The sequence below is a fragment of the Roseivivax halodurans JCM 10272 genome (assembly GCF_000521785.1).
GTDB lineage: Bacteria > Pseudomonadota > Alphaproteobacteria > Rhodobacterales > Rhodobacteraceae > Roseivivax > Roseivivax halodurans.
Genome location: NZ_JALZ01000003.1, coordinates 1 through 222021 on the forward strand (window position 1 = coordinate 1; position 222021 = coordinate 222021).

A 222021-nucleotide genomic window follows, 5' to 3' on the forward strand; every position below is an offset into this window, starting at 1 on the left:
CGCGATTACGCTAAGTGGTGTAGAGCACGCCGGCCTCGGACATCGGCCCCTCGATCTCGGGCGCCTCGACCGGCACGACCTCGGCTCCCGCGGCGCGCAGCCGCTCGACCGCCTCGGCATAGGCTGCTGCGGGTTCGGGCCGGAGGTCGTCCATCACGATCGTGGTCAGAGCGCCGAAGCGGCGGCCCTTCAGGTCTCCCATCCCGCCGAGACCGCAGGGGCTGCCGCCCTCAAGCGCCGCTAGCATCAGAGCGGCGTCCTCGACATTGCGGCAAAGCGGGCCGATCGTGTCGAACTTCTCCGCCAGCGGGACCACACCCGCCAGAGGCAGGCGGCCCGCGGTCGTCTTGAGCCCGACGAGGTCGTTCCAGGCGGCCGGCACTCGAACGGAGCCGCCGGTATCCGAGCCGACCGCCGCCGCGGCGAGACCGAACGCAACCGACGCGGCTGCGCCCGACGAGGACCCTCCCGACACCGCCCCGGCATCGTTCACGCAAGGCGGCGTCGCTGTCATGGGATTGAGCCCGAGACCCGAAAACGCGAGCTCCGACATGTGTGTCTTGCCGAGCGAGACGAGCCCCAAGGCACTGGCCGTCTTCAACACGCGCGCGTCACGCTCGGGCACGCGCCCCTCCAGCAGCCGCGTTCCTGCCTCGGTGCCGACGCCCGCGCTGTCGAAGAGGTCCTTCCAACTCACCGGAACGCCGTCCAGATCGGAGAGCCGGGCGCCCCGTCGCGCTCTATCCCGCGCGGCCTCCGCCTCTGCCCGGCCGCGCTCCGGCGTCAGGCGGGCATAGATGCGGTCCTTGAGCTCATGCGTCTCGATGGCCGACAGGAAAGTCTCGAAAAGCTCGACCGGGTCGATGCGCCCCGCCGCGATACCGCGACCCAGATCGGCCGCGCTCGTCCATCTCCATTCGTCCATCTCGCACTCCCGCAAATGCCACGCCGCTCCAGGGGGTAGCGGCGCGCTGCCCCATGGACAATGGCGCGCGCCCGACCATATTCGCGGCCATGAGCTTCGACACCGATATCGCCATCGTCGGCGGCGGCCTGAACGGCCTGTCGCTCGCCCTCGCCTTCGCGCGCGGCCCCCTGTCCGTGACCGTGATCGATACCGGAGATCCGGCCGCGCAGATCGCCGATGATTTCGACGGACGGTCCTACGCGCTGGCGAACGGATCGGTACGGATGCTGACCGCGCTCGGGCTCTGGGACGAGATCGGCGGCAACGCCCAACCGATCAACGAGATCAAGGTGAGCGACGGCCGGGTATCCGACGGCACGGCGCTGCTCGGTCTGCACTTCGCCTCGGCCGAGATCGAGGAAGGCCCGATGGGGCATCTCGTCGAGGACCGTTACCTGCGCAGGGCGTTGCTGAGCGCCGTCTCGGCGTCGGACCGGATCGACCACCGCACCGGCGAGACCGTCGTGGCCCAGTCGATGACCGGCACGTGCGCAAGCCTCTCGCTCGCCGGCGGCGACACGCTTCGCGCGCGCCTGGTCATCGGTGCGGACGGGCGGCGGAGCGGCACCGCCTCCCGCGCCCGCATCAACCGCACCGGTTGGAGCTACCGCCAGACCGCGCTCGTCTGCGCTATCAGCCACGAAAGGCCCCACGACGGGATCGCGCACCAGCTCTTCCTGCCGGCCGGGCCGCTGGCGATCCTGCCGCTGACTGGTAACCGCTCGTCCATCGTCTGGACCGAGAAGACAGGTCTCGCCGAGGAGATCAACGCGCTCGGCGACGACGATTACCTGACCGTACTGCGCCCGCGCTTCGGCGACTTCCTCGGCCACATCGGCCTTGCCGGCGCGCGCTACACCTACCCGCTGTCGCTCTCGCTCGCGCAATCCTACACTGCCGAACGCCTGGCGCTCGTGGGAGATGCCGCGCACGGGGTGCACCCGATCGCCGGCCAGGGCCTCAATGCAGGGCTGCGAGATGTCGCGGCGCTGGCCCAGGTGGTCGAGGACGCGCGGCGGCGGGGCGAGGATATCGGTGCGGCGGACGTGCTCGAACGCTACGCGCGGTGGCGGCGCTTCGACACCGCGACGCTGGCCGGGGCGACGGACCTCTTCAACCGCCTCTTCTCGTCGGACAGTCCCGGTCTGCGCCTGCTGCGCGATGCCGGGATGCACGCCGTTCAGGCGATGCCCGGCCTCCGCCGCGCCTTCATCCGCGAGGCAGCCGGCCTGACCGGCGACCTGCCCGAGCTGATGCGCTGAGCCCTTCGGTCAGCGGATGCGCTGACCGTTCGCCCGGATGTGACCGTCGTCGGTGATCTCGATCTTCGAGGTCAGAGTATCCTCGCCCGGCGCCGGGACCGAGAACATCGACAGCATCATCCGAGCGCCCATGGCATCGTTTTCGCCGATGAGGCCCATCGTCACGAGCGTATCGATCACCGCTTCGGAGCCGCTCAGGGTCAGATCCAAAGACCCCGAGGGTGCAGGCATCCCGTCGAACGTCGACGTATCGGAATTGTCGAAGGTGAAGGCCCCGTCGCCCGTCAGTTTTGCCCCGAGCGCGCTCACGTTCAGCTCGTCGATCTCGACCGTGTTGATCTCGCCCGCCTGACCGCCGGATTGCTCGATCCGGGCCATGGCCTCGGGGTCGAGAAGCATCGCGTAGGGAGTGGCCGTGCCCGACAGGCGCAGCGCGAGTGTCGCCGGATCGCGCGGCAGAGCCTCCTGCGGGTCGATCATCGCCCAGATCGTGTCCGAAACCGCCAGATCCCGCAGCGCAAGCCCTATGGAGAACGGCTGGGGCTCTTCGGACTGCGCCACAGGGACCGACAGGTCGAGCTTCAGTTCCCGCATCTCTGCGGTCACCGGAAACGGCAGATCCGGCAGCGTCGCGGCATAGGCGACATCCGACGCGCCGACTTCGTAGCCGAGGCTCTCGGGCGAGAGTTCGAGCGACAACACGCCCGAGGACGAGACCGCCTGCCCGGAGGCTTCGCCGTCCGGACCCGAGAAGGCAAATTCGGAGCGGCCGTCCTCGTATGCGATTTCGGCGGTCCCTCTCAGTCCGGCCTTGAGCATCTCCGGCATGTCACCGGTCTCCAGCCCCATCGGCAGCACGGAACTCCCGTCGATCGTCAGTCCGTTCAGCTGCCCTGCGAGTTCGACCCGGCCGGCCCCCTCCTCCTCGGGAGCCTCGAAGGCCATGTCGTAGGTCAGGGTCGCCGCCTGCAGATTCTGGCCGATCTCCTGCGTATCCCCCGTCCCTGAGAACGCGTTCCGCCCCGTGACGTCCTCGATCCGCAGGGAGGCCGAGGCGTTCTCGCGCGAGACCTGCGCGCCGTCCACCACGAGTTCGGCCAGCCGGACCGCGAGCGAATCGGCGGTGTAGTCGTAGACCATGTCCTCGGGCGTGCCGGACACGATCGTTTCGAGCCCCGCCGACATGGTCTCGATCCGTGCCGTGTTGGTCTCGCCGCCGCGCTCGGCGCCGGTCACCACGACAGGGACGGCCGTCGGAAAGACGATGCCCACGGTACCGTCGCCACGATCCTCGAAGAGAAGTTCGTCCATCCGCACGACCAGCTCTCCGCTGGCGTCGGCATCGTCTTCGGCAAGGGCCATGGTCATCACGACGTCGGTGAGCCGCAGGCCCTCGGAGGTTTCCTCCTCGGTCGCCTCCACCTCGTAGCCCGACGTCTCGGAATAGGCGAGCAGACGGCTCCAGACCTCGGCCGGGGTCACGTCGGCGGCGGCGGGAAGTCCCTGCCCGGCGAGCAGGGTCGCAACGAGGGCAGTTTGGCAACGGCGCATGGGGGCGTCCTTTCGGGAATGGGCGTGGCGCGAGGCTTTGAGCCCGAGCTTCAGACGCGAGACACGGGCGGTCAAGGGGCTGGACCGCCGCGCGGGGGGCGGTCTAAGCATGGCGCGACACACAATAAGGAGAGCCCCGCCATGGACATGACCGGCAAGGTGGTGATGGTCACAGGCGCCAGCCGCGGCATCGGCGCGGCGGCGGCAAAACGCTTCGCCGCGGCCGGGGCGAAAGTCGCACTCGTCGCCCGAAGCGCGGATGCCGTCGCCGACGTCGCGGGCGAGATCGGCAGGGACCAGGCCGTGGCCATTCCCTGCGACATCTCACGGTACTGGGAGGTGGACCAGACCGTCCAGAACTGCATCGAGGCCTTCGGGCGGCTCGACGTTCTCGTCAACAATGCCGGCGTGATCGAGCCCATTGCGCATCTGGCCGAAGCGGACCCGGAGGCCTGGGGCCAGGTCATCGACATCAATCTCAAGGGAGTCTTCCACGGCATGCGCGCCGCGCTGCCGCCGATGATCGCACAAGGCTCGGGCACGATCCTGACGATCGGCTCGGGCGCGGCGCACGGACCGGTCGAGGCCTGGTCGCATTACTGCGCCTCGAAGGCGGGCGCGCTGATGCTGACGCGCATGGCCGACAAGGAGAACCGCGAGGCGGGCATCCGCGCGCTGTCGCTATCGCCGGGCACGGTCGCGACGCAGATGCAGAAGGAGATCAAGGCCTCGGGCGTGAACCCGATCAGCCGCCTCGACTGGTCGGATCACATCCCGCCCGAATGGGTGGCCGAGGCGCTGCTCTGGATGTGCGGCCCCGACGCCGACGATTACCTCGGCGACGAGATCTCCCTGCGCGATCCGGGCATCCGCTCGAAAGTCGGCGTCGCGTGATCCGGACCGAGGATCGGGGAGATCTGCGGATCGTCACGCTCGATCGGCCCGACAAGGCGAACGCGCTGACCGAGACGATGCTCGCGGCGCTGGCCGAAGCCGCCGAGGCCGCCCGGGACGAGGCGCAGGCGGGAACAGGCGCGCAGGCGCTCGTGCTGACGGGAACCGGCAAGGTGTTCTCGGCGGGCGCCGACATCGAGGCGGCTCGGGCGGGGCTGGCGACTTCGCCCCTGTGGGAGCGCCTCTCGGGCGCGCTCGTCGCGCATCCGGGCCTCACGATCGCGGCGCTCAACGGCTCCTGCGCCGGCGGGTCGATGGGCATGATGCTCGCCTGCGATCTGCGGATCTCGGTGCCGGGGGCAAAGCTCTTCTACCCGGTGATGAAGCTCGGCTTCCTGCCGCAACCGTCGGATCCTGGCCGGCTCCGGGCTCTGGTCGGCCCTGCGCGGGCGAAGCGCATCCTCATGGCGGGCGAGAAGATCACGGTCGAGGAGGCGGAGCGCTGGGGCCTCGTCGACCGCATCGTCCAGCCCGAGGCGTTGATCGAGACCGCGGCCGAGATGGCGGCGGACCTGATGGCCGCCGATCCCGCCCATGCCCGCGCGATCAAGGATCTGATCGGCTGATCAGCATAAAAGAGCGCCGGACCACCTGTGCGGTCCGGCGCATCCATTCCGGCGGGTCTGGTCTTACGTCTGGTGGATGTAGACCGACTTGATGTTTACGAACTCTTTCATGCCGAAGCCGCCATGCTCGCGGCCGTATCCCGAATTCTTCACGCCGCCGAAGGGCATGTTGGGGATCGCCGCGTTGAAGCCGTTCACGCAGATCATGCCGGTGTCGAAGTGCTTCGACGCCAGCTCGCGCGCCTTTGCCTCGTCCTTCGAGAAGATGCCCCCGCCGAGCCCGTAGCGGCTGTCGTTGGCGATGCGCATCGCATCCTCGTCATCCTTGGCCTTGATGACCGAGGCAACCGGGCCGAAGAGCTCGTCGTCATAGGCCGGCTGCCCCGGAGCCACGTCGACGAGCACCGTCGCCGGATAGAAATAGCCCACTCCGTCTTTGGGCTCGCCGCCGACGAGAACCCGCGCGCCCTTGTCGACGCTTTCGGTCACCTGACGGTGGAGCGTGTCGCGCAGATCGCCGCGGGCGAGCGGTCCGAGCCGGGTGCCGTCCTCGGACGGATTGCCCATCGTCAGCTTGCCCATCTTCTCGGTGAACTTCTCGACGAAGGTATCGTAGTTCTTCTCGGTCACGACGAAGCGCTTGGCGGCGACGCAGGTCTGGCCGTTGTTGTAGGTCCGGCCAACCACGCACATCTGGACTGCGAGATCGATGTCGGCGTCGTCGAGCACGAGGAATGCGTCGTTCGAGCCGAGCTCGAGCACGGTCTTCTTGATCTGCTCGGCGGCCTTTTGCCCGATCTTGCGGCCCGCGACGTCCGAACCGGTCATGGTCACGCCGCGCACCAGCTTGTTCTCGATCACGCGGTCGGACTGATCGTGACTGATCAGCAGCACGGTGAAGAGGTTCTTCGGCAGGCCAGCCTTCTCCATCAGGTCGCGCAGGTAGAGGCCCGATCCGGTGGTGTTCTCGGCATGCTTGAGCAGAACACCGTTGCCGGCCATGAGGTTGGCGATGGCGTAGCGCACCACCTGGTAGCAGGGGAAGTTCCACGGCTGGATGCCGTAGATCACGCCGATCGGCGCGTAGGAAACGACGCCCGTCCCCATGGGGATGTCGCGCTCCTCGTCGGCCAGCACGTTCGGCCCCTGCTCCGCGGAGAACTCGCAGATCTCGGCGCAGGCCTCGATCTCGTCACGGCTCGACTGCAAGAGCTTGCCCATCTCGTCGGTCATGAGCTGCGCGAATTCCTCTGTATTGTCGCGCAGCGCCTTGGCGATGGCCTTGAGGACCTCGCCGCGGTCCTCGAGCGATCTGAGGCGCCATTGGTCGTAGGCGGCGTGACAGGCTTCGATCGCCTCCGTCACCTCCGCATCGCTCATGTAGTCGTAAGAGGCGATCTCTTCCTCGGTCGCCGGGTTAATCGTGACGATATCTCGCGTCATTTGAGCCTCTTGTGTGATTGCCGTCGGGCGTCAGGAACGCCGGATCGCAGGGATGTTTCCATCACGTGAAAGTGCAGCGCTCTGTCGCCGTTGCAAGCGCTGACGCGGCCCCCGCGTAATCTGCTTGCAGACTCAGCTTCGGGGACTTATACGCCCCTCAACAGCGGCGCGTCGGGCTCTGGTCCGAAGCACCACCGGATACGTTCGACGGGCCGCGCGCCCGTTTTTTCGTGCCCGGTCAAGGCCGGGCCTCCATGCACCCAGCAGCCGCGAGACAGTCATGTCAGACCTCATCGCAAAGACCTCGATGGACCAGCGCCTTGCCGAGATCGTGCGGCCCACGATCGAGGACATGGGATTCGAACTGGTCCGCATCCGCCTTCAGGGCGGCAAGACCCCGATGCTCCAGATCATGGCCGAACGTCCCGACGGCGGGATCGAGGTCGACGAATGCGCCGAGATCTCGACCGCGCTGTCGGCCGTGCTCGACGTCGAGGATCCGATCCTCGACACCTACACGCTCGAGGTGGGCTCGCCCGGCATCGACCGCCCGCTGACGCGGCTCAAGGACTTCGACACGTTCGAGGGATACGAGGCCAAGATCGAGACCCACGAGCTCATCGACGGGCGCAAGCGCTTCAAGGGTGTGCTTGCCGGGATCGAGGGCTCAGAAGTCCTCGTCAATGTCGAGGAGGGCACCATCGGGCTTCAGTTCGACTGGCTGGCCGACGCCAAGCTCGTCCTGACCGACGAGCTCATCAAGGAAATGCTGAAGGCCCGCAAGGCCGCTGGCACCGCCCCGAAGGATCTGGACGAGAGCCAGTTCGACGAGATCGCGGCCGACGACGCCGCGCAAGAGGAGTAAGACAAGATGGCCATCACCTCCGCCAACCAGCTGGAGCTTCTGCAGACCGCCGAGGCGGTCGCGCGCGAGAAGATGATCGACCCCTCCCTGGTCGTCGAAGCCATGGAGGAGAGCCTCGCCCGTGCCGCCAAGAGCCGCTACGGCTCGGAGATGGACATCCGCGTGAAGATCGACCGCCGCACCGGCCGGGCCAACTTCACCCGCGTCCGCACCGTGGTCGAGGACGAGGAGCTCGAGAACTACCAGGCCGAGCTGACCGTCGAGCAGGCCAAGCAGTATCTCGAGGATCCCAAGGTCGGCGACCAGTACATCGAGGAAGTCCCTCCGGTTGAGATGGGCCGCATCGCCGCGCAATCGGCCAAGCAGGTGATCCTGCAGAAGGTCCGCGAGGCCGAGCGCGACCGCCAGTACGAGGAATTCAAGGACCGCGCGGGCACGATCATCAACGGCGTCGTCAAGCGCGAGGAATACGGCAACGTCATCGTCGACATCGGCCGTGGCGAGGGTATCCTACGCCGCAACGAGAAGATCGGCCGCGAGGCGTACCGCCCGAACGACCGCATCCGCTGCTACATCAAGGACGTCCGCCGCGAGGCGCGCGGCCCGCAGATCTTCCTCAGCCGCACCGCGCCCGAATTCATGGCCGAGCTCTTCAAGATGGAAGTGCCCGAGATCTACGACGGCATCATCGAGATCAAGGCGGTCGCCCGCGACCCCGGCAGCCGCGCCAAGATCGGCGTCATCTCCTATGACGGCTCCATCGACCCGGTCGGCGCCTGCGTCGGCATGCGCGGCTCCCGCGTCCAGGCCGTGGTGAACGAGCTTCAGGGCGAAAAGATCGACATCATCCCGTGGAACGAGGACATGCCGACCTTCCTCGTTAACGCGCTTCAGCCCGCCGAGGTCACCAAGGTGGTTCTCGACGAGGATGCCGAGCGGATCGAGGTCGTCGTGCCCGACGAGCAGCTCAGCCTCGCCATCGGCCGCCGTGGCCAGAACGTGCGTCTGGCCAGCCAGCTGACCGGCCTCGACATCGACATCATGACCGAGGAAGAGGAAAGCAAGCGCCGCCAGGCCGAGTTCGAGGAGCGCACGAAGCTCTTCATGGACAATCTCGACCTCGACGAGTTCTTCGCGCAGCTTCTGGTCTCGGAGGGCTTCACCACCCTCGAGGAAGTCGCCTATGTTGAGATCGACGAGCTGACCGTGATCGATGGCGTCGACGACGACACTGCCGAGGAACTGCAGGCCCGGGCCCGCGACGTGCTCGAGGCGCAGGCCAAGGCGGCGCTCGACAATGCCCGCGCGCTCGGCGCCGAGGACAGCCTCATTGACTTCGAAGGGCTCACTCCCCAGATGGTGGAGGCGCTCGCGAAGGACGACATCAAGACGCTCGAGGACTTCGCGACCTGCGCCGACTGGGAGCTTGCCGGCGGGTGGACCACAGTCGACGGCCAGCGCCACAAGGACGACGGCCTGCTCGAACCCTTCGATGTCGGCCTCGAGGAAGCGCAGAACATGGTCATGACCGCGCGCGTCCTTCTCGGCTGGGTCGATCCGACCGAAATGGAGCCTGAGGCCGAAGACGACGGCGAGACCGAAGAGACCGAGGAGGCCTGACCGGATATCCATGACCCGTGGCGGACGCGACAAGGACAGGGCCGACGGCCCCGAGCGAAAATGCATCGCCACGGGCGAGGTGCAGCCGTCGAGCGGCTTGATCCGCTTCGTCGTCGGGCCGGACGCGACCGTGGTGCCGGACATCGCGGGCAAGCTGCCCGGACGCGGGATCTGGGTCTCGGCGACGCGGGCGGCGCTCGACAAGGCTTCGAAGAAGAACCTCTTCTCGAAGTCCGCCAAGGCGAAGGTTCAGGTGCCTGAAGGTCTTACGGAGCTCGTCGAGCGCCAGATCGCGGACCGGGTGGTCAACCTGATCTCGCTGTCGCGCAAATCGGGCGACGCGGTCTCGGGCTACGAGAAGGTAAAGGACATGCTCCAGAAGGAGGAGGCGCGTGTCCTGATCCAGGCCGAGGACGGATCGACCCGCGGCAAGTCGAAACTCTCGACGCCGCATTTCGGGACCTATATCGGATGGCTTACTGCAGACGAGCTCGGGTTGGCCTTCGGACGTGAAACCGTGATACATGCCGCTCTCGGCGCTGGCGGACTCACGAATCGTATTGTAGACGAGGCCCAACGTCTGAAGGGCCTGCGCATCGGACCGACCGATGCCCAGCGCGGCGGTTCTATCCGCCGGGAAGGATAAGAGACTTTATGAGCGACCAAGACGGCAAGAAAACTCTGGGTGTACGTGGCGGCGGCGGCCCCCGTTCGGGGAACGTCAAGCAGAGCTTTAGCCACGGACGCACCAAGAACGTCGTGGTGGAGACCAAGCGCAAGCGCACCGTGCAGGCGCCGAAACCGGGCACCGGCTCGGGCTCTGGGAAGCAGAGCAACCTCGCGGCCGCGGCCGCCGGGGCGAAGCGTCCTGCGGGGATCTCCGACGCGGAGATGGAGCGTCGCCTGAAGGCGCTGCAGGCTGCCAAGGCGCGCGAGGCCGACGACGCAGCCAAGCGCGAGGCCGAGGAAAAGGCCCGCGCCGAAGAGCGCGACCGCATGCGCGCCGAAAAGGAGCAGAAAGAGCGCGAACAGCGCGAAGCGGAAGAGCGCGCCAAGGCCAAGGTCGAAGAGGAAGAGCGCAAGAAGCGCGAGGAAGCCGACGCCGCCAAGAAGGCCGCGGAAGCTCCGGCGCAGGCTGCGCAGCCCGAACCGGCACAGCAGCCGCGCGGCGGACGCGCCGCTCCGAGCAAGCAGCAGGAAGTCCCGCGCAAGACCGAGCGTGAAGGCCGCGGCAAGAGCAAGGGCGACGGCAACCGCCGGACCGGCAAGCTCACCGTGAGCCAGGCGCTCTCTGGCGGCGAAGGCGGTCGCCAGAAGTCCATGGCCGCGATGAAGCGCAAGCAGGAGCGTGCGCGCCAGAAAGCGATGGGCGGTCCCGTCCAGCGCGAGAAGGTGATGCGCGACGTCAGGCTGCCCGAGGCGATCACCGTCGCCGAGCTTGCCAACCGCATGACCGAGCGCGTCGGCGACGTCGTCAAGGCGCTGATGCAGAACGGCGTGATGGCGACGCAGAACCAGACGATCGACGCCGACACCGCCGAGCTCATCATCGAGGAATTCGGCCATACCGTCGTCCGTGTCTCGGACGCGGATGTCGAGGACGTCATCGCGACGATCGAGGACAAGGCCGAGGACCTCAAGCCGCGGGCCCCGATCATCACGATCATGGGCCACGTCGACCACGGCAAGACCTCGCTGCTCGACGCGATCCGCAAGACCAAGGTTGTCTCGGGCGAGGCGGGCGGGATCACCCAGCATATCGGCGCCTACCAGGTGCCCGATCCCTCGACGGGTGCGACGCTGACTTTCCTCGACACCCCGGGCCACGCGGCCTTCACCTCGATGCGCTCGCGCGGTGCTCAGGTGACGGACATCGTGGTTCTGGTGGTCGCCGCGGACGATGCCGTCATGCCGCAGACGATCGAGGCGATCAATCACGCCAAGGCGGCGAAGGTCCCGATGATCGTCGCGATCAACAAGTGCGACAAGCCCGAGGCGAACCCCACGAAGGTGCGCACCGATCTTCTCCAGCACGAGATCGTGGTCGAGGAAATGTCGGGCGACGTGCAGGACATCGAGGTCTCCGCGCTCAGCGGCAAGGGTCTTCCCGACCTGCTCGAAGCCATCGCGCTGCAGGCCGAGATCCTTGAGCTCAAAGCCAACCCCGACCGTGCCGCCGAAGGCGCCGTGATCGAGGCCCAGCTCGACGTCGGCCGTGGCCCCGTCGCCACTGTCCTCGTTCAGAAGGGTACCCTGAAGCAGGGCGACATTTTCGTCGTCGGCGAGCAGTGGGGCAAGGTCCGCGCGATGGAGAACGATCAGGGTCAGCGCGTGAAGGAAGCCGGGCCCTCGGTTCCTGTCGAGGTGCTGGGTCTCAACGGCACGCCCGAGGCGGGCGACGTCCTGAACGTCGTATCGACCGAGGCACAGGCCCGCGAGATCGCCGAGTACCGCCAGCAGGCCGCCAAGGACAAGCGTGCCGCGGCCGGTGCCGCGACGACGCTCGAAGCGTTGATGCAGAAGGCCAAGGAAGACGAGAACGTGGCGGAACTGCCGGTCCTCGTGAAGGCCGACGTGCAGGGTTCCGCCGAAGCGATCGTCCAGGCGCTCGAAAAGGTCGGCAACGACGAGGTCCGCGTGCGTGTCCTGCACTACGGTGTGGGCGCCATCACCGAGACCGACGTGGGCCTCGCGGAAGCGTCGAACGCGCCGATCCTCGGCTTCAACGTCCGTGCCAATGCCTCGGCCCGCAACAGCGCCAACCAGAAGGGCGTGGAGCTGCGCTACTACAGCGTGATCTACGACCTCGTGGACGACGTGAAGAAGGCGGCGTCGGGTCTCCTCTCGGCCGAGGTTCGCGAGAACTTCATCGGCTACGCCAAGATCCTCGAGACCTTCCGCGTCTCGGGCGTCGGCACCGTGGCGGGCTGCCTCGTCACCGAGGGTGTTGCACGCCGCTCCGCCGGGGTGCGCCTCCTGCGCGACGACGTGGTGATCCACGAAGGCACGCTGAAGACGCTCAAGCGCTTCAAGGACGAGGTGGCGGAAGTCATCTCCGGCCAGGAATGCGGCATGGCGTTCGAGAACTACGACGATGTCCGCAAGGACGACGTCATCGAGATCTTCACCCGTCAGGAGATCGAGCGCACGCTCGAGTGATCCGACGTGGGTAAGACTTGATACGAGATCGGGGAGGCTGTCGCGGCCTCCCCTTGTTTATGCGCCGTGGCGAGGCTCCGGTCAGGCGATCACGGATCTTCCGACGAAGAGTTTCTTGCCCACTCGGACCACCACGCGCCCATCGGGCAGGTTGCGTTCGAAGACGCCCTGGACCGAGCTGTAGGATCCCACGAGGATTGTCCTGAGCATCCGAAATCTCCTCCGATAGATGCCGACAACTGCATCTTATCCGGAAACAATGCCCGGGCCAATTGTCTCAAGGTCCCATGCTGGCGACCGAGGTCAGAGCCAGTCGCGCAGGATCGGTACAAGCGGAATGTCCGCTTCGGGCATGGGATAGCTGGAGAGGTCCCGCGCATGCACCCATTTGAGCGCCTGCCCCTCGCGGCTCTGGGGAATGCCCTCCCACTTGCGACAGGCGTAAAGCGGCATGAGCAAGTGGAAATTCTCGTAGGAATGCGAGGCGAAGGTCAGCGGCGCAAGGCAGCTCTGCCACGTACCGATCCCGAGTTCCTCGTGCAGTTCGCGGATGAGCGCGGCTTCGGGCGTCTCGTCGGTCTCGACCTTGCCTCCGGGGAATTCCCAGAGGCCCGCCATCGACTTGCCTTCCGGCCGCTGAGCGAGAAGCACGCGGCCATCGACGTCGATCAGGGCCACGGCAGACACGAGAACAGTCTTCATCGAGTCCCATGCGCGGGGCACGCGCCACGCGCGCCCCACCCTTCTTTCGCGGGTCCGAAATGTCCCGTCACGAGCGGTAATCGGCGTTGATGGCGATGTAGCCGTGCGTCAGATCGCAGGTCCAGACCGTCGCCCGGCCCTCGCCGAGGCCAAGATCGACGCCGATGGTGATCTCTGGCTTCTGCATCTGCGCTGCGCCCATCTCTTCGCGGTAGCTTTCCGCGACCCAGCCGTGCTCGGCGACCGGCACGTCGCCGAACCGGATCGACAGGCGGTCCCGATCGGCCGCGGCCCCGGACTTTCCGATCGCCATGACGATCCGGCCCCAGTTCGGGTCCTCGCCGGCGATCGCGGTCTTCACCAGCGGCGAATTTGCGATGGCCATGGCGTGGGTCCGCGCATCATCGTCCGATTCGGCTCCGGTCACCTCCACGGTCACGAACTTGGTCGCGCCCTCGCCGTCCTTGACCACCTGATGCGCCAGATCGCGGAAGACCTCCTCGAGCGCGCCCGCAAACGCTGTATCTTCCGCGGTGACCTCCACGCCCGATGCGCCCGTCGCTCCCATCAGGAGCGTGTCCGAGGTCGAGGTGTCGCTGTCGACGGTGATGCAGTTGAAGGTCCTGTCCGCCGCCGCGCTCACCAGCGACTGGAGGTCGTCGCGGCGCATGGCGGCATCGGTGAAGACGTAGACAAGCATCGTCGCCATGTCCGGCGCGACCATGCCCGACCCCTTGGCAATGCCCGCGATGGTGACGTCGCCGCCGTTCACGTGCACCTTGGCCGACGCTCCCTTGGGGAAGGTATCGGTGGTCATGATCGCATGGGCCGCGTCCGCGATGCCGCCCTCGTCGAGAGCCCCGGTGAGTTCCTCGACCTTGGCGACGATGCGCGCATGGGGCAGCCGTTCGCCGATCACTCCGGTCGACGACGTGAAGACCCGCTCGGAGGGCAGATCCATCGCCGCTGCCACTGCCTCGGTGACCGCGGTCACCGATTCGTCTCCGGCGCGCCCGGTAAAGGCGTTGGCGTTGCCCGAATTGACGAGGATCGCCGCGCCGTCATCGCTCTCCATCGCGATCTTGCGCTGGCAGTCGAGGACGGGGGCGGCACGGGTGGTGGAGCGCGTGAAGACGCCCGCCACGACGGAACCCGGCGCCAGCTGGGCCAGCATGACGTCGGTGCGCCCGGCGTAGCGCACGCCTGCCGCCGCGGTGGCGAAGCGGACCCCCCGGATCACGGGCAGGTCCGGGAAACGCTCCGGCGCGAGCGGCGAGCGCTCGGTGATCTTGGCCAAGATCAGTTCTCCAGAAGGTCGGTGCGCGACAGGGCGGCGGGGTCGGCGCCTTCGGTCTTCTGCACCTCGGCCGCTTCGACCAGCTCCTGGATGCGGGTCTGCATCGCCTGGGTTTGCAGCTCCTGCTCGATCTGGGGACGGACCTCCTCGAGAGCGGGCGCCTCCTTCTGGCGGGTCTCGTTGAGCTGGATCACGTGCCAGCCGAACTGGGTCTGCACCGGATCGGAGATCTCGCCGGCTTCAAGCCCGGCCACCGCCTCTTCGAAGGGCGCGACCATCTGGCCTGCCGAGAACCAGCCGAGCGCACCGCCGTTCGGACCGGACGGCCCGGTCGAGCGCTCCTGCGCGAGCGTGGCGAAATCGGCGCCGCCCTCCAACTCCGACACGATCTCCTGCGCCTCTTCCTCGGTTTCGACGAGGATGTGGGCGGCGTTGTATTCCTCGCCCTGGCCGCCTTCGGCGTATTGCGCGTCGTAGGCCGCCTGCACGTCCTCCTCGGAGACGAGCTCCGCGCCCATCGCATTGACGGCCTCGGATGCGACCAGAGCACGGCGTTCGTTGTCTAGGGCGAGCGTGACGCGCTCGGTCTCTTCGGCCATGTCGGACTGGGCCAGCACTTCCTGCTGGATCAGCTGGTCGAGAATGCCTTCGTAGAGAACGTTTTCCGGAAGCTGGCGGTACTGCTCGGGCAGGCCGCCGCGCACCATCAGCATGTGCCCGAGGGTGATCTCCGTCCCATTGACGGTCGCGACGACGGTGTCGAGGCTGGCATCGGGCGCGGCCTCGGTGGCGGACTGCTCGGTGCTTTCGGTCGCGGTGGAGGCCTGCCCCTCGGCGGCCTCGTCCTGCGCCAGCGCGGGGCCGGCAAGAAGCGCGGCGATCACGGGCGTCGCGAGGCGGAGGGCGGGACGGATGGCGCGGTCGGTCATGCGGTCGGTCTCCTCGTGCCGCCCCTCCCGAGGCGGCGTTGACTATTGAAGAAGCGGCCCTTATCTCCGCGGATGGCGGCGCGAGCCGGTCGTTCCCCCGTGTGATATGGGCTGTGTGCGAGACGGGCAAGCCGATGCCGCACACGAAGTTGCAAGAGGCAGAGAGGCCCAATGCTGGGGATCGGTTCCATCACGCGAAAGGTGTTCGGCACGCCGAACGACCGCAAGATCAAGGCAACCCGCCCCCTGGTCGAGAAAATCAATGCGCTCGAGCCCGACTTCGAGGCGCTCGACGACGCGGGCCTCGTGTCGAAGACGCAGGAGTTCAAGGGCCGCCTCGGGAAGGGCGAAAGCCTCGACGACCTCCTGCCCGAAGCCTTCGCCAATTGCCGTGAGGCCGCCAAGCGCGCGCTCGGCCTGCGGGCCTTCGACGTGCAGCTCATGGGTGGCATCTTCATGCACCAGGGCAACATCGCCGAGATGAAGACCGGCGAGGGCAAGACGCTGGTCGCGACCTTCCCCGCCTATCTGAACGCGCTCGCTGGCCCCGTGCATATCGTCACGGTGAACGACTACCTCGCCCGACGCGACGCCGAGTGGATGAGCAAGGTCTACGGCGCGCTCGGGCTCTCGACCGGTGTGGTCTATCCGCGCCAGCCCGAGGACGAGAAGAAGGAGGCCTACAAGGCCGACGTCACCTACGCGACGAACAACGAACTCGGCTTCGACTACCTGCGCGACAACATGAAGTCCGAGCTCGACCAGATGGCGCAGCGCGGACATTCCTTCGCCATCGTCGACGAGGTGGACTCGATCCTGATCGACGAGGCGCGCACGCCGCTCATCATCTCCGGTCCCGCCCAGGACCGCTCGCAGCTCTATGAAGGCATCGACCGGGTCATCCCCGAGCTCACCGACGAGCACTACACGATCGACGAGAAGACGCGGAACGTCACCTTCACCGACGAGGGCAACGAGTTCCTCGAGGAGCGTCTGTCGCAGATGGGCCTGATCGAGGAGGGTCGGACGCTCTACGATCCCGAATCGACGACCGTCGTACACCACCTGAGCCAGGGCCTGCGGGCGCACAAGCTCTTCCAGCGTGACAAGGATTACATCGTCCGCGATGGTGAGGTCGTCCTGATCGACGAATTCACCGGTCGGATGATGCCGGGGCGGCGCCTGTCGGACGGCCTTCACCAGGCGATCGAGGCCAAGGAAGGCGCCAAGATCCAGCCCGAGAACGTCACGCTCGCAAGCGTGACCTTCCAGAACTACTTCCGCCTTTACGACAAACTCTCCGGCATGACCGGCACGGCGAGCACCGAGGCCGACGAATTCGCGGAGATCTACAAGCTCGGGGTCGTGGAGGTTCCGACCAACAAGCCGATCGCCCGTGTCGACGAGGACGATCAGGTCTACCGGACCGCCAAGGAGAAATACGCCGCCATCGTCGAGGAGATCGGCCGCGCCCACGCAAAGGGCCAGCCAGTTCTCGTCGGGACGACGTCGATCGAGAAATCCGAGATGCTGTCGCAGCTTCTCAAGGATGCCGGTCTCGAGCACAACGTCCTGAACGCCCGGCAGCACGAGAGCGAGGCGCAGATCGTCGGAGACGCCGGCAAGTTCGGCGCGGTCACGATCGCGACGAACATGGCCGGCCGCGGCACCGACATCAAGCTCGGCGGCAATGTCGACTTCAAGATCATGGACGCGCTCGAAGCGGATCCGAACGGCGATCCCGAAGAGATCCGTGCCCGGATCGAAAAGGAACACGAAGGCGAGGAAGCCAAGGTCATCGAATCCGGCGGTCTTTTTGTCCTTGCAACCGAACGCCACGAAAGCCGCCGCATCGACAACCAGCTGCGCGGCCGCTCGGGCCGTCAGGGCGACCCGGGGCGGTCCTCGTTCTACCTCTCGCTCGAAGACGACCTGATGCGCATCTTCGGCTCGGAGCGGCTCGACAACGTGCTGGGCAAGCTCGGGATGAAGGAAGGCGAGGCCATCGTCCATCCGTGGGTCAACAAGAGCCTCGAGCGCGCGCAGGCCAAGGTCGAGGGACGCAACTTCGACATCCGCAAGCAGCTCCTGAAGTTCGACGACGTGATGAACGACCAGCGGAAGGTCATCTTCGGCCAGCGCCGCGAGATCATGGAGGCCGAGGACGTCACCGAGATCACCGAGGACATGCGCCATCAGGTGATCGACGATCTCGTCGACGCATATTGCCCGCCGCGGAGCTATGCCGAGCAGTGGAACCTCGAGGGGCTCTATGCCGCCTGCATCGAAAAGCTCGGCCTCGATCTGCCCATCATGACATGGGGCCAGGAAGATGGCGTCGATCAGGAGGTCATGCGGGAGCGTATTGGCGAAGCCTCCGACAAGCTGATGTCCGAGAAGGCCGAGGCGTTCGGCGAGGACACGATGCGCCAGATCGAGAAACAGATGCTCCTGCAGACGATCGACGGCAAATGGCGCGACCACCTGCTGACGCTCGAGCACCTGCGCTCGGTCGTGGGCTTCCGCGGCTACGCGCAGCGCGATCCGCTGAACGAGTACAAGACCGAGTCCTTCCAGCTCTTCCAAGGCATGCTCGACAGCCTCCGCGAGGACGTGACGACGAAACTCGCGCATATCCAGCCAATGAGCGAGGCCCAGCGTCAGGAGCTCATCGACCAGATGCGCCGCCAGCAGGAGCAGATGCAGCAGGCTGCCAAGCAGGCTCCGGCGGGGGCGACCAACCCCGAGGCCGAGGCGGCCGGACCCGCAGTGGCGGCAAGCGAACCGCTGGCCGAGGGCTTCGACGAGACCGATCCCTCCACCTGGGGCAATCCCGGGCGCAACGAACCCTGCCCCTGCGGATCGGGCAACAAGTTCAAGCATTGCCACGGGCGCCTGTCCTGACGGCGCGGTCGACCGTCCTCCGCGTATCGCCCTGCCGCGCCGGGATGCCGCGACCGACGATCGGGTGTTGAAAAACCCGGTCGGACTACGGAAGATCCGGGCGGATCGGGACGAGGCCAGCGAGATCGACACATGAGACAGATACGTGCGGCGATCCTCGCCGCACTTTTTCTTTCGGTGCAGGGGGCCGGACCCGTGGCGGCGCAGGAGGTCACCCTTACCTCGCGCGACGGGGCGGTGTCGCTGTCAGGTGAGCTTCTGGGTTTCGACGGCCAGTTCTACCGGCTGCGCACAATCTACGGCGAGCTCACGGTCGACGGTACGAAGGTGCTCTGCGAGGGGGACAGCTGCCCCTCGATCGACGAGTTCGTCGCCGAACTCACGGTCTCCGGCTCGACCTCCGCGAATCAGGTCCTGATGCCTGCCCTTCTTAAGGCCTTCGCCCTGCGGCGCGGGTTCGACGTGAGCGAGACAAGTCTCGACGAGCGCAGTGTCCTGTTCGAGTTGACAGATCCCGGCGAGGACCGCGTCGTCGGTCGCTTCACCTTCCGAGCAGGCAGTACCGACGAAGGATTTGCCGATCTGCTGGCCTCGGAAGCCGACATCGTCCTCGCCCGGCGGGAGATCCGAGAGGACGAGATCGACCGCGGCCGCGCCGCGGGGCTCGGAGTGCTGGACGAGGCCAATCGCAGCCGCATGCTCGCGCTCGACGCCTTAGTGCCGGTGGTCGCGCCCGCGAACGCCGTGTCCGGGGTCTCCTTGCGCGACCTCGCCGGGATCCTCGGTGGCGATGTCACGTCGTGGGAGGAGCTGGGCGGCCCGGCGGCTCCGATCGCTCTGCACGTTCTCGATGACGACTCCGGCCTCACGCAGGGCCTCGTCGACCGGCTCCTCGGGCCGAGCGGAGGCGTGCTGCCGCCGATGGCTGTCCGGCACCCGACGAACGCCTCGCTCGCCGGTGCGGTGGCATCCGATCCCTTCGCGCTCGGCATCGCGAGCTATTCCGGCACCGGCAATACCCGGATGCTTCCCGTGTCCGGCCCCTGCGGGTTCGTGCTCACCGCGACGCGGCGCAGCGTGAAGACGGAGGATTATCCGCTCACCGCGCCGATCTTCCTCTACCTCCCTGCCCGCCGGCTTCCTGAGCTCGCCCGTGAATTCCTCGCCTTCACCCGTTCGGAGCCCGCACAGATCGTCATCCGCCGCGCCGGCTTCGTCGACCAGGCGCCGGAGGAGGTGCCGATCGACCGTCAGGGCGACCGTTTCGCGAATGCGATCTCCGTGGCACCGGGCGAGGCGGGACTGCGCGAGCTGAAGCGCATGGTGGCGACGCTGAGGCCGATGCAGCGGCTCTCCACGTCGTTCCGTTTCGAGCCGGGATCGGCGCGCCTCGATGCGCAGTCGCGCTCGAACGTCTACCAGCTCGCCCATGCGATCGAGACGGGCCTTTACGATGCGCGCCGGCTCGTCTTCGTCGGATTTTCCGACGGGGTCGGCTCCGCGGCCGCGAATCTCGACATTGCGCGCGAGAGAGCGGCGGCGGTAATGGGCGCGGTGATCCGCGCGGCGGAAACGGCGGATCTCGCGCGGGTCACGATCTCGTCCGAGGCCTTCGGTGAGGCCATGCCAATGGCCTGTGACGCGACCGAATGGGGCCGCGGTGTGAACCGCCGCGTCGAGGTCTGGGTCCGCTGAGCTGCCCTTCGGGCTCAGAGAAGTCCTTCGCTCCGGAAACTGATCTCGCGCGCTCGGCCAATCACCAGGTGATCGTGGACGGTGAGGCCGAGCGCCTCCGCGGCGCGGGCGATCTTGGCCGTCATCTCGATATCCGCGCGCGACGGCGTCGGGTCTCCAGATGGGTGGTTGTGCACGAGGATGAGCGCGCTCGCGTTGAGCTCGAGCGCGCGCTTCACCACTTCCCGGGGATAGACGGGGACGTGATCGACCGTTCCCCGCGCTTGCGCCTCGTCAGCGATGAGGACGTTCTTGCGGTCGAGATAGAGAACGCGGAACTGCTCGACGTCGCGATGCGACATCGCCGTGCGGCAATAATCGAGCAGCGCCTCCCAGCTCGAAACGATCGAGCGCTGCATGACCCGCGCGCGTGAGAGCCGATGGGCCGCAGCCTCGATCACCTTCAGCTGGCACAGGACCGACTCGCCTACCCCCTGCACCTCGCGCAGCCGCGCAACCGGCGCCGACAGCACTTCGTTGAAATCGCCGAACGTGTCGAGAAGGCGTCGCGCAAGCGGCTTCATATCTTGGCGCTGCACCGCCCCGAAGAGAACGAGCTCCAGCATCTCGTAATCGGGCAGCGCGTCTGCCCCGCCTGAGAGGAACCGCTCGCGCAAACGGGCCCGATGGTCGCGGATGTACGACGGAAGCTTGCCCTGAGGGACAGGAATGGCCGGCCCTTCGAAAAGCAGGCCCTGGGCGTCATCAAACTGGTTCGAGTCTGTCATGCCCTATGAAGGCCGCATAAGCGGTTAGTATCGGGTAAATAAATGGTCGAGGCGCGACCCGATCACGTCACGGTCCGGCAGAGCGCCTCGTGGACGCTCTGCCGGACAGCTCATTCTGCGGCGTCGCGCCGGGGCAGGACCCAGTCGGGACGCGGGAAATGACAGGTGTAGCCGTTCGGAATGCGCTCGAGGTAATCCTGATGCTCCGGCTCGGCCTCCCAGAAGTCGCCAACGGGCTCGACCTCGGTTACAACCTTGCCGGGCCAGAGGCCCGACGCCTCCACGTCCTTGATCGTCTCGAGAGCCGTCTCGCGTTGCGCGTCCGACGTGTAGTAGATCGCGGACCGGTAGCTCATTCCAATGTCGTTGCCTTGCCGGTTCAGCGTCGTCGGGTCGTGGATCTGGAAGAAATATTCGAGGATCCGGCGGTACGAGATCACCTCGGGATCGAACACGATTTCGATCCCCTCGGCATGGGTGCCGTGGTTGCGGTAGGTCGCGTTCGGCACGTCGCCGCCGGTATAGCCGACGCGGGTGCCTTGGACCCCGGGCATCCTGCGGATCAGGTCCTGCATGCCCCAGAAACAGCCTCCGGCCAGAACAGCACGTTCGCTCATGCCACGTCCTCCACTTGGTTCAGGTATGCGCCATAGCCCTCGGCTTCCATGTCGTCGCGGTGGACGAAGCGAAGGCTGGCGGAATTGATGCAGTAGCGCAGACCGCCCCTGTCCGCGGGACCGTCCGGAAAGACGTGCCCGAGATGGCTGTCGCCGTGCGCCGAGCGGACCTCGGTCCGGATCATGCCGTGGGTCGTGTCGCGAAGTTCCGACACGTGCGCGGGCTCGATCGGCTTTGTGAAGCTCGGCCAGCCGCATCCCGATTCGTACTTGTCGGCAGAGGCGAAGAGTGGCTCGCCCGACACGATGTCCACGTAGATCCCCGGCTCCTTGTTGCCGAGGTATTCGCCGGTTCCGGGGCGTTCGGTCCCGCTCTGCTGCGTGACGCGGTACTGCTCGGGCGTCAGCCGCGAGATCGCGTCTTCGTCCTTGGTCCAGTTGGCCATCGGATCTATCCTCTCAAATCGCCTCGGTCATGATGTGGGAGCGCGGACGCGGAATCAAAGGCCCCTCACGGGTCCGTGGGCCGCGCCTCGATCACGACGAAGGCCTGCGCCCAGGGGTGATCGTCGGTGAGCGTGACGTGGATGATCGCCTCGTGACCCGCAGGCGTCATCTCGGCAAGCCTGTCCTTTGCCCAGCCCGTCACCTGCATGACCGGCTGGCCGGTGCGCAGGTTGGTCACAGCCATGTCCTTCCAGGCTATGCCCATGCGCAGGCCGGTGCCGAGCGCCTTTGAGCAGGCCTCCTTCGCGGCCCAGCGTTTGGCGTATGTTCCCGCGATGTCGGCCCGCCGCTCCGCCTTGCGCTGTTCGATTTCCGTGAAGACCCGGTTGCGGAAGCGATCGCCGAACCGGTCGAGCGTGCCCTGGATGCGCTCGATGTTGCACAGATCGGTGCCCACGCCGAGGATCACCGGCCGCCCTCGTAGATATGCGCCACGCGGTCCGCGCCGATCCCGCCGGCCCAGGAAAAATCGCCGCCCGAGGCGCGGTGGAAATCGGCGATGCCGAGATCCGGGAACTGGAAGAACTTCGGTGCGCGCTCCTGCGTCTCGGCAAAGACGAGCCGGTCGATGCCGGCCCACCTCATCGCCGCGAGGCACATCTCGCAGGGCTGCATGGACGCTACTAAAGTGGCCCCCGAGAGGTCCGCCCGGCCGAGCGCCATTGCCGCCTCCGAGATCGCCACCACTTCGGCATGGCGGGACGGATCGCAGGTTTCGGACACCTGATTCCCCGACAGGGCGATAACTTCGCCGTCGATCACGACAGCCGCGGCGAAGACCGGAAGCGCCTTCTGCTCGGCCAGAGCGCAGGCGTGGTCGATCACTCGGGTCAACGCCTCACGCTCGACCTCCGTGGGCTGCAGATCGTTCATCCCCGCGCCTCGTCCATCAGGCGGCGCATTTCACGGATTGCACCTTCGAGGCCGCGGAACACCGACTCTCCGATCAGGAAATGACCGATGTTGAGTTCCACGATCTGCCGGATCGCCGCGACGGGACCGACGGTCTCGTAGGTCAGACCGTGGCCCGCATGGACCTCGAGGCCGAGATCGGATGCCAATGCCGCCATGCGGCGAAGGCGTTCGAGATCGGCGTCGCGATCCTCGAGTCGGCCCTCGGCGTGGAAGTCGCAATAGGCGCCGGTGTGGAGCTCGATCACGTCGGCGCCGACGCGGGCGGCGGCCTCGACCTGGGCCTCGTCGGCCGCGATGAAGAGCGACACCCGCGCGCCCGCATCCTTCAGCGGCGCCAGGAAGTGGCGCAGCCGGTTCTGGTCCCCGGCCACCTCGAGCCCGCCCTCGGTCGTACGCTCCTCGCGCTTTTCGGGAACGATGCACACTGCATGCGGGCGGTGCTTGAGCGCGATCGCCTGCATTTCGTCGGTCGCGGCCATCTCGAAGTTGAGCGGCACGTCCAGCATGGAGGCGAGCGCGGCAATGTCCTCGTCGCGAATGTGCCGCCGATCCTCACGCAGATGCGCGGTGATCCCGTCGCAGCCCGCTTTCTGCGCCAGCTCGGCCGCACGCAGCGGATCGGGATAGGCACCGCCGCGGGCGTTCCGAAGGGTGGCGACGTGGTCGATGTTGACGCCGAGGCGCAAGGGGGCCCGGGACTGGCTCATGTCTGTCTCCGTTGACGTGCCGGTGGCAAGCTAGTGCACCGCCCGGCCGCCGTCAGCCCGCATCTTCGCCTTTTCGCGCGGCATTCTTGGCCTTGAGCGCCGTGAGCTTGGCCTTCAGGATGCCCCTGCGCCGGTTCTGGTAGGCGCGGATGAGTGGAACCGCGATCCAGTAGGCGATCAGGCCGGCGACGATGCCGGGGACGATGCCGCCCACGAGGTACGGATAGAAGACCTCGTTCCAGAAAAGCGCAAGCCCGCTCCAATGCGCCTCCGCGGGCGAGAACATGGCGATAAAATTGTCCCAGAGGTCGTCGCTCGCCGCGACGAACTTCTCGCCGAGCGATCGGTGCTGCTCGGGGTCCGTCTCGATTCCGAGCATCCAGTAGCCGGTCGTCATCGAGATGACACCGATGGGCAGGTAGGTCAGGGGGTTGCCGAAGAAGGTCGCGAACAGCGCTGCGAGAATGTTGCCCCGCATCACGTAGGCGAGAAACGCCGAGATGAAGAAATGCAGTCCGTAGAAGGGTGTGAACGTCGTGAAGACCCCGGCGAAAATCCCGCGGGCGATCTTCTCGGGCGGATCGGGAAGCCGGTTCAGCCGATGCTGGACGTACCGGGCCGCTCGAGCCCAGCCTCCCTTGGGCCAGAGCGCGTGCCCGGCAATCTGCCACCATGGCCGCCTGTCGCGGCGCTTGAAGACCACGTCGTTTCCCTTCGCGTTCGCTCGGACGTCGCGCGCCGTTACTCCGCGGCTTCGGCCCGCGTCGCAAGCCCCATGTCGCGCCGCCGCTCCACCGTGGCCACGTCCGGCTCGGCGTCGAGAGCCGAGACGACCGAGTGCAGATGCTCCGCGTCGCGCAGGTCTATGTCGATCAGGAGCCTGTAGAAGTCCGGCTTGCGGTCCATGAACCTGAGATCGGAGATATTGGCTCTTCGCTCCCCGATCAATGTGCAAATCCGTCCCAGGACCCCGGCATCGTTGCCGATCGTGGCATCGAGGGTGACGGTGTAGACCGGCGGGTGATTTCCGCTCGCCCAATGCAGGTCGAGCCACCGCGCGGGTTCGTCCTCGACCTCCGCGAGCGCGGCACAGTCGATGGCATGGATCGTGACGCCCCGGCCCTGGCTGGCGATGCCGACGATGCGCTCGCCGGGCAGAGGCTGGCAGCAGGGCGCGCGGGTGAACCCCTGATCCGCTTCGAGACCGATGACCGCATGGCTTGCCTCGATCGTGCCGCTCTCCTTGGGCCGGAGATCCGGATAGACCGCGCGCACCACGTCCCGGGCGCTCAGCTCGGCCGAGCCGAGCCGGGCGAGCAGCGTCTCGGCGTCCGGCACCCGCAGCGTCTCGGCAGCGCGCTCCAGCGCCTTCTGCGTGCAGGTCTTGCCCATGCTCTCGAAGGCGGACCGCGCAAGCTCCCGCCCGAGGCGGATGTAGCGTTCGCGCCCCGCCTCGCGCAGGGACCGGCGGATCGCGCTCTTGGCCTTGCCGGTCGCCGCGATGTCGAGCCAGGTGGCCTGCGGGGTCTGTCCCTGAGCGGTGATGATCTCGACCGATTGGCCGTTCTTGAGCCGCGTCCAGAGCGGCACGCGGATGCCGTCCACCTTGGCGCCGACGCAAGCCGCGCCGATGCGGGTGTGGATCGCGTAACCGAAATCGAGGGGCGTCGCCCCCTTGGGCAGTTTCACCACGTCGCCCTTCGGGGTGAAGCAGAACACCTGGTCGGTGTACATCTCGAGCTTCACCGCCTCGAGGAACTCGTCGTGATCGTCCTCGCCGTCGAATTGCTCGGTCAGCGAGGCGATCCACTTGGCGGGATCGACGGCGAAGGGGTTCTCGGCCCGTTGCCCGTCGCGATAGGCCCAGTGCGCGGCGACGCCCGTCTCGGCGACCTCGTGCATCTGGCGGGTGCGGATCTGGACCTCGACCCGCTTGCCGTCCCGGCCCGACACCGTCGTGTGGATCGACCGGTAGCCGTTCGACTTGGGCTGGCTGATATAGTCCTTGAACCGCCCCGGCACCGCCCGCCAGCGCTGATGGATCGCCCCGAGCGCGGCATAGCAATCCTCGTCCGAGCGGGTGATGATGCGGAAGCCGTAGATGTCCGAGAGGCGCGAGAAGCCCATCTCCTTTTCCTGCATCTTGCGCCAGATCGAATAGGGCTTCTTGGCACGGCCGAAGACCTCCGCATCGATCCCGACCTTGTCGAGCTCTGTACGCATGTCCGACGTGATGCGGTGGATGACGTCGCCGGTTTCCTTCTGAAGGTTGATGAAGCGACGGATGATCGAAGCGCGCGCCTCGGGCTGCAGGACGCGGAAGGCAAGGTCCTCGAGCTCCTCGCGCATCCACTGCATGCCCATCCGCCCCGCGAGCGGCGCGTAGATGTCCATCGTCTCGCGCGCCTTCTGCACCTGCTTCTCGGGGCGCATGGCGCGGATCGTGCGCATGTTGTGCAGGCGGTCCGCCAGCTTGACGAGGATCACCCGCAGATCCTTCGACATCGCGATAAAGAGCTTGCGGAAGTTCTCGGCCTGCTTGGTGTGCGACGAGGAAAGCTGCAGGTTCGTGAGCTTCGTCACGCCGTCGACCAGGGTCGCGATGTCGCCCCCGAAGGTGACCGCGATCTCCTGATAGGTGGACTTGGTGTCCTCGATCGTGTCGTGCAGCAGCGCGGTGATGATCGTCGCGTCGTCGAGCTGCTGCTCGGTCAGGATCGCCGCGACGGCCACGGGATGCGTGAAATAGGGCTCACCCGATTGACGGGTCTGCCCGTCATGCATCCGGGCGCCGTAATCGTAGGCAGCCCGGATCAGATCGGCATTGGTGCGCGGATTGTAGTTGTGAACGAGGGCGATGAGGTCTTCGGCCGCGATCATGGCCCTGTCTTCCTATCTCCGCGCAACTCGGGGCCTCAGCCCTGGCCTTGCGCCTCCATCAGAGCGCGCAGGAGCTTTTCTTCGGACATGTCGTCGTCCTGCGGCTTGTCGGGCTCCGCCCCGCCCATCAGGAGCGCCATGGCGTCGTCCTCGGGCTCGTCGACCTCGATCTGGGTCTGGTTCGATTCGATCATGCGCTCGCGCAGCTCGTCGGCCGACTGAGTCTCCTCAGCGACTTCACGGAGCGCGACGACGGGGTTCTTGTCATTGTCGCGATCGACGGTGAGCGGCGCTCCCGACGAAATTTCACGCGCACGATGCGCTGCGAGCAGAACGAGATCGAACCGGTTCGGAACCTTGTCGACGCAATCTTCCACGGTGACGCGGGCCATGGTGCCTCCAGGCTAAGTCAGGACATGTCCTAGGAAGGGGACCGTCTAACGCGAATGTACAGGCTTGACAAGGGGGCCGCCATTCATATCGGCACAACTTCGGTGCGCGCGTCCCTCGGCAGCGCAGCGCACATTTCGGAGACCGTAGCGCCGATCGTCGGATGCCGCCATCCCGGCGCGATGTCGAGAAGAGGAACGAGGACGAAGGCCCGCTCCTGCATGCGGGGATGCGGCAGGACCAGCTCGCGCGGCGCCTCTTGCATCTGCCTCTCGAGCGGCAATCGGCGCCAGTTCGCCTGTTCGGCAAGGTCCGGCAACACGATTTCGCCAACGGCGAGGAGGTCGAGGTCGAGCGCGCGACCGCCCCAGCGCTCTTCGCGCACCCGCCCGAACCGCGCCTCGACGCTGTGGAGGCGCCGCAGGACCTCCTCCGGATCGACACCCCCGGGGCCTGGGGCAAGCGCCGCCGCCGCGTTCACGTAGTCGGGGCCATTCCCCTTCGGAAAACAGGGGTTTGCAAAGAAACGACTGACCCTGCGGACGGCAAGTCCGGCCTCTGCAAGCGCGCCCAACGCGGCGCGCAGGGTCGCTTCGGGGGGACCCGCATCGCTTGGCCAATTCCCACCAAGCGCCACCAGTGTATCTTGCTCCGCGCAGTCGATGTGCATATCTTAAAGGTAATTTCCTGCCGGGTTGAACCCGGCGCCAACGCAGTTATTTTTTGCTCGCGGGGCGCGGCCTTTTATTTCACTCACGGCTCTACCGGCGCCGCCGCTTTACCGAAAGGACTTTTGATGTTTTACAAGGACGAACGGCTGGCGCTGTTCATCGATGGGTCGAACCTTTATGCGGCCGCGAAGGCCCTCGGGTTCGACATCGACTACAAGCTTCTGCGCCAGGAATTCGTACGTCGCGGCAAGATGCTCCGAGCATTCTATTATACCGCGCTCCTGGAAAACGACGATTACTCGCCGATCCGTCCCCTCGTCGACTGGCTGCACTACAACGGCTTCACCATGGTGACCAAGCCTGCCAAGGAATACACCGACAGCCAGGGTCGCCGGAAGGTCAAGGGCAACATGGACATCGAGCTCACCGTCGATGCCATGGAGCTTGCCCCGCGGGTGGACCATATCGTGCTGTTTTCCGGTGATGGCGACTTCCGTCCGCTCGTGGAGAGCCTCCAGCGGCAGGGCATACGGGTTTCTGTCGTCTCCACGATCCGCAGCCAGCCGCCGATGATCGCCGACGAGCTGCGCCGGCAGGCCGATAATTTCATCGAGCTCGACGAGCTCCGCGAAGTGATCGGTCGTCCGCCCCGCCATGGCTCGAACGACGGCAATGCCGAGGCGGTCAACGGCTGAACGGAGGCGTGACCGAGACGTTCGCGGCACTGACCGGGCTCTTTGTCGCTGCGTTTGGCGCAGCGACGATCCTGCCCTTCCAGTCCGAGGTCGTCTTTGTCGCGCTTCAGCTTCGCGAGACGGTGAGTTTGGGGTTGCTCGTCGTCGTCGCAAGCATCGGCAACGTGCTTGGCGCGGTCGTGAATTACGTGCTCGGCCGCGGCGCAGAGCGTTTCCGCGACGCCCGATGGTTCCCGGCGACGGACCGCCAGCTTGATCGCGCGCAGGGCTGGTGGTCGCGATGGGGCGTCTGGACGCTCCTGCTCAGCTGGGCGCCCTTCGGCGACGCCTTCACCGTGATTGCCGGAATCATGCGGACACGGCTCTGGGTATTCCTTGGCCTCGTCGCCGTCGCGAAGACCGCGCGTTACGCGATCCTCGCCTGGGGCACCGCGGCCGCGATGTGATGCCCCGCCTCTGGACCCGTGCCGCCCGATCCCTTACGTCTCGCGCGAAAGGAGGTGCTCCATGACCAAGCCGCCCCTCACGCTTTACCTTGCCGCTCCGCGCGGCTTCTGCGCCGGCGTCGACCGCGCGATCAAGATCGTCGAGATGGCGCTCGAGAAATGGGGCGCCCCGGTCTATGTGCGCCACGAGATCGTGCACAACAAGTACGTCGTCGATGGTTTGCGGGACAAGGGCGCGGTCTTCGTGGAGGAACTCGACGAGTGCCCGCCGGACCGGCCGGTGATCTTCTCGGCCCACGGCGTCCCGAAGGCGGTGCCGGAGAAGGCGGCGGCACGCGAGATGGTCTTCGTCGACGCGACCTGCCCGCTGGTGTCGAAGGTCCATATCGAGGCCGCGCGCCACTCCGAGAACGGCCTCCAGATGATCATGATCGGACATGCGGGCCACCCCGAGACGATCGGCACGATGGGCCAGCTCCCCGAGGGCGAGGTTCTTCTGGTCGAGACCCCCGAGGACGTCGCGACAGTCGAGGTGCGCGACCCTGAAAAGCTCGCCTTCGTGACGCAGACCACCCTGTCGCTCGACGACACCGCAGAGATCGTGGCGGCGCTGAAGGCGCGCTTCCCTGCGATCGTCGGCCCGCACAAGGAAGACATCTGCTACGCGACCACCAACCGGCAGGAGGCGGTCAAGGCGATGGCCCCGGACTGCGACGCCCTTCTGGTCGTGGGTGCGCCCAACTCCTCGAATTCGAAGCGCCTCGTCGAAGTCGGCGCGCGGTCCGGCTGCCGCTATTCCCAGCTCGTCCAGCGCGCCGCCGACATCGACTGGCGGTCGCTCGAGGGTATCGCCTCCATCGGTCTGACGGCGGGCGCCTCTGCCCCGGACGTCCTGATCGAGGAGGTCATCGACGCCTTTCGCGACCGCTATGACGTCAGTGTCGAGACAGTGACCACCGCCGAGGAAGACGTCGAGTTCAAGGTGCCCCGCGTCCTTCGTCAACCGGCTTAAGCCCGGGGCCGCCAGTACCCGCGCAGAGCGCCGCCGTTCGGCGCATCGCGGATCGCCTTCGAGGAAAACTCTGCGCATGAGACAGATCCCCCGCTCCGCCCTGGTCCTCGGCCTCGCCGGCGTGATCCCTTTTGCCTGGGGCGCCGCCACCCTGCTCTCGGACGGTCTCGCCGCCTGGGGCCAGGCCAATCTCGGACCGCGGTTCATCGGGCCGTACGTGCAGCTCTATTACGGCGCCATCATCCTGTCGTTCATGTCGGGCGTTCTCTGGGGCTTCGCGGCGAAGGCGGGCGACAACCGCGGCGCAACGGGCTACGCCCTGTCAGTCATCCCCGCGCTCTGGGCCTTCTTCATGACCGGGGGCGGACCGACCTCGGCTGGGCTCAACCTCATCTTCGGGTTCCTGGGCCTGCTCGTCCTCGATGCCGCCTTCTGGTTCTGGGGCCTCGCTCCGCGCTGGTGGATGCAGCTGCGCCTCCTGCTGACTGCGCTCGTGGTCCTCTGCCTCGCCGTTGGCCCGCTGATCTGACCTATTTTCTCTTGGCGCAATATTCCGGAAGCGCGAGGGCGGCGCCCTCGCACCTCGCCGCCCCTTGACCCCGGCCCGGTGCCGCGCCAAGAGCGCGGCATGCCCGATCTCTACGCCTTCACCGACGGAGCCTGCTCCGGCAATCCCGGCCCCGGAGGCTGGGGTGTTCTCATGCTGGCCAAGGACGGCGACACCGTCGTCAAGGAGCGCACGCTGAACGGCGGCGAGGGCGCGACCACCAACAACCGAATGGAACTTCTGGCTGCGATCTCGGCGCTCGAGGCGCTGAGGCAGCCGTCGCGCATCACCATCGTCACCGACAGTGTCTACGTGAAGAACGGCGTGACGGGCTGGATCCACGGCTGGAAGAAGAACGGCTGGAAGACCGCCGCGAAGAAGCCGGTGAAGAACGAAGAGCTTTGGAAGCGTCTCGACGCCGCGCAGAAGACCCACGAGGTCCGCTGGGAATGGGTCAAGGGTCATGCCGGCCACCCCGAGAACGAGCGCGCCGACGAGCTTGCGCGCGAGGGAATGGCGCCGTTCAAGGGCAGCAAGGGCAAGTGAACGTGCTCGTCCTTCTGGACTATGCCGCGGTTCTGATCTTCGCCCTGACAGGCGCTCTGGTGGCCAGCCGTGCTCAGCTCGACATCGTCGGTTTCGCGTTTCTCGCCTGCCTCACGGGCGTGGGTGGCGGTACGGTCCGCGACGTCCTGCTGGACCGTCCGGTCTTCTGGATCGCCGACCCGACCTATCTCGGCGTCGGCTGCGCCGCGGCGGTGGCGGTCTTCTTCACGGCGCACCGTCTCGAATCGCGTTACGTCGCTCTGCGCTGGCTCGATGCGGGTGCGCTTGCGGTGGCGGTCGCGGCCGGGGCGGGGATCGCCGCCCGCGAGGGCGCTCCGATGCCGATCGTCGTCGTCATGGGCATGATCACCGGCTGCATGGGCGGTCTCGCTCGCGACGTGGTGGCCAACGAGGTGCCGCTCGTCCTGCGGCAGGGCGAACTCTACGTGACCTGCGCCTTCACCGGGGCGGCGGCACTCGCGCTCTTGCGCCTTATCGGCGTCGGCGAGGCGCCTGCGGTCCTGACCTGCGCCGCGCTCACCGCCGCCCTGCGCGCCGGGTCGATCCGTTTCGGCTGGGCCCTACCGCTCTACAAGCCGCACCCGAAGCGCACCCGCTGACCGCTATTGCAGATCGGCGAAGGCGCTCTGAAGCCGGCGCCCGGCCTCCTCGACGCGCGCACGCGGCGTCGCGAAGTTGAAGCGTAGGAAGGTTTCGCCGCCCAGTCCGAAGGTCTCGCCGTGATTGACCGCGAGCTTCGCCTCCGCCTCGACCCGGCGCCGGAATTCGGCAGGCTCCATCCCGGTGCCCGAGAAATCGACCCAGGCCAGATAGGTCGCCTCCATCGGCATCGAGCGCACCCCCGGAATGGCATTCACCATCTCGTCGAGGAGCCGGCGGTTCCCGTCGAGATACTCAGAGAGCTCGTCGACCCACGCCGCCCCCTCGGCCGAATACGCCGCCGTCGCCATGTGTATCCCGAAGGCGTTCGGGCCGGTCCCGAGCGCGGCCATCCGCTGCGCATAGGCCTTGCGCAGGCCCGCGTCGGGGATGATGACGTTGCCGGTATGGCAACCGGCGATGTTGAAGGTCTTGGTGGTCGCCGTCATCATCACCAGCTGATCCTCGATCTCGGGCGCGGCGAGCGTCATCGGGACATGGGTCTGACCGGGCATGACGAGATCGTGGTGGATTTCGTCCGAGACGAGGATCAGATCGTGTCGTTTCGCGAACGCGGCGACGCCCTGCAACTCATCGCGCGTCCATACCCGGCCGCCGGGATTGTGCGGCGAGCAGAGCACGACCATCTTCTCGCGTCCGGTCATCACCGCGTCGTAGGCGTCGAAATCGTAGGTGTAGACGCCGTCCCGGATTGCCAGCGGGCATTCGACCACCTCGCGGCCCGCGGAGCGGATCACCCGGCCGAAGGCGTGGTAGACCGGCGTGAAGAGCACGACGCCGTCACCCGGTTCGGTCCAGGTGTCCACGGCGAGCCCGACGCCGTTGACGAGGCCGTTTGTGGTCAGGATCGAGGCGGGATCGGGCTCCCAGCCGTGCCGTTCGCACATCCACCAGCAGATCGCCTCGCGGTACGGCGCGTCATTGCCGAAATAGCCGTAGACCCCGTGATCGGCCATTGCCTGCACCGCCCGCTGAACACAATCGGGCGGCCGGAAATCCATGTCCGCGACCCACATGGCGATGCCGTCCTCGGGCGAGACGCCGTAGATCGTCTCCATCATGTCCCATTTCGCGCTGTGGGTCCCCACGCGCGCGATCTCTTCGTCGAAACGGCTGCTCATGTCGTCGTTTGTCCTTTCCGGCCCTCGGGCCGAACCCTAGCGCCGGGATCGCTGGCCGCAAGCACCGCCCGAGGCGTTGCGCGGCCGCGGCGCTTCGCCTAAATGCCAGCGCATGAAGCGACCGATCCTCATCCATCCCGACCCGCGTCTCAAGAAGGTCGTCCCGCCCGTGGACGATCTTTCGGACGAGTTGCGCCAATTGGCGGACGACATGCTCGAGACGATGTACGACGCGCCCGGCATCGGCCTCGCCGCGCCCCAGGTCGGGGTGATGTCGCGCCTGATCGTGCTCGATTGCGTCAAGGAGGACGACGCCGATCCCCGTCCGCTCGTCATGTTCAATCCCGAGGTCGTCGGCGCCTCGAGCGAGCGCAAGATCTACGAGGAAGGGTGCCTGTCGATCCCCGATCAATATGCCGACGTAGAGCGCCCCGATGCGGTGAAAGTCCGCTGGCTCGACCGCGACGGCAATCTGCAGGAAGAGGATTTCGACGGACTCTGGTCAGTCTGCGTCCAGCACGAGATCGACCATCTCGATGGCAAGCTCTTCATCGACTACCTGAGCCCGATGAAACGGCAGATGATCACCCGAAAGATGCAGAAGCTGAAACGCGAGCAGGCCCGCGCGTGACCACCCTGCCTCCGACCTACGCGCCGCGCCCCTTGCGCACGCTGGCCTCTTGGCAGGTCGGCGCGCTCGCCGTGAAGGTCTACCACATCGGCGCGGCGGCCCCTTCGGAGGACCTCCTGCAGGCCGCCCGCAACGAGGCTGCCCGCATGGACCAGGCGGCGATGACCGAGGCTGATGCGCACGGGCTCGGCTTCGTCGTAATCCACGAGGGCGAAGCGGGCACGTGGCTGCTGATGGATTGGTGGGCGCATGGCGACATCCTCTGCCAGCGGCTCAGCCTTGCGCGCGGCGCGGAATTCGAGGCGATGGACGACCGGCCGCTCGCCGCCTGCGTGTGGGAGCTGGCCGTGATCGGTCACGAACGGGATGCCTGGCTGCGGCACATGATGACAGGGGGCCCGGATCCCGAAGGTTACCTGTCCGACCGGCTCGCGGCGGAGGCGGTCTGATGGCTCTCCGCGACATCCTTCGCTGGCCGGACCCGCGCCTCTCCCGCAAATGCGTGAAGGTCGGCGACACCGACGTGGGCGATCTCGTGCGCGACCTCTTCGAGACGATGTACGACGCGCCCGGTCGCGGCCTTGCCGCACCGCAGATCGGCGTGCTGGTGCGCGTCTTCGTGATGGATGCGGGGTGGAAGGACGGCGAGATGGCGCCCCGCGCCTGCATCGACCCGGAGATCGTCGCCGCGTCTGAGACCTCCGAGACCCGCGACGAAGGCTGCCTCTCGATCCCCGGCGTGACCGCGCGCGTCACTCGCCCCGACTGGATCGTCTTGCGCTATCGCGGCCTCGACGGCGCGGTGCACGAGGAACGGCTCGAGGGGATGGAGGCGACCTGCGCCCAGCACGAGCTGGACCATCTCGACGGGATCGTGACCTTCGACCGAGTCGCCCCCGAGGCCCGACGCGACCTTGAAACCGAATACGAGGCCCTGTTGTGACCGTCCGCCCAATCCTGCGCTGGCCCGACCCGCGCCTGCGCAAAGCAGCAGAACCTGTCGAGGACGTCACCGACGAGATCCGCGCGCACTGGCAGGACATGATCGACACGATGGAGGCGATGCCGGGCGTCGGTCTCGCCGCTCCGCAGATCGGGGTCATGCTGCGGCTCGCCGTGGTGGACGCGTCGAACGAACGCGGTGAGGTGGTACGGATGGCCAACCCGGAGATCCTCCATGCCAGCGTGCAGGATCGCGAACATGACGAGGCCAGCCCCTGCCTTCCCGGCGTTCACGCCACGATCTCGCGGCCCCGCGCGGTGACAGTCCGTTTCCTCAACGCGGCGGGAGAGACCGAGGAGCGCGATTTCGTTCATCTCTGGGCCACGAGCGTCCAGCATCAGATCGACCACCTGAACGGCATGCTCTTCGTGGACCGTCTTTCGAAGACCAAGCGCGACATGCTGATCCGGCGCGCCCGCAAGGTCGCACGCTAGGGCGCTCGCCTTGACTTCGCCCCGCCTCGCCCGCAAGAAGCGCCTCGCGGCAGAGCAGGTGAAAAGGCGGTCGAGATGGCGAGTGGCAAGCAGAAGAAATCCGGCGGCGGATTTCTCGAGACCGTCAAGACGATCGTCTACGCGCTCCTGATCGCGGGCATCTTCCGCACGCTCTTCTTCCAGCCGTTCTGGATCCCCTCGGGATCGATGAAGGACACGCTGCTGATCGGCGACTTCCTCTTCGTCAACAAGATGACCTACGGCTATTCCTACGCCTCCTGCCCCTCGCTCTACCTGCCGGGCCTCGGCATCGACATTGATGCGTCCGACATCTGCGGCTTTCTCGACGGCGACAACACGCGCCTCTTCGGCGACGCTCCCGAACGCGGGGACGTCGTTGTGTTCCGCCATCCGGTGTCGGGCCGCGACTTCATCAAGCGCGTGATCGGCCTGCCGGGCGAGCGGATCCAGGTCCGCGACGGCGTGCTGCACATCAACGACGAGCCGGCCGAGGTTCAGGAGGACGGCACCTTCGTCGAGGTGGCGGAGCCGCAGGGGCCCCAACGCCTCCGGCCGCGCTGCGGCAACGGCCCGGTCGGCGACGGGGGACGCTGCGAGAAGGAGAAGTTCGTCGAGACGCTTCCCAACGGCGTTGCGCATTCCGTGCTCAACATCGGCAAGCAGGGCTCCGACAACACGCCCGTCTACCAGGTGCCCGAAGGTCATTACTTCATGATGGGCGACAACCGCGACAATTCGTCGGACAGCCGCGTGCCGGCCGTTGCGGGCGGCGTCGGGTTCGTGCCCTTCGAGAACATCGTCGGCAAGGCGAGCCGGGTGATCTTCTCCTCCGCGGGATCCTCGATGCTCTATTTCTGGACGTGGCGCGGAGACCGCTTCTTCGAGAGGATCGAGTGAAGCGCTCGGCCGCTCTGAAGGATCTCGAGGGCCGTCTCGGCCACCGTTTCGACCGGCCCGAGCTTCTGACGCGCGCGCTGACGCACGGCTCGATGTCCGGGCCGACGCGCGAAGACAACCAGCGCCTCGAATTCCTCGGCGACCGCGTGCTTGGCCTCGTGATGGCCGAGGCGCTGCTCGAACGCGATCCCGATGCCGCGGAAGGCCAGCTCGCCCCCCGCTACAATGCGCTGGTGCGCAAGGAGACCTGCGCCGAGGTCGCGCGCGACTGCGCCATCGGCGACGCGATGAAGCTCGGCCGGTCGGAGCGCCTTTCCGGCGGACGGCGCAAGATGGCGCTTCTCGGCGACGCTATGGAGGCGGTGATCGCCGCGGTCTATGTCGATGCGGGCTTCGAGGTTGCCAAGGACATGATCCTGCGGCTCTGGGGCGACCGGGTCGACCGCGTCGAGGAAGACGCCCGCGACGCCAAGACGGCCCTGCAGGAATGGGCGCAGGCCCGCGGTCTGCCGCCCCCGTCCTATACCGAAACGGGCCGCGAGGGTCCCGATCACCAGCCCGTCTTCACCATCGAGGTGCGGATCAGGACCGGCGAGAGCGACAGCGCCCAAGCGCCCTCCAAGCGGCAGGCCGAACAGGCGGCGGCGAGCGCCCTTCTGGGGCGGCTCGAGGGCGGGGCGTGAGCGCCAACCTCCGCGGCGCCATCCTCATGGTTCTGGCGATGGTGGGCTTCGCCGTCGAGGATGCGCTCTTCAAGAGCGCCACGTCCACCGTCTCACCCGGCCTCGGAACGCTGATCTTCGGCCTCTGCGGCTTCGCCCTCTACGCCGCTTTGGTGCGCCGTGCGGGTCTGCCGGTCTGGACCGCGGAGTACCTCTCGAGGACCATGATCGTGCGCACGGCCTTCGAGGTCACGGGCCGGCTCTTCTTTGCCCTCGCGCTCGCCTTCGCGCCGCTCTCGGTCACCTCCGCGATCCTTCAGGCTGCGCCGCTCGTCGTGACGCTCGGCGCGGCGCTTGTGCTCGGCGAACGGGTCGGTCCCCGGCGCTGGATCGCCATGGGCATCGGGTTTCTCGGCGTGCTTCTGATCCTGCGGCCCGGCCCGGACGGCATCGAACTCTCGGCACTCTTTGCCGTCATCGCGATGATCGGCTTCGCGGGGCGCGACGTGGCAACGCGCGCAAGCCCCCCGTCGATCTCCGCCACACAGCTCGGCATCCCGGGCTTTGCCAGCGTGACCCTCGCCGGCCTCCTGATCCTGGCGTTCGAGACCGGCGCGCGCGAGGTGCCCGACGCCCGTGCGATCCTTCTCCTCCTCGCCACCGCATTGGCCGGTGTCGCCGCCTATTCCGGTCTCACACAGGCCATGCGCACGGGCGAAGTGTCGGTTGTCGCCCCCTTTCGCTACGCCCGCCTCCTCGCGGCCCTGATCCTCGCCTATATCGTGTTCGGAGAGCGCCCCGACGCGCTCATGTTCGCCGGCGCGGCCCTGATCGTGGGTTCGGGCCTCTACACCCTCTGGCGAAGTGGCCGACCCTCTGGCCAAGCGCCTCGTGCTGCGGTACCCGCACGGCCCGACCACAAGGATCACGCCCCATGACCACCCGCGCCGGATTCGTCGCCCTGATCGGAGAGCCCAACGCGGGCAAATCCACGCTGCTGAACCGCATGGTCGGTGCGAAGGTGTCGATCGTCACCCACAAGGTGCAGACGACCCGGTCCCGCATCCGCGGGGTCGCAATCGAAAGCGACAGCCAACTGGTCTTCGTGGACACCCCCGGCCTCTTCAAGCCGCGGCGCAGGCTCGACCGCGCCATGGTGGCCGCCGCGTGGGGCGGGGCCAGCGATGCCGACGTGGTGGTTCTTCTGATCGAGGCGCATCGCGGGCTGACCGAGGGCGTCGAAGCGATCCTCGAGCGGCTGCGCGAGATCGGCGAGGGGCGCCGCGTCGCGCTCGCCATCAACAAGATCGACCGGGTGAAGGCCGAAACTCTGCTCTCGCTCAGCCAGAGCCTCAACGAGGCCTATCCCTTCGAGGAGACCTTCATGATCTCCGCCGAGAAGGGCTACGGCGTCAAAGAGCTGCGGACGTTCCTCGCCAGCGCACTTCCCGAGGGTCCGTGGCTCTATCCCGAGGACCAGATCGCCGATCTGCCGATGCGCATGATCGCCGCCGAGATGACCCGCGAGAAGCTGACGCTCCGCCTGCATCAGGAGCTGCCCTACCAGCTCACCGTGGAGACCGAGACCTGGGAAGAGCGCAAGGACGGCTCGGCGCGCATCGACCAGATCGTCTATGTCAGCCGCACCGGTCACAAGGGAATCGTGCTTGGCAACAAGGGCGAGACGATCAAGGCAGTCGGCCAGGCCGCCCGCGTCGAGATCGAGGAATTCCTCGGCCGCAGGGTGCACCTCTTCCTGCAGGTGAAGGTCCGCGAGGGCTGGCTCGACGAGAGCGAGCGCTATTCCGAGATGGGCCTCGACTTCCGCGACGGCGATGGCTGAACCGCGCCTCGCGACCGCCCTCTGGGTCTCGGCCTACCGCAAGCGCCTCGACCTCGCCGGCATTCCCGCCTTCGTCACCTCGCGCGGCGACGAGACGGCGGGCGCGGTGCTGGTGAAGGTGGCGCAGCTCGACGGCACGGCCCGTCTCCTAACCCGCCGCTACGATTTCATGGCCGACAGCACGCGCTGGGAAGTCATGGCCGACGGTCCAGAGCGTGAGGTGGACGAGGTCGTCTCGCGCGAGCGCCGCAGCGATCCCGATCTCTGGGTGATCGAGGTCGAAGATCGCGCCGGCCGCCATATGCTCGGAGAAGACGGCCTGCTGTAACCGGCCGACGGGCTTCTTTAGCCCCGAACTCCGCCGCCGACGATCCCGGCCCGCCTTGCCGTGTCAGGCGACGAGCCGCCGGCCCTTGGCATCGGACCCGCCAGCGGCGATCCTGCTCTTATGGATTGGCGCGACACCGGAATTCTGCTGACCGTGCGGCGGCACGGCGAGACCTCGGCGATCCTCGAGGTCTTCACCGAAACGCGCGGGCGGCACGCGGGCGTCCTGCGCGGCGCATCGTCGCGCAAGGCCGCCTCGATCCTCCAGCCCGGCTCCGAACTCGACGTCACCTGGCGCGCCCGGCTCGAGGATCATATCGGCACCTTCACTGCAGAGCCGCGCCGCTCCCGCTCCGCGCAGGCCATGGCCGATCCGCTCTCGCTGGCGGGGCTCAACGCAGTCACCGCACTCCTCGCTTTCACCCTGCCAGAGCGCGAGGCGCATCCGGGTCTCTACCGCGCGAGCGGGCTGCTGCTCGACGCGCTCGCCATGCCGCGCGACTTTCCCTTCTACTATCTTCGCTGGGAGATGATGCTGCTCGAAGAGATGGGTTTCGGTCTCGACCTGACGCGCTGCGCGGTCACCGGAGCGACGGACGGCTTGCGCTACGTCTCGCCGCGCACCGGCCGGGCGGTCACGGTCGAGGGAGCCGGCGCATGGGCCGACCGCCTCCTGCCGCTGCCGCCGGCGCTATTCGGCGAGGGCAACCGCGGCGACGACGAAATCCTGACCGCGCTCGGGACGACCGGTCACTTCCTCGAGACCCGCCTCTCCCCCGCTCTTGGCGATCGCCGCCTGCCCGCCGCCCGCGCGCTCTTCGTCGAACGCCTGCGCCGTCGTGCGACCCGTCATGACCCGGAAGCGGACCCGCGCGCGCCCGGCCCGCGTTGAAGTCTTGTGACCCTGACATCTTCCGCCGCACAGACATCCGGGATAGGAACACACCCATGAAGTGGAACCTGCCCAACGCCCTCACCGTCCTGCGTCTTTTGGCCGCCCCCGGCCTGGCCGTGATGTTTCTCTATTTCAACCGGCCGTTTGCGGATTGGCTGGCGCTCGTGCTCTTCGTCGGCGCCGCGGTGACCGACTGGATCGACGGCCATATCGCGCGCAGCTGGAAGCAGGAGAGCAAGCTCGGCGCCATGCTGGATCCGATCGCCGACAAGGCCATGGTGGTCATCGCGCTGATGGTAATCGTCGGCTATTCCTCGATGTCCCCATGGCTCGTTCTGCCCGCGACCTTCATCCTCTTCCGCGAGGTTTTCGTCTCGGGCCTGCGCGAATATCTCGGCGACACGGCCGGAACGCTAAAGGTGACGAACCTCGCCAAGTGGAAGACGACGCTGCAGATGGTCGCCATTGCCGTGCTCTTCGCGCAGGGTGTCTGGGAGCATTACCTCGGCGTCGCCTCGTGGAACATGGATCAGGCCACCATCGCGCAGGTGCTCGAGCGCCGCGCCGCGGAAGTGCACGGGCTCGACTGGAAGCTCACGGGGATGGTCTGGACCGGCCATGCCGGCATCTTCCTGCTCTGGGTGGCCGCCGCCCTTACGGTGATCACCGGCTGGGACTATTTCCGCAAGGCCACACCCTTCCTCAAGGAGGATCGCTGATGGATGTTCTCTACTTCGCCTGGGTCCGCGAGCGGATCGGTCTGCCGAAGGAACGGATCGAAACCTCGGCCACGACCGTATCGGACCTCGTCGCGGAACTGAGGGCGCGCGAGGAGCGCTACGACGCGGCCTTCGCCGATCTCACGGCGCTGCGGGTCGCGGTCGATCAGGAACTGACCGATTTCGACGCTCCTCTCGCCGGTGCGCGCGAGGTCGCGTTCTTTCCGCCGATGACCGGTGGCTGACAGGATGCCTGTGAGCGTGCAGGACGCGCCCTTCGACTACGGTGCGGAATGCGAGCGCTTCGCGTCCGGCCGTGCCGACATGGGAGCGGTGGTGACCTTCGCGGGGATCGTGCGCGGCGACGGCGATCTCGCGAGGATGGAGATCGAGCATTATCCCGGAATGACGGAGAAGGCGCTCGGCGAGATCGCCGAGAAGGCCCGCAGGCGATGGTCCCTCGGCGACGTGCTCGTCATCCACCGCTACGGCATGCTGACCCCGGGCGAGCGCATAATGATGGTTGCGACTGCCGCCCCCCACCGCCGCAATGCGTTCGAGGCCGCGGACTTCCTCATGGATTACCTCAAGTCCCGCGCGCCGTTCTGGAAAAAGGAACACATGGCGGACAGGGGCGAGGCCTGGGTCGCTGCCAAGGATGAGGACGAGGACGCTCTGTCCCGCTGGTGATGCCCGGCGCATCGGACCGGCTGATCGAAGAGCCAGGCCCAGCGAAGTTGAACCGCAACAGATATCGACGTCGGAGCGATGGACAGGTGCCAGACGGATGCACCCATCCGAGACGGGGCGGCGCCAGCCGCACCGGCGAGATGACCGGCGCGGCAAAGCCGCTCCGCGTGATCAGGCCGCCGCGGCCCGCAGAAGACCCTGCCTTTCGGCCTCGTCCATCGCCTCGTCCAGCGATTTCCGCGCCCGCTCGATCAGCAGGTCGATCTCATCGGTCGAGATCACCAGCGGCGGAGAGACGATCATCCGGTCGCCGACATGACGCATCACCAGATCGTTCGCGAAGCAGCGCTCCCGCGTCAGGTATCCGAGCGCGCCGCCATCCTCGAACTTCGCCCGGCTCGCCTTGTCGGGCGTGAGCGCGATCGACCCCATCATCCCGACGATCTTCGCCTCGCCCACGAGCGGGTGATCGGCGAGGCTCTCGAACTTCTTCTTGAGATACGGTGCGGTCTCCTCGCGGACGCGCGTCACGATCCCCTCCTCGTCGAGAATGCGCAGGTTCTCGAGCGCTACCGCGCAGGCCACGGGGTGACCCGAATAGGTGTAGCCGTGGTTGAACTCGTCGCCGCCGATCACCTCGGCGATCTCGTCCGACACGATCGACCCGCCGATCGGCTGGTATCCGGAGGACAGCCCCTTGGCGATCGTCATGATGTCCGGACGGATCCCCATCGTCTCGGAGCCGAACCAGTTGCCCGTGCGCCCGAAGCCGCAGATCACCTCGTCGGCAATTAGGAGAATGTCGTATTTATCGAGGATCCGGTTCACTTCCGGCCAGTAGCTGTCCGGCGGCACGATGACCCCGCCCGCGCCCTGCACCGGCTCGGCGATGAAGGCGGCGACGTTGTCCTCCCCGAGCTCGAGGATCTTCTCCTCGAGCTGCCGGGCACGCTCGCGGCCGAATTCCTCTGGTGTGAGATCCCCGCCCTCGGACCACCAGTCCGGCTGGTCGATGTGGTGGATGTCGGGGATCGGCATGCCGCCCTGCGCATGCATGCCCTTCATGCCTCCGAGCGATCCCGATCCCACCGAGGAGCCGTGATAGGCATTCCAGCGCGAGATGATCGCCTTCTTCTGCGGCGCGCCCTTCATCTCCCAATAGGTGCGGACCAGGCGGATGTTGGTGTCGTTCGCCTCGGATCCCGAGCCCGCGAAGAAGACGTGGTTGAGGTGCTCCGGCGCTAGCCCGGCGAGGCGCTCGGCCAGACGGATCGCGGGCACGTGGGAGGTCTGGAAGAACGTGTTGTAGAACGGCAGCTCCGCCATCTGCGCCGCCGCAGCCTCGACCAGTTCGCGCCGCCCGTATCCGACATTGACACACCACAGCCCCGCCATCGCATCGAGGATCCGGTGCCCTTCGCTGTCCTGAAGCCACACGCCGTCCGCGCGGGTGATGATGCGCGCGCCCTTGTCCTTCAGCCCGGCGGCATGGGTGAAGGGGTGCAGATGGTGCGCTGCGTCGAGAGCCTGCAATTCGGCGGTCGGGGCGGTATTGGTCAGGTGAGCCACGAGGGGGCCTCCGGTGCTGTCGGGATTGTTGACCGAAAAATATGATCAAATTCCGAAGAGTCAATCCGTCGCGGTCAGATCCCTCCCGCAAGCCGTTCCGCGATCCTCGCCATGCCCTGCCTGACATCGTCCGCCATCGCTTGCCGCACGGCCGCATCGTCACGTGCCGACAATCCCGCCAGCATGTCCTTGTGGCGGTCGGGAAGGCCAAGCTGCCCGCCCCCTTCGCAGACCACACGCAGCGACGGGCCGAAACGCAGCCAGAGCCCCTCGACCATGCCCTGAAGGATCGGCGCACCGGCAAGCGCGTATATCCCGGCATGGAACCGGTGGTTCTCGCGGAGATAGCCTGCAATGTCCCCCGCAAGGATGGCCCGGTCGATGCGGGCATCAGTCGCCTGCAACGTCGCAACGGCGGGCTCGACAGCCACCCGCGCAGCGCGCCGCGCAAGTTCCGGCTCGAGCGCCAGCCTCGCGCAGGTCAACTCCTCGAGCGCCCGGGCATCGAGTACGGGAACCGTGATCCGCCGGTTGCCGCGGAACTCGAGCGCGCCTTCCGCCGTCAGCCGGCGCAGCGCCTCCCGCACCGGCGTCATTCCGACCCCGAGCCGTTCCGTGAGGCCCTGGATGGTCACGGGCTGGCCGGGCTCGAACTCGCCAAAAAGCACGCCCTCGCGCAGGCGCCTGTAGACCTGCTCGTGCGCGGGCAATCCGGCCCGGGCGCCCGTTTCGGTTCTGGTGTCTTCAGTTGCGTCCATGCGTATGTCCTGCGCCGGGTCTCCGGATCCGGCGATCCTGCCATGCCCAGCACGCCCGCGAAACCGCCCGCGCATCTGGACGGGCACGGGCGAGCGGCGTAGCTCTTCGAGACGAACTACAAGGACCGGCCGATGCACCGCCTCTACGAAGCCTCCGCCTACGCACCACCCAAAGGCCGTTTCTGGGCTCGCACCCCCGCACCCGACTGGACGCCCCTCTCTGCCGACCTGCGGACCGACGTGGCGATCGTCGGCGGCGGCTACACCGGCGTCTCGACCGCGTTGCACCTAGCCGAAGCCGGCGTCGAGGCGACCCTGCTCGAGGCGGATGACGCGGGTTTCGGCGCCTCCGGCCGAAACGGCGGCTTCTGCTGTCTCGGTGGCGCCAAGGCGACCGACGCGATGCTCCGCCGCCGGCACGGAGAGCAGGGCCGGCGCGACTGGCGGCGGACCGAACGCGCGGCAGTCGATACCGTGGCGCGAATTCTCGACATCCATGGCATCGATGCCGACACGCACAGCCGGGGCGAGACGCAACTCGCGCATTCGCCGAGAGCCATGCAGGCGCTGCGCGCCGCGCTGCCAGACATCCGCGCGTCCTACGGCGTCGAGCCCAACCTGATCGACAAAGCCGGCCTCCGGCAGGCCGGTCTCGGAGGCCCTTTCCACGGCGCGCTGACGATCCCGATCGGCTTCGCCCTCGACCCGGCCCGCTATCATGCCGGCCTCTCCCGCGCGGCTGAGAAGGCCGGCGCCGCGCTTCACGCGCAGAGCCCGGTCACCGCCATCACGCATGCCGACGGTCTCTGGCGACTCTCGACCCCAGACGGAACCGTCTCGGCGAAGCGCGTCGTCATCGCCACCAACGGATATGGCGCCGAGGACGTGCCCGCCTGGTTGCGCGGCCGCACCCTGCCGGTCCTCTCGACCGTGATCGTGACCCGCCCCCTCACCCTCGCGGAGCGCGAGGCGCAGGGATGGACCTCCCGGCAGATGTCCTTCGACACGCGCCAGCTCCTCCATTATTTCCGGCTCCTGCCAGACGACCGCTTCCTGTTCGGCATGCGCGGGGGCCTCTCCGCCCGGCCCCGGGAAACCCGCGCCACAGCCCGCCGCATCCGCCGCGACTTCCACGCGATGTTCCCGGCCTGGCGCGACGTCGAGATCGAGCACGACTGGTCCGGCCTCGTCTGCCTGACCCGGACCCTTACACCGTTCGTCGGGCCGGTGCCGGACATGCCGGGCGTCTTCGCGGGCTTCGGCTACCACGGCAACGGCGTTGCGATGGCGACGCATGCGGGCCGCGTCCTCGCATCCCTTGTGCGAGGAGCCGCTCCGGATGCCGACTATCCCGACGCGATCAGGATCCCCCCGCCGCGCTTCCCCCTCGGCCGCTTCCGCCGCTCGCTCCTGCGTCCCGCATATCTCGCCGCCGAAACCTTCGATCTGTGAGCGCGCCACTCGCGTCGCGATCCGGGGCTCAGCCCTGCGGCGCCATCCCGGACCGCGCGCGACCCCGCTTCAGGCCGAGCTGGCGCTCGCGCCAAATGATGGCGACGCCCGAGGCGATGACGAGGCTCGCCCCCGCCAACATCCATGTTGTCGGAACATCCCCGAACACGACATAGCCGATCACCAGGGCGAACAGCATCGCAGCGTAGTCGAAGGGCGCAAGCAGACCCGCCTCGGCGTGGCGGTAGGCGGAGGTGATCAGGATCTGCGCGATCCCCCCGATGAGCCCCGCCGAGACAAGCAATGCCGCGGTGTTCGGGCTCGGCACGACCCACCCGAACGGAACGGTCAGAAGCGACAGCAGCGTCGACATCAACGAGAAGTAGAAGACGATCGCGGCGGTGTCCTCGTGGGCCACCAGTCGACGGATCTGGATCTGCGCCAGGGCGCGGAAGACGCACGACAGGAGTACGAGCCCCGCCCCGAGCGCCGCCCCGCTCTGCGCGTTGTCGAGCGTCAGGCGCGGCCAGACGATGATCGTGACGCCGACGAGGCCCACGGAAACTGCGCTCATCCGGAAGAGACGGATCCGCTCTCCAAGGAGGAGCGCCCCGAAGACCACCGTCAGGATCGGCGCGGCGAAGCCGATCGCGGTGACTTCAGGCAGGGGCAACATGCCGAGGCCGGCAAAGGTGCAGCCCATGGCCGACACCCCGATCAGCCCGCGCCAGAGATGGCCGAGCGGGTTCGTCGTCTTCAGTCCCGTCGTCAGCTGCCGCCGCGCGGCGAGCCATACGACGATGACCGGAAGGGCGAGAAACGAGCGGAAGAACACGGCCTCTCCCGGCGGGACATCCGCCGACGCCGCCTTGATCAACGCCGACATGACGACGAAGAGCACGACGGAGCCAAGCTTGAGGAGGATGCCGCTGAGGGCGCTCATGGGAGAAGTCCGCTACGAAATACCGCGCGACCCTCCGTCCGGCCGCTTGGAAGGTCAAGGCGATGGCGGCCTTGCGCCGGTGCTCGCGATCCGGCCTATCCGCGCCCTGCACCCGGGCTAGCGCTGCGGATCACATCGCGGACATCGCCGAGAAAGGCCAGCCCGCGGTCGCCGGCAAGCTCCGAGCCCTCGGGCGCATAGAGCGCCAGCGAGATGATCCGCTGGCCCTGAAGGAAGGCTCCGCGCCAGTATCTTTCGTCGCCGCCGGCGAGGACGGTCGAGCCGCCCCGCTGCATTTGCGCTGTCACCAGCCCGCCGCGTTCGGGAAAGGCGCGAGCCGGCCCCCCGGCAAGCCGCGCGAGCGCCTCGGGATCGGGCAGGAGAGGTGCGGGCTCTTCCGCCCCCACGGTCACGGTCACGATGACCGGCGCGACCTCGGGCCCCGCCCCGGCGATGATCCGGCAACTCGCGATCATGGCGAAGCCGCTCGTGCCGTTGGTCTCGACGGTCGCGGGATCGACGCAGTAGCCGCGCGGTCCACCCACCACCACCGCGCCGCCGGCGAGCGCGACACGGCGCACCGGCTCGGCGTCCCGGTCGGGCGAGGCGAGAGCGCCGCGCCCGCTGGCGCTTCCTGTTTCCCCGCCGGGAAGGAAACCGCGCACCTCGCCGTTCTCGTCCACCTCGCAGGCGGCCAAGGCGAGCATCGCAAGACAGGCAAACGCGCGGCGCGGCATCGTCACTGATCCATGTAGACGTGCGTCTCGGCGACGGCGCCGGGATGGGTGACGGCGCCCTTGTAGGTGGGGCCGACGAGCTGTGCGAACTTCCAGAGCGCGCCGGCGGCGTAGTTCGTCGGACGCGCGCCCGGCCAGGCCTGCCTGCGGGCGTCCATCTCCTCGTCCGAGACGTCCACGTTGATCTCGCCCTTGATCGCGTCGATCGTGATCATGTCGCCGGTCTTGAGGAACGCGATCGGTCCGCCCTGCGCCGCCTCCGGGCCGACATGGCCGACACAGAAGCCGCGCGTCGCGCCGGAGAAGCGCCCGTCGGTGATGAGCGCGACCTTCTTGCCCATGCCCTGCCCCGAGAGAGCGGCAGTCGTCGCCAGCATCTCGCGCATGCCGGGCCCGCCCGCCGGGCCCTCGTTGCGGATGACGATCACGTCGCCTTCCTCATATCCACGGGACTTGACCGCCTCGAACGCCTCTTCCTCGCTCTCGAAGACGCGGGCGGGACCGGTGAAGACCTGGTTCTCGGGCGCGATGCCCGCGACCTTCACGATTGCCCCCTCGGGCGCGAGGTTGCCCTTGAGCCCGACGACGCCACCCGTCTTGGTGATGGGGTTCTCAATCGAGTGGATGACCTTGCCGTCGGCGTTTCGGTCGATCAGCTCTAGTTCCTCGCCGATGGAGCGGCCGGAGGCAGTGATGCAATCCTCGTGGATGAGGCCCGCCTTGCGCAGCTCCTTCATCACCACCGGGATGCCGCCCGCGTCGAAGAGGTCCTTCGCCACATACGCGCCGCCCGGCTTGAGGTCGACGAAATAGGGCGTGTCGCGGAAGATCTCGCAGACATCTTCGAGATAGAACTCGATGCCCGCCTCATGCGCGATGGCCGGCAAGTGCAGGCCCGCATTGGTCGACCCGCCGGTGCATGCGACGACCCGCGCGGCGTTCTCGAGGCTCTTGCGCGTGACCACGTCGCGGGCACGGATGTTGTTCTCGAGAAGGTCCATCACCGCCTGCCCCGAAGCCTCGCCATAGGCGTCGCGGCTTTCGTAGGGCGCGGGCATGCCCGAGGAGTTCATCAGCGCGAGGCCGATCGCTTCGGAGACGCAGGCCATGGTATTTGCGGTGAACTGACCGCCGCAGGCGCCGGCCGAGGGACAGGCCACCCGCTCGAGCATGGCGAGTGCGGCGTCCGACAATTCGTTGTTCTGGTGGCGCCCGACCGCCTCGAACATATCCTGCACGGTCAGATCGCGGGTGCGGAAATCCTCGGGGATCTCGTCCACCTGCGGCGCCTTGCCCGGCAGGATCGAGCCGCCGTAGATGAAGACCGAGGGCACGTTCAGACGCACCATGGCCATCATCATGCCCGGCAGCGACTTGTCGCAGCCCGCAAGACCCACGAGCGCGTCGTAGCAATGCCCGCGCATGGTCAGCTCGACCGTGTCCGCGATCGCCTCGCGCGAGGCGAGCGAGGAGCGCATGCCCTCGTGGCCCATCGCGATGCCGTCGGTCACGGTGATCGTGGTGAACTCGCGCGGGGTGCCGAAACCCTGCTTGACGCCCATCTTCACCGCCTGCGCCTGCCGGCTGAGCGCGATGTTGCAGGGCGCGGCCTCGTTCCAGCAGGTCGCGACGCCGACGAAGGGCTGGTGGATCTCGTCCTCGGTCATGCCCATCGCGTAATAGTACGAACGGTGCGGCGCGCGGGCCGGTCCCTCGGTCACATGGCGGCTGGGAAGCTTCGTTTTGTCGAACGGGCGCTTGAGCATCTCGGCTGATCCTTCCAGGCTGTCTTGGCGATTGGCATACCTTTCGCCCTTGCGCCGCACAAGGACGCGCGCCGGACAGAAAAGAACCAACGCGGGATTCCCAGCGAAATATCGCGAAGTTTCTTGGCCGCTCAGCCCTCTTGCAGCACTTCGAGGAACGCCGCCCCGAACCGCTCGGCCCGGCGCTCGCCCAGGAGACGCTCGAGCGTATCGACATCCGAGGGCCGCAATTCGGCGATCTTCGCCAGTTGCGAGGCCGAGCAGGAGAGCGGCTTGTCGGTTCCATGCGCGCCGCGCGCGAGTTTCGCCTGCGCCGCAAGGAGCCGGTCGTAGAGCGCCCCCGAGGATTTCCCGGCGAGCTTGCGGCGCGTCGGGTGCATCGCCTCGGCCTCGCTCGCGACGACCGACAGGAATTCCGACCCGTAGCGTTCGAGCTTCTTGGCGCCGATGCCCGAAATGCCCGCCATTTCGTCGAGGTTGCGGGGGCGTCGTTCCGCGATCTCGATCAGCGTGCGGTCGGGAAAGATGACGTAGGCCGGGACCCGCTGCGCCTCTGCCAGAGCGCGCCGCTTGGCCTTGAGGGCCGACAGGAGCGGTGCGTCCTCCTCCGAGACCAGCGTGCGCGCCACCGGGCGCGAGGCCTTGGCCCGGTCGATCGTGTCGCGGCGGAGCGTGACGCTCTCCTCGCCGCGCAGGATCGGGCGCGCGCCTTCGGTCATCCAGAGCGCACCGTGGCGCTCTGGGTCGGGGCGCATCAGGTCGCGCCCCATGATCTGCCGGAAGACGGCCTGCCATTGCGAGCGCGAGAGGTCCTTGCCGACGCCGAAGGTCGGCAGGCTTTCGTGGCCGCGCTGGCGCACTTTGTCGGTCTCGTTGCCGATCAGGATGTCGATCAGATGCCCCGAGCCAAAGCTTTCGCCGGTCCGCAGCGCCGCCGAGAGCGCCTTGCGCACTGCCTCGGTGCCGTCGAAGGTGTCGGGCGGACTGTCACAGAGGTCGCAGGCGCCGCAATTGCCGCCATGCTCCTCGCCGAAATAGCGCAGAAGCGTCTTCCGGCGGCACTCGAACGCCTCGGCCAGCCCCAGTAGCGCGTTGAGCCGCCCGTGATCCGCCGCGCGCCTCTCGGGCGGCGCGTTGCCCTCGTCGATCTGGGAGCGGCGCAGGCGGATGTCGTCCGGCCCGAAGAGGGTCAGGGTCTCGGCCGGGGCCCCGTCGCGGCCCGCCCGCCCGATTTCCTGGTAATAGGCCTCGATGGATTTCGGCAGATCCGCATGCGCGACCCAGCGGATGTCGGGCTTGTCGACGCCCATGCCGAAGGCGACGGTGGCCACGACGATGAGCTCGTCCTCGGTCGCGAAACGCTCCTCCACGTGGCGGCGGGCGTCGGGCTCCATCCCGCCGTGATACGAAAGCGCGGCGTGCCCGTCCTCGCGCAAAGCCTGCGCGATGCTCTCGGTCTTGGCGCGGGTGCCGCAATAGACGATCCCAGACTGCCCCTTGCGGGCGGCGGCGAAGGCCAGGATCTGCTTGCGCGGGCTGTCCTTGGGCTGGAAGGCGAGGTGCAGGTTCGGCCGGTCGAAGCCTCGCAGGAAGGTCTGCGGCTGCGCCCCGTCGAAGAGCCGGGTGACGATCTCGCCCTGCGTCTCGGCATCCGCCGTCGCGGTGAACGCGGCGAGCGGAACGCCGAGCGTGCGCCGCAGCTCTCCGATCCGCAGATAATCCGGGCGGAAATCGTGCCCCCACTGGCTGACGCAATGCGCTTCGTCGACGGCGATCAGCGACACGCCCGCCTGCGCCAGCATCCGCTGTGTTCCGCCGGAGGCGAGCCGCTCGGGCGCGAGATAGAGCAGCTTCAGCGAGCCGTCATGCAGCGCGTCGAAGACGGCATCGGTCTCTTCCGGAGTATTGCCCGAAGTCAGCGCGCCCGCCGCGACGCCCGCCTCGCGGAGGCCGCGGACCTGGTCGCGCATCAGCGCGATCAGGGGCGAGACGACGACCGTCACACCGGGCCGCACGAGCGCGGGAAGCTGGAAGCAGAGCGACTTGCCCCCGCCCGTGGGCATGATCGCAAGCACGTTCTCACCGGCCGTCACCGCATCCACGATTTCTCCCTGTCCGGGACGGAAATCGTCGAATCCGAAGACGTCGCGCAGAAGCGCGGAGGCGGGACCCATGTCACGGGGCATGTCGGCGGGAGACCTGCAGGTTTTTATGTCGAACTGCTCTTACTCCAACAGTCGCATACCAAGATTCGGTGAACAAGTCCGGAGGTCGCGACGTTTGGGCCGCAGCATTGGATCGCACGCGACACTTGCAAAAGGACGAGAGTGATGAAGATCGCATTTCTGGGCCTCGGCGCGATGGGCTCGCGCATGGCCATGACAATCGTGAAGGCCGGCCATGAAGTGGCGGTCTGGAACCGGACCCCCGGCAAGGCGGACGCGCTGACGGGCGCGGGCGCCAGCGAAGCGCAAAGCCCGCGCGAGGCAGCTGACGGCGCATCCATCGTCGTTTCGATGGTGATGGACGATGCCGCCTCGCGCAGCGTCTGGACCGATGAGAGCACCGGCGCGCTCTCCGCGATGAGAGGCGATGCCGTTGCCGTCGAATGCTCCACGATCTCGCCCGGCTGGTGCCTCGAACTGGCGCGCCACGCGACCGAAGCGGGGGTGCCGTTCCTCGACGCTCCGGTCGCGGGGACCTTGCCCCCGGCGGAAAGCGGAGAGCTCGTCATCATCGCCGGCGGCGACCAGATCGCCATCGAACGCGCCGAGCCCGCGCTCGCTGCCATGGGCAAGGCGACCTACCGCGCGGGCCCGAACGGCGCCGGGATCGCGACGAAGCTCCTCGTCAACGGGATGCTGGCCGCTCAGGAAGCCGCGCTTGCGGAACTTCTCGCGATGGTCCGCGCCATGGGACACGATCACCGGCGGGCCTTCGAGATCCTGTGCGAGACGCCGGTCGCGAGCCCGATGCTGAAAACCTACGGCAGGATGATGATCGAGGGTACCGACACGGTGATGTTCCCGGTGGACGGCATCCTCAAGGATCTCGGCATCATAACGCAGGCCGCCGAAAGCGTCCGGCAGGACGTCCCGGTGACCCAGGGCGCGACCGCCGGCTTCAAGCTCGCCCACGGCGCGGGTCTCGGCCAGCGCAACCAGACCGAGATCCTGCGCGCCTATGAAGGCAAGTCGAGCTCTCAGTAGGCGCCGTAGAAGGCCCCGGCATTGTTGGCGAGGATGATGCGGAGCGCGTAGACACCGATCAGCGCCAGCAGCGGCGCGAGATCGAGCCCGCCCATCGGCGGCAGGATCCGGCGGATCCGCCCGTAGATCGGCTCGAGCAGGCGGCTGAGGCCGTCCCAGATCTGCGCCACGAGCGGCTGGCGCAGGTTGAGGACCTGGAAATTGATCAGCCAGCTCATGATGACGTGGGCGATGATGATGAACCACATCACGTCGAGGATCAGCATCAGGATCTGGAAAAGCGATTGCATGTGGCGGGTGTCCCTCGTCTTGCGTGAAGCGCCCAAGTGGTAAGGGGCTCGAAAGCGGAGGGCAAGAGCGCCGCAACGTTCAGGGTTGACGCTGCACCCCGGCGCGGCCACCCGGGCTGCAAACCGGAGACGCGCCCATGTACCCATTCATCCGCCTCGCCAAGGAAAGCTGGAAGTTCCGGAACGCCGGCCCCCTCGGCGTCGGCGAGACGCATGTCTCGCACCACGTCTGCTGGCCCTGGGACCTCGATCTCTGGGCGGAGCTGAACAACGGACGGACGCTGACGATCTACGACCTCGGCCGCATCCCGATGGCCCAGCGTGCGGGGCTGATCGGCGTGATGCGCGAGAAGGGCTGGGGTCTGACCATCGCGGGCTCCTCGGTGCGCTACCGGCGCCGCGTACGCATGATGCAGCGGATCGAGATGCGCTCCCGGGTGGTCTGCTGGGACAACCGCTTCGTCTACCTCGAACAATCAATGTGGACGCGGAACGGCGACTGCGCCAGCCACGCGCTCTTCCGCTCGGCGGTGACCCGCGAGACCGGGATCGTGCCGCCCGAGGACGTGATCGCCGCCATGGGCCTTGCCATCCCGTCGCCGGAGATCCCGCAGTGGATCCGGGCTTGGATCGATGCGGAGGCGACGCGACCGTGGCCCCCGATGCAGGACGCATTGCCCGAGACGACGCGGCTCCCGGCCTGAGCTACCGCGGCGCGCGTCGCGGCTCTTCCATGCCCCCGACGCGGCGCAGACCGGCCGAGACCGGAACCCTTGCGGATCGCCCCGCCGCCCTGTTCAGTGCAGCGGCGGCAGACAGGGGCAAACGAGATGGACGAGAGCGCCAAGCGGCGGCGGATCTGGGGCTGGTTCTTCTTCGACTGGGCCAGTCAGCCCTATAACACCCTGCTCCTGACCTTCATCTTCGCGCCTTACGTTAAGGAACTGCTCGGCGACGGCACTACGGCGCAGACCGCCTGGGCGACCGGTATTGCGCTCGCCGGATTCGTGATCGCGATCCTGGCACCCATCCTGGGCGCGCTTGCCGACACTGGCGGCAACCGGATGCGATGGATCTGGGGGTTCTCGGTGCTCTACGTGGTCGGCGCTGCAATGCTCTGGTTCGCGCAGCCCGCCGACTTCGATCTCTGGCTCACGCTCCTGTTCTTCGCGCTCGGCCTGATCGGCATGGAGTTCGCCACGATATTCACCAACGCGATGCTTCCCGATCTCGGCAAGCGCCAGGAGATCGGGCGCATCTCGGGCAACGGCTGGGCATTCGGCTATCTCGGCGGACTCGTCAGCCTCGTCATCATGCTCGTCTTCTTCGCCGAAAGCAGCGAAACCGGCACGACCCTGATCGGCATCCCTCCCGCCCTCGGGCTCGACCCGGAGGCGCGCGAGGGAACACGGTTCGTCGGTCCACTTGCCGCGCTCTGGTACGTCGTGTTCATGGTGCCCTTCTTCCTCTGGGTGCGCGACCCGAAGGCCGCTTCGGCCCCGCAAGGCGCGGTGCGACGTGCGCTTCGCGACCTCGGAGCCACGCTTCGCCACCTTCCGCGCGCGCCCTCGCTCTTCGCCTACCTCGCCTCGTCGATGTTCTACCGGGATGCCCTCAACGGGATGTATGCCTTCGGCGGGATCTACGCGGCCGGGGTGCTCGGATGGTCCGTGGTCGACACGGGCATCTTCGGCATCCTCGCCATCATTTCGGGAGCACTCTTTGCCTGGCTCGGCGGAAAGGCCGATGCCCGCTTCGGCCCGAAGCCGGTGATCGCCGCCTGCATCCTCGCCCTGCTCCTCGTTGCGATCTCCATCGTTCTAGTGAACCGGGAAAGCGTCTTTTTCGTGTCGATCCCCGAAGGCTCTGCCGCGCCCGACATCGCATTCTACGTGTTCGGCGCCACGATCGGGGCGGCCGGCGGCGTGCTGCAGGCGACCTCGCGCACGATGATGGTCCGGCAGGCGAGACCCGAGCGGATGACCGAGGCGTTCGGCCTCTACGCTCTTGCCGGCAAAGCCACCTCGTTCCTCGCCCCGTCGCTCATCGCGCTGACCACCTGGGCGTCCGGATCGCAACAGGTCGGGGTCTCTCCCCTCATTCTCCTTTTCGCCATAGGGTTGTTGCTGCTAGCCTGGGTCAAACCGGACGGAGATCGAGCTGCATGATCCGCAGGACCCTGACCGCCCTTCTCGCACTGGCGCTTGCCGGCTGCGGTGGAGAGAACGCCTCCTCCAACCTCGACAGCGCGCGCAGCGCGATGCCCCTAGCCGAGGCCGTTCCGGTCTCTCCCGTCATTTCCTCGCAGAGCGCCAAGCAGCTCTTCGGGACCGAGCCCGCGGCCTCGAGCCAACGCCCCGAACCGATCGGGTTTTATTCCGAGGGGTGCGCGGCGGGGAACGTGCAGATGCCCGAGACCGGATCGACCTGGCAGGCGATGCGGCTCTCGCGCAACCGCAACTGGGGACATCCCGACACGATCGACCTTCTGCAGAGGGTCAGCCGCGTCGCGGCGCAGCAGCCGGGCGGCGCGGGCATCTATGTGGGCGACATCAGCCAGCCCAAGGGCGGGCCGATGCTGACGGGCCATGCCAGCCACCAGATTGGTCTCGACGCGGACATCTGGCTCATGCAGGCGCCGCGCCTCGACCTTACCCGGACCGAACGCGAGAACCTCTCGGCGGTGTCCTTCCGCCGTGCGGAAGGCGCGTTCACCAACGACCGCTGGAGCCGCGCGCAGCACGAGGTCGTGAAGGCCGCCGCACAGGACCCCCGCACTGCACGGATCTTCATCTTCCCAGGCGCCAAGGTCCGGATGTGCAATGACGAGACGGGTGACCGGTCTTGGCTTCGGAAGGTGCGCCCCTATTACGGGCATCACTACCACTTCCACGTCCGGCTGAGCTGCCCTCCCGGTGCCGCGAACTGCCGAAATCAGGATCCTCCTCCTCCCGGCGACGGTTGCGCCGAAGCGCAGGACTGGGTGAACAACATCCTCAACCCGCCCCCGCCGGATCCCGACTACGTTGCGCCTCCTCCGAAGAAGGAGCTGACGCTCGCGGACCTTCCGGCGCAATGCTCGGGCGTGCTCGCCGCCAACTGAGCCGCCCCCGTTTGACCCTTGCGGGCGCGCGCGCCTCACGCTAAGGCGCGCGCTGTTCCGGGACCGCCCGGAGCCAAGTCCCCGCAACCTTGCTCAAAACGGGAAGTCATCATGACCCGCGCGCATATTCCCGGCATTCTTGCCATGGCGGCCGTCGTCGTCGCCTCGAACATCCTCGTCCAGTTCCTGCTTGGCCAATGGCTAACTTGGGGGGCGTTCACCTACCCCGTCGCCTTCCTTGTCACCGACGTCATGAACCGCGTCTATGGCCCGGGCCCGGCCCGCAAGGTCGTGATCATCGGCTTCGCCGTCGGCGTGATCTGCTCGCTGATCGGCACGCAGATCCAGGGGGAATTCGGCCCGCTTGTGACCTGGCGCATCGCCCTCGGCTCCGGCCTCGCCTTCCTGACGGCACAGCTTCTCGACGTCGCGATCTTCGACCGGCTGCGCGAGGGGCGGTGGTGGCGCGCGCCTCTCGCCTCCACGCTGGTGGGCTCGTCGACCGACACGGCGATCTTCTTCACCGTCGCCTTCGCGGGGTTCCTGACCTTCATCGAACCCGGAAACGACGTCTCTTGGGCGGGCGAGACGCTGCCGCTTCTCGGAGTCGGCCCGGCGGTGCCCCTCTGGGTGTCGCTCGCGGTGGCGGACTGGCTGGTGAAGCTCGCGCTCGCGCTGATTGCGCTCGTCCCGTTCCGGGTGATCGTTTCGTGGGCACAGTCCCATCGCGCGGTGGCCTGAACCGTCAGAATTCATTTGACCGCAAGGAATTCCGTGCCACCCTCCGGGGTAGGTTTTCAACATCAGAAAGGAGGTGATCCAGTGTCGAGAGAAGCATTGGAGAGAGGTGTCGGAACAGTGCGGAGGATCGCCGGCTAGGGCAGCCCCTTGTCGGACGGTGGTCCGTATTGGCGACGGTCCTAACCGACCCCGCCTCCTAGTTCTCGAAGGGTCGCCCACGCTCCGGGCGGCCCTTTTAGTTTGCCGCGACTATTGTAAGACGGGTCCATGCTTCAGGTCAGCAACCGCATCGCTATCGAAGACTGGGAGATCACGGAACAGTTCGTGCGGGCCTCCGGGCCCGGCGGGCAGAACGTCAACAAGGTCTCGACCGCCGTGGAGTTGCGGTTCGAGGCCGAGCGCTCGCCCAATCTGCCCGGCCCGGTGAAGGCGCGCCTGCGCCGCCTCGCGGGGCGGAAATGGACCAAGGACGGCGCGCTGATCATCCAGGTGGACGAAACCCGCAGCCAGAGCCGCAACCGCGAGATCGCCCGCGAGCGGTTGGCCGATCTGATCGCCAAGGCCCTCGAAACGCCAAAGCGGCGCATTCCGACGAAGCCGTCCAAGACCCAGAAGCGCAAGCGGGTCGAGGCCAAGAAGGCCCGCGGGGAGAAGAAGGCCCTTCGCGGCAGGGTCGATCCGACCTGACCGCGCGGGTCAGCCCTCCGCGCCCGGATAGACCTTCATGAGGAGATCTTGGAGGCTGGATCTCTCGCTGGCCGAGAGGCGAGCAAAGACCCTGTCCTCGTGTGCCCTGACGGCCTGCGAAGCCTTTGCGGCCAAAGCCTCTCCGGCCGCGGTCGGCGTCAGCGCATAGGCGCGCCGATCCGTCGGAACGCGGGTGCGCTCGACCAGCTTGCGGTCCTCGAGCTCGTCCAGGATCGACACGAGGTTCGGGCGCTCGATCTGCAGGGCGTCGGCCAGCTGCGACTGGCGCAGACCGCGGTGCTCGACGATCACGGTGAGGACGGACATGGTGATCATGCGCAGGTCGACATCCTTGAGACTGCGCGCCAGGTCCGATTGCACGAAATTCGATGCGCGCCGAAGGTGATGCCCGAGGAAGCGACGCAACACGGCGTCGTCCACCGCCTCGCCGATGTCTTGGTCTGCTGTTCTGTTCATCTTGGAATCGTCGGTCTCGACTTGGGCCATTGTAAATTGCCAGCTTCGGGATGACGGCGGACGACGCTGCTTCGCGTCAGCTGTCCAGCGCCTGGGATCTATTTCGGGGGCAAACGGACCGCTCCGTCAAGGCGGATGACGGTGCCGTTCAGATAAGGATTTCGAACTATGTCAGCGACAAGACGGGCATATTCCGCCGGGTCGCCCAATCTTTGCGGGAACGGGATGTTGGCGGCGATCGCTTCGGTCGTCTCGGGCGGCAGGCCCTCCATCATCGGCGTGTGGAAAAGGCCGGGCGCGATCGTCATCACGCGGACGCCGTGTCGCGCAAGTTCCCGCGCCGCCGGAAGGCACATACCCGCGACACCGCCCTTCGAGGCGGCATAGGCGCTCTGCCCGATCTGACCCTCTTCGAAGGCGATCGACGCGGTGTTGACGATCACGCCCCTCTCGCCACTGTCGAGCGCGTCGAGCTCGCTCATGACCTTGGCCACATGGCTCATGACGGCGTAGGTGCCCAGTAGGTTGACCCGTACGACCTGCTCGAAGACGTCGAGCGACAATGCGCCTTCGCGGCCGACGATGCGTTTTGCCGGCGCGATCCCGGCGCAATTCACCGCGATCCGAAGCGCGACACCGAGCTCTTCCGCAGCCGTCGCCACCGCCCGGCCGACCGCATCGCCGTCGGTCACGTCGGCAGAGACCGCGACGCCTCCGATCTCGTCGGCGAGCGCCTGCGCGGCATCGGCCTCCCTGTCCAGCACCGCGACGCGCGCGCCCTCGCCGGCGAGGTGGCGCGCCGTCGCTGCTCCGAGGCCGCTCGCCCCGCCGCTGACAATGGCGCCCAGTCCCATGATCTCCATCGCGCCCGCTCCTCCCGCGATGCCGTACAAACGACATCCATTTCCGGCATATGATGATACACCATACCGAAACCCGAGAGTTCCGCACGTCCCCTTTGCCGCAACGGCGGGCTTACTCCAGCAGGAAGAGCGTGATCGAGGGAAAGAGCACGAGGATCACGACCCGGGCGATGTCGGATCCGACGAACCACATCACCGCCTTGTAGGTGTCTCCCATGGGCGTGGCCCGGTCCATCGAGTTGATGATGAAGAGGTTCATGCCCACCGGGGGCGTGATGAGGCCCACCTCGACGACGATCAGAACGAGGATGCCGAACCAGATCGCCATGTGTTCGGGGCTCATGCCGAAATCTAGGACCGAGATCACCGGGAAGAAGATCGGGATCGTCAGCAGGATCATCGATAGGCTGTCCATGAGGCAGCCGAAGGCGAGGTAGAAGACCAGGATCAGCGTCAGCACGGTCCACGGCGAGAAACCCTGGCTCACCACCCAGTTCGACAGCTCCTGCGGCACCTGACTGAGCGCGAGGAACGAGTTGTAGAACGCGGCTCCGAGCACGATGAAGAAGATCATCGCGGTCGATGTCGCCGTGGCGATGATGCTCTCCTTGAACACGGCCCAGTTGAGATTGCCCGACAGCAGCGCCGCGATCCCGGTGCCCGCCGCGCCCACCGCCGCACCCTCGGTCGGGGTGAACCAGCCGAGATAGATGCCACCGACGACCAGGAGGAACACGATCAGAACAGGCCAGACATTGGCGAGCGCGCGCCAGCGCTCCGCGTAGGGCTGCGGCTCGCGGGTGCCAGCCCGTTCGGGATGGAGCCGAACGTAGATCGAAATCACGATAATGTAGCCGATCGCTGCCAGAACACCCGGGATGAAGGCCGCGAGAAAGAGCTTGGCGATGTTCTGCTCGGTCAGGATCGCGTAGATGACGAGGATCACGGATGGCGGAATGAGGATGCCGAGCGTGCCCCCCGCCGCCAGAGTCGCCGTCGAGAAGCCACCGTCGTAGCCGTAGCGCTTGAGCTCGGGCAGCGCGACGCGGCTCATCGTGGCGGCGGTCGCGAGCGAGGAGCCGCAGATGGCGCCGAAGCCAGCGCAGGCTCCGACCGCCGCCATGGCGACGCCCCCCTTGCGATGCCCGAGCCAGGCCTCCGCGGCTTTGAAAAGCGAGGTCGACATCCCCGACAGCGTCGCGAACTGCCCCATCAGAAGGAACATCGGAATGATCGTCAGCGAGTAGCTCGAGAAGGTCGTGTAGGTCTCGGACTTGAGCTTGGAGAGAAACATCGCCGGCGTGCCGATCGCGAGCCAGAGCCCGCCCATCCCGCAGAGCAGCATCGCAAGGCCGATCGGAGCCCGCAGAAATATCATCAGTAGCAGGACAGGGAAGGAGGCGTAGCCGAGCTCGAGCGCGCTCAATGGTCCGCTCCCACTTCGCCGGGTAGCGGTGCGTGGCCCGTCCGGACCCCGATGACCCGCGCGAACGCGCAATAGACGGCGACGATGGAGGCAGCGAGGGCACCCGCGAAGCTGGCCGCGTAGGCCCACCAGATCGGGAATTGCAGCAGGAACGTCGTCTCGCCGTAGCGCATCTTGTCGGTCATTCCGAACCAGAGACGGCAAGTGATGAGGATGATCGCGCCGGCGAGCGCGATCTCCCAGAAGGCCACGAGGGTCCGCTGGGCGGGCCCCGGCATCCGCGAGGTGAAGATGTCCACCGTCGCATGCGCGCCATAGAGTTGCGCGACCGGCAGGAAAGCAAAGATCGCGAATGCGATCCCGGCCTCGACCAGCTCGAAATCGCCGGTGATCGGCCCCACGCCGGATGCAATCAACGCCTCGCCGAGCCCGGGCAGCGTGGCCGTCATCCACTCCGAGTGGCCGAGCGTGTTGAGCCCCCGCCCGATCACGCTCGCGCAAGTCAGCACGACGAGGCCGGTCAGGACCAGCCCGCCGATCAGAGCCATGAGGCGGGCCAGCGAGGTCACGAGTGTCAGCATGAAGGATCCTGCGGTCTTGGGGGCCGGCTTTCCCGGCCCCGCCTTGTCACTCGGCCGAGTGCTTCTCGATCAGCTCGCGCGCCCGGTCGTAGAGACCCTGTCCGTCGAGCCCGCGGCCGTCCATCTCCTCGATCCAGGCATCGATGGTGGGCGCGGCGGCCTCCTTCCACTCTGCCACCTGCTCTTCCGAGAGCGTGATGATGTTGTTGCCCGCCTCGACCGCCGCCTCGCGCGCAGGCTCGTCATAGGCCTGTTGCGTCTTGCCGGCAAAGCCCGAGAATTCGAGGCCGGAATTGTCGTCGATCACCTGCTTCAGATCGCCGGGCAGTGAATCGTAGGTGTTCTGGTTAATCGCGAAGATGAACGAGGTCGTGTAGAGCATCTCGGGCCCGAACTCGGTGTGGTTCTGCACGAGCTCGGGGATGCGCAGCGCGCTCGTCACCTCCCACGGGATCACGGCGCCGTCCACGACGCCCTTCGACAGGGCCTCGGGAATAGCGGGCACCGGCATGCCGACCGGCGTCGCGCCAAGACGTTCCAGCATCATGTTCGTCGTGCGGGTCGGCGCGCGCAGCTTCATGCCGTTGAGATCCTCGACCGTCTCGATCGGCTCATTCGAATGGATGACGCCCGGACCGTGCACCCAGGTGCCGAGCAGTTTGAAATCGCTGAAATCCTCGTCGACCATCGTTTCCTGGGCGAGCTCCCAATACGCTTTCGAGGCGGGCTCCGCGTCCGTCAGGATGAAGGGAAGCTCGAACACCTCGGCGCGTGGGAAACGCCCGGGGGTGTAGCCGGCCACGGTCCAGATCACGTCCGCGACGCCGTCGATCACTTGGTCGACGAGCTGCGGAGGGGTGCCGCCGAGCTGCATCGACGGATAGTGCTGTACCGCGATGCGTCCGTCCGATTGCTCCTCGATGCGCTGCTTCCAGACCTCGAGGATGTGCGTCGGCACGTTGGCCTGCAGCGGCAGGAACTGGTGCATCCGGAGCGTCACCTCCTGCGCGGACACGGCCGTCCCCGCCAGTCCGAGCGCAATTACCGCGCCCGCAAGCGTTCTGCGAGTGATTGTCATGTGATCCTCCCCTGTGCCGCGCGCTCGCGGCGTTGCGCCGGTCTCCCCCGGTCACGTGCGGCGCCAGACTGCGCCGTTCTCCGGGGAAATGCATGCAAATTCGAGCGCCGGATGCAAGGCAAATTCGCCGACCGGCCGGTCGGCGAATTACGTCAGGAGTGGCGAAATCAGCGTATCAGACTGCGGCCGGAAACCGAGCGCTTCGTTACGCAAGTTTGGATTCAGAACCGGTCGAGAAGCCGTTCGAGGTACTCGAGTTCCTCCTCGGGACGCTCACCCTCGCCGGACCGGCGTCGGATCTCGTCCAGCAGCTCTCGCGCACGTCGATAGACGTCCTCGCCCTGCAACATGGACTCGGCCGTGCCGGTCTGTCCGTTGGAGCCGGTGTCGCGGCCCAGAGGGTCGCGCTGCTGACCGGGATCCTGCCCCTCGGCCATACCCTGCTGGCCCTGCTGCCCGGGCTGCTGTCCCTGCTCCCCGGCCATCGCTTCGCCGAGATTGCGCATGCCCTCGCGCAGCGCTTCCATCGCCTCGGACTGCCGGTCGATCGCTCCGGCGAGGTCGTTCTCCCGCAGCGCGTCCTCGGCGCCATCCATCGCGCCCTCGGCCCGGTCGAGAGCTTCGGCAGCGCGGTCACCTGCCTCAGAACCGCCGCCGGGGAGATTCTGACGCTGCCGATTCAGCTCCTGACGCAGAGCGCCCTGCCGGTTGGCAAGGCTGTCCTCGAGGGACTGCTCGCCGGCTTGTCCTCCGGGCTGCTGCCCCTGACCCGGCTGATTACCCTGGCCCTGTCCTTGACCCTGCTGCTGCCCGGGCTGCTGACCCTGCCCCTGCTGCTGGCCTTGCTGACCCTGTTGTCCCTGGTTGAACTGCTCCTGCAGGTCGCGGAACGCCTGGTCGGACAATCCCTGCTGTTCGCGAAGCGTCTCGGCGAGATCGTCCATCGCCTGTTCGCCCGGGCTCTGCTGACCCTGACCCTGGCCTTGGGTGACGCGCATGTTCTCCATCATGCGCTGAAGCTCCTCTAGCGCCTGCTGGGCCTCGGCCATGCGGCCCTGCTCCATAAGCTCCTGAATCTTGTCCATCATCTCCTGCAGGTCGCTCTGCGACATCTGCATCATGTTCTCTGCGGGGTTCTGCGGCATGTCGGGATTCTGCTCGCTGTCCCGCTGCGCCTGCTGGGCGAGCTGGCGCATGTAATCGTCGGTCGCTTGCCGAAGCTCCTGCATCAGCTCGGCGATCTCCTGCTCCGAGGCGCCGTTCTTCATCGCCTCGTTAAGACGTTCCTGCGCCCGGGCAAGACGCTCGCGCGCGTCGTCGATATCGCCGTCCTCGAGCAGAACCGCAAAATCCCAGAGCGCCTGCGCAAGCTCGTCGCGTTCCTCGAGGGTGAGCCCGTTCTCCGACTGGCGCTCGAGATTGGTGCGGATCGTCCGCATGCGCAGGAAGTGCTTGGCCTCGCGGAAGACGTCGTCGGGTTCGTGGCTGATCGCACGCAGGATCATGGCGACATCGCCCGCATTCTCGCGCGTCCAGAGAAGCGCGCGCCGCTGCTCGATCACGGCGGCCGCCATCGGGTCGAAGAAGCGGCGGCCGGGCAGAGTCACAACCTCGGTCTCGGACGTTCCGGTCTGGCCTGCGTCATCCGTCACCTGAAACGTGATCTCGACCGGCAGGTTTGCCCAGGCGTGCCGCGAGAAATTATCGACGAGTGCCTCCTCAAACTCCGTTCGGTCCCCGGCGATCGGCATCGGGAGCGGCACCTCGATCGCGGGGCGCTCCTCGGGATCGGCCTCGAGCAGGAAGCTCCGGTCCACCTCGTCGAGCGCAAGCGAGATCCGCGCAGTTCCTGCCGCGACCCCGTAATCGTCCGTCGCCTGGAACGGCAGGGACGCCTCGCCGTCCCAAGTTGTCTCGAAGGCTCCCGCCCGGGCCACTCCGGGGGCGGCATCGGCGGTCATCATCACGTCCCAGGCCCGGCCGCCGGGACCGTCGACCGCGATCCGGCCCGACCGCGCGATGTCGAAGGCCTGTGCGGTTTCCTGCGCCTGCGCGTCCGATTGCTCGAAGGGGCGTCCCGACACGGTCTCGGCCACGGAAAGCGCGCCCGCCTCGCCGTACATACGGAGCGTCACGCGGCTGCCCTCGGGCACGGAGACGGACTCCGCGTTTATGTCGTTGAGATAGAGCGCTGGCTTGCGGGTATAGGCGGGTGGTTCGATCCAGCCCTCCCAAGTGGGGCCCGTCGCGAGCTCGCTGCCGCCTCCCGGCCCCATGCCCGTCACGGACTGTACCCGCAGGACCGAACCGAAGAGCAGCGCGACGCAGAGCGCGAGAAGCGCGACGTAGCGCAGCGCATAGGGATCGGCGTCGGCCACACGAAGATCGGGGCGGACGCCGCGCGCCTCGCCAAGCCGCGCCCGCATCCGGCTTTGGTGGGCGGCCCAGAGCGCCGAGGACGCCGCGTCCCTGTCCCCGATTGCCTGCCGATCGAGCGATGCGCGAATGGGATGACCGCGCATGGTCGCATCGAGCCGGGCGAGAGCACCCTCGCGGCTCGGCCATGCGAATCGCCGCACGCCGCGGATCAGCGCCCAGAGGGTCGTCACGCCTGCGATTGCCGCGACCGCCCAAACGACCCAGAGCGCCACCATGTCCTGAAGTCCGAGCATCAGGGCGGCGAGCACCGCAAAGAGCACCGACCAGAGCGGCCAGAAGGCGCGCACGATGCGTTCCGCGACCATGCCCGCGCGAGTAAGGGCGAGCGGGCGCGCAACGGATCTGAGGATGTCGGCGGGGGTGGAGCGGTGGTTAGTGCTTTCGGTGGTGCTGTCGGCCATGCGATCTCCCGGTCCGGGGAAGCCGCGCTTCCCTCAGGGGCAAGGCCGCGCGGTCAGTCCTCGCGCAACCATTGCGGAATGGTATCGCGCGAAATCATCTCGTCAAAGGTCGGCCGCTCGCGAATGACGGCATGGTGATCGCCCTTCACCAGAACCTCCGGCACCAGCGGCCGCGTGTTGTACTCGCTCGCCATCACCGCGCCATACGCGCCCGCAGAGCGGAAGGCGACAAGATCGCCCGCGGCAAGCTCCGGCATCTCGCGAGATTTTGCGAAAGTGTCCCCGCTTTCGCAGACCGGTCCTACGATATCGTAAACCGCGCGTTCGGCGCCCGGCTCGGGCTCGGCCACCGGCACTATGTCGTGCCAGGCATCGTACATCGCCGGGCGGATGAGGTCGTTCATTGCCGCGTCGAGGATCAGGAACCTTCGTCCCTCGCCCTCCTTTACGTAGATCACGCGGGCAAGCAGGATGCCCGCGTTCCCCGCGATCAGACGTCCGGGCTCGATCTCGATCTCGCAGCCGAGATGGCCCACCGTGCGCCGGATCAGCGCGCCGTAATCAAATGGCAGCGGCGGCTTCTCGTTGGTGTTCTGGTAGGGGATCCCGAGGCCACCGCCGAGGTCGAGCCGGTCGATCCGGTGCCCGTCAGCGCGCAGCTGCTCGGTCAGCTCGGCGACCTTGGTAAAGGCGCCCTCGAAGGGCGCAAGCTCGGTCAGTTGCGAGCCGATATGCACGTCGATGCCCACGACCTCGATCCCCGGCAGGCGGGCGGCCTCGGCATAGACGTCGCGGGCGCGGGAGATCGGCACGCCGAACTTGTTCTCCGACTTGCCGGTCGAGATCTTGGCATGGGTCTTCGCGTCGACGTCCGGGTTCACGCGGATCGTCACCGGCGCGGTCAGGCCGAGCCCCCGCGCCACCTCAGAAATGAGTGCAAGCTCCGGCTCGCTCTCGACGTTGAACTGCCGCACGCCCCCGGCCAGAGCCTGTGCGATCTCCTCGCGGGTCTTGCCGACGCCCGCAAAGACGATGCGTTCACCCGGCACGCCGGCCGCCTTGGCCCGGGCGTATTCGCCGCCCGAGACCACGTCCATACCCGCGCCGAGCTGGGCCAGCGTTTTCAGGATCGCCTGATTGGAGGCCGCCTTCATCGCGTAGCAGACGAGATGCGGCATGCCGTCGAGCGCCTCGTCGAACAGCCGGAAATGCCGCTCGAGCGTCGCGGTGGAATAGACGTAGGCGGGCGTGCCCACCTCGGCCGCGATCTCGGTCAAGTTCACGTCCTCGGCGTGCAGGACGCCGTTCCGATAGAGAAAATGATCCATGACACCCCTCGCGACGACGCCGGGGGTGTAGCCGAGTGCGGCGCGGCGCTCCACCCCCGAAAAGGTCGCCTAGTGCCCCTGCATCATCCGCATGTTCATGTCGCCGACCACCCAGATCGTGCCGAAGGCCATGATGCCGAGCAGAAGGATCGTGAAGAGCAGCATCAGGAGATCCTCGCGCTTCTGCCGCGAGAGGTCGATGTGCAGGAAGATGCGGATATGCACGAGGATCTGCCCGAGCGCGAGAATGACGAGGGCCGGAAAGACCCATGTCACCGGGAGGTAATCCGTCATCACCGACATGAAGGACATGACGGTGAGCACCACGGAGAGGACGAGGCCGATGGTATAGAAACGGCGCTCCTCGTATTCCTCGCGGTTGCGCGCGGTCAGTTCGAGCTTGTCGAGAACGCGTCTCATGCCACCCCCGCGAGATAAACCATGGAGAAGATGCCGACCCAGACGAGATCGAGGAAATGCCAGTAGAGTCCCATGCGGGTGATCCGGCTCTTGATCTGGTCGGTGAGGCCGAATTTCAGGATCTGCCCGGTCATCGCCGCCATCCAGAGAAGGCCACCGGCGACGTGCAGACCGTGCAGGCCGACAAGGGCCCAGAGCGCGGAGAGGAACCCCGACCTCTGCGGCACCGCGCCCTCCTTGATCATGTGGTAGAAGTCGTAGAGCTCGAGCATCAGGAACCCGAGCGCCGAAGTCGCCGCGATGGCGAGCCAGCCGAGCGTGCGCCAGATGATGTCGTGATACTTCATCGACAGGCTGGCCCATGAAAACGCGAAGGACGAGCCGAGCAGCAGCGCCGTCTGCATCGCGATCGAGGTCAGATTCGTGACCTCCGCCGGGCCGGGCCCTCCCGCGGTCGCGTCCTTCATGGTGGCGAAGATCGCGAAGACGATGCCGAAGGTCACGAGGTCGGACATCAGGAACGTCCAGAACCCGAAGACCGTGACCTCCGCATGTTCGGCATCGCCCGAATATCCGAGGTTCATCCCCGGATGGAGGTTTTCGTTCGTCGTTGCCGTATCGCTCATGACGCGACCACCATGTCCGTATCCGCAAGTCCCCGGTTCCGGCTGTCGGTCTCGTGATCCCGCGTCACCGGCGTTGCGAGCGAGATCGCCTCGATCCACGCGTTGTGATGGCGGCGCACCTCCGCGGCGGGAATGGTGACCTCGTCGTGCTCGATGAACGAGGTGACGAAGAACCAGCCGACGACGACGAGCACCGATAGGATGACCAGCCACCACATCCACCAGGTCACGCCGAAACCGAAGGCGGTGGTGGCGATGAACATGATCATGCCGGCCGAGGTATTCCGCGGCAGATGGATGTCCTTGTAGTCGGGCGGCTGCACGAAGGGCTTACCATCGACCTTCTCGCGGGCGAAGGCGTCGCGCTCGGCGATGTGCGGGATCACGGCGAAGTTCCAGGGCGGCGGAGGCGCCGGCGTCGCCCATTCGAGCGTCCGGCCGTCCCACGGATCACCGAGCGGCACCGCCAGCTTGTCGCGCTGCCGGATCGAGATCCAGAGCGTCGCGATGAGCCCCAGAAGCGCGCATCCGATTAGCAGAGCCCCGAAGAGCGTGAGATACATGTAGGGCAGCAGCGCCGGATCCTCGAAGCCCGATGAGCGCCGCGGGTAGCCCATCAGACCGACGAAGTAGAGCGGCAGGAAGGTCAGGCTGAAGCCGACGATCCAGAGGATCGCGGTGACCTGCCCCGCCGTCTCGTGAAGGCGGAACCCGAAGGCTTTCGGAAACCAGATATGGATGCCGGCGAAGACCCCGAACAGGAGGCCCGGCAGCAGCACGTTGTGGAAATGCGCCACGATGAACTGGGTGTTGTGCACTTGCCAGTTGATCGCCGGGTTGGCGAGGATCATGCCCGAGAGACCGCCGATCACGAAGAGCATGAAGAATCCGGTCATGTAGATCATCGGCGTTGTCATGCGGATGCGCCCGCGCCAAAGTGTCGCCATCCAGACATAGACCTTCACCCCCGTCGGGATCGCGATGATGCCGGTGGCGATGCCGAAGGCGACGTTGATCGTGGCCGAGTTTCCCATGGTGAAGAAATGGTGCAGCCAGACGCAGAAGCTGATCACCGAGATCGACATGGTCGCCAGGACGAGGGAGGTGTAGCCGTAGAGGCGCTTGGCGGCGAAGGTCGAGGTCAGCTCCGAGAAGATGCCGTAGGCGGGCAGCACGAGGATGTAGACCTCGGGATGGCCGAACATCCAGAAGAGGTTGGCGTAGTTCATCATGTTGCCGCCGAGGTCGTTCGTGAAGAAGTGGAACCCTAGCGTGCGGTCGAGCGCCTGCATGAACGCGGCGACAGTCAGCGGCGGCAGCGCGAACACCAGCAGGATCGAGGTGCAGAGCGCCGTCCAGACGAAGACCGGCATGCGCATGTAGGTCATGCCCGGGGCGCGCATCTTGTAGATGGTGACCGAGAAGTTCAGCCCCGAGAACATCGAGCCGAAACCCGAGAGCGCGATCGCCCAGATCCAGTAATCGGGCCCCGGTCCGGGATCGAAGGTGGAGCCCGTGAAGGGGGGATAGGCCGTCCAGCCCCCGATCTGGAACTTGCCGACCACGAGGCTGATCATGCAGAGCGCGGCGCCGGTCGCCGTCAGACCGAGGCTGATCTGGTTCAGCACCGGGAACGCCATGTCCCGCGCGCCGATCTGGAGCGGGATGAGGTAGTTCATGAAGCCGGTGATGAACGGCATCGCCACGAAGAAGATCATGATCGTGCCGTGGGTCGAGAAGAGCTCGGCCCAATGCTCTTCCGAGAGCACCCCGCCGTTCAGCGCGGTCGTCTGATGGGCGCGCATCGCCATGCCCTCGGCGACGCCGCGGGCGAACATCACGAAGCCCAGCACCATGTACATGATGCCGATCTTCTTGTGGTCGACCGAGGTGAGCCATTCGCGCCAGAGCCAGCCCCAGCGTCCCATCACGGTCAGCAGGACGGCCACCGCGAGGGCGCCGATCACCACCATCCATGCCGCACCGGAGCCGACGAGATTGTCGATGCTGAACTCGTGCGTGAAGAGGTGCACGGGCTTGAGGTCGCTCCATTCAAGGCGACCGAAGGGGAAGTTCATTGGTCAGCCTCCGGCAGAACGCCGCTGGAAAGGTTGTACGTGGGTGATCCCGGCTGCGCGTCCCGCGCGACGCCCTCCGGGTTCTGGTAGCGGTCGATCACCCTGTCGAAGATGTCGGTCGCCTCGAGCCGGAAGAGGATCGGGGTCGTGCCATCGAGCCCGAGCGCCTCGCGCGCATCCGCGACCGAGCCCGACTGAGCGATGATCGCATAGGTCTCGTCGTCGAGAACCGGTCCCTCCTGCGCGCGGGAGATCCAGCTGCGATAGGCGCCCGGCGAGACCGCGCGCACCTCGGCCCGCTGGCCCGACATGCCGAGCCCGGTATATTGCGTATTAATCGCCTCGGTCCGCCCCTCGCGGTCGGCGATGAGGTTGAGACGGGTCGCCATGCGCGGCATCGCGTAGATCTGCCCGCCGATCCGCGGCACGAGGAAGGCCTGCATCACCGTGTCCGTCGTCAGGCGCATCGCCACCGGGTGGCCGACCGGCATCACCATCTCGCCCATGCTCGCGACGCCTTGGTCGGGGTAGAGAAAGAGCCACTTCCAGTCGAGACCGACGACATCCATGTCGACCTGCGGCCCCGCGAGCTCGATGTTCAACTCCTCCGCCATCTTCGCGTCGATGGTCCGGTAGGGGTCGATCCTGAACGTCGCCTGCGCGAGCCAAATCCCGAGGAAGGCGACGATCACGATCGGCAGGCCCCACATCCCGACCTCGAGCCAGGTGTCGAAGTGCCATTGCGGACGGTAGGTCGCCTTGGTGTTGGTCCGCCGGTAGCGCCACATGATGAACGGAGTGCCGAGGAGGACAGGGAGGATCGCCACCATTACGGCGACCGTGGCCCAGACAAGCTCGGTCCGCTGGATCTCCGCGATGGGTCCGAGAGGATGGAGAAATCCGCTTGGATCTGCGGCAAGCGGGCCTGCAACGAGAATGGTCATGAGGCAGAGCCCCGCGGCCGCGCTGCGGCGCGCCAAGCGGCTGCGAGTGTCTGGCGTCATCCGGTCTCCGGCTGGCTTGGCGTCGGGGGTGGACCTGTCAGGCCTCGACGCCAAGGATGTGGCGGCTCCGGCGCGTGACAACGCGGGGGGAGCGACAATTTTTGCGATACCGGGATTGCCGCAATCGTTCACGGCACCGTGATGACCCTCAGACGGGGCGTGATCGGAACCAGAGGTAGAGGGGCAGACCGCAGCTCACACCGATGCAGAACGTCGCCGGGATTGCGAGGAGCGCCACCCAGTTCCGGCGCGTCACCGCCTCGAAGAGGACCCAGACCGTGAGCGTGATCGCGGCGATGGTGAGGTCCCAGACGAGCCCGGTGGTCGAGGCGTTGACGTACCACGCGTCGATCATCGCCCCGAAGCTCCAGCCGTTCTGCGAAAGGTACGTCACGAACCAGTACATCGGATGCACGGCGCCCCAGAGCGCGAGCGCGAGCCAGACGGGACGCATGCGGCTCACCGCTCGATCCCCAGGGTGAAATTGCCCTTCCGCACGAGATATCCGCCGCCGACGATTGCCCCGTCCGATCCAAAGCCCGCCGAGACATAGCCGGTGGACTGAACGCCGTCGCCGTTGCGGTCCTCGGGAAAGACGCCGCCGCTTCGCACCATGCGCTGACGCTCCACCGGATCGGCGTCGAAATAGTCGGCGGCGTTCGGCGAGCGCGACTCTCCCGGCGCATCCGGTCCCCCGCAGGCCGCGAGTGCCAGAAGCGACAGGAGCGCCACCCGCGTCATCCGCGGATCCCCATGCCGGCGGTGCCGCTCAGGGAGATGCCGAGGCCAGGGCTGCGCTGCGGCGGATCCGGGCGCTCCGGCTCACCGTCCGCGCCGCAGGCGGCGAGTGCCACAAAGGCCAGAACCGCAAGGCGTTTCATCCCAGGACCTCCTTCCATCGCGCGACCTGCTCGCGCACCCGAACCGGCGCGGTGCCGCCGTAGCTGGTGCGGCTTGCCACCGAATTGTGCACGCCGAGCACGTCGAAGACGGACGTGTCGATGCCCTCGTGCACCTCCTTCATGTCCTCGAGCGTCAGATCGGGCAAGTCACAGCCGCGTGCCTCGGCCTTCGCGACGAGCGATCCGGTGACGTGGTGCGCCTCACGGAACGGCAGGTTCCGCTCGCGCACGAGCCAGTCGGCGAGGTCCGTCGCGGTCGAGAAGCCGTGCCCTGCCGCGCCTTCGAGGGCATCGCGGTTGGCGGTCATGTCGCCCACCATCCCGGTCATCGCGGCGAGCGCCAGAAGCCAGTTGTCGGCGGCGTCGAAGACCTGCTCCTTGTCCTCCTGCATATCCTTGGAATAGGCCAGCGGGAGCCCCTTCATCACCGTCATCAGCGCAACTTGGGCGCCGAAGATGCGGCCGATCTTGGCGCGGATGAGCTCGGCCGCGTCGGGGTTCTTCTTCTGCGGCATGATCGACGAGCCGGTCGAGAACCGGTCGCTGAGGGCCACGAACCGGAACTGCGCTGACGACCAGATCACCAGCTCCTCGGCGAAGCGCGACAGGTGCATGGCGGAGATCGAGGCGACCGACAGGAATTCGAGCGCGAAGTCGCGGTCGCTGACGGCGTCGAGCGAGTTGGCAGTCGGACGGTCGAAGCCGAGCGCCGCGGCGGTCATGTCGCGGTCAATCGGGAAGCCGGTGCCGGCGAGCGCGGCACTGCCCAGAGGGCATTCGTTCATGCGCTTTCGTGCATCGCGGACGCGAGAGAGATCGCGGCCGAACATCTCGACATAGGCCATCATGTGGTGGCCCCAGGTCACCGGCTGCGCCGTCTGCAGATGCGTGAAGCCCGGCATGACCCAGTCGGCGCCCGCCTCGGCCTGGTCGAGCAGCGCAGCGATCAGGGCCGTAAGCCCTTGATCCGCCGCATCGAGCTGGTCCCGGACCCAGAGCTTGAAATCGGTCGCCACCTGATCGTTGCGCGAGCGCGCGGTGTGCAGGCGCCCGGCGGCGGGGCCGACGATCTCCTTGAGGCGCGCTTCCACGTTCATGTGGATGTCCTCGAGCGCGGCGCTGAATTCGAAGCTGCCGCCCTCGATCTCTGACAAGACGGTGAGCAAGCCTTCCCTCATGGCCTCGGCGTCGCTAGCCTCCACGATGCCTGTGGCGGCGAGCATCGCCGCATGGGCCCTCGAGCCGGCGATGTCCTGCGCCGCCAGCCGCTTGTCGAAGTCGATCGAGGCGTTTATCGCCTCCATGATCGCATCCGGACCGGCGGCGAAGCGGCCGCCCCACATCTGGTTCGAGGTCGTCTCGGCCATGTCCTGTCGCCTCAATGGAGTTGAAATGAAACGGGGTCTCGTCGCGCTCTATACCGCGCTCACGCTGCTTGCAAATCCCGCCCTGGCCGACACCGAGGCGGCCGAGGCCGCTCGGGCGGGCGACATGAAGAAGCTCAACTTCCATGCTGAGCCGAAGGCCGCGGGGTCCGAGGCGTTCGAGACCTTCGAGGGCGAGCCCGCGAGCCTTGCGGAATACGAGGGCAAGTGGGCGCTGGTGAATTTCTGGGCGACCTGGTGCGCGCCCTGCCGCGAGGAGATGCCGACGCTCTCGGCGCTGCAAAAAGAATTGGGCGGCAACGACTTCGAGGTCGTGACCATCGCCACGGGCCGCTCGCCCAAGCCGGCGATGCGCGACTTCTTCGAGGAGATCGGCGTCGACAACCTGCCGACGCTGCGCGACCCGAGCAGCGCGCTGGCGCGCGAGATGTCGGTGCTCGGGCTGCCGATCACGGTGATCCTCAACCCCGACGGCGAAGAGATCGCGCGCCTTCAGGGCGACGCGGACTGGAGCTCCGAAGAGGCGCTGACGGTGCTGCGGACGCTCATGGGCGACGAGGCCGAAGTCGAGGGGTGACACGCCCCGGACGCGGCCGGTTTCGTACGAAACGTAAGAAATCGGCCGCGTTTCGTACGGTTTTCTGCCGCAAACCACGTCCTTCGGCGTCCGCTCCTACGCCGCGATCAGGGGCAATAGGCGCCGCTGCGGCGGCGCGCGGTGTCGAAGTGGAAATGGTCCTGGTGGAACCGGTCGGAATCGGGGCCGAGGGTCGTGGCGAAGATCCCGCAGGCCGCGCGGTAGGCGCGTTGCAGGATCGGGCCGTGCGCCTCGGAGCGGTAGCCGCCGAGCACCGTCATGCGGGTGCCGTCGCGTAGGCGGATGGCGGAGATGTCGATGGCCCGGCCCTTGCCATGTTCGGACACCTCGGCACCGGGCTGGTTGTTGCGGGTCCGGCACGAGTAATGCGCGGCGACGCGAAGCCGATCCACCCCTCCGCCGGCGCTCCCGACAGCGGGTTTGAGGCCGCGATCGACCCAGGACTTGAGGGCACGTGCGGTGGTGCAATCCATCAGCGCGTGATGGCTGAGCGCCACGCCCGACACCGAGCGGACCTCGACGGCGTCGCGGATCTCGCAGGCGTCGAGGCGGCCGGGGACGTAGCCCACCGCCTCACCCTGGATTCCGACATCGCCGCAGAGCGCGCCGCGGCGGCGCTCGGCCTGACGGGCCATCGCCTTCTGCGCGAGCGACTCGGTCCGGCGCAGCGGGCGCAGCGCGTGGCTGACGGCCTGCGGGCTTGCCTGGGCGAAGGCGCGGATGTCGGTGTCCTCGTAGCCCGGGAAGTAGCGCAGGGGCGTCGCGCGCGGGACGGGCTCGAGCCGCTCCCATCGGGCGATCAGTTTTCGCGCCAGCTTCGCTTCGGTGATCGGACGGGCGGCGGGCCGCAGGTCCGGGTCGGCCTCGGCGGCCAGTGCGCGGGAGACGGGCCGCAGCGAGGTCTCGGGCGCATCCGCAAGCGCCGGCGCGGCGAGCGCGAGCAGCGCCACGAGGCCGAGCGCCCTCATTTCTCGATCCTGGCGCGGCCGAAATCGGGCTTGTCGGTGTCCTGACCCGCCTCGATGATGCCGCGGCGGATCGCACGGGTGCGGGTGAAATAGGCGTGGAGCTCGTCGCCGTCGCCGGTGCGGATCGCGCGCTGGAGCGCGAAGAGTTCCTCGGTGAAGCGGCCGAGAATCTCGAGCGTCGCGTCCTTGTTGGTGAGGAACACGTCCCGCCACATGGTCGGGTCCGACGCCGCGATGCGGGTGAAGTCGCGGAAGCCCGCGGCGGAATACTTGATGACCTCGCTGTCGGTGACCCGGCGCAGATCGTCCGCGACGCCCACCATCGTGTAGGCGATGAGGTGCGGCGTGTGCGAGGTCACCGCGAGGACGAGGTCGTGGTGGTCGGGCTCCATCTCCTCGACCTGCGCGCCCATCCCCTCCCAGTAGCGGCGGAGGCGGGCGGTCGCCTCGGGATCGGTGCCCTCCACCGGCACGAGCAGGCACCAGCGGTTCTCGAAGAGCGTCGAGAAACCAGATTCGGGGCCGGAATGCTCGGTCCCGGCGAGCGGGTGGCCGGGCACGAAATGCACGCCCTCGGGCAGGTGCGGGGCGACGTCGTCGATCACCCGGCGCTTGACCGAGCCCACATCCGTGACCGTGGCGCCGGGTTTCAGATGCGGGCCGATCTCTTCGGCGACCGCGCCCATGGCGCCGACCGGCACGGCGAGGACCACGAGGTCGGCGTCCTTCACCGCCTCGGCGGCGCTCTCCGTCACCTCGTGGCAGAGACCGATGCGGCGGGCGGTCTCGCGCGTCTCCGCCGAGCGGGCATAGCCCGTGACGTGGCCCGCGAGCCCCGCACGGCGCGTCGCCCAGAACATCGAGGAGGCGATGAGGCCGAGGCCGATCAGCGCGACCTTGTCGTAGATCGGTGCGTCCGTCATCGCTCCCCCGCCTTGAACCGTCCGATGACATGCGCGACGCGGCGGCAGGACGCCTCGTCGCCGACCGTGATCCGGAGCGCGGCGGGCAGGTTGTAGCCCGCGACACGCCGCACGATCAGGCCCTGCTTCTGCAGGAAGAGATCGCAGGCCTCCGCCTCCTCGCGGCTCGAGAAGCGTGCGAGGATGAAGTTGGCGCAGGAGGTGTCGGACGGCACGCCGTGCTCCATCAGCGCCTCGGCCAGCCAGGTGCGCATGCGGGTGTTCTCGGCGCGGCACTTCTCGACGAAGGCGGTGTCGCGGATCGCCGCCTCGGCGGCGGCGAGCGCCGGGACCGAGAGGTTGAAGGGGCCGCGCACCCGGGTCAGAACGTCGATGATCCCGGCCGGGGCGTAGCCCCAGCCGACCCGCATGCCGCCGAGACCGTAGAGCTTCGAGAAGGTGCGCGTCATCACCACGTTTTCCCTCGCGTCGACAATCGACGCGCCGCCGTCGAAGCCTTCGACATATTCGGCATAGGCGCCGTCGAGCACCAGGATCGCCTGCGGCGGCAGGCCGTCCGCCAGACGCTCGACCTCGGCCTGACCGATCATGGTGCCGGTCGGGTTGTTCGGATTGGCGATGAAGACGAGCTTCGTGCGCTCGGTGCAGGCGGCGAGCAGCGCGTCGACATCGGTGACGCGCTCGGCTTCGGGCACCTCCACCGGGGTCGCGCCGGCGACGCGCGCGCTGATCTTGTACATGCCGAAGCCATGCTCGGTGAACACGACCTCGTCGCCCGGCCCGGCATAGGCCTGGGCGAGGAAGTGGATGATCTCGTCCGACCCGACGCCGCAGATGATGCGGCCTGCATCGAGCCCGTGCACCTCGCCGATCGCCTGCCGCAGGGATCCGTGATCGGTCGAGGGATACCGGTGCATCTCGTGCAGGACGCGGCGCACCGCCTCCTGTGCGGCCGGAGACGGGCCGAACGGGTTCTCGTTCGAGCTCAGCTTCACCACGTTCGAGACGCCCTCGACGGTGGATTTGCCCCCCGTATAGAGCGCGATATCCATGATGCCGGGTTGCGGCGTGATCTGGGTCATGCGGGCACTGCCTCCTGCCGCCCCTCATAACCGCCGGCCGGTGCGGAGAAAAGCGACAAAGGATCGCGCGCGGGTGGCGGGCGGTGGAGCCTCCGGCGGGAGTATTTTTGCCAAGAAGAAGGCGCAGGCGAGCGCCCCGGGGTGCTTACACGCCGCGGTCAGTCCCGCGCGGCTCGCGCAACCTCGTCCTTCTTCTTGGCAAAAATACTCAAATGGCGAAGCGCGCTCCACATGCGCGCGGCCCGCAGCGGCGCATCGCCTCTCCACCGGCAAACCGAGCGCGCGGCAGCGCTCCGCCGGATCGCCGCCAGTTCGGGGGGCTCAGACCTCGACGGCGAGGCGCTCCTGCTGGCCGACGCCGAAGACACGCTTGTAGCGGGCGATCTCGTCCGGCGGGCCCATCGCCTTCTCGGGGTTGTCCGAGAGCTTGACCGTCGGGCGACCCTCCGCGCTCACCGCCTTGCAGACGAGGGAGAAGGGCGCGAGCGTGTCGCCCTCGGTCAGGCCCTTGAAATCGTTGGTCAGGAGCGTGCCCCAGCCGAAGGAGGTGCGTACGCGGCCGGCGAACTGCTTCCGCAGCGCCTCGATCCTGGCGACGTCGAGCCCGTCCGAGAAGATCACCAGCTTCTCACGCGGATCCTCGCCGCGCTGCTGCCACCAGGCGATCGCGGCCTCGGCGCCGCGGGCGGGATCGCCGCTGTCGATGCGGATGCCGGTCCAGCCCTCGAGCCATTCGGGCGCGCGGTCGAGAAAGCCCTGCGTGCCGAACGTGTCGGGCAGGATGATCCGGAGGTTGCCGTCGTGCTCCTCGTGCCAGTCGGCGAGCACGTCGTAGGGCGCGCGGGCGAGCGCCTCGTCGCTGTCGGCGAGCGCGGCGTAGACCATCGGCAGCTCGTGGGCGTTGGTGCCGATCGCCTCGAGGTCGCGGTTCTTGGCGATGAGGCAGTTGGACGTGCCGGTGAAGGAGGGGCCGAGCCCCTCGATCATCGCCTGCACGCACCAGTCCTGCCAGAGAAAGGAGTGCCGCCGCCGCGTGCCGAAATCGGCGATGCGGAGGCCCTCCACGCGGCGCAGGCGCTGGATCTTCTCCCAGAGCTTGGTCATGGCCTGCGCGTAGAGCACCTGCAGCTCGAAGCGGCCCATGTCGTGCAGCACCGCGCGGCCGCGCAGTTCCATCAGAACGGCGAGGGCCGGGATCTCCCAGAGCATGACCTCGGGCCAGGTGCCCTCGAAGGTCAGCTCGTACTGATCGCCGACGCGTTCGAGGTGGTAGGGCGGCAGGCGCAGAGTCTCGAACCATTCCATGAAGTCGGGGCGGAACATCTGGCGCTTGCCGTAGAAGGTGTTGCCGCGCAGCCAGGTGGATTCCCCGCGGGAGAGCGACAGCGAGCGGATGTGGTCGAGCTGTTCGCGCAGCTCGCCCTCGTCGATGAGTTTCGCCAGCGGCACCGAGCTGGTGCGGTTGATCAGGCTGAAGGTGACCTGCGTGTCGGGCTTGTTGCGGAAGACCGACTGGCACATCAGGAGCTTGTAGAAGTCGGTGTCGATCAGCGAGCGGACGATCGGATCGATCTTCCACTTGTGGTTCCAGACGCGCGTGGCGATGTCGACCATGTTGTGATGTCCTGTCGTCGGGGCGCGGATTTTCGGGCCGGACCAGCTAAACCGCAAAGACCGGGCCGCGACAACCTGTCAGCCGGCGAGTGTGACGCCTGCGTCCTGCATGCGGGCGCGCGCGGCGGCCTTCGAGCCGTCCGCGTCGATGGCGCGGCAGAGATCCTCGCGCACGGTCGCGCGGAAGCCGAGCTTCGCGGCGTCGAGGGCGGACCAGGCGACGCAGAAGTCGTAGGCGAGGCCGACGAAGGTCAGATCCTCGATGCCGCGCTCGCGGAGGTACCCGGCGAGGCCGGTGGGGGTTTCGTGGTCGTTCTCGAAGAAGGCCGAATAGCTGTCGATGCCGGGGCGGAAGCCCTTGCGGACGATCATCTCGGCGCGGGCTGTGTCGAGGTCTTCGTGGAACTCGGCGCCTTGCGTGCCCTGCATGCAATGGTCGGGCCAGAGGACCTGGGTTCCATAGGGCATCTCGACCGTTTCGAGGGGGGATTTGCCCTCATGCTGCGAGGCGAAGGAGGAATGGCCCGCGGGGTGCCAGTCCTGCGTCAGCACCACCGCGCCGGCCTCGGACATGAGGGCGTTGATCGGCGCGACCACCTCCGAGCCGCCCGGCACGGCGAGCGCGCCGCCCTCGCAGAAATCCCTCTGCACGTCGATCACGATGAGCGCCTGCATGTCCGTTCTCCCCGGGTCGTTCGACGGCAAAGCCTAGCCGCACGCGCGCGCGCCGCAAGTCCGGGCCTTGATCGCGGGGGGAGCGCTGCCTTATCTGCACGCCATGTATACCGTCGCCGCGCTCTATCACTTCACGCCCTTCCCCGACCCCGCCGCGCTGAAACCGGCGCTGGAGGCGGTCGCGCGCGAGGGGGAGGTGACCGGCACGCTGCTGCTGGCGACCGAGGGGATCAACGGCACGATCGGCGGGCCGGAGGCGGGCGTTGCGCGGGTGATCGAGCATGTGCGCGCCCTGCCCGGCTGCGACGATCTCGAGGTGAAATACTCCGCCGCCTCGGAGCGGCCCTTCGCGCGGCTCAAGGTGCGGCTGAAGAAGGAGATCGTGACGCTCGGGCAGGAGGGCGTCGATCCGCGGGCGCGGACGGGGCATTACGTCGAGCCCGCCGAGTGGACCGAGTTCATCCGCCAGCCGGATGTCGCGGTGATCGACACCCGCAACGATTACGAGGTCGCCATCGGAACCTTCGAGGGGGCGGTCGATCCGAAGACCGAGAGCTTTCGGGACTTTCCCGCGTGGTGGGAGGAGAACAAGGAGCGCTTCGAGGGCAAGCGCGTCGCGATGTTCTGCACCGGCGGCATCCGCTGCGAGAAATCGACGAACTGGCTGCTCGCGCAGGGGGCAAGCGAGGTCTACCACCTCAAGGGCGGCATCCTGAAATATCTCGAGGAGGTGCCGGAGGAGCGGAGCGCGTGGCAGGGCGAGTGCTTCGTCTTCGACGGGCGGGTGTCGGTCGGGCACGGGCTGCGCGAAGGCCCGCACGAGCTCTGCCATGCCTGCCGGAGGCCGATCCTGCCCGGGGACCGCGCGCGACCCGAGTTCGAGGAGGGCGTCGCCTGCCATCATTGCGCGGCCGAGACGAGCGCGGAGGACAAGGCGCGCTTCCGCGAGCGGCAGCGGCAGATCGTGCTCGCCCAGGCGCGCGGCGAGACGCATCTCGCGCGGGACGCCGACTAGTCAGCGCAGCCCGGCCCCGGTCAGGCCCGGAACGGCACAACCGTCTCGCGGCGCTCGACGCTCATACGCACCCGGGCCGCGATATCCAGAGCGTTGAGGCCCGCATCCTCGTACATCTCGGCCGGGCTCGCCTGATGGATCAGGCGGTCGGGCAGCGTCATCGTCCGCACAGCGAGGCCTGTGTCGAGAAGGCCCTCGCCCGCCATCGCCTCGAGCACGCGCGCGCCGAAGCCGCCGCCGGAGCCCTGCTCGACCGTGACGGGCGCGCGGTGGTGCCGGGCGAGCTGGCGGATCAGGTCCATGTCGAGCGGCTTGGCGAAGCGCGCGTCGGCGAGCGTGCAGCTGATGCCCTCGGCCTCGAGCATTTCGGCAGCTTCGAGCGCGGGCTGGAGATGCGCGCCGAAGGAGAGGATCGCGACGTCGCTGCCCTCGATCAGGACGCGGCCCTTGCCGATCGTCAGCACCTCGCCGCGTTCGGGCAGGGTCACGCCGGTGCCCGCGCCGCGGGGATAACGGAAGGCGATGGGGCCTTCGTCATGTGCGGCGGCGGTCTCGACCATGTGCACGAGCTCGGCCTCGTCGGCGGCGGCCATGACCGTCATGCCGGGGAGGCACGAGAGATACGCGATGTCGTAGGCGCCCGCATGGGTCGGCCCGTCGGCGCCGACGAGGCCCGCGCGGTCGATGGCGAAGCGGACGGGCAGGTTCTGCAGGCAGACGTCGTGCACGACCTGGTCGTAGCCACGCTGCAGGAAGGTCGAGTAGATCGCGGCGAAGGGTTTCAGTCCCGAGGCCGCTAGGCCCGCGGCGAAAGTCACGCCGTGCTGCTCGGCGATGCCGACGTCGAAGACGCGGGACGGAAAGCGCCTTGCCATGATGTCGACGCCGGTGCCCGCGGGCATGGCGGCGGTGATCGCGACGACGTTCGGATCGCGGGCGGCGAGATCGGTCAGCGCTTCGCCGAAGACCTTGGTGTAGGCGGGCGGGCCGCCCTTGCCCTTCTTCTGGGTGCCGCTCTCGACGTCGAACTTCGCGACGCCGTGATACTTGTCGGCGCTGGTCTCGGCCGGGGCGTAGCCCTTGCCCTTGACCGTGCAGCAATGGATGAGGACCGGCCCCGTCGCCCTGGCGCGGGCGTTGCGCAGGACGGTCAGGAGCTGTCCCATGTCGTGCCCGTCGATGGGGCCGACATAGTCGAAGCCGAGCTCCTCGAAGAGCGTGCCGTGGCCCGATCCGGTAACGAGCGCGCGGGCCCGGCGGGCGCCCTCGCGCATCGGCGAGGGGAGCGTCGCCTCGAGACCCTCGGCGAGCTTGCTCATCTGCGCGAAGGGCTCGGCGCCCCAGAGACGCGAGAGATAGGCCGACATGGCGCCGACGGGCGGCGCGATGCTCATCTCGTTGTCGTTGAGGATGACGAAGAGACGGCGGCCCTCGGCGCCGGCGTTGTTGAGCGCCTCGTAGGCCATGCCGGCGCTGATCGCGCCGTCGCCGACGACCGCGATGGCGTCGCCCACGGGGCGGCCCATGTCGCGCCCCACCGCGAAGCCGAGCGCGGCGGAGATCGAGGTCGAGGAATGGGCGGCGCCGAAGGGGTCGTGCTCGCTCTCGGCGCGCTTGGTGAAGCCCGAAAGGCCGTCCTTCTGGCGCAGGGTGCGGATGCGGTCGCGGCGCCCGGTGAGGATCTTGTGCGGGTAGCACTGGTGCCCGACGTCGAAGATCAGCTTGTCGGCAGGGGTGTTGAAGACCGCGTGGATGGCCACCGTCAGCTCGACCACGCCGAGCGAGGAGCCGAGATGGCCGCCGGTCTCGGAGACCGCGGATATCGTCTCGGCGCGGAGTTCTGCGGCGAGGCGCGCGAGGTCCCGGTCGGAGAGCCGGCGGAGGTCCGCAGGCCCGGCGACGCGGTCGAGCGTCGGCGTCGGGGGACGGTCCTGAATGATCGGCATATCGGTCATGTCGCTCTCCTCCTCAGCGAGACGCGAGAGGCGCCGCGTGCCCGAGACGGGGATGCCTCGGAGACGCGGCGCCCGGATCCTGTAGCCAACAGGACGATCCGGGAGGCTGGCCCCCGGGCATCCGCGGCCCCCCGGGAAGACAGGTGCCCGCGAATTCGGCTTGGGGGCGGCGTTGGCGCCGCTCCCGGTGGTCGAGGAGCGGCGGTGGCGCCGCTCCCGGGTCTTCGGGGGGCGGCACGTGCGGCCGCCCCGCGGGGGTCGTCACTCGTAGACCGGGTCCCCGGTCGTGGCGAGTTCGGGCCAGTCTGCGATCGCGTTCAGGCCCTGCATCGGCTGCTGGTAGCCCTTGTGGCAGGTGCGGCAGGCGGCCTTGGGCGCGTCGCCGTGCACCGGGCCGAGCCGGCTTTCGGGATAGACGTCCTTGAGCGGTACGAGGTAGTCGAGGTTGATCTCCTTCACCATCGCGATGCCGAGACTGTCGGTGGCCCATTGCGGCGTCACCTGCCCGCCGTCGTTGAAGGCGCGGGTGTTGTGACAGAAGGTGCAGTTCACCCCGAGCGAGTTGCTGACGTAGTTCATCAGCGAGTAGGTCCGCTCGGCATCCTGCCACGTTGCCGTGTTGGGATCGGTGGGATCGCTGTCGACGTGGCTTTGGAAGTCGTGGACGCCGATCGGCTGGTCTTCGAGCAGGTAGGTCTCGAGCGCGTCCGAGGGCAGCGAGGTGTATTGCGACTGCATCGTCACGCGGTTCTGCACCGCCCCCCAGCCCTCCATCGTGTCGCCGAGCGGGGTGATCCTGAACCAGATGTCCGACGGCACGTTCTGGCCGCGGTGGCAGGTGTAGCAGTTCACACCGACCTCGGCGTTGGACTGCACGTGCCCGATCCAGGCCTCGTTGATGTTCTGGGTCATCTCGATCATCCGGCGCGAGACGACCTTGGTGTAGAGATTGTCCTCCGCATAGGTCTCGAGCCCGCCATTGCCGTGGCAATAGGCGCAGCCCTGCTCGGGGGCGACCCACTGGGTGATCCCGAGCATGACCCGGTTGAAGTTGTCCTCCGTCAGCCCGCCGAGAACCTGGACGTTCTCGTAGATGTCGCGGGCCAGCGGCTCGTCCCCGGTCACCTCGTAGGGCGCCTCGGTGTAGTAATTCGCCAGCGTCGGATCGACGTCGGTGACCTCGCCCACGAATTCCACCTGGCTCATGCCGGTGCCGGCGGGGCCGGTCTGCATGGCCTTGGTCGGGGCGGGCTGGCCGAGGCTGACAAGGGCGGCGGCGACGATGATCGCCGCGCCCGCGACGCCCACCAGGATGGCCGGCCCGTAGATGTCGGCGGGCCTGTCCCGGTTCCAGTCATTGAACCACTTGGGCAGCATGACTCACTCTCCTCCCTCAGTGACGCCCCGGCCGATGAAGCCCTGGTAGTCGATGCCGTAGGCCTCGTAGCCGTAGGAGCCGTCATAGGCGGGGGCGAAGTGGTGCTCCTGGGCCCAGACGAACCAGTTGTCGACGACGGTGCCGGTGAGCAGGATGCCGATCCCGCCGGTGATCGGCGTCAGCACCGCGAACCACCACGCCCAGCGGTGGATACCTTCCATCGTGGCGTTGAAGCCCATGGTCCAGCGCCAGAAGAGCGCCGCCCGTTCGGACGCGGTCCCGCGGTCGACGATCTGTTCGAGCTCGCGGTCGCCGCCGTAGCGGGTGACGGCCAGGATCGTCGCGCCGTGCATCGCGAAGAGCAGCACGGAGCCGTAGAGGAAGACGATCGAGAGGCAGTGGAACGGGTTGTAGTAGAGGTTGCCGTAGCGGATCGAGAACGCCGTGGTCCAGTCGAGATGCGGGAAGATGCCGTAGGGCACCGCCTCGGACCAGGAGCCCATCAGGATCGGGCGGAAGAGGCCGAGCACCAGGAACAGCCAGATCGCCGAGCCGAAGGCCCAGAAGACGTGCTTGCCCATCTTGTGCTGGGCGGCGAGCTCCCACGAGCGGTACCACCAGGTCATCACCGAAACGAGCAGGAAGAAGCTCGCGATGATGTACCAGCCGCCGTCATAGAGCGGCGGGATCTTGAGCCCGTATTCGGGGCTCGGCGGTTCGAGCGCGAGCCAGAAGCCCTGCCGGATGAATTCGGGGATCGACCAGTTCACCTGCGCCAGCATGTTGAAGCCGACGATGTTGAGCGCGATGATGAAGGTCGCCGCCGAGACGAGCCCGGTCCAGCCGAGATAGATCGGCCCGATCTGGGCGTTGCCGAACCAGCCGGCGAGGTTGGAGAAGAACGGCTCGACGGCGCGTTCCTCCATCATCCTTCCGCTGTCGTCGAGCCCCCATTCCGGGGTGCCAGCGACCTGCGTCTGGGTGAAGATGTTCTGATATTCGGGTTTCCAAGACATGGTCTACATCCCTCCCGTCACGAGGGCGCCGGCATTCGGCCCCCAGATCGGCATCTCGAGCCACCAGTTCCACCATTCGGGCCAGCCGCGGGTCCAGACGGGCCCCGAGATGATGATGCAGACCGCCGACCAGAACCCGGCATTGAGCGCGAGCAGAAGACCGATGCGGTGGATGCCGAGCGTGCCCACGGAATAGCCGATGAAGTCGCGGAAGAACGTGTCCTCGTGGTCGGGCGTCTTCATCGCCTCGCCCTTCTCGGGGTTGGCCGCCGAGAGGATGAGCGCGCCATGCAGCGCGAGCGCGAACGTGGTGGTGAAGAAGAAGGTCACCGCCAGCATGTGCGCCGGGTTGTAGTGGAAGTGCAGGTAGGAATAGCCGACGTTCGACACCCAGTCGAGATGGCTGAAGATCCCGTAGGGGAAGGCGTGCCCCCAGGCGCCCAGCAGGAGCGGGCGGAAGATCTCGAGCGTGACATAGGCGAGGATCGCGAAGCCGAAGGCGAAAGGCACGTGGTAGCCCATGCCGAGCTTGCGGCAGATCTCGACCTCGCGCAGCGCCCAGGAGATGAAGGCGCCCGTCGCGCAGATCGTGATGACCTGCCAGAGCCCGCCCTCCATCAGAGGCGCGGCGCCGAGCCCGTAACTGAGATCGGGCGGCGGGATGTTGATGAGCCAGGGGTTGAACGTGCCCTGATGGGCCGCCCCCCAGAATATGAGTATAGTGCCGAGGAGGGCGAAGAAGGCGGTCGTGACCCCGAAGAAGCCCACGTAGAAAGGGCCCACCCAGAAGTCGAACAGATCGCCGCCGACGAGCGTCCCTCCGCGGACGCGATATTTCTTTTCGAAGCTGAGCAGTGCCATCTTCCGTCTCCGCGTTCTGGCGGCGCGTTCGGTGTTAATCCCCTGGGGTGCCGCCCAATCCTCACGTCCCGTTTGCCGCGGGCGGGCGCGGGATACGCCTCCCGCCCGCGGCCTGTGCAATCGACGAAGCGTGGGCCCCGCGGGCCCCGCCGGTCCCGATCAGCCTGCGCCACCTGCGGCGGCGGCCGTCTCGAACCAGTTCACGCCGTTCGACAGAACGACGAGGTGGATCATGACGGCGAGCAGGAAGAGGAACACGCCCTGCGCCACGAACACGCGGCGCGGGTCGAAAATGAGCCAGATCTTGTAGAACTTTGCCATTTCCCGCTCCTCAGAACCACGGGCGCCAGATGAAGGTGGCCAAGTGAGCCACCACTGCGACCGCCGAGAACAGCCAGAGGCCGCTCATGTAGACGGAATGCAGTTCCTGCGCCTGCTCGTCGGTGAGACCTGTGAAGGACAGGTCGGTCGGATCAGCCATGAACTTTCCTCCGGAACGTTATGCTGACGCCGCGAAGCCCTCGCGGCCGGGTCCCTCGGGGCGGTATGCCCTCCGGGCTGTCCGCCCCCGAGCCAGGGACGGGCATTTCGGTCACTCGGCGCTCAGGCCGAGAAAAGGATCGGCGTGATCCGGTCGGCCTCGGCCCAGGCGCGGGCCAGCGGCCCGTGCAGGTTGAGCGTCTGCTTCTGGAACACGTCGAGCAGCCAGCCGCCGGTGACGAAGGGGATCGCCAGCACGAAGATCAGGCTGAAATAGAACACGAATTCGGCGCCCCGCTTGGTCGCGTGCGCGCGGCGGCGCGGCATGTCGCTGGTGAAGTCGGTCATCGGGAAACTCCTCCCTGGCTTGGGTCGAGGGCTTGCACGGTTTCGAGCACGACGCGCTCGGCCCCTTCTTTCAGCGCGGCCGCCTCGGCGGCGTCGCGCAATTCCTTGGCGGCGGAAATCCGGGTCAGGACCGGGTGGCGCGCGACGATGGCGTCGAGCGCCGCCTGCGCGTCCGCGTCCCACGGGAAGTCCCGGCGCATCGGCGTCGGCGTGGCCGCGCCGGCGTCCATCGCCGAGCCGAGCGGCAGGATGTGGAAGAGCGCGTCGAAGAGCCCGTTGCACACCTCCTGCAGAAGATACGTCGCCCCCGCGTAGCCCATGAAGGGCGTGCCGGTATGCCGGCGGATCGCGGCGCCGGGAAAGCTCGCCGGGATGAAGGCGGGCTGGGGTCCGTGGCCGCGCTTGGCCTCGGCGAGGTACATCTTCTCGTTGATCGAGCCGAGCACCACGATGGGGCGTTCCTGCGCGATCATGCTGCGCACCGCGTCGTTGTCGGTCTTCTTGCCGGCGACGCGCGCCACGGCGAAGGCGCAGGGCAGCCCGAGATCGCTCTCGAGGTAGTTGCGGATGCCGCGGGCATAGGTCTCGTTCGCGACGATCCCGAAGGAGGCGGTCGCGAAGAAATCCTGCGTGACCGAACGCCAGAGATCCCAGACGGGCTTCAGCGTCGAATGCTTCTCGCGCTCGATGAAGGGCTCGGGATCGAGGCCGGTGAGTTCGCCCAGCTTGCGCAGGAAGCGCGTGGTGCTCTCCATCCCGATCGGCGCCTGCAGATAGGGCTTGCCGAGGCATTCCGCGAGGCCGCGGCCGAATTCGCGGTACATGCAGACATTGACGTCGGCATTCACGAGGTTGCGCATCTCGGCGAGATGGCTGCCGAGCGGCATGACCATGTTCACCTCGGCGCCGATCCCCTCGATCAGGCGGCGGATCTCGGCGAGGTCCGAGGGCATGTTGTAGGTGCCGTACATCGGCCCGAGAATGTTGACGCGCGGGGCCGCGCCCTTCTCGCGCTTCTTCTCGGGCGGCATCCTTCCCTTGGTCATGCCGAACTCGGTGAAGATCCAGGTCATCGCCCGGTCGGCGGCCTCCCACTGGTCCTCGTCGATGGTCCGCGGCAGGAAGCGTTGCAGATTGGTGCCCTCGGGCGTGACGCCCCCGCCGATCATCTCGGCGATGGATCCCGTGACGACGACCGCCGGCAGCGCCGGATCGAGCGTGCCCCAGGCCCGCTTCATCGCGCCCTCGGTGCCGTCGCGGCCAAGCTCCTCCTCGCCGAGCCCGGTCACCACGATGGGCAGCTCGTGCGGCGGCAGCGCATCGGTGTAGTGCAGCACGCTCGTCACCGGCAGGTTCTCGCAGCCGACGGGCCCGTCGATGACGACCTGCAGGCCCTTCACCGCGCAGAAGGCGTAGACCGCCCCCCAGTAGCCCCCGGCCCGGTCATGATCCTGGATCAGCATGGGGTGCCCTCCCGTGCTTCTTCTTGACGAAAATACTCCGGGGGAGTCGTCGCCCCGGCGACGACGGGGGCAGCGCCCCCGGCCTTCCCGCATGTCACCCGCGCGCCCATCAGATCATCTCCTGCGCTTTGCGGGCCTTCTCGGCCTTTTCGAGCTTCTTGAGGTTCTGGCGGCGGTAATCCTCGCGCACGTTCGGGGTCTTCTCCCAGACGCCCGCGGTGTCGCCCGCGCCGACCCCCTCGAAGAAGCCGCGCATCCGGTCCATGCGGTCCCTGCCCGCCATCGCGGCATTCACCACCTCGGCGAGCGAGCCCGCTCCGGCGGCGCCCATCAGCGGCCGCGCCGAGATGAGGTTGGTGAAATAGAGCGCCGGCAGGCCCCGTTCCTTGGCCGCCTGCACCACCGGCGTCGTGCCGATGGCGAGGTCCGGCCCGAATTCCTCCATCGCGGCGAGGTCGTCCTCGAGCGAGGCGCGGAACTTGACCCGGGCGCCCTTCGCCTCGAGCCAGGCCGCATCCTCCTCGGCAAAGCGCGTCTTCGGGCATGCGGTGCCGACATACGGGATCTCGGCGCCGCTCTCGATCAGCAGACGCGCGACCAGAAGCTCCGAGCCTTCGTAGCCCGAAAGCGTGATCCGGCCCGACACCGGGGCCCCGGCGAGCGCCGCCTCGATCCCCGGCAGCGCGGCGTTCTGCGCCGCGGCCACCTTGTCCGCCGAAAGCCCGAAGGCCACGCCGATCGACGCCAGCCACGCCGCGGTCCCCTCGACGCCGACGGGCGCCGAGCCGATGGCGGGCCGCCCCGCGCTTTCGAAGACCCGCAAGGCGGCTGTGTAGAACGGATGGATCGCCGCCACCGCGCCACAATCGAGCGCGGAATAGAGCTCGCGCCATTCGCGGCAGGGCACCACCGGCCCCACGGCAAGGCCGAGCGGCGCCAGAAGACCGCCGATCGTCATCGGATCGGCCGGAAACATCTCGCCCAGAAGGGTCACGGTCGGCCGGTCGGTCACGCGCGCATCCGGAGCGGCCACGGGGCCCGCCTCGATTTCGGCGCGGGCATAATCGAGCATCGCTCCCGCCAGCACGTCCTTGGCCTCGGCATGGGTCGGGATCCCGAAGCCCGGTACGTCGATCCCGACGATCCGCACCCCGTCGATCTCCTTCGGCAGAAGCCGCAGCGGCACGCCCGAGGCGGTCGGAACGCAGAGATTGGTGACGACGACCGCGTCGTAGCGATCCGGATCGGCGATCTCGTGGACCGCGTCGCGGATGTCCTCGAAGAGCTTGCCCGTCACCAGCGTCTCGGACGAGAACGGCACGTATCCGACCGAGCGCCGCGCGCCGTAGAAGTGCGAGACGAAGGTGAGCCCGTAGACACAGCAGGCCGAGCCCGAGAGCACCGTCGCGACCCGCTTCATGCGCAGCCCGACACGGAGCGAGCCGAAGGCCGGGCACATCGATTGCGGCTTGTCGTGGGGGCCTTGCGGGTAATCCTCGGCATAGCGGTCGAGCAGCTCCGACTGGCCGGCCTCGCGCGCCGCCTTGTCGAACTCCGCGCCCGAATGACAGCCGAGCCCGTCCGCGCCGCCCGCAGGCACATCGGCGCCAGGCTCCGCCTCGGAGCGGATCACCTCCGCCGCGCCGGCCTCGTCATATGTCGCTTCCTTGGTCAAGACGCCCCCTGGCTTCTTCTTGGCGAAAATACTCCGGGGGTCCGGGGGCTGGCCCCCGGTCCCGGACATGGAAATCAGACCTCGTCGTAGATCACCTCGAGCGAGGCCTTGGGCGCGGCGTATTTGCCGCGCATGTCGGCATCGGTGGCAGGCTCGAGCGTGACGCCCGCGCCGGTGTCCGATCCGTCGAAGAGATCGAGCAGCCCGTCCTGGTCGAGCGGGGCGGGCCGTACCGGCGGCGCGCCCGCGACCGCCTCGGCCAGGCCGGCGAAGAGCGCGCCCCATTGCGACTGGGCGGTGCCGACGATCTGGTAATTCGCGGATTTCTTGCGCAGGTCGTCGTCCTGCGGGATCGCCGCCAGAACCGGGATGTCGACCGCCTCGGCAAAGGCCTGCGCCTCGCCCGAGCCGTCGTCCTTGTTGATGACCAGCCCCGCGACGCCCACGTTGCCGCCGAGCTTGCGGAAATATTCCACCGCCGAGCAGACGTTGTTGGCCACGTAGAGAGACTGCAGGTCGTTCGAGCCGACCAGGATCACCTTCTGCGCCATGTCGCGGGCGATCGGCAGGCCGAAGCCGCCGCAGACCACGTCGCCGAGGAAGTCCAAGAGGACGTAGTCGAAATCCCAGTCGTGGAAGCCGAGCTTCTCGAGCAGCTCGAAGCCGTGGATGATCCCGCGCCCGCCGCAGCCGCGGCCGACTTCGGGGCCCCCGAGCTCCATCGCGAAGACGCCGCCGCGCTTGAAGCAGACGTCGCCGATCTTCACTTCCTCGCCGGCGAGCTTCTTCTTGGTGGAGGTCTCGATGATGGTCGGGCAGGCCTTGCCGCCGAAGAGCAGCGAGGTCGTGTCCGATTTCGGATCGCAGCCGATCAGCAGCACGCGCTTGCCCTGCTCGGCCATCATGTGGCTGAGATTGGCGAGCGTGAAGGACTTGCCGATGCCGCCCTTGCCGTAGATGGCGATGATCTGGGTCTTCTTCGTGGCCTCCTGCGGGATCACGTCCGCAAGGTCCTCGTGCGCCTCGTCGCGCAGGCGGCGGTCGAAGTCCTTCAGGTTCGGGACGTCGTCCTTCATGCCGTATCCTTCCAGTCGAGTATCATCTTGAGGCAGGCGGGGTCGCCGAAGGCCGTCTCGTAGGCCTCGGGCGCCGCCGCGGCGGGCCGCGTGTGGGTGACGAGACCGGCGAGCGAGAGCGCTCCGGTCTCGATGAGTGCGCGTGTCGCGACGAGGTCGCCCGGCGTCCATTCGGCGGCGATGCGGATGCGCGCCTCCTTCATGAAGGCGGGCGCGAAGGCGAAATCGATGCGGTCCTTGTAGAAGCCGGCGAGCACCAGCTCTCCGCCCTTGGCGAGGCGGCCGACGAGGGCGTCGAGCAGGCCCGAATCGCCCGAGGCGTCGAAGATCGTGCCGTAGTCGCGGCGGGGATCGTCATCGGGGTGCAGGACCGGGTAGCCGGCCGCGCCGGTCTGTCTGCCGGGGTCGATCTCCCACACGGTGGGAGCCTCGCCGCCGGCGGCGATCGTAAGGCGCGCCAGCAGCCGTCCGAGAACGCCGTGGCCGACGATCAGCTCGGGCAGGTCCGCCCGGAGCCCGGCGATAGCGTGGCGCGCGGTGGCGGCGAGCGCGAGGAGCGCGCCGTCACGGCCCATGGCGGCGTCGATCGGGGTGACGCGGGAGGCTTTCGTGACGATCCGGGAGGCCGCGCCGCCGAAGAGACCGTGCGCGCCGTCGTAGCAGTTCGCGCCGGGGACGAAGACGTGGGTGCCGGGGGTGAGGCGCGCCTCGGGTCCGGCCTCGACCACCTCGCCGGCGGCCTCGTAACCGGGCACGAGCGGGTAGCCCATGCCGGGGAACGGGGGCATCTCGCCGGTCCAGAAGAGCTTCTCGGTGCCGGTGGAGATGCCGGAATGGTGGATGTCGACGACGATGTCCTCGGGACCCGGATCCGTGAGGGAGAGGTCCGCGAGGCAAAGCTCGCGCGGGTTCTGCAGAAGCACGGCGTGTGTGTGCATGCGACCCTCCCGATCTCCTGGCCGACTGCTTCGCGGAAGCTGTCTAGCTAGGTTTACATCACACTGTCAGATTACTCTTACATATCGCTCTGTCAACGATTCTGGACAGAGGGTGCTTTGAGGGCTTCGGACGCGTCACTCGCGATGGGCGAGCAGGACGCGGGTCACGAAGGGTCTGTGCGGGCGCGGCGTGCTGATCCGGGTGAAGCCGGCCTTGCGGCAGAGGGCGGCGATCTGCTCCGCGGAGCGGACGGTGCCGGTGCGCATCGCCATCGTGTAGAGCGCGTAATAGACGTCCCCCGCCCGGTCGGGACGCGCGCCGCCCGACATCGGTTCGGAGACGAGAAGCTTTCCGCCCGGGGGAAGCGCGTCGTGGACGCGGGCCAGGAGCGCGCGCACGGTCTCGTCCCGATGGTCGTAGAGCACCCGGATCAGGGAGATCGCGTCGGCGCCGTTTGGAAGGTCGTCGTCCCGGAAGGAGCCGGGTGTGCAGGCGATCCGGGACGCGACGGGACTGCGGGACAGGCGATCCTGCGCGGCATCCACCACCTGCGGCAGGTCGAGGAGCGTGACCCTGAGCTCCGGATGCCGGTCCGCGGCGGCCTCGGCGAAGACGCCGGTGCCGCCCCCGACATCGAGGAGGTGGCGGACGCCCTTGAGAGGCGCCGCGGCGAGCGTGTCCTCGGCCACGAGGCGCTGGCTTTCGGCCATGAGATGCGAGTACCGGCGAGCGAGCGCAGGATCCTCGGCCCGTCCCGCGCCGAAGACGTAGGGCCAGACATGGGCGAGCTCGGTCTCGGTCTCGCCGCGCAGGAAGGCGACCGGGTCGGCGAGATCGCGGTAGAGCACGTCGTGATGGGCGATCATGTCCTCAAGCCCCGGCACCGAGATCAGCGCGGCGCCGCGGGGCGTGAGGTCGAAGCGCCCGTCGCGGCGGCGGCGCAGGAGGTTCAGCGCGGCGCCGGCCTGAAGAAGGCGCTGCATCCGGTCGGCCGGAATGCCGGTGGCCGCGCCGAGGGTGGCGGCGTCCTCGGGCGCGTTGGCCAGACGGTGGCAGATGCGCAGCTCGACGAGGGCGGCGAGGACCTGACTGGCGACGAAGCCCTGGACGAGGTCGAAGAGCGCCTCGCCCTCGCGGCGCACGAAGGGCCGTGTCAGGGGGAAACGCGCGGCAAAGGACTGGAATCGCGCGGATGAGACGAGATCGAGAAACCGGCCGCGCAGACCCTGCCGGGGCGCGAGATCGGCCGGGGCGGCCATCAGGCCTGCGCGCCGACCGGGATGAGGCGGTCGGCCTGGGCGCGGACCATCTGCGCCAGGGCTGCCTCGCCCGGACAGGACGGGATCGAGGCGATCGCGCCCGAGAGGATGTCGTTGAGCCGGGCGACAGCCCCCGCGAGGCCAAGCTCGGCGACGGCATTGGGGCGGCCGTGGGCGGCGTCCTGACCGGCGGGCTTGCCCATCTGAGCCTCGGTCTCGCAGGCGTCGCGCAGATCGTCGGCGACCTGGAATGCCTCTCCGATGAGGGCGCCGAGATCGAACCAGGGTTCGGGCTCCTGCCCTGCCGAAAGCGCGCCCATCTGCGTCGCGGCGACGAAGAGCGCCCCGGTCTTGGAGTGGTGATAGGCGGAGAGATCGATAGTTGCCTCGCTCTCCCAGCCCTGCCCGGCGCAGATCCCGCCCGGCATTCCGGTCTGGCGAGCAAGGACCTCGATCAGCTCTACGGCGCGCACGGGATCCTGAACGGCGGCGCGGGCCAGCGTCTCGAAGGCGAGAATGATCAGCGAATCGCCGGTCAGGACGGCGAGCGGTTCGGAGAAGGCGCGGTGAACCGAGGGTTTGCCCCGGCGCAGCGCCGCATCGTCGAAGCAGGGGAGGTCGTCGTGGACAAGGCTGGCGCAGTGGATGAGCTCGAGCGCGGCGGCGGCGGCGTCGGAGATCGCCGGCCGGTCGTCGCCGCAGGCCATTGCCACCGACAGCAGGATCGTCGGCCTGATCCGCGCGCCGCCGGGCGTGCAGGCATAATGGAGCGCGTGCGAGAGCTGCTCGGGGGCGCCGCTCCGCCCTCGCGGCGCAGCCCGCGTGAGGGCGGTCGTGACGGCGGCATCGATGCGATCGGTCAGGCCCATGGCGGTCTCCCGGCTCCGGGCAGCGGCGCCATGTCAGTCGCAGCTTACACCCATGTGTAAAGAATACTGGACAGCCTTGTGGGACCTGTCAACAATTGTCCCATGTCTGCTGGCTCTCGCCCTCTCGTAGTCTCGGACCCCGTGATCGTCGTCGGCGCGGGGATCGGAGGGCTCTGCGCGGCGCTGTCATTGGCGAGCGACGGGGTTCCGGTGAGGGTGATCGACAGCGGGACCGCGCCCGGCGGGAAGATCCGCGAGGTCAACGGCGCGCCGGGCGGCCCGACGGTGCTGACGATGAAATGGGTGTTCGACGCGCTCTACGCGGCCGCGGGCGAGTCGCTGGGCGACCGTCTGCGGCTCGTGCGGCAGGACGTGCTCGCGCGGCATTTCTGGCGCGACGGGGCGGTGCTCGACCTCCATGCCGATCCCGAGGCGAGCGCGGCGGCGATCCGGGAATTCGCCGGGGCGCGGGGGGAATCGGAGTTCCGCGCCTTCTCGGCCCGGGCGAAGCGGCTCTTCGAGGGATTCCTTGCCCCGGTCATGACGGCGCCGCGGCCCGATCCCGCGGGGATCGCGCGCGCGCTGGCGCGGCAGCCGCGGCTCGTACGCGACATGGCGCCGGGGCGGTCGCTGGCGGGGCTCCTCGAGCGGAGCTTCACCGATCCGCGGCTGCGGCAGCTCTTCGGACGTTATGCGACCTATGTGGGCGGCTCGCCCCATGCCTCCCCGGCGCTCCTGTCGCTGATCTGGGAGGCGGAGGCGGCGGGGGTCTGGACCGTCGCGGGCGGGCTGACCGCGCTCGCCGCGGACATCGCGGGCCTGATCGAGGCGCGCGGCGGGGAGGTGATGCTCGGCACGACGGTCGACCGGATCGAGATGGACGGCTCGGGCGTGACCGGCGTGCGTCTTTCGGATGGGCGCGTCTGCCGCGCGAGCGCGGTGGTCTTCAACGGCGACCCGCGGGCGCTCGCGACCGGGCTCCTTGGCGATCACCTGACGGGGATCGCCAAGGCAGCGCGGAGGCGGCCGCGCGCGCTCTCGGCCCGGGTGTGGTCCTGCCGGGGCATATGGACGGGGCCAGAGATCCGTCATCACAATGTCTTCTTCCGCGACGATCCTCGACCGGAGTTCGAGGCGATTGCGGAAGGCCGCATCGCGTCCCGGCCGACACACTATCTCTGCGCGGCGGATAGGGGGTTCGGCTCCCCGCCGCCGTCCGACGAAGCCTTCGAGATCATCATCAATGCGGCGCCCCTCACGCAGCACCCCCAGGAGCATGAGGAATTTGCGGAATGTCTGACACGCACGCATCGGACACTGGAGACGTTCGGGGCCCGGATCGATCCGGCGCCGGAGCCGCCCGCGTTGACGACGCAAGAGGATTTCGAAGCCCTGTGTCCGGGGAGCGCCGGTTCCCTCTACGGGCAGAGCCCGCACGGGGCGATGGCGGCCTTCGCCCGCCCGACGGCCCGGACGAAGGTTCCGGGCCTCTACCTCGCGGGGGGCGGGGTGCATCCGGGTCCGGGGGTGCCGATGGCGGCACTTTCCGGACGGCACGCGGCCGAGGCGATAAGGACGGACCGTGCTTCGCGCTCGCCGTCCCGCCGGACGGCTACGCGTGGTGGTATGTCGACGGGATCAGCGACGACGGCACCCGGGCGATCTCGGTCATAGCCTTCATCGGATCGGTGTTCTCGCCGTGGTACGCGTGGTCGGGGCGGCGCGATCCGGAGAACCACGTCTGCATCAACGTCGCGACCTACGGGCGGGGCGGGCGCTTCACCATGACGGACCGCGGGCGGGCGGCGCTGCGGCAGAGCGCGCAGCGGTTCCAGGTCGGCCCCTCAGCAGTGAACTGGAACGGCTCGGAGCTGGTGATCGAGGTGAACGAGGTGGCGGCGCCGCCGCTGCCCGGGCGGGTGCAGGGCACCATACGTCTGACGCCCGAGGCGGTGACGGCGGTGGAGATGCCGCTCACCCCGGACGGCGCGCATGTCTGGCGGCCCTTCGCGCCGGTGTCGCGAATCGAGGTGAACATGGAGGCCGCGGGCTGGCAGTGGAGGGGCCACGGCTATTTCGACGCGAATTTCGGGACGCGGGCGCTCGAGGCGGATTTCTCGCGCTGGACCTGGGGGCGGTATCCGACGGCGGACGGCGCGCTCGCCACCTACGACGCGGTCCGGCGCGACGGCTCCGAACTGGCGACCGCGGCGCGGTTCGATGCGTCGGGCGGGGCCGGGATCGTCGCGCCGCCGCCGCGGCAGGAGCTGTCGCGGACGCTCTGGGGCATTCCGCGGCAAGCGCGGGGGGACGAGGGCGCGCGGCCCCGGCAGGTAAAGACGATGCTCGACGCGCCGTTCTATTCGCGGTCGATGGTCGAGACGGTGCTGGACGGCGAGACGACGGTGGGCGTGCACGAGGCGCTCGACCTCAACCGGTTCCGCTCGCCGTGGCTGAAGCCGATGATCGCGCTCCGGGTGCCGCGCCGGCGCAACTGGGAGTTCGGCGACTGAACCTTGCCGGCGCCGCCGGGTCCGCTAGCCTCGGGGCAGACCGAAAGGGTGCCCCATGATCCGCAACATCTCCGTTCTTCTCGTCTTTCAGCTCGCGGGCGAGAGCATCGCGCGGGGGCTCGGGCTCTCGATCCCGGGTCCGGTGCTCGGGCTTGCCGGGCTCTTCGTCCTGTTCCTCGCGCGGCCCGCCATCGCGGACGGGATGCGCACGACCTGCCAGGGGCTGCTGGGGCATCTGTCGCTGCTCTTCGTGCCGGCGGGGGTCGGCGTCACGGCGCATATCGCGACCTTCGGCGAGAACGGGCTCGCGCTGATCGGGGCGCTGATCGGATCGACGGCGCTTGCCATCGTCGCCGGGGTCTTTGCCTTTCTCGGGGTCGCGCGGCTGACCGGAGCGGGGGACGAGAGCGATGGATGAGGCTGTCGAGCTCTGGACCTACCTCGCGCGGGATCCGCTGCTGTGGCTGACGGTCACGCTTCTGGCCTATGTCACGGCGGAGCGGCTGTCGGACCTCGCGGGGCGGCATCCGCTGGCGAACCCGGTGCTGATCGCGGTGATCCTGCTGTCGGCGCTGCTGCTGGTCACCCGGACGCCCTATCCCACCTATTTCGAGGGCGCGCAGTTCGTGCATTTCATGCTCGGGCCCGCGACGGTGGCGCTGGCGCTGCCGCTCTTCGACAATCTCACGCGGGTGCGGCGGACGCTGCTGCCGATGGCGGCGGCGCTTCTCGCGGGGTCGCTGACGGCGATCCTGTCGGCGGTGGGGCTGGCCTGGATCTTCGGCGTGCGGGGCGAGACGCTGCTGTCGATCGCGCCGAAATCGGCGACCGCCCCGGTCGCGCTGGGCGTCTCGGAGGCGATCGGCGGGCAGCCGTCGCTGACCGCGGTGCTGGTGATCCTGACGGGGATCACCGGAGCGGTGATGGCGACGCCGATGCTGAACGCGCTTGGCATCCGCGATTGGCGGGCGCGGGGCTTTGCGGTGGGCGTCGCCGCGCACGGGATCGGCACCGCGCACGCGTTCCGGGTCAACTCGACCGCGGGGGCCTTCGCGGGAATCGGGATGGGGCTCAACGCGGTGCTGACGGCGGTGCTCGCGCCGCTGATCGTGGCGCTGCTCTGAGCCGTCAGGCGGGGGCGAGCGCGCCGCGGCGGCTGTCGAGCCAGAGGATGCCGAGGACCACGATGCCGCCCGCAGAGAGGCCCGCGCCGACGATGCCGGTCGAGGCCCAGCCATGCCCCGCGGCGAGGGCGAGGCCGGCGAGGAACGGGCCGAGGGCGTTGGCGAAGTTGAAGGCGGCGTGGTTGAGCGCGGCGGCGAGCGTCTGCGCGTCTCCGGCCACGTCCATCAGCCGTGTCTGCAGCGGGATCACGAGGCTCGCGGTCACGCCGAGCGCGAGGATGCTCATCGCCATCAGCGGCCAGGAGCCGATGACGCTCGCATAGAGCAGCGAGGTCGCGATCATGCCGAGGAGGAGGACGAGCGCCGCGCCCATCTGCGACCATTCGGTGAGCCGCCCGGCGAGCACGTTGCCCGCGGTCGCCCCGACGCCGAAGAGCGAGAGCGCCAGCGGGATCGCCCAGCCGGGTGCGTTGGCGGCGTCGATCATCGCCGCAGAGAGGTAGGAATAGACCGCGAAGACGCCGCCGAAGCCGACCGCGCCCACGGCGAGCGTGAGCCAGACGGACCGGTTCTTCAGCGCGCCGAGCTCGCGCAGGGGGCTCGCGCCCTGCACCGGATCGGGGTCGGGCGCGACGCGGGCGATCCAGAGCGCCGAGGCCACGGCGAGGAGCGCGACGATGACGAAGAGGCTGCGCCAGCCCACCGACTGGCCGATGGCGCTGGCGAGAGGGACGCCGACGACATTGGCGATCGTCAGGCCGAAGAGGATCTGCGCGACGCCCCGGGCCCGCTTCTCGCGCGGGAGGAGGTCGGCTGCGAAGAGCATCGCGATGCCGAGATAGGCGCCGTGCGGCAGGCCGGCGAGGACGCGGCTGCCGGTGAGCACGGACATGGAGGGCGCGACGGCGCCGATCAGGTTGGCGGCGGCGAAGGCGAGGATAAGGCCGATCAGGACCGCGCGGCGGCGCAGGCGCGCGCAGAGCACGGCGAGGACGGGCGCGCCGATGACGACGCCGAGCGCATAGGCGCTGACCGCGTGGCCGGCGACGGGTTCGGAGACGCCGAGCCCGCTGGCATAAAACGGCAGAAGGCCCATCGCGGCGAATTCCGAGACGCCGATGGCGAAGGCGCCGAGCGCCAGCGAAAGGAGGATGGACGCGTGCCGCGCCTTGTCGGTCGTCATGGTCGTGCTCCGGACATGCGCAAGTGGACGTGCTGCACTGCAGCGTTAGCGCTGAGAGTGAGGTCGCGGCGCGTCCGCGACAACCTCGGGAGAGCGCATAGGCGCCCTGTCCTGGCTGCAAGGGTGATCCGGCGGTGACGGCAGGCGCGGCCCTCAACGAGACGGCCCGCGGCGCGGGGATGCGTCGCGGGCCGGGATCAGGCTGCTCTCCGGAGCGGCGCGCTGCCGCTCCCGGAGCGGATCAGGAGCCGCCGCCCTCGGAGAATTGCTGAAGATACGCGATCACGTCGGCGCGCTCTTCCTCCTTGCGCAGACCCGCGAAGGACATCTTGGTGCCGGACACGTATTCGCGCGGATTCTCGAGATACGGCATGAGCGTCTCGGCGGACCAGACGAGACCCTCCTCGCCCTTCGCGACCATCGCGTCGGAATAGTTGAAGTCCTCGAGCGTGCCGGCGGTGCGGCCGATCACGCCGTTCAGGGAGGGCCCGACGCGGTTCTGGGCGTCCTCGCCGACCATGTGACAGGCCTGGCACTTGCGGAAGACATTTTCCCCGGCCTCGGGGTCGCCTGCGGCGTCCTGCGCCAGGACCGCACCGGCTGGCAATGCCACGAACGCCGTGGCGGCGAGCAAATTCTTTAACATGGTTTTCCTCTCTTGGGACTTCCTCGTGTCACCGATACGCCGTGCCGCGCAGAGCGTACGATCAAAGTGTTACCGAAACGTCAGGCGGGGTCATATCCTTTCTTAGGTCGCACCCCGGAGGGGGTGCGCCGTCGCGCGGGGACATGGTGACCGGCCTCCTCATGCCGCTCCTCCTCGAACCGGCTCGAGAGGATCTAGCGCCCTCCGGAGGCGCGGCCAGATCGAGGAATGCGCGTCGGTCAGAACCAGCGGCCGATGGCCACAAGGTCGCAGGAGGGGGAGACAGCGTCCGATCCCGAGGCATCGAAGCTCGAGACGTCGACCGCGGTGGCGCTGCGGTTGGAGATCGTGACGAGGCGTGCGGCGCCGGCCGAAATCGGCGTGGCGGTGACCGCGGGAGGCTCCGAGAAGGCCATCGGGAAGGTCCATGTCGCCGCCGCGCCCGAGGCGGTGGCGAAGCCTGCGTGGCGGCAGATTTGCGTTCCGTCCGCGAGCCGCGTGTAGCTGCCGGTGGCGGCGTTCCCGGTTTCGATCGCGGCGCCGGTGGGCGTGCCGCCCGATTCCGAGACTGTGCCGAGAAGCGTTCCGGGTCCGTAGCCCCAATCGGCGCGCATGAGCTTGCCCGGGCCGGCATCGTCCGGCGCAGATTGCACCGCGGCGCCCGCGGCGCGCCCCGTGGCGGCGTCGAAGGTCAGCGCGGTGATCCAGTTCGATCCGTCCGCCGACACCTTGATCGACCAGTCGTCGCTTTCGGCGAGCCCCATCTCGGCGCGGCCGGACCAGGCGCATTGGAAGAGCAGCGAGGCGGTCTCGGTCGTGCCGGCCTTGTTCACCTTGAGCTGATGCCCCGCCCCGTCATGGGTGAGGAGCGTCGCCGGCCCCCGGACGGTGAGCGGATTGCCGGCATCGGCCGTCGCGCCGATGCCGAGCCTGTCGATCTCTGCCGCACCGAGCGGCGGGGCGCGCCAGAAGCCGGGTCCGCGGACGTAAAGCGCGCCGGTCGCCTCTTCGACGGCGAGCCAGCCGGGTTTCGGCGCAAGGAAGAGCCACGCACCCCCGGTGAAGGCGGCGAGCATGTCGGGCTGTCCGGCCCATGCCCCGGTCGGCGCGGGCCCGAGCGCGTGGACCTCGCCGTCCTGCGGGGAAGCGGGCGGCGTCTCGGCGCCGAGGGAGCGGACGGTGAGGCAGGCGAGGATGTCGAGCCGGGTCAGCGCCTCGTTGACGGTGACGTGCTTCTGCGCCTGGGCGGGAGCGAGATAGGGCAGCGACAGGATCGGCGACGTGTCGGGCATCGGGCAACCTCGGCGTGGGAAGGGTTGCGGCGACGCTGCCCCGGGCCGCGTGAAGACCGCGTGCGGGGGCCGCGCGTTGCGTGCCTCGAGAGCCTCCGCTCAGAGATCGCGCAGGCGCATGGCGGCGTCGCGGGTCTCGGCGATGCTGGCTTTCAGCGACGCGACGTCCGGTCCCGCCGCGAGCACCGCACGGGAGGAGGTGGGGATGACCCGCCGACCGGCGCCCGCGAAGATCCGGGAGAGGTCGTCGAGGCTCGCGCCCTGCGCGCCGATGCCGGGGACGAGGAAGAGCGCGTTCGGCATGAGCGAGACCGTCCTCGCCGCCTCGGCGCCGAGCGTCGCGCCGATGACCGCGCCCACGGGGCCGACCGGGGCATTCGGGGCGAGGCGGTCGTTCTCGGCCGCGATGGCGCGGGCGAGCGTGTCGGCGACGGCCTCTCCGCCCGCCTCGGCCGATTGCAGCGCGGCGCCCTCGGGGTTCGACGAGCGCACGACGACGAAGGTGCCGGTGCCGGTCGCGGCGGCGTGCTCGTGGACCGGGGAGAGCGTGCCCGCGCCCATATAGGCGCTGAGCGTCATGGCATCGGCGCCGAAGCCTTCGGGGCCGAGCCACGCGCGCCCGTAGGCGGCGACGGAATTGCCGATATCGGTGCGCTTGGCGTCAGCGAGGGCCAGGACGCCGCGGGCCTGCGCGCCGGTGATGAGACGCTGCAACTCAAGCAGGCCGGCCGGACCGAAGGCCTCGTAAAATGCGACCTGGGGCTTAAGGAGCGCGACGCCCTCCTCGATGGCCTCGAGCGTGATCGACACGAACTCCCGCAGGCCCGCGACCGATACCGGCAGGCCCCACGCCTCGAGAATGGCGGGAGAGGGATCGGCGCCGAAGCAGAAGGGCGAACGCTCCGCCGCAAGCGCCTCGAAGCGGGAGGCGAAGTCGGCGGCGGGGTGCGGGGCCGGCGCGGCGGGTGCGGGCCGGGCGGCCTGCTGCTGCGCGACGTCGCCTGCGACGAGGTCGCGGTAGAGTGCGCGGATGCGCTCCGTCACCGGGCGGGTGCCGTCGCCGATCGGGTTGCCGTCGATCGAGGCGACGGCGGTCTGCGCGCCGAACGTGCCGGTGAGGAAGGCCTCGTCCGCGCCGTAGGCCTCGGCGAGCGAGAAGTTCTTCTCGCGCACCGGGATGCCGTTGGCGCGGCAGAGGTCGATCACCTTGGCGCGCGTCACGCCGTTCATGCAGTAATCGCCGGTCGAGGTCCAAACCTCGCCGCGGCGGACGATGAAGAAGTTGCAGGCGTTGGTGGTGTTCACGAAGCCCTGCGGATCGAGCATCAACGCCTCCTCGGCGCCCGCCGCCTCGGCCTGCACGCAGGCGATGATGCAGTTGAGCTTGGAATGGCTGTTGAGCTTGGGGTCCTGGCTGTGCGGCAGGCCGCGGACCTGCGGCACGGTGGCGAGGCGGATGCCGCGCGCCGCCAGAGTCTCGGCCGGTTTGGAATGCTCTACGATGATCACGAGGGTGTTGCCGGAGGTGCTGAGGCCCGGATGCTGGAACGGCTTGTCCTTGAGACCGCGGGTCATCATCAGGCGCGCATGGGCGTCCGATCTCATGCCGTTGGCCGCGGCGGTGGCGTCGAGGGCGTCCTTGAGGCCGGCGCGGTCGATGCCGGGATCCATGCCGATGGCGCGGCATCCCTCGAAGAACCGGTCGAGATGGTCGCCCAGGAACGCCCATTCGCCGTCATGGAGCCGCAGCCCCTCCCAGATCCCGTCGCCGAGGAGGAAGCCCGCATCGTAGACCGAGACCTTGGCGGCGCTGCGGTGCAGGAGCCTGCCGTTCACCCAGATCAGGATGTCGCGGTTGCGGGCGTCCTCGGTGGCGCTGTGGGTGCTGTGGCTCTTCTGGGCCTGGGTCATGTGAAATCCTGCCTTTTGCCGCGCGATGATGCCGCCCCGCACGCGCGGCGCAAGCGATGCCGAAACGCGGCCCCGGGAGCAATCGCGGTGTGCGCCCTTTTGTGCGGTCGGCATCTGCCTCGCGAAGAAGCCGGCACCCCGCGCCCGCCCCTTCTTCTTGACGAAAATATCCCGGGAGCGCGAGGGCAGAGCCCTCGCCGCGCGGAGCGCGGATCAGGTGCCGATCAGGGTGCGCATCGCCTCGACCTTGGCCGCGGCGCGCTCCTTGGCGTGGCGCGAGGCCTTCTCCATCATCGCCTCGAGCTCGCCCGGGTCGGTCATGTACTCGGCGAACCGCGCCGCCGGCACCTCGAAGAGCTCGTCGAGCTTGTCGGCGAGGATGCGCTTGGCGTCGCCGTAGCCCATGCCGCCCTCTTCGAAGCGCGCCCGCAGATGCGTCACCTCGGCGGGTTCGGCGAGCGCGGCGTAGAGCTCGTAGACGGTGTTGCCGTCGGGATCCTTGGGCTCTTCCGGCAGCTTGCTGTCGGTGACGATCTTGTTGATCATCTTGCGGCGCGTCTTGGGGTCCGCGAAGAGCGGGATCGTGTTGCCGTAGCTCTTGGACATCTTGCGGCCGTCGAGACCGACGATGGCCTCGAGGTTCTCCTGCACCGAATGGTCCGGCAGGGTGAAGAACTCGGTGTCGTAGCGGCGGTTGAAGTAGCCCGCGATGTCGCGGGCGAACTCGACGTGCTGGATCTGGTCCTTGCCGACGGGCACCACGTCCGCGTCGAAGAGAAGGATGTCCGCCGACATCAGGATCGGATAGGTGAAGAGCCCCATGTTGACGCCGTCGTCGGGCTGGGCCGAGGGCTTGTCGGCGTTGGCGTCGACCGCCGCCTTGTAGGCATGGGCGCGGTTCATCAGGCCCTTGGGCGTCACGGACGAGAGCACCTGCGTCAGCTCGAACACCTCCGGCACGTCGGATTGCCGGTAGAAGTTGGTGTGCGAGAGGTCGAGCCCGAGCGCGAGGAAACAGGCGGCGACCTCGTGGGTGAACTGGCGGATCTGGCCCGCGTCGCCGATCGAGTTCAGCGCGTGGTAATTGGCGATGAAGAGGTAATTGTCGCCATCCGGGTTGGAGGCCATCAGGTCGAGCGTCGGGCGGATCATACCCGCGTAATTGCCGATATGGACCTGCCCCGTCGGCTTGATGCCGGTCAGGATCGACTTCGTCTTGCTCATGGCGTCCCCCGTCTTCGGATCGGTGGGAAGATGTGGTCCGATCCGGCCCGACATGCAAGGCGGAAACGAGACGGGGCCGGACCCCCGCAAGGTGGTCCGGCCCCGGTGTTCGGTTCCATCTCCGGCGAGGGCCGGAGCCGATCAGTCCTCGATCGGGTGGTAGCAAGCGTAGCGGTGGCGCTCGCCCTCGTAGGGGGGAAACTCCTGCCGGCACTCCTCCGTCGCGCGCCAGCAGCGCGGGTTGAACGGGCAGCCCTTCGGCACGGCCATCGGCGAGGGCAATTCGCCCTCGAGCTTGATGCGGTTCTTCGTGTGCCGGGGGTCGGCGACCGGCGTCGCCGAGAGAAGCGCCTGGGTGTAGGGGTGGCGCGGATGGGAGAAGACCTCGTCCTTGGGTCCCGTCTCCACCGGCCGGCCGAGATACATCACCATGACCTCGTCGGCGAGGTGACGCACCACCGAGAGGTCGTGGGAGATGAAGAGATAGGCGAGCTGGAACTTCTCCTGCAGGTCGATCAGCAGGTTCAGCACCTGGGACTGGATCGAGAGGTCGAGCGCCGAGACCGGCTCGTCGAGGACGAGGATCTTGGGTTCGAGCATCAGCGCGCGGCCGACCGCGACGCGCTGACGCTGGCCGCCCGAGAACATGTGCGGGTAGCGGTCGAAATGCTCGTCGCGCAGGCCCACCATGCGCAGCATCTCGCGGGCGCGGGTCTCGCGCTCCTTGGCGGAGACCTCGGGGCGGTTGAGCTTCAGCGGCTCCATCAGCGTCTGGCCGATGGTCTGGCGCGGGTTGAGCGAGCCGTAGGGGTCCTGGAAGACGATCTGGACCATGGCGCGCAGGTCGCGGTCCCTGGAGGCGCCTTCGGGGCCGACCTCCTTGCCGCGGATCGAGAGCGTGCCGCCGGAGGGCGGCTCGATCATCGTCACGACGCGGGCGAGCGTGGACTTGCCGCAGCCCGATTCGCCCACCACAGCGAGCGTCTTGCCGGGCTCGAGCGTGAAGGACGCGCCGTCGAGCGCGCGCACGGTGCTCGGCTTCGAGAAGGCGCCGCCGCCGACCTCGTAGTGGCGCTGCAGGGTTTCTGCGGTGAGGATCGCCTCGCTCATGACGCCTTCTCCCGGTTCGTTGGCTCGCCGTGCGACAGCGGATAATGGCAGAGGGCGAGACCCATCTCGGGGCTGGCCTGCACCGGCTCGACCGCCTTGCAATGCGCGTTGGCGAAGCGGCAGCGCGGCGAGAAGAGGCAGCCCTGAGGCCGGTCGAATTGCCCCGGCACGACGCCCGGAATGGTCGGCAGCCGCCGCTCGGTCGCGCGTTCGGGGAGCGCCGCGAGAAGTGCGGCGGTGTAAGGGTGGTGCGGGTCGTCGAAGAGTGCGCCGACTTCCTGCTCCTCGACCTTCTGACCGGCGTACTGGACCTGCACGCGGCGCACCGTCTCGGCCACGACGCCCATGTCGTGGGTGATGAGGATGAGCGCCATGCCGGTCTCTTCCTGAAGGCTCGTCAGGAGCTCGAGGATCTGCGCCTGGATCGTCACGTCGAGCGCGGTGGTCGGTTCGTCCGCGATCAGGAGCTTCGGCTCGCAGGCGAGCGCCATGGCGATCATCGCGCGCTGGCTCATGCCGCCCGAGAGCTGGTGCGGGAAGGCGTTGAGGCGCTTTTCCGGGGCCGGGATGCCGACGAGCTGCATCAGCTCGATCGCGCGATTCTGACGGCCCTTGCGGTCGAGGTCGGTGTGCTTCTTCAGGCTTTCCTTGATCTGGAAGCCGACCGTGAAGCACGGATTGAGAGAGCTCATCGGCTCCTGGAAGATCATCGACATGTCGCGGCCGATGATGCGGCGGCGCTGCTTGGCCGTCATGTCGCGCAGGTCGTGGCCGTTGAAGGCCATGACGTCGGCGGTGATCGTCGCGGTCCAGGGCAGAAGGCCCATCACCGCGAGCATCGAGACCGACTTGCCCGAGCCCGACTCGCCGACGATGGCCATGAGGTCGTTCGGCTCGACGGTGACGTCGATCCCGTCGACGGCGCGGAACTTGCCGGACGTGGTCGAGAACTCGACCGAGAGGTTGCGGATTTCGAGAAGAGGCATCGTCTCAGCTCCGCTTCAGTTTCGGATCGAGGGCGTCGCGGAGGCCGTCGCCCATGAGGTTGATGGCGAGCACGGTCACGAGGATGCAGAGACCGGGGAAGGTCACCACCCACCATGCGCGCAGGATGAACTCGCGCGCCTCGGCCAGCATCGTGCCCCATTCCGGCGTGGGCGGCTGCGCGCCCATGCCGAGGAAGCCGAGTGCCGCGGCGTCGAGGATTGCGGTCGAGAAGGACAAAGCCGCCTGCACGATGATCGGCGCGAGGCAGTTGGGCAGGACCGTGCGGAACATGATCCTGAGGCGCCCCGCCCCGGCGACGCGCGCGGCCATGACGTAGTCGCGGGTGCGCTCCGAGATGACGGCGGCGCGGGTGAGGCGCACGAAATGCGGCTGCAGGACGATCGCGATCGCGACCATGGCGTTGAGGAGCGACGGCCCGAGGATCGCCACCAGCACCAGCGCCATGAGGAGCGACGGGAAGGACAGCACGATGTCCATGATCCGCATGATCAGCGTGTCGAGCCAGGTCGGGGCGAAGCCGGCAATGACGCCGATGACGACGCCGAAGAAGGTCGCGACGGTGACGACGACGATGCCGATGAAGAACGAGAAGCGCGCGCCGTGTATCAGCCGCGAGAGCATGTCGCGGCCGAGCGGGTCGGTGCCGAGCGGGAACTGCCAGGTGCCGCCGTCTTCCCAGACCGGGGGCTGCAGGAGCGAGCCGCGGAACTGCACGTCGGGCGGATAGGGCGAGATGATTGGCGCGAAGATCGCGATGAAGAGGAAGATCGCGAACACGACGAGGCCTGCGACGGCGCCGCGGTTTTCCTTGAACGCGTTCCAGAAGTCCCTGATCGGGCTGGGCGGGGCCTGCGCGATGGTGCGGGCGGTGGCTGAGCTTGCGTCGGACATGTCAGCGGTTCCGGATCTTCGGGTTGATGAGACCGTAGAGGATGTCGACGGTCAGGTTCACGATCATCACGATCACCGCGATGATCAGAAGGCCGCCCTGCACCGCCTGGTAGTCGCGGCGGAAGATGGAATCGACCATCCACTTGCCGATGCCGGGCCAGGAGAAGATCGTCTCGGTCAGGATCGCGCCCGCGAGGAGCGTGCCGACCGAGAGGCCGATCACGGTGACGACCGGGATGAGCGCGTTGCGTAGGGCGTGCATGCCGTTGACCCGGAGCGGCGCGAGGCCCTTGGCGCGGGCGGTGCGGACGTAATCCTCGCCCAGCACCTCGAGCATGGCCGAGCGGGTCTGCCGGGCGATGATGGCGAGCGGGATCGTGGCGAGGACGATCGTCGGCAGGATGAGGTGCGAGACGGCGGACTTGAAGGCCCCCTCCTCGCCCGAAAGCAGCGCGTCGATGGTCATGAAGCCGGTCGGCCCGTCGATGAAGTACATCAGCGACATGCGCCCCGAGACCGGCGTCCAGCCCAATCCGCTCGAGAACACGATGATCAGCAGGAGCGCCCACCAGAAGATCGGCATCGAGTAGCCGACGAGCGCGGTGGTCATCAGCGCCTGGTCGAAGAACTTGCCGCGGTTCACCGCAGCAATGACGCCCGCCGGGATGCCGATCAGGATCGCGAGGGTGATCGCGCAGATCGAGAGCTCGAGCGTCGCGGGGAAGAGCGCCATGAACTCGTCGAGCACCGGGCGCTTGGTCACGAAGGAGGTGCCGAGATCGCCCTGGAAGATGCCGATGAGGTAATCGATGTACTGCTTCCAGATCGGCGCGTCGAAGCCGAACTGCTCGGCGAGCTCGTTGTAGCGGGCTTCGCTGACGCCCCGCTCGCCGGCGAGCAGCTGGATCGGGTCGCCGGGAAGCAGACGGATGAAGGCGAAGGACACGAGCGTGACGCCGAAGAAGGTCGGCACGAAGGTCAGAAGCCGGGAGAGGACGAAGCGCAGCATCAGCCGAGGATCCTCATTTCGCGTGGAAAGGTGGTGAGCGAGCGGCAGCCGTCTTCCGTCACGAGGATGTCGTCCTCGATCCGGACGCCGAAGCTCTCGAGGTCGTAGAGGCCGGGTTCGTTGGTGAAGACGGCGCCGGCGGGCACGGTCTGGTCGTTGCCGCGCATGATGTAGGGCGCCTCGTGCACCTCGCGGCCGAGCCCGTGGCCGGTCTTGGTGCGGATGCGGTCCGCATAGGGCGAGGCTTCGAGGATGGATTGCACGGCGTCGTCGATCTCGTGCGCGGTGATGCCCGCCCGCGCGACCTCGTGGCCGCGCTGGTTGGCGCTGCGCACGGTCTCGTAGACGGCGCGGGCCTCGTCGGAGGCGTGCCCGACGAAGAAGGTGCGGGTGATGTCGGCGCAGAAGCCCTGCGCGCGGGCACCGAAATCGATCAGCAGCGCGTCGCCGGATTGCAGCGCGTAGTCGCGAGCGCTGGCATGGGGCTTGGCCGAATTCTCGGCGGCGGCGACGATGGGCCCGAAGGCCAGTCCCTCTGCCCCGTGGGAGAAGAGCGCGGAAACGAGGCGGCTCTCGATCTCGCGCTCGGTCATGCCGAGGCGGACGGCATCGGTCACCTCGCCGAGTGCGGCCTCGGAGATGCGGATCGCCTCTTCGAGCGCGGCCACCTCGGCGCCGGTCTTGACCATGCGAAGCCCGCTGATCGCGGTCTCCCCATCGCGGATCTCGATCCCGGGACATGCGGCGGCGAGCGCGTGGTGCACGAAGACGCGCATCACCTGCCCCTCGACCGCGATGGAGGAGAGCGGCATGTGCCGGCCGAGCGCCGCGAAGGCCTCGGCGTAGCCGTCCTGGTCGCGCCAGTCGAAGACCTCGCCCTCGAAGCCGAGAGCGGCCCAGGAGCCGAGCTCGAGATTGGGCACGATCGCGGCGGGCGGTCCCGTCTCGGGGATCACCACCAGCGTCGGGCGTTCCGAGGTCGAGAAGTGGGCGTGGTAGAGGCGCTCGAAGTTCGGGCCGGGTACCAGCCCTACCGCACCTACCCCGAGCGAACGGGCAAGCGCGCGGAACTCTGCGTAGCGGTCGGTCATAGGGGCTGTCCGTTAGGCGAGGCGCCGCCGGATGGCAATGCCGTTTTGACGGTCACCTGCGCAAATTCGCGCCGGTCCGGAATCGCGAAAGGCCGGGGAACGTCGTCCCCGGCCCTCCGATCAGCTTACTGGCGTCACTGCTCGAGGCCGACGCCGTAGAAGATGTGACCGCCGAACGGGTCGATCTTGTAGTCGGTCACTTCGGGGCGGATCGGCTCGAAGACGATCGAGTGCGCGATGGTCGCCCACGGCGCCTGCTCCTTGAAGACGACCTGCGCCTCCTCGTAGAGGCGTGCGCGCTCTTCCTGCTCGCTCACCGTCTTGGCTTCCTGGATCAGCCCGTCGAACTCCTCGTTGCACCACTGGGCGCGGTTCGCGTTGCCGACGGCGTCGCAGCCGAGAAGCACGGCGAGGAAGTTGTCCGGATCGCCGTTGTCGCCGGTCCAGCCGAGCAGCACCGCACCCTCGCGCTCGATGTCCTTGGAGCGCTCGAGATACTCGCCCCACTCGTAGGACACGATCTCGACGTCCACGCCGACCTGGGCGAAGTCTTCCTGCAGAAGCTCGGCCATGCGGCGGGCGTTGGGGTTGTAGGGACGCTGCACCGGCATCGCCCAGATCTCCATCGAGAGATCGGTCACGCCGGCCTCTTCGAGCATCTGCTGAGCCTGCTCGGGATCGTAGGGATAGTCCTCGACCTCGTCGTTGTAGGACCAGATCGTCGGCGGGATCGGGTTCTTGGCCGCGGTGCCCGCGCCCTGGAAGACCACGTCGATGATCGCCTGCTTGTCGATCGCCATGTTCAGCGCCTGGCGCACCTCGACCTGGTCGAAGGGCTCGACCTGCGTGTTGAACGCGAGATAGCCGACGTTCAGGCCTTCCTGCTGCATCAGGTTGACGTTCTCGTCGCTTTCCATCGCCTCGAGATCCGCGGGGTTCGGATACGGCATGACGTGGCACTCGCCCGCCTGCAGCTTCTGGTAGCGCACGGACGCATCAGGCGTGATCGCGAAGACGAGGTTCTCGATCGGCGCGGCGCCCTTCCAGTAATCCGGGTTGGCGCTGTAGCGGATCACCGCGTCCTTCTGGTAGCCGACGAAGGAGAACGGGCCGGTGCCGATGGGCTGCTGGTTCAGAAGCTCGGGAGTGCCGGCTTCCTGCAGCTGGTCGGCGTATTCCTTGGACAGGATCGACGCGAAATCCATTGCCATGTTGGCGATGAACGGCGCTTCGGGGCGCGTCAGGTTGAAGCGGACGGTGTAGTCGTCGACCTTCTCGATGCTCTCGACGAGGTCGGGCATCGACATGGCGTTGTAGTATTCCCAGGTGCCGCCCGAATAGGAATTGTAAGGGTTCTCTTCGTTGCCCTGGCGGTCGAACGAGAAGATCACGTCGTCGGCGTTGAAGTCGCGCGACGGGGTGAACTGGTCGCTCGAGTGAAACTTCACGCCCTCGCGGAGCTTGAAGGTGTAGGTGGTGCCGTCGTCGGACACTTCCCAGCTCTCGGCGAGACCCGGCACGATGTCGGTGGTGCCGCGCTCGAACTCGACGAGCTTGTTGTAGACCTGACGCGAGGATGCGTCGAACGTCGTGCCGGCGGTGTAGAGCGCCGGGTCGAAGCCCTCGGGCGAGCCTTCGGAACAGTAGATGAGCGTCTGTGCAGACGCCGCGGCGCTGAGCGCGAGCACGGCTGCGCCCGCTGCCAGCGTGGTGCGGATAAGAGTCATCGAGTGACCTCCCCAGATACGTTTTGACCGGCGCTCTTTTCGCGAACCCGCGTGGCGCCGCCATGGGGCGAATGGTTGACCGGCACTGCGCCCGGATGCAAGCGGGTAAACCCGTGCGATTCCGCAAAAATGCACTTGCGCGGATGAAAAATTGGCGCCCGTGGCCGAATCGTAGGCCGGCCGGGCGAATTTCCGCCCGTCAGCGCATCGGCGCGTCGTCGTGATCGTCCGAGAGGATCCTGTGGCGCGCGCCTTCGAGATCCTCGTATTGCGCCGCCCTCAGCGACCAGACGAAGGCGAGGAGGCCGAGGCCGCCGAGGATCAGCGAGACCGGGATGAGGAAGGCGAGAATGTTCATCGCGAGAGCCTGAGCGCGTTGAGCGAGACCGTGATGGAGGAGGTGGACATGGCGAGCGCCGCCAGAAGCGGCGTCGCAAGGCCGACGAGCGCCACCGGGATCGCGATCGCGTTGTAGCCCGCGGCGAGCCAGAGGTTCTGCGCCATGCGCGCGCGGGCGGCCTTGGCGACGCGCAGCGCCTCGGGCACCGCGAGGAGAGAGCCGGTCAGCAGCACCACGTCCGCGGCGCTGCGCGCGGCGTCGAGCCCGGTGCCGGGCGCGATGGAGGCATGCGCGGCGGCGAGGGCCGCGGTGTCGTTGAGCCCGTCGCCGACCATCAGGACGCGCCGTCCCTCGGCGGCGAGGCCCTCCAGCCGGGCGACCTTGTCCTCGGGAGAGAGCCCGCCTTCGGCCTCGTCGATGCCGAGCCGCTGCGCGGTGTCCGCCACGGCGAGCGCCCCGTCGCCCGACAGCATGAGCACGCGGTAGCCGTTCGCCTTGAGGGCGGCGACGGCGTCCTCGGCACCGGAGCGGAGCATTTCCTTGAGCAGGATGCGCTCGGGCTCGGAGCCACCGATATGGAGCCACATGCCCGAACGGCCGTCCTCTTCGGCGCCGGTGAAGGAGGCCCGTCCGAGGCGGACCGTCGAGATCCCCCAGATCCCGGCGACGCCGTGGCCGGGGACCTCGCGGCGCGCCTCGACCGTTGCGGGTTCCGCGCCCCGGTCCCGGGCGTGGCGCGCGAGCGCCCGCGCGGCGGGGTGGTCGGAGCCCTCGGCCAGAGCGCGCGCGACCGACAGGGCGGTGCCTCCGGGCGCCGCGGCGATGGCGGGTGTGCCGGTCGTCAGCGTGCCGGTCTTGTCGAAGACGATCGTGTCGACCTCCGAGAGGCGTTCGAGCGCGGTCGCGGATTTCACGAGAAGGCCCGCGCGGAAGAGCCGGCCCGAGGCCGCGACCGAGACAGCGGGCACTGCAAGGCCGAGCGCGCAGGGGCAGGTGATGATCAGGACGGCGATGGCGATGCCGAGCGCCTGCCAGGCGTCGCCGCCCCAGGCCCACCAGAAGGCGAAGGACGCGGCGGCGAGGAGATGCACGAGCGGCGCGTAGGCCGCCCCGGCGCGGTCGGCGAGCGAGGCATGGCGGTTGCGCGCGGTCTCGGCGACGGCGACCAGCGAGGCGAGCCGGGCGAGCTGCGTGTCCTGCCCGGCGCGGGCGACGCGGACGACGAGCGCGCCGGTGAGGTTGGTCTCGCCCGCGCGGACCTCGTCGCCGGGGGCGGCGGCGGCGGGCTCGGTCTCGCCGGTCATGGCCGAGCGGTCGAGGTCGGTCTCGCCCTCCTCGATCACGCCGTCGGCGGGCAGGCGCTGGCCGGGCAGGACGCGGATGCGGTCGCCGGGCACGAGCGCACCGCTCGGGACGGTTTCGGGACCGTCCGCGCCAAGGCGGGTCGCCGTGGGCACGTCCAGCGCCGAGAGCTCGGCGGCGGCGGAGCGGGCGGCCCGGCGGCAGGATTGGTCGAGATAGCGTCCGACGAGAAGGAAGAAGGTGAGCGAGAGCGCCGCCTCGAACCAGACATGGCCCTCTCGCGTGACGATTTCGGCGAGGGACATGGCGGTCGCGAGCAGGATCGCGAGCGAGATCGGCACGTCCATGCCGAGGCGGCCAGCCTTCAGCGAGCGCCACGCGGCGTCGAAGAAGGGCCGGGCGGAATAGGCGATGGCGGGGACGGTGATCGCGGCCGAGATCAGGTGAAAGAGCTGGCGGGTGGATTCCGCCGCGCCCGACCAGACCGCGACCGACAGGAGCATCACGTTCATCATTGCAAAGCCCGCGATGCCCATGCGCATGAGGAGATCGCGGCCCGCATGATCGGCGCCCTGCCCCAGCGTCGCGGCATCGAGCGGCTGCGCGGAAAGTCCCGCGGCTTCGAGACGGGTGCAGAGATCGAGGGCGGATGCGGTGCCGTCGGTCGTGACGAGGGCGCGTTTCAGGCCCATGTTGACGCGGGCGGAGAGCACGCCGGGCGCGGCGGAGAGCGTCCGCTCGGCGGTCACGATGCAGGCCGCGCAATGGATCGTGGGCAGGTGGATCAGGATGTCGGGACGGGCCTCGGCCGCTGACGCGGGCACGGCCGCGATGCCTCCGCAGGCGCAGGCGGCGGTCATTTCCCGCTCCCGGACCAGATCGTGATGCGCTGGCGGAAGGGCGTTCCGTCCGCCGAGGTCGCGGCGATCCGCACCTGCCAGGCACCTACACCGGAGGGCATCCCCGCAACATAGGCCGTACCGTCGCGGACGAGCTTCAACTCGCGGTCGTCGGCGTCGGTGGTGGGGCGGCCGATGGTGACGCTTAGGGTTCTCGGCTTCACGGCACCGCCGTCCTCGCCGGTCAGCGAGATCACCAGCCGGCCCTCGTCCACGTGGGTCTCGGCCTGCCAGCCCAGCGCCTCCTGTGCGGCGCGCTCCTCGTCGAAATGCTGGCTCGCGACATAGGAATTCTTGACCTCGAGACCGGGGAAGGTGCGCACGGCGCTGACGGCGAGCGCCACGTTCACGGCGATGATCGTCCCGAAACCGAGCGCGAAGAGGGCAAAGACCTTACGGCCCGTCATTGGCACGAACATCGTATCCCTCCTGTCCGTTGAAGATGCTGTCGACATGCGCGCGCTCGCCCGAGACGACGTCCTCGACCCAGAAGCGCAGGTCGGTCTCCTCGCTGCGCGCGGCCTCGGTGCCGGGCGCGGCGGAGACGTAGACGCGTTTCAGATCCTGCGTGTCCGCGGGCACTTCGGTCACGAGGCCGTCCGTGCCCTCGATCGAGACGGCGAGGTCCGCACCCGAGGTGATCGAGATGGCGAAGTCGCGCGGCTCACCGTGCTTGTTGCGCAGGCGGATGTCGTAGGCGTTGCGGATCGTACCGTCCGAGAGCGTCACGAAGGTCGGGTTGCGGATCGGCGCGACGGTCATGTCGATGTCGGGCCGCACGAAGAGCGCCACGGTCAGCGCCACGCCGATCGCGGCCCAGAGCCCGAAATAGAGGAGGTTGCGCGGCCGGAAGACGTGCCGCCAGGCGGAGCGCGGCGGCTCGCCCGACCGCTCGCGGGGGGCGTCCGAGAGCGCGATGTAGTCGATGAGCCCGCGCGGCTTGCCGATCTTGCCCATGACCTCGTCGCAGGCGTCGATGCAAAGCGCGCAGGTGATGCAGGCGAGCTGCTGGCCGTCGCGGATGTCGATGCCCATGGGGCAGACGTTCACGCAGGCGTTGCAGTCGATGCAGTCGCCGGGCCCGTCGGTGCGGACCGGACCCATGTTGATGGCGGGCACGCCGGGCATCGGAATGCTGGGGGCGCGGCCGCCGATCTGGGGACCCGCGGCGTAGCTCACGGAGTGTGCGTCCTCGACCTGCCCGGCCTCCTGCGCGTGGCGGCGGCGGAGGCCCTTGCCGCGCGGCTCGCCGCGCCAGTCGCGGTAGGCGACGGTGAGGGTGTCCTCCTCCATCATCGCGCCCTGGATGCGGGGCCAGGGGCAGGCATAGATGCAGATCTGCTCGCGCATGAAGCCGCCGAAGACGAAGGTCGTCGCGGTGAGGATGGCGATGGTGGTGTAGGCGGCGGGATGCGCGCTGAAGGTGACGAGATCCCGGGCGAGCGTCGGCGCGTCGGTGAAGTAGAAGACCCACGCGCCGCCCGTCAGCAGGCCGATGATCATCCAGAGCGTCCACTTGGTGAGGCGGAGGCGCAGCTTCTGGGCGCTCCAGGGGGCCTTGTGCAGGCGCAGGCGGGCGTTGCGGTCGCCCTCGATGCGGCGCTCGACGAAGAGGAAGAGGTCGGTCCAGACGGTCTGCGGGCAGGCATAGCCGCACCAGACGCGGCCCAAGGCCGAGGTGAAGAGGAAGAGGCCGAGCCCCGCCATGATCAGCAGGCCCGCGACGAAGTAGAATTCGTGCGGCCAGATCTCGATCCAGAAGAAGTAGAAGCGCCGGTTCGCGAGATCGACGAGCACCGCCTGATCGGCGAGCGCGGGGCCCCGGTCCCAGCGGATCCACGGGGTCACGTAGTAGATCCCGAGCGTGACGATCATGATCGCCCATTTCAGGGTCCGGAACTTTCCGGAGACGCGGCGCGGGAAGATCGGCTCGCGCGCGGCGTAGAGGGAGGTGTCGCTCATCATGGGATGACCTCGGGCGGATAGGGACTCGGCTTGTTCGCACCCCTCTCTACGCATCCCCGGAGCGCGCGACCTTGACGTGGATCAAGCGGCACCTGCCGTGCGGTGCATGTTGCGCAAGGGAAAGTCGGGAGATGCACGGATGCGGTGCGGCGCGTATTCCGGTTTGGCGGCGACAGGCAAGAGACCGGTTCGCCGCTCTTGCAGAAGTTCGGGGACATGCGCATTGCGTATTCGCCCGGGGAGAGGTTCGGACGCAGTCGGGGCGCGCCGTCTCCGGCGCGCCCCTCGGCCCCCGTCTGAGGTCTGGTGCGAACAAGCCCCCCGGGGACCCCTCCTCACTCGGCGGCGGTCTCCTCTCCGCCGCCGAGCTGGTGCACGTAGGTCGCGACCGCGGCGATCTCGGCATCGCTGAGCCGTGCGCCCCAGTTCGGCATGACGCCGAACCGCGCGTAGGTGATCGTCTGCGTCAGCGTCGCGTCGTCCGAGCCGTAGAGCCAGATGGCGTCGGTGAGGTTCGGCGCGCCCATCTCGCGCATGCCGCGCGCGTCCTCGCCGTGGCAGGAGGCGCAGTTGTACTCGAAGAGCTCTCCTCCCGGCCCCGCCAGCGGATCCGCACCGGACTGGAGCGACTGGACATGGGTGACGAGCGTCGCGATCTCGTCCCGCGACAGCATCTCGCCGAAGGCGGGCATCTGGCTGTAGCGGGCGTCGGGATCGTCCTCGTTCCGGATGCCGTGGCGCACGGTGTATGCGATGTCCTCGACCGTGCCGCCCCAGAGCCACGCGTCGTCGAGCAGGTTCGGGTAGCCCTTGGCCCCCGCCGCGCCCGAGCCGTGACATTGCGAGCAATTGGTGCGGAAGACCGCGGCGCCGGCGTTCACGGCGTAGGAATAGAGCTGGTCGTCGGCCGGAACCTCGGTGAGGCTCGTCTCGACCAGCCGCGCCTCGATCGGGGCGTTGGCCTCCTCGACGGCGGCGATGCGCTCGGCCACCTCGCTGCGGGTCGACCAGTTCAGCACGCCGGCGGTCGCGGAATTCACCAGCGGCCAGGCGGGGAAGAGGATCGTGTAGATCACGCCCCAGGCGATCGTGCCGTAGAAGGTCCAGAGCCACCAGCGGGGGAGCGGGTTGTTCAGCTCCTCGATGCCGTCCCAGCTGTGGCCGGTGGTTTCGACGCCGGTCACCTTGTCAGTCTTCTTCTCGCTCATGGCTCTTGCCTTTCGGGGTGATCGGCGGCCGGGGACGCAGCGTCCACCGGCTCTTCGTTGCGGAACACGACGCTTGCCGCCTCCGCGTGCGCCTCTCGCATGCGCGGCAGGTAGGCCCGGATGCAGACGCCCGCGAAGAAGAGGAACATCGCGATCAGCATCCAGCTGTCGGCGAAATGGCGGAGTTGATCGTAGGTGCTCATGCCGTCCTCCTCAGCGCGCGTCGGCGGCTTCGAAGGTCGAGAAATCGACCAGCGTGCCGAGCATCTGCAGATAGGCGATCAGCGCATCCATCTCGGTCAGCGCCCCCTGCCCGTCGAAGTTGCGGGTCTGAGCGCCGGGATAGCGCTCGAGCAGCCCGTCCCAGTCGCCCATCGGGTCCGCCTGCGCCACGAAGTCGGCGCGGGCGCTCGCGATCATCTCGTCGGTATAGGGCACGCCGACGAGGCGCTGGGTCTCGAGCAGCTCCTCGATGTAATCGGGGCCGATATCCGCGCGGGCGAGGAAGTCGTATTTCGGCATGACCGATTCCGGCACCACGGTCTGCGGATCGTAGAGGTGATCGACGTGCCATTCGTCCGAGTAGCGCCCGCCCACGCGGGCAAGGTCGGGGCCGGTGCGCTTCGATCCCCACTGGAACGGGTGGTCGTATTTCGACTCGGCCGCGAGGCTGTAATGGCCGTAGCGCTCCACCTCGTCGCGCATCGGGCGGATCATCTGGCTGTGGCAGACGTAGCAGCCCTCGCGGATGTAGATCTCGCGGCCCGCAAGCTCGAGCGGGGAATAGGGGCGCACGCCCTCCACGTTCTCGATCGTGTTCTCGAGCCAGAAGAGCGGCGCGATCTCGACGATGCCGCCGACGGTGACCATGAGGAACGTGCCGACCAGAAGCGCCGAGGCGTTGCGCTCGAGGAAGGCGTGCTTGTCGAGCAGCTTCCTGTGGTGCGGAAGCTCGTTGGGCACGCCGCCGTCGCCCGGCTGGACGACCTTGGGGTCGTCCTTGGCACTCGGGATCTTTTCGTTGTCTTTTGTCATGTCAGATCACTCCGCGGGAACGGCTTGCGCCGAGGTCTGCGGCACGCGGATGGTCATCCACATGTTCCAGGCCATGATCAGCGCACCGGTGAGGTAGAGGACACCGCCGAGACCGCGCACCACGTACATCGGGAACTTGGCGGAAACTGTGTCGGCGAAGGAGTTCACGAGGAAGCCGTTGGCGTCGACCTCGCGCCACATCAGGCCCTCCATGATGCCGGTGACCCACATCGAGGAGGCGTAGAGGACGATCCCGACGGTCGCGAGCCAGAAGTGCAGGTTGATCGCGCGGACCGAGTACATCTGCGGACGCCCCCAGAGCTTCGGCGTCAGGAAGTAGAGACAGCCGAAGGTGATGAGCCCGTTCCAGCCGAGCGCGCCCGAATGCACGTGGCCGATGGTCCAGTCGGTGTAGTGCGACAGGGAGTTGACCGCGCGGATCGACATCATCGGGCCCTCGAAGGTCGACATGCCGTAGAAGGCGAGGCTGGCCACGAACATCCGGATGATCGGGTCGGTGCGGATCTTGTCCCACGCCCCCTCGAGGGTCATCAGGCCGTTGATCATGCCGCCCCAGCTCGGCATCCAGAGGACGATCGAGAACACCATGCCGAGGGTCGAGGCCCAGTCCGGCAGCGCGGTGTAGTGCAGATGGTGCGGACCGGCCCAGATGTAGAGGAAGATCAGCGCCCAGAAGTGGATGATCGAGAGCTTGTAGCTGTAGACGGGGCGCCCGGCCTGCTTCGGCACGAAGTAGTACATCATCCCGAGGAAGCCTGCGGTCAGGAAGAAGCCGACGGCGTTGTGGCCGTACCACCATTGCACCATCGCGTCCTGCACGCCCGAGAAGACCTGGATCGAGCGCGAGCCGAAGATCGACACCGGGATCGAGAGGTTGTTCATCACGTGCAGCAGCGCGACGGTCACGATGAAGGCGAGGAAGAACCAGTTCGCCACGTAGATGTGGCGCTCCTTCCGGGTCATCAGCGTGCCCATGTAGACGACGAGGTAGGCGACCCAGACGATGGTGAGCCAGATGTCGGCGTACCATTCGGGTTCGGCGTATTCCTTGGATTGCGTCGCCCCGAGGAGGTAGCCCGTGGCCGCGATCACGATGAAGAGGTTGTAGCCCCAGAAGACGAACCAGGCGAGGTCGCCGCCCCAGAGCCGGGTGCCGGAGGTGCGCTGCACGACGTAGAACGAGGTCGCGATGAGCGCGTTGCCCCCGAAGGCGAAGATCACCGCCGAGGTGTGCAGCGGGCGCAGGCGTCCGAAATTGAGGTAGCCCTCGGACCAGTCGAAGTTCAGGACCGGAAACGCGAGCTGGAAGGCGATGAAGGTGCCGACGAGGAAGCCGGCGATGCCCCAGAACGCCGTCGCGATCACGCCGTAGCGGATCGGGCCGTCCATGTAGCCGGCAGAGGCCGGGACGAAGGCCGTGGTGCGCGCCACCTCGGGTTCGTCGATCTGGCGGACCTGCCACAGGAACAGGCCGCCGGCGATGAGCATGATGAGGATCGCGTGGACCTGGTAGGCCAGGTCATGGGCCCAGTTGGCCGCGACCGCGGCGAGCAGGGTGACGATCCCCAGAACGATGAGTTTGACGTAATCCATCCCTGGTCTCCGATTCGGGCGCGGCGGCCCGAATTGAGGCCGCCTCTCGGGCCCGGATCACACGGGATGGGGGTTAACTTCCTTGATGTGGGTCAATTCGAGTCGCGGCAGGGCCCTGCGGCGCGACTCGGGACCGGATTCAGAGGATGTCGGAGCCGTCGGCGTCGTCCTGCGCCTCGTCCTGCAGCGCGGTGAGGTCGGGGACGATGACGGTCGAGCGGCCTTCGGTCTCGATCAGCCCGTCGCGGCGCAGGGCCGACATCTGGCGGCTCGCGGTTTCGAGCGTAAGGCCCAGCGCATCTGCGATCGCCTCTCGGGTGAGCGGCATGGAGAACGTGATTCTCTGTGCATTTCCGGGGGTTGGCTTGCCGAGACGGCGCGAGAGGAAGAGCAGGAAGGCGGCGATGCGCTCCCGTGCGGCCATGCGGCCGAGCACCACGGCCCAGTCGCGGGCGGCATCGAGATCGTCGAGCGTCATCGAGAGGAGGCGCTCCGATACATGCGGCGTCTCCTTGAGAATCGCCTCGAAGGCCTTGCGCTCGAATCGGCAGAGCGTCACCGGGCCGGCGGCGGTCACGTCGAAGGGTATCGTCTCGCGCCAGGGCCGTCCGATGAAGTCCGAGGGCAGCATGACGCCGTTGATTTGACGCCGTCCGTCCTCGAGCGTGCGCGACAGGACCGCAGCGCCGGTCACGACGCTCGCCACATGGGTCATCGGCTCGCCGGCGAAGAAGATCGGCTGGCCCGACGCGATCTCGGAATAGGACTTGATCCGCTCGAGCACCTCGAGTTCGTCCGGTTCGCAATAGGCGCAGACCGCCCGGTACCGGATCGGGCAATCGGCGCAGTTCTCGCGAAGCTTGGGACTCGGCATCGCACTCACCTCTGTACGCATTAGGCGGCAGTCATTTGATTCAGGTCAAGGCGCGTTGACACTTCCGAGCCTAATCCCTCGGTCATGACCGATAAAGCCCCCATCGCCAATGCGCTTCTGCGCCGCGCCTCGGTGCCTCGCTACACGAGCTACCCTCCGGCGAACCACTTCACCGCCGCGGTGGGGCCTGACAGCCACGCCGCATGGCTCCACGCGGTGCCCGAGGATCAGCCGGTATCGGTCTACCTTCACGTGCCCTTCTGTCGCCGGCTCTGCCATTTCTGCGCCTGCCGCACGCAGGGCACGCTCACCGACCGTCCGATCGACGATTACGTGACGCGGCTCGGGATGGAGATCTGGCGCGTGGCGGGGATGCTGGGGCGGCGCCAGAGAGTGTCCGCGATCCATTTCGGGGGCGGCACGCCTACGATCCTGAGGCCGGACCTCCTGAAGACGGTGAACCGCGACCTGCGCGCCGCCTTCGACGTCGCCGAAGACGCCGAGATCTCGGTCGAGGTCGACCCGACCGAGATCGACGACGCCCGCCTCGACGCGCTGGCTGCGATGGGACTGACCCGCGCCTCGATCGGAGTGCAGGATTTCGCGCCCGAAGTGCAGAACGCCATCGGCCGCGCACAGACCGTCGAGGTCACCGCCTGGGCCGCGGCCGAGCTGCGCAAGCGCGGGGCGGCGTCGCTCAATGTCGATCTCATCTACGGATTGCCGTTCCAGACCTCGGCGAGCCTGCGCGCGACACTCGAGACGGTGAAAGAGATGCGCCCCGACCGGGCGGCGATCTACGGCTACGCGCATGTCCCGCAGATGGCGCGGCGGCAGCGGCTCATTCCGCCCGACAGCCTGCCGGGGCCGGCCGAGCGGCTCGCGCTCTTCGAGATCAGCCAGCGCATGCTGGCCTGGGCCGGATACAAGCCGGTCGGGATCGACCATTTCGCCCTGCCGGAAGACGCGCTCGCCGTGGCGGCGCGCGAGGGGCGGCTCGCCCGCAACTTCCAGGGCTACACCACCGACGTCTCGCCGGTCCTGATCGGGCTCGGCGCCTCGGCGCTCTCGAAGTTCCCGCAGGGCCACGTGCAGAACGCCGCGGCGAGCGGCGTCTGGGCGCAGGCCATCGACGGCGGGCGACTCGCCAGCGCCCGGGGCTTCGCGCTCGGCCCCGAAGACCGGTGCCGGGCCGAGATCATCGACCGGATCATGTGCGATTTCGCGGTGGACCTTCCCGAGGTCGCGTCCCGCCATGGCTTCGATCTGGGGCATTTCGCGCCCGAGATCGCCCGGGTGACCGCGCGGTTCGGCGACGAGGTGGCGCTCGACCACGGCAGGCTGCGGCTCACCGCAAGCGACGGACGTTTCGCCCGCCTGCTCTGCGCGGAGTTCGACGGTTTCCTGGCCCGAAGCGACACGCAGTACAGCCGCGCCGTCTGATCCGGCGCGCCTACCTGCCCCGGGTCACCTCGAAGCGGACGGGTTCCTCGTTCCAGCCGTGAAGAGTGCAATGCGCCCGCACGAAGATCTCGCGAGCGCCGTCGGGGATCATCACCGAACTCAGCGATCGGGTGAAGGGCTGCTCCTCCACGTGCGGATGAAGGAGCTCGCGGGTGCCGAGCACCCTGCCCTCCGCATCCTCGATGCGCCAGGCATCGGCATAATGGTCCCATCCCTCGTCCGGATGCGCGATCGTCACCGAGATGCGCCACGACATGCCGGTCTTGTCGGCCGTCATGTCCTTCACTTCGGGCTCGCCGGCATGGAGCGACGTCGCCATCAGGACCGGCACCACCGCCAGCAGGAATCTCTTCATCGCCTTGCCCCCAGCTTTCCCGGCCGCATCGTTGCCGGTGACATACCATCGCGGACCGGCCGGACCCGTCACCTTTGTGTGTCGCGTCCGTGTGCCCGGCCGATGCCGAAGCGGCGGGAGGGGGCACCGATGTCTCAGAACGGTTTCGCCACGACGACCCAGAGCACCGCGATCACCCCGAGCACGCTCACCTCGTTGAAGATCCGCAGGAACCTGTCGCTTTCCCGGAACTCGCCGCGGCGCGCGCGCAGGACCATGAGGCCGGTCATGACGTAATGGCCGACGAGAGCGAGCACGAGCGCGAGCTTCAGCCATACCCAGGCCGGCATGCCCCAGAGCCCGCCGAGCCAGAGGCCGGTGATCAGCGCGATCACCCCGAGCCCCGCCGAGAAGCGGTAGAGGCGGATCGTCAGATCGCCCAAGGGGCCGAACTCCTGCAGTCGGGCGTGTTCCCGCTTCCAGTAGATCAGCGCCCGCGGCACCGCGAAGATGGAGGTCATCCAGCCCATGACGCACAGGAGGTGGACAATCTTGATCCAGGTCATGGATGCAAGAGGTGCGGTAAAGCATGACCGGGTGCAAGGGGCTTGGGTGCGCCTCTTCGGACGGGAGGCGGGCCGCTCGAGTGGGTTCGGGCCCGCGTCCCGTCCGTCATCTCGCGGCAGCAGAGCGTGGCGACGCGCCAAGATCACGCCCTCGCGCGGCCGCGTCCTTCGGTGTTTCCAAGAGGCCGGCTCCGCATTACCCTCATCCCGAGTTGGAGGAGGCCGCCCCATGCAGATGCCCGAGCCGGATGCGCGCATTCTCTCGCGCAAGGACGATCTCGTCGCGCAGCTGAAACGCGTCCTGCCCGGAGGCGCAGTGATCTCGGATCCCGCGGAAACGCGCGCCTATGAATGCGACGCGCTCACCGCCTATGCCTGCCCGCCCCTCGCCGCCGTGCTGCCCGCCTCGACCGAGGAGGTCGCGGCGGTGCTGAAGATCTGCCACGCGGCAGGCGTGCCGGTGGTGCCGCGGGGCGCGGGCACCTCGCTTGCGGGCGGCGTGCTGCCGACCGCCGATTGCGTCATCCTCGGGGTGGCGCGGATGACCGAGGTGCTCGAGACCGATTACGACAACCGCTTCATCCGGGTGCAGACCGGGCGCACGAATCTGAGCGTCACAGGCGCGGTGGAGGAGGACGGCTTCTTCTACGCGCCCGATCCCTCCTCGCAGCTCGCCTGCGCGATCGCGGGCAACATCGCGATGAATTCGGGCGGGGCGCATTGCCTCAAATACGGGGTGACGACGAACAACCTCCTCGGCCTCACCATGGTGCTGATGGACGGCACGGTGGTGGAGCTCGGCGGCGCGCATCTCGATGCCGGGGGCTACGATCTGCTCGGCCTCGTCTGTGGTTCCGAGGGTCAGCTCGGCGTCGTGACGGAGGCGACGCTCCGCATCCTGCCGAAACCCGAGGGCGCGCGGCCGGTGCTGATCGGGTTCTCCTCGAACGAGGTGGCGGGGGCGTGCGTCTCGGACATCATCAAGGCGGGCGTCCTGCCGGTCGCGATCGAGTTCATGGACCGCCCCTGCATCCGCGCCTGCGAGGCCTTCGCCCATGCGGGCTATCCCGATTGCGAGGCGCTGCTGATCGTCGAGGTCGAGGGGTCGGAGGCCGAGATCGACCACCAGCTCGGGCTGATCAAGCAGATCGCCCGCGGCCACGATCCCGTCGAGCTGCGCGAGGCGCAGGATGCCGAGGAGGCGGGCCGGATCTGGCTCGGCCGCAAGTCGGCCTTCGGCGCGATGGGGCAGATCAACGACTACATCTGCCTCGACGGGACGATCCCGGTCTCCGAGCTGCCGAAGGTGCTGACGCGCATCGGCGAGCTCGCGAAGGGGTATGGGCTGGAGGTTGCGAACGTCTTTCACGCGGGCGACGGCAACATGCATCCGCTGATCCTTTTCAACGCCAACACTGACGGCGAGCTTGCCAAGGCCGAGGCGCTGGGGGCGGACATCCTGCGGCTCTGCGTGGAGGTCGGCGGCTGCCTCACCGGCGAGCACGGCGTCGGGATCGAGAAGCGCGACCTGATGTCGGACCAGTACGCACCCGCCGATCTCGAGGCGCAGATGGCGGTGAAGGACGTCTTCGATCCGGGCTGGCTGCTGAACCCCGCCAAGGTCTTTCCGCTCGATGTCTCCGAAGCCCGGCGCGGGGCGCGGCTGGCGGCGGAATGACCGGGGCTCCGCCCCGGACCCCGGAGTATTTTCGCCAAGAAGAAGCAGGGAGCGGAATGCGGCCGACGAGCGAAGACGAGTTGAGCGAGCTGGTGGCGGGCGCCACGGGGCCGCTGCATGTCCGCGGGGGCGGAACCCGGAGCATGGCGCGTGCGGGGCCGGGCGAGGTGCTGGAGACCGGTGGGCTGACGGGGATCGCGCTTCACGAGCCGGGGGCGCTGACGCTGGTCGCCAAGGCGGGAACGCCGATCGCGGAGATCGAGGCGGCGCTCGAGGCCGAGGGGCAGCGGCTCGCCTTCGAGCCGATGGATCATCGCGGGCTTCTAGGGACGGCGGGCGAGCCGACGATCGGCGGCGCGGTGGCGGCGAATGTCTCGGGTCCGCGGCGGATCCAGACGGGGGCGTGCCGGGATTTCCTGCTCGGCGTGCGCTTCGTCGACGGCACCGGCGCCGTGGTCAAGAACGGCGGGCGGGTGATGAAGAACGTCACCGGCTACGACCTCGTGAAGCTGATGGCCGGAAGCCGCGGCACGCTCGGCGTGCTGACCGAAGTGGCGCTCAAGGTGCTGCCCTCGCCCGAGACGCAGGGAACGCTCGTCCTGCACGGGCTGAGCGACGCGGAGGCGGTGGCGGCGATGGCGCGGGGCCTCGGCTCGCCTTTCGAGGTGACGGGGGCGGCGCACCTGCCGGGACGGGGCGAGACCTGCCTCCGGATCGAGGGCTTTGCGGATTCGGTGTGCTACCGGCTGGGGCGCCTCGCGGATCTCTTCGCGGGACACGAGATCACGCGCGAAACCGATCCCGATGCGGTCGCCGCGCGCTGGCGGGGGATCCGGGACGTGGCGGAGTTCCACGGCAAGCCCGGGGACGTCTGGTGCCTGTCGGTGAAACCGGGCGACGCGCCGGAGATCGCCGCCCGCGCGGGCGCGGACGAGGTGCTCTTCGACTGGGGCGGCGGACGGATCTGGGCGCGGATGCCCGAGGGATCGGACCTGCGCGCACATCTCGGGGCTTTTGCCGGGCATGCGACGCTGGTGCGCGGATCGGAGGCGGCGCTCTCCGCCCTGCCCGTCTTCCAGCCCGAGCCGGCGCCCGTGGCGGCGCTTTCGGCGGGGCTGCGCCGCCGCTTCGATCCGAGGGGCGTCCTCAATCCCGGCCTGATGGGCTGACAGCGAGACCACATGCAGACCAATTTCTCCGATGACCAGCTGAAAGATCCCGGTGTCGCGCGCTCGAACGAGATCCTGCGTGCCTGCGTGCATTGCGGGTTCTGCACGGCGACCTGTCCGACCTACCAGGTGCTCGGCGACGAGCTCGATTCCCCGCGGGGGCGCATCTACCTGATCAAGGACATGCTCGAGAACGAGCGCGTTCCGGACGACAAGACCGTGCGCCACATCGACCGGTGCCTGTCGTGCCTCGCCTGCATGACGACCTGTCCCTCGGGCGTGCATTACATGCACCTCGTCGATCACGCGCGCGAGTATATCGAGGAGCATTACGAGCGGCCCTGGCACGACCGGGCGCTGCGCTGGGTGCTGGCGCGGATCCTGCCCCATCCCGGGCGTTTCCGGCTTGCGCTGCTCGGCGCGAAGATCGGCCGGCCGTTCAGGGGGGTGATGCCGGACAAGCGCCTGCGGGCGATGCTCGACATGGCGCCGAAGAGGATCCCGCCGGTCAGCCGCAACGACGATCCGCAGGTGTTTCCCGCCGAAGGCAGGCGGACGAAGCGGGTCGCGCTGATGACCGGCTGCGCGCAGCGGGCGCTCAACACCGACATCAACGACGCCACCATCCGTTTGCTCACGCGGCTCGGCTGCGAGGTGGTCGTCGCCGAGGGCGCGGGCTGCTGCGGGGCGCTCACCCACCACATGGGCAAGACGGAGGAGAGCCACGGCAGCGCGGCGAGGAACATCCGCGCCTGGACGCGGGAGATGGACGGAGACGGGCTCGACGCGATCGTCATCAACACCTCGGGTTGCGGCACGACGGTGAAGGATTACGGCCACATGTTCCGCACCGAGGCGCTGGCGGGAGACGCCGCGCGGGTGGCGGAAATTGCGGTCGACGTCTCGGAGCTTCTCGCGGATCTCGTGAGCGAGGCGGATGCCGAGACCGGCAATCCCGCGTTCGAGGGCATCGCAGGGACCGACGCGCCCGAGGGGCACGGGATCTTCGGGCCACCCGCCGCCGAGGGGCGCGGCCTGCGCGTCGCCTATCACGCGGCCTGCTCGCTCCAGCACGGGCAGAAGATCAAGTCGCACCCGAAGGAGCTTCTGAAACGCGCCGGGTTCGAGGTGGTGGAGCCCGCCGACAGCCATCTCTGCTGTGGCTCGGCCGGGACCTACAACCTGATGCAGCCGGAAATCTCCGCGCAGTTGAAGGCGCGTAAGATCCGGACGCTCGAGGCGAAGGCACCGGAGGTGATCGCGGCGGGCAATATCGGCTGCATGATGCAGATCGGCGGAGGCACGGACGTGCCGGTGGTGCACACGGTCGAGCTTCTCGACTGGGCCTGGGGCGGGCCGAAGCCGCCGGCCCTGACGCCATGAGCGCGGGCGACCTTCGCGCGCCGTCTGTTCCATCGCGGCGGTGGCGACATCTTGGAGGAGGCGTGCGCGCGGTGGTCGCGGGAGTTCTGCTTCTGGTGGGGGCGGCGTCCGGCGCGATGGCGGACACGCTTCTGTCGCTCGGATCACGTCAGGACGGGCGCAACTGGGATGCGGTCGGCCGGATCGAGATCGCCGACCGGTCCTTCTGTACCGGTGCCCTGATCGCGCCGAATCTCGTGCTGACCGCCGCCCACTGCCTCTACGATCTTGGGACCGGTGCGCGCGTGGCGCCGGGGGACATGCAGTTCCGGGCCGGCTGGCGCAACGGCCGGGCGGTCGCCTACCGCCAGGTGCGCCGCGCCGTGCACCTGCCCGACTTCGTCTATGGCGAACCCTCGGGATCCGGCCGCGTGCGCCACGACGTGGCCCTGCTCGAACTGGACTCTCCGATCGACACGGGCGCGGCCATGCCCTTTCGGACCGACCGCAGGCCGCGCACCGGCGACGAGATCGGGGTCGTCTCTTACGCGTACGACCGGGCCGAGGCGCCGAGCGTGCAGGAGCGCTGCCGTGTCATCTCGCGCCAAGAGGGGGTGCTCGTCATGTCCTGCGCGGTCGATTTCGGATCTTCGGGCTCGCCGGTCTTCTCGTTCGCGAGCGGCGAGGCGCGGATCGTGTCGGTGGTGGCGGCCAAGGCGCAATCCGAGGGCCGACCGGTCTCGCTGGGCATCGGGCTCGACGGGCCGGTCGCGGCCCTCCGCGCGATGCTCGACGCCGGTCGCGAGCGTCCGGGTGCGCCCGATCTCACCTCCGTGGCCGCCGGAACCGGTAGGGATAGCGGGGCGACGGTCGTCCCGCGGTGATCCGCCGGCCCCCGGTCGTGCATTCCGAATATTCGCTCCCAGAGGCGTCACCGACCGCCCCGCCGGCACCTCGATCCTCACGCTCGAAAGGGTCTTGAACAGGGGCGGCGGCTTTCCAATATATCCGGTGCCGATGCGCCTAAGCACGGGTGTCGGCACGAAAAAGGCGTCTGTCCCGGGATGGGAAGGCGCTCACGACTGGTATCGCTCAACGGAGGATATTCCATGCGTAGCTTCGACTTTGCACCGCTCTACCGAGCCACTGTCGGCTTTGACCAGATCGCCGACATGATGGACCGCGTGCTGGCCAACGATGTCAGCCAGCCGACCTACCCGCCCTACAATATCGAGAAGACCGCGGACGATGCCTACCGCATCTCGATCGCGGTTGCCGGCTTCTCCGACGCCGACCTGTCGGTCGAGGTGAAGGACGGCGCGCTCGTCGTCTCCGCCCGCAAGGCCGAGGACGATCAGGGCCGCCACTACCTGCACCGTGGCATCGCCACCCGGGCGTTCGAGCGTCGCTTCCAGCTGGCCGACCACGTGCGCGTCACCGGCGCGAGCCATGCCGACGGCATGCTGCACATCGACCTCGCGCGGGAGATCCCGGAGGCCCTTAAGCCCCGCCGGATCGAGATCGCCAAGGCCGAGACGGTGGAAACCGGCAAGGACGTGGTGGACGCCCAGTCCGTCAACTGACCCTGTCCCGACCCCATCTGCGCGCCCCGGCCCCGGCCGGGGCGCGTTTCAGTCCAGAACCCAGATATCGCCGAGGATTGTCTCGGGTTCCGGCAGTCTTTCGCTGGCGGGCGAGTCGTAGACGACCAGAAAACCGTTCCCGACCTCCGGCCAGCGCACCAATCCCTCGGGATGGTCGACCGCGCCGCGATAGGGCATCTCGGCCACGTGGGTCAGCGCCTCGGGCGGCACCATGCCCGAGCGGTGCACGCCCTTGAAGCCCGCCCATCGCCAGACGTCCGAGCGCCCGTCGCCCGCGGTGACCGGGCCGGTGAGCACGAGAAGATCGTCGCCGTCCACCTCGAGATCGCGCACCCCCTCGCCGCCCGAGGGCAGGAGGTGCTTGCGGTACCGAAGGCCGTCCTCGAGCTTGCGGGGCTTCAGCCGGCCCTTCTTCGTGACCGTCATCTCGAATTCGAGGATCACGGCGTGATCGCGCAATACCGGTCCGCGCAGACCGAGCCACACCCGGTTGCCGCGGCCGACCATGCCCTCGATGTCAAAGCCGTTCTCCTTGGAGGGAATGTCCAGGAAGGGCGCCAGGTGCGGGTCGTCGCTCAGCCAGCCGATGAGCGGGGAGGATTTCTCCTTCATCTCGATCCAGGCGCCGCGACGGTCGCCGTCCTCGGCCGCGATGGCGAAGCCGTCTTCGCGCTCCTGCAGCGGCATCCGGGCGAGGAAGTAGCGGTTGGGATCGCGCTTGATCCGCGCCATCGCCGCGAGCCCCTCCTGCAGGTCGTGCTTGCCGGGCTTGAACTTGCCGCGCTTGAGCGAGTGCGAGCCCGTGATCCAGAGCCAGTCGCCGTCGCAATCGAGCCCCTCGATGTCCATCTCGCCATCCGGTCCGTCCGGAAGATCGACGATGGCGCCGAGGTTGAAATGCACGTGGTTGCCCCAGACGCCGTCCCGGATGCGCGTCAGCCGGTCGACGCCCGCCGTCTCGTCGCAGCAGAGGAACAGGCTGTCGCCGTGCCGTGTGACCGAAGAGATATCGTCGTGGATCGCGGCCTCGACATGGGCGATGTCGTCCGGATGCCGGAATGTGAGCGTGACGGTGGCATGGGGTTTCGGATCGGGCATCCGGATCTCCGGCAGTGACGACGGACAGGCGGCCCCGGCATTCCCGGAACCGCCCCTGCACAAGGTCACGGGACGGTGGGCGGGGCGATGCTGCGTCAGCAGCGAGCGGCCGCCCGACCGGCCCGGACGTCAGAGGGTCAGGCAGACATATTTCATCTCGAGATATTCATCGATCCCGTGATGCGAGCCCTCGCGGCCGAGACCCGACTGCTTCACGCCGCCGAACGGCGCGACCTCCGTCGAGATGAGACCCGTGTTCACGCCGACGATGCCGTATTCAAGCTCCTCGGCGACCTTCCAGACGCGGGAGAGATCCTTGGCGTAGAAATACGAGGCGAGCCCGAAGATCGTGTCGTTCGCCACGCCGATCACCTCGTCCTCGTCGGTGAAACGGAAGAGCGGCGCGAGCGGGCCGAAGGTCTCCTCTGTGGCGAAGGCCATCTCCTGCGTCGCGCCCGTCACGATGGCGGGCTTGAAGAAGTTGCCCTCCGCGTCGTGCTGGTCGGAGCCGAGAATCACCTTGCCGCCCTTCGACTTGGCGTCGCGGATGTGCTCCTGCACCTTGTCGATGGCGTCTCGCGTGATCATCGGGCCGAGATCGGCCTCCTCGTCCTCGAGCCCGTCGCCGACCTTGAGCTGCTCGACCCGCGCCTTCAGCTTCTCGGCGAACTCGTCGTAGATGCCGTCCTGGATGTAGAGGCGGTTGGCGCAGACGCAGGTCTGCCCGTTGTTGCGGAACTTGCAGGCAATCGCGCCCTCGACGGCAGCGTCGACATCGGCGTCGTCGAAGACGATGAACGGCGCGTTGCCGCCGAGCTCCATGGAGCATTTCTTGACCTGGTCGGCAGCCTGCTTGAGCAGGATCCGTCCCACCTCGGTCGAGCCGGTGAAGGTGATCTTGGCGACCTTCGGGTTCTCGCAGAATTCCTTGCCGATCTCCGACGAGGACGAGGAGGTCACCACGTTGAAGACGCCAGCCGGCATACCGGCGCGTTCGGCGAGCACCGCGATCGCGGTGGCCGAGAGCGGCGTCTCCTTGGCGGGGCGCGCCACGAACGTGCAGCCCGCCGCGAGCGCCGGGCCTGCCTTGCGGGTGATCATCGCGTTGGGGAAGTTCCAGGGCGTGATCGATGCGGCGACGCCGATCGGCTGCTTCATCACGAGGATGCGCTTGTCGCGGGCGTGGCCCGGGATCTGCTCTCCGAGAACCCGCTTGGCCTCCTCGGCGTAGAATTCGATGAAGGACGCGCCGTAGGCGATCTCGCCCATCGCCTCCTTGAGCGGCTTGCCCTGCTCGGCGGTCATGATCTTCCCGAGGTCGCGCTGGTTCTCCATCATCAGGTCGTACCACTTGCGCATGACCTGCGAGCGCTCCTTGGCCGTCCAGCGCGCCCAGTCCTTCTGCGCCTGGTAGGCCTGGTCGATGGCGTCGGCGACCTGGGCGCGGCTCAGATCCGACATCTCGGCGATGACGTCGCCCCGCGCCGGGTTGGTGACGTCGAAGGTGCCGCCGTCTCCGGCGATCCATTGCCCGCCCACGAAGGCGCGGGGTTCCAGCAGGCTCGGGTCGTCGAGCATCCCGGCGAGATCCGTGGTCTTGTCCAGCATGTCATGTACCTTTCAAATTTCTGGGTGCCGCCGCGCGCGCATTTGTTAAACCTTGCCCAACCAATAGACCGAACCGGCGAAGAGAACAGTGATGACCCCCGACCAGGCCTACGACAATTCCGGACACGTGCCGGATGCCGAGAGCTTCCCACCCCGATGGGCCGACGAGGCCGAGGCTTTCCGAAAGCGCATGGGCGCAGCCAACCGTGCCCGGCTCGGGCTGATGTACGGTCACGGAACGCGTCAGGTGATGGATTTGTTCACGCCGGTGCGGCGCCGCGAGGGGCTCGCGATCTTCGTGCATGGCGGCTACTGGCGGCGGTTCGGTCGCGGCGACTTCTCGCATTTCTCCGAAGGCCTCCTGCGCTCGAACTGGGCGGTGGCGATGCCGTCCTACGACCTCTGCCCCCGCGCCCGGGTGTCCGACATCACGCGCGAGGTGGCAAGCGCGATCGCCGCCGTCGCGCGCGAGTTGCCGGATCTGCCGATCCGCCTCGTCGGCCATTCCGCGGGCGGCCATCTCGTCGCGCGGATGCTGGCCCCCGGGGTGCTGCCCGAGGAGGTCGCATCCCGGATCGAACGGGTCATGCCGATCTCTCCGGTGTCGGATCTCCGCCCGCTGCTCGAGACCACCATCAACGGTGATCTCAACCTCGATGCGGAGGAGGCGAAAGCGGAAAGCCCGATCTTCCAGGACAAGCCCAAGACGCCAGTCACCGTCTGGGTCGGCGCCGACGAACTGCCCGCCTTCCTCGATCAGGCCCGCTGGCTCGCCGAGGCCTGGGAGTGCGACCACGTGATCGAGGACGGGCGCCACCATTTCGACGTCATCGACGGCCTCCTCGAGTCCGAGAGCCGCATGGTCCGCGCCCTGCTCGCCTGAGCCCGGCGTTCCGTTCCAAGTGACGGCGTTGCCCCGGGGAGCGTTGCTTCACCGGGGCCACTGCCGACCGGTTCCGGCCCGGGCGCGCTGCAGGCGCCATGCTGGCGTGCCGCCGCGATAAAGACGCGCCCCTACCTCCCCTCACAGCTGCAATCGCGTTCCCCGAGAGCCCTGTGCGGCCGGGCAGAGCGGTTCCGCGGCTTGCGATAAATCCGACCAAAAAACTCGGATTGACTTTTCCGACCACTCTACTCAGGATAATTTTCAGCCACCCCGCAATGGAGATGGGGAAGCCCGCATCCGAACCATCCTGGAGGACAGGCCCATGACGCGTGTCGCCCCTTCATCCCTGCGCAATTCCCGCACCGAGCGGCCCGGATTCGTGACCGACGCCGAACCGCTCGGCATCTTCGGCCTCGAAGCCCTCATCGACCGCCTCGTCTGGCGGGCAAGACTCGGAGACGTGTCATGCTGACCCGGCGCATCGAAACCGATACCGCCGCCGAGGTGCCGCAGCACGATGCCGAGGCCCTGACCGGCGGAGGGCAGCTCGCCCATATCCGTCTCGGCGATCAGATCTACACGCTGCGCATCACGCGGCAGGGGAAGCTGATCCTGACGAAGTGATTCGCCTCGTCAGCCACAAGAACCACAGCCAACACGGGACGACTTCATGATCCGCACCACCACCGCCCTCGCTGCCCTTCTCGCGGCCAGCCCTGCCCTCGCCGACAAGGCGGCCGTCCTGACGACCTATGCCGACATCGCGCATGCGGGCTACGAGGACAGCCTGACCAGCGCGAAGGCACTGCAATCGGCCGTCGACGCGCTGATCGCCGAGCCCTCGGCCGAGACTCTCGCCGCGGCGAAGGACGCCTGGCTCGAGGCCCGGGTGCCCTATCAGCAGACCGAGGTGTTCCGCTTCGGCAACCCGATCGTCGACGATTGGGAGGGCAAGGTGAACGCCTGGCCCCTCGACGAGGGGCTCATCGACTACGTGGATGCGGGTTATGCCGGAGGCGAGAACCGCTATGCGGGGCTCAACGTCGTCGCCAACGAGAGCTTCGAGTTGTCGGGCGAGGACGTGGACGCCTCCGAGATCACGCCCGAGCTTCTGTCGGATACCTTGCACGAGGCGGACGGGGTCGAGGCGAATGTCGCCACGGGATACCACGCGATCGAGTTCCTGCTCTGGGGGCAGGATCTGAACGGCACGGAGGACGGTGCGGGCGAGCGTCCCTGGACCGATTATGCCGCCGGCGAGGAATGCACGAACGGCCATTGCGACCGCCGCGGGGAGTATCTCTCGGCTGCGACCGACCTTCTGGTCTCGGAACTCGAATGGATGACCGGGCAATGGGCCGAGGGCGGCGATGCGCGGACCAATGTCACGGAGAGTCCCGATCAGGGCATCGTCGCCATGCTGACCGGCATGGGCTCGCTGTCCTACGGGGAGCAGGCCGGCGAGCGGATGAAGCTTGGCGTGATGCTGAACGATCCCGAGGAGGAGCACGATTGCTTCTCGGACAACACGCACAACTCGCATTTCTACGACGGGCTCGGCATCCACAACGTCTATAACGGCCGCTACGTCCGCGTGGACGGCTCGGTCGTCGAGGGCGAGAGCCTGTCGGACCTCGTGGCCGAGGCGGACGAGAGCGTCGATGCGGAACTGTCGCGCAACCTCGATCACACGGTGCTGCAACTCGCCAAGCTGAAGGCGGCCGCCGAAGCCGGGTTCGCCTATGACGAGATGCTGGCCCGCGGCAATTCGGACGGCGAGGCGCTGATCATGGCCGCGGTCGACGGGCTCGTGACCCAGACCCGGTCCATCGAGCGGGCGGTGAGCGCACTCGGCCTCGACGACATCGGGTTCGAGGGGTCGGACAGCCTCGACGATCCGAACGCCGTTTTCCAATAATCGAGCAGTCCGGGGCGGCCAGACGCCGCAGAGACGGATGCCGCCCCGGATCATATCATTTCGTAACAATGCCGCGGTACCGGTAGGGGCGACGCGGCGATCCAGGAAGGACCAACGCCATGATGGTCTGTCACTGCATGGGAATCACCGACCGCGACATCCGCGCCTCGGTGGACTGGATGCGCGCCGCCGATCCCGACACGATCATCACGCCCGGAAAGGTCTACCGGGCGCTCGGGAAGAAGGCCGATTGCGGCGGCTGCCTGCCGCTCTTCATGGACACCCTCAAATCCTGCGATACGTTCGAGGTACCAGCCAACCTGCGGGGCCTGCGCCGCGCGGTCCAGCCATCGACTCGATACGAGGGAACAGGGAATGAAGGGCGACGATAAGGTCATCGACTACCTCAACCGTGCCATCCGGTCCGAACTGACCGCGGTGAACCAGTACTGGTTGCACTACCGGCTTCAGGAAGACTGGGGCTACGGCAAGATCGCGGCGAAGTCGCGCGAAGAGAGCATCGAGGAGATGCACCACGCCGACAGGCTGATCGAGCGGGTGATCTTTCTCGAAGGACATCCGAACCTGCAGAAACTGGACAGCCTGCGGATCGGGGAAAACCTCAAGGAAACGCTGGAGGCGGATCTGGCCGCCGAGCACGACGCGCGCAAGCTCTACATCGAGGCGCGCGACCATTGCGAGAGCGTGGCGGATTACACTTCGAAGAACCTCTTCGAAGAGCTGATCGCCGACGAGGAAGGTCATATCGACTATCTCGAGACGCAGCTCGACCTCTACGGCAAGCTCGGCGATGCACAATACGGATTGCTCAATGCGTCTCCGGCAAACGAGGCCGAGAAGGACGACTGATCTCCGGCCGGCAGGCTGGACCGATCCGGCACCCTCTCGCAGTCCGCGAGGGGGTGTTTTCGTGAAAGCGTCGTTTGGCCGCGACATGCCCGATTGAATTACTCGGATTTTCCTGTCACGTGGTGGGGTATACCAAGACCCGGGGTTCGAGCCTTGCGCTGCCGCCTGTTCCTGATCTCTTTCCTCGTCGCCGGCACCGCGCTTGCCGATCCTCCCGCGCATCTGGCCGAGCCGCATCTCGACATCGTTCCCCGGACCGACGCCGAGCGCGAGAGGATTGCCGGGGCGACCGCCCTGCCCGAGGATTTCAGCGCGCCAGAAGCCTTCGAGCAGAACCCCGCGGGTGCCGCCACGGTCCGCGCCCGCAGCACGCCCGACGCCTTCTCGCAGGCCTCCGGCAACATGCCGTTCGAGCGCGAGCTGGATTTCAAGGTCGGCAACGGACTGTTCAAGAAGCTCTGGGCCTCTGCTCCGGCCTCCACCAAGGCATCGGACGGGCTGGGCCCGGTCTACAACGCCCGCTCGTGCCAGCGCTGCCATCTGAAGGATGGACGGGGGCGGATCGCCGAGGAGGGCGAGAGCGGCCTCTTCCTGCGCCTTTCCGTTCCGCGGGACGAGGCGGGTGCGGCCGAGATCGACCGCTACCTCGCCGCGCTCGGCGACGAGATTCCGGGCGCGAACCCGCACCCGGTCTACGGAAGCCAGCTGCAGGACCTTGCCGTTCCCGGCGTTCCCGCGGAGGCGAAACTCGAGGTGCGATACGAGACCTTCGAGGAAGAGCTTTCGGGGGGCGAGACCGTCACCATGCACCGCCCGGTCTACGAGATCACCGATCCCGGCTACGGCCCGCTCGGCGACGTTCAGACGAGCCCGCGCCTCGCGCCGCAGATGATCGGGCTGGGGCTTCTGGAAGCGATTCCGTCCGCGGACATCCTCGCGGGCGCAGACCCCGAGGACCTGGACGGCGACGGCATCTCGGGACGCGCGCAGATCGTCTGGTCGGCGGAGTTCGACCGCCCGATGCTCGGCCGGTTCGGCTGGAAGGCGGGCAATCCGACGATCCGCGAGCAGAGCGCCTCGGCCTTTGCGGGTGATATCGGCATATCGAACTCGCTGCACCCCGAGGGATACGGCGAATGCACCGAACGGCAGCCGGACTGCACCGGCGCGCCGCACGGGAACGACGACGCCCGCGGCACCGAGATCGACGCGGAAGGGCTCGACCTCGTGACGTTCTATGCGCGCAACCTAGCGGTCCCGGCGCGCCGCGATGTGGACGATCCCACGGTCCTGCGCGGCAAGGAGATCTTCCACGAGAGCGGCTGCGCCTCCTGCCACACCCCGAAATTCGTGACCCACCGGTTGGAGGACCAGCCCGAGCAGAGCTTCCAGCTGATCTGGCCGATGACGGACCTGCTTCTGCACGACATGGGCGAGGGACTTGCCGATCACCGGCCGGAGCTGCGCGCCAGCGGAACGGAATGGCGCACGGCGCCGCTCTGGGGGCTGGGGATGACCGAAACCGTCAGCGGCGAGGAGCGGTACCTGCACGACGGTCGTGCACGCTCCATCCTCGAGGCGATCCTCTGGCACGGGGGCGAGGCGGAGGCTGCGAAGTCCCGTGTCGCCGGGATGCCGAAACCCGACCGCGATGCCCTGATCCGCTATCTGGAGAGCCTATGATGCGCCTTGCCGTGCTTGCCCTCGCCCTGACCGCAACCGCCGCATCCGCGGGTGTCGAGGAGGCGGTGAGCGCGCATGTCCTGCCCGCGACGCAAGGCTTCGCCGACGCGGCCGAGGCGCTTGAGGAGGCCGCCGATACCGATTGCACCGCGGACGCCGTCCGGCCCGCCTGGAACGACGCCTTCGATGCCTGGCTCGGCCTCTCGCATCTGCGCTTCGGTCCGCTGGAGGAGGACAGCCGCGCGCTGACCATCGCCTTCTGGCCCGATACCCGCGGCATGACGCCCCGCGCGCTCGGCGGCCTCGTCGCCGACGAGGACCCGGTGATCGAGAGCGCCGAAGGCTTCGCCGAGGTGTCGGTGGCGGCACGGGGGCTCTACGCGATGGAGCGGCTGCTCTATTCCGAGGATTACGCAGGTTACGGCGCCGAGGATTATGTCTGCGGGCTCGTGCGGGCCGAGGCGCGCGATCTCGCCCGGTCGGCGGCGCTGATCGCGGAGGACTGGGCGGCCTTCGCGATGACGGTGCGCGACGCGGGGAACGAGGGCAACGACACGTTCCTGTCCGAGCGCGAGTCGCGGCAAGCCTTCTACACCGCGCTCGTCACCGGGCTCGATTTCGTGGCCGACCAGCGCCTCGGCCGTCCGCTCGGCAGTTTCGACGATCCGCGCCCGGATCTCGCCGAGACGCAGCTGTCGGGTCGGGCGCTGCGCAACGTGACGCTGTCGCTCGAAGCCTTGCAGGACCTTGCGGCAACGCTTGGGTCGGAGAGCGCCCCCGAAACCGGCGCGGCTTTCGACGCCGCGCTGGGGACGGCGAATTCCGTGGCGAGCGCGGATCTCTCCGGCGTCTCGGACCCGATGCAGCGCGTGCAGGTCGAGGCATTGCAGCAGGAGGTCCGCGACATCCGCCACGCGGTGTCGAACGAGATCGGCACGGCCCTCGGCGTGTCCGAGGGTTTCAACGCCACCGACGGGGATTGACCGGAGAGGATCGCAGATGACCACACGACGCGGATTCATGGCGAGCCTGCTCGCCGCGAGCACCCTGCCCCGCCTCTCCTGGGCGGATGCAGGCAGCCCCGCCTATCTCGGCGCGGCGAAGGATGCCTCGGGCGCCTACGCGCTGATCGGCCTCGACGATTCCGGGCAAGCGCTTTTCCGCATCGCCCTGCCGGAGCGCGGCCATGCCGCAACCGCTCACCCGAGTGCGCCCGAAGCGGTCGCCTTCGCCCGGCGCCCGGGGACCTTCGCGCTGGTCATCGATTGCGCGTCGGGGCGGCTTTCGCATCGGCTGGACGCCCCCGAGGGGCGCCATTTTTACGGCCATGGCGTGTTCGTCGCCGAGGGCAATGTACTCTGCACGCCCGAGAACCACATCGAGAGCGGGACCGGCCGGATCGGCCTCTGGTCGCGTCCCGAAGGCTACCGGCGGATCGGCGAGATCGAGACCGGCGGCATAGGTCCGCATGACATACTGCGCCTCGAGGGCGATGTCCTCGCGGTCGCGAATGGCGGCATCCGGACGCATCCGGAGAGCGGGCGCGAGAAGCTCAACATCGCCACGATGCGTCCCTCCCTCACTTATCTCACTCCCGAGGGCGAGATCCTCGAGGAGGTCGTGCTCGATCCGGACCTCCACAAGAACTCCATCCGCCACCTCGCGCAGGGGCCGGACGGGACCGTGGCCTTTGCGATGCAATGGCAGGGCGACGTCATGGATCCGGTGCCGCTCCTTGGCCTGCACCGCCGGGGGGGAAGGCCGCGTCTTCTCTCGGCCGATCTCGCCGAGCAGCTGGCGATGGAGGGCTATGCCGGATCGGTCGCGATGAGCGGCGACGGACGCTTCGCCGCGATCACGTCGCCGCGCGGCGGGCGCGTCCACCGGTTCGACACGGAGAGCGGCGCCTGTCACGTGGTCCGGCGCAGCGACGTCTGCGGGCTGGCCCCTGCCGCAGAGGGCTTTACCGCGACCGACGGTCTCGGCGGCGTGCTGCGCGTGACGGACGGCGCGGAGCCCCTCGCTGCCCATGAAGGCCTCGCCTGGGACAATCACCTTGTGCCGATCCACGTCTGACCTGCCGTTCCCCCTCGCGCCCGGTCGCGGGCATCCTTAACGTGGCGCCGGATATGCGACTCGGTACGATCACCTTCGGCACGGCACTCGCCATCATGCTCGGCTGGCTCATCTGGATGGGCAAGCCGATCCTCTTGCCCGTGCTCGTGGCGGTGGTGTCGCTCTATGTCCTCTCGGCCGCGGCGACGGCGCTGAAGAAGCTGCCTCTGATCGGGGTTCTTCCCCTCTGGGCGCTTCGCACGCTGGTGCTGCTGGCCTTTGCCGCGGGGCTCGCCGCGCTCTTCTTCATGCTGGTGGTGAATTTCGGCCGCGTGGCCGAGCAGATCCCCGGCTACGAGCAGAACCTCGACCGGCTGGTCGCCCGCGGCGCGACGCTGCTAGGGATCGAGGACGAACCGAACTGGGCCATCGTCCGCGACGCGACGCTCGGGCGGATCAACGTCGCTTCCTATATCGGGACCTTCGCCAACCAGATCCGCGGGATCGGGGCCACTCTCTTCCTCGTCGTGCTCTACGCCGCGTTCCTCTTTGCCGAGCGGGCGCTCTTCGCCGACAAGATCTCGATCGCGCTCGGGGGCTTCCAGCGGGGGCAGAAGGCGGTGGATCTCGTCGACCGGATCAACACCCGGATCAGCGACTACCTCCTCGTGAAGACTTTCGTGAACGTCGTGCTCGCCGCGATTTCCTTCGCGATCATGTGGGCGATCGGGATCGAGTTCGCGCTCTTCTGGGCCGTCCTGATCGGATTTCTAAATTACGTGCCTTATTTCGGATCGCTGATCGGGGTGCTGTTCCCGGTGCTGCTGAGCCTCGTGCAGTCCGGCTCGTTCCAATTCGCAGGCATCGCGCTGGTCGGCCTCACGATCGCGCAGGTCTATGTCGGCGCGGTGCTCGAGCCGCGCCTCATGGGCCGGACGTTCAACCTCTCTCCGGCGGTCGTGCTGCTTGCACTGGCGTTCTGGGGCGCGCTCTGGGGCATCGCGGGCGCGATCCTCGCCGTGCCGCTCACCGCGAGCCTCGTCATCGTGCTGGCCGAGATCGATGCGACGCGGCCCATCGCCGTCATGCTCTCCGCCCGGGGGCGGATATGAGCCTCGAGATCTTTCTCGTCTGCGCGCCGGGGCTCGAGCCGCTTCTGGCGGAGGAGGCGCGCGAGGCGGGGTTTGCCTCGGTGGAAGCCGGCGCGGGCGGAGTGACCGTCGCGGGCGGATGGCCCGAGGTCTGGCGGGCGAACCTGACCTTGCGCGGCGCGGCGCGGGTGCTGGTCCGGATCGGAGGCTTTCACGCGCCGCATCTCGCGCAGCTCGACAAGCGGGCGCGGAAGTTCCCCTGGGCCGAGACGCTGCGGACGGGCGTTCCGGTCAAGGTCGACGTCACCTGTCGGAAGTCGAAGATCTACCACGCGGGCGCGGCGGCGCAGCGGATCGAGGGGGCACTGGAGGCGGCGGGGATTCCCGTCTCGGCAGAGGCGGAGATCGTGCTGAAGGTCCGGATCGAGGACGATTTCGTGCAGTTCTCGCTCGATTCGAGCGGCGAGCCGCTCCACCGGCGGGGCTTCAAGCAGGCGGTCGGCAAGGCGCCGATGCGCGAGACGCTCGCCGCGCTCTTCCTGCGCGCGGCCGGGTTTGACGGCAGCGAGCCGGTGGTCGATCCGATGTGCGGTTCCGGCACATTCCTGCTCGAGGCGGCGGAGCGGGCCGCGGGGCTTCACCCCGGGCGCGCGCGGCGCTTCGCCTTCGAGAATTTCGGCAGCTTCGACGCCTCCGCGTGGGACGCGATGCGGAGCGGGTCTCCCCCGCCCGAGGGTCGGGTCCGGTTCTTCGGATCCGACCGGGATCAGGGCGCCGTGAAGGGCGCATCTGCCAATGCCGAGCGCGCCGGCGTCACGGCGATGACGCAATTCACCTGCCATCCGGTCAGCGAGCTGCAGCGCCCCGAGGGCCCGCCGGGCCTCGTCATCGTCAATCCGCCCTACGGCGCGCGGATCGGCAACAAGGGGCTGCTCTACGCGATCTACGGCGCGCTCGGCGAGACGCTGAAGACGCGCTTCCGGGGCTGGCGGGTCGCGCTGGTGACCTCCGAGAAATCGCTCGCCACCGCGACGAAACTGCCCTTCGGACCGCCGGGCCCGCCGGTTCCGCATGGCGGGCTCAAGGTCCAGCTCTGGCAGACGAAACCGCTCGGCTGAGGCGAGGCCTTTCGCCTTGCCTCTCATACGGATGCGCCTCGCCTTCCGCCCTCGAGCCAACCGAGATCTCGGCGCGGAGAACCGAGCGTAAAGCGCAGTGGAAAATCGCGCTATAGTAGAGTACTCTCGCCTCAATAGAATCCGACATTACCGATTCGTTTTGAATAATATTTAGTCATTTCATCGCGCGCGATTCCAACAGGCATCGCGGAGCAAAATAGAATTGCGTGTATCCGTCTATTGATTGGAGGCAATTGAATGAAATCCGTTATTTTCCAGTCCCGTTTCAGGGCTTTCTCCTGCCTCGTTGCATCAGTATTCGGACTTGCGCCCCATGGGGTGCAGGCACAAACGGATCTGAGGATCCTCGGGACCCTGGTGGCGCCGATCGAGACGCCGCAGGAACTGGCTCTCGTAGAGCTTGCCGACACCCCGGTCTCGCTTCGCACAATATCGGCCGGGAGCACGACCGTGATCGCCGAGGGACGGACGGCCCTGAACGGGAGCTTCTCGTTCACGACCAAGGCCGGGCAGAACTACCAGGTCTGCTGGAACTATCAGGACGTCGAGGGCTGCCGCCGCGTGACGCGGCCGGACTCGTCGGCCGCCGGCGGGCAGGCGCTGGCCGGGGTCATCCCGCTCGGACCCGTACATGTCGGTCTCAAGCCGCCCCTGGTCTTCGGCCGAGTACTGACCGGAGACAGCCGGCCATGCTGGGTCCAGGATTCGTTCTTCGAACTCGATGTCAGTACCGACGTGATCGGGGGCGGACGCAATGCAAAGGCCAACACGCAGGGCGAATACGTCATCCTGCCCAGGGCGCAGGTCTTCCTCATCCGCGGCGAATGCGAGAAGGCGCAGGTCGCGCAGACCATCGCCGCCGGGACGGGCTCGCTGCGGGTGGACATGACGCTGCCCAACCGCGCGCCGCAGATCACCTCGATCGCGGCCACGGACGGCGCCGAATTCACCACCCGGTCCGCGCCGGCCGAAACGCTCAAGATCGTCTCGACCAATCGCGATCTCGACGGCCACGGGCTCGAGCACAGCTGGCGGCTGATGGGCGGCAGCGACGGCGTGCTGTCGGGCTCGACCGTGCGCACGGAATCGTGGGACCTGCCCAATATCGACGGGCGGCGGTCGGTCTACCTCATGGCGCGGGACGGCTTCGGCGGCTTCGCGATGCGCCGCTTCGACATGGAGGTCGGTGACGACATCATCGAGGCCAGCGGCCAGGCCGTCGACAGCGCGACCGGAACGCCGATCGCGGGCGCCCGGGTGACCTTCGGCGAGGCGCAGGCGCAAACCGACGGCAACGGCTGGTTCCGCCTGGAGAGAAAACCGAACGACGAGGACCGGTACGTGCTCAACATCGAGCATCCGAACTTCGCCATGATGTCGCGGATCCTCGACCGTACGGCGCGCGGCCAGACCTATCAGATGATCCGCGCGCAGGTCGTCACCTTCCCGAGCGGCCAGGGCGTGACGCTCGAGGACACGCGCAGCTCCGGCATCTGCAACCAGGAGAGGTCGGGCGATACGCGCCGTACAATGCGTCTCGTGCCGCCGCGCTTCGTCGGCTTCGAGAAGACCGGCGACGCAGCGCCCCGCAACCGCGCCGAGCCGGCCGGGGACGCGCGGACGGGCACGATGGTGCCCGGCGGGCTTGTCACCGGCGGCCGACTGCGCGACGGCGGGACCGTCTCAGGCGGGCAGCTGTCCATCGCGCGCGGGACCATCGGGTCGGTCACGATCGGCACGCCCCTGACCGATGCCAACAGTCGCGCGGTGGCGGGTCGCGTCGATCTGAGCGCCGCCTTCCCCTTCGAGAGGATGGACGAGAGCGAGGACGCGACGGCGGCCGAGGCGGTCGCGATGGTGATGAAACGGCAGCGGGAATGCGATCGCCGGGGCATCCAGATCCGCCTGCAGCCGGACAGTTTCCGCCTCGAGGACGGCACGCCCTATTCCGGTGCCGTGCGCGCGGCGATCGCGACGCTGAATCCCGCGATCCGCTCCATTCCCGGCGATTACCAGGCCATCGATGCCAACGGCGACCGCGCCGAGCTCCTGAGCTTCGGAGCGCTCTATGCGGACTTCACCGACATGCAGGGCAACCGGTTGGGGCTGCGCCCCGGCGTCGAGGCCGAGATCCTGACCCCGGTCAGTTCCTACCAGTCCGGCAGCGCGCAGCCGACGATCGCGCAATGGTCCTACGATGCCGAGACTGGCTTCTGGAGGGAGGAAGGCACGGGCACGTTGCAGAACACCTCGAACGGGCCGCGTTATGTCGGCAAGACGTCCCACTTCTCGACGTTGAACATGGACGTCTCCGGCAACGATCCCGCCGACGCCACCTGCGTTCGCTTCGAGGTCGGGTCCGACTTCGCGGCCTGGAGCAACCTGACGATCCGCGCCTATGTCTCGTATGGCGGCGATTCGGTGCAGGTGAAGGAGACGGCGCTCAACAATGACCAGTACCAAGCGATCTATCGCATCCCCTTCGGAAACGGCTTTCCGCCGAACACATTGAGGCTCGAGCTTCGCGGCACGTCCTCGGGGCAGGAGGTCGTCCTGCTCGACGACATCATCAACACCGACGCGCGTCCCCAGATGACGTTCGATCCGTCGGACCCCGACGCGCTCTGGCCGGACTACCCCTATGACGAATGTGGCGATCCGCTTCTGCTGACCGCCGCGCCGGGCATCATTCCGCCCTATGGCGACTCGGACGGCTTCGGCCGGCCGGCCTTCCTGAGCGGACCCTACGGCGACTTCAATCCCGCCGACGGCGCGCTTCAGGTCGTCGACTATTACAACGCCATCGATCCCGGCGGGGCCAAGACGAATCTCGAGGATTGGTGGGTCGCCAATGGCTTCGGACCGGACGGCGCTGGCGGAGGGCATCCGAGCTATGTCCGGCAGGCCTATCTCAATCACAACGATCTCGGCTTCGGACGCGACATGCATTGCCGCACGGATGCTCCGGACGCCGGCGATGCGGCCTGCTACGTGACCAATTACGGCCTGCCGGATCAGAACCCGGCCAATGCCGACGCGGCCGAGACCCAGGATCCCGCGGTGCAGGGCGCAACCGTCACGATGGAATACGACGCCCAGGCGCCTCAGGCGGAGCGGGTACAGTTCTACGTGTTCGGTGGCGGCACCGGCGCGGCGGGACGGATCAACTTCGCCGATCTCGACGGGCTCGGTCCGAAGCCTGTGCCGTTCCTGTGCATGGTCTGCCATGGCGGCGGGCCGAGCCTGAACGCAAACGACGTGGTCGAGCATGCGCGCTTCCGGGAGTTCGACCTGCCGAGCTTCCGGTATCCGGGCGCCGGGGAATGGGACTTCGGCGACGGCACGGCGACCGGCGTTCTCGACGCGACGGACCTCGACAACTTCGCCACCCTCAACGAATATGTCGAGGGGATCCACAGCGGGACACCGATCGGGAACCTGATCGACAACTGGTATCCGACAGCGTTCTCGGGCCCGCCGGTTCAGCCCAACGTGCCGTCCGGCTGGTCGACAGAGGCGAGCGTCTATCACGAAGTGCATGGCAAGGCCTGCCGCACCTGCCACGTGGCGCGCGATGCGGGCATCCCGAACAACTTCCTGACCTTCGAGAGTTCGGCCAATCTTTCCGGAACGAGCTACGCCGTGTGTGATCCGTTCGACACCGGCGTCCGCTTCATGCCCAACGCGGTCGTCACGTACCGGAACTTCTGGACGGACACGAACCGTGTGAACCTCTACGAGGCCCTGACCGGAACGGCACTCAACACCTGCGCCGACTGACGATCCGCCACCTGAATAGATCCGCAGGCGCCGGCGGATTCCACGAAAAAGGGCGGCCCCGGCGGGCCGCCCTTTCACGAATTCTATCCGCGCCGGATCACTCGGCCGGAGCGCATTCGCGCAGGGCTTCCACGTCCGGGCCGTTCGGCGTGCGGCCGAGGTTGAACGGCGCCGAGGCGTCGCGCCACTGGGCGTAGTCGCCGAGATACTCGACCATAGAGAGGTACACCTTGGCCGAGTTCTCGTTCTCGCAGGCGGTCTCGACGATCACGTCGTTGGCCATGGTCTGGATCTTCTCCAGCGTCTCGTCGTCGTAGCGGGTGATCTCGACCACCTCGTCGAACTTGGCGTAGGCCTCGGTCGCGCGCTTCTCGGTGAAGGCGAGCGACCACAGCAGCGTCGCGTCGGCCGCGATCTGCAGCTTCTCCTGCGTCTCGGGCGACAGCGCGTCCCAGGATTGCTGGTTGATCATCACGCCGAAGACCGATGCGGACTGGTGCCAGCCCGGCGTCGCCCAGGCCGAGGTGACCTGCTGGAAGCCCGCGGACCAGTCCACGTTCGGGGTCGAGAACTCGCCGCCGTCGATCACGCCGCGCTCGAGCGCCTGGTAGATCTCGCCGCCGGCCATCGACACCTGGTTGCCGCCGAGCTGCTCGAGAAGCTTGCCCTGCTCGAGGCCGGAGACGCGGATGCGCTTGCCCTGCAGGTCCTCGAGCGTGCGAATCGGCTCGTTGGTGCGGAAGCCGCTCTCGTTGTTGGTGACGCCGTAGGGCAGGTACTTCATGCCGAACTGGCCGTAGATCTCGTCGTAGATCTCGGCCCCGCCCCATTGCTGGATCCAGTTGACGTAATCGACCGCGTTGAAGAGCGACGGGGTCGTGGCGAGCGGCGAGAACGCCGCGTCGCGGCCCGCCCAGTAGCCCGGCCAGTCGCCGCCGGCCTGGATCGTGCCGCTCTCGACCGCGCCGAAGACCTCGCCCGCGGGGACGAGCGCGCCGCCCTCGTAGAACTCGATCTGCAGCTCGTCACCGGTGAGCTTGTTGGCGAGATCGACGAAGTGCTTGTCGGTCTCGATGAGCTCGAGCGAGGACGGCCACGTGGTGGTCATGGTCCAGCTGTCCTGCGCCGAGGCGGCGGCGCCGAAGCTGACCGAGACGGCGGCTCCGAGCGCGATGGATCTGGTGAGTGTCATGGATATCCTCCCTTAACTGGATGCTGATGACGAGTAGAGCACCGAGGGCAGCCAGGTCACGAGACCCGGAAACAGCGCCATGAGAAGCGCCATGCCCACGATGAGCGCGATGAACGGCAGCACGCCCATGATGATGTGGCTGGTCTTCACCTCCTTGGGCGCGATGGCCCGGAGGTAGAAGAGTGCGTAGCCGAATGGGGGTGTCAGGAACGAGGTCTGCAGCACGACCGCCATGAGGCAGACGAACCACAGCAGGCTGATCCCCTCCATCTCCTGCACGATGGGCAGGAAGATCGGGAACGACAGGAGCACGATGCCGGTCCAGTCGAGGAATGCCCCGAGGATGAACACGATGAACATCATCACGAGGATCAGCAGCCACGGTGCGAAGTCGAGCGCGCGCATCAGCTCCTGCGTGGCGCGGAGGCCCCCGGTGATGTTGAAGACACCCGTGAAGGCGGTCGCGCCGACGACGATAAAGAGGATCATCGCGGACGTCTTCCCGGTGTCGAGCAGCGCCTGGTAGAAACTCGGCAGCGTGAAGCGGCCGCGCACGACGACGATGACGAGCGCGAGGATCGCGCCGATCGCCGAGGCCTCGGTCGCGGTGGCGATGCCGGCGAGAAGCGAGCCGAGGATGCCGAGGATCAGAACCAGCGGCGGCACTGCCTCGATCGCGAGCATTCGGATGAGCTGGCCGCGGGGCAGCTTCTCGTCGGGCTCAACCGAAGGCGCCATGTCAGGGCGGATGCGGGCGATGATGGCGACCCAGGCTGCGTAGAGCAGCCCGAGCAGGACGCCCGGGATCATCGAGCCCGCGAAGAGCTCGCCGACCGAGAGAGGCGAGTAGGAGGCCATCAGGATGAGCATGATCGACGGCGGGATGAGGATGCCGAGGCAGCCCGACGCGGCGATCACGCCCGTGGTCAGCGTCGGCGAGTAGCCGTAGCGCAGCATCGGCCCGAGGGCCATCACGCCCATCACGGTGATCGAGGCGCCGATGATGCCGGTGGTTGCGGCGAGAAGGATCGAGATGAAGACGACCGCGAGCGCGAGGCCGCCGCGCACGTTCGACATCAGGAGCCGCAGGCTCTCGAACATCTTGTCGGTCACGCCCGAGTTCGACAGGAACTGCGCCATCAGCACGAAGAGCGGGATCGCGATCAGGGTGAAGTTCGACAGGACGTCGCCGAAGATGCGGTTCACCACAATCCCGAGGACCATGGGCTTGCCCGCGATCAGCGCGCCGAGGACGGCGGTGCCGCCCAGCACGAAGGCGAGCGGATGCCCCATGAAGAGCCCCAGGAGAAGGAGCCCGAACATCACGAGGGCGATGAGTTCAGGACCCATGATGCGGCTCCTCCACGAGGCTGGTGTCTTTCCAGTAATATTGCCCGGCGACGAGCTTCAGCACCTCGACGATCCCCTGCAGCAGAAGGAGCCCCGCCGCCACCGTCATCGCCATCTTGAGCGGGTAGACCGGCAACTGCACGGCGCCGTAGGTGGTCTCGCCCTGCGCGTAGGAGCGCGCGGCGAATTCCCACGACCGGGTCAGGAAGACGTAGGTGAAGGGGAAGTAGAAGATCACGTAGCCGGCGATCTCGACCATCCGGCGCAGGCCGTCGCTGAAGGTCTCGGTGATCAGGTCGACGCGGACATGGCTCTGATGCTTCAGCGCGTAGCCGCCGAGCATGACGAAATAGAAGGCGTACATCTGCGTCGTGACGTCGAAGGCCCATCGCGTCGGCGCGTTGAAGGCGTATCGCATGATGACGTCGTAGAGGATGATGAAGGCGAAGATGATCGACAGGCACGCAACGATGCGGCCCACGACCTCGTTGATCGCGTCGAGTGCGCGGATAACGGTATTCAAGCAGACCTCCCCTGTGCAGCAATAGCCGCGGTCCCGTTGTTAAATTTTAAAAGCCGGCGTTTCGACAGCAGTTTGCGATCCCGTGTCGCAATGTCGCATTTGCATTTTTGCGTCACCGGGCGGATCGAGGCTCTTCGCCCGATGACGCTTGCCGCGGCGCGGCGGAACATTACCATCGCCAGCCGGATAGAAGGAAGGTTTCCATGCCCGACAAGGCCCGCACCTTCGGCATCATCGGTCTCGGCAATTTCGGCAGCACCGTCGCGAGAGAGCTCACACGGTTCGGCAATCAGGTGGTCGGCGTCGACATCGACAAGGGACGCGTGACCGCCCATGCGGAGCTCCTGTCGGAGACCATGATTATCGACGCCCGCGACGACCAGGCGGTGAAGGAGGCGGGGCTCGGCGATTGCGACGTTGCGCTCGTGGCGATGGGGTCGGACCTCGAGGCGTCGATCCTCGCGTCGATCAACCTCAAGCTCGCCGGGGTCGAGACGATCTGGGCCAAGGCGCGCACCAAGACCCACCACCGCATCCTGTCGCGGCTCGGCGTCGATCGGATCATCCACCCGGAGGTGGAGGTCGGACAGCACGTCGCGCAGGTGCTGCACAACCCGCTCATCCGCGATTACATCAGCCTCGGGAACGGGTTCTTCGTGGTCAACATCACGGTGCCCGAGAGCCTGCAAGGCAAGACCCTCGACGATCTGCCGCACAAGGACGACTACAACCTGCGCTGCGTGGGCGTCATGCGGGGGACAGAATATCTCGGCATGGACGGCGCGCGCTGCGAGTTCCAGAAGGACGACCTGCTGCTTCTGCTCGGCAAGCGCTCGGATCTTCGCTCCTTCGCCTCAAGTCTCTGATCCATGGCGCTGATCGGCATCCGCGCGGGGCTGCAGCGACGGGCGCTGAGGCTTTCGCCGCCCTCGCTGCTCGCGCTCACCTATCTCGTCTTCGTGGCGATCGGGGCCGGTCTGCTCTGGCTGCCGGTCGCGAATACCGGCGAGGTCTACTTCCTCGACGCGCTCTTCACCTCGATGTCCGCGGTGACGGTGACGGGCCTGACCGTGGTGGATACCGGAACCGATTTCACGTTCTTCGGCCAGATGGTGATCCTGCTGCTGATGCAGCTCGGGGGGCTCGGGCTCATCACCTTCGCGGTCTTCGTGCTCGCTGCGCTCGGCGTGCCGCTCGGCCTCGGCCAGCGGCTGATGCTGCGCGAGGACCTCAACCAGTCGTCCTTCGGCGATCTTCTGAGGCTGGTCAGGACCGTCTTCGCCGTCGCGCTCGGCTGCGAGGCGGTCGGAGCCGCGCTTCTCGCCCTCGCCTTTGTGCCCGACTTGGGTTGGTCGGAGGGCGTCTGGGCGTCCGTCTTCCACTCGGTGTCGGCGTTCAACAACGCGGGCTTCTCTCTTTGGTCCGACAGCCTCAAGCGCTATGCGACGCACCCGCTGGTGAACGTGGTCGTGCCGCTTCTCTTCATCATCGGCGGGCTCGGCTTCGTGGTCCTCAACGACATCTGGCAGAAGCGCCGCTGGCGGTCGATGCTGCTGCACACCAAGATCATGCTGGTCGGGACGGCGGCGCTGATCCTCTGGGGCTGGGTGACCTTCGCCGCGCTCGAATGGTCCAACCCCGACACGCTCGGCGGGTTCGGATCCTGGATCGACCGGCTGATCGTCTCAGGCTTTCAGGCGGTGACGCCGCGCACGGCGGGCTTCAACACGATCGACACCGGAGCGATGCGGGATTCGACGGCGCTCATGACCATGACGCTCATGGTGATCGGCGCAGGCTCCACCTCGACCGCGGGCGGGATCAAGGTGACGACCTTCGTGGTCCTGATCCTTGCGACGGTCGCATTCTTCCGCAAGCGCGACGAGCTCAACTGCTTCGGGCGGTCCCTCGGCCATGACGAGGTGATGAAGGTCCTCGCCCTGTCGATGGTGTCGATGATCATCGTCTTCGCGTCGATCTTCCTGATCTCGACCACACACGAAGGCCCGTTCCTCCGCCTCGTCTTCGAGGTCTGCTCGGCCTTCGGCACCGTGGGCCTGACGATGGGCGCGACGCCCGAGCTCAACACTACGGGCCGCATCGTCATCATGATCGTGATGTTCCTCGGCCGGGTCGGCCCGCTGACGCTCGGCTTCTTCCTCGCCACGCACAGCGTCGCCCGGGTGCGCTATCCGCCCGGGCGGGTGTTCCTCGGCTGACCGTCGGGGCCGGCGGACCGGCCCCGCGACGCCCTCAGCCCTGCAGCGGCTTGACCACCAACTCGCCCTCGCCCCGCTCCTTCATCGCGAGCGCAGCGGCATGGGCGCCGGCGAGCGTCGTGAAGTAGGGGATCTTGTCGTAGAGCGCGACCGAGCGGATCTCGCGACTGTCGGACAGCGCCGCGGCGCCCTCGGTGGTGTTGAGCACGAGCTGGATGCCGCCGTCCTTCATCAGGTCGACGATATTCGGGCGGCCCTCGTAGACCTTCTTGACGGTCTCGCAGGTCAGCCCCTGCTCGCGCACGAAGGCGGCGGTGCCGGCGGTCGCGCGGATGGTGAAACCGAGATCGATCAGGAGCCGCGCCACCTCGGTCAGCAGCTCGCCCTTGTCGCCGTCCTTGATCGACAGGAACACCGCGCCCTTGTGCGGCAGGTGCGTGCCCGCACCCATCTGCGCCTTGAGGAAGGCGCGCGGGAAGGAGCGGTCCCAGCCCATGACCTCGCCGGTGGAACGCATCTCGGGCCCGAGCACCGTGTCGACGCCGGGGAAGCGGGCGAAGGGCAGCACCGCCTCCTTGACCGAGAACCACGGCATGTCGGGATCGGCCAGCGTCATCGGATCGGCCAGCGGCAGCACCGTGTCGTAATCGGTGTCGGCCGGATACGGCGCGCGCAGCGGGAAGGAGGAGAGCTTTTCGCCCGCCATGATCCGCGCGGCGATCGAGGCAATGGCACTGTCGGTGGCCTTGGCGACGAAGGGCACGGTGCGCGAGGCGCGCGGGTTCACCTCGATGAGGTAGACCTCGCCGTCCTTGACCGCGAACTGCACGTTCATCAGGCCGACGACGTTCAGCTCGAGCGCAAGCGCCTCGGACTGACGCTTCACCTCCTCGATGATCTCCTTCGGCAGCGAATAGGGCGGCAGCGAGCAGGCGCTGTCGCCGGAATGGACGCCCGCCTCCTCGATATGCTGCATGATGCCGGCGACGTGCACGGACTCCCCGTCGCAGAGCGCGTCGACGTCAAGCTCGACCGCGCCCGAGAGGTAGCTGTCGAGGAGGACCGGGTTCTTGCCCGAGACGACCACGGCGTCGCGGATGTAGCGCTCGAGATGCGCGCCGTCGCGGACGATCTCCATCGCGCGGCCGCCGAGCACGTAGGACGGGCGGATCACCAGCGGGAATCCGATATCCTCGGCGATGGCGATGGCCTGTTCCTCGGACGAGGCGATGCCGTTCTTGGGCTGCTTGAGGTTCAGCTTGTTGACGAGTTCCTGGAAGCGCTCGCGGTCCTCGGCGCGGTCGATCGCGTCGGGCGAGGTGCCGAGGATCGGGATGCCCGCGTCCGAGAGATCGTTGGCGAGCTTGAGCGGCGTCTGGCCGCCGAACTGCACGATCACGCCGTGGAGCGTGCCGCGCTCCTGCTCGACGCGCAGGATCTCCATCACGTGCTCGTAGGTCAGCGGCTCGAAATAGAGCCGGTCCGAGGTGTCGTAATCGGTCGACACGGTCTCGGGGTTGCAGTTGACCATGATCGTCTCGAAGCCCGCACCGGTCAGCGCGTAGCAGGCGTGACAGCAGCAATAATCGAACTCGATCCCCTGCCCGATCCGGTTGGGACCGCCGCCGAGGATGACGACCTTCTTGGCATCGGAGGGCCGCGCCTCGCATTCGACCTCGCCCATCATCGGGGCCTCGTAGGTGGAATACATGTAGGGGGTCTGGGCCTCGAATTCGGCCGCGCAGGTGTCGATGCGCTTGAAGACCGCGGTGACGCCCGCGGCGTGGCGCGCGCGGCGCACGGCGTGCTCGTCGGTCCCGGCAAGCGCGCCGAGGCGCATGTCGCTGAAACCCATCATCTTGAGATGGCGCAGGCCCGCCTCGTCGTTGGGGAGGCCGTTCGCGCGCACGCGCGCCTCCTCGTCGACGATCTCGCGGATGCGGGCGAGGAACCACGGATCGAAGCTGGTCACGGCGAAGATGTCGTCGTCCGAGAGGCCATGGCGCATCGCCTGCGCGATGAGGCGCATCCGGTCGGGCGTCGGCGTTGAGAGTGCCTTGACGATGGCGGCGCGATCCGACGCCTCACCCTCGCCGAGGCCGGGGATGTCGATCTCGTCGAAGCCGGAGAGGCCCGTCTCCATCGAGGCGAGCGCCTTCTGCAGGCTCTCGTGGATGGTGCGGCCTATGGCCATCGCCTCGCCCACGGATTTCATCGCGGTCGTGAGCACCGGCTCGGAGCCGGGGAACTTCTCGAAGGCGAAGCGCGGGATCTTGGTCACGACGTAGTCGATGGTCGGCTCGAAGGAGGCGGGCGTCACCTTGGTGATGTCGTTGTCGAGCTCGTCGAGCGTGTAGCCGACGGCGAGCTTGGCCGCGATCTTGGCGATGGGGAAGCCGGTCGCCTTGGAGGCCAGCGCCGAGGAGCGCGAGACCCGCGGGTTCATCTCGATCACGACCATGCGGCCGTCCTCGGGGTTCACCGCCCATTGCACGTTCGAGCCGCCGGTCTCGACGCCGATCTCGCGCAGCACGGCGATCGAGGCCGAGCGCATGCGCTGGTATTCCTTGTCGGTGAGCGTGAGCGCGGGGGCGACGGTGATCGAGTCGCCGGTATGCACGCCCATCGGGTCCACGTTCTCGATGGCGCAGACGATGATGGCGTTGTCGGCGCGGTCGCGCACGACCTCCATCTCGAATTCCTTCCAGCCGAGAAGGCTCTCGTCGATCAGGATCTGGCCCGTGGGCGAGGCGTCCATGCCCGAACGGCAGTAATATTCGTAGTCTTCGCGGTTGTAGGCGACGCCGCCGCCGGTGCCGCCGAGCGTGTAGGCGGGGCGGATGATCGCGGGCAGGCCGATATGCTCGAGCTCGGCCATGGCGAGGCGCACGCCCTCCTTGAGGTCGGCGCGGCCGTCGTCCTTCATCGGCGCAGTCACGATCGTCGCCTTGGGGTTCTCGAGCCCGATCCGGTCCATCGCCTCGCGGAAGAGGCCGCGGTCCTCGGCCATCTCGATCGCCTGGCGGTTGGCGCCGATCATCTCGACGCCGTGCTCGGCGAGAACGCCCATCTCCTCGAGCTTGAGCGCGGTGTTGAGGCCGGTCTGCCCGCCCATCGTGGGCAGGAGCGCGTCGGGCTTTTCCTTGGCGATGATCTTGGCCACGGTCTCGGGCGTGATCGGCTCTATGTAGGTGGCGTCGGCGAGACCGGGATCGGTCATGATCGTCGCGGGGTTCGAGTTCACCAGGATGACCCGGTACCCTTCCTCGCGCAGCGCCTTGCAGGCCTGGGCGCCGGAATAGTCGAACTCGCAGGCCTGTCCGATGATGATCGGCCCGGCGCCGATGATCATGATGGAGGAAATGTCGGTTCTCTTGGGCATGGGGACCTTCCTCGGGGCTGTTGCGGCGGGCAAATCGGCGTGGGTTATAGAGATGGCCAAGGGCTGTGCAACCCCTGTTGCGGCGCCCAAAAGCGCGCCACGCACCATGGCGTTTCGCCGGGTCACGGAGTCGTCGGGCACTAGCGGCCCGAAATTTTCCACCTACATGTGTTATGTTAGTGGTGTGGCGGATCCGGCTTCGGAGCGCATCGCCGGCACGCTTCCCGGCCGCCACCCTCGTCACGATCCGTCGAGGCCCGCCGGCCGAGGACATGTACCACATGACGTCGACGTCGACGGGTCTTTTCTGGACGCATCATTCCGCGGGAATGATGAGCGCCGCGCTGGTCGTTCCGCTGCACGCCATCCTCCGGGACAGTTTCGGAAAACCCGCCCGGGACCGCGTCTTTGCCGATGCGGGCTTCCCGGACGCGCCGCCGTCCGGCGAGTCGGTGCCGGAAAGCAAGGTCGTCAGGCTGCACAACGGCGTGCAGGATAACTGGCCCGACATCAGCCCCGATCTTCTCGACCGGGCAGGTCGCGCCGCGGCCGAGGCGGTGGTGACGGACCGGATCACCCCCCGCGCCAAGGTCCTGCTCGAGAACATGCCCTGGCCGATGGCGGCGTGGCTCGTCGGACGGTCGGCGCGGCAGAACGCGCGCGCCTTTGCGGGGTCGGGGCTGTTCTCGGTGCAGACGACGGGACGCTTTGCGCTCATCAACAACCCGTTCGCTCTGCATGTGCGCTCGGCCGAGCCCAACTGCCATTTCCACGCGGCGTTCTTCGAGCACATGTTCCAGCGCCTCGCCCATCGCGACTTCAAGTGCCGCGAAGTGGCCTGCTGTGCCGCCGGCGCCGAGGCCTGCACCTTCGTGCTGAGCCTCGACGGTCAGGTCCCCGGCGACTGAGGGCGTCCTACTGCGCCGCCTGCGGCCATGCCGCCTGCCGGCTCTCGTCCGCACGGTAGAGGTAGTTCCGCGTTCTCGGCACGGCGTATTGCTTGCGCGTCATCTGCAGCTGGAACACGCCCTGCCGCTGCTCCTCGAAGGCGGTCTCGCAGGCGACGAGGTAGAACCGGAACATGCGCACGAAGCGGTCGTCGTACATCGCGCGCACCTTGTCGACATTGGCCTCGAACCGGTCGCGCCAGTGATGCAGCGTTGGGCCGTAATGGCCGCGCAGGATCTCGATGTCGGTGGTCCAGAGGCCCGAATTCTCCATCGGCGCGGCCAGATCCGAGAGCGAGGGGACGTATCCGCCCGGGAAGATGTACTTCATGATCCAGGGCGAGGTCGGGCCCGGCGGGCAGGTGTTGCCGATCGTGTGGATCAGCGAGATGCCGTCCGGCGCCAGAAGCTCGGCCACCTTGTCGAAATAGACCGGGAATTGCGGCGGGCCGACATGCTCGAGCATGCCGACGCTGACGATCCGGTCGAAGGTCTCGGTCACGTCACGGTAATCCTGCAGGCGGAACTCGGTCTTGTCCGAAAGCCCCGCGGCCTCGGCCCGCTCGGTCGCGGTGCGCTTCTGGTTGCTCGAGAGGGTCACGCCGGTGACATGCGCGCCGTAATCCTTCGCGAGCGTCAGCGCCATGCCGCCCCAGCCGCAGCCGATGTCGAGCACCCGCATCCCCGGCTCGATCATGAGCTTCTTCGCGATGTGCTGCTTCTTGGCCTCCTGCGCCTCCTCGAGCGTCATGTCGGGCCGCGCGAAATAGGCGCAGCTGTACTGCATGTCCCGGTCGAGGAAGAGCCGGTAGAGATCGTCCGAAATGTCGTAATGATGCGCGACGTTGCGGCGCGCGGTCACGGGCGTGTTCTTGAGCCAGAGATGCTTGATCCGATTGCGGAAGCTCTGCATCGCGTTCACCCAGCCGGGCATCGCCTTGTAGCGTTCGCGGTTGCGCACGAGCATCGCCACGAAGTCGTAGAGCTTGTCCGGTGCGACCTCGATCCGGCCGTCCATGTAGCCCTCTCCGAGGGCGAGCACCGGGCTCAGGCAGAGTTCGCGCAGGATCGACGCGTCGGTGATCTTCACATGCGCCGAGAATTCCTCGGGCTGCCCGTATTCCGTCACCCGGCCGTCCGGCCATTCCACCGCAAGCTCGCCATCCTGCACGAGCCGTTGCAGCATTCGATCAACAATGGTGTCCCACATCACCACCTCCATCGATGTCCAATCATTTTGTCCCGCCGGCGGAGTCTTATCTTAGGTCGGAGGCCGCCCTGCGACAAATTGCGCTGGCCCGCGCTTGACTTCCCCGGCCATGGCGGGTGTATCCACGCCTGAATTTCCGGCAATCAGAAGAGGCTTCGAGCCATGCACGCCTATCGCAGCCAAACCTGCGCCGATCTCCGCCGAGACAATGTCGGGCAGGAGGTTCGCCTCGCGGGGTGGGTCCACCGCATCCGCGACCACGGCGGCGTGCTGTTCGTCGATCTGCGCGACCATTACGGCGTCACGCAGGTGCTGTGCGATCCCGACAGCCCGGTCTTCGCCGAGGTCGAGAAGCTGCGCTCGGAATGGTGCGTGAAGATCGACGGCGTTGTGAAGGCCCGGGCCGAGAGCCTCGTGAACCCCAAGCTGCCGACCGGCGAGATCGAGGTCTACATCCGCGACGTCGAGGTGCTGGGCGCCGCCGAGGAGCTGCCGCTCATCGTCTTCGGCGATCAGGAATATCCCGAGGAGACGCGCCTGCGCTACCGCTACCTCGACCTGCGCCGCGAGGCCATGCAGGAGAACATGGTGCTGCGCTCGGACGTCGTGCGGTCCCTGCGCGAGCGGATGTGGAAGCAGAATTTCCGAGAATACCAGACGCCGATCATCACGGCGTCCTCGCCCGAAGGCGCGCGCGACTTCCTCGTGCCCTCGCGCCTACATCCGGGCAAGTTCTACGCGCTGCCGCAGGCCCCGCAGCAGTTCAAGCAGCTCATCATGGTGTCGGGCTTCGACAAGTACTTCCAGATCGCGCCCTGCTTCCGCGACGAGGACCCGCGCGCCGACCGCTCGCCGACGGACTTCTACCAGCTCGACATGGAGATGAGCTTCGTCGAGCAGCAGGACGTCTTCGACGCGATCCAGCCGGCGGTACAGGGCGTCTTCGAGGAATTCGGCGGTGGCCGGAAGGTCGACACCGACTGGCCTCAGATCGCCTACAAGGATTCGATGCTGTGGTACGGCACCGACAAGCCGGACCTGCGCAACCCGATCAAAATGCAGGTGGTGAGCGATCACTTCCGCGGCTCGGGCTTCGCGATCTTCGCCAAGCTGCTCGAGCAGGACGGAACCGAGATCCGCGCGATCCCCGCGCCGGGCGGCGGATCCCGCAAGTTCTGCGACCGCATGAACGCCTTCGCACAGAAAGAAGGACTGCCGGGGATGGGCTACATCTTCTGGCGCGACAAGGACGGCGAGGCCGAGGCCGCGGGCCCGCTCGCCAAGAACATCGGGCCGGAGCGGACGGAAGCTCTGCGCCAGGAGCTCGGCCTCGGCGTCGGGGATGCGGCGTTCTTCCTCGGCGGCAAGCCGGCATCCTTCGAGCGTGTCGCGGCCAAGGCCCGCACCGTGATCGGCGAGGAGCTGGGGCATACCGAGCAGGACCGTTTCGCCTTCGCCTGGATCGTGGATTTCCCGATGTACGAAGCGGATGAGGAATCGGGTGATATCGACTTCAGCCACAACCCGTTCTCGATGCCCCAGGGCGGGATCGAGGCGCTGGACGGCGATCCGCTCGAGGTGAAGGGCTGGCAGTACGACCTCGCCTGCAACGGCTACGAGCTCGTCTCGGGCGCGATCCGGAACCACCGGCTCGACATCATGTTCAAGGCCTTCGAGAAGGCCGGCTACGGCGAGGACGAGGTGCGCAAGCGCTTCGGCGGCATGGTCAATGCGTTCCGCTTCGGCGCCCCGCCCCACGGCGGCTGCGCGGCGGGCATCGACCGGATCGTGATGCTGCTGGCGGACGAGCAGAACATCCGCGAGGTCATCATGTTCCCGATGAACCAGCGCGCCGAGGACCTGATGATGGGCGCCCCGACCGAGCCCACGTCCGACCAGCTGATGGAGCTCCGCCTGCGGGTCATGCCCGACGAGGACTGATCCCGCGGACCTGCGCGGACAGCGGCCCGGACGGAGACGTCCGGGCCTTTTTCATGCGCCGCGGTCAGACCGTCTCGCAGGCCTCGGTCCGCTCTTCGACGAGCCGCGCGATGCGTGTCGTGATCTCGCCCGAAGGCAGGTGCTTGCGGCGTGCCTCGAGCCACTGCTCCGCAGCAGCCGCCAGCGGCGTGTCGCCTGCGCTTTGCGCCACGCTCGTGAGGAACTGCGCGGCGTAATCGAGCGTCGCCTCGTTCGAGGCGTCGAGCAGGTCGGCGACGTGCAGCATGTCGTCGCGATAGGCGACCGGGTCGGGCCGGATCTCGGTCGCATCGGCGAGCCGCGGGCCGTGCGGGCGCCATTCGGCCGGCAGGTGCTTAAGGACCATGGCCTGGACCTTGCCGATACCGCGGACCGGCTTGGCGAGAAAGTCGTCCGCCCCGGCCGCGAGAGCCGCGTGTTCGGTCCCGGGATCGCCGCTGATGGCGAGAATGACCGGGAGGCGCGGCTCGGCTGCCGCGAGCTCGGAGATCAGCTCGGCGCCGGAGCCGTCGGGAAGCCCCATGTCGATGATCGCGACCGAGGGACGGTAGACCTCGAGATGCCGTCGGGCGGAGCGCAGGCAATCGGCCCGACGGATCCGCGCGCCGGAGCGGGTGCAGACGAGACGCAGGGCGTCACAGGCAAATCGGCTGTCCTCGACCATCAGGACCGTCAGGCCGAGGAAGGGACGCGCCGGAGTGGGCCGCAACACGCCGAACTGGTTTCCGTGATCGTCCATCCGAATCCCTCCCGGAATCGTTCTGATTCATCATGATCCGAGCGTGGGCCTTTTCGGTGAACGGGCGGTTAATGGCCGCAGGGGCCGCTGCTTGCACCGCCGCCGGGGCCGGGTGCATAAGCGCGGAGGCCAATCAAGGAGGACAGGCATGATCGGTCGTCTCAACCATGTCGCCATCGCGGTGCCGGACCTCGAGGCCGCGGCGGCGCAGTACCGGGACACGCTCGGCGCCGAGGTGGGCGCGCCGCAGGACGAGCCCGATCACGGCGTGACGGTCGTGTTCATCGAACTGCCGAACACCAAGATCGAGCTGCTCTATCCGCTGGGCGAGGAGAGCCCGATCCAGGGGTTCCTCGACAAGAACCCGGCGGGCGGCATCCACCACATCTGCTACGAGGTGGACGATATCCTCGCCGCACGCGACAGGCTCAAGGATCAGGGCGCGCGTGTGCTGGGCTCCGGCGAGCCGAAGATCGGCGCGCATGGCAAGCCGGTGCTGTTCCTGCACCCAAAGGATTTCAACGGCTGCCTCGTGGAACTGGAGCAGGTCTGATGTCCATCGCCTCCGCCATCGTGCTCTTCGCCGTGTTCTGGTTCCTGATCTTCCTGATCCTGATCCCGGTGCGCCTGAAGACGCAAGGCGACCTCGGCAAGGTCGTCCCGGGCACGCATTCCGCCTCGCCGGAGATTCACAACCTCGGCAAGAAGGCGTGGATCACCACCGGCGCGACATTCGTCGTCTGGGCCATCGTCACGACGATCATCCTCTCGGGATGGATCACCGTGCGCGACATCGACTGGTTCAACCGGATGGGGCCCGAGCCTGTAGTTGGTGAAACAAGTGAGTGAACGTCGCCGCGCCTAGGATCGGGATGAGAAGGTTCACGATCGGGATCGACAGGGGCAGCGCCATCAGCACGCCCGCGATCCAGATCGTCGTGCCATGGCGGCGGCGCAGCTCGGCGGCCTTCAGACGGCCGACCCGGCGCATCGCGGCGAGGGTGAAGTATTCGCGCCCGAGAAGGTAGCCGTTCATCCCCCAGAAGATCAGCGGCGCGATCGGCGGGACGAAGAGGTAGAGCACAAAGGCGCCGATATTGGCCACGACGAGTATGCCGAGAAAACCGAACGTGTCCTTGACCTGATCTCCGAAGGGGATGCGGCCGGCGGGCGGCAGCGCGGGGTAGTGCCGATCCTCGACCGCCTCGGCCACCTGCTCGAGAAAGAGCGAGGTCACGGCGGAGGCGACCGGCACCATCAGGAAGACCGACAGTACCAGCATCAGGAGGATCGAGCCGATGGAGAGCACGTCGTCGATCCAAGCCACGTCGCCGATGAGCGGAAGGGTGATCGTGTCGGGCGCGAGCCAGCCCACCAGCCAGACGAAGGCCGCGTAGAAAAGCGCGAGAAGGGCGATGGTGAGCGCGAGGCCGATCCAGAGAACGCGGCGGAACCGCGCGTCGTCGACCATCTGGCCGATGGAGCGCAGGAACGCGGCGAGGATCATGCCTCGACCCACTCCGTGATCGTGTCGATGTCGGGGCGCGGGCGCTCGGGGGGCTCGGCGCCTTCGGTGCCGATATGGACGAAGCCCGCGATGCGCTCGTTGGCCGAGAGGCCGAGCGTCCGGGCCACGAAGCCGCGATCATGCGCCACCCAGCCCGAGAGCCAGTTCGCCCCCCAGCCCGCGGCAAGCGCGGCGTTGAGCAGAGCGAGCGTCACCGCGCCCGCGGAATAGGTCTGCTCGATCGGGGGAATCTTGGCCGATTCACGCTGGATCTCGACCACGGCGACGCAAAGCGGGCTGTCGAGGAACTGCGCTCGGCCCTTGCTCGCCTGGTCGGCGTCGAGCTTGAGGACTTTCGCGCGTTCGGTCGCGGCGTCGGCGATGCGGGTGAGGGCCGCGCCGCGAATCACGATGAAGCGCCAAGGCTCGAGCTTGCCGTGATCGGGCGAGCGCGCGGCGGCGGTCAGGATCGGCCGGAGCGCCTCGTTCGAGGGGGCGGGCCCCCGCAGCGTCTTTGCCGGGCGCGAGCGGCGGGTGAGCAGGAAGTCGAGCGCGGCGTCGTTGCGAGGCGGCATGACACGTATCCTTGGAAATCCGCCTCCTATGTCACCGCTCGGACGGGGGGATTCAAGGATCGAATCGTGGCGGCGCGAGGGCGGAAGTCCGTGCGCAAGCGGCGAAATTTGCGGGAGCGAGCTTCGCAAGAGGGCCGGGTTCGGCTATGAGCGCGACATGAAGCCGCCCGACCTTTCGCATCTCGCGCAGCCCGGGAGCACCCTGTCGCTGAGGGTGACGCCGCGCGCCTCGCGGGACGCGGTCGAGGAGACAGCGGCCGGGCTGAAGGTTCGCGTGACTGCTCCGCCCGAGGACGGAAAGGCCAATGCCGCCGTGCAGAAGCTTCTCGCCAAGGCGCTCGGTATCGCGAAGACCCGCCTGACTCTGATCGCCGGTCAGACCTCGCGCGACAAGGTCTTCCGGATCGACTGACCCTCAGCCCTTGCCGGTACGGGAATAGACGCCTTCGGGGAGCTCGATCGCCGCCGCGAGGTCGCGCATCTGGCTGATCGAGAGCGTTATGCGCATCGTGCTGTCGGTGCGCGGATCGTATTGCTCGACGGTGATGCATTCCTCGAAGGAGTTGACGATCACGTCCTCCTGGAGCGGTGCCGGCCCCTCGTCGACGAGGGTCACCACGGTGGCGTCGAAATCGTGCTCGATGCTGAACATGAGGCCACCCTAGCCGCGCCGGTAGGCCTTGCCTAGCCTCTCGCGCCGCTTGTGCAGGGCAAAGAGCGCGGGCGCCGCGACGTGATCGTAGAGCAGCGCCGCACCCTGACGGATACCGGGCGTGCGGACGAGGCGCGCGAGCCAGCGCAGACGCGGGATGCGGTCCCAGACGATCGCGAAGGCGGGGACCCCGTCATAGAGCACGCCGTCCCTCACGACATGGAAACGGCGCGCGGCGGCGCGCCTGGTGATCCCGAAGCTCTCCAGTTCCCCTTCGGAGAGGCCACGGAATCCGATCCCGGGATCGGAGGCGGTCATGCGCTTGTAGGACGCGACTTCGCGCGCGCAGATCGGGCAGGTGTCGTTGTAGATGACGGTGATTTCGGCGGACATGGTGCCCAGATAGCCGCAGCGGGGGCCGCGGCCAGATCCTCACGAAAAAGGGGGTGGCTTGGTCACCTTCGGCCCACTAGTGCTGAAGAAAGTCATTCGAGACCCGGAGCCCGCATGCGCTGGATCATTGCCGCCCTTCTCTTCGTCACCCTCTCGGCCTGCGAGCCCCTCGTGCTGGAACCGGGTCAGCCCCAGCCTCAGGGCGGGGTTCCGACGACGCGTCCCGGCGGTCCGCTGCTCACCGAGGACGGCGATCTCAAGGCGCGCGCCGAACGGGCGGCGCGGCAATTCGTCGAGGTCACGAGGACGGTGGAGCCGGTCGCGGAGTCGGAATGCCGGCGCGTTGCGAGCAATGCCAATTGCAACTTCATCATCGTGGTGGACGACCGCCCCGGCCAGCCGCCCAACGCCTTCCAGACCGTGGACCGCGCCGGCCGCCCGGTGCTCGCCTTCAACCTCGCCCTGATCGCGTCCGTCGACAATGCCGACCAGCTGGCCTTCGTCATGGGTCACGAGGCGGCGCATCACATCCTCGGCCATCTCGAGCGCACGCAGCAGAACGCGGCGGTGGGCGCGGTGGTCTTCTCGGGCCTCGCGGCAATGACCGGGGCGAACGAGGACGCGATCCGCTCGGCCGAGGAGTTCGGCGCGGCAGTGGGCGCGCGCCGGTATTCCAAGGATTTCGAGCTCGAGGCCGACCAGCTCGGGACCATCGTGACGGCGCGCGCGGGTTACGATCCGCTGCGCGGCGCGGAGTTCTTCACCCGCATTCCCGACCCCGGAAACCGTTTCCTCGGCACGCACCCGCCCAACGCCCAGCGCATCGACGTCGTGCGGCGCACCATGGCCCGGATCGGCGCGAATTGACCTGAGTCAAGGCGCGGACCGACGGCGGGCGGCATCCTCCTGGGAGCTTTTGACCCCAAGGAGAGTTCCGATGCTGAGCAGAACCGTCCTGAAGCGCCACGCCACCCTTGTAGACCGCATGGCGCAGGCCGTCGGCGTGGATCTCGAAGAGGCCGCGCTCGGGGGCAAGGTGAGCATTCCCGAGATCGACGACGCGGTTCTGTCCTGTACCGGTTGCACCCGGTCCTATGCCTGCGAAAGCTGGCTGGCCGAAAGCAACGGTCCCCGGTACACGCCCCCGACCTATTGCCGCAATGTCGAGCTCTTCCTTCGGCTCCAGGCCGACTGAGGCACCGGGCCGGACGTCAATGCGCCCTCGATGCCGAGGAAATCTCTGCGGGTAAGCATGATCTTTACTCTCTGTGCGGATCATCCGCCTCGCGCGTGTCGCGCCAGCACGAGGGTGCCGCATATGGAAGATCCGACATTCGATGCAGCGCCGCGCCCGCAAGCCGGCCCGTTCGGCCCGAACCCGATCCTGCCGGGCCCGGGAGGCCTCCACCCGGACGAGCCCGCAGGGGCCATCGCCGACCTGATCGACCGCCTGTCGGACCGGTTCGAGCAGCTCGAATACACCGTGATCGACCATCTGCCGGTGCCAGAGGACAACAGCCATGTCCAGGCGGCGCTTATGGAGCGGCTCTCCACGCTCGAGCGGCGCCTCGCGGAGGTCGAAAGTGCGGGTGTGAAGGACGCCCTCACCCGCATACTCGATGCGCAGATGCGGCAGGCGGAGATGATCGAGGCGGTGAGGCGCGATCTCGCCTCGGAGCGGTCCGGTCCTCTCGACGAGCTTCGCCGGGAGGTCTCTACGGTCTCCATGCGCCTCGACGCCTCCGCCACCGCAAAGCCGGCCTGGGTCGATCCGTTCGTCGACGCTCTTGCCCCGGCTCCGCAAGAGGCGATGAGGGAGATCATCGGCGAGCTGTCCGAGCGGATCGACCGGTTGGCGACGCGGCCCGCCCCCGCCCTGGACCTTACCGCGCAGCGCCAGAGCCTTGCGCGCTTCATGGCGGCGGGGAACACGTTCCTGAAGCGCCTCGAGGCGCTGGTGGCCGGGCTTGCGGGCGAATACCTGCGCCTCGCGGAGAAGATCGACGGCGCACAAGGGACCGGCGGCGATGCCGGCGTCGCGGAACTGACCCGGGTGGTCGCGTCGCTGTCGGAGGCGACGTCGCGGCTTGCGGTCTTCGCAACCGGCGCGCCCGACACTCTGGCCCAGGACCAGCGGGAATTCATCAACGACCTGCGCGTGACCGTGGCCGAACTCGTCGCGGAAGCCGAGCGGCACCGTGTGGCGGGCTGACCGGGGCGCATAAGATTGTACGCAGATTTTCCCAGCCACGAGACCCGGTTCATGCCTGGTTAGGAGCTGTCTCCTAGAGTGGCTTGGCCGCCGTTTCGGGCGGCGGTCCCCAAGCATCATCAAGGAACCGAAGCAATGGCAATTGAAAAGAGCGTGGCCTCGGCCTCGATCGCCGAAGTGGTCGACCGCATCCTCGACAAGGGCATCGTGATCGACGCCTTCGTGCGCGTCTCGCTTGTCGGCATCGAACTGATCGCCATCGAGGTCCGCGCGGTCGTCGCGTCGATCGAAAGCTGGCTGAAATACGCCGAAGCGGTCGGCCTGACAGTGGAGCCCGCCGCGGCGTGACCGCATCCGGCCAAGGGGTCGGCCCGCCCGGCCCTTTGCGCCATCGAATTCTGTTCTACTCCGACGGGCAGTCCCGCTCGCGCAAGACAGCCGCCATCGCGGCGATGTCTTCCGCCAGGGGGCGATCTTCCTCCAGGATCGGACTGACCGACCGTACGACCCGATGGAGCGCCTCGGCGCTGCGGGAGAACGGGGCTCCACCTTCGCGCATTCTTAGATCGATGGCCTGAGCGACGGCGAGGGCCAGGATGGCGAGAACCTCGGATCCGCGAAGCGCCGCCTCGTGGGCCCGCCGCGCGGCGATCGTACCCATCGAGACGACGTCCTGGTTGGCGCCGTTTGTCGAGATCGACTGCGTGCTGGCCGGTCCCGCACTGCGCATCTCGGCGACGAGCGCGGTCGCGGTGACCTGGGCGCCCATGAGGCCGGAATGCAGGCCGGCACGGCCGCCATGCAGGAAGGCGGGCAGACCGCGATTGAGCCGCTCGTCCGTCAGGCGCGCGATCTGCCGCTCGGCAAGCCCCGCGAGCACGGTCAGGGCGGTCGCGAGCGCATCCGAGGCAAGCCCCACATGCTGGCCCATGAAATTGCCGCCGTGCAGAGCCGGAACTGGCCCGGCCGCCGGTAGGATCGGGTTGTCGGTCACCGAGTTGAGCTCGGTGGTCACGATACCGTCGTGCCAGTCGAGCGTGTCGATGACCGCGCCCACGATCTGGGGAACGCAGCGCAGGGTGTAGGCGTCCTGCGCGATCTCGTCCCGCGTGGCGCGGGCATCGCCGAGCGAGCGCTCCGCCAGATAAGACCATCGCATCCTGGCCGAACCGGCGATCCGGGCTTGCAGGTCGGCCGTCGCGCGCCCCTGCCCCGGATGCGGCCGCGCCTCGGCAAATGTCGCGTCCCAGGCTTCCGCGCGCCCGCCGAGGCATTCCGACAGGGCGGCGGAGAGACCGAGTTCCCAGCTGCAGAGCCGCCCCGAGATCCGAGCGGTCCGAAGCGCCACACCCGTCATCGCCGACGTGCCGTTGACCAGCGCCAGCCCGTCCCGTCCGCTGATGTCGAGCGGCACGATACCGATCCGGGCCAACGCGTCCGAAGCTTCGACGATCTCGCCCGAGACGGTCAGAAAGGCGCCCCGCCCCTGAAGGCAGAGCACCATGTGCGCGAGCGGAGTCAGATCGCCCGAGGCGCCGACGGTCCCCCTCTCCGGGATCGCCGGGGCAAGATCGGAATTCAGCACCGCGATCAGCGCCGCGGTCGTCTGCGGCGCGGCCCCCGAAAGGCCTCGGCTGATCGCGGCGAGACGGCAGAGGACGATCGCGCGCGCCGTCGCCCATCCGAAGGATGGCCCAAGGCCCGTGGCGAGATGGTGAATCAGGTTCTGCTGCAGCGCGATCCCATCTTCCTTCGCCACCAGCCGGTCGGCCAGCGGCCCGTATCCCGTGGTCAGGCCGTAGACATGACGGCGCTCGGAGATGATCCGGCGAAGACGTGCATGCCCGTCGTGGCATCGCGCTGTCGCTTCCGGACCGAGCCGGACCGTCACTCGCCCTTCTGCAATGTCGTTGGCGGTGCCGAGATCGAGCGTTCCGGCAAAGTCGTAGGGCGCGATGCCCAAAGCGCGGTCGAATGCCATGGTTGAAATCCCCCGGAGTTGTGGCGCGCCCTGCCCTAGATCGTACGTCCGAGCGGGCCGAGATCGATCGCGAGATCCTCGGGCGAGAGGCCGAACTGCGCCGCCACCTCATGGATGGCCGTCTCGGCGCGCATCAACGTGGTGCCCAGCCTTTCCTCCTGATCCTCGGTCAGGCTGCCGGCCTCCATCCGCCGGATCGCCTGCAGCTCCATCAGCTGACGCAGACACTCCATCAGTCCCAGGATCAGCTTTGCCAGGTCCTGCTTTACGGTGTCGGGGTCGATCCGGATCCGCGCCGCCTCGGCGCCCGGGCCGCGCGTCAGCAGATCCGCGATCGCACCGGCATCGATATGCAGAGCCTCGGTCACGCCGGCATGCCGATGTCGGCGAAACCGTAGGCCGGAAGCGGCGCCGCGAGCATCGCGACGCGCCGTTTCCGTCTGCCGACAGAGGCGTGCGAGAGCTCGAGCGACAGCCGCTCGAGGATGGAGGGCGCGGCGGCCCGCTCGATCAGCAGATCCACGAGTATGGCCCGCGGGCCCGTCCGTGTGCGCAGGGGAATATCCGGGTCGAGAGCCGCCCGGACCGTGGTCGTCACGTCGGACGCATCGGCGGCATGGCTCTGCGCCCGTTCTGCCCTGCTGCGCAGCCAGCCGGCTCCGTCGATCGCGTCGCGAGGGCCCGGAATCGGCTCGGGTTTCTCGACGAACAGCGTTGCCTGGACCCGGCCGGCCAGTGCCGCCAGACATCGCAGCAGATCGCTCGCGTTTTCCGCCGTCCAGTCGAGCGCATCGCCTGCTGTCACCGCTCTCCCCGGTGCGACGGGCAGGAATTCCGGCAGAGCAGCGGCGCAGGCGCATTGCAGTGCCATCCTGTCGCGAGCCCGCGCCGCCTTGTCATCCGCTGCGACGACGAGCGACACGGCACCGGCGTCGAGGCAATGACACGGCATCGGCAGCGCGGTGCTGCATCGGGACCATCCGAGCGTGATCATGTCCGGCCCTCTCGGCCGCAGATCCGGTCGGGATTGGCAAGAACGAGGTCAAGCCCGAGGAAGACAAGGTCCACATCCGCGACGCTGATCCAGGCTTCGCCCCGGAGCACGACACCCTGGTCGAGCAGTCCGTCAAGCAGATCGACGAGCCGGCCGTCCCGGGAGGCAAGGGCTTCATCCGGGCCGACGAGGCGCATCTCGAAACCGTCAGGCATGGCAAGTCTCCGTTCGGGACGAAAACGCGAAGGGGGGCATCGGGCCGGTCATGCAAACCCTGAGGCCAAGCGCAGCGGCAGGTTTGGCGGCACTATCCATCGCGGAAAGGAGCGCCGGCACATCATCCCGCGCGACGAGCAGCGAATGACAGAGCAGGCGCCCTCTTGCGGGACGCGGGTTGGACCGCGACGCCGCCGAGTGGGCCCCGCCGGTCACGACGAGGCTCCCCAGAAAGCGCTGCGTCTCCATCGCCCGCGTCTGACGCGCGTCGCGTCGGCGCCGCCGGTCTGTCAGGAAAGCCGCTCCGGTCCGCGGCGGCTCCGTCGGGCGATCCGGCTGCGGATCGGCCTGCTCGGCGCAGAGGTCGTACTGGCAGCGGCCGGCGATCTCCGCCATGGCGCTCTTTAGCTCCGGACCACGCGCGACAAGATGGCCGCGCAGCGCGTCCGGTGAGGAGAACAGGGACCCGAGCCGGATCGGCAGCACATCCGTCTTCACGGCGATCGCGCACAGGACGGCGTTCTGAAGTTGCGCCCAATCCGAGATGCCTTCAAGCGTCTCGGCAGCGGCGGGATCGACTTCCGCGCAGATAGCCTGAAGATCCGGGGCGCGGACCGCTGCGAAGGCCGGACCATCGCCGGGCAGATCCCTGCCGGCGGCGACGACGCCCAGAAACAGCAGCGGCGTCATGCGGCGGCCCTCGCGTGAGGCGCGGTCGCGCCGCGTCCCTCGGACCAGATCTCGGCGAGGATAAGAGGGCCGGCCGGGGCAGCGCAGCCAATCGCGGCGGCCAGGATATCCGCGGCTTCGCGAATGGCGCCCTGACGGCCGGGCCGCGCAGCGAGGAGCGCGGCCCGGCGCGCAACGCGCAAGGCATCACCATCCGGCATCGCTCCGAGGCCGAGAAGACGCAAGGCAGCCCGGATCCGGCGGGACGAAACGCGACGGAGCCTCAGGCTTGCAAAGGACACCGCCGGCGCGGGGCCGATCTGGCGGATTTCGAGCCCGGGATATGTCTCGTCGATCTCGGCCAGCGCGGCATCGAGATCCGCTTCCCGGAACGCCTCGATGAGAATGACGTGATTGCTGATCAGGGCCTCGTGAACCGGTAGCGCGTGGCAGCTATCGGTCAGGCCGTAGAGACGTCGGGCAAGCTCGGCTGCAGCCATGGCGCCCTGGAGCGGCGCCGCGTCGCCCGAGCCGACGGTCACCTGGAACTGGACCTTGCCGGCCACTTCCGACGCGGCGCGTTCGAGGAGTGCGCGATTGGCCTCCACCATCCCCGGCAGCTCGTCATGGGCAAGTTGGGTTCCGGGCATGGCGGGCAGAAGCGCACCGGCGGGCATGAGGGCTTCGAGCCATGCCATCCGGCGTGCCGCATCCGCCGCGACCTTGGCCCGGCTGGAGAACCTCGGCGCCGCCGGCCCGAAAATGCCGACAAACCCGCCCGCCGACGCGGCCGTGGTGCCATGCGGCACGGTCGGGAGCGCATCGGCGGCGAGTAGCGCGATCAGCTCGTCATTCTGCATGTCTGGCTCCCCTCTGAGACAAAATCGGTGCTGCGGACCTGCAGGGCCGCCCGGCGCGCCGCGAGCGCCGCGGCGACATCCTCACCGGTGATTTCCGGCGCTGCGGGGCTCTCTCCTCCCGCAATCAGGCGGGCAAGCGCCGCGCGCGCGGCGGCGGCGACGAGATCGGCGAGGTCGGCGCCGCTCGCCCCTTCCGTCTCCGCCGCGATCGCCTCGGCCGTCACGTCCGGCGCGCAGGGCCGGCCCGCGAGGTGGACGGCGAGGATCGAGGCGCGTTCCGCCGCCTCGGGAACCGCGCAGTCGATGACCGCGTCGAACCGCCCCGGGCGGGTGAGCGCGGGATCGAGCGACGCCGCGCGGTTTGTGGCGGCGACAACCAGCACGTCCTCGCGATCTTCCAACCCATCGAGTTCCACCAGAAGCTGCGCGACGATGCGGTCGAGCACCGCGTCCTGGCCGCCGCGACGCGGCGCCAGCGCATCGAACTCGTCGAAGAAGATCAGCGTCGGCGCTGTGTCCCGCGCCGTCCGGAATATGTCCGACACGGCCCGTTCGGCATCGCCGAGATATCGCGACAGGACGCGCGGAGGGCGGACCGGCACGAGGTTCATCCCGGTTTCGGTCGCGAGCGCCCGGGCGAGCAGCGTCTTCCCCGATCCGGGTGGTCCCGAAAGCAGCACGCCGCGTGCCGGCCTGACGCCGAGCGCCGCGCACAAGCCGGGGTGACGGCGCGGCTGCAACAGAGCCACATCGAGCGCATGGCGCGCGGCGGTGAGACCGCCGAGGTTGTCCCAGGTCACCGGTCGGGCCTCGCTCGACAGGCCTCGCAAGGCGCTCGGTCCGGTGGCATCGAGGCCCGCGCGGAGGTCTGCCTGCGTGATCGTCAGATCCTCGAGCGCGACGTTCGCCTCCCCCTTCGCGTCCTTCACCGCGCGCGACAGGGCCGCGACAGCCGCTTCCCGCGCGAGTGCGGCGAGGTCGGCTCCGACATAGCCGTGGGAGGCCTCGGCGATGGCTGCAAGATCGGCGTCCCGAGCCAGCGGCGATCGGGCTAGGTGAACCTCAAGGATCGCGCGGCGCTGGTCGGGCGTGGGCGGCCTGAAGGCGATCTCGCGGTCGAAGCGGCCGGGGCGGCGCAGTGCCGGATCGATCATGTCGGGCGGGTTCGTCGCCGCCAGGACGACGACGCGGCCACGATCCTCGAGGCCGTCGAGCAAGGTCAGGAGCTGCGCCACCACGCGCCTCTCAACCTGTTTCTCATCCGAAAGCGCGGCGCGGGCAGGCGCGATCGCATCGATCTCGTCGATGAACAGGATGGCCGGGGCCGCGCGGCGCGCAGATTCGAATATCTCGCGCAGAGCCCGTTCGCTCTCCCCATAATGCTTGCTGACGATCTCGGGTCCCGCGATGTGGAAGAAGCTCGCCTGCGTGCGGGCCGCCACGGCGCGCGCCAGCAGCGTCTTGCCCGACCCCGGCGGGCCGGTGAAGAGGATGCCGCGCGGAGCCGGCAGGCCGAGACGTTCGTAGAGCTCGGGCCGCAGGAGCGGCGCAGCCACGACCTCGTGGACCTGAGCGATCTGCGTCTCGAGACCGCCGATGCCGTCGTAGGGCCGGGCGGTTCGCGTCACCAGCGATATGGTCGTCGCCTCGGTCAGGAACCCGGCGGGCTCGGGCGAGACTTCGGCAATCTCGACATCCGCGGCATGTCCACCAGGGAGCGCGACCCGGAGCCGGTCGCCCTCGGTGAGGGCCATGTCGAAGAGACCGTCCCGAAGATCGTCCGGGCGGGCGCGTTCCATGGCGTCGAGCCGCAGAGCGACGGACCGCAGCGGCGCCAGTGCGGCACGGCAAAGCGTGACGGGCTCGCCCTCGGCGACGCCGGAATTCCCGGCAAGACACGCACCGAGCGCGACGTCACCGTCTGCCACATCGCCCGGGACGGCGCGGCCATGGGTCTCGCGCGCGCCGCCGACCCGGACCGGGTCTCCCGGCAGGAGGCCGCCCCTTGCCAGGGCGCCGCGCGAGAGCCGTACGAGCCCGCGCTTCTCCTCGGGATCGAGCCGCGCGGTGAGGGTCAGGCCGCTCATCCGCGCGTATCCCGCAGGCGTTCGAGAAGGTCGCTTTCGAGAGCGTCGTAGGCCTCCTCGTCGATCTCGCCCGCCAGCAACCGGCGTTCGGCCTCGCCGAGCGCGGCGCGAAGGGTGGCCGGATCGTTGCGTTGCGCCTCCGCGGTCTCGGCGAGTTTTCTTGCGACCCAGAACGCGCCCGCGGCCGGGCCCGTCACCGGCAAGGTCAGAAGCTTCGAGACCAGCCCCATCACGCGGCCTTCCGCGCGGCGAGCGTGAGCCGCGTGAAACTGTAGGCGGGCTGCGGTCCGACGAGACGCACATGCGGCTCTCCTGTCGAGAAGCCGCACTCCCGGGCAGCATCGAGCACCGCCCCGGCCACCCAATCCGAAGATTCGGCCCGAAGGAGTATGTCCGCGGCGAGCACCTGGACATCGGTCTCGGGGGCGCGAAGGACGTGATCGACGATGGCGGGCCGGATCGCAGCGAGGAGGCGCTTCTGCGCCTGGCCGCGCCGCCGGTCGAGCGCTTCAGCGATCCTCCGACCGAATGACGCGCAATCCTGCGGCACCGCCCTCCGCCGCTTGAGCGCGTCGCGCTCCGCCAGCAGTGTCGGCTCGTCGGCGAGCAGAGCCGCAAGCGCAGGGTCCCGGTCGAACGTCACCCTGACGCCGTACTCGACGGTGCCCGACAGCCGCTCCATCTCTGCCGCGATCCGCGCGCTCTGCGCGGAGATGAGGTCCGCGACCGCCCCGAGATCCTCGACCAGCATGCCGAACCGCATGGGCAGGACGGTTCCGCGCGCCGCGGCATCCTCGAGCACCCGCGCATGCGCAAGCATGAGACGGCGCCTCGGCAGGATCTCCGTCCCGTCGTGACGTCCGTGGAGGAGGCGGCCCTCCGGCAGGACCGCCTCCTCGACCGGACCGGTCACCCCGGGCGGGGACTCGCCGGTGACGCCACCGGCAGCGAGGATCCCATAGAGATAGATCATGGCGCCTCCGGCTCGGGCGGCCGGGCGGTCAGATCGAGAATGCCATTGCGAAGCGAGACCTCGATATCCGAAAGGCGCACGCCCGGTGGCAGCTCGAAGCGGCCCTCGTAGGTCCGGCGGCGCGTCGTCGCAGCGATAAAAAGCTGCCCGTCCCGCTCGGAGAGAGACAGATCGTCCGCGCTGACGCCCGGCAGGTCCGCCGTGAGGGTCCAGAGCCCGGCCGAGTGCTGAATTGCAGCGTCAATCGCGCGGACCGCGGGCGGGCTGGATGGCTGCGGTGTGTCGGGCCGCCTGGCGCGCGCGGCAGGCTTGTGGCGCTCCGTCGGAAGGTCGCTCCCCGCGGCGCGGATGCGGATTCCCGCCTCGGCCCTGACCGGACCGCGACCGGTGTCAAAGCTTCGGCTGCGTCGCACCTCGCCGGAACCGCCATCGAGCCGGTCGATCATGTCGCCGAGCGTGCGCCCGAGCTCGCCCAGAAGTCCGTCGAGACGCAGGTCGATCTCCTCGCGGAAATCATTACCCGGGCCGCGCCGTTTCGAGCCGGTCATGCCGCGTCCTCCCGGGCGGCGAGCGCTGTCTCGAGCCGTTCCAACCGCTCGAGCAGAGCGGCGTTCTCCGCCTCGAGCGCGTGAGCCCGGCCGGAATAGGACGGGTCGCCCTCCCACCACGTGATGCCGAGTTCCTTGGCCTTGTCGACCGTGGCGATCAGCAGCCGCAGGCGGATCGTCAGCAATTCGATCCCGACGAGCGACACCGACACGTCGCCGGCAATAACGATTCCCTTGTCGAGGATGCGCTCCAGAACGTCCGCCAGGCTGTCGTGATGGATGGGGCTATGGACCTCGAAGCTCATTCCGGACCGCCTGCCTCGCGGTGATAGCGGCCGGTCCGGTGAAACCCGGTCAGCTCGCCGGTTGCGTCGAGCTCCATCTCGTAGGCCGACAGAAGGTCGTTGTCGCCCATGCGGGCCGCACTCTCGATGACCTCGACGATCGCGCGCCAGCCGGCGTCCGGGAGGCGCTCGCAGCTGCGGATCGCGTCGACGGGTGCGTCGGTGATCGTAGGCACGGCGGCGCGGATGCGCGCGATCGCCTGGCCGAGTGTCAGGCGCGTGCCCTTGGCCGAGTGGAATACCGTCTGATCGGGCTGGTCGGTCATCGCCTCACCTCTCGAGGATCGCAAGAAGCCTGCGGCGCTGGCGGATCCTGTCGACGAGATCGCCGCGGGCGGCTTCGGCCCGCTGCAAGGCCTGGGACATGCCCAACTCGAGACGGGCGATGTCGAACTCGATACGCACGAGGTGGATCGCGGCCTCCTTGCGGGTGCGCGCGGCAAGCGACCGGGCATTTCGGGGGCGTTTCGGCACGGACGTGAAGGGGCGTTTCATCGTATCGTCCTCATGCGGCGCGGCCCCGGGCCAGCGCGGCGGCTATCGCACCTTCGGGCAGACGCACGCCGCGGCCGCCAAGAACGTCGGCGGCGATCTCCTCGAGCGCAGCGTCGGTGAGGCCGCCTTCGCGCGCCTTGAGCGCGGCGATCCGCGCGATCAGGATCGCGGCCCGGAGCGAACAGGGCGCCTCTTCCCCGGAGGGGGTCAGCGCGGAGCCGAGCGCGACGATCCGCTTGCTCTGCGCTTCGGAAAGGCCACTCCTCATGGCGACGATACCCGCCATCGTCCGCTCCGAGGGCGCGCGCAGCGGCAACGTCACCACGCGATCGAGCAGCGCGTCCGGAGCCCCGTTCACGCCGACGTAATCGTGCGGGTTCGAGGTCAGGACGATGCGGAAGTCGGGATGCGCTTGCAGGTAACTGCGCGGACTGGCCGGATCGGTCGAGACCAGCACTCCCTCTTCGAGCACCGAGAGCAGGATCGAGTTGGCCTCGGGTGAGGCGCGCGTGAACTCGTCGTAGACAAAGGTGTAGCCGTGGAGCATCGCGCCGGCGAGCGCGGAATCGCGCCAGTCCGCCCGGGTTTCGGCTTCGGTCCGTCGCACCGAGTGGACGTAATTGTCCACAACCGTGGACACGCTTTGGCCGATCTCGTGCCCGATGAAATCGCGCGAGGAAAGCCATTCGTTTCCGGCCATGAAGGCAACCGGCCGGCCGAGGGATTCCGCGAGGCGCAGGGCAAGCGAGGTCTTGCCGAGTCCGGCCGGACCACAGAAGTGGATGCAGACGCCGGCACGCGCGTAGAACCTCGCGCGGTCGAGCAGGTTGCGGATCTCGTCGTTCTCGAAAAAGCGTTCCTGTCGCTGCAATCCGATCCATGGCGAGGCGGAGGAGTGGTGCAGATGCGGTTTTGGGGGACTGTGCCTCAACGAAATCTTCCCTTTCTGGGTCGCCCGGCAGGTTAGGCCGATTCCGGTTGCCGCTTTGTTAAGATCAGACGGATGATCCGACCGTCGTCGCATGGGCGAGATGCTCGAGGTCGATGCGCGGCAATACGTTGGGCTCGTTGCGAAGCTTGACGAGCCCCTCCTCGACCATGAGCCCGGTCTTGTCGTCCGCCCGCCATTCCGACGCCTCGATACCGTCCACCCTGTCGACCACGAAGCCCACCCGTCGATCGGGCGGCCCCACGAGCAGGACACGCCGCTGATCTGCCTCTCCCGCGGCCGAAAAGCCGAGCCGGCGCGCCAGACAGACAAGCGGCACGAGGCGTCCGCCATCGGCAAAGAGGCCCATGAGCCCCGCCGGCCCCGAAAGCGGCGTGACATCGCGGGGCGGCTCGAGGATCTGGACGAGCTGCCTGATCGGCGTCGCCAAGCGTGATCGGGCGGTGAAGACCATGTACCGGGCGTCGTCGCGGATGATGTCCGCGCGCTTGCCTTTGTCGTCGCCCGTACCGCGCCCGCCGGGCCCCGCATCGGCGTTGGCTGTCGGATCCGAAAGGGCGGCCATCGCGGCGAGATCTCGCGACGCCGCCAGGGCATCGTGGTCGAGCACGAAAGTCTGCGCACCGCCCTCCTCGACCAGAACCGATCTCAGCGGCGCGCCGGACCCTTCGAAAGCCGGACCGGGAGACTGCAGATCCGCGCTTCGGATGAGCGCGATCCGGCAGATCACGTCCACGGCCAGACCGAGCAATCGCTCGTCCGGGAAGCGCACCACCACGACCTCGGGCGCCTCGGGCGCAGCGCCACGGCCGAGGCCCAGGATCGCCGAGGCCTGCATCACCGGGATGCGCCTTCCGTGCTGGCGGATCGAGCCGAGGCAGATATCCGTCGTCAGCGAATCGCGCGGGATGCGCTGGCGCGGCACCGTTCCGGAGATTTTCAGGGCCTCGAGGCCGAAGGTCGCGCCGCCGGCCCGAAAGGTCAGATAGGCCTGCGTGTCCGTCGCTATCCCCTGACGCTTGGTGCGCAGGCTCGAGGCCGCTGCGGGCAGATCGACGCGCCCGAAGAGGGGCGCGGGGTCAATGCAGGACACGAGCCTGCCGTCGCGAAAGAAGCCGCCGGTCACGAAGGCGCCATCACCTTGGTCGCGAAAAAGTCTCTGGACGCCACCCGCCGCCGGTTCCGTAAGGCCGACGACACGGTCGATGCCGAGCCCGATCGTGCGGCCGTCCGACTCAAGAAGAGCCGCGATCGTAGGCGGTTTCGGCGATGGATCGAGCCCGCAGAGGCGGTTCGGGTCGAGGATGGGCACAATCGTTCCGCGCAGATCGATGACGCCCAGGACCTCGGGTGCGGCGGTCATCAGCGGCGCGAGGCGGTCGATCATGCAGACTTCCGTCAGGAACCTCAGATCGACACCGACGCGACTGCTGCCGATATCAAGCAGACCGAAAGACACCTCCCCCTCGGAGGGCGGCATGGCTGCCGGCGCCTGGGCGGACACGTCAGGTCCTCCCGCCGAACTCGCACATCACGGCACCGATCGCGCCGATCGTCTGGGACTGCGCCTCGCAGTTCGACATCAGCGTCGAGACGCTTTCACCGCTGGCACGGATGTCGTCCGCGGTCCGGTTCAGAATCGCGATGGTTTCCTGCGCTGCGCCCGTGCCGCGTCCCACGCTCTCGGACGCCGCTTCGAGTTGGCGGGAGATGTCCCGCGCGGCATCCGCGTTGCGCTCGGCGAGCTTGCGGACCTCGTCGGCCACGATCGAGAAGCCTACCCCGTATTCTCCGGCTCTCGCCGCCTCGATCGCCGCGTTGAAAGCCAGAAGGTTCGTCTGGACCGCGATCTCCGCCACAACCTCGACGATCTGATCGATCTTCTCGATCGCGCCGGTGACGCCGCCCATATCCCGCAATCCAGACGCGAGCGCGCCCTCGCCCTGAACGAGGGTTTCGCGCGAGCGCGTCAGAGCCTCGCTGAGCGCGCCATGCCCGCCCCGGATCTGCACGCCTGCTTCACGCAGCGCCTCGATCTGCCCGCCGACCTCTGTGGCCCGCTTTTCCGTTTCGTCGCGGAGCCGGACATGGTCGGTGACCTCGATCGCATGCATGATCACACCGCTGACCGCGCCGGACGTGTCGTGGATCGGACTGAAATTGGCCTGGAGATACATGTCCCGATCGAACCGTGCGACGTAGTGATAACAGTCCGAGCGCTCTTCGCCTTTGGCCAGATCCTGCCAGAAGTCGCGGTACTCCTGCGAGCGCGCCTGCGCGAGAGTGCAGAACATGCTGTGATGCTGGCCCACGATCTCGCGAAGGGAATATCCCGCGGTGCGCAGGAACGCCTCGTTCGCGCCGGTGATCTTGCCCTCGCAGTCGAATTCGCAGATCGGATGCGCCCGCGACGTGGTCTGCCATTTCTCCTCGAGTTTGGCCTGCCGGATCCGGACATCGGTGATGTCGTAGGCGTATTTGACGACGCGAATGGGTTGGCCGGCAAGATCGAGGATCGGGTTGTAGCTGGCCTGGAACCAGAGTTCGCGCCCCCCCGAGCCGACACGTCTCACCTCCTGTTCGATGATCTGACCCTCGCCGAGACGTTCCCAGAATCGGCGATATTCTTCACTCTTCGCGAAATCCGGCGGGCACAGCATCGCGTGTTTGCGGCCTTTCAGTTCCTCGAGCGAATACCCGACCGTTTCGACGAAGACCTTGTTGGCCGAGATGATGGTCCCGTCCATTTCGAACTCGATCACGGCCATGGAGCGTTCGATCGCATCCATCCGTGCCTGCGCATGGATCTGGCCGAGTTTGACCTCGCTGATGTCCGATCCGTAGAAGAAGACGGTCTCGATCCGTCCGTCGGTCTCGCGCCGAAGCGGAACGTAACTCGCCTGGAACCAGGCGTCTTTGCCGTCGACCCCCAAGCGCCGGAACTGACCGCTGACCCGCTCGCCCTGGTTGAGCCTGTCCCAGAACAGGGAATAGCGGCGGCCTTTCGCGAAATCCTGCGGCACGGTCATGCGATGGTCGAGCCCTTTCAGCTTGCCGCGATCGAACCCGAGAAGCTCGGCGTATCGGGCATTGCCCTCGATCAGTCGTCCCGTTACGTCCCACTCGACGATGGCAAGGTCGCCGCTCAGCGCGTCGTAGCGTGTCTCCAGGTTTGCGAGGCGCTCGTGATCGTCGTGAATGACCGTACCGATCTCGTAGATCGCGGTGATCCTGCCCGACGCGTCCGGAACAGGAACGAATTGGCTCCGGGTCCAGCACAGCTGATGATCCGCGTTCAGATGCGGGATGTCGATCTGCTGCGCCTCTCCGCCGACAACCTTGTCCCATGCCGCCCGGAAGGTCGCGCCGAGCGCAAATTCCGCGTCCATGAAGCGCCGAAGATGCTTGCCGGTGAGGTCGTCCGGTTCGGAGCCGAGGAGGCTCTGCATGCACGAGTTGCTCGCCAAGACGTGACCTTCGATATCGAGCTCGGCCACGGCCAGAACCGACCAGGCGGCCCGGGCGCGAGCCGCGTCCACCATCGAACGCTCTGTTTCGTCAGTCACGTCCATGAGGCACTGCACCACAGTCGAGACGTGCCCTGCATCACCCCGGCGCGGAATGTATGTCGATTGCAGCCAGACGATGTTCCCCTCTGCCGTGACATGGGCATGCCTGCCCTCCACGATACGGCCCTCGCGCAGCTTCTCCCAGAAGGCGACATAGTCGGGCGTCTGCGTGATCGAGGCAGGCCAGAGACTGTCATGGCCCCGGCCGGTCATCTCTTCGGAATAGAACTCGAGAGCCATCTTGGCGCGATCGTTGGCCGTCAGGACGACACCGTCGGCATCGAACTCGATGATCCCGACCACGTCGCCGAGCGCGGCCACGGCACCTGTCGGAGCAGGGCGCTCTTGCGCCGATTGTCCATCGGACTCGGTCGCATGAAGGATGACGTGGCCGGTCCCGCCTTCGCTGTCACTACAAGCCGCGATAAAATCCACCGGATGCTCGGACGAAGACAGCGTCGCGACGAGCGTGCCGCGCCACCGCCTGACAGAGCCTGAACGCAGAGCGCTCCAGAGATCTGGCGCGCCCGAGCCGTCCGCACGGCACAGCGCGTCGAAGGTGTGGTCGCCAAAAGCGTCCTCGGAGATCTCGAGCAAGAAAATCGCCGCCTCGTTGGCGTGAACCAGAGCTCCGGTCTCGGCGTCGAAGGTCAACGTCAAGCCTGTCTCGAGAAGCGCGGCGCCCAATGCGCGCGCCGCCATGTCGATCGGCAGGCCGCTTGGGAGGTGGGTATCCGGCATTCGGCGTATGTCCTTCGTTGCTCGTGCGCGACCGCAATAGAGGTACAAAATTAAGGGCCGGTTGATCCGCGGCGGATCTTACCAATCCGACAGCTTTCCCATTGCGGTGCGGGGGATCGACACGCCGAAGGTGATCCGGTCCGGGCGTGCCGGAGGTGGAAGGGCGGTCATCGCCCTGCGGATTCCGGCATCGAGTTCGGTGAGATCCCGGCCGGGCATCGGCACGACAAACGCCTTGAGACGCTCTCCGCCGAGCCGGACGGCGGCGTCACTGACACCGGGGAGCGCGGCGATGCGCGCGGCAACCTCCTGCGGATCGACATTCGTCGCAGCAACCTGCACGACGCCGTCCTTGCGCCCCCCTAGCCGGAATCGTGTGGCGTCCTGCCATTCGATCCTGTCGGGAAGGGCGATCTCTGACGTCGATCCGCGACGCGACACTCCGTCGCCGATCCGCGCGAGATTGGGGAAGAGGAGGAACGGCTCCTGATCAGATCGTCGCACGCCGACACCGCCGGTCTCGGTCGACCCGTAGATTTCGAGGAACCACTCAAGACGGAGTGCGCCGGCCACAGACCAGGTCTCTTCGGTTGTGGCGCCGCCCGAGGAGACGCCGCATATCTTTCCCGGCAGAAGGCCGAGGGCTGAGCAGCGATCCCACTGGAACGGCGTTGCCACGATGAGATCGCCCGGACGCGCCTTTCGCGCGATCCCGGTCGGCGAAGCCGCGTCGAGTTCCAGGCATTCAACCCCAAGTGCCCGCGGCAGGAGTATACCCCATAGAAACCCGTAGAGATGTCGCGGCGACACCAGCGAGAGGACGCGTTCCGGGCGGTTGGGCAGAACGCCGGAGACGATCGCCCGGATTTCGTGATCGAGCTCGGCCCGGCCACGGAGAATGATCCGCGGCTTTCCCGTCGAACCCGATGTCGAGAAGCCGATCGCGGCGTCCCCGCCCATATGGTCGAGGTGCCAGGCGATCCGGCGCACCCAGGCGCCGAGGGTGCGTTCGATCAGCAGATAGTCTTCGGCGCCAGTCGCCGAAAGGTCGAAGAACCCGGTCAGGTCCGAGACCAGATCGATTCTTGCGAGGCTGTCGAGCCCGAGATCCGGCTCGTCGATCCGGATGGCATCCGGCTCGCCCGCAGCGCGGATCATAGCGACATGAATGTGCGTATCCGGGGCCAGCCGACCTTCGCGGATCATCCGATCCTGCGTGGCAGCTATGACCGCGATGCAAAGGCGGCGGACCGAATGCTCGTCGATCCAGGAGGCCCCGGGATGTTCCGCGTCCTTACCCGCCGGAGACGCCATACGGCTCAGACCGCGCTGCCGCCGGCGGCCTCGATCTCGGAGAAGAGTTCGCCGGCAAGTCCGCCGAAGTGCAGCCGCGCCGCGCTGACCTTCGACTGAAGATCCATGGCCCGCGCCGCCAGTTCAGCCGGCACCATGGCGCCGAGATCCAGAACCGGCATACGAATATCGCGCGCCGCATCATAATGCTCGATCGCGTCGAGCGCTTCGGCCAGGGTCTCGAACGACCAGGCGCGGCATACGTCCTGCTCGGCTTCGGACTGGAAGAATTGCCGGATCGCGACGACGAAATGCTGCTCTTCGGTGCGATAGAGATTGACCTCGTACCAGTAGGGAAGTTCGGGCGTGAAGCTCATGGCCATCGCCAGCTCCGTTCCAGCGAAGACGAGCGGGCGCGCGCCGGGACGCGGCAGGCGATAGGACGTCGCGACGCCCAACCCGGGCATCTCGGTCCCGGCACTCGACGATCCGGTCTTCTCGACCGCAGACATCTGGTAGTTCATGTGATGAATCCTTCGGATTGGGCTGGATCAGGCATGAACGGCGGAACGGTGGGTACCGGACCGCCGAGGGGATCGAGGCGACTGGCAATTACATCGGCCGAGGTGAGCATGACGCCGGCGGCGAGGAAGCATGCCGCGCCGCCGGATCGAGCGAGAAAGTTTCGAAACTCGTAAGATTCGCCGATCCGTTCCGCGCGCCAGACCGGCCGTGCCGGAAGGCCGTCCTCGGGATGATAGGCGATCTGGGCCATCAATCCGCCATCCTCGGATAGATAGAGCCGAAGGGTTCGAACCACGCCACTGGCAGCCAATCCGGGGAGCGGAATCCGGCTCCGGTCTTCCCAGAGAAGTGCGCCACGGCCCTCGAGAGGTCGGGTGCCGTCACGGCGCAGTCGGACAGGCGCGAAGGGGGCATCCTGGGTAAAACCGTCAGCTTCGGAACAGGCATCTTCTGGGTTGGGGCCGACCAGTGTTGCCGGCGGCAAGGGCCCGACCTTCGCCGGTCCAGGCTCACGCTCTGCGCGCCCGCCCAGGAGGCGGATCAGCAGAGGCGAGACGGTCGCCTCGAAGGTCGGATCGCAGAGCGCCGGCACTGCCGCCCCCTTGGATCAGGCGCGCTTCACGAAGAGCCAGCAATGCTGGCCATCGGGCTGCGATTTCAGATGGATCTTCACGCCGACATTCGCGCCCTTGTAGGCGAACTTGTAGTCGAACATGACGTTGATCTGACCGCTCTGGTGGAACTTGAGGAACTCTCCGTGAAACCGCTTGCCCTTGGCGCAGGGCGCGATCTCGTTGAAGAAGTTCTTGCCGATGACGTCCGCGGGATTGCGGTTGGCGATCATCCTCTCGGCCTTGTTGTACTTCACGATCGTCCCGTGGCGATCAAGCAGAACGGCGCCGAAGGGCAGATACTCCGCGCGCTGGGGTTCGCGGCTCAGGATGTTGTCGACATCCTGGCTGCCGAAGGGAATGATTTCCATCTTCTGATCCTTTGTCCTGGAACGACCCGCTTAGTCGGATGAGGTCTCGACCCCATCCTCGTTCTTGAGGAAGGAATCGCTGAAGGTGAGCGACATGTCGTGGATGCGGCGGTAGGGATTGCCGTCATACTCGGCGCCGAGTTTCTCGCGCCCCTCGGGCGCGGCCCATTTGTAGTCCATCCGCCCCATCGTCACGATGCATTGCGGGATGGTGTCGAAGCGTTGGGCCATGGCGAATTTCTGCGCCTCGACCTCGATCTCAGAGGCCTCTTCGAACTCCACGAGCGACGTGAGCTCTTCAACGGTGCTTTCCGCCTCGAGCTTGGCGGTGCAGCTCAGGACCTCGCTCGCGGCCTGCATCACCCATTCGGGGTGATCGCCGCGCACGATGAGGCCCATCTCGGGAATGCGGAACTCGTAGCGTCCGTCGGCCTCTGTCAGTTGTCCAACTTCAGTCATCCGGGACGTGCTCCTTTCGCCGGCGTTGGAATGGCGGTGCGGCCAATCTCTTGGCGTGGAGCAACACTGCCATCCTACCATCAACAAACCCTTACCGGCCGATGAGCCATTTGCGCTCATGCTTAACGCCGGGTTAACATGTCCCTTGACGAAACGATGGAGCGGCTCATGTCGGTGTGCGAATTGCGCGTGCGCGAGGGACGGGCGGACAGCCTCGTCTATGTTTTCCGGTCGGTTAAAGAGGCAACCGCTATGGTGCGGTTCCTGTCGGACTTCCTGCCCGGCGCCGAATTCGTGATCCAGCCGGTACGGCACTGAGCCCGGCCAAGGATTAAGAATCCGGTAAGCCCGGGCTGGTAGGTCTCGGCGCATGAGCGCCACCGCAGTCAGATCTCGCCCGTCCGTTTCCCCGTCCGGCCACGCGGCCGGCGAATGGGGGATCGAGGTTCTGACCCGAACGTCCGCCCCGCCTCTGCGCGTCTCCGCGCGGCAACTCTTTTGCCATGTCTGCACACGCCCCGAAGGCCCCCCGATGACATTGTCGCTCTATGCGTTGCGGCATGGGGGTTTCGCCGTTTCCTGGTGCGACCGGGACGGCATGTTCGGAGCCGCCCGCAGCGAGGTACTCGAGGACGCGATGAGCGTGATCGAGGAGCTCTGCCGCGACCAAACTGCGTCGCAATTCGACATCGGCATGGGACCTGCGGGTGTCGACGGCGTCGTCGAGGCACTGTCGCAACTGCATCGCAGACAAACGGATACCGACGCTTTCCTCGCGCTGGCGGGCCTCGCCCTCGACGATTGGGACGCCTGGGGACGGAACGCGGCGGCAATCGACGACGCGGGAGATTGACTATGTCGACACCAAATTCCGGCGGACGCAGCAAGACCGCGCGCGATGCCGCCCATCGCCATCTCGCACGTCTGCGCGCGGAACGGGTTGCGCGCCGCGCCCGTCTCAGGGTCACGGAGGCAGCAGCGGACGCTGGAATAGCTCCGCTCGGTCCGGGGGCCTGGATACCGGATATCCGGGTGGCCAGCGCCATGCCCGAGGAAGACGGGAATGCGCATCACGGCGACTTGGCGGCCATCGGATCAGAGGGTGGAGATTGCGGTGAGGGTGACCGGATCGAACCGAACCTTGCCTTGCATGACGTATCCGAAATGCTTCGAGATGTTCGGGACGGTGATGACGGTGCCGGTGCCCCGGTCGTCATGCCGACGGAGCCCGAGACGCAGCCTTGTGACATCGCGATGGAGGAGCCGGAAACGGATATCGCCCCAGGCGGGCCGTTGACCCCCGATATCAACAGCTTACCCGAACCGCAGACCGCCGTGCATACCGTCGCGACCGAACCCGGGCTCGACGAGGATACGGATCTCGCAGAGGCGGTTTCCGCGACGGGCCCGACCCAGGAGAATGTGGCCGAACGGCCGATCGAAATCGATGCGAGTCAGGCCGAAGAGCAATCGCAAGCCCTCACCGCGCAGGCCGAACCGGAGCCCGCGACAGAAGGCGGATCGGAATGGCGAAACGACGATGCCCTGATCCTCAACGGGCCCGCAGCTGCGGCTGACGGTCTCGCAGCTTGCCATACCGACGATCCCGAAGGACCGGACGGGCGGCATTCGGATCGCGAGGGCGCCGAGGAGGCTCACGAGGCCGACATGCCCGCCGCTGCGGATCCGATCGAGCCGGATGCGGGCGCCGTCGGTGACGGGCAACATCAGACGAAAGCGGATCTTTACGAGCTGCCGGGCGCCGGCGAAGGTCTCGTCTGGCTCTTCGGTCGATGCGGCGTGACGTCCCTCTCCGACCTTGCGACAGCCGATCCCGACCGGCTCGCCGACGATCTCGGCCTCGTGGCGCAGATCCTCGACATCCGATACTGGATCGATTTCGCGCGGAAGCGGACCTCTGAAGCCGCAAACTCAGGGGCGGGTCAGGTGCCGCCCTCCGTCTCGATATAGATGACGCTGCCGCAATGCTTGCAATGGCTGGCGTCGCGGTCGTGGAGCCTCAGGCCGCATTGCGGACAGGGCTGCTCGACCTTGGCGGGACGGTAGATCGCCTGGATGAGGTTCAGGAAGAAGCCGACGCCGAAGACCATGATGACGATCGTGAGCAGCCGGCCGGTCCGATCCGTGAGGGTGATGTCGCCGTAGCCGGTCGTCGTCAGCGTCGTCATGGTGAAGTAGAGCGCATCGACATAGGTGGCGATATCGTCGTTCTTCTGACGCTCCAGCACCCAGACCATGCTGGTGACCACGAAGATGAACGCAACCAGGTTCGCCGCGGCCACCATGATCCGCGAATTGACGAGACTGCCGCGCAGCACGTCGTCGAGACGTTCGGCCATGTGGAAGCTGCGGGCGAGCCGGAGCATGCGCAACGCGCGCAGGAAGCCGAGATTGGCCCCGGTCAGAACCGGCGCGAGCAGCGACAGGAGCACGACGATATCGGCGATCGTGGTCAGCGAGAGCATGAAGGCGGGCCGGCGCTCGGCGATCCAGAACCGCGCTGAGAGATCGGCCAGCACCACCGCGCCGATGGCGAGATCCACCGACAGGAGCGTCGCGCCCATATCGGCATTCGCGGTCAGCACGAAATAGGCGATGATGATCACGTCGAAGACGATCAGCCCCATCTGGAAAATTCGCGGGCCGCGTCCCTCGCCCTCGTAGAGCCGCCGGATTGTCTCTTTCACGCGCATCTCCGCTGCCGCCACGCCAGCTCAGGAACTGGCCGCCCACCGCCCTTGTTCTGCCCGGAACGCGAAAAAAACAAGCCGAGGTAAAAACATGGAAGAGCCGCTGGAGATTTCCTGGGTCGACGTCCAGGCATCTGAGGAGCTGGAGCGACTGATCCGGGAGCGGGCCGAAAAGATGCACCGCTACTTCGCCCGCATCACGTCGGCGCGGGTGGGCATCGAGGTGCCGCACCGCAACGGCCAGGGCGATCCGCTCGGCTATCACGTCTCGATCCAGGTGGGCGTGCCCGGGCAGGAGCTCGTCGTGAACCACGATCCCGGCGAAGACCAGAAGCTCACCGATCCGTACGTCGCCGTCCGCAGGGCATTCGATGCCATGGACAAGCAGCTCGAGACGTTCTCGCAGAAGGTGCGCGGCGACGTGAAGACCCACGACAGCGCGCCGAGCGGAAGGGTCGTGAGGCTCTTCAACGATTACGGCTTCGTCGAGCTGATCGACGGGCGCGAGCTCTTCTTCGGCGAGGTGGCTGTCACCGGAAGCTTCGCCGAGCTCGAGGTCGGCTCGCCGGTCGAGGTGACGCCGGCCGACGGCGAGGGCGCGATGGGCCCGCAGGCGACGATGGTGCGGCCGATTTCCGAGCTGCAGCTCGTCGGCGAGATCCCCTCGCGCACCTGACGCGCCGTTCATCTTCGCGTGACAAGGCCGCCCCGCAGATTGCCCCGCGGGGCGGCCCGCCCCACCCTCTCGTCGGGAACGACCAGAGGAGAGGCTTCATGATCCCCCACTTCCTTCGCAACGCGGCCCTTGCCGCCGCTGCCGCGACAGCGCTCGGCACCGCCGCCGATGCCGCCGAGATCACCGTGGCGGGCGGCTGCTTCTGGTGCGTCGAGGCCGATTTCGAGAAGGTCCAGGGCGTCGGCGAGGTGGTCTCGGGCTATACCGGAGGCGATGTCGAGAACCCGACCTACAGCCAGGTGACCGCGGGCGGGACGGGACATTACGAAGCCGCCGAGATCGAGTACGACCCGGATATTGTGTCCCGCCGGCAGCTCTACGACCTCTTCTTCCGCTCGATCGATCCCTTCGACGACGGCGGGCAGTTCTGCGATCGTGGCGCGAGCTACCGTACTGCGATCTTCGTCGACGGCCCCGAGGCGCGCGCCGATGCCGAGGCGGCCAAGCAAGCCGCCGAAGAGGAGCTCGGCCGCGAGATCGTCACGCCCATCGTGGAGGCCGCCGAGTTCTACGCCGCCGAAGAGTATCACCAGAATTACTACAAGAGCGGCGAGCGCACGCTCACCCGCTTCGGCTGGATCAACCGGGCGGACGCCTATGAGCGTTATCGCGACGCCTGCCGCAGGGACGAACGAGTGCGCGAGATCTGGGGCGACGACGCGCCCTTCGTCTGATCAGCCGAGCCGGGACTCCTCGATCTCCTTGAGGTCGGGGATCACGTCGGCGGTGCCGGACCGCGTGACCATCAGCGCCGCGGCGCGGCTTGCGAGGTTCAGCGCCTGCCGCATGGGCATGCCGCGGTCGAGCCCCGCGACGAGATAGCCGGTGAAGGTGTCGCCGGCGCCGGTGGTGTCGACGGCGCTGACGGGCAATGCGGGGACGTCGGTCACCTCACCGCCGCGCGCGTCGATCCAGCGTGCGCCCTCACCGCCCCTTGTCACCACCACGTCATCGACGCCCAGCGAGCCGAGGTCCTTGCCGGTGGCCGCCACAAGCTGCTCGGCCTCCACCGCATTCAGAACAAGAAGGTCGATGAAAGGCAGCATCTCCGTGACGGCCGCGGCATCGAAGGGCGCCGCGGCATAGGCGATCCGGCAGCCCCGCGCCTTTGCGCGGCGCGCTGCGGCGACCTGTGCGTTCGTCTCGTTCTGGGTCAGGAAGGTGTCACCGGGCCCGGCATCGGCGAGGGCCGCATCGAGAGCTGCCTCGGGAACCGCACGATTGGCGCCGCCATGGATGAGGATCAGGTTCTCGCCCGCATCGTCGACCGCGATGATGGCATGCCCGGAAGTCTCGCTCACCGTCGCGATGTTGCGTGTATCGACGCCGTATTCCAGCAACCGCTCGACCATCCAGGCGCCATCCGCACCGACGGCACCGATATGCACCACCCTCGCCGCCGCGCGCGCGGCAGCGACGGACATGTTCGCCCCCTTGCCGCCGAGGCCATGGGTGAGCGACGCCGCGCCGAGCGTCTCCCCGGGACCCGGCAGGTGCGGCACGCGGTAGACGAGGTCGGCATTCACCGAACCGAGGTTGTAGATGGTCATGTAAGGGCGTCCCCCGTTGCGGTCGGCATGTGGCGGAACATTAGGCCAGCGCGCGGTCTCGCAACATCCCCGGCGGAATTCGGAGCTCCCGTGTCGTGGGGGAACTCCGGGCAGGCTCCGCCGAGACACGCGCCAAGGGCTGGGCATGGGTCCGGAATCCCGGACCTTTACACGTCATCATGAAAGACTGATTCTGGGCGTCGCTCCGCGATCTGATTGCGTAAGGCCGAGGGCCGCACCGCCAACGCCAACCGCCGGGGTCGCAACGTGCTGCGCCTTTTCGGAATCGAAACGCGTGGCGCCGAGATTCCCGCGACGGGCGACGCCGGCTTCGGCAGATCTTCCCGTACCTCCGCGTCGCCCGCCCAGTTGAGCAAGATGACTTTTGCAACGAAGGGAATTACCGTCCGAATGATCCTGTCGCATTTCTCACGGGTACCCCCACGCACATGAAATCCGTTCTGGTCCTCGAGGACGATGTCCTCATCGCTCTGGATCTCGCCATGCTGGTCGAGGAAGCGGGGGCGAAAGTCATCGGGCCGTGTCATTCTGCCGCAACCGCGTTGGCGACGGCGTCGGAGCAGCGACCCGACCTCGCCCTGATCGACTTCAATCTCGGGGACCATACCAGCGAGGGTTTCGCCGACTGGCTCGCCGGGAACGGAATTCCTTACGTCTTTCTGACCGGGCATTCTGCCTCGCAGCTGTCCGTACGGGGGGAAAACGTCCGCATTCTGGAAAAGCCGGTATCCACGACCAAACTCGCCGACATTCTCGAACATCTCTGACGCGCCACCGGAGCCACAGCTCCGGGCGCAGGTCGCACATGGGGCCCACGGAGTGCGGAATCGCAACTTTGCGCGCGTTCCGGAACGATGAGGGAACGGTATCGCCCCCGTCTGGTTCTTGGAGGACGCACGGCGCGGCCGTGACCCTGACGACCTAGACGAAAGTTTCCAGCTGATGCGGATCATGCACGTTGCCCTCGGCGGCTGCCTTTCGGCGCCGCCGGTCCCGTACGGTTTGACCGAAGACACCGGGGGGCACATCGCCTACATTCTCGGTGCCGCCACCGCCCAGGGCCGGCGCCCCGAGATCGAGGCCATCGACATCGTGACCCGGCGGTTCGACGACCCCGCGCTCGGCGCCAGATATGCCGAGCCGACGGAGCGGGTCAGCGACAAGGTGACGATCCGGCGGCTGGCGACGAACAACGATGCCTATCTCGAGAAGGACGCGCTCGAGGCCGAACTGCCCGCCTTGACCGACGCGTTTCTGGACGCCATCGCGGCGGGACCCCGGCCGGACGTTCTGCACGCGCATTTCGCCGATGCCGCCGTCCTCTGCCGCGCGGCCTCGGAGCGGTTCGGGATCCCCTGGCTCTACACGCCGCATTCGCTCGGTGCGGAAAAGCAGGAGCCGGATCCACATGCGGCGCTCGCCCGCCGCATCGCACGCGAGCGGGTCGCCATCGCGGGCGCCGACGGGATCGTCGTCTCGTCTCGCGACGAGGCGGAGCGGCAGGTCTCGCGCATGTGTCCCTCGGCGGAGGGCCGGATCCATCGGCTCAATCCCGGGCGGACGCAGCCCGTCTGCACCGATCCCGCGCGCGCCCGCCGGCTCGTCGCACCGTTCCTGCGCGACGCGGAGAAGCCGATCGTCCTTGCGATCGCGCGGCCCGTGGAGAAGAAGAACCTCTCGGGGCTCCTTAAGGCCTATGCAAGATCCCCGGCGTTGCGGGAGGCCGCGAACCTCGTGATCGTCGCCGGCGTGCGGCAGGGCCTGACCGGCAATTCGCAGCAGGCCGATGCGGTCTACGCCAGGCTCTTCGATCTGGTCGACAGGCACGATCTCTGGGGCCGCGTCGCCCTGCCCCGCGCTCATGTGCCCGAGGACATTCCCTCGCTCTACGCGCTTGCGGCGCGGGGCGGCGTCTTTGCCAACCCCGCCTTCCACGAGCCCTTCGGGCTCACGGTGGTCGAGGCGGCGCAAGCGGGCGTGCCAATAGTCGCGACGCGCGAGGGCGGCCCGCAGGACATCCTGCGCGAACTCGGGCGCGGCGATCTCGTCGCGCCGGACGACACGTCCGGGATCGCGGCGGCGCTGCTGTCGGCTCTCTCGGGCCGCGAGACACCGCACCGCCGCGCCCAGATGCGGGACCGGGCGGAGGCCGCGTTCAACTGGGACAGCTGGGCCGATCGCAGCGCGGCGATCTGCGCCAGCCTCGCGGCACCGCACACCGTCCCCGAGGCGCCTTACCGAATCCTCGTCAGCGATATCGACGGCACGCTCACGGGCTCTCGCGGCGGGGCCCGCGCCTTCGGACGCTACCGGGAGACCGCGGGCCAGGCGCTCCTCTTCGCGGTCGCGACAGGGCGCAGCGTCAGCGAGGCGCGGGGGGTCCTGCACGATTGGGACCTGCCAATGCCGGACGTCTTCATCACGTCGGTCGGGACCGAGATCTGGCGGCATTCGGGGAACGGCCGCCTCGCCCTCGATGAAGGCTATGCCGACCGCATCCGCGAAGGCTGGTGTGCTCGTACCGTGGCGGCGCATCTCGAGGACACCGACCTCGCGCCGCAGGCGAGCTACGAGCAGCGCGCCTTCAAGCTGAGCTATACCGGCACGGCCGGTCAGGCCCGCTCGGCGGAGCTGGCGCTGAGGCAGGCAGGCCTCGCCGCTCGGGTCATCCACAGCCATGGAACGATGATCGACGTGATCCCGGAGCGCGCCGGCAAGTGGGCGGCGGCGCGGCACGTCGCCGGCGACGCCGGTCTCGGACCGGAAGACATCATCTGCGCCGGCGACAGCGGCAACGACACCGACATGCTGAGCCTCTGCCCGCGCAGCATCCTGCCTTCGAATGCCCATGCTGAACTCGCCGGGCTCCGCAACGCCGGTATCCTGCGCACTTCCCGGCCCTATGGCGACGGTGTGGTCGAGGGTCTCGAGCGCTTCGGTGCGATCCCGGCCCCGAACTATCTCGAGGCGGCCGAATGAAGGATTTCGCCACCACCTCGATGCGCCCGATCGGGTATTTCGTGCATCATCAGGGCCGGGGCCACGCCCAGCGCTGCGCTGCCATCGTCCGGGCCCTGCCGCGCAGCCGTCCGGTCACGATCTTCTGCGCGCGCGGCGACATCTTCGGCCCGCTGCCGGATCACGTCGAGGTGCGGCGCATCCCCTCGCTCTTCGAGCCGAGCGGAGCGGAGCAGTCTGGCATGGCCGCGCTGCCCACCCCGGACACGCTGCATTGCGCGCCGGTCGGCTGGCCCTCGGTGCGTGAGGCGATGTCGACGCTTGCGGAATGGTTCGGCGCAGCCGATCCCGCGCTCCTGATCTCGGACGTGAGCGCAGAGGTCGCGCAGCTCGCCCGCCTCTGCTCGGTGCCACATGTCTGCGTCATGCAGCATGGCGACCGCAGCGATCCCGGGCACATGTCGGCCTATCGAGGCGCCTCGGGGCTACTCGCGCCCTTCGCGGAGGCGCTGGCGCAACCCGATTGGGACGGGGAGATGCGCCGCAAGATGCATTTCGCGGGAGGCCTCGGCGTCTCCGCCCTGCCCTCTCGCGACGCCGCGCGCGCCGCGCTCGGGATCGCGGCGGACACGCATCTGGCGCTGTGCCTCTCGGGCGGCGGCGGATCGGGCTTCGCGCAGGCCCCATTCGGCGTTGCGGCGCGCACGTTCCCGGAGATGGAGTGGGTCACGATCGGACGCATCGAGCGCAACTGGCACGCCACCGATCCCGGAAACATCCGGCATCTCGGCTGGGTGGACAACGCGGAGATGTGGATCGCGGCGGCGGACCTGATCGTCTCGTCTGCCGGGAATTCGACCTGCGCGCAGGTTGCAGCCTCGGGCGTTCCGTGGGTCGTCGTTCCGGAATGGCGCTATTTCGACGAGCAGGTGGAAAAGGCGCGCGCCCTCTCACGTCTCGGCGCCGCGCACCATCTCGCGCACCTGCCGTCCTCCGCGCAGGCCTGGCGCCGCGCGGTCGCCGAAGCGACCGAGGCCCACGACACAACAGTCCAGCGCGCGCTCATCGACCCGGCCCCGGCGCGAGAGACCGCGCGCTGGATCGAAAACCTGATTGCGCGGCTCTGGGAGGAGCCGGCGCTGACGACCGATACTGAAAGGACAATCGCATGACGCGGATTTCCGTGCTGACCATCGCCGCAGGGCGGGCGGACCATCTGGCCAACGTGATCCACGGGCTGAACGCTCAGGAGGTGCCGCCCTCGGAATTCGTGATCGCCTACATGCAGGATGCCCCTTACGACGATCTCCCCGAGACGGCTTTTCCCGTGCGGCAGGTTCCTGTCGCGGGTGGCACCGGGGCGCTCGCGGAGGCGCGCAACCTCGCGGCAACGACCGCCATCGGCGACGTCCTGATCTTCCTTGACGTCGATTGCATCCCGCATCCGCACCTCGTCGGTGACTACGCTGCCTCCGTCGCAGAGGCGCCGGGGCTGCATATGGGCGAGGTCATGTACCTGCCCAGAGGCGCGACATCGGCAGGCGTCGATTTCGACCGCTTCGGCGCGCTTGCCGAGAAGCATTCCGATCGCGGCGCCCCGCCGAAATCCGGCCGTGCGATCTGCGACGATTACCGCTGCTTCTGGTCGCTCAACTTCGCCATCTCGCGCGAGGATTGGTCGAGGACCGGCGGCTTCGACGAGCGCTACACAGGCTATGGCGGCGAGGACACGGATTTCGGACGCACAGTGGACGAGCGCGGGCTGCCGATCTGGTGGCTGAAGGGCGCGAGGGTCTACCACCAGCACCATGCCCATTGCATGCCGCCGATCCACCATATCGAGAGCGTCGTGCGCAACGCCGATCTCTTCGCGTCGAAATGGGGCCACCGGACGATGGAGCACTGGCTCTACGGGTTCGAGCTCATGGGCCTCATCGAGAAGCGGCCCGACGGGATCACGATCCTGAGGGCGCCGGACGATGCGGATTTCGCGCTCTGCCGGACCGAGGACCGGCCCTATTCGACGACCCGGCGGGTGCTCGACATCCTGCAGAGCGTCGATGCGTCCACTCTCGACAACAAGGCCCGCACCGCAGAGGTCGAAGCCGCCCAATCGAGGATGATCCGTGTCGCGGCGGAGTGAGACCCTGCGCATCGCGGTGGTGGCGCATCCCCGCCACCCGATCGCGGAGCCGTTCATGGGCGGCCTCGAGGCGCATACCGCGCATCTCTGCCGGGCGCTCGCCCGCCGCGGCCACGATGTCACGCTCTATGCGTCCGGCGACAGCGATGCCGGCGTGCGGCTCCGCCCGATCCTGCCCGAGCATTACGAACGGCAATATCCTTGGCACGCCTTTCGCGAAAGCGAGACCCTGACCGGGCTCCTCGACGATGCCTATGGAGAGATCCTGGACGAGCTCGGCGGCTTCGACGTCGTGCACAACAACTCGCTGCACCGCTACGTGCCGAGATATGCCCGGCGCGACCGGGTCCCCATGGTGACATCGCTGCACGTGCCGCCGTTCGACGTTCTGGAGCGCACGGTCGCAAGCTCCGGAGCGCCGTGGTCGCGCTTCACCTGTTGCTCGGAGGCCCATGCCGCATCCTGGTGGAGCGGTGCGCGGCCCTCTCATGCCCATGTCGTGCATAACGGCATCGACCCCAGCCTCTGGGAGTTCAAGGAGTCTGGGGACGGCAGCGCCGTCTGGATCGGCCGGATGAGCCGGACCAAGGCCCCGCATCTGGCCATCGCCGCTGCCCGCCGGGCGGGGATTCCGCTTCGGTTGTTCGGAACGATGGACGATTACGCCTATTTCAGGGACGAGGTACGCCCGCTCCTCGGAGACGGCGTGACCCATGAGGGCCATCTCACGGGCAAGGCCCTAGCCGAGGAGGTGCGACACAGCTCGGTGCTTCTCTTCACGCCGACATGGGACGAACCCTTCGGGCTCGTCGCGGCCGAGGCGATGGCATGCGGGCTTCCCGTCGCCGCCTTCGACATCGGCGCCGCGCGCGAGGTCATCGGAGAGGCGGGCGCACTTGCCCCCGTCGGCGATGTGAGCGCGCTGGCGCGAGCCATCTGCGATGCGGTCGAGATCCCGCGTTCCGTGCCGCGCGCGCGGGTCGAGAGGCTCTTCACCCAAGACCGGATGGTGGCGGGATACGAGGCGCTCTACCGAGAGGTGATGCGGTCGGTCTCTCGCCCCGCTCCGACGGTGCATTTCCGGCCGATCGAACTGCCCCCGCAGGAGGATGTGAAGATCGCTGTCTGAGCGGCGCTCCACGTGAAACATTCCGCGCTTACGCATCGAAGCCGAGGACCCTGTGGACGTGCATGCGCACCGAATTGAGCGCGTGCCGGACCACCGGGCGAAAAGGTTTCACTCGCATCTCGCTGTCATAGCCCCACCGCTCGAGCGCCTGTTCCTGATGTTTCGGCATCCGCCAGCCAGGATAGGTGCCGTTGCGGTCGGCGAGGGGCGGGTCGTCCAGCGCCGGGGCGTCGATCTGGAGAAACGCGGCAACGGCCCGCCGGTATCGTTCGGGCTCCGCCACAAGATCCTCGTAGCGCAGGACCATGACGTGGTGCAGGTGTTCGATATCCTCCGCCACCACCTCATGCGCCGCGATCCAGTGGTCGACCGACGCATCCTGACCGAGGTCGACCCATTTCGACACCGCCCCATGCACCGCCTGCGGGTGGCGCACGATCAGAACGAAATGAGCGAGCGGAAAGAGCTGCTGGTAGAGCCGCGTTCGCAGGAGGTTCACCGGCGACTTCTCAACGCGCCAGTATGTCCCCGGCTGGAACCAGCGCGACCAATCCTCCTCCATCCGCTGCCGCACGGCGAGCGTGTCGTAGGTCGATCCCTCCACATGGTGCTGCGCCGGATCCGTTCCGAAATGCATCGGCATCCCGTGGCGCGCGGTATGTGGGATCGCGCCTTGCAGATAGACCCCCTCGCGCTCCGGAACCGGCGCGTCAGTGATCCCGGCGATCCCTGGAAGATCCTCGATCATGCGCGTGAGCGGCGAGGTGCCGGAGCGGTGCAGCCCTCCGACGAAGACGTATCTGTGAGAATTCATGCTGTCTCCGATGAGGGTACCCCGCCGCAAACGGTAAAGCGGGGGGCCGGTTCCGCCCGTTGCGGATTCGCATCCGGGATCCGGAGGCGATCCGGTCAGGATCGATCGACGCCGGGCGCGCGTTCACGGCTCAAGGAGGATTGCCATGCCCGTCGCCCTCGTCACCGGAGCCTCTCGCGGCCTCGGCGCCACCATCGCTCGCACGCTCGCCGCCGACGGCTGGTCGGTCGCAGTCAATTACGCCAGAAATGCAGAGGCCGCGGAGGCGGTCGCAGGCGAGATCCGCGCGGCGGGTGGACACGCTGAACCGGCTGGGTTCGACGTCACCGACAAGACAGAAATCGCCACGGCGATGGCCGAGATCCGCGAGAGCCTCGGCCCGGTCGACCTTCTTGTGAACAACGCCACCGGCCCGCAACCGACTATGCCGCTCATGGAGCAAAGCTGGGAGGATCACGCCGCGCAGCTCGACTTCTTCGTCAATGCGCCGCTCCTGCTGGTGAAGGCGTGTCTTCCAGACTGGCGCGCGCGAGGAACGGGACGCATCGTCAATATCGGCTCGGAGGCGGCGGAGACGGGGCCGGCCGAATTCGGGCATTACGCGGCCGCAAAGGCCGCCATGCTGGGGCTGACCCGATCCTGGGCCTCGGAACTGGCGCCGGACGGGATCACCGTGAACCTCGTCGCTCCCGGGTTCACCCCGGTCGAACGGCACGCGGATGTCGGTGAGGAGGACCGCGCCACCTATCGCGAGGGGGTTCCGCTGGGCCGGTTGGCGGAGCCTGGCGATATCGCCGGAGCGGTCGCGTTTCTCGCCTCCTCGCGCGCGGATTTCATCACCGGCCAGCGGCTCGCGGTGAATGGCGGGCGGACTTTTCACTGAATGCCCCCGCGTTTTCACTTTGATGATCAAGGGCTTCCAATTGTCGCACCCGGCAGCCGCGAAATGTCAATCGAGCGGACCTTTTCAGGAACGTTTACGTCGAGGCCGTCGTTGCCCTTTTGACCAGAATACTTTTCGAGTCAGTTCATGTCCAAAGATACCACCAACCGTCGGTCGGTCCTCGCGGGTCTGACCATCCTGCCCGCCGCTGCCGTTGCGACACCTGCCGCGGCCGAGAAGCCGGACGCGCTGAAGCCTGACGGGACCAGTCGGCACGATCCCGTCATGCCGGATTCGGATCATACCCGGACCTACCTCGCGCTCGCGCGCAGCTGATACCAACGCCAGGGAGACCGCATTGCTCAAGCGCCGGACCGCCCAGACTCGCCCCGCTCGCCCTCATTTCGCCGGCGACGCCGGTGCGGGAGTGTCGCGCCGCGGATTTCTCAAGCGCTCCGGCCTCGCCGTGGGCGGTCTGTCTGCCATCGGAGCCACGGGAGGGCTGGTAGCCCGGGCCCAGGAAACCGCGCCCGCCAATATGGGCGAAATCGTCCGCCGCAAGACCGTCTGCCCGTTCTGTTCGGTCGGCTGCTCGATCTGGGGTGAGGTTCAGGACGGCGTCTGGGTCGGTCAGGAACCCGCCTTCGAGAGCCCCATCAATCAGGGCACGCACTGCGCCAAGGGCGCCGCCACCCGCGAGATCGCGCTCGGCGAGCGGCGGCTCAAATATCCGCTGAAGCGAGAAAACGGCGAATGGGTCCGCATCTCCTGGGACCAGGCCCTTCAGGAGGTCGGCGACAAGCTGATGCAAATCCGGGAGGAAAGCGGCCCGGATGCGGTGGAATGGCTGGGATCGGCCAAGTTCTCGAACGAGGCCGCCTACCTCTTCCGCAAGTTCGCAGCGATGTGGGGCACCAACAACGTCGATCACCAGGCGCGGATCTGCCATTCGACCACCGTCGCGGGCGTGGCCAACACGTTCGGCTACGGCGCGATGACGAACAGCTACAACGACATCCGGAACTCGAAGTCGATCATCATCATCGGCGGCAACCCGGCCGAGGCCCACCCGGTCTCCATGCTGCACGTGCTGAACGGCAAGGAAAACGGCGCGCCGCTGATCGTGGTCGATCCGCGTTTCACCCGCACCGCCGCCCATGCCGACGAATACGTGCGCATCCGCCCGGGTGCCGACGTCGCCTTCCTCTGGGGCCTCGCGAAGATCATTCTCGACAACGGCTGGGAGGATAAGGAGTACATCGCACAGCGTGTCTACGGGATGGACCGGATCCGCGAGGAGGTCGCCCAGTGGACTCCCGAGGAGGTCGAGAAGGTGTCGGGCATTCCGCCCGAGCAGCTCGAGCGCGTGGCGCGGACGCTTGCCGAGAACCGCCCGGGCACGCTGATCTGGTGCATGGGCCTCACGCAGTCGAGCATCGGCAACAACAAGACGCGGGCCGCGTCGGTGATCCAGCTGATCCTCGGCAATATCGGCAAGACCGGCGGCGGCGCGAACATCTTCCGCGGCCACGACAACGTGCAGGGCGCGACGGATCTCGGCGTCTCCTGCGACACGCTTCCGGCCTATTACGGCCTCAAGGAAGGCGCCTGGAAGCATTGGGGCCGGATCTGGGACGTCGATTACGAATGGCTCAAGAGCCGCTTCACGTCCAAGGATCTGATGGAAGCGCCCGGTATTCCGGTCAGCCGCTGGGCCGACGGCGTGATCGAGGAAGGCGAGGCGCTCGACCAGCCCGCGCCGCTCCGCGCCGTCATCTTCTGGGGACATGCCTCGAACAGCCAGACGCGCGGTCCCGACCGGCGCGAGGCCTGGAAGAAGACCGACCTCGTCGTCGTGGTCGATCCCTACCCCACCCAGATCGCGGTCGAGGCCGACCTTCAGGACGGCATGTACCTGCTACCCTCGGGCACGACGATGGAAATGTCGGGCTCCGTGACGAGCTCGAACCGGTCGATCCAGTGGCGCGAAAAGATCATCGACCCGATGTTCGAGGCCAAGGCCGACCCCGAGATCCTCTACCTCTTCGCCGAGCGCTTCGGCTTCGCCGAGCAGATGTTCAAGCACATCTCCGTCGACGGCGCGATGCCGAGCCCCGAGGATACGATGCGCGAGATCAATCGCGGCACCTGGACCATCGGCTATACCGGCTGCAGCCCCGAACGGCTCAAGACCCATATGGCGCAGCAGGACAAGTTTGACTCGATCACCCTTCAGGGAAAGGGCGGATCGGTCGAGGGCGACTATTTCGGCCTACCCTGGCCGTCCTGGGGCCCGCCCGAGATGGGCCATCCCGGAACGCCGAACCTCTACGACACCTCCAAGAGCGTTGCCGAGGGCGGCCTCACGTTCCGCGCCCGCTGGGGTGTATCGCATGACGGCGACAACCTTCTCGCCGAAAACAGCTACTCCAAGGATTCCGATATCCAGGACGGGTATCCCGAAATCACCGTCCACATGCTCGAAGCGCTCGGCTGGGCAGACGAGCTCACCGACCGCGAAAAGCTGATGATCGTCGCCGTGGCCGCGGACCGCTTCCGTTGGGAGATGTTCGACCTGGCGGACGACGAGGTCTCCGGGGCGATGACGCGCCTCGAGGACGAGGTCCGCCGCCAGCAATCGAAGGGCGAGAGCAACAGCGTCGAGGGCGCGTGGCAGAATTCGAGCGGCGGCGGCGCCGAACGGATGCAGCCGAACGAGGCGCGCTCCGCGTTCCCCAACTATCCCGACAATGCGCTTGCCGCGATCGAGGCCTATCTTGCGGCGAACCCGCAGACCGATGCGGCCGACGACGCGACGCTGGCGGAAAAGATTGCGCGGATGAACTGGAAGACCGACCTGTCGGGCGGTGTCCAGCGGGTTGCGATCGCGCACGGGCTCGCGCCCTTCGGCAACGGCAAGGCCCGCACGATCGTCTGGACCTTCCCCGACGAGGTGCCGCAGCACCGCGAGCCGCTCTACACGAACCGCCGCGATCTGCTGCCGAAATACGCGACCTTCGCGGACCAGAAGATCTGGCGCCTACCCTCGCTCTATCAGTCGATCCAGGAGAACGACTACAGCGAGGAATTCCCGATGCAGCTCACCTCCGGCCGGCTCGTTGAATTCGAGGGCGGCGGCGACGAGACCCGCTCGAACCCGTGGCTCGCGGAGTTCCAGCAGCAGATGTTCGTGGAGATCAATCCGGCAGACGCCGACGCCGCCGGGCTCGTCGATCACGACTGGGCATGGGTCGCGACTCCCGAGGGCCGGATCCGCGTGAAGGCGATGGTCACCAACCGGGTCGGGCCCGGGGTGGTGTTCATGCCCTTCCACTTCGCCGGGTTCTGGATGGGGGAGCCGATCCACGAGAATTACCCCGAGGGATCGAAGCCCTACGTTCACGGCGAGGCGGTGAACACGGTTCAGACCTACGGATACGACATCGTGACGCAGATGCAGGAGACCAAAGCCACTCTCTGCCGCGTCGAGAAAGCCTGAAGGAGGCCCAATGGCCCGCGCCAAGTTTCTCTGCGACGCCGAGCGCTGCATCGAATGCAACGCCTGCGCGACCGTCTGCAAGAACGAGCATGAAGTGCCCTGGGGGATGGTCCGCCGCCGCGTTGTGACCATCGATGACGGCGAGCCGGGCGAAAAGTCCATCGCCACGTCCTGTATGCACTGCACTGACGCGCCCTGCGTGTCGGTATGCCCGGTCTCGACGCTCTACCAGACCGACATAGGCGTGGTCCTGCACGACAAGGACACCTGCATCGGCTGCGGCTACTGCTTCTACGCCTGCCCGTTCGGCGCGCCGCAATTCCCCAAGGCCACGCTCTTCGGCAGCCGCGGCAAGATGGACAAGTGCACCTATTGCGCCGGCGGCCCCGAGGAGGACCATTCCGAGGAGGAATACCGCAAGTACGGCCGCAACCGGATCGCCGAAGGCAAGCTGCCGATCTGCGCCGAGGTCTGCTCGACCCGCGCGCTTCTGGCCGGTGACGGCGAGACCATCGGCGAGATCTACCGCGAGCGCGTGGTGCATCGCGGCTTCGGCTCCGGCGCCTGGGGCTGGAAGACGGCCTATTACCCGGAGGACGGAGCATGAGCATCACCGACGGCGGCGTCAGGGGCCGCGACTTCGTGGGTTACCGCATCGCGGGCGCTATCTCGGCGCTCGTCTTCATCCTGCTCCTTGCCTGGGCTGTCTTCGAGATCTTCGACGGCGACAGCTTCGTCCGCCCCGAAGTATCGATGCAGGCGGCGGGCACCGAGGGCGAGGCCATCGCTGAGCGCAACCAGGGCACGCTTCTGGCGTCGGAGGTGCTGACCGCAAGGACGAAGATGCTGGACGAGCGGTTCCGCACCGGCCCGTCGCCCGAAGGCGAAACGCCCGAGCTTGCGGGCGGCGATGCGCGCATCGTCAGCACGCCACTCGAGGACGGCACGGCGCTGACCAGCGCCTGGGCGGTACCGAGCGCGGACGACGCGGCGATGTTGCAGGCGGCCGGCAGGGTCGAAGGGCTCTCGTCGCTGCCCTACGCCAACGCCGCGCTCTACGAACGTCCCGCGGGGCGCGACTGGCGCATCGGCATCTCGGATTTCGTCACCCATCTCGGCGCCATCGCGATCCTCGGCATGGCGTTCCTTCTGTCGGCCATACTGGCGCTGCGCGGCCGCGTTCCGATCCGTCAGGGCAAGTCCGGCCGGACGGTCAAGCGCTTCGGCCTTCTCGAACGCACGACCCACTGGATGACCTCGGTGAGCTTCCTGGGCCTCGCCTTCACCGGCATCGCCATCGCCTACGGCGAGACGCTCTTCGTGCCACTCGGCGAGCGCGTGATGGGCACGCTCGGCTGGTGGTCGACCTGGGGGCACGTGCTCTTCGCCCCGACCTTCTTCCTCGGCATCCTGCTGATGATCGTGATGTGGACGCACCGCAACCTGCCGTCGAAGCTCGACCTCAACTGGCTCGCCAAGTTCGGCGGCATGTTCTCGGACGATGGCGACCATCCCCCGGCGAAGAAGTTCAACGCCGGTCAGAAGCTCATTTTCTGGTCGGCGGTTCTGGGCGGCCTCGTGCTGGTCGCAACGGGCGTCACGCTAATGTTCCCCTACTACTTCCTCGGAATCGAGGGCATGAGCTGGGCCATGCTCATCCATGCCGGTCTTGCGGTGCTGATGATCGCGATCTTCCTCGGCCACATCTATATCGGCTCGATCGGCATGCACGGTGCCATCGACGCGATGTGGAGCGGCAAGGTCGACCGCAACTGGGCGGAGGAACACCATTCGATCTGGCTGGACGAGATCGACACGCAGAGGAGCCCGGCCGAATGAAGGGATTTCTTGCAGGCACCGCCATCGTGGCGCTCAGCGGCGTTCTGACCTTCTTCGGTCTTCGCACCTTCGACCAGTCGACCGCCGAGCGCTACAGCGACGGATCCGTCGTCCTTCTGGACCATGCGACCTCCTGGGAAGGCACGGTCACACATACCGGGGAATGAGGGAGTGACGGGCCCTGCCCGTCACCCCACCTTGCAGGCGGCGAGCACGGCCATGTTGAGCACGTCGTTCGCCGTCGAATTCGTCGAGCAGATCTGGATCGAGTGATCGATGCCGGCAAGGATCGGTCCGATGACCGTGGCGCCGCCCATCTCCTGCATGAGCTTGACCGAGATCGACGCCGAGTGGCGCGCCGGCACGACGAGGATGTTGGCCGAGCCTGTCAGGCGCTGGAACGGATAGGCCTCGCGCGCCTTGGCGTTGAGCGCCACGTCCACGGTCATCTCGCCCTCGTATTCGAAGCTCACCTTGCGCCCGTCGAGCACCTCGGAGGCGCGTTGCATCTTCTCCGCCCGCTCCGAGACCGGATAGCCGAAGGTCGAGAACGACACGAAAGCCACCCGCGGCTCCAGTCCGAGATGCCGCGCGACGTCCGCGCTGCGCTCCGCGATATTGGCAAGGTCGTTCTCGTCGGGCCATTCGTGGACGAGCGTGTCCGCGATCAGCACGATGCGTCCGTTCTGGAGGAGCGCCGTCACACCCGCCGCGCCGTGGGCCGCATCGACGTCGAAGACGTTGTTGATGAGCCGTACAACATGGGCCGACTTGCGCGTCGCTCCGGTGACCAGCCCGTCGCCGTGGCCATGCGCCAGCATGAGCGCGGCAAAGACGTGGCGGTCGCGCGCCGCCATGCGGTGGACGTCCTGCCGGTCCTGCCCGCGCCGCTGCAGGCGGGAATAGAGGAAATCCTTGTAGGTCTCGAGATGCCGGCTGTTGGCGGCGTTCACCACGTCGAGCTCGCGCACCGCGTCTCCCATCCCGGCCGCTTCGAGCTTCTCGGCCACGTCCGCCTCGCGCCCGACGACGAGCGCCTTCCCGAAGCCGTTCCGCTGGTACATGACCGCGGCGCGCAGAACCCGCGGGTCGTCCCCTTCGGCGAAGATCATCCGGGCCTGCGCGGCCCGCGCCCGCGTGGTGATGCCCTGCAGGATCGAGGCGGTCGGATCGAGCCGCTGCTTGAGGTGCTGCTCGTACCCGTCCATGTCGACGATGGGACGCCGCGCCGCGCCGGTATCCATCCCCGCCTTCGCCACCGCGGGCGGGATGCGGTAGATCAGCCGCGGATCGAAGGGCGTCGGAATGATGTAATCACGCCCGAAGGTCAGCGCCTTGGAATAGGCGACCGCAACCTCGTCTGGCACGTCCTCGCGCGCCAGCGCGGCGAGCGCCTCGGCGCAGGCGATCTTCATCTCGTCGTTGATCGCGCGGGCATGGATGTCGAGCGCCCCGCGGAAGAGATAGGGAAAGCCGAGAACGTTGTTGACCTGATTGGGGTAATCCGACCGGCCGGTCGCGACGATCGCGTCAGGGCGGACCTCCTGCGCCTCCTCGGGCGTGATCTCGGGGTCGGGGTTCGCCATGGCAAAGATCACCGGCTTGTCGCCCATGCCCTTTACCATTTCCTGCGTGACCGCGCCCTTCACCGACACCCCGAGGAAGACGTCCGCGCCCTCCATCGCCTCTTCGAGCGTGCGCAGGTCCGTGGCGACCGCATGGGCCGATTTCCACTGGTTCATGCCCTCGGTGCGGCCCTGATAGATCACGCCCTTGGTGTCGCAGACGATGCAGTTCTCGTGCCGCGCGCCCATGCTCTTCAGGAGTTCGATACAGGCGATGCCGGCCGCGCCGGCACCGTTGAGAACGATGCGACAATCCTCGATCTTCTTGCCCGAAAGATGCAGCGCGTTGATGAGGCCCGCCGCGCAGATCACCGCGGTGCCGTGCTGATCGTCGTGAAAGACGGGGATGTCCATCTCTTCCTTGAGGCGCTGCTCGATGATGAAACATTCGGGCGCCTTGATGTCCTCGAGGTTGATCCCCCCGAAAGTCGGGCCCATGAGCCTGACCGCCTGGCAGAAGGCGTCCGGATCCTCGGTGTCGAGCTCGATGTCGATCGAATTCACGTCGGCGAAGCGCTTGAAGAGCACCGATTTGCCCTCCGTCACCGGCTTCGAGCCAAGCGCGCCGAGATTGCCGAGGCCGAGCACCGCGGTTCCGTTCGAGATGACAGCGACGAGATTGCCCTTGTTGGTGTAGTCGTAGGCGAGCTCGGGATCGCGCGCGATTTCCTCGCAAGGCACGGCGACGCCCGGCGAATAGGCGAGCGAGAGGTCCCGCTGGGTGGTCATCGGCACCGTGGCCTGCACCTCCCACTTGCCCGGCTCGGGCTCGAGGTGAAAGGCGAGCGCTTCCTCGCGGGTGTATTTCTGTCTCGACATGCCTCTGCTCCCCTTTTGTCCATCCCTCTTAGCGCGGCACGGTCGGCGCGGCCATACGGGCCCTGTTCTTTGCATCCGCCGCGTGGCAGGAAGTTGAGCGAGCACGCATCCGGCAGGTGGCCCGAATGGCAACATCACATTCCCCGAAGCGCCGGACAGGCGGGAGCGTCACCCGGTCGTCGAACGGGGTGATCTGGCGAGAACGCGCGGTCGGTGCGATCCTGACGGTCCTCGCCGTGCTTCTCGGGCTCGGGCTCTTCAGCCACCTCGTGCCAAACGAGAACCAGTTCCTCGGCACCCTGAGCCGGATCGCCGACAGCATGCGGCCCTGGCTTCTGATCCTCGCGATCCTTCTCTCCCTCGCGCTTCTGCCGTTGCGCGCCTGGCGTTCGGCGGCCATCACGTGTCTCGTCGCCCTGACCGGGCTCGGGAGCATCGCCTGGGATTACCGCAGCCGCAGTGTCCCCTGGGCGGAGCAGGCGGACCTCCGGGTCCTCTGGTTCAACGTTCTTAACGACAACGAGATCGCGCCGGACCGTATCGAAACGGAACTGCGGAACAGCGGCGCCGAAATCATCGTGCTGACCGAAGCGATGCCCGCCTACGAGATGAAGGATCGTCTCGCCGACCTCTATCCGCACGTGATCGGCTGTCGCAGTCAGACCAGCTGCCCGATGATGATCCTGTCCCGGCTCGAGCCCGAGGCGGTGGAGGAGGAGCGCCCCACCGGACCGACGCGGAGCCTCTTCGGCTTCACCGTCTCCCCCGAGGGCCATCCCCCGTGGACATCGTCGCGGCGCATCTCGTCAAACCCTGGTACCTGAGTGTCGCGGCGGGAGAGGCGTCCTACGCGGCGCGCATTCTGAAGCGCGGGCCCCGCCAGCGGCCGCTGCTCGTCGTCGGCGACTTCAACGCGGCCCCGTGGAGCCGCCGCGTCCGGAGTTTCGAGGAAACGCACGGGCTTCGCCATCCGCCCCGCCCCGTCGGCACGTGGCCGGCCTCGCTCGGCAATTTCGGCGTGCCCATCGACCACATGCTGGTCCGCCGCGGGGTCCGCTTCGCGTGGCAGAAGGCGTGGGGCGGCCATCTCGGCTCGAACCACCGGGGCCTGCTGGCCGGAATCGCCCTCCCCGATCCGGAAGACGGGTGAAACACGGGACCCCGGCTCTACCTGAGCGACAGCCCAACCTGGAGAGCGCCCATGTTTCGTACCGCACTCGATGCCGTTCCATCCCGGACCGAAGACGGAGCGGTCAACGTCTTCGTCGAGACGCCGAAGGGCAGCCGCCACAAATACGACCTCGATCCGAGCGGCCTCTTCCGCATCGGGCTGGAACTGCCCGAAGGGGTGAGTTTCCCGTTTTCCTTCGGTTTCGTTCCGAACACGCTGGCCGAGGACGGCGACGCGCTCGACATCATGCTGGTGACCGCGGGAAGCGTGCCGTCGGGCGCTCTGATCGAAAGCCGCCTCATTGGTGTGCTGAAGATGGAGAACGACGAGGACGGCGTGATGGCCCGCAACGACCGCGTCGTCGCGGTCGCCAACATGTCGCGCATCTTCGGCGGCACCCAGACTCTCTCCGACATGCGCGACGGGTTCGCCTGGGATCTCGAGGAATTCTTCGACACCTACAACCGGATGATCGAGCGCCCCTTCCGCATCGTCGGCCGCGGCGAGAGGGACGAGGCGATGGACATGCTGGAGAAGGCCGAGGCCCGGCAGACCAAGACCTGAGGCGCATTCCTCTGTCCAGCGGCCCTTCCGTGACGGGAAACCCGCTTTCGCGCATCGCCGCCCCGTTCTACTCTCCCGCCCCGAACGAGCGGAGGGACGCATGACCGCGGCGACGCCGATGATGGCGCAATATCTGGAGATCAAGGCGCAATACCCCGACGCGCTGCTGTTCTACCGGATGGGCGATTTCTACGAGCTCTTCTTCGACGACGCCGCGGCGGCGGCCGAGGCGCTCGACATCGCGCTGACGAAGCGCGGCAAGCACGCAGGCGACGACATTCCGATGTGCGGCGTTCCGGTGCATGCGGCCGAAGGCTACCTCCTGACGCTGATCCGCAAGGGATTTCGCGTCGCGGTCTGCGAACAGATGGAAAGTCCCGCCGAGGCCAAGAAGCGCGGCCACAAATCCGTGGTCCGGCGCGACGTGGTGCGGCTCGTGACGCCGGGAACACTCACCGAGGAGACGCTGCTCGAGGCGCGCAGGCACAATTACCTCGTCGCCCTCGCGGATGTCCGCGGCGACTGGGCCCTCGCCTGGGCCGACATCTCGACCGGCGCGTTCCACGTGATGCCGCTCTCGCGCGCCCGGATCGGCGCCGAGCTCGCCCGGCTCGCCCCTTCGGAAGTGCTGCTGTCGGAAGCGGGCGAACAGGAGCTGCGCCCCGTCATCGACGATCTCGCGCTGATGCCGACCACTCTGGGCCGCGCCTCCTTCGACTCCGGGTCGGCCGACACGCGGCTCTGCGCCCTCTACGGCGTTGCGAGCCTCGAGCCCTTCGGCACCTTCTCGCGCGCGGAGCTCTCGGCCATGGGCGCGCTCGTCGACTATCTCGACATCACCCAGAAGGGAAAGCTGCCGCTCCTGCGTCCGCCGCGCTCCGACAACGTCTCGCGGCTCCTGCAGATCGACGCCGCGACCCGACGGAACCTCGAGCTGACGCACGGGCTCTCGGGCGGCCGCGCGGGCTCGCTCCTGTCGGTCATCGACCGCACCGTCACGGCTGGCGGGGGGAGGCTTCTCGAGCGGCGCCTCTCGGCCCCCTCCTGCGATCTCGGGGCGATCCACGCGAGGCAGCAGGCGGTAAGCTGGGCGCTGGAGAACGCCGCGCCCGCCGACGCTGTCCGGAGCGCCCTGCGCGGCGCGCTCGAACAGGCCGAGGCGCTGTCGAGCACGCTCAGCGATCTCGACCTCCCCGACCACCTCGCAGCGGAACGCAGCGCGCTGACCGGCTTCGACGACCTCCTCGACATATTCGACATCGCACTTGTCGCCGAGCCGCCCCTCCTCGCCCGCGACGGCGGGTTCATCGCCCCTGGCTACGAGTCCGAGCTCGACGCCGCCCGCGAGCTACGGGACGAAGGCCGCGGCGTGATTGCCCGCATGCAGCAAGACTATGCCGGGCAGACCGGCATCACGTCGCTGAAGATCAAGCACAATAACGTGCTCGGTTACTTCATCGAGACGACCGCCGCGCATGCCGAGAAGATGCTGGCGCCGCCGCATTCCGAGACCTTCATCCACCGCCAGACCACCGCCAATCAGGTGCGCTTCACGACGGTCGAGCTCTCCGATCTCGAAACCCGCATCCTTAATGCCGGCGGACAGGCGCTCGAGATCGAGAAGCGGCTCTTCGCGGAGCTTCGGGCTGCCGCACTCGATCATGCCGCTGAGCTCGGAACGCTCGCCGCCGCGCTGGCCGAATTCGACCTCGCCACGTCGCTTGCCGATCTCGCGCGGACAGAGGACTGGACACGGCCCCAGGTCGACGACAGCCGCATCTTCGCGGTGACGGGCGGACGGCACCCCGTCGTCGAGAAGGCCCTCCGCGCTCAGGGCGGCCAGCCCTTCATCGCCAACGATTGCACGCTTTCGCCCGAGGGCGACGGCGCGGCTCTGGAGCTTCTGACCGGCCCCAACATGGCGGGCAAGTCGACCTATCTGCGGCAGAACGCGCTGATCGCGATCCTCGCGCAGATGGGTGCCTACGTGCCCGCGGAAAGCGCGCGGATCGGCGTCGTCAGCCAGATCTTCAGCCGGGTCGGCGCCTCCGACGACCTCGCCCGGGGCCGCTCGACCTTCATGGTCGAGATGGTCGAGACGGCGGCGATCCTCAACCAGGCCGACGAGAGGGCGCTGGTGATCCTCGACGAGATCGGCCGCGGCACCGCGACCTATGACGGGCTCTCGATCGCCTGGGCCACGCTCGAACACCTGCACGAGGTCAACCGCGTGCGCGGCCTCTTCGCCACCCATTATCACGAGCTGACGGCGCTGGCGGGAAAGCTCGGCGGAGTGCGGAACGCCACCGTCGCGGTCAAGGAATGGGAGGGCGAGGTCATCTTCCTGCACGAGGTCCGTCCCGGCGCGGCCGACCGCTCCTACGGGGTGCAGGTCGCCCAACTCGCCGGATTGCCGCCCGCCGTCGTCGCGCGCGCGAAGTCGGTCCTCGACGCGCTCGAAGCCGGGGAGCGCGACCGCAGCCGCCCGAAGGCCCTGATCGAGGATTTGCCGCTCTTCGCCGCCGTGGCCGAGGCCTCTGCCCCCGCAAGAACCGGTCCGAGCCCGCTTGAGGACCGACTCGCGCAGCTCGTCCCCGACGACATGTCGCCGAGGGAAGCGCTGCAGGCGCTCTACGATCTGAAAGCCGCGGCACAGACGTGAAAGACCCCCGGTTTCACGGGAAACCGGGGGTCCTGCTTCTTCTTGGCGAAAATACTCCGGGGGTCCGGGGGCGGAGCCCCCGGCCTCTCTCCGCGGATCAGGACGCGGGCGTCGAGCTCACGCCGACCTGCGCCGGACGCAGCAGGCGATCGTGCAGCATGAAGCCGACCGCGGAGACCTGGATGATGTCGCCGGCCTTGGTGTTCGGCACCGGGGCCTCGAACATCGCCTCGTGCTCCTTGGGATCGAAGCGGTCCCCGACCTGCGGCGCGATCTCCACGATGCCGTGCTTGTGGAAGACGCTCATGAGCTCCTTCAGCGTCAGCTCCACCCCCTCGATCAGCGCGGAATGTGAGTCCCCCTCGATCTCCTCGGCCACCGACAGCGCGCGGTGCAGGTTGTCGTGGACGGGCAGCAGATCCCGGGCGAGCCGCGTGCCGCCGTAATTCTCGGCGTCGCGACGCTCCTTGTCGGCGCGCTTGCGGGAATTCTCGGCATCGGCCAGCGCGCGCATGAAGCGCTCGCGGTAATCGTCGCGCTCCGCGCGCAGGGCCTCCATCTCTTCGGCCTCGAGCGCCTCGGGTTCGGGCTCCTCGGTTTCGGCGGCGCGGGATTCGGCTTCGGCGGTCTCGATATCGTCGAGGAAATCGTCGTTCTTCGGATCAGCCATGGTTATCCTTTAGCTCCGGTCGGAGATGAGCTTGCCGACCAGCTGGGCGGTGTAGTCTACGATCGGCACGATGCGCCCGTAATTGAGCCTCTTGGGCCCGATCACTCCCACCGCGCCGATGATTTTACGGTCCGCGTTCATATAAGGAGATACGACCAGAGAGGAACCGGACAACGAGAAAAGTTTGTTCTCCGAGCCGATGAAAATGCGCACGCCGTCGCCCTGCTCGGTCAGTTCGAGGAATTCGGCGATGTCCCGCTTGCGCTCGAGGTCGTCGAAGAGCTCCCGGATGAGGTCGAGCTCCTCGGCCTGACTCTCCTGAGCCAGCAGATTCGCCCGTCCGCGGACGATCAGGCGCTCCGGCACCTGTCCGTCCTTCGCCCAGACCGCGAGGCCGGACTCGACGAGCTGGGCCGCAAGCGAATCGATCTCCTGACGCCGCGCCGAGATCGCGGCGGCCATGTCACGGCGGATCTCGGTCAGGGTCTTGCCCTCGATCAGGGCGTTGAGGAAGTTCGCCGCCTCGCGCATCGACGACGGCGTCTGGCCCGGCGGCGGGGTGAAGACGCGGTTCTCCACATGTCCGTCCGAGAAGACCAGCACGACGAGCGCCCGGTCGGCGCCGAGGCTGACGAACTCGATATGCCGGATCGGCGCCTCGTGCTTGGGCGACAGGACGAGCGACGCGCCCTGCGTCACGCCCGAGAGCGCCGAGCCCACGCGATCGAGAAAGCCCCCGACATCGTCGGTATTGGAGCCGAGCGTCGCATCGAGCGCCGATCGGTCCTCGTCCCCGAGATCGCGCACTTCGAGCAGCCCGTCCACGAAGAGCCGCAGGCCGAGCTGTGTCGGGATGCGTCCGGCGCTCACATGCGGCGAGTTGAGGAGGCCGAGAAATTCGAGGTCCTGCATCACGTTGCGGATCGTCGCCGCCGAGACCTTTTCGGACAGGGTGCGCGTGAGCGTGCGCGAGCCGACCGGCTCCCCGTTTTCGAGATAGCCCTCCACCACGCGGCGGAAGACCTCTCGCGAGCGGTCGTTCATCTGGTCGAGAAGACGGCTGCCGTCTGTCATGTCGTGCCTCATAGCGGGGCAATTCAACAGGTGACCCGCCCCCGCGTCAATCACCCCGGGCCATACCCCGCTCCGGCGCTATCTGGCCTTGCAGGCCCCGGCCCCCCTTGGGTAAGGCGCGGGCGCAATACATCGGTTTTGGAGAGAAGCATGCGGCCGTCGGGACGTGAGTTAAACGAAATGCGCAGCGTTTCAATCGAAACGGACGTGACCAAGCACGCCGAAGGCTCCTGCCTGATCCGGGTCGGAGACACGCATGTGCTCTGCACGGCGACGATCGAAGACCGCGTACCGCCCTTCATCAAGGGATCGGGCCTTGGCTGGGTCACGGCGGAATACGGCATGCTGCCGCGGTCGACCACGAGCCGCATGCGCCGTGAGGCGACCGCGGGCAAGCAGGGCGGCCGCACGGTCGAGATCCAGCGTCTGATCGGACGGTCCCTGCGCGCCGGCGTCGACCGCGTGGCGCTCGGCGAGCGGCAGATCACCGTCGATTGCGATGTCATCCAGGCCGACGGCGGAACCCGCTGCGCCTCGATCACCGGCGGCTGGGTCGCGCTGCGGCTCGCCGTGAAGAAGCTCATGAAGGCCGGAGACGTGACAACGGATCCGCTGGTCTCACCGGTCGCTGCGGTGAGCTGCGGGATGTATGCGGGCCAGCCGATCCTCGACCTCGACTATCCCGAGGACAGCGAGGCGGGTGTCGACGGCAACTTCATCCTGCGCGGCGACGGCCGGCTCATCGAGGTGCAGATGTCGGCCGAGGGCGCGACCTTCTCGCGCGCCGAGATGGACACTCTTGTTGGCCTTGCCGAGAAGGGCGTGGGCGAGCTCGTGGCACTGCAGGAACAGGTGACCGCATGAGCGCCGGGCTCGGCAGCGACACCCTTCTGGTCGCCACCCACAACGCGGGCAAGCTCGAGGAGATCGCGGCGCTGCTCGAGCCCTACGGCATCTCCGTCGTCGGCGCTGCCGACAAAGGCCTGCCTGAGCCCGAGGAAACCGGCACCACCTTCGTCGAGAACGCCCGGATCAAGGCCCATGCGGCCGCAAAGGCGACCGGCCTTCCCGCCCTCGCCGACGATTCCGGGATCGAGATCGATGCGCTGGACGGCGCTCCGGGCGTCTACACCGCCGACTGGGCGGAAACCGGGAGCGGCCGCGACTTCGTGATGGCGATGACGCGGGCCCATGACGCGCTCGTGGCCAAGGACGCGCCGCAGCCCTGGACAGCACGGTTCCGCTGCACGCTGGTTTTGGCGTGGCCGGATGGAACCGATCAGGTCTTTCCCGGTAAGATCGAGGGGCACCTGACCTGGCCGATGCGCGGGGAGCAAGGCCATGGCTACGATCCGATCTTCGTACCCGAAGGTTTCGACATTACGTTCGGCGAGATGGATCGCTGGCAGAAGAATGAGATGAGCCACCGGGCGGATGCTTTCGCCAAGCTCAAGGCGGGGCTCTTTGGCTGAGGACTGGGAGAACGGCGGGTTCGGGCTCTACCTGCATTGGCCGTTCTGCGAGGCCAAGTGCCCGTATTGCGACTTCAACAGCCATGTCGTGCGTGAGATCGACGAGGCGAGATGGGCGCGCGCCTTCGCCTCCGAGATCGACCGCGTCGGTGCACTGACCCCGGGCCGCCGGCTCGACACGGTGTTCTTCGGCGGCGGCACGCCCTCGCTCATGTCGCCCGATCTCGTCAACGGCATCCTCGACCGGGTACGCTCGACCTGGCACCTCGCGGAGGACGCGGAGATCACGCTCGAGGCGAATCCGCGGTCCGTCGAGGCAGGCCGTTTCGAGGCCTTCGCTGAGGCCGGCGTGAACCGCGTTTCGATGGGGCTTCAGGCGCTCAACGACCGCGATCTGCACCGGCTCGGACGGCTGCACTCGGTGGCCGAGGCGCGCAAGGCCTATGATGTCGCAAGGAAGACCTTTCCCCGTGTCAGTTTCGACCTGATCTACGCGCGACAGGACCAGACGCTGGCCGAGTGGGAATCGGAACTCACCGAAGCGCTGTCGATGGCGGTGGATCACCTGTCCCTCTACCAGCTCACCATCGAGCAGGGCACGGCATTCTGGGACCGCGCTCGCCGGGGCGCCCTGCCCGGCCTTCCGGACGAAGATTACTCGGCCGAACTCTACGAGCTCACACAATCGCTGTGCGAGGCCGCAGGGCGCCCTGCCTACGAAGTGTCCAACCACGCCGTCCCGGGCGGAGAATCGCGTCACAACCTCGTATACTGGCGCTACGGCGATTATGCGGGCATCGGCCCCGGAGCCCACGGGCGACTGACCGTCGACGGGACACGCCGCGCGCTGGCGGGATGGCGCAATCCCGGCGCATGGCTCGAGAACGCGAAGGCCGGCACGGCCGACCGGGTCGACGAGCCTCTGGAGGCGACCGACCAGCTTAGCGAATACCTCATGATGGGGATGCGCGTCCTGGATGGCATAGATGTGGTACGCGCACGCGCCATTTCGCCCGATGCGGTTCCTGACGAGCGGATCGCCTCGCTCGAAGATCTGGGGATGGTCACGCGGGACGGACCGCGTCTCAAGGCGACCCCCCGGGGACGGCTGCTGCTCAACGCCGTGGTGACCGAGCTGCTGCCGGGCTGACGCTCAGGCGTCGCCCCCGAGCTTGCTGCAGAGCGTGTCGAGCTGATCGAGCGAATGGTAGCGGATCGTGACCTGTCCGCCCTCCTCGCCGCCACCGACGTGATCGATCACGACCTTCATGCCGAGCGCGGCGGAAAGGTCTCCCTCGAGCGCGCGCGTATCGGCATCCTTCTCCGACCTGCCCGCGGAACTGGACCGGCGCGGCCGAGCCCCTGTATCCTCGCCCCCGATCTTGGCAAGCTTTTCCGTCTCGCGGACGGAGAGCTTCCGGGTCACGACCTGACGGGCCAGCGCCGAAGGATCCTGCGCCGTCACGAGCGCCCGGGCATGCCCGGCGGACAGATCGCCCGAACCAACCAGGGACTGGACGTCTTCGGGAAGATTGAGGAGCCGCAGGAGGTTGGCGATATGGCTGCGGCTCTTGCCCAGGGCCTCGGCGAGCTTTTCCTGCGTATGGCCAAATTTGAACATCAGCTGCTTGTAGCCCGCGGCCTCCTCGATCGCGTTGAGGTCCGCCCGCTGGATGTTCTCGATGATCGCCACCTCGAGCACCTCGAGATCGCTGAACTCGCGCACGAGCACCGGCATCTCGTGAAGCTCAGCCATCTGAGAGGCGCGCCAGCGGCGCTCGCCCGCGACGATCTCGTATGTCCCGGGCTCCGATGCCCGCTCCCGGACGATGATGGGCTGGATCACACCCTTGGCTCTGATCGATTCCGCAAGTTCCGAGAGCTGCTCCGGGGTGAAGCTTCGGCGGGGCTGATCCGGGTTGGGAAAGATCTTCTCGATCGGAACCAGCCGATCGGCGCGCCGCGCCGCCTGCGCTTCGGTCTCCGCCTGCGCTGCGGGTTCGACATCTGCCATGAGGGCCGACAGGCCACGCCCCAGACCGCGGCGGTTCTGCTTTTCTGCCATCTGCTCGTCTTTCGTCTCAGGCCGCGAGGCGGGTGTTTTTCTTGAGGAGTTCCGTGGCGAGCGCCCTGTATGCGGCGGCGCCTTTGGAGTTGGTATCGTAGGCCAGCACTGGCATGGCGTAGGACGGCGCCTCGGACACGCGCACATTTCTCGGGATCACCGTCTCGAAGACGAGATCTCCGAGATTCGACCGGGCATCCGCTTCGACCTGCTGAGAGAGGTTGTTGCGCGCATCGTACATGGTGAGCACGACCCCCTCGATCCTGAGATCCGGATGCGCCGACTGACGAACCTCCCGTACGGTCAGCATCAGCTGCGACAGGCCTTCGAGCGCGAAGAACTCCGATTGCAGCGGCACCAGAACCGAATGCGCGGCGACCATCGCGTTGACGGTCAGAAGATTGAGGGAAGGCGGACAATCGATCAGGATGTAGTCGAAGCCGTATCCCGCCATGTCCGGCTGTCTAAGCGCTTGATTTAAAAGAAAGCTTCGGCGCTCAGCCGAATAGAGCTCGATATCCGCCGAAGAGAGATCCACCGTGGCCGGAACGAGGGAGACATTCCCGACGTCGGTTTTCTGGATCACCTCTTCGAGGCGAATATCCTCGAGAAGCAATTCGTAGGTCGTGAACTGCCGATCATCCGGCTCGATCCCGAGGCCGGTGGAGGCGTTGCCCTGCGGGTCGAGGTCCACGATCAGGATGTTCAGACCCTGTTCGGCCAGAGCCGCCCCGAGATTGATCGTCGTCGTCGTTTTGCCGACGCCCCCCTTCTGGTTGGCGACCGCGATGATCTTGGGACCGACGGAGCTGGTCGGATCAGACATGGACGACATCTCCAATCTGCAGAATGACGGAATGGGGGTGTGTCACACTTGTATGCGCTTCCATCGAAAAAGACCACTGAGCTCGCGCGTCAGCCACCTCTTTTTCCCAGTTTTCGCCCTTCGGAAACAGAGCCGTGCCGCCTTTCTCCATATGGTGGTCGGCGTAACCGAGGAGCCCGGTCAAGTCGGTCAGAGCCCGGGCAGACAGGATATCGGCCTTCTGGGGCGGTAGAGCCTCGATGCGCTTTGCCTCCACCTTAGCCGAGAGGCCAAGCTCCCGGATGGCGGTACGCAGGAAGGTCGCTTTCCTCGTGTCGGCTTCAATCAGAGTGAAACGTGTTTCCGGCGAGGTCTCGGCGGCAATTATCGCGCAGACGAGCCCCGGAAACCCCGCCCCTGACCCGAGATCGACCCAATGATTTCTGGCAGGCGCCAAAGAATGGACCTGTGCAGAATCGGCGATATGCCGCTCTTCAAGTATATCCAGGCTTTTACGGGACACGAGGTTTATGTGAGGGTTCCATCTGCGCACCAGAGCGGCCAGAAGCTCCAGTCGCTCTTCTGTTTCACGTGAAACAGCACGCCCCTGCGACACAGACACCCGACTCATGCGCTGCGGCGACGCTCGTCGTGTCGCAACCGCGAAAGAATCAGCGTCAGCGCAGCCGGCGTCATACCGTCGATGCGCCCGGCCTGCGCAAGGTTCTCCGGCCGCGCAGCGCCGAGTTTGGTCTTCAACTCGTTGGACAGACCCGGAAGCTCCCCGAAATCGAAATCCCGCGGAATAGCCATGGCTTCCTCTCGCTTCAGGATCGCGACATCCTGCTGCTGACGCGCGATGTAGTTTGCGTAGATCGCGTCATTCTTGATCTGCACCCGGATCGGCTCCGGAACGCCTGCCAGCCGATCATCCAAAGGCTCCAACCGGTCGAATTGGACGTTGGGGAATGAGAGAACCTGCATGCCCGAGCGCTTCGAGCCGTCCTGCGCCACTTCTATGTCCAGCGCCCTGAGCTCCTTCGGCGTCAGGCTCATATCGGAAAGGATCCCGCGCGCCGCCTCGATCTGATCCATCTTGCGTTCGAACGCGGCCTTTCTGGCCTCCGACACGCACCCGACCTCGATCCCGAGCGGCGTGAGTCTCTGATCGGCATTATCCGCACGGAGAGACAGACGGAATTCCGCCCGGGACGTGAACATTCGGTACGGCTCGGTCACCCCATGCGTGACGAGATCGTCGATCATGACACCGATATAGCTGTCCGCGCGACTGAACGTGATCGCGTCGTGACCTTTCGCCAGCGCGGCGGCATTCAACCCGGCGACCACCCCCTGCGCGGCCGCCTCTTCGTAGCCCGTCGTGCCATTGATCTGGCCGGCGAGGAAAAGGCCATCGCACTCCTTTACGCCGAGGCGAAGATCGAGGGCCCTGGGATCCACGTAATCGTATTCGATGGCGTAGCCCGGCTGTTCGATCACCGCATTTTCCAGCCCCGCGATCGTGCGAACATAGGCCTCTTGGACGTCCGCAGGCAACGAGGTCGAGATCCCGTTCGGGTACACGAGATGCGTATCCAGTCCCTCCGGTTCGAGAAACACCTGATGCGAGTCCTTGTCCGAGAACCGGACGACCTTGTCCTCGATCGACGGGCAATATCTCGGGCCGACGCCGTCGATATGACCGCCATACATCGCGCTGCGACCCAGGTTTTCAGCGATAGTCGCGTGTGTGCGCGCGTTCGTATGCGTGATTCCGCAGGGAACCTGCCGCGCGTGTACCCCTGTCGACATGAAGGAAAAGAGGGCCGGATCGTCATCGCCCGGCTGAACCTCCAGCTGCGACCAGTCGATGGTTCGTCCGTCCAGCCGCGGCGGCGTCCCGGTTTTCAGCCGTCCGAGCGGCAGGTCGAGGCCGTCGATCCGCTCCGCAAGGCGCGTCGACGCCTTGTCACCCATACGGCCACCCGATCGAGTCTCGTCTCCAATATGGATGACACCCCGCAGAAACGTGCCCGTCGTCAGAACGACAGCGCGTGCATCAATGCGGGTTCCGTCCGCAAGTTCGACCCCGGTCACGCGGCGCCCCGTCATCGACAGGTCGACGACTTCGCCCTCGACTATCTCCAGCAAAGGCAGCGACTTCATTTCCGCAAGCATCTCGCGACGGTAGATCGCCCTGTCCGCCTGAGCGCGGGGACCTTGCACGGCAGGTCCCTTGCGACGGTTTAGAAGGCGAAACTGGATCCCCGCCTTGTCCGCGACCCGGCCCATGACACCATCGAGCGCGTCAATCTCCCGCACGAGATGGCCTTTCCCGAGGCCGCCAATGGCCGGGTTGCAGGACATCACGCCGATCCCCGCCTCGGACATCGTCACCAGCGCGGTCCGCGCGCCGCTCCGAGCGGAGGCATGCGCCGCATCCGCGCCCGCATGCCCGCCGCCGATTACGATTACGTCGAACGACGTCTGTTTCACGTGAAACACCCCGTCACTTTCCCAGGCAGAAACTTGAGAATATTTCGTCAAGGACCGCTTCCACATCAACCCTTCCGATCAGGGAATCAAGTCGACGAATCGCTGTCCGCAGTTCTTCTGAAGCGACATCATACAGATCCGGACCCTGCTCCACCACGCCCCGCGCGGCCGCAAGCGCCTGTCTGCCTGCCTCCATGGCAAGACGGTGTCGCTCCCGCGTCACAAGCCCCGCTCCCGCAGCGCGCCCTTCGAGGACCTTCCGGATATCCGAAATCACCCGGTCGAGCCCGTCTCCGGTCACCGCCGAGATCGCCCCTTCTGCGCCGGTCAGATCGCCCTTCGTGACATAGCGAAGGTCCTCCGGCTGCGGAACGACATCCAGATCGGTCTCACCACCATCACCCAGGAAGATCCGCAGATCGGCTCCCGCTGCGCGCGATCGGGCGCGCTCGACGCCGATCGCCTCGACCTTGTCCTCGGTGCTCCGAAGCCCCGCGGTATCGAGCAAGGTCACGGCCAAGCCCCCGATTTCCATGCGAACCTCGATCACGTCCCGCGTTGTTCCCGCGACGTCCGAGGTGATTGCCGCGTCCCGCCCGGCTAGGGCGTTGAGCAACGTGGACTTGCCGACGTTTGGCGCTCCGACGATCGCAACCTCGAAGCCCGCCCGAACACGCTCGGCGCTTTGGAAGCCCGCCAGTTCCGACGAGAGCTCTGCGGACACCCTCTCGATCAGATCGACGACCTCGCCCGAGACATCGACCGGGACGTCCTCGTCCGCGAAGTCGATCGTCGCCTCAAGCAGCGATGCGGCCCGGATCAGGTCCGTCCGCCATTCTTCGACACGGGATCCAAGCGCCCCGGAGAAGACTTGAAGGGCCTGGCGTCGTTGCGCCTCGGTTTCGGATTCGATCAGATCGGCGAGTGCCTCGACCTGAGCGAGGTCGAGACGGCCATTGTCCATCGCACGCCGGGTGAACTCGCCCGGCTCCGCCGGACGAAGGCCGTCGATGTCAGCGAGCGCGCTCAGAACCGACCTAACTATGGCTGTCGACCCGTGGAGGTGCAGCTCGACGGCTTCCTCGCCGGTAAAGCTGCGTCCTTTCTCAAAGGTGAGAACCAGCGCCTCGTCGAGAAAGCCGCCATTATCATCGGTCAGTCGGCGCAGCCCGGCCACGCGCGGTTCCGGAAGGGAGCCCGCGAGAGCGTGGCCTGCAGTCCATGCTGCAGGGCCGGATACCCGAACCACGGCCACGCCCGCCTTCCCCGGCGCGCTGGCCAGGGCAAAGATCGTGTCCATGGCGCCCCCTGGCTCAGGTGTTCATAGAATCGAAGAAATCCGAGTTCGTCTTGGTCTGCTTCAGCTTCGACAACAGGAACTCGATCGCGTCCGTGGTCCCCATCGGGTTGAGGATGCGGCGCAGGACGAAGGTCTTCTGCAGGTCGATCTTGTCGACGAGAAGTTCTTCCTTCCGGGTCCCGGACTTGAGGATGTCCATCGCCGGGAACACGCGCTTGTCCGCCACCTTGCGGTCGAGAACGATCTCGGAGTTGCCGGTCCCCTTGAACTCTTCGAAGATCACCTCGTCCATCCGGCTGCCGGTGTCGATCAGCGCGGTCGAGATGATGGTGAGCGAGCCGCCCTCCTCGATGTTCCGGGCCGCACCGAAGAAGCGTTTCGGGCGCTGAAGTGCGTTGGCGTCCACACCGCCGGTCAGGACCTTGCCGGACGACGGCACCACTGTGTTGAAGGCACGACCAAGTCTTGTGATCGAGTCGAGAAGTATAACAACATCTCGTTTGTGCTCGACGAGACGCTTGGCCTTTTCGATCACCATCTCGGACACCGCCACGTGGCGCGTGGCCGGTTCGTCGAAGGTCGAGGAGATCACCTCGCCCTTCACCGAGCGCTGCATGTCGGTCACCTCTTCGGGCCGCTCGTCGATCAGCAGCACGATGAGGTAGCATTCCGGGTGGTTCTTCTCGATCGAGGCGGCGATGTTCTGCAGAAGGACGGTCTTGCCCGTCCGCGGCGGCGCCACGATGAGAGAGCGCTGTCCCTTGCCGATCGGCGCGACGAGATCGATGATCCGCGCGGACTTGTCCTTGATCGTCGGATCGTCCTCGATCTCCATCCGCAGGCGCTCGTCGGGATAGAGCGGCGTGAGGTTGTCGAAGGCGATCTTGTGCTTGGCGCGATCGGGGTTCTCGAAGTTGATCTGGCCGACATCGATCAGCGCGAAGTAGCGCTCGGTCTCTTCCGGGGCCTTGATCTGACCTTCGATGGAATCGCCGGTCCGCAGCGAGAACTTCCGGATCATGTCGGGCGAGACGTAGATGTCGTCGGGACCCGGGAGGTAGTTCGCCTCGGGCGAGCGCAGGAACCCGAAACCGTCCTGAAGGACTTCGAGCACGCCGTCGCCGTAGATGTCCCAGCCTTCATCCGCGCGTTCGCGCAGGATCTGGAACATCATCTCGCCTTTCCGCATCGTCGAGGCGTTCTCGATCTCCAGCTCCTCCGCCAGCGCGAGCAGCGATTTGGGGCTCTGCGCCTTGAGGTCCGAAAGGTTGAGCTTTTCGAGGTTCATATAGGTCTCCCACATCCGCGAAGGCGCGGACATGTCCGGTCGTTGCGGCAGAACCCGTCAGGGACTGCGTGAATGTCTGTCGTCTTGGGATGTGTCGCCCCCGGACGGGAGCGTTGTCGAGATTTAGGCGCAGCAGGACCGTGAGTCAATCTGCCCGGCTGTAGGTCTCGTAGGTCTCCGGAAGCTCCTCTTCACCTCCTTAACCATTCTTAAAGAATGATTGATTTGGGTAGTAGAGTTGCGTTTGCCCTGTGGATTTCGACTCTTTCCACGAAGTTCTACACGGATGCAGAGCCTTGTGGAAAACCTTTGGGATGAACTGGACTGCAATCAGGATGTTTCCTATTTTTTGAAGCCTAATCAGTATTTTACAGACTCTCCACGGCCTTCTCCTCCGGTGGACAAACGAAAACGACTCGGGTGGGCTGTGGATTCTTCACAGGCCGTCTCTTCTCCCGTCCCCATCTTGGGGAGAGCTGCGAACGGCGGGAGGAATCGGCCGGTTGTCCACGGCGCTTGAAAAGACCCCCGATTCCTCCCAGAACCGGCCCTACGTTCTGCCCTGCGTTATACCGAAAGATATCCACAGATGACTGAGGTTCTCACCCTCGCCTCGGGCTCGAAAATCCGTTCCGAACTGCTGTCGAAGGCCCGAATCGACCATCGGATCGAGCCCGCGCGCGTCGATGAGGAGGCGGTGAGGGAATCACTCGACGCCGAAGGGGCCTCTCCACGGGATCTTGCGGACGCGTTGGCCGAGATGAAGGCACGCAAGGTGGCCGGACGGGGAATGCCGGGGCTCGTGCTCGGCTGCGATCAGGTCCTGGCCTTCGGCGAGGAGGTTTTCTCCAAGCCCGAGGCCCGCGAGGAGGCAGCGGAGCAGATCCGCCGCCTGCGCGGCGAGCGGCACCAGCTTCTCTCCGCCGCGGTGCTCTACGAGGACGGCGCGCCGGTCTGGCGCCACGTCGGCACCGCGCGTCTTTACATGCGCGATGTCTCTGACGACTTCCTGGAAGGCTATCTCGACCGCAACTGGCCCGATATCGGCGAGAGCGTCGGGGGCTACAAGCTCGAGGCGGAGGGCGTCCGTCTCTTCACCCGGATCGAGGGGGATCACTTCACGATCCTCGGGCTGCCGCTCCTTCAATTGATCGATTACCTTGTCCTGAAAGGTGTCCTGCCCTCATGAGCGATGCACCGAGATCCGTCCCGCTGGCCGGCGTGATCGGCCACCCGATCGCGCATTCGCGGTCGCCTCTCTTGCACGGTCACTGGCTGCGCAAACTCGGCATACGGGGGCATTACGTTCCCCTCGACGTCGCGGCCGCGGATTTCGAGAATGTCGTGCGGATGATGCCCCGGATGGGCTTCGTCGGTGCGAACGTCACGATCCCGCACAAGGAACGCGCCTTCGGTCTGGCCGATGTGGTGAGCGACCGGGCCAGTCTGATCGGCGCGGTGAACACGCTGACATTCCGCGACGACGGACGGATCTACGCGGACAATACAGACGGTTACGGGTTTCTCGCCAATCTGCGGCAGAACGCGCCGGACTGGCGTGCGGATGCGGGGCCGGCGCTCGTGCTCGGCGCCGGCGGTGCCTCGCGAGCGGTTGTGGCCTCCCTGATCGAGGCCGGTGCGCCGGAGATTGTCGTGACCAATCGCACGCGCGTCCGCGCCGAAACTCTGCGGGAGGATTTCGGCGCGCGGGTCCGTGTGCTCGACTGGGTCCAGGCGGGCCGTGCAATGGCGGATGCGGCTTTGGTTGTGAATACCACATCGCTCGGGATGGTCGGCAAGCCCGAGCTGGCGGTTCCGCTGGACGGGATCGGTCCGGGCACGGTGGTGACGGATCTCGTCTACGCCCCGCTCGAGACGCGATTGCTGCGGATCGCGGCAGACCAGGGCGCAAGTGTCGTCGACGGGCTCGGCATGCTGCTGCACCAGGCGGTTCCGGGTTTCGAGCGGTGGTTCGGCATGCGCCCCGAGGTCGACGAAGCAACCCGCGCGGCCGTCCTTCTATGACATTTCGTCTCGGGCTCACCGGCTCCATCGGCATGGGAAAGTCCACGACCGCCGCGATGTTTGCGGAACGCGGCTGCGCCGTCTGGGATGCGGACGCCGCAGTGCACCGGCTCTACAGCAAGGGTGGTGCCGCGGTCGAACCGATCGCCGCGGCGTTTCCCGACGCCATCGAGGACGGCGCGGTCAGCCGCGCCCGACTGCGCCGCATCATCTCTGCGGATCCGGATGCACTCTCCCGCATCGAGGCCATCGTCCATCCGCTCGTCCGGACGGATCGAGCGCAATTCGCCGAAGCACATCCGGATGGCATCGTCGTCTTCGACATCCCTCTCCTCTTCGAGACCGGAGCGGAGGCCGAGATGGACGCGACGGCCTGCGTTTCGGTTTCACGTGAAACGCAGGAGGCCCGGGTGCTCGATCGCGGCACCATGACCCGCGCGGAATTCGAGGCGATCCTCGCCAAGCAGATGCCGAACGAGGAAAAGCTGGCCCGTGCGGATTACCGGATCGACACCTCGTCGCTTGAGGCGGCGGCCCGGGACGTGCAGGATGTACTACGAAAGATCACCGGAGACCCCTAGATCATGCGCGAGATCGTGCTCGACACCGAGACCACCGGCTTCGACCCCGAGCAGGGCGACCGCATCGTAGAGATCGGCGCGGTCGAGCTCTGGAATCACGTCGCGACCGGCCGGACGTATCATCAATACATCAACCCAGAGCGGTCGATGCCGGACGAGGCCTTCCAGGTCCACGGGCTCGGCGACGACTTCCTGCGCGACAAGCCGGTCTTTGCGCAGATCGCCGACGATTTCGTCACCTTCATCGGCGACGCCAAGATGGTGATCCACAACGCCGCCTTCGATATGAAGTTCATCAATGCCGAGCTCGGCTGGCTGAAGAAGCCGCACTTCCCCTGGGAGCAGGCGGTCGACACCCTCGCGATCGCCAAGAAGAAATTCCCCGGCTCGCCCGCCTCGCTCGACGCGCTCTGCCGCCGCTTCGCCATCGACAATTCGTCGCGGACATTGCACGGCGCGCTTCTCGACAGCGAGATCCTGGCCGAGGTCTATCTCGAGCTGATCGGGGGCAAGCAGCCCGATTTCGGCCTGGCGCAGTCGACGAGCCGCGCAGATGCCGCCGTCGACTGCGCATGGCGGGCCTACAAGCGCCCCGAGCCGCTGCCGCCGCGGATCACCGAAACGGAAAAGGCGGCTCACGCCGCCTTTGTCGATGCTCTCGGAGAAAACGCGCTCTGGCGGCGCGGCGCCTGACTTACGCCTGGCCGGTCTGCTCGGGCGATCCTGCCTGAGCGGCTTGCGCCTGCTGACGGCGCTGGATCTCGGCGCGGTAGAGCTGGACGAAATCGATGTTCTCGAGGTTCAGCGGCGGGAAGCCACCGTCGCGCGAGACGTCCGAGACGATCCGCCGCACGAACGGGAAGAGCATCCGCGGGCATTCGATCAGCAGGAAGGGATGCAGCTGGTTCTCGGGCACGTTCTCGATGTGGAAGATGCCGGCATATTCCAGCTCCATCAGGAACAGCTGATCGCCGGAGCTCTTGGTCTTGCTGTCGACCTTGAGCTTCATGATCACTTCGTACTGGTTTTCGGCCTGCCGCTTCTTGGCATCGAGGTTCACCTGAACCTGAACGTCGGGCTGTGCCTCGCCCTTGGTACCCTTCTGGGCGAGGATGTTCTCGAACGACATGTCGCGGATGTACTGCGCGAGAACGTTCATCTTGACCTGCGGCGCGTCCTGCGGCTGAGCCGTGTCGGCGCCGTTGCCGGACGAGTTGGTGCTGGTGTCGCTCATAAGTCGGGCTCCCTGAGAATTACCTCGGTGCCTTAGCAACAAGGCACCCAGCGCTCAATGCTTAGTCCAGCCGGACCCCTGATGCGTGGGCCGCTTGCGCTCGGGCGGCGTGACCTCCTCGTATTCGGTCTCGATCACGTCGCCCTGCCTCGGCCGGCCGGCAGTGCCGTGGCCGCCGGGGCGACGCGGATCTCCATGGGGCGCTCCGCCCATCTCGAACCGGCGCATCTTCACGTGGCGGCTGGCATAGCGCATCGCCGCCTTGCGGACGCCCGGAGTGCAGAGCGCAAAGCCCACGGCGTCGGTGAAAAAACCCGGGGTGAGCAGCAACGCGCCCGCGAGCAGGATCATTGCCCCATGGGCGAGCGGTTCGGTCGGATCCGACAGGTTGTTGAACGATTTGCGGATGTCGTTCATCGCCATCGCGCCCTGCGAGCGCACCAGCATCGTGCCGATCAGCGCTGTCAGCACCACGATCCCCAGCGTCGGCCAGAGGCCGATCAGCCCTCCGACCTGTATGAAGAGCGCGATCTCGATAAGCGGAACCGCAAGGAACGCTACGAAAAGCCACATGTCGTTCGGCCTCCAAACCCGGGCGGCTTCGGTAGACTTGGCCCCGCCCAACGCCTACATAGGTTCCCAACTTCACGCTTTCCATGCATCCTTAACGAGGCATTGATGAATTCCCCCATCCTGCAGCTCCTGGTCCTGGCGGGGATCGCTGTCTTCCTCATCCTGCGGCTCAAGAATGTCCTCGGGACCCGGGAAGGCTACGAAAAGCCCCCGACGCCGCCCTCCGGCGCGCAATCCAAGGCCGATCGCCGTGGGTTCGAGGTTATCGAGGGCGGTCCCGATCGCGACATCGTCGATCACGTTCCCGAGGGCAGCGAAAGCGCCCGCGCCCTGGCACAGATGAAAGAGATCGAGCCGTCCTTCGGGGTTGCCGACTTCCTGTCGGGCGCCCGCGGCGCCTACGAGATGATCCTCATGGCCTTCGAACGCGGCAAGATCGACGAGATCGAGCCCTATCTCGCACCGGACGTGTTCGAGAGCTTCGCCGAGGTGGTGAGGGCGCGCGAGGAGCAGGGCCTGACCATCGAGGCCGAGTTCGTCGGCGTGCGCGAACTGACGCTGGCCGAGGCGAGCTTCGATCAGACCACCCGCCTGGCCGAAATCACCGTGCGCTATGTGGGCGAACTGACGCAGGTGGTGAAGGACGCGGAAGGCACCGTGATCGAAGGTAGCGCCACGCAGGTCAAGCGTCAGAAGGACCTCTGGACCTTCGCGCGGACCATGGGCTCGGACGATCCGAACTGGCAGCTGGTCGCCACGGGCGAATGACGGCACGGATCGGCGCGGCGCTTCTGGCGGGGATCTGGGCCATGGCTGCAGACCCCGCACAGGCGACAGGCGCGCTCGACGGCGACGCGCCTGTCGCGCACACCATCCTCGACTTTTCTGACCTCGACGGCTGGGCGGCGGACGATCACTCCGCCGCCCTCGATGCGTTTCTGGTGACGTGCCGGGATCTCAACGATCCCGACTGGACCGCGCTCTGCGCCGCGGCTGAGGATCACCGGGACGTGGCGCGGAACTTTTTCGAACTGTTCTTCCGCCCCGTGCTGATCACCGAAGGCAGTGCCGAGGCGCTATTCACCGGATATTTCGAGCCCGAGCTCGACGGTGCGCCGCATGCCTCTCCCAGGTTCCGCTATCCCATCTACCGGATGCCGCCCGAGGCCGAGGCCGCGGAGCAATGGCTTTCCCGACGCGAGATCCTGAGCGGCAGCGAAATGAGCGGCCGCGGGCTCGAGATCGCTTGGGTCGACGATCCGGTGGAGCTCTTCTTCCTGCAGATCCAGGGCTCCGGCCGCATCCGCTTTCCGGATGGGCGCGTCGTGCGCGTCGGTTACGGCGGAGCGAACGGGCACGAATACAAGTCGGTCGGGCAGGAGCTGGTGCGGCGCGGCATGTTCGAGGCGCACGAGGTCTCTGCGGGCACCATCAAGGAATGGGTGCGCACCCATCCGACCAAGGGCGAGGAGCTGCTCCTCCACAATCCGTCCTACGTCTTCTTCCGCGAAGTGAGTGAAGTGCCGGCGGATCGCGGGCCGCTCGGCGCGATGAACCGGTCGGTCACGCCGCGGCGCTCCGTCGCCGTCGATCCCGCCTACACGCCGCTCGGTGCGCCGGTCTGGGTGGAAAAGGACGGCGGCGTGCCCATGCGCCGCCTGATGATCGCTCAGGATACCGGATCGGCGATAAAGGGCGCGCAGCGCGCCGACATCTTCGTCGGGACGGGGGACGAGGCCGGGGCGACCGCCGGCACCTTCCGCGACGCCGGGCGCATGGTTGTGCTGCTCCCAATCCAGAGGGCCTACGCGCTGCTGCCGGAGCTTCTGGAATGAAGGGGCGCAAACCCCGCCACGAGGAACTCGAGCTCTGGTCCCAGGTCGCCCGCACGGCGAAGAAGCTTCCCGGCCAGCGCCGCGATCCGGCGCCCGAGGCCAAGCCCGGTCCAAAGCGGAAGAAGGCCCACGATCCTCCGGTCCGGCCCCAGCTTCCCGCCTTCGAGGTCGGCGAGCGGGCGCGGGGCCGCTCGTCGGTCTCCCTGCCGCAATCGACGTCCGAACGGCTTGCGCAAGAGGCCGTCGACATGGACGCCAAGGCGCACAAGCGCCTCAAGCGCGGCAAGCTCGCTCCCGAAGCCCGGCTCGACCTGCACGGCATGACGCTCGACGAGGCACATCCCGCGCTTGTCGGCTTCATGTATTCGGCCCAGGCCAAGGGGTTGCGGCTCGTGCTGATCATCACCGGGAAGGGACAACGCGAGGATCCCTACGATCCCATGCCCCGCCGCCGGGGCGTTCTCAAGACGCAGGTGCCGCACTGGCTGCGCATGGCGCCGCTCGGGCCGATGGTGCTGCAGATCTCCGAGGCGCATATCAGGCACGGCGGCGGCGGCGCCTATTACGTCTATCTCCGGCGTCGCCGCTAGCCCGTCCGCTCGGGCACCGGAACGCCGCTGCGCCTCTCGACGAGCGCCAGCCCGGCGACGATCGCACCGACGGCGCCGGCGAAATAGACCGCGATCCCGACGAACTGCGCCTCGATGCCGATGCCGGCGTCGATCAGCGCGCCGGTGAGGAACGGTCCGATCGCGGTACCGAACACCATGATCGCCGTGCCCATCGACTTGATCGAGCCGAGGTGCCGCGTGCCGAAGAACTCCGCCCAGAGCGCGTTCGGAAGCGTCGCCTGCATGCCTTGCGTGAGCGACATGAGCGCAAAGGCGATCCCCGCCGTCCAGAGCGGCCCGCCGAGCCCGAAGAAGAGGAACGCGACCCCCATCGGCACGAGGTAGACCGGCAGCAGGCGCGCGGTCCCGAGCCGGTCGATCGCCGCGCCCGATAGGATCATCGCTGTCAAGGTCCCGATGGTGAAGATCGGCATCAGCGCCACGAAGTCGAAAAGCTCCCAGCCCTTCACCTCGGTCAGATGCACCTGCTGGAAGAAGAGCGCCGTTCCGAAGGCCGGCGGGCCGAGCAGCGCCGGGGCCATCAGCCAGAAGAACGGATGCCGGAGCACTTCGCCGCGCCTCCAGTGCCTGCCATCCATGCCCGCCGCGTGGCTTTCCTCGGCATGGCTCTGCGGGGTGCGCTCCTCGCGCAGGAGCAGGAGGAGAAGCGGAACGCCGAGCAGCGCGATCCCCGCCGCGATCACCCAGAGCGACCGCCAGGGCAGCACGGACATGAGCGCAACGAATATGACTGGTAGCACCGCCTGCCCCAGCGTGACCCCGAGCCCCGCAAGCGACAATGCCCGCCCGCGCGCCGCGACGAACCACCGCGACATCGACACCATCGCGATGAGGCCCATCATCCCCTGCCCGAAGAACCTCAGTCCGAGGATCGCGAGCGGCAGGAGCCAGACCGACGCGTTGACCGCCATCCCGAGGCAGGCGAGCGCGAGACAGACGAGGCCGGTGCCCCCAAGGACGCGGGAGCGGAAGCGGTCGGTCAGCCCGCCCGCGCTCACCATCAGCATCGCCGACA

Annotated in this window: 226 protein-coding genes and 4 pseudogenes (1 of these 230 only partly in view); 100 read left to right on the forward strand and 130 right to left on the reverse strand. The window is 67.5% G+C overall.

What is annotated here, in order from left to right:
- Positions 1 to 16: 16 nt before the first annotated feature.
- A pseudogene (locus tag OCH239_RS03925) lies at positions 17 to 925 on the reverse strand (amidase); the annotation flags it as partial.
- 53 nt (positions 926 to 978) lie between these two features.
- Here OCH239_RS03925 and OCH239_RS03930 point away from each other — a divergent pair.
- Entirely contained in the window at positions 979 to 2229 is a 1251-nt protein-coding gene (locus tag OCH239_RS03930; protein WP_244430295.1) for a UbiH/UbiF/VisC/COQ6 family ubiquinone biosynthesis hydroxylase, read from the forward strand.
- Between the two features lie 9 nt (positions 2230 to 2238).
- Here the strand turns inward: OCH239_RS03930 and OCH239_RS03935 are convergent, their stop codons facing one another.
- On the reverse strand, positions 2239 to 3780 hold the full coding sequence (locus OCH239_RS03935; protein ID WP_037259100.1) for a DUF2125 domain-containing protein: 1542 nt from the start codon (positions 3778 to 3780) through the stop codon (positions 2239 to 2241).
- A 141-nt stretch (positions 3781 to 3921) separates the two neighbouring features.
- Between OCH239_RS03935 and OCH239_RS03940 the strand changes: the two genes are divergently transcribed.
- Together OCH239_RS03940 and OCH239_RS03945 are read left to right on the forward strand one after the other, a co-directional pair.
- Positions 3922 to 4674 carry an SDR family oxidoreductase gene (locus OCH239_RS03940; RefSeq protein WP_037259103.1) on the forward strand — a complete coding sequence of 251 codons (753 nt, stop codon included), beginning with the start codon at positions 3922 to 3924 and terminating at the stop codon, positions 4672 to 4674.
- Complete coding sequence (locus OCH239_RS03945; protein WP_037259106.1) at positions 4671 to 5300, forward strand: enoyl-CoA hydratase/isomerase family protein; 630 nt, start codon at positions 4671 to 4673, stop codon at positions 5298 to 5300. The genes OCH239_RS03940 and OCH239_RS03945 overlap by 4 nt, the downstream gene beginning before the upstream one ends.
- A 63-nt stretch (positions 5301 to 5363) precedes the next feature.
- On the opposite strand, the gene OCH239_RS03950 is transcribed toward OCH239_RS03945, so the two are convergent.
- The gene (locus OCH239_RS03950; protein WP_037259109.1) at positions 5364 to 6743 is read right to left on the reverse strand and encodes an NAD-dependent succinate-semialdehyde dehydrogenase; all 1380 of its coding nucleotides are present in this window, start codon (positions 6741 to 6743) and stop codon (positions 5364 to 5366) included.
- A gap of 280 nt (positions 6744 to 7023) precedes the next feature.
- Here OCH239_RS03950 and rimP point away from each other — a divergent pair, with 280 nt between their 5' ends.
- From rimP to infB, 4 genes are read left to right on the forward strand one after another with little or no spacing between them, the layout of a single operon-like run.
- The gene (gene rimP / locus OCH239_RS03955) at positions 7024 to 7608 is read left to right on the forward strand and encodes a ribosome maturation factor RimP (protein ID WP_037259112.1); all 585 of its coding nucleotides are present in this window, start codon (positions 7024 to 7026) and stop codon (positions 7606 to 7608) included.
- A 6-nt stretch (positions 7609 to 7614) separates the two neighbouring features.
- Positions 7615 to 9228, forward strand: a complete 1614-nt coding sequence (nusA, locus tag OCH239_RS03960) for a transcription termination factor NusA (RefSeq protein ID WP_037259115.1) — start codon at positions 7615 to 7617, stop codon at positions 9226 to 9228.
- A gap of 10 nt (positions 9229 to 9238) precedes the next feature.
- Positions 9239 to 9874 (forward strand): RNA-binding protein, encoded by a 636-nt coding sequence (locus OCH239_RS03965; protein ID WP_037259118.1) that lies wholly within the window; start codon positions 9239 to 9241, stop codon positions 9872 to 9874.
- Between the two features lie 8 nt (positions 9875 to 9882).
- Positions 9883 to 12387, forward strand: coding sequence for a translation initiation factor IF-2 (gene infB, locus OCH239_RS03970; RefSeq protein ID WP_037259121.1), 2505 nt, complete (start codon positions 9883 to 9885; stop codon positions 12385 to 12387).
- A gap of 81 nt (positions 12388 to 12468) precedes the next feature.
- Here the strand turns inward: infB and OCH239_RS23690 are convergent, their stop codons facing one another.
- From OCH239_RS23690 to OCH239_RS03985, 4 genes are all read right to left on the reverse strand, one after another.
- Positions 12469 to 12597, reverse strand: coding sequence for a hypothetical protein (locus OCH239_RS23690; protein ID WP_280110272.1), 129 nt, complete (start codon positions 12595 to 12597; stop codon positions 12469 to 12471).
- Between the two features lie 93 nt (positions 12598 to 12690).
- Positions 12691 to 13089, reverse strand: coding sequence for a (deoxy)nucleoside triphosphate pyrophosphohydrolase (locus tag OCH239_RS03975; RefSeq protein WP_037259518.1), 399 nt, complete (start codon positions 13087 to 13089; stop codon positions 12691 to 12693).
- A gap of 67 nt (positions 13090 to 13156) precedes the next feature.
- Positions 13157 to 14386 carry a bifunctional glutamate N-acetyltransferase/amino-acid acetyltransferase ArgJ gene (gene argJ / locus OCH239_RS03980; RefSeq protein ID WP_037259124.1) on the reverse strand — a complete coding sequence of 410 codons (1230 nt, stop codon included), beginning with the start codon at positions 14384 to 14386 and terminating at the stop codon, positions 13157 to 13159.
- Positions 14387 to 14388: 2 nt separating this feature from the next.
- A complete protein-coding gene (locus OCH239_RS03985) occupies positions 14389 to 15315 on the reverse strand; it encodes a peptidylprolyl isomerase (RefSeq protein WP_037259126.1) in 927 nt (308 codons plus the stop codon).
- Between the two features lie 171 nt (positions 15316 to 15486).
- Between OCH239_RS03985 and secA the strand changes: the two genes are divergently transcribed.
- Together secA and OCH239_RS03995 are read left to right on the forward strand one after the other, a co-directional pair.
- Entirely contained in the window at positions 15487 to 18219 is a 2733-nt protein-coding gene (gene secA, locus OCH239_RS03990) for a preprotein translocase subunit SecA (protein ID WP_037259129.1), read from the forward strand.
- Positions 18220 to 18351: 132 nt separating this feature from the next.
- The gene (locus OCH239_RS03995) at positions 18352 to 19914 is read left to right on the forward strand and encodes a phosphate ABC transporter substrate-binding/OmpA family protein (RefSeq protein WP_037259131.1); all 1563 of its coding nucleotides are present in this window, start codon (positions 18352 to 18354) and stop codon (positions 19912 to 19914) included.
- A gap of 14 nt (positions 19915 to 19928) precedes the next feature.
- On the opposite strand, the gene radC is transcribed toward OCH239_RS03995, so the two are convergent.
- The 10 genes from radC to folK form a co-directional block, all read right to left on the reverse strand.
- Positions 19929 to 20681: a RadC family protein gene (gene radC, locus OCH239_RS04000; protein WP_037259132.1), complete on the reverse strand. Its 753-nt coding sequence runs from the start codon at positions 20679 to 20681 to the stop codon at positions 19929 to 19931.
- Positions 20682 to 20791: 110 nt separating this feature from the next.
- Positions 20792 to 21298: a peptide-methionine (S)-S-oxide reductase MsrA gene (gene msrA / locus OCH239_RS04005; RefSeq protein ID WP_037259134.1), complete on the reverse strand. Its 507-nt coding sequence runs from the start codon at positions 21296 to 21298 to the stop codon at positions 20792 to 20794.
- On the reverse strand, positions 21295 to 21744 hold the full coding sequence (gene msrB, locus OCH239_RS04010; RefSeq protein ID WP_037259136.1) for a peptide-methionine (R)-S-oxide reductase MsrB: 450 nt from the start codon (positions 21742 to 21744) through the stop codon (positions 21295 to 21297). Before msrB ends, msrA (OCH239_RS04005) begins: the two co-directional genes overlap by 4 nt.
- A gap of 65 nt (positions 21745 to 21809) precedes the next feature.
- Positions 21810 to 22214: a holo-ACP synthase gene (acpS, locus tag OCH239_RS04015; protein WP_037259139.1), complete on the reverse strand. Its 405-nt coding sequence runs from the start codon at positions 22212 to 22214 to the stop codon at positions 21810 to 21812.
- The gene (locus tag OCH239_RS04020) at positions 22211 to 22678 is read right to left on the reverse strand and encodes a nucleoside deaminase (protein WP_244430296.1); all 468 of its coding nucleotides are present in this window, start codon (positions 22676 to 22678) and stop codon (positions 22211 to 22213) included. The genes acpS and OCH239_RS04020 overlap by 4 nt, the downstream gene beginning before the upstream one ends.
- Complete coding sequence (locus tag OCH239_RS04025) at positions 22675 to 23427, reverse strand: pyridoxine 5'-phosphate synthase (protein ID WP_037259141.1); 753 nt, start codon at positions 23425 to 23427, stop codon at positions 22675 to 22677. The genes OCH239_RS04020 and OCH239_RS04025 overlap by 4 nt, the downstream gene beginning before the upstream one ends.
- Positions 23428 to 23479: 52 nt before the next feature.
- On the reverse strand, positions 23480 to 24130 hold the full coding sequence (locus OCH239_RS04030) for a DUF2062 domain-containing protein (protein ID WP_037259144.1): 651 nt from the start codon (positions 24128 to 24130) through the stop codon (positions 23480 to 23482).
- Positions 24131 to 24168: 38 nt separating this feature from the next.
- Positions 24169 to 26307, reverse strand: a complete 2139-nt coding sequence (locus OCH239_RS04035; protein ID WP_037259146.1) for a RelA/SpoT family protein — start codon at positions 26305 to 26307, stop codon at positions 24169 to 24171.
- Positions 26308 to 26342: 35 nt separating this feature from the next.
- Positions 26343 to 26699 (reverse strand): DNA-directed RNA polymerase subunit omega, encoded by a 357-nt coding sequence (rpoZ, locus tag OCH239_RS04040; protein ID WP_037259149.1) that lies wholly within the window; start codon positions 26697 to 26699, stop codon positions 26343 to 26345.
- Between the two features lie 83 nt (positions 26700 to 26782).
- Positions 26783 to 27367: a 2-amino-4-hydroxy-6-hydroxymethyldihydropteridine diphosphokinase gene (gene folK, locus OCH239_RS04045; protein WP_037259151.1), complete on the reverse strand. Its 585-nt coding sequence runs from the start codon at positions 27365 to 27367 to the stop codon at positions 26783 to 26785.
- A 126-nt stretch (positions 27368 to 27493) separates the two neighbouring features.
- Here folK and OCH239_RS04050 point away from each other — a divergent pair, with 126 nt between their 5' ends.
- The 6 genes from OCH239_RS04050 to OCH239_RS04075 all read left to right on the forward strand — a co-directional run bounded on the left by OCH239_RS04050 (position 27494) and on the right by OCH239_RS04075 (position 31234).
- Entirely contained in the window at positions 27494 to 28063 is a 570-nt protein-coding gene (locus OCH239_RS04050) for a LabA-like NYN domain-containing protein (protein WP_037259153.1), read from the forward strand.
- An 8-nt stretch (positions 28064 to 28071) separates the two neighbouring features.
- Positions 28072 to 28509 carry a YqaA family protein gene (locus tag OCH239_RS04055; RefSeq protein WP_244430297.1) on the forward strand — a complete coding sequence of 146 codons (438 nt, stop codon included), beginning with the start codon at positions 28072 to 28074 and terminating at the stop codon, positions 28507 to 28509.
- Between the two features lie 61 nt (positions 28510 to 28570).
- Positions 28571 to 29521 carry a 4-hydroxy-3-methylbut-2-enyl diphosphate reductase gene (gene ispH, locus OCH239_RS04060; RefSeq protein WP_037259157.1) on the forward strand — a complete coding sequence of 317 codons (951 nt, stop codon included), beginning with the start codon at positions 28571 to 28573 and terminating at the stop codon, positions 29519 to 29521.
- 76 nt (positions 29522 to 29597) lie between these two features.
- Entirely contained in the window at positions 29598 to 30050 is a 453-nt protein-coding gene (locus OCH239_RS04065; protein WP_037259160.1) for a DUF3429 domain-containing protein, read from the forward strand.
- 99 nt (positions 30051 to 30149) lie between these two features.
- The gene (gene rnhA / locus OCH239_RS04070; protein ID WP_037259163.1) at positions 30150 to 30614 is read left to right on the forward strand and encodes a ribonuclease HI; all 465 of its coding nucleotides are present in this window, start codon (positions 30150 to 30152) and stop codon (positions 30612 to 30614) included.
- Complete coding sequence (locus tag OCH239_RS04075; protein WP_037259166.1) at positions 30611 to 31234, forward strand: trimeric intracellular cation channel family protein; 624 nt, start codon at positions 30611 to 30613, stop codon at positions 31232 to 31234. Before rnhA ends, OCH239_RS04075 begins: the two co-directional genes overlap by 4 nt.
- Before the next feature lie 3 nt (positions 31235 to 31237).
- Here OCH239_RS04075 and OCH239_RS04080 read toward each other — a convergent pair whose 3' ends face one another.
- Positions 31238 to 32416: a MalY/PatB family protein gene (locus OCH239_RS04080; RefSeq protein ID WP_037259170.1), complete on the reverse strand. Its 1179-nt coding sequence runs from the start codon at positions 32414 to 32416 to the stop codon at positions 31238 to 31240.
- A 112-nt stretch (positions 32417 to 32528) separates the two neighbouring features.
- Between OCH239_RS04080 and def (OCH239_RS04085) the strand changes: the two genes are divergently transcribed.
- The 13 genes from def (OCH239_RS04085) (at position 32529) to OCH239_RS04145 (ending at position 40538) form a co-directional block, all read left to right on the forward strand.
- The gene (gene def, locus OCH239_RS04085; protein WP_037259172.1) at positions 32529 to 33047 is read left to right on the forward strand and encodes a peptide deformylase; all 519 of its coding nucleotides are present in this window, start codon (positions 32529 to 32531) and stop codon (positions 33045 to 33047) included.
- Positions 33044 to 33496, forward strand: coding sequence for a hypothetical protein (locus tag OCH239_RS04090; RefSeq protein WP_037259175.1), 453 nt, complete (start codon positions 33044 to 33046; stop codon positions 33494 to 33496). The genes def (OCH239_RS04085) and OCH239_RS04090 overlap by 4 nt, the downstream gene beginning before the upstream one ends.
- On the forward strand, positions 33496 to 33990 hold the full coding sequence (gene def, locus OCH239_RS04095) for a peptide deformylase (RefSeq protein WP_037259178.1): 495 nt from the start codon (positions 33496 to 33498) through the stop codon (positions 33988 to 33990). The genes OCH239_RS04090 and def (OCH239_RS04095) overlap by 1 nt, the downstream gene beginning before the upstream one ends.
- The gene (def, locus tag OCH239_RS04100; RefSeq protein WP_037259181.1) at positions 33987 to 34484 is read left to right on the forward strand and encodes a peptide deformylase; all 498 of its coding nucleotides are present in this window, start codon (positions 33987 to 33989) and stop codon (positions 34482 to 34484) included. Before def (OCH239_RS04095) ends, def (OCH239_RS04100) begins: the two co-directional genes overlap by 4 nt.
- Before the next feature lie 75 nt (positions 34485 to 34559).
- A complete protein-coding gene (gene lepB / locus OCH239_RS04105; protein ID WP_037259184.1) occupies positions 34560 to 35402 on the forward strand; it encodes a signal peptidase I in 843 nt (280 codons plus the stop codon).
- Complete coding sequence (rnc, locus tag OCH239_RS04110) at positions 35399 to 36085, forward strand: ribonuclease III (RefSeq protein ID WP_037259187.1); 687 nt, start codon at positions 35399 to 35401, stop codon at positions 36083 to 36085. Before lepB ends, rnc begins: the two co-directional genes overlap by 4 nt.
- A complete protein-coding gene (locus OCH239_RS04115) occupies positions 36082 to 37002 on the forward strand; it encodes a DMT family transporter (protein WP_244430298.1) in 921 nt (306 codons plus the stop codon). Before rnc ends, OCH239_RS04115 begins: the two co-directional genes overlap by 4 nt.
- Positions 36999 to 37907 carry a GTPase Era gene (gene era, locus OCH239_RS04120; RefSeq protein WP_037259190.1) on the forward strand — a complete coding sequence of 303 codons (909 nt, stop codon included), beginning with the start codon at positions 36999 to 37001 and terminating at the stop codon, positions 37905 to 37907. The genes OCH239_RS04115 and era overlap by 4 nt, the downstream gene beginning before the upstream one ends.
- The gene (locus OCH239_RS04125) at positions 37900 to 38235 is read left to right on the forward strand and encodes a DUF1491 family protein (RefSeq protein ID WP_037259192.1); all 336 of its coding nucleotides are present in this window, start codon (positions 37900 to 37902) and stop codon (positions 38233 to 38235) included. The genes era and OCH239_RS04125 overlap by 8 nt, the downstream gene beginning before the upstream one ends.
- 120 nt (positions 38236 to 38355) lie before the next feature.
- The gene (gene recO, locus OCH239_RS04130) at positions 38356 to 39126 is read left to right on the forward strand and encodes a DNA repair protein RecO (RefSeq protein WP_051489245.1); all 771 of its coding nucleotides are present in this window, start codon (positions 38356 to 38358) and stop codon (positions 39124 to 39126) included.
- 56 nt (positions 39127 to 39182) lie between these two features.
- Complete coding sequence (pgsA, locus tag OCH239_RS04135) at positions 39183 to 39848, forward strand: CDP-diacylglycerol--glycerol-3-phosphate 3-phosphatidyltransferase (RefSeq protein WP_037259195.1); 666 nt, start codon at positions 39183 to 39185, stop codon at positions 39846 to 39848.
- The gene (gene moaD, locus OCH239_RS04140; protein WP_037259197.1) at positions 39848 to 40093 is read left to right on the forward strand and encodes a molybdopterin converting factor subunit 1; all 246 of its coding nucleotides are present in this window, start codon (positions 39848 to 39850) and stop codon (positions 40091 to 40093) included. The genes pgsA and moaD overlap by 1 nt, the downstream gene beginning before the upstream one ends.
- A 4-nt stretch (positions 40094 to 40097) precedes the next feature.
- Entirely contained in the window at positions 40098 to 40538 is a 441-nt protein-coding gene (locus OCH239_RS04145) for a molybdenum cofactor biosynthesis protein MoaE (RefSeq protein WP_037259200.1), read from the forward strand.
- Between the two features lie 171 nt (positions 40539 to 40709).
- On the opposite strand, the gene OCH239_RS04150 is transcribed toward OCH239_RS04145, so the two are convergent.
- Together OCH239_RS04150 and OCH239_RS04155 are read right to left on the reverse strand one after the other, a co-directional pair.
- Entirely contained in the window at positions 40710 to 42107 is a 1398-nt protein-coding gene (locus tag OCH239_RS04150) for an aspartate aminotransferase family protein (protein ID WP_037259204.1), read from the reverse strand.
- A gap of 74 nt (positions 42108 to 42181) precedes the next feature.
- Complete coding sequence (locus OCH239_RS04155) at positions 42182 to 42865, reverse strand: GntR family transcriptional regulator (protein ID WP_037259207.1); 684 nt, start codon at positions 42863 to 42865, stop codon at positions 42182 to 42184.
- Between the two features lie 132 nt (positions 42866 to 42997).
- On the opposite strand from OCH239_RS04155, the gene OCH239_RS04160 reads away from it, so the two are divergent.
- The gene (locus OCH239_RS04160) at positions 42998 to 44317 is read left to right on the forward strand and encodes an NAD(P)/FAD-dependent oxidoreductase (protein ID WP_037259210.1); all 1320 of its coding nucleotides are present in this window, start codon (positions 42998 to 43000) and stop codon (positions 44315 to 44317) included.
- Positions 44318 to 44345: 28 nt separating this feature from the next.
- Here the strand turns inward: OCH239_RS04160 and OCH239_RS04165 are convergent, their stop codons facing one another.
- From OCH239_RS04165 to recQ, 4 genes are all read right to left on the reverse strand, one after another.
- Complete coding sequence (locus OCH239_RS04165) at positions 44346 to 45260, reverse strand: DMT family transporter (protein WP_037259213.1); 915 nt, start codon at positions 45258 to 45260, stop codon at positions 44346 to 44348.
- A 95-nt stretch (positions 45261 to 45355) separates the two neighbouring features.
- Positions 45356 to 45997: a hypothetical protein gene (locus tag OCH239_RS04170; protein WP_051489247.1), complete on the reverse strand. Its 642-nt coding sequence runs from the start codon at positions 45995 to 45997 to the stop codon at positions 45356 to 45358.
- Between the two features lie 2 nt (positions 45998 to 45999).
- Positions 46000 to 47763: a dihydroxy-acid dehydratase gene (gene ilvD, locus OCH239_RS04175; RefSeq protein ID WP_037259216.1), complete on the reverse strand. Its 1764-nt coding sequence runs from the start codon at positions 47761 to 47763 to the stop codon at positions 46000 to 46002.
- Positions 47764 to 47894: 131 nt separating this feature from the next.
- The gene (gene recQ / locus OCH239_RS04180) at positions 47895 to 49949 is read right to left on the reverse strand and encodes a DNA helicase RecQ (RefSeq protein WP_037259219.1); all 2055 of its coding nucleotides are present in this window, start codon (positions 49947 to 49949) and stop codon (positions 47895 to 47897) included.
- 144 nt (positions 49950 to 50093) lie between these two features.
- Between recQ and OCH239_RS04185 the strand changes: the two genes are divergently transcribed.
- The gene (locus OCH239_RS04185; protein ID WP_037259222.1) at positions 50094 to 50972 is read left to right on the forward strand and encodes an NAD(P)-dependent oxidoreductase; all 879 of its coding nucleotides are present in this window, start codon (positions 50094 to 50096) and stop codon (positions 50970 to 50972) included.
- Here the strand turns inward: OCH239_RS04185 and OCH239_RS04190 are convergent.
- Complete coding sequence (locus tag OCH239_RS04190) at positions 50966 to 51262, reverse strand: YggT family protein (protein WP_037259224.1); 297 nt, start codon at positions 51260 to 51262, stop codon at positions 50966 to 50968. The genes OCH239_RS04185 and OCH239_RS04190 overlap by 7 nt on opposite strands.
- A gap of 137 nt (positions 51263 to 51399) precedes the next feature.
- On the opposite strand from OCH239_RS04190, the gene OCH239_RS04195 reads away from it, so the two are divergent.
- From OCH239_RS04195 to arfB, 5 genes are all read left to right on the forward strand, one after another.
- Entirely contained in the window at positions 51400 to 51966 is a 567-nt protein-coding gene (locus tag OCH239_RS04195) for an acyl-CoA thioesterase (RefSeq protein WP_037259227.1), read from the forward strand.
- A 126-nt stretch (positions 51967 to 52092) separates the two neighbouring features.
- The gene (locus OCH239_RS04200; RefSeq protein ID WP_037259230.1) at positions 52093 to 53430 is read left to right on the forward strand and encodes an MFS transporter; all 1338 of its coding nucleotides are present in this window, start codon (positions 52093 to 52095) and stop codon (positions 53428 to 53430) included.
- Positions 53427 to 54365, forward strand: coding sequence for a penicillin-insensitive murein endopeptidase (gene mepA / locus OCH239_RS04205; RefSeq protein WP_037259233.1), 939 nt, complete (start codon positions 53427 to 53429; stop codon positions 54363 to 54365). Before OCH239_RS04200 ends, mepA begins: the two co-directional genes overlap by 4 nt.
- A 111-nt stretch (positions 54366 to 54476) precedes the next feature.
- Positions 54477 to 55106, forward strand: coding sequence for a queuosine precursor transporter (locus tag OCH239_RS04210; RefSeq protein ID WP_037259236.1), 630 nt, complete (start codon positions 54477 to 54479; stop codon positions 55104 to 55106).
- A 267-nt stretch (positions 55107 to 55373) separates the two neighbouring features.
- Complete coding sequence (gene arfB / locus OCH239_RS04215; protein ID WP_037259239.1) at positions 55374 to 55793, forward strand: alternative ribosome rescue aminoacyl-tRNA hydrolase ArfB; 420 nt, start codon at positions 55374 to 55376, stop codon at positions 55791 to 55793.
- Positions 55794 to 55802: 9 nt separating this feature from the next.
- Here arfB and OCH239_RS04220 read toward each other — a convergent pair whose 3' ends face one another.
- The 15 genes from OCH239_RS04220 to argH all read right to left on the reverse strand — a co-directional run bounded on the left by OCH239_RS04220 (position 55803) and on the right by argH (position 70783).
- Positions 55803 to 56270, reverse strand: coding sequence for a MarR family winged helix-turn-helix transcriptional regulator (locus tag OCH239_RS04220; protein WP_037259525.1), 468 nt, complete (start codon positions 56268 to 56270; stop codon positions 55803 to 55805).
- 98 nt (positions 56271 to 56368) lie between these two features.
- A complete protein-coding gene (locus OCH239_RS04225) occupies positions 56369 to 57133 on the reverse strand; it encodes an SDR family NAD(P)-dependent oxidoreductase (protein ID WP_037259242.1) in 765 nt (254 codons plus the stop codon).
- A gap of 112 nt (positions 57134 to 57245) precedes the next feature.
- Positions 57246 to 58559 carry a TRAP transporter large permease gene (locus OCH239_RS04230; protein ID WP_037259245.1) on the reverse strand — a complete coding sequence of 438 codons (1314 nt, stop codon included), beginning with the start codon at positions 58557 to 58559 and terminating at the stop codon, positions 57246 to 57248.
- Positions 58556 to 59140, reverse strand: coding sequence for a TRAP transporter small permease (locus tag OCH239_RS04235; RefSeq protein WP_037259248.1), 585 nt, complete (start codon positions 59138 to 59140; stop codon positions 58556 to 58558). The genes OCH239_RS04230 and OCH239_RS04235 overlap by 4 nt, the downstream gene beginning before the upstream one ends.
- 46 nt (positions 59141 to 59186) lie before the next feature.
- Positions 59187 to 60218 (reverse strand): TRAP transporter substrate-binding protein, encoded by a 1032-nt coding sequence (locus OCH239_RS04240; protein WP_037259252.1) that lies wholly within the window; start codon positions 60216 to 60218, stop codon positions 59187 to 59189.
- Between the two features lie 221 nt (positions 60219 to 60439).
- Positions 60440 to 63058, reverse strand: coding sequence for a TIGR02302 family protein (locus tag OCH239_RS04245; RefSeq protein WP_051489251.1), 2619 nt, complete (start codon positions 63056 to 63058; stop codon positions 60440 to 60442).
- Between the two features lie 53 nt (positions 63059 to 63111).
- Entirely contained in the window at positions 63112 to 64386 is a 1275-nt protein-coding gene (gene lysA, locus OCH239_RS04250) for a diaminopimelate decarboxylase (RefSeq protein WP_037259255.1), read from the reverse strand.
- A 69-nt stretch (positions 64387 to 64455) separates the two neighbouring features.
- Complete coding sequence (gene cyoD, locus OCH239_RS04255; RefSeq protein WP_037259258.1) at positions 64456 to 64806, reverse strand: cytochrome o ubiquinol oxidase subunit IV; 351 nt, start codon at positions 64804 to 64806, stop codon at positions 64456 to 64458.
- Positions 64803 to 65432 (reverse strand): cytochrome c oxidase subunit 3, encoded by a 630-nt coding sequence (locus tag OCH239_RS04260; RefSeq protein ID WP_037259260.1) that lies wholly within the window; start codon positions 65430 to 65432, stop codon positions 64803 to 64805. The genes cyoD and OCH239_RS04260 overlap by 4 nt, the downstream gene beginning before the upstream one ends.
- Positions 65429 to 67510 carry a cbb3-type cytochrome c oxidase subunit I gene (locus OCH239_RS04265; RefSeq protein ID WP_084782132.1) on the reverse strand — a complete coding sequence of 694 codons (2082 nt, stop codon included), beginning with the start codon at positions 67508 to 67510 and terminating at the stop codon, positions 65429 to 65431. Before OCH239_RS04265 ends, OCH239_RS04260 begins: the two co-directional genes overlap by 4 nt.
- Positions 67507 to 68514, reverse strand: a complete 1008-nt coding sequence (locus OCH239_RS04270) for a cytochrome ubiquinol oxidase subunit II family protein (protein WP_157577792.1) — start codon at positions 68512 to 68514, stop codon at positions 67507 to 67509. Before OCH239_RS04270 ends, OCH239_RS04265 begins: the two co-directional genes overlap by 4 nt.
- A 148-nt stretch (positions 68515 to 68662) precedes the next feature.
- Positions 68663 to 68977, reverse strand: coding sequence for a DUF2834 domain-containing protein (locus OCH239_RS04275; RefSeq protein ID WP_037259262.1), 315 nt, complete (start codon positions 68975 to 68977; stop codon positions 68663 to 68665).
- Complete coding sequence (locus OCH239_RS04280) at positions 68974 to 69255, reverse strand: hypothetical protein (RefSeq protein ID WP_037259264.1); 282 nt, start codon at positions 69253 to 69255, stop codon at positions 68974 to 68976. The genes OCH239_RS04275 and OCH239_RS04280 overlap by 4 nt, the downstream gene beginning before the upstream one ends.
- On the reverse strand, positions 69252 to 69395 hold the full coding sequence (locus tag OCH239_RS22530) for an argininosuccinate lyase (RefSeq protein WP_157577793.1): 144 nt from the start codon (positions 69393 to 69395) through the stop codon (positions 69252 to 69254). The genes OCH239_RS04280 and OCH239_RS22530 overlap by 4 nt, the downstream gene beginning before the upstream one ends.
- A complete protein-coding gene (gene argH / locus OCH239_RS04285) occupies positions 69392 to 70783 on the reverse strand; it encodes an argininosuccinate lyase (protein ID WP_037259266.1) in 1392 nt (463 codons plus the stop codon). Before argH ends, OCH239_RS22530 begins: the two co-directional genes overlap by 4 nt.
- Positions 70784 to 70808: 25 nt before the next feature.
- On the opposite strand from argH, the gene OCH239_RS04290 reads away from it, so the two are divergent.
- Entirely contained in the window at positions 70809 to 71378 is a 570-nt protein-coding gene (locus OCH239_RS04290; protein ID WP_037259268.1) for a TlpA disulfide reductase family protein, read from the forward strand.
- A 107-nt stretch (positions 71379 to 71485) separates the two neighbouring features.
- On the opposite strand, the gene OCH239_RS04295 is transcribed toward OCH239_RS04290, so the two are convergent.
- The 5 genes from OCH239_RS04295 to pncA all read right to left on the reverse strand — a co-directional run bounded on the left by OCH239_RS04295 (position 71486) and on the right by pncA (position 76661).
- Complete coding sequence (locus tag OCH239_RS04295) at positions 71486 to 72367, reverse strand: extensin-like domain-containing protein (RefSeq protein WP_037259270.1); 882 nt, start codon at positions 72365 to 72367, stop codon at positions 71486 to 71488.
- Positions 72364 to 73290, reverse strand: coding sequence for a prephenate/arogenate dehydrogenase family protein (locus tag OCH239_RS04300; protein ID WP_037259272.1), 927 nt, complete (start codon positions 73288 to 73290; stop codon positions 72364 to 72366). Before OCH239_RS04300 ends, OCH239_RS04295 begins: the two co-directional genes overlap by 4 nt.
- Positions 73287 to 74372 (reverse strand): histidinol-phosphate transaminase, encoded by a 1086-nt coding sequence (gene hisC / locus OCH239_RS04305; RefSeq protein WP_037259274.1) that lies wholly within the window; start codon positions 74370 to 74372, stop codon positions 73287 to 73289. Before hisC ends, OCH239_RS04300 begins: the two co-directional genes overlap by 4 nt.
- Before the next feature lie 321 nt (positions 74373 to 74693).
- The gene (gene pncB, locus OCH239_RS04310) at positions 74694 to 75986 is read right to left on the reverse strand and encodes a nicotinate phosphoribosyltransferase (protein WP_037259276.1); all 1293 of its coding nucleotides are present in this window, start codon (positions 75984 to 75986) and stop codon (positions 74694 to 74696) included.
- A gap of 78 nt (positions 75987 to 76064) precedes the next feature.
- Positions 76065 to 76661, reverse strand: a complete 597-nt coding sequence (gene pncA, locus OCH239_RS04315; RefSeq protein WP_037259278.1) for a bifunctional nicotinamidase/pyrazinamidase — start codon at positions 76659 to 76661, stop codon at positions 76065 to 76067.
- A 103-nt stretch (positions 76662 to 76764) separates the two neighbouring features.
- On the opposite strand from pncA, the gene trhO reads away from it, so the two are divergent.
- On the forward strand, positions 76765 to 77676 hold the full coding sequence (gene trhO, locus OCH239_RS04320) for an oxygen-dependent tRNA uridine(34) hydroxylase TrhO (RefSeq protein ID WP_037259280.1): 912 nt from the start codon (positions 76765 to 76767) through the stop codon (positions 77674 to 77676).
- A 20-nt stretch (positions 77677 to 77696) separates the two neighbouring features.
- On the opposite strand, the gene dxs is transcribed toward trhO, so the two are convergent.
- The 13 genes from dxs to OCH239_RS04385 form a co-directional block, all read right to left on the reverse strand.
- Complete coding sequence (gene dxs, locus OCH239_RS04325) at positions 77697 to 79631, reverse strand: 1-deoxy-D-xylulose-5-phosphate synthase (RefSeq protein WP_169733008.1); 1935 nt, start codon at positions 79629 to 79631, stop codon at positions 77697 to 77699.
- Between the two features lie 261 nt (positions 79632 to 79892).
- Positions 79893 to 81008, reverse strand: coding sequence for a photosynthetic reaction center cytochrome PufC (gene pufC / locus OCH239_RS04330; protein ID WP_037259282.1), 1116 nt, complete (start codon positions 81006 to 81008; stop codon positions 79893 to 79895).
- 3 nt (positions 81009 to 81011) lie between these two features.
- Positions 81012 to 82025 carry a photosynthetic reaction center subunit M gene (pufM, locus tag OCH239_RS04335; RefSeq protein WP_037259284.1) on the reverse strand — a complete coding sequence of 338 codons (1014 nt, stop codon included), beginning with the start codon at positions 82023 to 82025 and terminating at the stop codon, positions 81012 to 81014.
- 3 nt (positions 82026 to 82028) lie between these two features.
- Positions 82029 to 82886 carry a photosynthetic reaction center subunit L gene (gene pufL, locus OCH239_RS04340; protein ID WP_051489254.1) on the reverse strand — a complete coding sequence of 286 codons (858 nt, stop codon included), beginning with the start codon at positions 82884 to 82886 and terminating at the stop codon, positions 82029 to 82031.
- 159 nt (positions 82887 to 83045) lie between these two features.
- Positions 83046 to 83207, reverse strand: a complete 162-nt coding sequence (gene pufA / locus OCH239_RS04345) for a light-harvesting antenna LH1, alpha subunit (protein WP_037259287.1) — start codon at positions 83205 to 83207, stop codon at positions 83046 to 83048.
- Positions 83208 to 83217: 10 nt separating this feature from the next.
- A complete protein-coding gene (gene pufB, locus OCH239_RS04350) occupies positions 83218 to 83367 on the reverse strand; it encodes a light-harvesting antenna LH1, beta subunit (RefSeq protein WP_037259290.1) in 150 nt (49 codons plus the stop codon).
- 122 nt (positions 83368 to 83489) lie between these two features.
- On the reverse strand, positions 83490 to 83714 hold the full coding sequence (gene pufQ / locus OCH239_RS04355) for a cytochrome PufQ (protein WP_037259292.1): 225 nt from the start codon (positions 83712 to 83714) through the stop codon (positions 83490 to 83492).
- The gene (gene bchZ, locus OCH239_RS04360; protein ID WP_037259294.1) at positions 83711 to 85177 is read right to left on the reverse strand and encodes a chlorophyllide a reductase subunit Z; all 1467 of its coding nucleotides are present in this window, start codon (positions 85175 to 85177) and stop codon (positions 83711 to 83713) included. Before bchZ ends, pufQ begins: the two co-directional genes overlap by 4 nt.
- A 109-nt stretch (positions 85178 to 85286) precedes the next feature.
- Positions 85287 to 86852 (reverse strand): chlorophyllide a reductase subunit Y, encoded by a 1566-nt coding sequence (gene bchY, locus OCH239_RS04365; protein WP_037259296.1) that lies wholly within the window; start codon positions 86850 to 86852, stop codon positions 85287 to 85289.
- Positions 86853 to 86926: 74 nt separating this feature from the next.
- Positions 86927 to 87928, reverse strand: a complete 1002-nt coding sequence (locus OCH239_RS04370; RefSeq protein ID WP_037259298.1) for a chlorophyllide a reductase iron protein subunit X — start codon at positions 87926 to 87928, stop codon at positions 86927 to 86929.
- Complete coding sequence (gene bchC, locus OCH239_RS04375) at positions 87925 to 88866, reverse strand: chlorophyll synthesis pathway protein BchC (RefSeq protein ID WP_037259300.1); 942 nt, start codon at positions 88864 to 88866, stop codon at positions 87925 to 87927. Before bchC ends, OCH239_RS04370 begins: the two co-directional genes overlap by 4 nt.
- Before the next feature lie 135 nt (positions 88867 to 89001).
- Positions 89002 to 90126 carry a methyltransferase gene (locus OCH239_RS04380; protein ID WP_051489255.1) on the reverse strand — a complete coding sequence of 375 codons (1125 nt, stop codon included), beginning with the start codon at positions 90124 to 90126 and terminating at the stop codon, positions 89002 to 89004.
- Positions 90126 to 90995 carry a polyprenyl synthetase family protein gene (locus OCH239_RS04385; RefSeq protein WP_037259301.1) on the reverse strand — a complete coding sequence of 290 codons (870 nt, stop codon included), beginning with the start codon at positions 90993 to 90995 and terminating at the stop codon, positions 90126 to 90128. Before OCH239_RS04385 ends, OCH239_RS04380 begins: the two co-directional genes overlap by 1 nt.
- 102 nt (positions 90996 to 91097) lie before the next feature.
- Here OCH239_RS04385 and crtD point away from each other — a divergent pair, with 102 nt between their 5' ends.
- The 4 genes from crtD to OCH239_RS04405 are packed head-to-tail and all read left to right on the forward strand — an operon-like array spanning position 91098 to position 94632.
- Positions 91098 to 92669, forward strand: coding sequence for a 1-hydroxycarotenoid 3,4-desaturase CrtD (gene crtD / locus OCH239_RS04390; RefSeq protein WP_037259303.1), 1572 nt, complete (start codon positions 91098 to 91100; stop codon positions 92667 to 92669).
- Positions 92633 to 93508 (forward strand): carotenoid 1,2-hydratase, encoded by an 876-nt coding sequence (gene crtC, locus OCH239_RS04395; protein ID WP_037259538.1) that lies wholly within the window; start codon positions 92633 to 92635, stop codon positions 93506 to 93508. Before crtD ends, crtC begins: the two co-directional genes overlap by 37 nt.
- Positions 93509 to 93563: 55 nt before the next feature.
- Positions 93564 to 93926, forward strand: a complete 363-nt coding sequence (locus OCH239_RS04400) for a CidA/LrgA family protein (RefSeq protein WP_037259305.1) — start codon at positions 93564 to 93566, stop codon at positions 93924 to 93926.
- A complete protein-coding gene (locus OCH239_RS04405; protein ID WP_037259307.1) occupies positions 93919 to 94632 on the forward strand; it encodes an LrgB family protein in 714 nt (237 codons plus the stop codon). The genes OCH239_RS04400 and OCH239_RS04405 overlap by 8 nt, the downstream gene beginning before the upstream one ends.
- A 4-nt stretch (positions 94633 to 94636) precedes the next feature.
- Here the strand turns inward: OCH239_RS04405 and OCH239_RS04410 are convergent, their stop codons facing one another.
- From OCH239_RS04410 to fnrL, 21 genes and pseudogenes are all read right to left on the reverse strand, one after another.
- On the reverse strand, positions 94637 to 95815 hold the full coding sequence (locus OCH239_RS04410) for an MFS transporter (RefSeq protein WP_037259309.1): 1179 nt from the start codon (positions 95813 to 95815) through the stop codon (positions 94637 to 94639).
- A gap of 241 nt (positions 95816 to 96056) precedes the next feature.
- Positions 96057 to 96461, reverse strand: a complete 405-nt coding sequence (locus tag OCH239_RS04415) for a c-type cytochrome (protein ID WP_084782135.1) — start codon at positions 96459 to 96461, stop codon at positions 96057 to 96059.
- A 239-nt stretch (positions 96462 to 96700) separates the two neighbouring features.
- Positions 96701 to 97753 carry a DUF2793 domain-containing protein gene (locus OCH239_RS04420; RefSeq protein WP_037259310.1) on the reverse strand — a complete coding sequence of 351 codons (1053 nt, stop codon included), beginning with the start codon at positions 97751 to 97753 and terminating at the stop codon, positions 96701 to 96703.
- A gap of 99 nt (positions 97754 to 97852) precedes the next feature.
- Positions 97853 to 98674 (reverse strand): annotated as a pseudogene (pyrF, locus tag OCH239_RS23465) (orotidine-5'-phosphate decarboxylase); the annotation flags it as partial.
- Positions 98675 to 98755: 81 nt separating this feature from the next.
- Positions 98756 to 99664 (reverse strand): annotated as a pseudogene (locus OCH239_RS23470) (aminotransferase class IV); the annotation flags it as partial.
- A gap of 213 nt (positions 99665 to 99877) precedes the next feature.
- A complete protein-coding gene (gene trpS / locus OCH239_RS04435; protein ID WP_037259312.1) occupies positions 99878 to 100888 on the reverse strand; it encodes a tryptophan--tRNA ligase in 1011 nt (336 codons plus the stop codon).
- Between the two features lie 141 nt (positions 100889 to 101029).
- Positions 101030 to 101998 carry an ABC transporter ATP-binding protein gene (locus OCH239_RS04440; protein ID WP_037259314.1) on the reverse strand — a complete coding sequence of 323 codons (969 nt, stop codon included), beginning with the start codon at positions 101996 to 101998 and terminating at the stop codon, positions 101030 to 101032.
- Positions 101995 to 102984: an ABC transporter ATP-binding protein gene (locus tag OCH239_RS04445; RefSeq protein WP_037259315.1), complete on the reverse strand. Its 990-nt coding sequence runs from the start codon at positions 102982 to 102984 to the stop codon at positions 101995 to 101997. The genes OCH239_RS04440 and OCH239_RS04445 overlap by 4 nt, the downstream gene beginning before the upstream one ends.
- A gap of 4 nt (positions 102985 to 102988) precedes the next feature.
- The gene (locus tag OCH239_RS04450) at positions 102989 to 103897 is read right to left on the reverse strand and encodes an ABC transporter permease subunit (protein ID WP_037259317.1); all 909 of its coding nucleotides are present in this window, start codon (positions 103895 to 103897) and stop codon (positions 102989 to 102991) included.
- A 1-nt stretch (position 103898) separates the two neighbouring features.
- Positions 103899 to 104906 carry an ABC transporter permease subunit gene (locus tag OCH239_RS04455; protein WP_037259319.1) on the reverse strand — a complete coding sequence of 336 codons (1008 nt, stop codon included), beginning with the start codon at positions 104904 to 104906 and terminating at the stop codon, positions 103899 to 103901.
- Positions 104906 to 105997 carry a M24 family metallopeptidase gene (locus tag OCH239_RS04460; protein ID WP_037259325.1) on the reverse strand — a complete coding sequence of 364 codons (1092 nt, stop codon included), beginning with the start codon at positions 105995 to 105997 and terminating at the stop codon, positions 104906 to 104908. The genes OCH239_RS04455 and OCH239_RS04460 overlap by 1 nt, the downstream gene beginning before the upstream one ends.
- Positions 105998 to 106131: 134 nt before the next feature.
- Positions 106132 to 107724, reverse strand: coding sequence for an ABC transporter substrate-binding protein (locus OCH239_RS04465; protein ID WP_037259326.1), 1593 nt, complete (start codon positions 107722 to 107724; stop codon positions 106132 to 106134).
- A gap of 199 nt (positions 107725 to 107923) precedes the next feature.
- Positions 107924 to 108082: a cbb3-type cytochrome oxidase assembly protein CcoS gene (gene ccoS / locus OCH239_RS21995; RefSeq protein WP_084782139.1), complete on the reverse strand. Its 159-nt coding sequence runs from the start codon at positions 108080 to 108082 to the stop codon at positions 107924 to 107926.
- Positions 108079 to 110226: a heavy metal translocating P-type ATPase gene (locus OCH239_RS04470; protein WP_037259327.1), complete on the reverse strand. Its 2148-nt coding sequence runs from the start codon at positions 110224 to 110226 to the stop codon at positions 108079 to 108081. Before OCH239_RS04470 ends, ccoS begins: the two co-directional genes overlap by 4 nt.
- Positions 110223 to 110684, reverse strand: a complete 462-nt coding sequence (locus tag OCH239_RS04475) for a FixH family protein (protein WP_037259328.1) — start codon at positions 110682 to 110684, stop codon at positions 110223 to 110225. Before OCH239_RS04475 ends, OCH239_RS04470 begins: the two co-directional genes overlap by 4 nt.
- Positions 110659 to 112227, reverse strand: coding sequence for a cytochrome c oxidase accessory protein CcoG (ccoG, locus tag OCH239_RS04480; RefSeq protein ID WP_037259545.1), 1569 nt, complete (start codon positions 112225 to 112227; stop codon positions 110659 to 110661). The genes OCH239_RS04475 and ccoG overlap by 26 nt, the downstream gene beginning before the upstream one ends.
- A 338-nt stretch (positions 112228 to 112565) precedes the next feature.
- Entirely contained in the window at positions 112566 to 113438 is an 873-nt protein-coding gene (gene ccoP, locus OCH239_RS04485) for a cytochrome-c oxidase, cbb3-type subunit III (RefSeq protein ID WP_037259330.1), read from the reverse strand.
- Positions 113435 to 113641 carry a CcoQ/FixQ family Cbb3-type cytochrome c oxidase assembly chaperone gene (locus OCH239_RS04490; RefSeq protein WP_037259332.1) on the reverse strand — a complete coding sequence of 69 codons (207 nt, stop codon included), beginning with the start codon at positions 113639 to 113641 and terminating at the stop codon, positions 113435 to 113437. Before OCH239_RS04490 ends, ccoP begins: the two co-directional genes overlap by 4 nt.
- 10 nt (positions 113642 to 113651) lie before the next feature.
- The gene (ccoO, locus tag OCH239_RS04495; protein ID WP_084782142.1) at positions 113652 to 114473 is read right to left on the reverse strand and encodes a cytochrome-c oxidase, cbb3-type subunit II; all 822 of its coding nucleotides are present in this window, start codon (positions 114471 to 114473) and stop codon (positions 113652 to 113654) included.
- Positions 114474 to 114479: 6 nt separating this feature from the next.
- The gene (ccoN, locus tag OCH239_RS04500) at positions 114480 to 116087 is read right to left on the reverse strand and encodes a cytochrome-c oxidase, cbb3-type subunit I (protein WP_037259334.1); all 1608 of its coding nucleotides are present in this window, start codon (positions 116085 to 116087) and stop codon (positions 114480 to 114482) included.
- Between the two features lie 139 nt (positions 116088 to 116226).
- Positions 116227 to 116961 (reverse strand): transcriptional regulator FnrL, encoded by a 735-nt coding sequence (gene fnrL, locus OCH239_RS04505; protein WP_037259336.1) that lies wholly within the window; start codon positions 116959 to 116961, stop codon positions 116227 to 116229.
- An 84-nt stretch (positions 116962 to 117045) separates the two neighbouring features.
- Between fnrL and hemN the strand changes: the two genes are divergently transcribed.
- Entirely contained in the window at positions 117046 to 118404 is a 1359-nt protein-coding gene (hemN, locus tag OCH239_RS04510) for an oxygen-independent coproporphyrinogen III oxidase (protein WP_037259339.1), read from the forward strand.
- 10 nt (positions 118405 to 118414) lie between these two features.
- On the opposite strand, the gene OCH239_RS04515 is transcribed toward hemN, so the two are convergent.
- Together OCH239_RS04515 and OCH239_RS04520 are read right to left on the reverse strand one after the other, a co-directional pair.
- The gene (locus OCH239_RS04515) at positions 118415 to 118780 is read right to left on the reverse strand and encodes a hypothetical protein (protein WP_037259341.1); all 366 of its coding nucleotides are present in this window, start codon (positions 118778 to 118780) and stop codon (positions 118415 to 118417) included.
- 134 nt (positions 118781 to 118914) lie between these two features.
- A complete protein-coding gene (locus tag OCH239_RS04520; protein ID WP_037259343.1) occupies positions 118915 to 119325 on the reverse strand; it encodes a CopD family protein in 411 nt (136 codons plus the stop codon).
- A gap of 229 nt (positions 119326 to 119554) precedes the next feature.
- Between OCH239_RS04520 and OCH239_RS04525 the strand changes: the two genes are divergently transcribed.
- The 5 genes from OCH239_RS04525 (at position 119555) to OCH239_RS04545 (ending at position 125117) form a co-directional block, all read left to right on the forward strand.
- Positions 119555 to 121003 carry an FAD-linked oxidase C-terminal domain-containing protein gene (locus tag OCH239_RS04525; protein ID WP_037259345.1) on the forward strand — a complete coding sequence of 483 codons (1449 nt, stop codon included), beginning with the start codon at positions 119555 to 119557 and terminating at the stop codon, positions 121001 to 121003.
- 56 nt (positions 121004 to 121059) lie between these two features.
- Positions 121060 to 122172 carry an FAD-binding protein gene (locus OCH239_RS04530; protein WP_037259347.1) on the forward strand — a complete coding sequence of 371 codons (1113 nt, stop codon included), beginning with the start codon at positions 121060 to 121062 and terminating at the stop codon, positions 122170 to 122172.
- A 12-nt stretch (positions 122173 to 122184) separates the two neighbouring features.
- Entirely contained in the window at positions 122185 to 123555 is a 1371-nt protein-coding gene (gene glcF / locus OCH239_RS04535) for a glycolate oxidase subunit GlcF (RefSeq protein ID WP_037259349.1), read from the forward strand.
- A 62-nt stretch (positions 123556 to 123617) separates the two neighbouring features.
- The gene (locus tag OCH239_RS04540; protein ID WP_341871942.1) at positions 123618 to 124418 is read left to right on the forward strand and encodes a trypsin-like serine peptidase; all 801 of its coding nucleotides are present in this window, start codon (positions 123618 to 123620) and stop codon (positions 124416 to 124418) included.
- Positions 124419 to 124643: 225 nt separating this feature from the next.
- The gene (locus OCH239_RS04545) at positions 124644 to 125117 is read left to right on the forward strand and encodes an Hsp20 family protein (protein WP_037259351.1); all 474 of its coding nucleotides are present in this window, start codon (positions 124644 to 124646) and stop codon (positions 125115 to 125117) included.
- Positions 125118 to 125165: 48 nt separating this feature from the next.
- Here OCH239_RS04545 and OCH239_RS04550 read toward each other — a convergent pair whose 3' ends face one another.
- Both OCH239_RS04550 and OCH239_RS04555 read right to left on the reverse strand, forming a co-directional pair.
- Positions 125166 to 126236: a DUF3616 domain-containing protein gene (locus OCH239_RS04550; RefSeq protein ID WP_037259352.1), complete on the reverse strand. Its 1071-nt coding sequence runs from the start codon at positions 126234 to 126236 to the stop codon at positions 125166 to 125168.
- Between the two features lie 129 nt (positions 126237 to 126365).
- Entirely contained in the window at positions 126366 to 127844 is a 1479-nt protein-coding gene (locus OCH239_RS04555) for an NAD-dependent succinate-semialdehyde dehydrogenase (RefSeq protein ID WP_037259354.1), read from the reverse strand.
- A 91-nt stretch (positions 127845 to 127935) separates the two neighbouring features.
- Between OCH239_RS04555 and OCH239_RS04560 the strand changes: the two genes are divergently transcribed.
- From OCH239_RS04560 to OCH239_RS04605, 12 genes are all read left to right on the forward strand, one after another.
- Positions 127936 to 128727: an alpha/beta hydrolase gene (locus OCH239_RS04560; protein WP_037259356.1), complete on the forward strand. Its 792-nt coding sequence runs from the start codon at positions 127936 to 127938 to the stop codon at positions 128725 to 128727.
- Positions 128728 to 129052: 325 nt separating this feature from the next.
- Positions 129053 to 129202, forward strand: a complete 150-nt coding sequence (locus OCH239_RS22535) for a hypothetical protein (protein ID WP_157577795.1) — start codon at positions 129053 to 129055, stop codon at positions 129200 to 129202.
- Positions 129196 to 129354, forward strand: a complete 159-nt coding sequence (gene hemP, locus OCH239_RS22000; RefSeq protein WP_084782148.1) for a hemin uptake protein HemP — start codon at positions 129196 to 129198, stop codon at positions 129352 to 129354. The genes OCH239_RS22535 and hemP overlap by 7 nt, the downstream gene beginning before the upstream one ends.
- 46 nt (positions 129355 to 129400) lie before the next feature.
- The gene (locus tag OCH239_RS04565) at positions 129401 to 130648 is read left to right on the forward strand and encodes an imelysin family protein (protein ID WP_051489256.1); all 1248 of its coding nucleotides are present in this window, start codon (positions 129401 to 129403) and stop codon (positions 130646 to 130648) included.
- 119 nt (positions 130649 to 130767) lie between these two features.
- Positions 130768 to 131040 (forward strand): (2Fe-2S)-binding protein, encoded by a 273-nt coding sequence (locus OCH239_RS04570; protein ID WP_037259358.1) that lies wholly within the window; start codon positions 130768 to 130770, stop codon positions 131038 to 131040.
- On the forward strand, positions 131024 to 131518 hold the full coding sequence (gene bfr / locus OCH239_RS04575) for a bacterioferritin (RefSeq protein WP_037259359.1): 495 nt from the start codon (positions 131024 to 131026) through the stop codon (positions 131516 to 131518). Before OCH239_RS04570 ends, bfr begins: the two co-directional genes overlap by 17 nt.
- A 153-nt stretch (positions 131519 to 131671) precedes the next feature.
- Positions 131672 to 133201 (forward strand): di-heme oxidoreductase family protein, encoded by a 1530-nt coding sequence (locus OCH239_RS04580; protein ID WP_084782150.1) that lies wholly within the window; start codon positions 131672 to 131674, stop codon positions 133199 to 133201.
- Positions 133198 to 134184, forward strand: coding sequence for an imelysin family protein (locus OCH239_RS04585; protein ID WP_341871943.1), 987 nt, complete (start codon positions 133198 to 133200; stop codon positions 134182 to 134184). Before OCH239_RS04580 ends, OCH239_RS04585 begins: the two co-directional genes overlap by 4 nt.
- Before the next feature lie 16 nt (positions 134185 to 134200).
- Positions 134201 to 135277: a DUF1513 domain-containing protein gene (locus OCH239_RS04590; protein WP_037259361.1), complete on the forward strand. Its 1077-nt coding sequence runs from the start codon at positions 134201 to 134203 to the stop codon at positions 135275 to 135277.
- A gap of 53 nt (positions 135278 to 135330) precedes the next feature.
- Complete coding sequence (locus OCH239_RS04595; RefSeq protein WP_051489257.1) at positions 135331 to 136368, forward strand: AI-2E family transporter; 1038 nt, start codon at positions 135331 to 135333, stop codon at positions 136366 to 136368.
- Positions 136365 to 137465: a THUMP domain-containing class I SAM-dependent RNA methyltransferase gene (locus tag OCH239_RS04600; protein ID WP_037259363.1), complete on the forward strand. Its 1101-nt coding sequence runs from the start codon at positions 136365 to 136367 to the stop codon at positions 137463 to 137465. Before OCH239_RS04595 ends, OCH239_RS04600 begins: the two co-directional genes overlap by 4 nt.
- Before the next feature lie 258 nt (positions 137466 to 137723).
- A complete protein-coding gene (locus OCH239_RS04605) occupies positions 137724 to 141266 on the forward strand; it encodes a peptidase associated/transthyretin-like domain-containing protein (RefSeq protein ID WP_157577796.1) in 3543 nt (1180 codons plus the stop codon).
- A gap of 97 nt (positions 141267 to 141363) precedes the next feature.
- Here OCH239_RS04605 and dctP read toward each other — a convergent pair whose 3' ends face one another.
- Genes dctP through OCH239_RS04620 form a run of 3 tightly spaced genes read right to left on the reverse strand, consistent with a single transcriptional unit; the run spans position 141364 to position 144331 of the window.
- Positions 141364 to 142458 carry a TRAP transporter substrate-binding protein DctP gene (dctP, locus tag OCH239_RS04610; protein ID WP_037259367.1) on the reverse strand — a complete coding sequence of 365 codons (1095 nt, stop codon included), beginning with the start codon at positions 142456 to 142458 and terminating at the stop codon, positions 141364 to 141366.
- A 12-nt stretch (positions 142459 to 142470) separates the two neighbouring features.
- On the reverse strand, positions 142471 to 143808 hold the full coding sequence (locus OCH239_RS04615; protein WP_211241961.1) for a TRAP transporter large permease: 1338 nt from the start codon (positions 143806 to 143808) through the stop codon (positions 142471 to 142473).
- Positions 143798 to 144331, reverse strand: coding sequence for a TRAP transporter small permease subunit (locus OCH239_RS04620; RefSeq protein ID WP_037259368.1), 534 nt, complete (start codon positions 144329 to 144331; stop codon positions 143798 to 143800). The genes OCH239_RS04615 and OCH239_RS04620 overlap by 11 nt, the downstream gene beginning before the upstream one ends.
- 203 nt (positions 144332 to 144534) lie before the next feature.
- Between OCH239_RS04620 and OCH239_RS04625 the strand changes: the two genes are divergently transcribed.
- Positions 144535 to 145197 (forward strand): potassium channel family protein, encoded by a 663-nt coding sequence (locus OCH239_RS04625; RefSeq protein WP_037259370.1) that lies wholly within the window; start codon positions 144535 to 144537, stop codon positions 145195 to 145197.
- A 3-nt stretch (positions 145198 to 145200) separates the two neighbouring features.
- A complete protein-coding gene (locus tag OCH239_RS04630; RefSeq protein ID WP_211241962.1) occupies positions 145201 to 146550 on the forward strand; it encodes a TrkH family potassium uptake protein in 1350 nt (449 codons plus the stop codon).
- 34 nt (positions 146551 to 146584) lie between these two features.
- On the opposite strand, the gene carB is transcribed toward OCH239_RS04630, so the two are convergent.
- Positions 146585 to 149932, reverse strand: a complete 3348-nt coding sequence (gene carB, locus OCH239_RS04635; protein ID WP_037259372.1) for a carbamoyl-phosphate synthase large subunit — start codon at positions 149930 to 149932, stop codon at positions 146585 to 146587.
- A 281-nt stretch (positions 149933 to 150213) separates the two neighbouring features.
- On the opposite strand from carB, the gene bchJ reads away from it, so the two are divergent.
- Positions 150214 to 150840, forward strand: coding sequence for a bacteriochlorophyll 4-vinyl reductase (gene bchJ / locus OCH239_RS21610; protein ID WP_051489258.1), 627 nt, complete (start codon positions 150214 to 150216; stop codon positions 150838 to 150840).
- Between the two features lie 7 nt (positions 150841 to 150847).
- Here bchJ and OCH239_RS04645 read toward each other — a convergent pair whose 3' ends face one another.
- Complete coding sequence (locus tag OCH239_RS04645) at positions 150848 to 152089, reverse strand: SAM-dependent methyltransferase (protein WP_037259567.1); 1242 nt, start codon at positions 152087 to 152089, stop codon at positions 150848 to 150850.
- Positions 152090 to 152251: 162 nt separating this feature from the next.
- Between OCH239_RS04645 and aspS the strand changes: the two genes are divergently transcribed.
- Positions 152252 to 154030 (forward strand): aspartate--tRNA ligase, encoded by a 1779-nt coding sequence (gene aspS / locus OCH239_RS04650; protein WP_037259376.1) that lies wholly within the window; start codon positions 152252 to 152254, stop codon positions 154028 to 154030.
- A gap of 64 nt (positions 154031 to 154094) precedes the next feature.
- Here aspS and OCH239_RS04655 read toward each other — a convergent pair whose 3' ends face one another.
- Complete coding sequence (locus tag OCH239_RS04655) at positions 154095 to 154808, reverse strand: response regulator (protein ID WP_037259378.1); 714 nt, start codon at positions 154806 to 154808, stop codon at positions 154095 to 154097.
- Between the two features lie 148 nt (positions 154809 to 154956).
- Here OCH239_RS04655 and mce point away from each other — a divergent pair, with 148 nt between their 5' ends.
- Together mce and OCH239_RS04665 are read left to right on the forward strand one after the other, a co-directional pair.
- Complete coding sequence (mce, locus tag OCH239_RS04660; RefSeq protein WP_037259380.1) at positions 154957 to 155361, forward strand: methylmalonyl-CoA epimerase; 405 nt, start codon at positions 154957 to 154959, stop codon at positions 155359 to 155361.
- Complete coding sequence (locus tag OCH239_RS04665) at positions 155361 to 155657, forward strand: DUF1467 family protein (RefSeq protein WP_037259381.1); 297 nt, start codon at positions 155361 to 155363, stop codon at positions 155655 to 155657. Before mce ends, OCH239_RS04665 begins: the two co-directional genes overlap by 1 nt.
- Here the strand turns inward: OCH239_RS04665 and OCH239_RS04670 are convergent.
- The gene (locus tag OCH239_RS04670) at positions 155611 to 156315 is read right to left on the reverse strand and encodes an EI24 domain-containing protein (RefSeq protein WP_037259383.1); all 705 of its coding nucleotides are present in this window, start codon (positions 156313 to 156315) and stop codon (positions 155611 to 155613) included. The two genes, OCH239_RS04665 and OCH239_RS04670, sit on opposite strands and share 47 nt — an antisense overlap.
- Positions 156312 to 156890 carry a nitroreductase family protein gene (locus OCH239_RS04675; protein WP_037259385.1) on the reverse strand — a complete coding sequence of 193 codons (579 nt, stop codon included), beginning with the start codon at positions 156888 to 156890 and terminating at the stop codon, positions 156312 to 156314. Before OCH239_RS04675 ends, OCH239_RS04670 begins: the two co-directional genes overlap by 4 nt.
- Positions 156891 to 157047: 157 nt before the next feature.
- Between OCH239_RS04675 and OCH239_RS04680 the strand changes: the two genes are divergently transcribed.
- Entirely contained in the window at positions 157048 to 157302 is a 255-nt protein-coding gene (locus tag OCH239_RS04680) for a DUF167 domain-containing protein (RefSeq protein WP_037259387.1), read from the forward strand.
- 3 nt (positions 157303 to 157305) lie between these two features.
- Here OCH239_RS04680 and OCH239_RS04685 read toward each other — a convergent pair whose 3' ends face one another.
- Positions 157306 to 157542, reverse strand: coding sequence for a hypothetical protein (locus OCH239_RS04685; RefSeq protein ID WP_037259389.1), 237 nt, complete (start codon positions 157540 to 157542; stop codon positions 157306 to 157308).
- 9 nt (positions 157543 to 157551) lie between these two features.
- The gene (locus OCH239_RS04690; RefSeq protein WP_037259391.1) at positions 157552 to 157935 is read right to left on the reverse strand and encodes a thiol-disulfide oxidoreductase DCC family protein; all 384 of its coding nucleotides are present in this window, start codon (positions 157933 to 157935) and stop codon (positions 157552 to 157554) included.
- A 114-nt stretch (positions 157936 to 158049) separates the two neighbouring features.
- Between OCH239_RS04690 and OCH239_RS04695 the strand changes: the two genes are divergently transcribed.
- From OCH239_RS04695 to gvpA, 4 genes are all read left to right on the forward strand, one after another.
- A complete protein-coding gene (locus OCH239_RS04695) occupies positions 158050 to 158802 on the forward strand; it encodes a M48 family metallopeptidase (RefSeq protein WP_037259393.1) in 753 nt (250 codons plus the stop codon).
- 70 nt (positions 158803 to 158872) lie between these two features.
- Positions 158873 to 159130 (forward strand): DUF6455 family protein, encoded by a 258-nt coding sequence (locus OCH239_RS04700; protein WP_037259394.1) that lies wholly within the window; start codon positions 158873 to 158875, stop codon positions 159128 to 159130.
- 123 nt (positions 159131 to 159253) lie between these two features.
- A complete protein-coding gene (locus tag OCH239_RS04705) occupies positions 159254 to 160147 on the forward strand; it encodes a hypothetical protein (protein ID WP_037259396.1) in 894 nt (297 codons plus the stop codon).
- 135 nt (positions 160148 to 160282) lie between these two features.
- The gene (gvpA, locus tag OCH239_RS04710; protein ID WP_037259398.1) at positions 160283 to 160495 is read left to right on the forward strand and encodes a gas vesicle structural protein GvpA; all 213 of its coding nucleotides are present in this window, start codon (positions 160283 to 160285) and stop codon (positions 160493 to 160495) included.
- Between the two features lie 55 nt (positions 160496 to 160550).
- Here gvpA and OCH239_RS04715 read toward each other — a convergent pair whose 3' ends face one another.
- From OCH239_RS04715 to OCH239_RS04815, 22 genes and pseudogenes are all read right to left on the reverse strand, one after another.
- Positions 160551 to 162128 carry an HAL/PAL/TAL family ammonia-lyase gene (locus tag OCH239_RS04715; RefSeq protein WP_051489260.1) on the reverse strand — a complete coding sequence of 526 codons (1578 nt, stop codon included), beginning with the start codon at positions 162126 to 162128 and terminating at the stop codon, positions 160551 to 160553.
- 35 nt (positions 162129 to 162163) lie between these two features.
- Positions 162164 to 162496, reverse strand: coding sequence for a gas vesicle protein K (locus OCH239_RS23475; RefSeq protein ID WP_244430299.1), 333 nt, complete (start codon positions 162494 to 162496; stop codon positions 162164 to 162166).
- Positions 162493 to 163122, reverse strand: a complete 630-nt coding sequence (locus OCH239_RS23480; protein WP_037259405.1) for a hypothetical protein — start codon at positions 163120 to 163122, stop codon at positions 162493 to 162495. Before OCH239_RS23480 ends, OCH239_RS23475 begins: the two co-directional genes overlap by 4 nt.
- Positions 163119 to 163337, reverse strand: coding sequence for a gas vesicle protein GvpJ (gene gvpJ, locus OCH239_RS04730; RefSeq protein WP_051489261.1), 219 nt, complete (start codon positions 163335 to 163337; stop codon positions 163119 to 163121). Before gvpJ ends, OCH239_RS23480 begins: the two co-directional genes overlap by 4 nt.
- Complete coding sequence (locus OCH239_RS04735; protein ID WP_037259407.1) at positions 163330 to 164028, reverse strand: GvpL/GvpF family gas vesicle protein; 699 nt, start codon at positions 164026 to 164028, stop codon at positions 163330 to 163332. Before OCH239_RS04735 ends, gvpJ begins: the two co-directional genes overlap by 8 nt.
- On the reverse strand, positions 164025 to 164867 hold the full coding sequence (locus OCH239_RS04740) for a GvpL/GvpF family gas vesicle protein (RefSeq protein ID WP_037259409.1): 843 nt from the start codon (positions 164865 to 164867) through the stop codon (positions 164025 to 164027). Before OCH239_RS04740 ends, OCH239_RS04735 begins: the two co-directional genes overlap by 4 nt.
- On the reverse strand, positions 164849 to 166954 hold the full coding sequence (locus OCH239_RS04745) for an AAA family ATPase (protein ID WP_051489262.1): 2106 nt from the start codon (positions 166952 to 166954) through the stop codon (positions 164849 to 164851). The genes OCH239_RS04740 and OCH239_RS04745 overlap by 19 nt, the downstream gene beginning before the upstream one ends.
- Positions 166951 to 167184, reverse strand: coding sequence for a gas vesicle protein GvpG (locus OCH239_RS04750; RefSeq protein WP_037259411.1), 234 nt, complete (start codon positions 167182 to 167184; stop codon positions 166951 to 166953). Before OCH239_RS04750 ends, OCH239_RS04745 begins: the two co-directional genes overlap by 4 nt.
- Complete coding sequence (locus tag OCH239_RS04755; RefSeq protein ID WP_037259412.1) at positions 167184 to 167927, reverse strand: GvpL/GvpF family gas vesicle protein; 744 nt, start codon at positions 167925 to 167927, stop codon at positions 167184 to 167186. Before OCH239_RS04755 ends, OCH239_RS04750 begins: the two co-directional genes overlap by 1 nt.
- Positions 167924 to 168475 (reverse strand): Hsp20/alpha crystallin family protein, encoded by a 552-nt coding sequence (locus OCH239_RS04760; protein WP_037259414.1) that lies wholly within the window; start codon positions 168473 to 168475, stop codon positions 167924 to 167926. Before OCH239_RS04760 ends, OCH239_RS04755 begins: the two co-directional genes overlap by 4 nt.
- Positions 168472 to 168780 carry a gas vesicle protein gene (locus OCH239_RS04765; RefSeq protein WP_037259416.1) on the reverse strand — a complete coding sequence of 103 codons (309 nt, stop codon included), beginning with the start codon at positions 168778 to 168780 and terminating at the stop codon, positions 168472 to 168474. Before OCH239_RS04765 ends, OCH239_RS04760 begins: the two co-directional genes overlap by 4 nt.
- The gene (gene gvpO / locus OCH239_RS23060; RefSeq protein ID WP_037259417.1) at positions 168777 to 169085 is read right to left on the reverse strand and encodes a gas vesicle protein GvpO; all 309 of its coding nucleotides are present in this window, start codon (positions 169083 to 169085) and stop codon (positions 168777 to 168779) included. The genes OCH239_RS04765 and gvpO overlap by 4 nt, the downstream gene beginning before the upstream one ends.
- Positions 169086 to 169089: 4 nt before the next feature.
- A complete protein-coding gene (locus tag OCH239_RS23065) occupies positions 169090 to 169314 on the reverse strand; it encodes a hypothetical protein (RefSeq protein WP_037259418.1) in 225 nt (74 codons plus the stop codon).
- A gap of 10 nt (positions 169315 to 169324) precedes the next feature.
- Positions 169325 to 170245, reverse strand: coding sequence for an AAA family ATPase (locus OCH239_RS04780; RefSeq protein ID WP_051489264.1), 921 nt, complete (start codon positions 170243 to 170245; stop codon positions 169325 to 169327).
- 64 nt (positions 170246 to 170309) lie between these two features.
- The gene (locus OCH239_RS04785; RefSeq protein ID WP_037259419.1) at positions 170310 to 171767 is read right to left on the reverse strand and encodes a chemotaxis protein CheW; all 1458 of its coding nucleotides are present in this window, start codon (positions 171765 to 171767) and stop codon (positions 170310 to 170312) included.
- Between the two features lies 1 nt (position 171768).
- Positions 171769 to 172377, reverse strand: coding sequence for a methyl-accepting chemotaxis protein (locus tag OCH239_RS23855; protein ID WP_425280280.1), 609 nt, complete (start codon positions 172375 to 172377; stop codon positions 171769 to 171771).
- Between the two features lie 18 nt (positions 172378 to 172395).
- Positions 172396 to 174573: pseudogene (locus OCH239_RS04790) on the reverse strand (PAS domain-containing protein); the annotation flags it as partial.
- Between the two features lie 78 nt (positions 174574 to 174651).
- Positions 174652 to 175887, reverse strand: a complete 1236-nt coding sequence (gene pcl, locus OCH239_RS04795; RefSeq protein WP_051489266.1) for a 4-coumarate--CoA ligase — start codon at positions 175885 to 175887, stop codon at positions 174652 to 174654.
- 5 nt (positions 175888 to 175892) lie between these two features.
- A complete protein-coding gene (locus OCH239_RS04800) occupies positions 175893 to 176390 on the reverse strand; it encodes a hypothetical protein (protein WP_157577798.1) in 498 nt (165 codons plus the stop codon).
- Positions 176387 to 176641 (reverse strand): hypothetical protein, encoded by a 255-nt coding sequence (locus OCH239_RS04805; protein ID WP_037259421.1) that lies wholly within the window; start codon positions 176639 to 176641, stop codon positions 176387 to 176389. The genes OCH239_RS04800 and OCH239_RS04805 overlap by 4 nt, the downstream gene beginning before the upstream one ends.
- Positions 176642 to 176998: 357 nt before the next feature.
- Positions 176999 to 177373 carry a photoactive yellow protein gene (gene pyp, locus OCH239_RS04810; protein WP_037259422.1) on the reverse strand — a complete coding sequence of 125 codons (375 nt, stop codon included), beginning with the start codon at positions 177371 to 177373 and terminating at the stop codon, positions 176999 to 177001.
- 30 nt (positions 177374 to 177403) lie between these two features.
- Positions 177404 to 177832: a hypothetical protein gene (locus tag OCH239_RS04815; RefSeq protein WP_037259423.1), complete on the reverse strand. Its 429-nt coding sequence runs from the start codon at positions 177830 to 177832 to the stop codon at positions 177404 to 177406.
- 138 nt (positions 177833 to 177970) lie between these two features.
- Between OCH239_RS04815 and OCH239_RS04820 the strand changes: the two genes are divergently transcribed.
- The 3 genes from OCH239_RS04820 (at position 177971) to OCH239_RS23485 (ending at position 179803) form a co-directional block, all read left to right on the forward strand.
- Positions 177971 to 178150: a hypothetical protein gene (locus OCH239_RS04820; RefSeq protein ID WP_037259424.1), complete on the forward strand. Its 180-nt coding sequence runs from the start codon at positions 177971 to 177973 to the stop codon at positions 178148 to 178150.
- Positions 178151 to 178364: 214 nt separating this feature from the next.
- A complete protein-coding gene (locus OCH239_RS04825) occupies positions 178365 to 178685 on the forward strand; it encodes a hypothetical protein (protein WP_037259425.1) in 321 nt (106 codons plus the stop codon).
- 2 nt (positions 178686 to 178687) lie between these two features.
- On the forward strand, positions 178688 to 179803 hold the full coding sequence (locus OCH239_RS23485; protein ID WP_037259426.1) for a hypothetical protein: 1116 nt from the start codon (positions 178688 to 178690) through the stop codon (positions 179801 to 179803).
- On the opposite strand, the gene OCH239_RS04835 is transcribed toward OCH239_RS23485, so the two are convergent.
- Positions 179776 to 180540: an ion channel gene (locus OCH239_RS04835; RefSeq protein WP_211241963.1), complete on the reverse strand. Its 765-nt coding sequence runs from the start codon at positions 180538 to 180540 to the stop codon at positions 179776 to 179778. The two genes, OCH239_RS23485 and OCH239_RS04835, sit on opposite strands and share 28 nt — an antisense overlap.
- A 94-nt stretch (positions 180541 to 180634) precedes the next feature.
- On the opposite strand from OCH239_RS04835, the gene OCH239_RS04840 reads away from it, so the two are divergent.
- The gene (locus OCH239_RS04840; protein WP_037259427.1) at positions 180635 to 181219 is read left to right on the forward strand and encodes an HPF/RaiA family ribosome-associated protein; all 585 of its coding nucleotides are present in this window, start codon (positions 180635 to 180637) and stop codon (positions 181217 to 181219) included.
- A 98-nt stretch (positions 181220 to 181317) separates the two neighbouring features.
- Entirely contained in the window at positions 181318 to 181953 is a 636-nt protein-coding gene (msrA, locus tag OCH239_RS04845) for a peptide-methionine (S)-S-oxide reductase MsrA (RefSeq protein WP_037259429.1), read from the forward strand.
- On the opposite strand, the gene OCH239_RS04850 is transcribed toward msrA (OCH239_RS04845), so the two are convergent.
- Positions 181954 to 182829 carry a ribokinase gene (locus OCH239_RS04850; protein WP_037259431.1) on the reverse strand — a complete coding sequence of 292 codons (876 nt, stop codon included), beginning with the start codon at positions 182827 to 182829 and terminating at the stop codon, positions 181954 to 181956.
- Positions 182830 to 183278: 449 nt separating this feature from the next.
- Here OCH239_RS04850 and OCH239_RS04855 point away from each other — a divergent pair, with 449 nt between their 5' ends.
- The 5 genes from OCH239_RS04855 (at position 183279) to OCH239_RS04875 (ending at position 189080) form a co-directional block, all read left to right on the forward strand.
- The gene (locus tag OCH239_RS04855) at positions 183279 to 183617 is read left to right on the forward strand and encodes a response regulator (protein WP_037259433.1); all 339 of its coding nucleotides are present in this window, start codon (positions 183279 to 183281) and stop codon (positions 183615 to 183617) included.
- 184 nt (positions 183618 to 183801) lie between these two features.
- The gene (locus tag OCH239_RS04860; RefSeq protein WP_244430300.1) at positions 183802 to 185829 is read left to right on the forward strand and encodes an HAD-IIB family hydrolase; all 2028 of its coding nucleotides are present in this window, start codon (positions 183802 to 183804) and stop codon (positions 185827 to 185829) included.
- On the forward strand, positions 185826 to 186980 hold the full coding sequence (locus tag OCH239_RS04865) for a glycosyltransferase (RefSeq protein ID WP_037259435.1): 1155 nt from the start codon (positions 185826 to 185828) through the stop codon (positions 186978 to 186980). Before OCH239_RS04860 ends, OCH239_RS04865 begins: the two co-directional genes overlap by 4 nt.
- Positions 186977 to 187951, forward strand: coding sequence for a glycosyltransferase family 2 protein (locus OCH239_RS04870; RefSeq protein ID WP_037259437.1), 975 nt, complete (start codon positions 186977 to 186979; stop codon positions 187949 to 187951). Before OCH239_RS04865 ends, OCH239_RS04870 begins: the two co-directional genes overlap by 4 nt.
- Positions 187935 to 189080 carry a glycosyltransferase gene (locus tag OCH239_RS04875; RefSeq protein WP_211241964.1) on the forward strand — a complete coding sequence of 382 codons (1146 nt, stop codon included), beginning with the start codon at positions 187935 to 187937 and terminating at the stop codon, positions 189078 to 189080. Before OCH239_RS04870 ends, OCH239_RS04875 begins: the two co-directional genes overlap by 17 nt.
- A gap of 28 nt (positions 189081 to 189108) precedes the next feature.
- Here OCH239_RS04875 and OCH239_RS04880 read toward each other — a convergent pair whose 3' ends face one another.
- Positions 189109 to 189894, reverse strand: a complete 786-nt coding sequence (locus OCH239_RS04880; protein WP_037259439.1) for a sulfotransferase — start codon at positions 189892 to 189894, stop codon at positions 189109 to 189111.
- A 145-nt stretch (positions 189895 to 190039) separates the two neighbouring features.
- On the opposite strand from OCH239_RS04880, the gene OCH239_RS04885 reads away from it, so the two are divergent.
- The 6 genes from OCH239_RS04885 (at position 190040) to OCH239_RS22545 (ending at position 196282) form a co-directional block, all read left to right on the forward strand.
- Positions 190040 to 190777 (forward strand): SDR family oxidoreductase, encoded by a 738-nt coding sequence (locus OCH239_RS04885; protein WP_037259441.1) that lies wholly within the window; start codon positions 190040 to 190042, stop codon positions 190775 to 190777.
- Between the two features lie 147 nt (positions 190778 to 190924).
- Positions 190925 to 191113: a hypothetical protein gene (locus tag OCH239_RS04890; protein ID WP_037259443.1), complete on the forward strand. Its 189-nt coding sequence runs from the start codon at positions 190925 to 190927 to the stop codon at positions 191111 to 191113.
- A gap of 22 nt (positions 191114 to 191135) precedes the next feature.
- Entirely contained in the window at positions 191136 to 194276 is a 3141-nt protein-coding gene (locus OCH239_RS04895; RefSeq protein WP_037259445.1) for a formate dehydrogenase subunit alpha, read from the forward strand.
- A 10-nt stretch (positions 194277 to 194286) separates the two neighbouring features.
- Positions 194287 to 194883 (forward strand): formate dehydrogenase FDH3 subunit beta, encoded by a 597-nt coding sequence (fdh3B, locus tag OCH239_RS04900; protein ID WP_037259446.1) that lies wholly within the window; start codon positions 194287 to 194289, stop codon positions 194881 to 194883.
- The gene (locus tag OCH239_RS04905; protein WP_051489268.1) at positions 194880 to 196115 is read left to right on the forward strand and encodes a formate dehydrogenase subunit gamma; all 1236 of its coding nucleotides are present in this window, start codon (positions 194880 to 194882) and stop codon (positions 196113 to 196115) included. The genes fdh3B and OCH239_RS04905 overlap by 4 nt, the downstream gene beginning before the upstream one ends.
- Positions 196112 to 196282: a hypothetical protein gene (locus OCH239_RS22545; protein ID WP_157577799.1), complete on the forward strand. Its 171-nt coding sequence runs from the start codon at positions 196112 to 196114 to the stop codon at positions 196280 to 196282. Before OCH239_RS04905 ends, OCH239_RS22545 begins: the two co-directional genes overlap by 4 nt.
- Positions 196283 to 196303: 21 nt before the next feature.
- On the opposite strand, the gene OCH239_RS04910 is transcribed toward OCH239_RS22545, so the two are convergent.
- Positions 196304 to 198559 carry an NADP-dependent malic enzyme gene (locus OCH239_RS04910; protein WP_037259447.1) on the reverse strand — a complete coding sequence of 752 codons (2256 nt, stop codon included), beginning with the start codon at positions 198557 to 198559 and terminating at the stop codon, positions 196304 to 196306.
- 125 nt (positions 198560 to 198684) lie between these two features.
- Between OCH239_RS04910 and OCH239_RS04915 the strand changes: the two genes are divergently transcribed.
- From OCH239_RS04915 to mutS, 4 genes are all read left to right on the forward strand, one after another.
- Positions 198685 to 199383 carry a hypothetical protein gene (locus OCH239_RS04915; RefSeq protein ID WP_157577800.1) on the forward strand — a complete coding sequence of 233 codons (699 nt, stop codon included), beginning with the start codon at positions 198685 to 198687 and terminating at the stop codon, positions 199381 to 199383.
- Positions 199341 to 199709 carry an endonuclease/exonuclease/phosphatase family protein gene (locus OCH239_RS04920; protein WP_037259449.1) on the forward strand — a complete coding sequence of 123 codons (369 nt, stop codon included), beginning with the start codon at positions 199341 to 199343 and terminating at the stop codon, positions 199707 to 199709. Before OCH239_RS04915 ends, OCH239_RS04920 begins: the two co-directional genes overlap by 43 nt.
- A 51-nt stretch (positions 199710 to 199760) precedes the next feature.
- On the forward strand, positions 199761 to 200294 hold the full coding sequence (locus tag OCH239_RS04925) for an inorganic diphosphatase (RefSeq protein ID WP_051489270.1): 534 nt from the start codon (positions 199761 to 199763) through the stop codon (positions 200292 to 200294).
- Positions 200295 to 200394: 100 nt separating this feature from the next.
- Positions 200395 to 202956 carry a DNA mismatch repair protein MutS gene (gene mutS / locus OCH239_RS04930; protein WP_037259450.1) on the forward strand — a complete coding sequence of 854 codons (2562 nt, stop codon included), beginning with the start codon at positions 200395 to 200397 and terminating at the stop codon, positions 202954 to 202956.
- Positions 202957 to 203053: 97 nt separating this feature from the next.
- Here mutS and OCH239_RS04935 read toward each other — a convergent pair whose 3' ends face one another.
- Positions 203054 to 203626 carry a nucleotide exchange factor GrpE gene (locus tag OCH239_RS04935; RefSeq protein WP_037259451.1) on the reverse strand — a complete coding sequence of 191 codons (573 nt, stop codon included), beginning with the start codon at positions 203624 to 203626 and terminating at the stop codon, positions 203054 to 203056.
- Between the two features lie 9 nt (positions 203627 to 203635).
- The gene (hrcA, locus tag OCH239_RS04940) at positions 203636 to 204700 is read right to left on the reverse strand and encodes a heat-inducible transcriptional repressor HrcA (protein WP_037259453.1); all 1065 of its coding nucleotides are present in this window, start codon (positions 204698 to 204700) and stop codon (positions 203636 to 203638) included.
- A 150-nt stretch (positions 204701 to 204850) separates the two neighbouring features.
- Here hrcA and rph point away from each other — a divergent pair, with 150 nt between their 5' ends.
- From rph to hemW, 3 genes are read left to right on the forward strand one after another with little or no spacing between them, the layout of a single operon-like run.
- Positions 204851 to 205564 (forward strand): ribonuclease PH, encoded by a 714-nt coding sequence (rph, locus tag OCH239_RS04945; protein WP_037259455.1) that lies wholly within the window; start codon positions 204851 to 204853, stop codon positions 205562 to 205564.
- Complete coding sequence (gene rdgB, locus OCH239_RS04950) at positions 205561 to 206172, forward strand: RdgB/HAM1 family non-canonical purine NTP pyrophosphatase (RefSeq protein WP_037259457.1); 612 nt, start codon at positions 205561 to 205563, stop codon at positions 206170 to 206172. The genes rph and rdgB overlap by 4 nt, the downstream gene beginning before the upstream one ends.
- The gene (hemW, locus tag OCH239_RS04955; protein ID WP_051489272.1) at positions 206135 to 207322 is read left to right on the forward strand and encodes a radical SAM family heme chaperone HemW; all 1188 of its coding nucleotides are present in this window, start codon (positions 206135 to 206137) and stop codon (positions 207320 to 207322) included. Before rdgB ends, hemW begins: the two co-directional genes overlap by 38 nt.
- Positions 207323 to 207325: 3 nt before the next feature.
- Here the strand turns inward: hemW and OCH239_RS04960 are convergent, their stop codons facing one another.
- From OCH239_RS04960 to rho, 6 genes are read right to left on the reverse strand one after another with little or no spacing between them, the layout of a single operon-like run.
- The gene (locus tag OCH239_RS04960) at positions 207326 to 208237 is read right to left on the reverse strand and encodes a ParB/RepB/Spo0J family partition protein (RefSeq protein ID WP_037259462.1); all 912 of its coding nucleotides are present in this window, start codon (positions 208235 to 208237) and stop codon (positions 207326 to 207328) included.
- A gap of 16 nt (positions 208238 to 208253) precedes the next feature.
- Positions 208254 to 209063: a ParA family protein gene (locus OCH239_RS04965; protein WP_037259464.1), complete on the reverse strand. Its 810-nt coding sequence runs from the start codon at positions 209061 to 209063 to the stop codon at positions 208254 to 208256.
- On the reverse strand, positions 209056 to 209658 hold the full coding sequence (rsmG, locus tag OCH239_RS04970) for a 16S rRNA (guanine(527)-N(7))-methyltransferase RsmG (RefSeq protein WP_425280279.1): 603 nt from the start codon (positions 209656 to 209658) through the stop codon (positions 209056 to 209058). The genes OCH239_RS04965 and rsmG overlap by 8 nt, the downstream gene beginning before the upstream one ends.
- Positions 209659 to 209669: 11 nt before the next feature.
- Positions 209670 to 211538 carry a tRNA uridine-5-carboxymethylaminomethyl(34) synthesis enzyme MnmG gene (mnmG, locus tag OCH239_RS04975; protein ID WP_037259594.1) on the reverse strand — a complete coding sequence of 623 codons (1869 nt, stop codon included), beginning with the start codon at positions 211536 to 211538 and terminating at the stop codon, positions 209670 to 209672.
- Positions 211539 to 211551: 13 nt separating this feature from the next.
- Positions 211552 to 212838 carry a tRNA uridine-5-carboxymethylaminomethyl(34) synthesis GTPase MnmE gene (gene mnmE, locus OCH239_RS04980; RefSeq protein WP_037259468.1) on the reverse strand — a complete coding sequence of 429 codons (1287 nt, stop codon included), beginning with the start codon at positions 212836 to 212838 and terminating at the stop codon, positions 211552 to 211554.
- A 13-nt stretch (positions 212839 to 212851) separates the two neighbouring features.
- Positions 212852 to 214126: a transcription termination factor Rho gene (gene rho, locus OCH239_RS04985; protein ID WP_037259470.1), complete on the reverse strand. Its 1275-nt coding sequence runs from the start codon at positions 214124 to 214126 to the stop codon at positions 212852 to 212854.
- Positions 214127 to 214715: 589 nt separating this feature from the next.
- Here rho and OCH239_RS04990 point away from each other — a divergent pair.
- Genes OCH239_RS04990 through dnaQ form a run of 4 tightly spaced genes read left to right on the forward strand, consistent with a single transcriptional unit; the run spans position 214716 to position 217425 of the window.
- Complete coding sequence (locus tag OCH239_RS04990; protein ID WP_037259471.1) at positions 214716 to 215315, forward strand: Maf family protein; 600 nt, start codon at positions 214716 to 214718, stop codon at positions 215313 to 215315.
- Positions 215312 to 216151 carry a shikimate dehydrogenase gene (locus tag OCH239_RS04995; protein WP_037259472.1) on the forward strand — a complete coding sequence of 280 codons (840 nt, stop codon included), beginning with the start codon at positions 215312 to 215314 and terminating at the stop codon, positions 216149 to 216151. The genes OCH239_RS04990 and OCH239_RS04995 overlap by 4 nt, the downstream gene beginning before the upstream one ends.
- On the forward strand, positions 216148 to 216732 hold the full coding sequence (gene coaE, locus OCH239_RS05000; protein WP_037259473.1) for a dephospho-CoA kinase: 585 nt from the start codon (positions 216148 to 216150) through the stop codon (positions 216730 to 216732). The genes OCH239_RS04995 and coaE overlap by 4 nt, the downstream gene beginning before the upstream one ends.
- Positions 216733 to 216735: 3 nt before the next feature.
- A complete protein-coding gene (gene dnaQ, locus OCH239_RS05005) occupies positions 216736 to 217425 on the forward strand; it encodes a DNA polymerase III subunit epsilon (protein ID WP_037259475.1) in 690 nt (229 codons plus the stop codon).
- A gap of 1 nt (position 217426) precedes the next feature.
- Here the strand turns inward: dnaQ and secB are convergent, their stop codons facing one another.
- Both secB and OCH239_RS05015 read right to left on the reverse strand, forming a co-directional pair.
- Positions 217427 to 217966 carry a protein-export chaperone SecB gene (gene secB, locus OCH239_RS05010; protein WP_037259476.1) on the reverse strand — a complete coding sequence of 180 codons (540 nt, stop codon included), beginning with the start codon at positions 217964 to 217966 and terminating at the stop codon, positions 217427 to 217429.
- A 54-nt stretch (positions 217967 to 218020) separates the two neighbouring features.
- Positions 218021 to 218539: an FxsA family protein gene (locus OCH239_RS05015; protein WP_037259478.1), complete on the reverse strand. Its 519-nt coding sequence runs from the start codon at positions 218537 to 218539 to the stop codon at positions 218021 to 218023.
- A 105-nt stretch (positions 218540 to 218644) separates the two neighbouring features.
- Between OCH239_RS05015 and OCH239_RS05020 the strand changes: the two genes are divergently transcribed.
- The 3 genes from OCH239_RS05020 to OCH239_RS05030 are packed head-to-tail and all read left to right on the forward strand — an operon-like array spanning position 218645 to position 220964.
- Positions 218645 to 219307 (forward strand): Tim44/TimA family putative adaptor protein, encoded by a 663-nt coding sequence (locus tag OCH239_RS05020; RefSeq protein ID WP_037259480.1) that lies wholly within the window; start codon positions 218645 to 218647, stop codon positions 219305 to 219307.
- Positions 219304 to 220374 carry a murein transglycosylase A gene (gene mltA, locus OCH239_RS05025; protein ID WP_037259482.1) on the forward strand — a complete coding sequence of 357 codons (1071 nt, stop codon included), beginning with the start codon at positions 219304 to 219306 and terminating at the stop codon, positions 220372 to 220374. Before OCH239_RS05020 ends, mltA begins: the two co-directional genes overlap by 4 nt.
- Positions 220371 to 220964, forward strand: a complete 594-nt coding sequence (locus tag OCH239_RS05030; RefSeq protein WP_037259483.1) for a Smr/MutS family protein — start codon at positions 220371 to 220373, stop codon at positions 220962 to 220964. The genes mltA and OCH239_RS05030 overlap by 4 nt, the downstream gene beginning before the upstream one ends.
- On the opposite strand, the gene OCH239_RS05035 is transcribed toward OCH239_RS05030, so the two are convergent.
- Positions 220961 to 222021, reverse strand: partial view of an MFS transporter gene (locus OCH239_RS05035; RefSeq protein WP_037259484.1) — the 3' portion only. 178 nt of this gene lie beyond the right edge of the window; the window shows 1061 of its 1239 coding nt (coding positions 179-1239); the start codon falls outside the window, past its right edge; it ends in the stop codon at positions 220961 to 220963. The two genes, OCH239_RS05030 and OCH239_RS05035, sit on opposite strands and share 4 nt — an antisense overlap.

Coding starts and splice junctions, on each gene's coding strand:
- OCH239_RS04035 (WP_037259146.1), bottom strand. CDS start 26,307: ATGATCGCGGCCGAAGACCTCATCGCCCTCGTTCACAACTACAATCCG.
- dxs (WP_169733008.1), bottom strand. CDS start 79,631: ATGACCGATATGCCGATCATTCAGGACCGTCCCCCGACGCCGACGCTC.
- OCH239_RS04020 (WP_244430296.1), bottom strand. CDS start 22,678: ATGAACGATCTGCAGCCCACGGAGGTCGAGCGTGAGGCGTTGACCCGA.
- OCH239_RS05020 (WP_037259480.1), top strand. CDS start 218,645: ATGAATTCCCCCATCCTGCAGCTCCTGGTCCTGGCGGGGATCGCTGTC.
- OCH239_RS04855 (WP_037259433.1), top strand. CDS start 183,279: ATGAAATCCGTTCTGGTCCTCGAGGACGATGTCCTCATCGCTCTGGAT.
- OCH239_RS04170 (WP_051489247.1), bottom strand. CDS start 45,997: ATGCCGCGCCGCGCGTTTGCCTGTCTTGCGATGCTCGCCTTGGCCGCC.
- OCH239_RS04465 (WP_037259326.1), bottom strand. CDS start 107,724: ATGACTCTTATCCGCACCACGCTGGCAGCGGGCGCAGCCGTGCTCGCG.
- OCH239_RS04890 (WP_037259443.1), top strand. CDS start 190,925: ATGTCCAAAGATACCACCAACCGTCGGTCGGTCCTCGCGGGTCTGACC.
- OCH239_RS04475 (WP_037259328.1), bottom strand. CDS start 110,684: ATGTTCGTGCCAATGACGGGCCGTAAGGTCTTTGCCCTCTTCGCGCTC.
- ispH (WP_037259157.1), top strand. CDS start 28,571: ATGACCAAGCCGCCCCTCACGCTTTACCTTGCCGCTCCGCGCGGCTTC.
- OCH239_RS04745 (WP_051489262.1), bottom strand. CDS start 166,954: ATGAGCGGCCTGACCCTCACCGCGCGGCTCGATCCCGAGGAGAAGCGC.
- hemP (WP_084782148.1), top strand. CDS start 129,196: ATGCTGACCCGGCGCATCGAAACCGATACCGCCGCCGAGGTGCCGCAG.
- OCH239_RS04415 (WP_084782135.1), bottom strand. CDS start 96,461: ATGTTAAAGAATTTGCTCGCCGCCACGGCGTTCGTGGCATTGCCAGCC.
- argH (WP_037259266.1), bottom strand. CDS start 70,783: ATGGCCGAGACGACCTCGAACCAGATGTGGGGCGGCCGCTTCGCCGCC.
- mepA (WP_037259233.1), top strand. CDS start 53,427: ATGATCCGCAGGACCCTGACCGCCCTTCTCGCACTGGCGCTTGCCGGC.
- era (WP_037259190.1), top strand. CDS start 36,999: ATGACCACCCGCGCCGGATTCGTCGCCCTGATCGGAGAGCCCAACGCG.
- nusA (WP_037259115.1), top strand. CDS start 7,615: ATGGCCATCACCTCCGCCAACCAGCTGGAGCTTCTGCAGACCGCCGAG.
- glcF (WP_037259349.1), top strand. CDS start 122,185: ATGCAGACCAATTTCTCCGATGACCAGCTGAAAGATCCCGGTGTCGCG.
- gvpO (WP_037259417.1), bottom strand. CDS start 169,085: ATGACCGACCAGCCCGATCAGACGGTATTCCACTCGGCCAAGGGCACG.
- OCH239_RS04490 (WP_037259332.1), bottom strand. CDS start 113,641: ATGAGCACCTACGATCAACTCCGCCATTTCGCCGACAGCTGGATGCTG.
- mce (WP_037259380.1), top strand. CDS start 154,957: ATGATCGGTCGTCTCAACCATGTCGCCATCGCGGTGCCGGACCTCGAG.
- lysA (WP_037259255.1), bottom strand. CDS start 64,386: ATGGATCATTTTCTCTATCGGAACGGCGTCCTGCACGCCGAGGACGTG.
- OCH239_RS04850 (WP_037259431.1), bottom strand. CDS start 182,829: ATGACCATCTACAACCTCGGTTCGGTGAATGCCGACCTCGTCTACCGC.
- OCH239_RS04680 (WP_037259387.1), top strand. CDS start 157,048: ATGAAGCCGCCCGACCTTTCGCATCTCGCGCAGCCCGGGAGCACCCTG.
- recQ (WP_037259219.1), bottom strand. CDS start 49,949: ATGCCCCGTGACATGGGTCCCGCCTCCGCGCTTCTGCGCGACGTCTTC.
- bchZ (WP_037259294.1), bottom strand. CDS start 85,177: ATGCTGATCCAGGATCATGACCGGGCCGGGGGCTACTGGGGGGCGGTC.
- def (WP_037259172.1), top strand. CDS start 32,529: ATGAAGCGACCGATCCTCATCCATCCCGACCCGCGTCTCAAGAAGGTC.
- OCH239_RS04570 (WP_037259358.1), top strand. CDS start 130,768: ATGATGGTCTGTCACTGCATGGGAATCACCGACCGCGACATCCGCGCC.
- pufB (WP_037259290.1), bottom strand. CDS start 83,367: ATGGCTGATCCGACCGACCTGTCCTTCACAGGTCTCACCGACGAGCAG.
- OCH239_RS04715 (WP_051489260.1), bottom strand. CDS start 162,128: ATGGCATTCGACCGCGCTTTGGGCATCGCGCCCTACGACTTTGCCGGA.
- OCH239_RS04370 (WP_037259298.1), bottom strand. CDS start 87,928: ATGAAGGACGACGTCCCGAACCTGAAGGACTTCGACCGCCGCCTGCGC.
- dnaQ (WP_037259475.1), top strand. CDS start 216,736: ATGCGCGAGATCGTGCTCGACACCGAGACCACCGGCTTCGACCCCGAG.
- OCH239_RS04195 (WP_037259227.1), top strand. CDS start 51,400: ATGTACCCATTCATCCGCCTCGCCAAGGAAAGCTGGAAGTTCCGGAAC.
- OCH239_RS04200 (WP_037259230.1), top strand. CDS start 52,093: ATGGACGAGAGCGCCAAGCGGCGGCGGATCTGGGGCTGGTTCTTCTTC.
- OCH239_RS04800 (WP_157577798.1), bottom strand. CDS start 176,390: ATGAACTACCAGATGTCTGCGGTCGAGAAGACCGGATCGTCGAGTGCC.
- OCH239_RS04190 (WP_037259224.1), bottom strand. CDS start 51,262: ATGCAATCGCTTTTCCAGATCCTGATGCTGATCCTCGACGTGATGTGG.
- OCH239_RS04515 (WP_037259341.1), bottom strand. CDS start 118,780: ATGAAGAGATTCCTGCTGGCGGTGGTGCCGGTCCTGATGGCGACGTCG.
- OCH239_RS04700 (WP_037259394.1), top strand. CDS start 158,873: ATGCTGAGCAGAACCGTCCTGAAGCGCCACGCCACCCTTGTAGACCGC.
- OCH239_RS04025 (WP_037259141.1), bottom strand. CDS start 23,427: ATGAGCCAGTCCCGGGCCCCCTTGCGCCTCGGCGTCAACATCGACCAC.
- OCH239_RS03975 (WP_037259518.1), bottom strand. CDS start 13,089: ATGAAGACTGTTCTCGTGTCTGCCGTGGCCCTGATCGACGTCGATGGC.
- OCH239_RS04860 (WP_244430300.1), top strand. CDS start 183,802: ATGCACGTTGCCCTCGGCGGCTGCCTTTCGGCGCCGCCGGTCCCGTAC.
- OCH239_RS04405 (WP_037259307.1), top strand. CDS start 93,919: ATGGATGAGGCTGTCGAGCTCTGGACCTACCTCGCGCGGGATCCGCTG.
- OCH239_RS04605 (WP_157577796.1), top strand. CDS start 137,724: ATGAAATCCGTTATTTTCCAGTCCCGTTTCAGGGCTTTCTCCTGCCTC.
- OCH239_RS04400 (WP_037259305.1), top strand. CDS start 93,564: ATGATCCGCAACATCTCCGTTCTTCTCGTCTTTCAGCTCGCGGGCGAG.
- bchJ (WP_051489258.1), top strand. CDS start 150,214: ATGACGTCGACGTCGACGGGTCTTTTCTGGACGCATCATTCCGCGGGA.
- OCH239_RS04550 (WP_037259352.1), bottom strand. CDS start 126,236: ATGCCCGATCCGAAACCCCATGCCACCGTCACGCTCACATTCCGGCAT.
- OCH239_RS03935 (WP_037259100.1), bottom strand. CDS start 3,780: ATGCGCCGTTGCCAAACTGCCCTCGTTGCGACCCTGCTCGCCGGGCAG.
- cyoD (WP_037259258.1), bottom strand. CDS start 64,806: ATGAGACGCGTTCTCGACAAGCTCGAACTGACCGCGCGCAACCGCGAG.
- OCH239_RS04735 (WP_037259407.1), bottom strand. CDS start 164,028: ATGACGCCGCTGCTGTTTCTGGGCGTCGTCGCCGCCGGCAGGGATCTG.
- folK (WP_037259151.1), bottom strand. CDS start 27,367: ATGCACATCGACTGCGCGGAGCAAGATACACTGGTGGCGCTTGGTGGG.
- dctP (WP_037259367.1), bottom strand. CDS start 142,458: ATGACACTCACCAGATCCATCGCGCTCGGAGCCGCCGTCTCGGTCAGC.
- OCH239_RS04270 (WP_157577792.1), bottom strand. CDS start 68,514: ATGACGCCAGACACTCGCAGCCGCTTGGCGCGCCGCAGCGCGGCCGCG.
- OCH239_RS04300 (WP_037259272.1), bottom strand. CDS start 73,290: ATGACGGACGCACCGATCTACGACAAGGTCGCGCTGATCGGCCTCGGC.
- OCH239_RS04295 (WP_037259270.1), bottom strand. CDS start 72,367: ATGAGGGCGCTCGGCCTCGTGGCGCTGCTCGCGCTCGCCGCGCCGGCG.
- OCH239_RS04470 (WP_037259327.1), bottom strand. CDS start 110,226: ATGACCGCCGCCTGCGCCTGCGGAGGCATCGCGGCCGTGCCCGCGTCA.
- OCH239_RS04825 (WP_037259425.1), top strand. CDS start 178,365: ATGACATTGTCGCTCTATGCGTTGCGGCATGGGGGTTTCGCCGTTTCC.
- OCH239_RS04050 (WP_037259153.1), top strand. CDS start 27,494: ATGTTTTACAAGGACGAACGGCTGGCGCTGTTCATCGATGGGTCGAAC.
- OCH239_RS04235 (WP_037259248.1), bottom strand. CDS start 59,140: ATGCTGACACTCGTGACCTCGCTGGCCCGCCTCATGGCTCTGATCGGC.
- OCH239_RS23480 (WP_037259405.1), bottom strand. CDS start 163,122: ATGATCACGCTCGGATGGTCCCGATGCAGCACCGCGCTGCCGATGCCG.
- OCH239_RS04820 (WP_037259424.1), top strand. CDS start 177,971: ATGTCCCTTGACGAAACGATGGAGCGGCTCATGTCGGTGTGCGAATTG.
- OCH239_RS23485 (WP_037259426.1), top strand. CDS start 178,688: ATGTCGACACCAAATTCCGGCGGACGCAGCAAGACCGCGCGCGATGCC.
- OCH239_RS04555 (WP_037259354.1), bottom strand. CDS start 127,844: ATGCTGGACAAGACCACGGATCTCGCCGGGATGCTCGACGACCCGAGC.
- OCH239_RS04460 (WP_037259325.1), bottom strand. CDS start 105,997: ATGACCGACCGCTACGCAGAGTTCCGCGCGCTTGCCCGTTCGCTCGGG.
- OCH239_RS03950 (WP_037259109.1), bottom strand. CDS start 6,743: ATGACGCGAGATATCGTCACGATTAACCCGGCGACCGAGGAAGAGATC.
- pyp (WP_037259422.1), bottom strand. CDS start 177,373: ATGGAAATCATTCCCTTCGGCAGCCAGGATGTCGACAACATCCTGAGC.
- OCH239_RS04885 (WP_037259441.1), top strand. CDS start 190,040: ATGCCCGTCGCCCTCGTCACCGGAGCCTCTCGCGGCCTCGGCGCCACC.
- OCH239_RS04525 (WP_037259345.1), top strand. CDS start 119,555: ATGCAGATGCCCGAGCCGGATGCGCGCATTCTCTCGCGCAAGGACGAT.
- trhO (WP_037259280.1), top strand. CDS start 76,765: ATGTATACCGTCGCCGCGCTCTATCACTTCACGCCCTTCCCCGACCCC.
- ccoO (WP_084782142.1), bottom strand. CDS start 114,473: ATGACAAAAGACAACGAAAAGATCCCGAGTGCCAAGGACGACCCCAAG.
- OCH239_RS04530 (WP_037259347.1), top strand. CDS start 121,060: ATGCGGCCGACGAGCGAAGACGAGTTGAGCGAGCTGGTGGCGGGCGCC.
- OCH239_RS04960 (WP_037259462.1), bottom strand. CDS start 208,237: ATGGCAGAAAAGCAGAACCGCCGCGGTCTGGGGCGTGGCCTGTCGGCC.
- hemW (WP_051489272.1), top strand. CDS start 206,135: ATGCTTTCGCCAAGCTCAAGGCGGGGCTCTTTGGCTGAGGACTGGGAG.
- coaE (WP_037259473.1), top strand. CDS start 216,148: ATGACATTTCGTCTCGGGCTCACCGGCTCCATCGGCATGGGAAAGTCC.
- OCH239_RS03965 (WP_037259118.1), top strand. CDS start 9,239: ATGACCCGTGGCGGACGCGACAAGGACAGGGCCGACGGCCCCGAGCGA.
- OCH239_RS04870 (WP_037259437.1), top strand. CDS start 186,977: ATGACGCGGATTTCCGTGCTGACCATCGCCGCAGGGCGGGCGGACCAT.
- OCH239_RS04225 (WP_037259242.1), bottom strand. CDS start 57,133: ATGGAGATCATGGGACTGGGCGCCATTGTCAGCGGCGGGGCGAGCGGC.
- arfB (WP_037259239.1), top strand. CDS start 55,374: ATGCTTCAGGTCAGCAACCGCATCGCTATCGAAGACTGGGAGATCACG.
- OCH239_RS04280 (WP_037259264.1), bottom strand. CDS start 69,255: ATGACGCGGGTGGCGCTCCTGTCGCTTCTGGCACTCGCGGCCTGCGGG.
- OCH239_RS04755 (WP_037259412.1), bottom strand. CDS start 167,927: ATGATCTATCTCTATGGGATCCTCGCTGCCGGTGGCGTCACCGGCGAG.
- moaD (WP_037259197.1), top strand. CDS start 39,848: ATGGATGTTCTCTACTTCGCCTGGGTCCGCGAGCGGATCGGTCTGCCG.
- radC (WP_037259132.1), bottom strand. CDS start 20,681: ATGACAGACTCGAACCAGTTTGATGACGCCCAGGGCCTGCTTTTCGAA.
- ccoG (WP_037259545.1), bottom strand. CDS start 112,227: ATGAGCGACACCTCCCTCTACGCCGCGCGCGAGCCGATCTTCCCGCGC.
- OCH239_RS04160 (WP_037259210.1), top strand. CDS start 42,998: ATGCACCGCCTCTACGAAGCCTCCGCCTACGCACCACCCAAAGGCCGT.
- mutS (WP_037259450.1), top strand. CDS start 200,395: ATGACCGCGGCGACGCCGATGATGGCGCAATATCTGGAGATCAAGGCG.
- pufQ (WP_037259292.1), bottom strand. CDS start 83,714: ATGACCGACTTCACCAGCGACATGCCGCGCCGCCGCGCGCACGCGACC.
- OCH239_RS04915 (WP_157577800.1), top strand. CDS start 198,685: ATGGCAACATCACATTCCCCGAAGCGCCGGACAGGCGGGAGCGTCACC.
- OCH239_RS04615 (WP_211241961.1), bottom strand. CDS start 143,808: ATGGGTCCTGAACTCATCGCCCTCGTGATGTTCGGGCTCCTTCTCCTG.
- OCH239_RS23690 (WP_280110272.1), bottom strand. CDS start 12,597: ATGCTCAGGACAATCCTCGTGGGATCCTACAGCTCGGTCCAGGGCGTC.
- OCH239_RS04455 (WP_037259319.1), bottom strand. CDS start 104,906: ATGCTGCGCTTCGTCCTCTCCCGGCTTCTGACCTTCGTGCCGACCTTC.
- OCH239_RS04670 (WP_037259383.1), bottom strand. CDS start 156,315: ATGATCCTCGCCGCGTTCCTGCGCTCCATCGGCCAGATGGTCGACGAC.
- OCH239_RS04665 (WP_037259381.1), top strand. CDS start 155,361: ATGTCCATCGCCTCCGCCATCGTGCTCTTCGCCGTGTTCTGGTTCCTG.
- OCH239_RS04565 (WP_051489256.1), top strand. CDS start 129,401: ATGATCCGCACCACCACCGCCCTCGCTGCCCTTCTCGCGGCCAGCCCT.
- OCH239_RS04560 (WP_037259356.1), top strand. CDS start 127,936: ATGACCCCCGACCAGGCCTACGACAATTCCGGACACGTGCCGGATGCC.
- OCH239_RS22545 (WP_157577799.1), top strand. CDS start 196,112: ATGAAGGGATTTCTTGCAGGCACCGCCATCGTGGCGCTCAGCGGCGTT.
- OCH239_RS04815 (WP_037259423.1), bottom strand. CDS start 177,832: ATGACTGAAGTTGGACAACTGACAGAGGCCGACGGACGCTACGAGTTC.
- OCH239_RS04965 (WP_037259464.1), bottom strand. CDS start 209,063: ATGTCTGATCCGACCAGCTCCGTCGGTCCCAAGATCATCGCGGTCGCC.
- OCH239_RS04630 (WP_211241962.1), top strand. CDS start 145,201: ATGGCGCTGATCGGCATCCGCGCGGGGCTGCAGCGACGGGCGCTGAGG.
- ccoP (WP_037259330.1), bottom strand. CDS start 113,438: ATGAGCGAGAAGAAGACTGACAAGGTGACCGGCGTCGAAACCACCGGC.
- secA (WP_037259129.1), top strand. CDS start 15,487: ATGCTGGGGATCGGTTCCATCACGCGAAAGGTGTTCGGCACGCCGAAC.
- OCH239_RS04445 (WP_037259315.1), bottom strand. CDS start 102,984: ATGCCTCTTCTCGAAATCCGCAACCTCTCGGTCGAGTTCTCGACCACG.
- OCH239_RS04705 (WP_037259396.1), top strand. CDS start 159,254: ATGGAAGATCCGACATTCGATGCAGCGCCGCGCCCGCAAGCCGGCCCG.
- OCH239_RS04165 (WP_037259213.1), bottom strand. CDS start 45,260: ATGAGCGCCCTCAGCGGCATCCTCCTCAAGCTTGGCTCCGTCGTGCTC.
- OCH239_RS04805 (WP_037259421.1), bottom strand. CDS start 176,641: ATGGCCCAGATCGCCTATCATCCCGAGGACGGCCTTCCGGCACGGCCG.
- OCH239_RS04210 (WP_037259236.1), top strand. CDS start 54,477: ATGACCCGCGCGCATATTCCCGGCATTCTTGCCATGGCGGCCGTCGTC.
- OCH239_RS04245 (WP_051489251.1), bottom strand. CDS start 63,058: ATGGCCGACAGCACCACCGAAAGCACTAACCACCGCTCCACCCCCGCC.
- OCH239_RS04655 (WP_037259378.1), bottom strand. CDS start 154,808: ATGGACGATCACGGAAACCAGTTCGGCGTGTTGCGGCCCACTCCGGCG.
- OCH239_RS04675 (WP_037259385.1), bottom strand. CDS start 156,890: ATGCCGCCTCGCAACGACGCCGCGCTCGACTTCCTGCTCACCCGCCGC.
- OCH239_RS23065 (WP_037259418.1), bottom strand. CDS start 169,314: ATGAAACGCCCCTTCACGTCCGTGCCGAAACGCCCCCGAAATGCCCGG.
- OCH239_RS05030 (WP_037259483.1), top strand. CDS start 220,371: ATGAAGGGGCGCAAACCCCGCCACGAGGAACTCGAGCTCTGGTCCCAG.
- OCH239_RS03930 (WP_244430295.1), top strand. CDS start 979: ATGGACAATGGCGCGCGCCCGACCATATTCGCGGCCATGAGCTTCGAC.
- OCH239_RS04765 (WP_037259416.1), bottom strand. CDS start 168,780: ATGAGCTTCGAGGTCCATAGCCCCATCCATCACGACAGCCTGGCGGAC.
- crtD (WP_037259303.1), top strand. CDS start 91,098: ATGTCTGCTGGCTCTCGCCCTCTCGTAGTCTCGGACCCCGTGATCGTC.
- OCH239_RS04080 (WP_037259170.1), bottom strand. CDS start 32,416: ATGAGCAGCCGTTTCGACGAAGAGATCGCGCGCGTGGGGACCCACAGC.
- bfr (WP_037259359.1), top strand. CDS start 131,024: ATGAAGGGCGACGATAAGGTCATCGACTACCTCAACCGTGCCATCCGG.
- OCH239_RS05015 (WP_037259478.1), bottom strand. CDS start 218,539: ATGTGGCTTTTCGTAGCGTTCCTTGCGGTTCCGCTTATCGAGATCGCG.
- OCH239_RS23855 (WP_425280280.1), bottom strand. CDS start 172,377: ATGCATGCGATCGAGGTCACCGACCATGTCCGGCTCCGCGACGAAACG.
- msrA (WP_037259134.1), bottom strand. CDS start 21,298: ATGAGCGAACGTGCTGTTCTGGCCGGAGGCTGTTTCTGGGGCATGCAG.
- msrA (WP_037259429.1), top strand. CDS start 181,318: ATGATCCCCCACTTCCTTCGCAACGCGGCCCTTGCCGCCGCTGCCGCG.
- OCH239_RS04065 (WP_037259160.1), top strand. CDS start 29,598: ATGAGACAGATCCCCCGCTCCGCCCTGGTCCTCGGCCTCGCCGGCGTG.
- fdh3B (WP_037259446.1), top strand. CDS start 194,287: ATGGCCCGCGCCAAGTTTCTCTGCGACGCCGAGCGCTGCATCGAATGC.
- pufA (WP_037259287.1), bottom strand. CDS start 83,207: ATGGCAAAGTTCTACAAGATCTGGCTCATTTTCGACCCGCGCCGCGTG.
- OCH239_RS04220 (WP_037259525.1), bottom strand. CDS start 56,270: ATGAACAGAACAGCAGACCAAGACATCGGCGAGGCGGTGGACGACGCC.
- OCH239_RS04125 (WP_037259192.1), top strand. CDS start 37,900: ATGGCTGAACCGCGCCTCGCGACCGCCCTCTGGGTCTCGGCCTACCGC.
- OCH239_RS04760 (WP_037259414.1), bottom strand. CDS start 168,475: ATGACCGGCTCGAAACGGCGCGGCCCGGGTAATGATTTCCGCGAGGAG.
- OCH239_RS04185 (WP_037259222.1), top strand. CDS start 50,094: ATGAAGATCGCATTTCTGGGCCTCGGCGCGATGGGCTCGCGCATGGCC.
- rnhA (WP_037259163.1), top strand. CDS start 30,150: ATGCCCGATCTCTACGCCTTCACCGACGGAGCCTGCTCCGGCAATCCC.
- OCH239_RS03940 (WP_037259103.1), top strand. CDS start 3,922: ATGGACATGACCGGCAAGGTGGTGATGGTCACAGGCGCCAGCCGCGGC.
- pgsA (WP_037259195.1), top strand. CDS start 39,183: ATGAAGTGGAACCTGCCCAACGCCCTCACCGTCCTGCGTCTTTTGGCC.
- OCH239_RS04260 (WP_037259260.1), bottom strand. CDS start 65,432: ATGAGCGATACGGCAACGACGAACGAAAACCTCCATCCGGGGATGAAC.
- pufC (WP_037259282.1), bottom strand. CDS start 81,008: ATGCTGCCCAAGTGGTTCAATGACTGGAACCGGGACAGGCCCGCCGAC.
- pufM (WP_037259284.1), bottom strand. CDS start 82,025: ATGTCTTGGAAACCCGAATATCAGAACATCTTCACCCAGACGCAGGTC.
- OCH239_RS04910 (WP_037259447.1), bottom strand. CDS start 198,559: ATGTCGAGACAGAAATACACCCGCGAGGAAGCGCTCGCCTTTCACCTC.
- OCH239_RS22530 (WP_157577793.1), bottom strand. CDS start 69,395: ATGAAACGCCTTGCGGTTCTGGCCTTTGTGGCACTCGCCGCCTGCGGC.
- OCH239_RS04145 (WP_037259200.1), top strand. CDS start 40,098: ATGCCTGTGAGCGTGCAGGACGCGCCCTTCGACTACGGTGCGGAATGC.
- trpS (WP_037259312.1), bottom strand. CDS start 100,888: ATGAGCAAGACGAAGTCGATCCTGACCGGCATCAAGCCGACGGGGCAG.
- rph (WP_037259455.1), top strand. CDS start 204,851: ATGCGGCCGTCGGGACGTGAGTTAAACGAAATGCGCAGCGTTTCAATC.
- pufL (WP_051489254.1), bottom strand. CDS start 82,886: ATGGCACTGCTCAGCTTCGAAAAGAAATATCGCGTCCGCGGAGGGACG.
- rpoZ (WP_037259149.1), bottom strand. CDS start 26,699: ATGGCCCGCGTCACCGTGGAAGATTGCGTCGACAAGGTTCCGAACCGG.
- OCH239_RS04995 (WP_037259472.1), top strand. CDS start 215,312: ATGAGCGATGCACCGAGATCCGTCCCGCTGGCCGGCGTGATCGGCCAC.
- rho (WP_037259470.1), bottom strand. CDS start 214,126: ATGAACCTCGAAAAGCTCAACCTTTCGGACCTCAAGGCGCAGAGCCCC.
- aspS (WP_037259376.1), top strand. CDS start 152,252: ATGCACGCCTATCGCAGCCAAACCTGCGCCGATCTCCGCCGAGACAAT.
- rimP (WP_037259112.1), top strand. CDS start 7,024: ATGTCAGACCTCATCGCAAAGACCTCGATGGACCAGCGCCTTGCCGAG.
- carB (WP_037259372.1), bottom strand. CDS start 149,932: ATGCCCAAGAGAACCGACATTTCCTCCATCATGATCATCGGCGCCGGG.
- ilvD (WP_037259216.1), bottom strand. CDS start 47,763: ATGCTCAAGCGCCCGTTCGACAAAACGAAGCTTCCCAGCCGCCATGTG.
- OCH239_RS04625 (WP_037259370.1), top strand. CDS start 144,535: ATGCCCGACAAGGCCCGCACCTTCGGCATCATCGGTCTCGGCAATTTC.
- pcl (WP_051489266.1), bottom strand. CDS start 175,887: ATGGCGTCTCCGGCGGGTAAGGACGCGGAACATCCCGGGGCCTCCTGG.
- OCH239_RS03995 (WP_037259131.1), top strand. CDS start 18,352: ATGAGACAGATACGTGCGGCGATCCTCGCCGCACTTTTTCTTTCGGTG.
- OCH239_RS22535 (WP_157577795.1), top strand. CDS start 129,053: ATGACGCGTGTCGCCCCTTCATCCCTGCGCAATTCCCGCACCGAGCGG.
- bchC (WP_037259300.1), bottom strand. CDS start 88,866: ATGCACACACACGCCGTGCTTCTGCAGAACCCGCGCGAGCTTTGCCTC.
- OCH239_RS04880 (WP_037259439.1), bottom strand. CDS start 189,894: ATGAATTCTCACAGATACGTCTTCGTCGGAGGGCTGCACCGCTCCGGC.
- OCH239_RS04585 (WP_341871943.1), top strand. CDS start 133,198: ATGATGCGCCTTGCCGTGCTTGCCCTCGCCCTGACCGCAACCGCCGCA.
- pncA (WP_037259278.1), bottom strand. CDS start 76,661: ATGCAGGCGCTCATCGTGATCGACGTGCAGAGGGATTTCTGCGAGGGC.
- OCH239_RS04690 (WP_037259391.1), bottom strand. CDS start 157,935: ATGTCCGCCGAAATCACCGTCATCTACAACGACACCTGCCCGATCTGC.
- mltA (WP_037259482.1), top strand. CDS start 219,304: ATGACGGCACGGATCGGCGCGGCGCTTCTGGCGGGGATCTGGGCCATG.
- OCH239_RS04925 (WP_051489270.1), top strand. CDS start 199,761: ATGTTTCGTACCGCACTCGATGCCGTTCCATCCCGGACCGAAGACGGA.
- OCH239_RS04450 (WP_037259317.1), bottom strand. CDS start 103,897: ATGTCCGACGCAAGCTCAGCCACCGCCCGCACCATCGCGCAGGCCCCG.
- OCH239_RS04380 (WP_051489255.1), bottom strand. CDS start 90,126: ATGGCCGCCCCGGCCGATCTCGCGCCCCGGCAGGGTCTGCGCGGCCGG.
- ccoS (WP_084782139.1), bottom strand. CDS start 108,082: ATGAACATTCTCGCCTTCCTCATCCCGGTCTCGCTGATCCTCGGCGGC.
- recO (WP_051489245.1), top strand. CDS start 38,356: ATGGATTGGCGCGACACCGGAATTCTGCTGACCGTGCGGCGGCACGGC.
- OCH239_RS04520 (WP_037259343.1), bottom strand. CDS start 119,325: ATGACCTGGATCAAGATTGTCCACCTCCTGTGCGTCATGGGCTGGATG.
- OCH239_RS04385 (WP_037259301.1), bottom strand. CDS start 90,995: ATGGGCCTGACCGATCGCATCGATGCCGCCGTCACGACCGCCCTCACG.
- OCH239_RS04600 (WP_037259363.1), top strand. CDS start 136,365: ATGAGCCTCGAGATCTTTCTCGTCTGCGCGCCGGGGCTCGAGCCGCTT.
- OCH239_RS04595 (WP_051489257.1), top strand. CDS start 135,331: ATGCGACTCGGTACGATCACCTTCGGCACGGCACTCGCCATCATGCTC.
- fnrL (WP_037259336.1), bottom strand. CDS start 116,961: ATGCCGAGTCCCAAGCTTCGCGAGAACTGCGCCGATTGCCCGATCCGG.
- OCH239_RS04840 (WP_037259427.1), top strand. CDS start 180,635: ATGGAAGAGCCGCTGGAGATTTCCTGGGTCGACGTCCAGGCATCTGAG.
- hisC (WP_037259274.1), bottom strand. CDS start 74,372: ATGACCCAGATCACGCCGCAACCCGGCATCATGGATATCGCGCTCTAT.
- OCH239_RS03985 (WP_037259126.1), bottom strand. CDS start 15,315: ATGACCGACCGCGCCATCCGTCCCGCCCTCCGCCTCGCGACGCCCGTG.
- OCH239_RS04240 (WP_037259252.1), bottom strand. CDS start 60,218: ATGACAATCACTCGCAGAACGCTTGCGGGCGCGGTAATTGCGCTCGGA.
- ccoN (WP_037259334.1), bottom strand. CDS start 116,087: ATGGATTACGTCAAACTCATCGTTCTGGGGATCGTCACCCTGCTCGCC.
- OCH239_RS04695 (WP_037259393.1), top strand. CDS start 158,050: ATGCGCTGGATCATTGCCGCCCTTCTCTTCGTCACCCTCTCGGCCTGC.
- OCH239_RS04990 (WP_037259471.1), top strand. CDS start 214,716: ATGACTGAGGTTCTCACCCTCGCCTCGGGCTCGAAAATCCGTTCCGAA.
- OCH239_RS04905 (WP_051489268.1), top strand. CDS start 194,880: ATGAGCATCACCGACGGCGGCGTCAGGGGCCGCGACTTCGTGGGTTAC.
- rdgB (WP_037259457.1), top strand. CDS start 205,561: ATGAGCGCCGGGCTCGGCAGCGACACCCTTCTGGTCGCCACCCACAAC.
- OCH239_RS04750 (WP_037259411.1), bottom strand. CDS start 167,184: ATGGGGCTGGTCTCGAAGCTTCTGACCTTGCCGGTGACGGGCCCGGCC.
- OCH239_RS04865 (WP_037259435.1), top strand. CDS start 185,826: ATGAAGGATTTCGCCACCACCTCGATGCGCCCGATCGGGTATTTCGTG.
- OCH239_RS04645 (WP_037259567.1), bottom strand. CDS start 152,089: ATGTGGGACACCATTGTTGATCGAATGCTGCAACGGCTCGTGCAGGAT.
- OCH239_RS04420 (WP_037259310.1), bottom strand. CDS start 97,753: ATGCCCGACACGTCGCCGATCCTGTCGCTGCCCTATCTCGCTCCCGCC.
- OCH239_RS04155 (WP_037259207.1), bottom strand. CDS start 42,865: ATGGACGCAACTGAAGACACCAGAACCGAAACGGGCGCCCGGGCCGGA.
- gvpA (WP_037259398.1), top strand. CDS start 160,283: ATGGCAATTGAAAAGAGCGTGGCCTCGGCCTCGATCGCCGAAGTGGTC.
- lepB (WP_037259184.1), top strand. CDS start 34,560: ATGGCGAGTGGCAAGCAGAAGAAATCCGGCGGCGGATTTCTCGAGACC.
- OCH239_RS04685 (WP_037259389.1), bottom strand. CDS start 157,542: ATGTTCAGCATCGAGCACGATTTCGACGCCACCGTGGTGACCCTCGTC.
- gvpJ (WP_051489261.1), bottom strand. CDS start 163,337: ATGCCTGACGGTTTCGAGATGCGCCTCGTCGGCCCGGATGAAGCCCTT.
- OCH239_RS04590 (WP_037259361.1), top strand. CDS start 134,201: ATGACCACACGACGCGGATTCATGGCGAGCCTGCTCGCCGCGAGCACC.
- OCH239_RS04440 (WP_037259314.1), bottom strand. CDS start 101,998: ATGAGCGAGGCGATCCTCACCGCAGAAACCCTGCAGCGCCACTACGAG.
- hrcA (WP_037259453.1), bottom strand. CDS start 204,700: ATGACAGACGGCAGCCGTCTTCTCGACCAGATGAACGACCGCTCGCGA.
- OCH239_RS04935 (WP_037259451.1), bottom strand. CDS start 203,626: ATGGCTGATCCGAAGAACGACGATTTCCTCGACGATATCGAGACCGCC.
- OCH239_RS04410 (WP_037259309.1), bottom strand. CDS start 95,815: ATGACGACCGACAAGGCGCGGCACGCGTCCATCCTCCTTTCGCTGGCG.
- def (WP_037259178.1), top strand. CDS start 33,496: ATGGCTCTCCGCGACATCCTTCGCTGGCCGGACCCGCGCCTCTCCCGC.
- OCH239_RS04740 (WP_037259409.1), bottom strand. CDS start 164,867: ATGCAGAATGACGAGCTGATCGCGCTACTCGCCGCCGATGCGCTCCCG.
- mnmE (WP_037259468.1), bottom strand. CDS start 212,838: ATGGACACGATCTTTGCCCTGGCCAGCGCGCCGGGGAAGGCGGGCGTG.
- msrB (WP_037259136.1), bottom strand. CDS start 21,744: ATGGCCAACTGGACCAAGGACGAAGACGCGATCTCGCGGCTGACGCCC.
- secB (WP_037259476.1), bottom strand. CDS start 217,966: ATGAGCGACACCAGCACCAACTCGTCCGGCAACGGCGCCGACACGGCT.
- pncB (WP_037259276.1), bottom strand. CDS start 75,986: ATGGTCGACATCGCCACGCGCGTCTGGAACCACAAGTGGAAGATCGAT.
- hemN (WP_037259339.1), top strand. CDS start 117,046: ATGACCGATAAAGCCCCCATCGCCAATGCGCTTCTGCGCCGCGCCTCG.
- infB (WP_037259121.1), top strand. CDS start 9,883: ATGAGCGACCAAGACGGCAAGAAAACTCTGGGTGTACGTGGCGGCGGC.
- OCH239_RS04265 (WP_084782132.1), bottom strand. CDS start 67,510: ATGAACTTCCCCTTCGGTCGCCTTGAATGGAGCGACCTCAAGCCCGTG.
- OCH239_RS04545 (WP_037259351.1), top strand. CDS start 124,644: ATGCGTAGCTTCGACTTTGCACCGCTCTACCGAGCCACTGTCGGCTTT.
- OCH239_RS04290 (WP_037259268.1), top strand. CDS start 70,809: ATGAAACGGGGTCTCGTCGCGCTCTATACCGCGCTCACGCTGCTTGCA.